This window comes from Vibrio parahaemolyticus (assembly GCF_900460535.1).
Taxonomy (GTDB): Bacteria; Pseudomonadota; Gammaproteobacteria; order Enterobacterales; family Vibrionaceae; genus Vibrio; species Vibrio parahaemolyticus.
Map to the genome: position 1 here is coordinate 403700 of NZ_UHIL01000001.1, position 230686 is coordinate 634385.

General features: G+C 44.3%; 231 protein-coding genes, 1 tRNA gene, 2 pseudogenes and 1 riboswitch (2 of these 235 cut by a window edge). Of the genes and pseudogenes, 146 read left to right on the plus strand and 88 right to left on the minus strand.

What is annotated here, in order from left to right; translation table 11 throughout:
• Positions 1–656, minus strand: the 5' portion of a protein-coding gene (locus tag DYB02_RS02105; RefSeq protein WP_029804665.1) for a GGDEF domain-containing protein. It extends 34 nt beyond the left edge of the window; only the first 656 of its 690 coding nucleotides appear in the window; it begins with the start codon at positions 654–656; its stop codon lies off the left edge, out of view.
• Positions 657–1065: 409 nt separating this feature from the next.
• Here DYB02_RS02105 and DYB02_RS02110 point away from each other — a divergent pair, with 409 nt between their 5' ends.
• The 7 genes from DYB02_RS02110 to DYB02_RS02140 all read left to right on the plus strand — a co-directional run bounded on the left by DYB02_RS02110 (position 1066) and on the right by DYB02_RS02140 (position 7583).
• On the plus strand, positions 1066–1395 hold the full coding sequence (locus DYB02_RS02110) for a hypothetical protein (RefSeq protein WP_020904359.1): 330 nt from the start codon (positions 1066–1068) through the stop codon (positions 1393–1395).
• Positions 1396–1731: 336 nt separating this feature from the next.
• Positions 1732–2718 (plus strand): helix-turn-helix transcriptional regulator, encoded by a 987-nt coding sequence (locus DYB02_RS02115; RefSeq protein WP_077345712.1) that lies wholly within the window; start codon positions 1732–1734, stop codon positions 2716–2718.
• The gene (locus DYB02_RS02120; protein WP_021822252.1) at positions 2699–3091 is read left to right on the plus strand and encodes a tellurite resistance TerB family protein; all 393 of its coding nucleotides are present in this window, start codon (positions 2699–2701) and stop codon (positions 3089–3091) included. Before DYB02_RS02115 ends, DYB02_RS02120 begins: the two co-directional genes overlap by 20 nt.
• A 2-nt stretch (positions 3092–3093) precedes the next feature.
• Complete coding sequence (locus DYB02_RS02125; RefSeq protein ID WP_021823304.1) at positions 3094–4158, plus strand: hypothetical protein; 1065 nt, start codon at positions 3094–3096, stop codon at positions 4156–4158.
• Positions 4159–4218: 60 nt separating this feature from the next.
• The gene (locus DYB02_RS02130; RefSeq protein ID WP_029804667.1) at positions 4219–5925 is read left to right on the plus strand and encodes a hypothetical protein; all 1707 of its coding nucleotides are present in this window, start codon (positions 4219–4221) and stop codon (positions 5923–5925) included.
• A complete protein-coding gene (locus tag DYB02_RS26070; protein WP_077345713.1) occupies positions 5922–6200 on the plus strand; it encodes a YkgJ family cysteine cluster protein in 279 nt (92 codons plus the stop codon). The genes DYB02_RS02130 and DYB02_RS26070 overlap by 4 nt, the downstream gene beginning before the upstream one ends.
• Before the next feature lie 232 nt (positions 6201–6432).
• Positions 6433–7583 (plus strand): IS3 family transposase gene (locus DYB02_RS02140; RefSeq protein WP_104411411.1). Its coding sequence is split into 2 segments (ribosomal slippage): positions 6433–6670 and positions 6670–7583, totalling 1152 coding nucleotides; the frame shifts between segments, so codons are not numbered across the junction.
• A gap of 657 nt (positions 7584–8240) precedes the next feature.
• Here the strand turns inward: DYB02_RS02140 and DYB02_RS25860 are convergent.
• Positions 8241–8735 (minus strand): integrase arm-type DNA-binding domain-containing protein, encoded by a 495-nt coding sequence (locus DYB02_RS25860; RefSeq protein ID WP_021451737.1) that lies wholly within the window; start codon positions 8733–8735, stop codon positions 8241–8243.
• Positions 8736–8902: 167 nt separating this feature from the next.
• Positions 8903–9019 (minus strand): annotated as a pseudogene (locus DYB02_RS02150) (endoribonuclease YicC domain-containing protein); the annotation flags it as partial.
• 490 nt (positions 9020–9509) lie between these two features.
• Here DYB02_RS02150 and DYB02_RS02155 point away from each other — a divergent pair.
• The 4 genes and pseudogenes from DYB02_RS02155 to DYB02_RS02170 all read left to right on the plus strand — a co-directional run.
• Positions 9510–11081, plus strand: a complete 1572-nt coding sequence (locus DYB02_RS02155; protein WP_021822591.1) for a DUF6056 family protein — start codon at positions 9510–9512, stop codon at positions 11079–11081.
• A 5-nt stretch (positions 11082–11086) separates the two neighbouring features.
• Positions 11087–11434 (plus strand): GtrA family protein, encoded by a 348-nt coding sequence (locus DYB02_RS02160; protein WP_020839953.1) that lies wholly within the window; start codon positions 11087–11089, stop codon positions 11432–11434.
• A complete protein-coding gene (locus tag DYB02_RS02165) occupies positions 11434–12411 on the plus strand; it encodes a glycosyltransferase family 2 protein (protein ID WP_020839954.1) in 978 nt (325 codons plus the stop codon). Before DYB02_RS02160 ends, DYB02_RS02165 begins: the two co-directional genes overlap by 1 nt.
• A gap of 79 nt (positions 12412–12490) precedes the next feature.
• A pseudogene (locus DYB02_RS02170) lies at positions 12491–12718 on the plus strand (helix-turn-helix domain-containing protein); the annotation flags it as partial.
• A 69-nt stretch (positions 12719–12787) separates the two neighbouring features.
• On the opposite strand, the gene DYB02_RS02175 reads toward DYB02_RS02170, so the two are convergent.
• Entirely contained in the window at positions 12788–13654 is an 867-nt protein-coding gene (locus DYB02_RS02175) for a YicC/YloC family endoribonuclease (protein ID WP_015296114.1), read from the minus strand.
• A 214-nt stretch (positions 13655–13868) separates the two neighbouring features.
• On the opposite strand from DYB02_RS02175, the gene rph reads away from it, so the two are divergent.
• Both rph and pyrE read left to right on the plus strand, forming a co-directional pair.
• On the plus strand, positions 13869–14585 hold the full coding sequence (rph, locus tag DYB02_RS02180) for a ribonuclease PH (protein WP_005459025.1): 717 nt from the start codon (positions 13869–13871) through the stop codon (positions 14583–14585).
• A 104-nt stretch (positions 14586–14689) separates the two neighbouring features.
• Complete coding sequence (gene pyrE / locus DYB02_RS02185) at positions 14690–15331, plus strand: orotate phosphoribosyltransferase (RefSeq protein WP_023583818.1); 642 nt, start codon at positions 14690–14692, stop codon at positions 15329–15331.
• Positions 15332–15391: 60 nt separating this feature from the next.
• Here pyrE and DYB02_RS02190 read toward each other — a convergent pair whose 3' ends face one another.
• From DYB02_RS02190 to coaBC, 3 genes are all read right to left on the minus strand, one after another.
• The gene (locus DYB02_RS02190) at positions 15392–16342 is read right to left on the minus strand and encodes a Kdo(2)-lipid IV(A) acyltransferase (protein WP_021453525.1); all 951 of its coding nucleotides are present in this window, start codon (positions 16340–16342) and stop codon (positions 15392–15394) included.
• Positions 16343–16347: 5 nt separating this feature from the next.
• Positions 16348–16938, minus strand: a complete 591-nt coding sequence (gene slmA / locus DYB02_RS02195) for a nucleoid occlusion factor SlmA (RefSeq protein WP_005478760.1) — start codon at positions 16936–16938, stop codon at positions 16348–16350.
• A gap of 160 nt (positions 16939–17098) precedes the next feature.
• Positions 17099–18298 (minus strand): bifunctional phosphopantothenoylcysteine decarboxylase/phosphopantothenate--cysteine ligase CoaBC, encoded by a 1200-nt coding sequence (coaBC, locus tag DYB02_RS02200; RefSeq protein WP_020839956.1) that lies wholly within the window; start codon positions 18296–18298, stop codon positions 17099–17101.
• Between the two features lie 184 nt (positions 18299–18482).
• Here coaBC and DYB02_RS02210 point away from each other — a divergent pair, with 184 nt between their 5' ends.
• From DYB02_RS02210 to DYB02_RS02245, 8 genes are all read left to right on the plus strand, one after another.
• On the plus strand, positions 18483–20156 hold the full coding sequence (locus tag DYB02_RS02210) for a methyl-accepting chemotaxis protein (RefSeq protein ID WP_029805343.1): 1674 nt from the start codon (positions 18483–18485) through the stop codon (positions 20154–20156).
• A 113-nt stretch (positions 20157–20269) separates the two neighbouring features.
• Positions 20270–20944, plus strand: a complete 675-nt coding sequence (gene radC, locus DYB02_RS02215; protein ID WP_005482037.1) for a RadC family protein — start codon at positions 20270–20272, stop codon at positions 20942–20944.
• 303 nt (positions 20945–21247) lie between these two features.
• Positions 21248–21484: a 50S ribosomal protein L28 gene (gene rpmB / locus DYB02_RS02220; RefSeq protein ID WP_005467944.1), complete on the plus strand. Its 237-nt coding sequence runs from the start codon at positions 21248–21250 to the stop codon at positions 21482–21484.
• Positions 21485–21497: 13 nt separating this feature from the next.
• Positions 21498–21668, plus strand: a complete 171-nt coding sequence (gene rpmG, locus DYB02_RS02225; RefSeq protein ID WP_004410866.1) for a 50S ribosomal protein L33 — start codon at positions 21498–21500, stop codon at positions 21666–21668.
• Between the two features lie 175 nt (positions 21669–21843).
• Positions 21844–22320, plus strand: a complete 477-nt coding sequence (locus DYB02_RS02230) for a hypothetical protein (RefSeq protein ID WP_029805341.1) — start codon at positions 21844–21846, stop codon at positions 22318–22320.
• Between the two features lie 102 nt (positions 22321–22422).
• Positions 22423–23232 (plus strand): bifunctional DNA-formamidopyrimidine glycosylase/DNA-(apurinic or apyrimidinic site) lyase, encoded by an 810-nt coding sequence (mutM, locus tag DYB02_RS02235; protein WP_025508115.1) that lies wholly within the window; start codon positions 22423–22425, stop codon positions 23230–23232.
• Positions 23233–23328: 96 nt separating this feature from the next.
• A complete protein-coding gene (gene coaD, locus DYB02_RS02240) occupies positions 23329–23811 on the plus strand; it encodes a pantetheine-phosphate adenylyltransferase (RefSeq protein WP_005462497.1) in 483 nt (160 codons plus the stop codon).
• The gene (locus tag DYB02_RS02245; RefSeq protein WP_015296121.1) at positions 23798–24733 is read left to right on the plus strand and encodes a glycosyl transferase family 90; all 936 of its coding nucleotides are present in this window, start codon (positions 23798–23800) and stop codon (positions 24731–24733) included. Before coaD ends, DYB02_RS02245 begins: the two co-directional genes overlap by 14 nt.
• Before the next feature lie 48 nt (positions 24734–24781).
• On the opposite strand, the gene DYB02_RS02250 is transcribed toward DYB02_RS02245, so the two are convergent.
• From DYB02_RS02250 to DYB02_RS02260, 3 genes are read right to left on the minus strand one after another with little or no spacing between them, the layout of a single operon-like run.
• Positions 24782–25570 carry a glycosyltransferase family 2 protein gene (locus tag DYB02_RS02250; RefSeq protein WP_029804597.1) on the minus strand — a complete coding sequence of 263 codons (789 nt, stop codon included), beginning with the start codon at positions 25568–25570 and terminating at the stop codon, positions 24782–24784.
• Positions 25567–26334 (minus strand): glycosyltransferase family 2 protein, encoded by a 768-nt coding sequence (locus DYB02_RS02255; RefSeq protein WP_005481414.1) that lies wholly within the window; start codon positions 26332–26334, stop codon positions 25567–25569. Before DYB02_RS02255 ends, DYB02_RS02250 begins: the two co-directional genes overlap by 4 nt.
• Before the next feature lie 35 nt (positions 26335–26369).
• Positions 26370–27425, minus strand: coding sequence for a glycosyltransferase family 9 protein (locus tag DYB02_RS02260; RefSeq protein WP_029804596.1), 1056 nt, complete (start codon positions 27423–27425; stop codon positions 26370–26372).
• 107 nt (positions 27426–27532) lie between these two features.
• Between DYB02_RS02260 and DYB02_RS02265 the strand changes: the two genes are divergently transcribed.
• The 10 genes from DYB02_RS02265 (at position 27533) to DYB02_RS02310 (ending at position 34968) form a co-directional block, all read left to right on the plus strand.
• Positions 27533–27940: a diacylglycerol kinase gene (locus tag DYB02_RS02265; RefSeq protein WP_005489604.1), complete on the plus strand. Its 408-nt coding sequence runs from the start codon at positions 27533–27535 to the stop codon at positions 27938–27940.
• A 10-nt stretch (positions 27941–27950) separates the two neighbouring features.
• Positions 27951–28661: a 3-deoxy-D-manno-octulosonic acid kinase gene (locus DYB02_RS02270; protein ID WP_029804595.1), complete on the plus strand. Its 711-nt coding sequence runs from the start codon at positions 27951–27953 to the stop codon at positions 28659–28661.
• 92 nt (positions 28662–28753) lie between these two features.
• Positions 28754–29818 (plus strand): dTDP-glucose 4,6-dehydratase, encoded by a 1065-nt coding sequence (gene rfbB / locus DYB02_RS02275; protein ID WP_021451723.1) that lies wholly within the window; start codon positions 28754–28756, stop codon positions 29816–29818.
• Positions 29818–30684, plus strand: a complete 867-nt coding sequence (gene rfbA / locus DYB02_RS02280) for a glucose-1-phosphate thymidylyltransferase RfbA (protein WP_020839965.1) — start codon at positions 29818–29820, stop codon at positions 30682–30684. Before rfbB ends, rfbA begins: the two co-directional genes overlap by 1 nt.
• A gap of 3 nt (positions 30685–30687) precedes the next feature.
• The gene (locus tag DYB02_RS02285; RefSeq protein ID WP_020839966.1) at positions 30688–31116 is read left to right on the plus strand and encodes a sugar 3,4-ketoisomerase; all 429 of its coding nucleotides are present in this window, start codon (positions 30688–30690) and stop codon (positions 31114–31116) included.
• Entirely contained in the window at positions 31085–31837 is a 753-nt protein-coding gene (locus DYB02_RS02290) for an N-acetyltransferase (protein ID WP_020904340.1), read from the plus strand. Before DYB02_RS02285 ends, DYB02_RS02290 begins: the two co-directional genes overlap by 32 nt.
• Positions 31830–32240, plus strand: a complete 411-nt coding sequence (locus DYB02_RS02295) for a MaoC family dehydratase (protein ID WP_020839968.1) — start codon at positions 31830–31832, stop codon at positions 32238–32240. The genes DYB02_RS02290 and DYB02_RS02295 overlap by 8 nt, the downstream gene beginning before the upstream one ends.
• 1 nt (position 32241) lies before the next feature.
• Positions 32242–33339 (plus strand): DegT/DnrJ/EryC1/StrS family aminotransferase, encoded by a 1098-nt coding sequence (locus DYB02_RS02300; RefSeq protein ID WP_029804594.1) that lies wholly within the window; start codon positions 32242–32244, stop codon positions 33337–33339.
• Between the two features lie 28 nt (positions 33340–33367).
• Positions 33368–34312 (plus strand): glycosyltransferase, encoded by a 945-nt coding sequence (locus DYB02_RS02305; RefSeq protein ID WP_020904339.1) that lies wholly within the window; start codon positions 33368–33370, stop codon positions 34310–34312.
• Between the two features lie 50 nt (positions 34313–34362).
• The gene (locus tag DYB02_RS02310; RefSeq protein ID WP_020839971.1) at positions 34363–34968 is read left to right on the plus strand and encodes a DapH/DapD/GlmU-related protein; all 606 of its coding nucleotides are present in this window, start codon (positions 34363–34365) and stop codon (positions 34966–34968) included.
• Here the strand turns inward: DYB02_RS02310 and DYB02_RS02315 are convergent.
• The 10 genes from DYB02_RS02315 to DYB02_RS02360 form a co-directional block, all read right to left on the minus strand.
• A complete protein-coding gene (locus DYB02_RS02315; protein ID WP_020839972.1) occupies positions 34965–36068 on the minus strand; it encodes a glycosyltransferase in 1104 nt (367 codons plus the stop codon). The genes DYB02_RS02310 and DYB02_RS02315 overlap by 4 nt on opposite strands.
• Before the next feature lie 52 nt (positions 36069–36120).
• Positions 36121–36837 carry a glycosyltransferase family 25 protein gene (locus DYB02_RS02320; RefSeq protein ID WP_020904338.1) on the minus strand — a complete coding sequence of 239 codons (717 nt, stop codon included), beginning with the start codon at positions 36835–36837 and terminating at the stop codon, positions 36121–36123.
• A gap of 14 nt (positions 36838–36851) precedes the next feature.
• Complete coding sequence (waaA, locus tag DYB02_RS02325) at positions 36852–38123, minus strand: lipid IV(A) 3-deoxy-D-manno-octulosonic acid transferase (protein WP_029804592.1); 1272 nt, start codon at positions 38121–38123, stop codon at positions 36852–36854.
• Positions 38117–39175, minus strand: a complete 1059-nt coding sequence (gene waaF, locus DYB02_RS02330; RefSeq protein WP_029804591.1) for a lipopolysaccharide heptosyltransferase II — start codon at positions 39173–39175, stop codon at positions 38117–38119. Before waaF ends, waaA begins: the two co-directional genes overlap by 7 nt.
• On the minus strand, positions 39172–40161 hold the full coding sequence (gene lpxM / locus DYB02_RS02335) for a lauroyl-Kdo(2)-lipid IV(A) myristoyltransferase (protein ID WP_005466232.1): 990 nt from the start codon (positions 40159–40161) through the stop codon (positions 39172–39174). The genes waaF and lpxM overlap by 4 nt, the downstream gene beginning before the upstream one ends.
• Before the next feature lie 134 nt (positions 40162–40295).
• Positions 40296–41237, minus strand: a complete 942-nt coding sequence (gene rfaD / locus DYB02_RS02340; RefSeq protein ID WP_015296139.1) for an ADP-glyceromanno-heptose 6-epimerase — start codon at positions 41235–41237, stop codon at positions 40296–40298.
• 142 nt (positions 41238–41379) lie between these two features.
• On the minus strand, positions 41380–43578 hold the full coding sequence (locus DYB02_RS02345) for a YjbH domain-containing protein (protein WP_029804590.1): 2199 nt from the start codon (positions 43576–43578) through the stop codon (positions 41380–41382).
• Positions 43579–43580: 2 nt separating this feature from the next.
• Entirely contained in the window at positions 43581–44342 is a 762-nt protein-coding gene (locus tag DYB02_RS02350) for a capsule biosynthesis GfcC family protein (protein WP_029804588.1), read from the minus strand.
• Positions 44339–45013, minus strand: a complete 675-nt coding sequence (locus DYB02_RS02355; protein WP_029804587.1) for a YjbF family lipoprotein — start codon at positions 45011–45013, stop codon at positions 44339–44341. The genes DYB02_RS02350 and DYB02_RS02355 overlap by 4 nt, the downstream gene beginning before the upstream one ends.
• Before the next feature lie 69 nt (positions 45014–45082).
• Positions 45083–45307: a hypothetical protein gene (locus DYB02_RS02360; RefSeq protein WP_005496860.1), complete on the minus strand. Its 225-nt coding sequence runs from the start codon at positions 45305–45307 to the stop codon at positions 45083–45085.
• 632 nt (positions 45308–45939) lie between these two features.
• On the opposite strand from DYB02_RS02360, the gene DYB02_RS02365 reads away from it, so the two are divergent.
• The 23 genes from DYB02_RS02365 (at position 45940) to DYB02_RS02475 (ending at position 72221) form a co-directional block, all read left to right on the plus strand.
• Positions 45940–46455 carry a porin family protein gene (locus tag DYB02_RS02365; protein WP_029803640.1) on the plus strand — a complete coding sequence of 172 codons (516 nt, stop codon included), beginning with the start codon at positions 45940–45942 and terminating at the stop codon, positions 46453–46455.
• A 66-nt stretch (positions 46456–46521) separates the two neighbouring features.
• Positions 46522–49194: an SLBB domain-containing protein gene (locus tag DYB02_RS02370; protein WP_029803641.1), complete on the plus strand. Its 2673-nt coding sequence runs from the start codon at positions 46522–46524 to the stop codon at positions 49192–49194.
• A gap of 264 nt (positions 49195–49458) precedes the next feature.
• Positions 49459–50451 carry a Wzz/FepE/Etk N-terminal domain-containing protein gene (locus DYB02_RS02375; RefSeq protein WP_029803642.1) on the plus strand — a complete coding sequence of 331 codons (993 nt, stop codon included), beginning with the start codon at positions 49459–49461 and terminating at the stop codon, positions 50449–50451.
• A gap of 110 nt (positions 50452–50561) precedes the next feature.
• Positions 50562–51578 (plus strand): UDP-N-acetylglucosamine 4,6-dehydratase (inverting), encoded by a 1017-nt coding sequence (gene pseB, locus DYB02_RS02380; RefSeq protein ID WP_029846550.1) that lies wholly within the window; start codon positions 50562–50564, stop codon positions 51576–51578.
• A 7-nt stretch (positions 51579–51585) separates the two neighbouring features.
• Complete coding sequence (gene pseF, locus DYB02_RS02385) at positions 51586–52275, plus strand: pseudaminic acid cytidylyltransferase (protein WP_029803644.1); 690 nt, start codon at positions 51586–51588, stop codon at positions 52273–52275.
• Positions 52268–53146: a dTDP-4-dehydrorhamnose reductase family protein gene (locus DYB02_RS02390; protein ID WP_029803646.1), complete on the plus strand. Its 879-nt coding sequence runs from the start codon at positions 52268–52270 to the stop codon at positions 53144–53146. The genes pseF and DYB02_RS02390 overlap by 8 nt, the downstream gene beginning before the upstream one ends.
• A complete protein-coding gene (locus tag DYB02_RS02395; protein WP_029803648.1) occupies positions 53130–54212 on the plus strand; it encodes an N-acetylneuraminate synthase family protein in 1083 nt (360 codons plus the stop codon). Before DYB02_RS02390 ends, DYB02_RS02395 begins: the two co-directional genes overlap by 17 nt.
• On the plus strand, positions 54194–54865 hold the full coding sequence (locus DYB02_RS02400) for a glycosyltransferase family 2 protein (protein ID WP_029803649.1): 672 nt from the start codon (positions 54194–54196) through the stop codon (positions 54863–54865). Before DYB02_RS02395 ends, DYB02_RS02400 begins: the two co-directional genes overlap by 19 nt.
• Before the next feature lie 339 nt (positions 54866–55204).
• Positions 55205–56197: a hypothetical protein gene (locus DYB02_RS02405; RefSeq protein WP_029803651.1), complete on the plus strand. Its 993-nt coding sequence runs from the start codon at positions 55205–55207 to the stop codon at positions 56195–56197.
• Entirely contained in the window at positions 56178–57245 is a 1068-nt protein-coding gene (locus DYB02_RS02410) for a glycosyltransferase (protein WP_029803652.1), read from the plus strand. The genes DYB02_RS02405 and DYB02_RS02410 overlap by 20 nt, the downstream gene beginning before the upstream one ends.
• The gene (locus tag DYB02_RS02415; protein ID WP_029803654.1) at positions 57239–58306 is read left to right on the plus strand and encodes an O-antigen ligase family protein; all 1068 of its coding nucleotides are present in this window, start codon (positions 57239–57241) and stop codon (positions 58304–58306) included. Before DYB02_RS02410 ends, DYB02_RS02415 begins: the two co-directional genes overlap by 7 nt.
• A 41-nt stretch (positions 58307–58347) precedes the next feature.
• The gene (locus DYB02_RS02420; protein ID WP_077345716.1) at positions 58348–58848 is read left to right on the plus strand and encodes an acyltransferase; all 501 of its coding nucleotides are present in this window, start codon (positions 58348–58350) and stop codon (positions 58846–58848) included.
• Positions 58849–58853: 5 nt separating this feature from the next.
• Positions 58854–60086, plus strand: a complete 1233-nt coding sequence (locus DYB02_RS02425) for a glycosyltransferase family protein (protein ID WP_029803658.1) — start codon at positions 58854–58856, stop codon at positions 60084–60086.
• The gene (locus tag DYB02_RS02430; protein WP_029803659.1) at positions 60087–61187 is read left to right on the plus strand and encodes a glycosyltransferase family 4 protein; all 1101 of its coding nucleotides are present in this window, start codon (positions 60087–60089) and stop codon (positions 61185–61187) included.
• A complete protein-coding gene (locus tag DYB02_RS02435; RefSeq protein WP_029803661.1) occupies positions 61159–62277 on the plus strand; it encodes a glycosyltransferase in 1119 nt (372 codons plus the stop codon). The genes DYB02_RS02430 and DYB02_RS02435 overlap by 29 nt, the downstream gene beginning before the upstream one ends.
• Positions 62278–62423: 146 nt before the next feature.
• Positions 62424–63860 (plus strand): mannose-1-phosphate guanylyltransferase/mannose-6-phosphate isomerase, encoded by a 1437-nt coding sequence (locus DYB02_RS02440; protein WP_029862006.1) that lies wholly within the window; start codon positions 62424–62426, stop codon positions 63858–63860.
• Positions 63861–63882: 22 nt separating this feature from the next.
• Positions 63883–65310 (plus strand): phosphomannomutase, encoded by a 1428-nt coding sequence (locus tag DYB02_RS02445; protein ID WP_029803665.1) that lies wholly within the window; start codon positions 63883–63885, stop codon positions 65308–65310.
• 83 nt (positions 65311–65393) lie between these two features.
• The gene (manA, locus tag DYB02_RS02450; RefSeq protein WP_025586892.1) at positions 65394–66584 is read left to right on the plus strand and encodes a mannose-6-phosphate isomerase, class I; all 1191 of its coding nucleotides are present in this window, start codon (positions 65394–65396) and stop codon (positions 66582–66584) included.
• A 6-nt stretch (positions 66585–66590) separates the two neighbouring features.
• Positions 66591–67352 (plus strand): glycosyltransferase family 2 protein, encoded by a 762-nt coding sequence (locus tag DYB02_RS02455; protein ID WP_005496904.1) that lies wholly within the window; start codon positions 66591–66593, stop codon positions 67350–67352.
• Between the two features lie 2 nt (positions 67353–67354).
• Complete coding sequence (locus tag DYB02_RS02460; RefSeq protein ID WP_005496906.1) at positions 67355–68257, plus strand: NAD-dependent epimerase/dehydratase family protein; 903 nt, start codon at positions 67355–67357, stop codon at positions 68255–68257.
• 14 nt (positions 68258–68271) lie between these two features.
• Positions 68272–68820 (plus strand): sugar transferase, encoded by a 549-nt coding sequence (locus DYB02_RS02465; RefSeq protein WP_005496908.1) that lies wholly within the window; start codon positions 68272–68274, stop codon positions 68818–68820.
• Between the two features lie 160 nt (positions 68821–68980).
• Positions 68981–70927 (plus strand): polysaccharide biosynthesis protein, encoded by a 1947-nt coding sequence (locus DYB02_RS02470; RefSeq protein WP_029803668.1) that lies wholly within the window; start codon positions 68981–68983, stop codon positions 70925–70927.
• Between the two features lie 127 nt (positions 70928–71054).
• Positions 71055–72221, plus strand: a complete 1167-nt coding sequence (locus tag DYB02_RS02475) for a nucleotide sugar dehydrogenase (protein ID WP_029803670.1) — start codon at positions 71055–71057, stop codon at positions 72219–72221.
• A gap of 74 nt (positions 72222–72295) precedes the next feature.
• On the opposite strand, the gene DYB02_RS02480 is transcribed toward DYB02_RS02475, so the two are convergent.
• Together DYB02_RS02480 and tpiA are read right to left on the minus strand one after the other, a co-directional pair.
• A complete protein-coding gene (locus DYB02_RS02480; protein WP_029803671.1) occupies positions 72296–73645 on the minus strand; it encodes an MBL fold metallo-hydrolase RNA specificity domain-containing protein in 1350 nt (449 codons plus the stop codon).
• A 387-nt stretch (positions 73646–74032) separates the two neighbouring features.
• Positions 74033–74803: a triose-phosphate isomerase gene (gene tpiA, locus DYB02_RS02485; RefSeq protein ID WP_029853148.1), complete on the minus strand. Its 771-nt coding sequence runs from the start codon at positions 74801–74803 to the stop codon at positions 74033–74035.
• 270 nt (positions 74804–75073) lie between these two features.
• Between tpiA and DYB02_RS02490 the strand changes: the two genes are divergently transcribed.
• Both DYB02_RS02490 and DYB02_RS02495 read left to right on the plus strand, forming a co-directional pair.
• Entirely contained in the window at positions 75074–75421 is a 348-nt protein-coding gene (locus tag DYB02_RS02490; RefSeq protein WP_005496920.1) for a 5-carboxymethyl-2-hydroxymuconate Delta-isomerase, read from the plus strand.
• A 98-nt stretch (positions 75422–75519) separates the two neighbouring features.
• Positions 75520–75942, plus strand: a complete 423-nt coding sequence (locus DYB02_RS02495; RefSeq protein ID WP_005458874.1) for a DUF805 domain-containing protein — start codon at positions 75520–75522, stop codon at positions 75940–75942.
• A 40-nt stretch (positions 75943–75982) separates the two neighbouring features.
• Here the strand turns inward: DYB02_RS02495 and DYB02_RS02500 are convergent, their stop codons facing one another.
• The 3 genes from DYB02_RS02500 to glpX all read right to left on the minus strand — a co-directional run bounded on the left by DYB02_RS02500 (position 75983) and on the right by glpX (position 78211).
• Complete coding sequence (locus DYB02_RS02500; RefSeq protein WP_015296168.1) at positions 75983–76339, minus strand: DUF3135 domain-containing protein; 357 nt, start codon at positions 76337–76339, stop codon at positions 75983–75985.
• 104 nt (positions 76340–76443) lie between these two features.
• Entirely contained in the window at positions 76444–77058 is a 615-nt protein-coding gene (locus tag DYB02_RS02505) for a helix-turn-helix transcriptional regulator (RefSeq protein ID WP_005484031.1), read from the minus strand.
• A gap of 145 nt (positions 77059–77203) precedes the next feature.
• Complete coding sequence (gene glpX / locus DYB02_RS02510; protein WP_021449542.1) at positions 77204–78211, minus strand: class II fructose-bisphosphatase; 1008 nt, start codon at positions 78209–78211, stop codon at positions 77204–77206.
• Between the two features lie 346 nt (positions 78212–78557).
• Here glpX and zapB point away from each other — a divergent pair, with 346 nt between their 5' ends.
• Positions 78558–78800 carry a cell division protein ZapB gene (zapB, locus tag DYB02_RS02520; RefSeq protein ID WP_005481417.1) on the plus strand — a complete coding sequence of 81 codons (243 nt, stop codon included), beginning with the start codon at positions 78558–78560 and terminating at the stop codon, positions 78798–78800.
• A 104-nt stretch (positions 78801–78904) separates the two neighbouring features.
• On the opposite strand, the gene rraA is transcribed toward zapB, so the two are convergent.
• The 7 genes from rraA to priA form a co-directional block, all read right to left on the minus strand.
• On the minus strand, positions 78905–79417 hold the full coding sequence (gene rraA / locus DYB02_RS02525) for a ribonuclease E activity regulator RraA (RefSeq protein WP_005457192.1): 513 nt from the start codon (positions 79415–79417) through the stop codon (positions 78905–78907).
• Between the two features lie 76 nt (positions 79418–79493).
• Positions 79494–80411: a 1,4-dihydroxy-2-naphthoate polyprenyltransferase gene (locus DYB02_RS02530; protein WP_017449001.1), complete on the minus strand. Its 918-nt coding sequence runs from the start codon at positions 80409–80411 to the stop codon at positions 79494–79496.
• A gap of 184 nt (positions 80412–80595) precedes the next feature.
• Positions 80596–81927 (minus strand): ATP-dependent protease ATPase subunit HslU, encoded by a 1332-nt coding sequence (gene hslU, locus DYB02_RS02535; RefSeq protein ID WP_005489452.1) that lies wholly within the window; start codon positions 81925–81927, stop codon positions 80596–80598.
• A gap of 23 nt (positions 81928–81950) precedes the next feature.
• Positions 81951–82502: an ATP-dependent protease subunit HslV gene (hslV, locus tag DYB02_RS02540; RefSeq protein WP_005489705.1), complete on the minus strand. Its 552-nt coding sequence runs from the start codon at positions 82500–82502 to the stop codon at positions 81951–81953.
• A 164-nt stretch (positions 82503–82666) separates the two neighbouring features.
• The gene (ftsN, locus tag DYB02_RS02545) at positions 82667–83212 is read right to left on the minus strand and encodes a cell division protein FtsN (protein ID WP_005481405.1); all 546 of its coding nucleotides are present in this window, start codon (positions 83210–83212) and stop codon (positions 82667–82669) included.
• Positions 83213–83388: 176 nt separating this feature from the next.
• A complete protein-coding gene (gene cytR, locus DYB02_RS02550; RefSeq protein WP_254894148.1) occupies positions 83389–84435 on the minus strand; it encodes a DNA-binding transcriptional regulator CytR in 1047 nt (348 codons plus the stop codon).
• Between the two features lie 293 nt (positions 84436–84728).
• A complete protein-coding gene (priA, locus tag DYB02_RS02555; protein ID WP_029803675.1) occupies positions 84729–86933 on the minus strand; it encodes a primosomal protein N' in 2205 nt (734 codons plus the stop codon).
• Positions 86934–87227: 294 nt separating this feature from the next.
• On the opposite strand from priA, the gene rpmE reads away from it, so the two are divergent.
• The 29 genes from rpmE to rplQ all read left to right on the plus strand — a co-directional run bounded on the left by rpmE (position 87228) and on the right by rplQ (position 101565).
• A complete protein-coding gene (rpmE, locus tag DYB02_RS02565) occupies positions 87228–87449 on the plus strand; it encodes a 50S ribosomal protein L31 (protein WP_005457203.1) in 222 nt (73 codons plus the stop codon).
• A gap of 457 nt (positions 87450–87906) precedes the next feature.
• On the plus strand, positions 87907–88218 hold the full coding sequence (rpsJ, locus tag DYB02_RS02570; RefSeq protein WP_004410492.1) for a 30S ribosomal protein S10: 312 nt from the start codon (positions 87907–87909) through the stop codon (positions 88216–88218).
• 14 nt (positions 88219–88232) lie between these two features.
• Positions 88233–88862 (plus strand): 50S ribosomal protein L3, encoded by a 630-nt coding sequence (gene rplC / locus DYB02_RS02575; protein ID WP_005456132.1) that lies wholly within the window; start codon positions 88233–88235, stop codon positions 88860–88862.
• 17 nt (positions 88863–88879) lie between these two features.
• Entirely contained in the window at positions 88880–89482 is a 603-nt protein-coding gene (rplD, locus tag DYB02_RS02580) for a 50S ribosomal protein L4 (RefSeq protein ID WP_005379556.1), read from the plus strand.
• Positions 89479–89781: a 50S ribosomal protein L23 gene (rplW, locus tag DYB02_RS02585; RefSeq protein WP_004398471.1), complete on the plus strand. Its 303-nt coding sequence runs from the start codon at positions 89479–89481 to the stop codon at positions 89779–89781. The genes rplD and rplW overlap by 4 nt, the downstream gene beginning before the upstream one ends.
• Positions 89782–89796: 15 nt before the next feature.
• The gene (gene rplB / locus DYB02_RS02590) at positions 89797–90621 is read left to right on the plus strand and encodes a 50S ribosomal protein L2 (protein WP_005489461.1); all 825 of its coding nucleotides are present in this window, start codon (positions 89797–89799) and stop codon (positions 90619–90621) included.
• 21 nt (positions 90622–90642) lie between these two features.
• Positions 90643–90921 carry a 30S ribosomal protein S19 gene (gene rpsS / locus DYB02_RS02595; protein WP_004394525.1) on the plus strand — a complete coding sequence of 93 codons (279 nt, stop codon included), beginning with the start codon at positions 90643–90645 and terminating at the stop codon, positions 90919–90921.
• A gap of 10 nt (positions 90922–90931) precedes the next feature.
• On the plus strand, positions 90932–91264 hold the full coding sequence (gene rplV, locus DYB02_RS02600) for a 50S ribosomal protein L22 (protein ID WP_005383164.1): 333 nt from the start codon (positions 90932–90934) through the stop codon (positions 91262–91264).
• Between the two features lie 18 nt (positions 91265–91282).
• On the plus strand, positions 91283–91981 hold the full coding sequence (gene rpsC / locus DYB02_RS02605) for a 30S ribosomal protein S3 (RefSeq protein ID WP_005383161.1): 699 nt from the start codon (positions 91283–91285) through the stop codon (positions 91979–91981).
• Between the two features lie 11 nt (positions 91982–91992).
• On the plus strand, positions 91993–92403 hold the full coding sequence (gene rplP, locus DYB02_RS02610) for a 50S ribosomal protein L16 (protein ID WP_005379577.1): 411 nt from the start codon (positions 91993–91995) through the stop codon (positions 92401–92403).
• Positions 92403–92594: a 50S ribosomal protein L29 gene (gene rpmC / locus DYB02_RS02615; protein ID WP_005379576.1), complete on the plus strand. Its 192-nt coding sequence runs from the start codon at positions 92403–92405 to the stop codon at positions 92592–92594. Before rplP ends, rpmC begins: the two co-directional genes overlap by 1 nt.
• Complete coding sequence (gene rpsQ / locus DYB02_RS02620; protein ID WP_005461671.1) at positions 92594–92848, plus strand: 30S ribosomal protein S17; 255 nt, start codon at positions 92594–92596, stop codon at positions 92846–92848. Before rpmC ends, rpsQ begins: the two co-directional genes overlap by 1 nt.
• Positions 92849–93010: 162 nt before the next feature.
• Positions 93011–93382: a 50S ribosomal protein L14 gene (gene rplN / locus DYB02_RS02625; protein WP_005489425.1), complete on the plus strand. Its 372-nt coding sequence runs from the start codon at positions 93011–93013 to the stop codon at positions 93380–93382.
• A gap of 13 nt (positions 93383–93395) precedes the next feature.
• Positions 93396–93713 carry a 50S ribosomal protein L24 gene (gene rplX / locus DYB02_RS02630; protein WP_005455662.1) on the plus strand — a complete coding sequence of 106 codons (318 nt, stop codon included), beginning with the start codon at positions 93396–93398 and terminating at the stop codon, positions 93711–93713.
• Between the two features lie 23 nt (positions 93714–93736).
• Positions 93737–94276: a 50S ribosomal protein L5 gene (gene rplE, locus DYB02_RS02635; protein ID WP_005455660.1), complete on the plus strand. Its 540-nt coding sequence runs from the start codon at positions 93737–93739 to the stop codon at positions 94274–94276.
• Positions 94277–94293: 17 nt separating this feature from the next.
• Positions 94294–94599 (plus strand): 30S ribosomal protein S14, encoded by a 306-nt coding sequence (rpsN, locus tag DYB02_RS02640; RefSeq protein ID WP_005455658.1) that lies wholly within the window; start codon positions 94294–94296, stop codon positions 94597–94599.
• 29 nt (positions 94600–94628) lie between these two features.
• Complete coding sequence (gene rpsH, locus DYB02_RS02645; RefSeq protein WP_005455656.1) at positions 94629–95021, plus strand: 30S ribosomal protein S8; 393 nt, start codon at positions 94629–94631, stop codon at positions 95019–95021.
• Positions 95022–95033: 12 nt separating this feature from the next.
• Positions 95034–95567, plus strand: coding sequence for a 50S ribosomal protein L6 (gene rplF / locus DYB02_RS02650; protein WP_005455654.1), 534 nt, complete (start codon positions 95034–95036; stop codon positions 95565–95567).
• A 9-nt stretch (positions 95568–95576) separates the two neighbouring features.
• Positions 95577–95930 (plus strand): 50S ribosomal protein L18, encoded by a 354-nt coding sequence (rplR, locus tag DYB02_RS02655; RefSeq protein WP_005435088.1) that lies wholly within the window; start codon positions 95577–95579, stop codon positions 95928–95930.
• 14 nt (positions 95931–95944) lie between these two features.
• Complete coding sequence (gene rpsE, locus DYB02_RS02660) at positions 95945–96448, plus strand: 30S ribosomal protein S5 (protein WP_005435090.1); 504 nt, start codon at positions 95945–95947, stop codon at positions 96446–96448.
• 7 nt (positions 96449–96455) lie between these two features.
• Positions 96456–96632, plus strand: coding sequence for a 50S ribosomal protein L30 (rpmD, locus tag DYB02_RS02665; protein WP_000201159.1), 177 nt, complete (start codon positions 96456–96458; stop codon positions 96630–96632).
• A 5-nt stretch (positions 96633–96637) separates the two neighbouring features.
• The gene (gene rplO / locus DYB02_RS02670; protein ID WP_005450562.1) at positions 96638–97072 is read left to right on the plus strand and encodes a 50S ribosomal protein L15; all 435 of its coding nucleotides are present in this window, start codon (positions 96638–96640) and stop codon (positions 97070–97072) included.
• Between the two features lie 20 nt (positions 97073–97092).
• Positions 97093–98427 (plus strand): preprotein translocase subunit SecY, encoded by a 1335-nt coding sequence (gene secY, locus DYB02_RS02675; protein ID WP_005481401.1) that lies wholly within the window; start codon positions 97093–97095, stop codon positions 98425–98427.
• 38 nt (positions 98428–98465) lie between these two features.
• Positions 98466–98579 carry a 50S ribosomal protein L36 gene (gene rpmJ, locus DYB02_RS02680; RefSeq protein ID WP_000868186.1) on the plus strand — a complete coding sequence of 38 codons (114 nt, stop codon included), beginning with the start codon at positions 98466–98468 and terminating at the stop codon, positions 98577–98579.
• Between the two features lie 149 nt (positions 98580–98728).
• Entirely contained in the window at positions 98729–99085 is a 357-nt protein-coding gene (gene rpsM / locus DYB02_RS02685; RefSeq protein WP_005450559.1) for a 30S ribosomal protein S13, read from the plus strand.
• A gap of 18 nt (positions 99086–99103) precedes the next feature.
• Entirely contained in the window at positions 99104–99493 is a 390-nt protein-coding gene (gene rpsK / locus DYB02_RS02690; RefSeq protein ID WP_001118870.1) for a 30S ribosomal protein S11, read from the plus strand.
• Between the two features lie 27 nt (positions 99494–99520).
• Positions 99521–100141 (plus strand): 30S ribosomal protein S4, encoded by a 621-nt coding sequence (rpsD, locus tag DYB02_RS02695; RefSeq protein WP_005383146.1) that lies wholly within the window; start codon positions 99521–99523, stop codon positions 100139–100141.
• Positions 100142–100165: 24 nt separating this feature from the next.
• Positions 100166–101158 carry a DNA-directed RNA polymerase subunit alpha gene (locus tag DYB02_RS02700; protein ID WP_005383143.1) on the plus strand — a complete coding sequence of 331 codons (993 nt, stop codon included), beginning with the start codon at positions 100166–100168 and terminating at the stop codon, positions 101156–101158.
• A gap of 26 nt (positions 101159–101184) precedes the next feature.
• Complete coding sequence (gene rplQ, locus DYB02_RS02705) at positions 101185–101565, plus strand: 50S ribosomal protein L17 (RefSeq protein WP_005383141.1); 381 nt, start codon at positions 101185–101187, stop codon at positions 101563–101565.
• A gap of 138 nt (positions 101566–101703) precedes the next feature.
• Here the strand turns inward: rplQ and DYB02_RS02710 are convergent, their stop codons facing one another.
• Positions 101704–102183, minus strand: a complete 480-nt coding sequence (locus tag DYB02_RS02710; RefSeq protein WP_029807270.1) for a DUF2780 domain-containing protein — start codon at positions 102181–102183, stop codon at positions 101704–101706.
• Positions 102184–102322: 139 nt separating this feature from the next.
• Positions 102323–102943, minus strand: a complete 621-nt coding sequence (gene bamJ / locus DYB02_RS02715) for a BamJ family beta-barrel-assembly machinery protein (RefSeq protein WP_005496936.1) — start codon at positions 102941–102943, stop codon at positions 102323–102325.
• Positions 102944–103175: 232 nt separating this feature from the next.
• On the opposite strand from bamJ, the gene DYB02_RS02720 reads away from it, so the two are divergent.
• Positions 103176–103775: a LysM-like peptidoglycan-binding domain-containing protein gene (locus tag DYB02_RS02720; protein ID WP_020904298.1), complete on the plus strand. Its 600-nt coding sequence runs from the start codon at positions 103176–103178 to the stop codon at positions 103773–103775.
• A 66-nt stretch (positions 103776–103841) separates the two neighbouring features.
• Here the strand turns inward: DYB02_RS02720 and DYB02_RS02725 are convergent, their stop codons facing one another.
• Positions 103842–104303, minus strand: a complete 462-nt coding sequence (locus DYB02_RS02725; RefSeq protein WP_017449007.1) for a GNAT family N-acetyltransferase — start codon at positions 104301–104303, stop codon at positions 103842–103844.
• 146 nt (positions 104304–104449) lie between these two features.
• Between DYB02_RS02725 and dbpA the strand changes: the two genes are divergently transcribed.
• The gene (gene dbpA / locus DYB02_RS02730; RefSeq protein ID WP_005454697.1) at positions 104450–105829 is read left to right on the plus strand and encodes an ATP-dependent RNA helicase DbpA; all 1380 of its coding nucleotides are present in this window, start codon (positions 104450–104452) and stop codon (positions 105827–105829) included.
• A gap of 58 nt (positions 105830–105887) precedes the next feature.
• On the opposite strand, the gene DYB02_RS02735 is transcribed toward dbpA, so the two are convergent.
• Both DYB02_RS02735 and cpdB read right to left on the minus strand, forming a co-directional pair.
• The gene (locus DYB02_RS02735; RefSeq protein ID WP_005496941.1) at positions 105888–106460 is read right to left on the minus strand and encodes a Crp/Fnr family transcriptional regulator; all 573 of its coding nucleotides are present in this window, start codon (positions 106458–106460) and stop codon (positions 105888–105890) included.
• A 108-nt stretch (positions 106461–106568) separates the two neighbouring features.
• Entirely contained in the window at positions 106569–108530 is a 1962-nt protein-coding gene (gene cpdB, locus DYB02_RS02740; RefSeq protein ID WP_029804470.1) for a 2',3'-cyclic-nucleotide 2'-phosphodiesterase, read from the minus strand.
• Positions 108531–108796: 266 nt separating this feature from the next.
• On the opposite strand from cpdB, the gene cobA reads away from it, so the two are divergent.
• From cobA to cysC, 5 genes are all read left to right on the plus strand, one after another.
• Positions 108797–109672: a uroporphyrinogen-III C-methyltransferase gene (gene cobA, locus DYB02_RS02745; RefSeq protein ID WP_021447805.1), complete on the plus strand. Its 876-nt coding sequence runs from the start codon at positions 108797–108799 to the stop codon at positions 109670–109672.
• A 59-nt stretch (positions 109673–109731) separates the two neighbouring features.
• A complete protein-coding gene (gene cysD / locus DYB02_RS02750; protein WP_005454659.1) occupies positions 109732–110640 on the plus strand; it encodes a sulfate adenylyltransferase subunit CysD in 909 nt (302 codons plus the stop codon).
• 18 nt (positions 110641–110658) lie between these two features.
• Positions 110659–112089 carry a sulfate adenylyltransferase subunit CysN gene (gene cysN, locus DYB02_RS02755; RefSeq protein WP_005454657.1) on the plus strand — a complete coding sequence of 477 codons (1431 nt, stop codon included), beginning with the start codon at positions 110659–110661 and terminating at the stop codon, positions 112087–112089.
• A gap of 231 nt (positions 112090–112320) precedes the next feature.
• Complete coding sequence (locus DYB02_RS02765; RefSeq protein ID WP_005454668.1) at positions 112321–114045, plus strand: SLC13 family permease; 1725 nt, start codon at positions 112321–112323, stop codon at positions 114043–114045.
• A 24-nt stretch (positions 114046–114069) separates the two neighbouring features.
• Positions 114070–114687, plus strand: coding sequence for an adenylyl-sulfate kinase (cysC, locus tag DYB02_RS02770; protein ID WP_005454655.1), 618 nt, complete (start codon positions 114070–114072; stop codon positions 114685–114687).
• A gap of 90 nt (positions 114688–114777) precedes the next feature.
• Here cysC and DYB02_RS02775 read toward each other — a convergent pair whose 3' ends face one another.
• The 7 genes from DYB02_RS02775 to DYB02_RS02805 form a co-directional block, all read right to left on the minus strand.
• Positions 114778–115683, minus strand: a complete 906-nt coding sequence (locus DYB02_RS02775; RefSeq protein ID WP_029804468.1) for a TIGR03899 family protein — start codon at positions 115681–115683, stop codon at positions 114778–114780.
• Positions 115684–116000: 317 nt separating this feature from the next.
• Positions 116001–116495: a DUF3299 domain-containing protein gene (locus tag DYB02_RS02780; RefSeq protein ID WP_005479671.1), complete on the minus strand. Its 495-nt coding sequence runs from the start codon at positions 116493–116495 to the stop codon at positions 116001–116003.
• A gap of 2 nt (positions 116496–116497) precedes the next feature.
• Positions 116498–117757: an ABC transporter permease gene (locus DYB02_RS02785; protein WP_005454685.1), complete on the minus strand. Its 1260-nt coding sequence runs from the start codon at positions 117755–117757 to the stop codon at positions 116498–116500.
• Positions 117754–118482, minus strand: a complete 729-nt coding sequence (locus DYB02_RS02790; RefSeq protein ID WP_029804467.1) for an ABC transporter ATP-binding protein — start codon at positions 118480–118482, stop codon at positions 117754–117756. Before DYB02_RS02790 ends, DYB02_RS02785 begins: the two co-directional genes overlap by 4 nt.
• 64 nt (positions 118483–118546) lie before the next feature.
• Entirely contained in the window at positions 118547–119176 is a 630-nt protein-coding gene (gene zrgA, locus DYB02_RS02795; RefSeq protein ID WP_029800779.1) for a zinc uptake protein ZrgA, read from the minus strand.
• Between the two features lie 129 nt (positions 119177–119305).
• Positions 119306–119605: a DUF2607 domain-containing protein gene (locus DYB02_RS02800; protein WP_077345750.1), complete on the minus strand. Its 300-nt coding sequence runs from the start codon at positions 119603–119605 to the stop codon at positions 119306–119308.
• A 159-nt stretch (positions 119606–119764) separates the two neighbouring features.
• The gene (locus DYB02_RS02805; RefSeq protein ID WP_017449016.1) at positions 119765–120316 is read right to left on the minus strand and encodes a YtfJ family protein; all 552 of its coding nucleotides are present in this window, start codon (positions 120314–120316) and stop codon (positions 119765–119767) included.
• A gap of 212 nt (positions 120317–120528) precedes the next feature.
• Between DYB02_RS02805 and DYB02_RS02810 the strand changes: the two genes are divergently transcribed.
• Positions 120529–120729: a DUF1107 domain-containing protein gene (locus tag DYB02_RS02810; RefSeq protein WP_005454667.1), complete on the plus strand. Its 201-nt coding sequence runs from the start codon at positions 120529–120531 to the stop codon at positions 120727–120729.
• Between the two features lie 83 nt (positions 120730–120812).
• Here DYB02_RS02810 and msrA read toward each other — a convergent pair whose 3' ends face one another.
• Positions 120813–121451, minus strand: a complete 639-nt coding sequence (gene msrA / locus DYB02_RS02815) for a peptide-methionine (S)-S-oxide reductase MsrA (protein ID WP_005454656.1) — start codon at positions 121449–121451, stop codon at positions 120813–120815.
• Between the two features lie 167 nt (positions 121452–121618).
• On the opposite strand from msrA, the gene tamA reads away from it, so the two are divergent.
• From tamA to DYB02_RS02835, 4 genes are all read left to right on the plus strand, one after another.
• Positions 121619–123331 (plus strand): autotransporter assembly complex protein TamA, encoded by a 1713-nt coding sequence (tamA, locus tag DYB02_RS02820; RefSeq protein ID WP_005489530.1) that lies wholly within the window; start codon positions 121619–121621, stop codon positions 123329–123331.
• On the plus strand, positions 123328–127089 hold the full coding sequence (tamB, locus tag DYB02_RS02825) for an autotransporter assembly complex protein TamB (RefSeq protein WP_029804465.1): 3762 nt from the start codon (positions 123328–123330) through the stop codon (positions 127087–127089). Before tamA ends, tamB begins: the two co-directional genes overlap by 4 nt.
• A 44-nt stretch (positions 127090–127133) precedes the next feature.
• Positions 127134–127481, plus strand: coding sequence for a gamma-glutamylcyclotransferase family protein (locus DYB02_RS02830; RefSeq protein WP_005454676.1), 348 nt, complete (start codon positions 127134–127136; stop codon positions 127479–127481).
• 96 nt (positions 127482–127577) lie between these two features.
• Positions 127578–127940: a DUF2799 domain-containing protein gene (locus tag DYB02_RS02835; RefSeq protein ID WP_005479645.1), complete on the plus strand. Its 363-nt coding sequence runs from the start codon at positions 127578–127580 to the stop codon at positions 127938–127940.
• Between the two features lie 74 nt (positions 127941–128014).
• Here the strand turns inward: DYB02_RS02835 and ppa are convergent, their stop codons facing one another.
• Complete coding sequence (gene ppa / locus DYB02_RS02840) at positions 128015–128545, minus strand: inorganic diphosphatase (protein WP_005454643.1); 531 nt, start codon at positions 128543–128545, stop codon at positions 128015–128017.
• 127 nt (positions 128546–128672) lie between these two features.
• The gene (gene fbp / locus DYB02_RS02845; RefSeq protein ID WP_005454699.1) at positions 128673–129689 is read right to left on the minus strand and encodes a class 1 fructose-bisphosphatase; all 1017 of its coding nucleotides are present in this window, start codon (positions 129687–129689) and stop codon (positions 128673–128675) included.
• Between the two features lie 312 nt (positions 129690–130001).
• Between fbp and mpl the strand changes: the two genes are divergently transcribed.
• The 5 genes from mpl to thiQ all read left to right on the plus strand — a co-directional run bounded on the left by mpl (position 130002) and on the right by thiQ (position 135575).
• Positions 130002–131360 (plus strand): UDP-N-acetylmuramate:L-alanyl-gamma-D-glutamyl-meso-diaminopimelate ligase, encoded by a 1359-nt coding sequence (gene mpl / locus DYB02_RS02855; RefSeq protein ID WP_025633123.1) that lies wholly within the window; start codon positions 130002–130004, stop codon positions 131358–131360.
• Between the two features lie 5 nt (positions 131361–131365).
• Positions 131366–132004 carry a flavin prenyltransferase UbiX gene (locus tag DYB02_RS02860; protein WP_005489583.1) on the plus strand — a complete coding sequence of 213 codons (639 nt, stop codon included), beginning with the start codon at positions 131366–131368 and terminating at the stop codon, positions 132002–132004.
• A gap of 37 nt (positions 132005–132041) precedes the next feature.
• Positions 132042–132178: riboswitch (TPP riboswitch) on the plus strand.
• Positions 132179–132250: 72 nt separating this feature from the next.
• A complete protein-coding gene (gene thiB / locus DYB02_RS02865) occupies positions 132251–133243 on the plus strand; it encodes a thiamine ABC transporter substrate binding subunit (RefSeq protein WP_017449020.1) in 993 nt (330 codons plus the stop codon).
• A 41-nt stretch (positions 133244–133284) separates the two neighbouring features.
• On the plus strand, positions 133285–134871 hold the full coding sequence (thiP, locus tag DYB02_RS02870) for a thiamine/thiamine pyrophosphate ABC transporter permease ThiP (protein ID WP_077345751.1): 1587 nt from the start codon (positions 133285–133287) through the stop codon (positions 134869–134871).
• A complete protein-coding gene (thiQ, locus tag DYB02_RS02875) occupies positions 134871–135575 on the plus strand; it encodes a thiamine ABC transporter ATP-binding protein (RefSeq protein ID WP_029806904.1) in 705 nt (234 codons plus the stop codon). Before thiP ends, thiQ begins: the two co-directional genes overlap by 1 nt.
• 67 nt (positions 135576–135642) lie before the next feature.
• Here thiQ and DYB02_RS02880 read toward each other — a convergent pair whose 3' ends face one another.
• From DYB02_RS02880 to argR, 4 genes are all read right to left on the minus strand, one after another.
• Complete coding sequence (locus DYB02_RS02880; RefSeq protein ID WP_005454686.1) at positions 135643–136080, minus strand: universal stress protein; 438 nt, start codon at positions 136078–136080, stop codon at positions 135643–135645.
• Positions 136081–136124: 44 nt separating this feature from the next.
• Positions 136125–138704 carry a TRAP transporter permease gene (locus DYB02_RS02885; RefSeq protein WP_021487174.1) on the minus strand — a complete coding sequence of 860 codons (2580 nt, stop codon included), beginning with the start codon at positions 138702–138704 and terminating at the stop codon, positions 136125–136127.
• A 297-nt stretch (positions 138705–139001) separates the two neighbouring features.
• The gene (locus DYB02_RS02895; RefSeq protein WP_021454067.1) at positions 139002–139970 is read right to left on the minus strand and encodes a TAXI family TRAP transporter solute-binding subunit; all 969 of its coding nucleotides are present in this window, start codon (positions 139968–139970) and stop codon (positions 139002–139004) included.
• Between the two features lie 405 nt (positions 139971–140375).
• Positions 140376–140846: a transcriptional regulator ArgR gene (argR, locus tag DYB02_RS02905; protein ID WP_005430583.1), complete on the minus strand. Its 471-nt coding sequence runs from the start codon at positions 140844–140846 to the stop codon at positions 140376–140378.
• A 358-nt stretch (positions 140847–141204) separates the two neighbouring features.
• Here argR and mdh point away from each other — a divergent pair, with 358 nt between their 5' ends.
• Both mdh and DYB02_RS02915 read left to right on the plus strand, forming a co-directional pair.
• Complete coding sequence (gene mdh, locus DYB02_RS02910; protein ID WP_005454639.1) at positions 141205–142140, plus strand: malate dehydrogenase; 936 nt, start codon at positions 141205–141207, stop codon at positions 142138–142140.
• 113 nt (positions 142141–142253) lie between these two features.
• Positions 142254–142445: a hypothetical protein gene (locus DYB02_RS02915; protein ID WP_005479653.1), complete on the plus strand. Its 192-nt coding sequence runs from the start codon at positions 142254–142256 to the stop codon at positions 142443–142445.
• A gap of 91 nt (positions 142446–142536) precedes the next feature.
• Here DYB02_RS02915 and ispB read toward each other — a convergent pair whose 3' ends face one another.
• A complete protein-coding gene (gene ispB / locus DYB02_RS02920) occupies positions 142537–143508 on the minus strand; it encodes an octaprenyl diphosphate synthase (RefSeq protein WP_005479642.1) in 972 nt (323 codons plus the stop codon).
• Between the two features lie 257 nt (positions 143509–143765).
• Between ispB and rplU the strand changes: the two genes are divergently transcribed.
• The 6 genes from rplU to folA all read left to right on the plus strand — a co-directional run bounded on the left by rplU (position 143766) and on the right by folA (position 147696).
• Positions 143766–144077, plus strand: coding sequence for a 50S ribosomal protein L21 (gene rplU / locus DYB02_RS02925; protein WP_005383096.1), 312 nt, complete (start codon positions 143766–143768; stop codon positions 144075–144077).
• Between the two features lie 20 nt (positions 144078–144097).
• Positions 144098–144355 carry a 50S ribosomal protein L27 gene (rpmA, locus tag DYB02_RS02930; RefSeq protein ID WP_005383095.1) on the plus strand — a complete coding sequence of 86 codons (258 nt, stop codon included), beginning with the start codon at positions 144098–144100 and terminating at the stop codon, positions 144353–144355.
• Between the two features lie 210 nt (positions 144356–144565).
• On the plus strand, positions 144566–145738 hold the full coding sequence (cgtA, locus tag DYB02_RS02935; RefSeq protein ID WP_005489537.1) for an Obg family GTPase CgtA: 1173 nt from the start codon (positions 144566–144568) through the stop codon (positions 145736–145738).
• Between the two features lie 192 nt (positions 145739–145930).
• The gene (locus DYB02_RS02940) at positions 145931–146731 is read left to right on the plus strand and encodes a threonine/serine exporter family protein (protein WP_005459610.1); all 801 of its coding nucleotides are present in this window, start codon (positions 145931–145933) and stop codon (positions 146729–146731) included.
• A complete protein-coding gene (locus tag DYB02_RS02945; RefSeq protein ID WP_005459611.1) occupies positions 146731–147204 on the plus strand; it encodes a threonine/serine exporter family protein in 474 nt (157 codons plus the stop codon). Before DYB02_RS02940 ends, DYB02_RS02945 begins: the two co-directional genes overlap by 1 nt.
• 9 nt (positions 147205–147213) lie before the next feature.
• The gene (folA, locus tag DYB02_RS02950; RefSeq protein ID WP_029805062.1) at positions 147214–147696 is read left to right on the plus strand and encodes a type 3 dihydrofolate reductase; all 483 of its coding nucleotides are present in this window, start codon (positions 147214–147216) and stop codon (positions 147694–147696) included.
• 80 nt (positions 147697–147776) lie between these two features.
• Here the strand turns inward: folA and apaH are convergent, their stop codons facing one another.
• The 6 genes from apaH to lptD all read right to left on the minus strand — a co-directional run bounded on the left by apaH (position 147777) and on the right by lptD (position 154530).
• Positions 147777–148583, minus strand: a complete 807-nt coding sequence (gene apaH, locus DYB02_RS02955; protein WP_029805065.1) for a bis(5'-nucleosyl)-tetraphosphatase (symmetrical) ApaH — start codon at positions 148581–148583, stop codon at positions 147777–147779.
• A 16-nt stretch (positions 148584–148599) separates the two neighbouring features.
• Positions 148600–148980, minus strand: a complete 381-nt coding sequence (gene apaG / locus DYB02_RS02960) for a Co2+/Mg2+ efflux facilitator ApaG/CorD (protein ID WP_005459620.1) — start codon at positions 148978–148980, stop codon at positions 148600–148602.
• 65 nt (positions 148981–149045) lie between these two features.
• Positions 149046–149855 carry a 16S rRNA (adenine(1518)-N(6)/adenine(1519)-N(6))-dimethyltransferase RsmA gene (gene rsmA, locus DYB02_RS02965; protein ID WP_029805067.1) on the minus strand — a complete coding sequence of 270 codons (810 nt, stop codon included), beginning with the start codon at positions 149853–149855 and terminating at the stop codon, positions 149046–149048.
• Entirely contained in the window at positions 149852–150850 is a 999-nt protein-coding gene (gene pdxA / locus DYB02_RS02970; protein WP_029805068.1) for a 4-hydroxythreonine-4-phosphate dehydrogenase PdxA, read from the minus strand. The genes rsmA and pdxA overlap by 4 nt, the downstream gene beginning before the upstream one ends.
• Positions 150840–152123: a peptidylprolyl isomerase SurA gene (gene surA, locus DYB02_RS02975; protein WP_029805069.1), complete on the minus strand. Its 1284-nt coding sequence runs from the start codon at positions 152121–152123 to the stop codon at positions 150840–150842. Before surA ends, pdxA begins: the two co-directional genes overlap by 11 nt.
• Before the next feature lie 61 nt (positions 152124–152184).
• Positions 152185–154530: an LPS assembly protein LptD gene (lptD, locus tag DYB02_RS02980; RefSeq protein WP_005459627.1), complete on the minus strand. Its 2346-nt coding sequence runs from the start codon at positions 154528–154530 to the stop codon at positions 152185–152187.
• A gap of 267 nt (positions 154531–154797) precedes the next feature.
• Between lptD and djlA the strand changes: the two genes are divergently transcribed.
• Positions 154798–155652 (plus strand): co-chaperone DjlA, encoded by an 855-nt coding sequence (gene djlA, locus DYB02_RS02985; protein WP_005459635.1) that lies wholly within the window; start codon positions 154798–154800, stop codon positions 155650–155652.
• Between the two features lie 110 nt (positions 155653–155762).
• Here djlA and DYB02_RS02990 read toward each other — a convergent pair whose 3' ends face one another.
• From DYB02_RS02990 to leuA, 5 genes are all read right to left on the minus strand, one after another.
• On the minus strand, positions 155763–156545 hold the full coding sequence (locus DYB02_RS02990; protein ID WP_029805070.1) for a DUF547 domain-containing protein: 783 nt from the start codon (positions 156543–156545) through the stop codon (positions 155763–155765).
• Positions 156546–156677: 132 nt separating this feature from the next.
• Positions 156678–157280 carry a 3-isopropylmalate dehydratase small subunit gene (gene leuD, locus DYB02_RS02995; RefSeq protein ID WP_005489439.1) on the minus strand — a complete coding sequence of 201 codons (603 nt, stop codon included), beginning with the start codon at positions 157278–157280 and terminating at the stop codon, positions 156678–156680.
• 11 nt (positions 157281–157291) lie between these two features.
• Positions 157292–158707: a 3-isopropylmalate dehydratase large subunit gene (leuC, locus tag DYB02_RS03000; RefSeq protein WP_005459505.1), complete on the minus strand. Its 1416-nt coding sequence runs from the start codon at positions 158705–158707 to the stop codon at positions 157292–157294.
• Between the two features lie 90 nt (positions 158708–158797).
• Positions 158798–159889 carry a 3-isopropylmalate dehydrogenase gene (leuB, locus tag DYB02_RS03005; protein WP_025441259.1) on the minus strand — a complete coding sequence of 364 codons (1092 nt, stop codon included), beginning with the start codon at positions 159887–159889 and terminating at the stop codon, positions 158798–158800.
• Between the two features lie 82 nt (positions 159890–159971).
• Positions 159972–161519, minus strand: a complete 1548-nt coding sequence (gene leuA / locus DYB02_RS03010) for a 2-isopropylmalate synthase (RefSeq protein WP_005459507.1) — start codon at positions 161517–161519, stop codon at positions 159972–159974.
• A 545-nt stretch (positions 161520–162064) separates the two neighbouring features.
• On the opposite strand from leuA, the gene DYB02_RS03020 reads away from it, so the two are divergent.
• From DYB02_RS03020 to DYB02_RS03055, 8 genes are all read left to right on the plus strand, one after another.
• Positions 162065–162862, plus strand: a complete 798-nt coding sequence (locus DYB02_RS03020; RefSeq protein WP_023584988.1) for an SH3 domain-containing protein — start codon at positions 162065–162067, stop codon at positions 162860–162862.
• Positions 162863–163029: 167 nt separating this feature from the next.
• Positions 163030–163578: a phosphatase PAP2 family protein gene (locus DYB02_RS03025; protein ID WP_005480556.1), complete on the plus strand. Its 549-nt coding sequence runs from the start codon at positions 163030–163032 to the stop codon at positions 163576–163578.
• 3 nt (positions 163579–163581) lie between these two features.
• A complete protein-coding gene (locus DYB02_RS03030) occupies positions 163582–164628 on the plus strand; it encodes an MJ1255/VC2487 family glycosyltransferase (protein WP_029804484.1) in 1047 nt (348 codons plus the stop codon).
• A 597-nt stretch (positions 164629–165225) separates the two neighbouring features.
• On the plus strand, positions 165226–166185 hold the full coding sequence (gene calR / locus DYB02_RS03035) for a LysR family transcriptional regulator CalR (RefSeq protein WP_005459522.1): 960 nt from the start codon (positions 165226–165228) through the stop codon (positions 166183–166185).
• A gap of 298 nt (positions 166186–166483) precedes the next feature.
• Positions 166484–168292: an AMP-dependent synthetase/ligase gene (locus tag DYB02_RS03040; protein ID WP_005480577.1), complete on the plus strand. Its 1809-nt coding sequence runs from the start codon at positions 166484–166486 to the stop codon at positions 168290–168292.
• A gap of 450 nt (positions 168293–168742) precedes the next feature.
• Positions 168743–170467: an acetolactate synthase 3 large subunit gene (locus DYB02_RS03045; RefSeq protein ID WP_005480580.1), complete on the plus strand. Its 1725-nt coding sequence runs from the start codon at positions 168743–168745 to the stop codon at positions 170465–170467.
• A 1-nt stretch (position 170468) separates the two neighbouring features.
• The gene (gene ilvN, locus DYB02_RS03050) at positions 170469–170963 is read left to right on the plus strand and encodes an acetolactate synthase small subunit (RefSeq protein ID WP_005459526.1); all 495 of its coding nucleotides are present in this window, start codon (positions 170469–170471) and stop codon (positions 170961–170963) included.
• Between the two features lie 111 nt (positions 170964–171074).
• The gene (locus DYB02_RS03055) at positions 171075–172955 is read left to right on the plus strand and encodes a sensor domain-containing diguanylate cyclase (protein WP_021453887.1); all 1881 of its coding nucleotides are present in this window, start codon (positions 171075–171077) and stop codon (positions 172953–172955) included.
• Positions 172956–173047: 92 nt separating this feature from the next.
• Here the strand turns inward: DYB02_RS03055 and DYB02_RS03060 are convergent, their stop codons facing one another.
• Positions 173048–173716 carry a GntR family transcriptional regulator gene (locus DYB02_RS03060; protein ID WP_077345753.1) on the minus strand — a complete coding sequence of 223 codons (669 nt, stop codon included), beginning with the start codon at positions 173714–173716 and terminating at the stop codon, positions 173048–173050.
• 157 nt (positions 173717–173873) lie between these two features.
• Positions 173874–175286 carry a pyruvate kinase PykF gene (gene pykF / locus DYB02_RS03065; RefSeq protein WP_005453794.1) on the minus strand — a complete coding sequence of 471 codons (1413 nt, stop codon included), beginning with the start codon at positions 175284–175286 and terminating at the stop codon, positions 173874–173876.
• 431 nt (positions 175287–175717) lie between these two features.
• Between pykF and DYB02_RS03075 the strand changes: the two genes are divergently transcribed.
• From DYB02_RS03075 to DYB02_RS03095, 5 genes are all read left to right on the plus strand, one after another.
• Positions 175718–176479: a DeoR/GlpR family DNA-binding transcription regulator gene (locus tag DYB02_RS03075; RefSeq protein ID WP_005453786.1), complete on the plus strand. Its 762-nt coding sequence runs from the start codon at positions 175718–175720 to the stop codon at positions 176477–176479.
• A gap of 114 nt (positions 176480–176593) precedes the next feature.
• Positions 176594–178426 (plus strand): glutamine--fructose-6-phosphate transaminase (isomerizing), encoded by a 1833-nt coding sequence (gene glmS / locus DYB02_RS03080; protein ID WP_005453795.1) that lies wholly within the window; start codon positions 176594–176596, stop codon positions 178424–178426.
• A 204-nt stretch (positions 178427–178630) separates the two neighbouring features.
• Positions 178631–179008 (plus strand): DUF3316 domain-containing protein, encoded by a 378-nt coding sequence (locus DYB02_RS03085; RefSeq protein ID WP_029805538.1) that lies wholly within the window; start codon positions 178631–178633, stop codon positions 179006–179008.
• Positions 179009–179110: 102 nt separating this feature from the next.
• Entirely contained in the window at positions 179111–179803 is a 693-nt protein-coding gene (locus tag DYB02_RS03090; protein ID WP_029805540.1) for a heavy metal response regulator transcription factor, read from the plus strand.
• Positions 179796–181169 (plus strand): heavy metal sensor histidine kinase, encoded by a 1374-nt coding sequence (locus DYB02_RS03095; protein ID WP_029805542.1) that lies wholly within the window; start codon positions 179796–179798, stop codon positions 181167–181169. The genes DYB02_RS03090 and DYB02_RS03095 overlap by 8 nt, the downstream gene beginning before the upstream one ends.
• Here the strand turns inward: DYB02_RS03095 and DYB02_RS03100 are convergent.
• The 6 genes from DYB02_RS03100 to DYB02_RS25620 all read right to left on the minus strand — a co-directional run bounded on the left by DYB02_RS03100 (position 181129) and on the right by DYB02_RS25620 (position 188473).
• Positions 181129–181788: an HAD family hydrolase gene (locus DYB02_RS03100; protein WP_021450154.1), complete on the minus strand. Its 660-nt coding sequence runs from the start codon at positions 181786–181788 to the stop codon at positions 181129–181131. The genes DYB02_RS03095 and DYB02_RS03100 overlap by 41 nt on opposite strands.
• 120 nt (positions 181789–181908) lie before the next feature.
• Positions 181909–182439, minus strand: a complete 531-nt coding sequence (locus DYB02_RS03105) for an MltR family transcriptional regulator (RefSeq protein WP_017449033.1) — start codon at positions 182437–182439, stop codon at positions 181909–181911.
• Positions 182440–182496: 57 nt separating this feature from the next.
• On the minus strand, positions 182497–183645 hold the full coding sequence (locus tag DYB02_RS03110; RefSeq protein WP_029805545.1) for a mannitol-1-phosphate 5-dehydrogenase: 1149 nt from the start codon (positions 183643–183645) through the stop codon (positions 182497–182499).
• Between the two features lie 112 nt (positions 183646–183757).
• Positions 183758–185710, minus strand: coding sequence for a PTS mannitol transporter subunit IICBA (locus tag DYB02_RS03115; protein ID WP_029805547.1), 1953 nt, complete (start codon positions 185708–185710; stop codon positions 183758–183760).
• A gap of 610 nt (positions 185711–186320) precedes the next feature.
• A complete protein-coding gene (locus DYB02_RS03125; protein ID WP_029862256.1) occupies positions 186321–188069 on the minus strand; it encodes a bifunctional lysophospholipid acyltransferase family protein/GNAT family N-acetyltransferase in 1749 nt (582 codons plus the stop codon).
• A 137-nt stretch (positions 188070–188206) separates the two neighbouring features.
• Entirely contained in the window at positions 188207–188473 is a 267-nt protein-coding gene (locus tag DYB02_RS25620; RefSeq protein WP_029805550.1) for a hypothetical protein, read from the minus strand.
• A gap of 163 nt (positions 188474–188636) precedes the next feature.
• Here DYB02_RS25620 and DYB02_RS03135 point away from each other — a divergent pair, with 163 nt between their 5' ends.
• Positions 188637–189356 carry an SIMPL domain-containing protein gene (locus DYB02_RS03135; protein ID WP_005453781.1) on the plus strand — a complete coding sequence of 240 codons (720 nt, stop codon included), beginning with the start codon at positions 188637–188639 and terminating at the stop codon, positions 189354–189356.
• 43 nt (positions 189357–189399) lie between these two features.
• On the opposite strand, the gene DYB02_RS03140 is transcribed toward DYB02_RS03135, so the two are convergent.
• On the minus strand, positions 189400–190266 hold the full coding sequence (locus DYB02_RS03140; protein WP_077345756.1) for a DUF4382 domain-containing protein: 867 nt from the start codon (positions 190264–190266) through the stop codon (positions 189400–189402).
• Between the two features lie 366 nt (positions 190267–190632).
• Here DYB02_RS03140 and DYB02_RS03145 point away from each other — a divergent pair, with 366 nt between their 5' ends.
• Positions 190633–190905 (plus strand): hypothetical protein, encoded by a 273-nt coding sequence (locus DYB02_RS03145; RefSeq protein WP_021487203.1) that lies wholly within the window; start codon positions 190633–190635, stop codon positions 190903–190905.
• A 121-nt stretch (positions 190906–191026) separates the two neighbouring features.
• On the opposite strand, the gene DYB02_RS03150 is transcribed toward DYB02_RS03145, so the two are convergent.
• The 6 genes from DYB02_RS03150 to rpsU all read right to left on the minus strand — a co-directional run bounded on the left by DYB02_RS03150 (position 191027) and on the right by rpsU (position 196889).
• Positions 191027–191830, minus strand: coding sequence for a MetQ/NlpA family ABC transporter substrate-binding protein (locus DYB02_RS03150; RefSeq protein ID WP_023624879.1), 804 nt, complete (start codon positions 191828–191830; stop codon positions 191027–191029).
• Positions 191831–192114: 284 nt separating this feature from the next.
• Positions 192115–192190, minus strand: a tRNA-Ile gene (locus DYB02_RS03155).
• A gap of 140 nt (positions 192191–192330) precedes the next feature.
• Positions 192331–194193 carry an RNA polymerase sigma factor RpoD gene (gene rpoD / locus DYB02_RS03160; RefSeq protein WP_005453778.1) on the minus strand — a complete coding sequence of 621 codons (1863 nt, stop codon included), beginning with the start codon at positions 194191–194193 and terminating at the stop codon, positions 192331–192333.
• A gap of 99 nt (positions 194194–194292) precedes the next feature.
• Positions 194293–196053 carry a DNA primase gene (gene dnaG, locus DYB02_RS03165; protein WP_020904246.1) on the minus strand — a complete coding sequence of 587 codons (1761 nt, stop codon included), beginning with the start codon at positions 196051–196053 and terminating at the stop codon, positions 194293–194295.
• 148 nt (positions 196054–196201) lie between these two features.
• Positions 196202–196645: a GatB/YqeY domain-containing protein gene (locus DYB02_RS03170; protein ID WP_005453780.1), complete on the minus strand. Its 444-nt coding sequence runs from the start codon at positions 196643–196645 to the stop codon at positions 196202–196204.
• A gap of 28 nt (positions 196646–196673) precedes the next feature.
• Complete coding sequence (gene rpsU, locus DYB02_RS03175; protein ID WP_001145625.1) at positions 196674–196889, minus strand: 30S ribosomal protein S21; 216 nt, start codon at positions 196887–196889, stop codon at positions 196674–196676.
• A gap of 185 nt (positions 196890–197074) precedes the next feature.
• Here rpsU and tsaD point away from each other — a divergent pair, with 185 nt between their 5' ends.
• Positions 197075–198136 (plus strand): tRNA (adenosine(37)-N6)-threonylcarbamoyltransferase complex transferase subunit TsaD, encoded by a 1062-nt coding sequence (tsaD, locus tag DYB02_RS03180; protein ID WP_005479187.1) that lies wholly within the window; start codon positions 197075–197077, stop codon positions 198134–198136.
• A gap of 157 nt (positions 198137–198293) precedes the next feature.
• A complete protein-coding gene (locus DYB02_RS03185; protein ID WP_029805316.1) occupies positions 198294–199109 on the plus strand; it encodes an alpha/beta fold hydrolase in 816 nt (271 codons plus the stop codon).
• A 21-nt stretch (positions 199110–199130) separates the two neighbouring features.
• Here DYB02_RS03185 and plsY read toward each other — a convergent pair whose 3' ends face one another.
• Complete coding sequence (plsY, locus tag DYB02_RS03190) at positions 199131–199742, minus strand: glycerol-3-phosphate 1-O-acyltransferase PlsY (protein ID WP_005479185.1); 612 nt, start codon at positions 199740–199742, stop codon at positions 199131–199133.
• 248 nt (positions 199743–199990) lie between these two features.
• Between plsY and folB the strand changes: the two genes are divergently transcribed.
• From folB to DYB02_RS03205, 3 genes are read left to right on the plus strand one after another with little or no spacing between them, the layout of a single operon-like run.
• Positions 199991–200350 carry a bifunctional dihydroneopterin aldolase/7,8-dihydroneopterin epimerase gene (folB, locus tag DYB02_RS03195; protein WP_005465889.1) on the plus strand — a complete coding sequence of 120 codons (360 nt, stop codon included), beginning with the start codon at positions 199991–199993 and terminating at the stop codon, positions 200348–200350.
• The gene (folK, locus tag DYB02_RS03200; RefSeq protein WP_005465890.1) at positions 200347–200829 is read left to right on the plus strand and encodes a 2-amino-4-hydroxy-6-hydroxymethyldihydropteridine diphosphokinase; all 483 of its coding nucleotides are present in this window, start codon (positions 200347–200349) and stop codon (positions 200827–200829) included. Before folB ends, folK begins: the two co-directional genes overlap by 4 nt.
• Before the next feature lie 15 nt (positions 200830–200844).
• Positions 200845–201648 (plus strand): undecaprenyl-diphosphate phosphatase, encoded by an 804-nt coding sequence (locus tag DYB02_RS03205; protein WP_005497040.1) that lies wholly within the window; start codon positions 200845–200847, stop codon positions 201646–201648.
• A 52-nt stretch (positions 201649–201700) separates the two neighbouring features.
• Here DYB02_RS03205 and DYB02_RS03210 read toward each other — a convergent pair whose 3' ends face one another.
• The gene (locus DYB02_RS03210; RefSeq protein WP_029806487.1) at positions 201701–202921 is read right to left on the minus strand and encodes a multifunctional CCA addition/repair protein; all 1221 of its coding nucleotides are present in this window, start codon (positions 202919–202921) and stop codon (positions 201701–201703) included.
• 138 nt (positions 202922–203059) lie between these two features.
• Here DYB02_RS03210 and DYB02_RS03215 point away from each other — a divergent pair, with 138 nt between their 5' ends.
• Both DYB02_RS03215 and DYB02_RS03220 read left to right on the plus strand, forming a co-directional pair.
• Positions 203060–204679, plus strand: a complete 1620-nt coding sequence (locus tag DYB02_RS03215; protein ID WP_029806486.1) for an ExeA family protein — start codon at positions 203060–203062, stop codon at positions 204677–204679.
• On the plus strand, positions 204679–205362 hold the full coding sequence (locus DYB02_RS03220) for a general secretion pathway protein GspB (RefSeq protein ID WP_029806485.1): 684 nt from the start codon (positions 204679–204681) through the stop codon (positions 205360–205362). The genes DYB02_RS03215 and DYB02_RS03220 overlap by 1 nt, the downstream gene beginning before the upstream one ends.
• Before the next feature lie 93 nt (positions 205363–205455).
• On the opposite strand, the gene DYB02_RS03225 is transcribed toward DYB02_RS03220, so the two are convergent.
• The 3 genes from DYB02_RS03225 to DYB02_RS03235 form a co-directional block, all read right to left on the minus strand.
• Positions 205456–206067 carry a TIGR04211 family SH3 domain-containing protein gene (locus DYB02_RS03225; RefSeq protein WP_005455434.1) on the minus strand — a complete coding sequence of 204 codons (612 nt, stop codon included), beginning with the start codon at positions 206065–206067 and terminating at the stop codon, positions 205456–205458.
• A gap of 177 nt (positions 206068–206244) precedes the next feature.
• Complete coding sequence (locus DYB02_RS03230) at positions 206245–207504, minus strand: inorganic phosphate transporter (protein WP_005479165.1); 1260 nt, start codon at positions 207502–207504, stop codon at positions 206245–206247.
• Between the two features lie 130 nt (positions 207505–207634).
• Positions 207635–208315 carry a TIGR00153 family protein gene (locus DYB02_RS03235; RefSeq protein WP_005479163.1) on the minus strand — a complete coding sequence of 227 codons (681 nt, stop codon included), beginning with the start codon at positions 208313–208315 and terminating at the stop codon, positions 207635–207637.
• A 212-nt stretch (positions 208316–208527) separates the two neighbouring features.
• Here DYB02_RS03235 and DYB02_RS03240 point away from each other — a divergent pair, with 212 nt between their 5' ends.
• On the plus strand, positions 208528–210063 hold the full coding sequence (locus tag DYB02_RS03240) for a CYTH and CHAD domain-containing protein (RefSeq protein ID WP_020840070.1): 1536 nt from the start codon (positions 208528–208530) through the stop codon (positions 210061–210063).
• Positions 210064–210125: 62 nt separating this feature from the next.
• Here DYB02_RS03240 and DYB02_RS03245 read toward each other — a convergent pair whose 3' ends face one another.
• The gene (locus DYB02_RS03245) at positions 210126–210944 is read right to left on the minus strand and encodes a potassium channel family protein (RefSeq protein ID WP_005455438.1); all 819 of its coding nucleotides are present in this window, start codon (positions 210942–210944) and stop codon (positions 210126–210128) included.
• A 48-nt stretch (positions 210945–210992) separates the two neighbouring features.
• On the opposite strand from DYB02_RS03245, the gene DYB02_RS03250 reads away from it, so the two are divergent.
• The 3 genes from DYB02_RS03250 to hldE all read left to right on the plus strand — a co-directional run bounded on the left by DYB02_RS03250 (position 210993) and on the right by hldE (position 216709).
• Positions 210993–212249 (plus strand): methyl-accepting chemotaxis protein, encoded by a 1257-nt coding sequence (locus tag DYB02_RS03250; RefSeq protein ID WP_005455439.1) that lies wholly within the window; start codon positions 210993–210995, stop codon positions 212247–212249.
• Between the two features lie 108 nt (positions 212250–212357).
• Positions 212358–215201: a bifunctional [glutamate--ammonia ligase]-adenylyl-L-tyrosine phosphorylase/[glutamate--ammonia-ligase] adenylyltransferase gene (glnE, locus tag DYB02_RS03255; RefSeq protein WP_029805585.1), complete on the plus strand. Its 2844-nt coding sequence runs from the start codon at positions 212358–212360 to the stop codon at positions 215199–215201.
• A 77-nt stretch (positions 215202–215278) separates the two neighbouring features.
• Positions 215279–216709, plus strand: coding sequence for a bifunctional D-glycero-beta-D-manno-heptose-7-phosphate kinase/D-glycero-beta-D-manno-heptose 1-phosphate adenylyltransferase HldE (hldE, locus tag DYB02_RS03260; protein WP_005497052.1), 1431 nt, complete (start codon positions 215279–215281; stop codon positions 216707–216709).
• Positions 216710–216921: 212 nt separating this feature from the next.
• Here the strand turns inward: hldE and vpoC are convergent, their stop codons facing one another.
• A complete protein-coding gene (gene vpoC / locus DYB02_RS03265; protein WP_005455451.1) occupies positions 216922–218250 on the minus strand; it encodes an efflux RND transporter outer membrane protein VpoC in 1329 nt (442 codons plus the stop codon).
• Positions 218251–218479: 229 nt separating this feature from the next.
• Here vpoC and nudF point away from each other — a divergent pair, with 229 nt between their 5' ends.
• The 6 genes from nudF (at position 218480) to parC (ending at position 225496) form a co-directional block, all read left to right on the plus strand.
• Entirely contained in the window at positions 218480–219130 is a 651-nt protein-coding gene (gene nudF, locus DYB02_RS03270; RefSeq protein WP_005497056.1) for an ADP-ribose diphosphatase, read from the plus strand.
• On the plus strand, positions 219130–219573 hold the full coding sequence (locus DYB02_RS03275) for a DUF1249 family protein (RefSeq protein ID WP_005482022.1): 444 nt from the start codon (positions 219130–219132) through the stop codon (positions 219571–219573). Before nudF ends, DYB02_RS03275 begins: the two co-directional genes overlap by 1 nt.
• A 61-nt stretch (positions 219574–219634) precedes the next feature.
• The gene (cpdA, locus tag DYB02_RS03280) at positions 219635–220441 is read left to right on the plus strand and encodes a 3',5'-cyclic-AMP phosphodiesterase (RefSeq protein ID WP_017449192.1); all 807 of its coding nucleotides are present in this window, start codon (positions 219635–219637) and stop codon (positions 220439–220441) included.
• Positions 220442–220489: 48 nt separating this feature from the next.
• Positions 220490–221074 carry an esterase YqiA gene (gene yqiA / locus DYB02_RS03285; RefSeq protein WP_024703389.1) on the plus strand — a complete coding sequence of 195 codons (585 nt, stop codon included), beginning with the start codon at positions 220490–220492 and terminating at the stop codon, positions 221072–221074.
• 252 nt (positions 221075–221326) lie between these two features.
• Complete coding sequence (gene parE, locus DYB02_RS03290; protein WP_005457157.1) at positions 221327–223207, plus strand: DNA topoisomerase IV subunit B; 1881 nt, start codon at positions 221327–221329, stop codon at positions 223205–223207.
• Positions 223208–223210: 3 nt separating this feature from the next.
• Positions 223211–225496, plus strand: coding sequence for a DNA topoisomerase IV subunit A (parC, locus tag DYB02_RS03295; protein ID WP_005482017.1), 2286 nt, complete (start codon positions 223211–223213; stop codon positions 225494–225496).
• A 42-nt stretch (positions 225497–225538) separates the two neighbouring features.
• On the opposite strand, the gene degS is transcribed toward parC, so the two are convergent.
• The 3 genes from degS to zapG all read right to left on the minus strand — a co-directional run bounded on the left by degS (position 225539) and on the right by zapG (position 228947).
• Positions 225539–226603, minus strand: a complete 1065-nt coding sequence (gene degS / locus DYB02_RS03300) for an outer membrane-stress sensor serine endopeptidase DegS (RefSeq protein ID WP_005490480.1) — start codon at positions 226601–226603, stop codon at positions 225539–225541.
• Between the two features lie 196 nt (positions 226604–226799).
• Positions 226800–228167 (minus strand): Do family serine endopeptidase, encoded by a 1368-nt coding sequence (locus DYB02_RS03305; RefSeq protein ID WP_005457169.1) that lies wholly within the window; start codon positions 228165–228167, stop codon positions 226800–226802.
• 336 nt (positions 228168–228503) lie between these two features.
• The gene (zapG, locus tag DYB02_RS03310; RefSeq protein ID WP_005457173.1) at positions 228504–228947 is read right to left on the minus strand and encodes a Z-ring associated protein ZapG; all 444 of its coding nucleotides are present in this window, start codon (positions 228945–228947) and stop codon (positions 228504–228506) included.
• A gap of 196 nt (positions 228948–229143) precedes the next feature.
• Here zapG and zapE point away from each other — a divergent pair, with 196 nt between their 5' ends.
• Both zapE and rplM read left to right on the plus strand, forming a co-directional pair.
• Positions 229144–230247, plus strand: a complete 1104-nt coding sequence (gene zapE / locus DYB02_RS03320; protein ID WP_017449190.1) for a cell division protein ZapE — start codon at positions 229144–229146, stop codon at positions 230245–230247.
• 252 nt (positions 230248–230499) lie between these two features.
• Positions 230500–230686 carry the 5' end (the start) of a 50S ribosomal protein L13 gene (rplM, locus tag DYB02_RS03330; protein ID WP_005396465.1) on the plus strand. Its footprint extends 242 nt past the window's final position, so only the first 187 of its 429 coding nucleotides appear in the window; the start codon lies at positions 230500–230502; the stop codon falls past the right edge of the window.

The following is a 230686-nucleotide window of genomic DNA, read 5'->3' on the forward strand; positions in this document are numbered from 1 at the left end:
TTGAGTGAGTCGTTTTTACTTTGTTTGTTTTTATACATATCTTTGTCTGCTCTCTCTATTAGTTGCTTTGCATCTAAATGTTCAGGCTCTCTTGCCTTATGGTACACGTAAGATCCAACTGAAACAGAAAGGTAGAAATGCTGTCCATCAATACGTATCGGCTCCTGAAGCTTAGTTCTTTTTTGTAAGCAGTTACACCAACTCGTGGTTTTTTGGTGGTCGTAGTTTGGGAGGATGGCAATGAATTCATCTCCTCCAAACCTAGCTATCGTCTGCTTTGGTAGTTGCATTTTTTTCAAGATATTACCTAGTCTTTCAATCATTCTATCTCCGACAACGTGACCAGCAGAGTCGTTAATTTTCTTCAACTGATCTAAATCGATAAATACCAGTGAGAAAGTTCCAATATCATTATCTTGAATTAGAGACTCTATGTGTGTAATGCCTTGATCACGAGAAGATAAGCCAGTCAAAAAATCAACACTTAAACGCTTCTCTAAGAGTAAAACTCTATTTGTAAGTTTTTGATTTTCAATCTCTAAGTCTGAAATTTTTTTTAGTATGTTTTTAAGTCCAACATTATTAGGGAGGGACATGTTTTGTTCATCAATAAGAGAAATGCTACGGGCATGAGTGTTGCCTTTACTTTTTGACATATCGTTACCTTCAATATCTTGATTGATCTTAGGTTACTTTGTTATGCGGCAAGTTATGTCGTAGTAGGTGGTTAAATGAATCTATTGCTGGAAACATTTTGGCTGCGACATTATGTGTCGCATTCAATCGTAGACAGTGGCATTAGTAGTGGAGTTTTATTGTGGATTTTATTAATTTGTATTTCACTTATATATGTAAGTTATCTAAGTGTAAGCAAAATTAATAATCTTTATTGGTAGCCTATTGGTTATCAAAAATAACTTTTATAGTGGATCATTAAGAGTATTCAGTTATGAGTGCAATGAGCTCAGAAGCATGGCTTTTAAAGGTTATCTGTTTTAGTCGTATTGATAGATTGTTTAACTACAAAATAAACAACGTTGAATTAACAGTTGGTAAGGAGTCATTATGGGATTTTTCGATTCATTGGTTAGTGCAGGAAAATCGGCAGTTAAGGCAGTGAATGACGCTGCTTTAACTCAAACCTTAGAACAATGGGAAAAGGTAAATCGAGCACCAAGTGAGCGCGTCAGAGATTACTATGATAGAAATAATCAGCAAGACAAAAATTCGCCTTTAAAAAGGGCTCTTGCTATTGCTGCATTACAAGACGGTAATCTATTTTCAAAAGATCAAGCAGCAAAAAAAGCCCTGCTTAATCTTAGAGAAAAAATAGCTTTTGAAAATGACCAGAAAGCACAAAGCTTGATTAGAGCTATAGATAATTTAGAGCGATAATATTATTACTTTTCGCTACCCTCTCATGAGCACAAGGTTATGGGAGGGATAACGACATCAACTTAGCCCCCTCCTTCGATGTTTCGATCTCATTCTCCTCTAACGTGCTGACTTTGTAGCTGACAGTCACTAACTTACCTCTGAGATCAGTATACCGAAGTAAAATTCGTTATTTTTTGAACTTTTTCTGGTTGATATTTGTGCGACACAACTTGTCGCTGGAATCAAATATAATTTGTGTGCATTAAGTCACATGATGGATTAGTTTCACATGTATAGTATCGATGTTCTCATTTATGGAACGAATGTCACGATAGATTTAAACAACGGAATAACTTGGCTTTGTCGAAAAGAAAAAGTACACAAGACTCATTAGTTCTTGTGCTTGAAATACTTAAACGAATCCCTAAGCACAGAAAGATAACGGCTCTAGAAATACGAGAGCAATTAGAAGTAATAGGCATTTCGAGAGATATAAGAACAATACAACGCAATCTAGAGATGTTGAGTGAACACTTTCCCATAGATAGGGATACTCGCTCTAAGCCTTATGGGTACAGTTTTGATAGAAATAGTCACGCACTAGGAGTGAGCTCACTTAATGCTCATGAATCTTTACTCTTGGCTTTAGCAGAGAAGCACCTAAAGTTACTGCTACCAAAAGATGTAATGCAGTCACTAATACCTCACTTTACGGAGGCTAGGTATAACCTCGAGTTTGACCCTAAAAACCATAAAGATCGTGTTTGGAAAGATAAAATCAAAGTAGTGCGAGAGTCTCAACCTCTTCTAGCGCCAAAAATTGATAACAAAGTTTTGGAAAATATAAGTAAGGCATTGTATGAAGATCGTTTATTGACCGTAACCTATCACAATGCCAATAAGCAAGTTAGAACATCTACAGTTATGCCGCTCGGCCTTGCACAACAAGGAGTTCGACTTTATCTAGTGTGCCGGTTTGACGGTTTCAACAATGAAAGAAGCTTAGCCGTTCATCGTATAAATGATGCGATAGTTTCGTCATTTAATTTCAAGAGACCGGAGAGCTTTTCGTTGGCTAAATACGATTCTGACGGAAGATTTGGTTTTGGCGAGGGAGAGTTGTGTCGAGTTCAGTTTGATATAGATAAACAGGCAGGATACCACCTTGTTGAGACACCGTTATCGGAAGACCAAGTCATAGAAGAGTTGGGAAGTACCTATAGAGTATCAGCCACAGTCATTGATTCATTCTTACTTGATAAGTGGCTTAAGAGCTTTGGAACAGACGTCTGTAACATCTATAAAAAGAAAGGAAATAGCAATGTTTATTCAGCACCTTAATGATGAACAACAAGCCGCATTATATTACTTCTCTAAGGAGTTAATTGCAGCTGATGGATACGTTGATGAACGAGAAACTCTACTTTTGGAGGGAATCACTGCTCAATGTAACAACAGTGTCAATTTAGGTAAAGCGTTTGATATTAAAAAGCTTTCTGCGATCTTTTCAGAAAAGGCGCAGAAAATGGCGTTTCTAATTGAATTAGTTGGTGTTGCTTACGCGGATCAGGTAATTGAAGAAAGTGAAGACAATTTCATAAAAAGTGTAGCGGAAAGCCTGAATGTGGACTTGTCAATCATAGAAGAGTTAAAGGATTGGGTTCAGCGCCAGATGGCTCTTGTGCTCGAAGCAGAAAAATTTTTGGAGAAATAAGCATGCCATTACCATTTATTTTAGCAGGTGCTGCTGTTGCAGCAGCAAGTTATGGAGCTAAAAAAGGCTACGATGGGTATCAAGATAAGTCTGAAGCAAACGATATTATTGAGTCTGCAAAGAGAAAGTACGATGAAGAGAGAACTGTTTTTGACGAACAGAATGAACAGACAAATAAAAGTTTAACCAGCCTCGGTGAGTTTCAACTACAAGTTGGTAACGATTTTAAAGAGTTCAGAACTATTGCAGAAAAGCTTTTAGTTAAATTGAACCAATCCAACTCTAAAGACCTAGAAATTGACTTCCCTCAGCATAAGCTTGATGAGATAGATGGTCTCGCGTTATCTACAACAGCTTACATGAGTAAGGTCGCTGGAGCTGGTGCTGCTGGTGCTGCCGCTGCATATGCTGTATACGGTGGCGTTATGGCTATGGCTGCCGCTTCAACAGGAACACCGATTGCCGCTCTATCTGGCGCTGCTGCATACAACGCAACTATGGCCGCTATTGGTGGAGGTTCCCTTGCTGCTGGTGGCTTCGGTATGGCTGGAGGTGCGATGGTTCTTGGTGGTGTTGTTGCAGCTCCTATTATGGCGATTGCTGGGTGGGCTTTTGCCTCTCATGCGGAAGAAGCATTGAGCGATGCAAGAAAAACTCGATCTGAAGTTAACGAAGCTGTAGGTAAGATGGTGCAGGGGCGCAAACAATTGGCCAAAACTAAGCTATATGTCGATAGGATTTACGCAGAAATAGATCGTCTGTATTCAATATTTAAAGAGTACTTTGATAGCCTAAAAGCTTTTGAACAATTGATCTCGAACAAAACGGATATTTCCAAATTTGAAGATGAAGTAATTCTTCTAATTAAAAATGGCTACCAAATTGCAGCAATCCTCACTGATATCATTACAACACCGCTGTTTAAACCTAAAAAAGATGCACAGGGTAATGTGGTGTTAAATGATGAAAACATCGTTGAAATCGAAACCGATAGCGATGGAATGCAAGTGATCAATGAGTCTGGAATAAAAGCTACGCTTGCAAAGTCGAGTAATACTCACAAGTAAGTACTGTTCTCGAAGAGATATAAAGGGAGGTTCTCTCCCTTTTCAATGGAGCTGTATGGTATGTCAGAAACAAATTCACAACACTTCGCACTAGTCGATGAACTAAATAAGACGGTTACTAAAAGTTTAGTAACGACGTTCGGTTTGGACTTTTTACTTTTTGAAGACAAAAAAGGTGGCGATGTTGCAACCGTTCACAATGTTCGCCAGCACCAAAAAGGTGATGCTGAAATCTATGTCTCAAAGAGTGTTCAAGCGGAGTATGCGAATAAAGGGGATTACAAACCAGTTAAACATCATGCTGACGGAAGTATCGTAACTGATAGAAAGAACAAACCCAAAAGAGAAGATCGCTACCACTCTCATCAGAATTATAAGGCGAAGGGAAAGGAAGACAAAAAGCTGCAACATGATGGTAATTTGCCAGACGAATATCGTAACCAGCTTATGTCTCAGGATGAAAAACGCCAACTAGACCACATCATTTCATCGCATGAAGTCCATAATGATGCGGGAAGAGTGCTTGCAGGACTAGACGGCGTAGAACTTGCCAATCAGAACTCAAACTTTCAATCGACACATTATTACATCAACAACCTCAAGTCAGATCATTCTATGGATGATTTCTTAGGAACCGTTGTACCAAGGGCAATTGAGAACAAGCGTAACAATATTGAAAGAGATAAACTGCGTTTGGCTTCTATGCCCTCGGAAACTAAACAGCAAAAGCATGAAAAACGTAAACTAGCAGATAAAATCACCAAGCAAAGTGAACAGGTTGCTGTTCTTGAGAGTCTTGATGAAGATAAAATGCGTGAGGCGGATAAGAGAGCAAGACTGCAGTACGATAAGCAGATCAATTTCACTTACTATACCAGCAGTAAGTTTTTTAAGAGTACTGCGATGGCGTCTAGTAAAGCTGGTTTCGCTATGGGGGTTCGACAGGCTTTGGGGCTTGTTTTTGCCGAAGTTTGGTTTGAAATAAAAGATGTAATCCCTCAGCTATTTAAAGATAAAGAAGAAAATTTCACACTTGATAAGTTCTTAAATAAGCTAAAGGTTACCGCACTAAAAATTTGGGATAGGGTCAAAACTCGATTCAAAGATATTCTGGAAGAGTTTAAAAACGGGGCTTTAGCGGGTGCCTTGTCTAGCTTAAGTTCGACCATAATGAACATCTTTTTCACCACCCAAAAGTTGATTGGAAAACTCCTCCGTGAAACTTGGTCAAGTTTAGTTTCGGCTGCTAAAGTCTTGTTCTTTAATCCGCAGAGACTTAGCCCTGGCGCTTTGGTGCGAGAAGTTACACGTATTTTATCTACTGGTGTTGCGGTTGCAATGGGAGTGATACTTAACCAGCAATTAGCCTCGCTGATGACATTTCCTCTCGGTATTGAACTAGCCTCGTTTGTTAGTGCGGTGGCTACGGGCATAATGACTATTGGTATCACATACTTTTTAGATCACAGTAAATTAATGCGAAAAGTATGGGATTACCTAGATCAGTTTAAGTCAGCAGAAAAGAGAACCTTGGAATACTTCCAGACGGTAAATGCTGAACTTGATCGATACTTGATTGAGCTTTCCAAAGTTGAGTTTAATCTTTCACCTGATGAACTGGCTGGACTTGTCGACAACTTAGAATTTGTTAGTTGTGAATACGAAAGAAGTATGATGTTGTCGAAAGAAGTAAGTCGAAGAGAGATAGAGTTACCTTTTGAAGACAACAACCTTGATAGTACTCGAGCTTGGTTGATGAGTTTATGAACCAAGTTACCTTAAATCCTTTCCCTTGCTATTCATGCGGTAAATGTTGTGCGAATGTTGACTTATCCGCAGAGACCAAGAGCTTGGACCGAGGTGACGGCATTTGCCGTCATCTCAATGTGGAAGATAAACAATGTCGTATCTATGACACGAGACCGGATATTTGTCGAGTGGAACTACAGTATAGAAGGCATTATGCTTCTACTTATACTTGGCAGGCGTTTATTGATATAAATTTATCAATATGTGAGAGCTTGCCTGATAAGTTGGCATAAACATAAGGTGTTCTACAAAACAGCATATCTATGGCAAGTTTCACTTACTTAAGCTTAAGCTGCTCATACTTCTCATCGATAAGTTTCTTGATTACATCGCTGATATTGGAGTCATCCTGCTCCACTAACCATGTTAGCCGTGTTTTAGTTCGGTCTGTCATAGAAACACTGAATAGCCACCGACTTGATAGACACCTTTTAGTTAGACAAAATGACTAACAGAGAGGTGCTTATGAGCAGCAAAAGATATCCAGAAGAATTTAAAATTGAAGCGGTAAAACAGGTCACGGAAAAAGGTCATAGTGTGGCTGATGTTGCCAACCGCTTAGGGACGACTACCCATAGTCTTTATGCTTGGGTGAAGCGCTACGGTCCCGACTCCTCCCAACACCAAGCTCAATCTGATGAAAGTGCCGAAATTCGTAGGCTTCGGAAAGAACTGCAAAGAGTTACCGAAGAGCGGGATATACTAAAAAAAGCCGCGGTGTACTTCGCAAGCCAGTCCGACTGAGGTACGCCTTTATCAAAGCCAACCAGTCAGTTTGGCCTGTTCGACGGATGTGTAAAATCCTTGGGGTTCATCCAAGTGGTTTTTATGCCTGGCTAAAATACCCTGACAGCAAACAAGAGAAACGGCGTAAGTATCTTCTCGGACTTATTAAACAGTTTTGGCTGGAATCAGGTGGGGTTTATGGCTATCGGAAGATATACAGTGACCTACGAGATGAAGGGGAATTCTGTGGAATCAACCAAGTACATCGCTTGATGAAACGAGAAGGCTTACAGTCACAACGCGGGTATCGTAAACCCAGAGCTAAAGCGGGTACTGAACATGTCATTTCGGCTAACAAATTAGCCAGAGAGTTCAATCCAACGGCTCCAAACCAATCGTGGGTGACCGATATTACTTATATAAAAACACATGAAGGTTGGTTGTATCTTGCCGTTGTTGTCGATCTTTTTTCTAGAAGAGTGATTGGTTGGTCGATGAAAAGTCGAATAACTAAAGAGTTGGTTTTGGATGCGCTTTTAATTGCTATATGGCGCCGTTCTCCAAGCCAAAAGGAGCTCGTACATTCAGATCAAGGCAGTCAGTATACGAGTCACGACTGGAACAAGTTCTTAAAGCAACATGGACTGGAAGCCAGTATGAGCCGTCGAGGTAATTGTCACGATAATGCTGTGGCAGAAAGTTTTTTCCAGTTACTGAAAAGAGAACGAGTTAAACGAAAAATCTACTCTACACGGGAAGATGCTCGCATGGATATCTTTGAATATATTGAGATGTTCTACAACGTAAAACGCAGGCACGGTTCCAATAATCAATTGTCGCTTGTAGAGTATGAGAAGCAATATGAGAGAAGACTAACTAGTGTCTACTGACTCGGTGGTTATTCAAATACCTTCTACCCACTTTAGCTTATGATTCAAACATCTCTCGGCCACATGGCCGGGAGTACTTTGTTTTGCAGGCAATGTAACTCAGGTACGGCCTAGGTCATGTACGGTGAAGTGAGGTATATCATCCATTAGATTGGGTGGCTGCTTCTTTTTACCAGCTTCATGTCCAAATAGCTTGGTAATGGTTCGGTTAAGCGTATCTGGGCCCATGTAGGGGCGTTTACTGGCTCGTCTACTGGGAAACACATATTCAGAGCCAAAGCCTCTTATCTTCAACTCCTCAAACCATTTCAATACTTGTGGTGCCAATGGAATGGTAAAGCCTACATTGGTTTTACTATTCCATTGGTAAGTGCCACAAGCCTTCTTCTAGATCAAATTATTCCCATTTCGCTTCACATAATTCGGATTTACGACCCCCTAAACAAACTAAGAGCGTGCAGGCTAGATAGTTGTCGCGGCTAAAGTTGGTGCTGTTTTCTCTAGCAACACGAAAAAATGCTGTTAACTCTGCCTCACTTAATGATCGGTCTTTGTTTTGCTCAATGCCGCCAGCGTCTCTCACAGTGAAAGCAGAAGCCGGATTACCCTGAAGAAGATCTAGCTTAATTCCATGGTTAAAAAGCTGCTTACAGTGACCTAGGCGTCATTGACGATGGTTGGGCGGCCAGAGTCATTAATCGCAGTGATCGCGGTGCGAATATCACGGGCTGTAATTTTATCGAGTGGGATGTCACCGATGTGGGGCGCGATGTCTTTGGTATAGACACGTTTGGGGATATTCGGGTGTTTAAGGCGCTTAACTAAGGTTGGGTACCAATCTTCGAATAGGTCGTTAACGGTTTTGATACTTTCTTGTTCTGCGCGTTTACGTTGTAAAAGGGGGGCAAAGCCTTCACGGACCAGCTTCATTTTAGTAGCAGCTTCTAGACGGGCGTTAGCCAAGGAGAGATCTCTGACCTTACCAAGTGTCATCTCACGGCGTTTCTTATTGGAGGAAAAACGTAACATCCAGCTTGCGGTACCCGATGCTGGAACCACAAGGTATAAGCCCTCTCCATCGGCATGACGTTGTGTTTTACCATCACCAGATTTAATGAGTGCTTCTACTTTCTTAACCGTCAACTTAGCCATAACCCACCTTTAGTAGTGTATGATCTCGGTGAATATCATTTACCCACCACGTTAACCACCAGTTGGTGGTGGTTAATAGCGTATTAAAGAATATTGTGGTGGAAAGTTATCTTGTCTAAGTTGCTGTATTTTCGTTGTTTAAACTCGTAAAAATACAGCATTGGAAATTATTCAATATTCTGGATCTGTTCGCGCCTTTGCTCGATCAGAACTTTCAGTTCTACGCCCGAAGCAGTGATGTCGGTGCTGATCGATTTAGAAGCGAGCGTGTTTGACTCACGGTCGGCTGTCTTGTTTATAAGGAAAGGCGATTCGCTGAACCTGAGGTGTACTGTACAATATGGTCGATTATGTGATCTTAGTAGCTACTTTAATTGTTTTGTTATTCAGGGCTACAAGTTGGCGGTGTGGCTAATGGAAATGGCTAGCGGCTTTGCCCTGAGCGTACTATTTTTGTCAGAAATTGTGCCTTGACTCAGAGAGAGTGAACGGAGTAAGGATTATCCAACCTTGGAGTCAGCCGTTGAATAAAAAGTGATGACGTAATCAGACAACGATTTGTCGCTTTCCCCTAAGCGCTTGGAGGCCGGTGCGAGTGACTTGCTCTACAGTTTGGATTATAGATTTTTTGGGATTGCGTTCTCCGGTCATGATGAATATTTTCAATTATATAATTATCAACTGCTTATTGTATTGTGGCCTTACCAGTTCTAGCAAACTAAAATGATATGACGTACTATTGCGCAACATATTTAAAAAGAACGCTGTCCGATCATGTACAACCTAGTTAGAAGTAGATATTTAGTCACTACAGTATTTCTTGTGGCTTTTATGTTTTGCCTCAATCTGGCTTTTCCTCTCATCTCAGATGACTTTTGCCACCTTCTTTCATCCGGAAATATCGAGGCGGTAATTCACTCTTATACATCATGGAATGCCAGAACGGGGGAGTTACTATCTGTTTTCTTAACAGGTTTAACAGGATCGTCTTTCGCAGTCGTCAATTCATTTGTATTCGCAATCATTATTGGCACTATATTTCCACTTCTGTTTGCTCGCCAGGGAAATACAAAAGATGACAGTTTGTTTATTATCACCTTCTTCACTCTACTGTCATTATCCACCGTATTTGGCGCTGTGTTTTTATGGCGTGCTGGGGCGATGAATTATGCTTGGTCACTGGCCTTGTGTTTACTTCATTTTGTTGTTTATCGATACCATTATGCCGGGGCTACTAGCTGGTACGAACGTGCTAACCCACTAGTGGTGGTGCTATTTTGTCTTCTAAGTTTTGCTGCCGGTATGAGCAGTTTTGATTTGGGGGCTCTAGGTTGTTTAATTCATGTGACAATCATGTTCTATCGAAAAACAACACATCAATCGAGTAAAATACGCTTCACCGTCCCAGCACTTTTTTATATAACAGGCTTTTTAGCCCTTTATATCGCACCTGGTACGGCTATCCGATCTCAAGGATTTGATGATTACGTTTCTTTAGGTCAACTGGTTACTTGGCTTTACACCTTAGAGCTGCCAACATTTGCTTCTCACTACCTGAATGCTCTTGGTAAGTCGATGAACCAAACGAATTACTTTGTTACACTGGCCTCTATTACTAGTACTTATTTTGTGTTTAAGTTGCAGTCTCAACACCGTTTTATGCCTATTACTTCAAAGCAATGGATATTTGGCTATATTGGCGTATTAGTGCTCTTATTGGGGATGCTATTTTCTAATAAAACCCGACCACCAGGAGATACTTTCGGTGGAGCAATTCTATTTGCTAACTTTCTGATTTCCGGTATTGCTTTAGTATTTCTTTTAAAAACAAAGATCAGTATTAAGCATCATTCTGCAGCAATCATGCTTATTTTCCTTCACTGTATTCTTATTATTGATGTTTCTTCTTATAGTGTTGGTGTAATTCCTACGCGTAGAGCATATTTTACTGCTTGTGTAATATGTGCGCTTATGTTGTCAATTTTTGCTCAAGTAATGTGGAAACCACAAATAAGAGCGTATGTAATCATTCCGTTATTCTTCTTAAGTATTAGCTTAATTACTTTTCAAACAATTGGCTTACGTATAACAGAATATGCGCTTGTTACTAAGCCAGTATCAGTCCTTTCAAGTCAGGATAAGATGCTTATTAGTCAAGAGTACAAGTTGATGAAATCAAAGAGATTTTATGATTGGGGTACATTGTCTCCTGATGACAATAATTTCGCCAATCGCTGTTTTGCTCAATATCAAGAAATCGAGAGTGTGACTCAATTACAGTCGACTCAATACGTTTCGTTTAAAGACTATATTCAATATCTAATCAAATTGCAGAAAACACCATAACTATAATGTTCACCCGTTACGCATTAGTCGGTTTTGTGAATACCGGCGTTCACTTTATTAGCTTTTTTTTTCTGATAGCTTTGGGTTATGTCCAAAGCATCAGCAATTTGGTTGCATTTAGCATTGCTGTATCTTGCTCTTACTTGCTCAACGCCAAATTCACATTTAAAGCTCAATATAAACCAGCTGAGTATGCTGTTTACGTACTGTTTATGGGCTTTTTAAGCTACTTAATCGGCTCTTTTGGCGATTACTTGATGTTGCCATCACTTATTTCATTGATTACCTTCTCTGCCTTGAGTTTAGTTATTGGCTATAGGTTTTCTAAGTTTCTTTTTAAAAAGGAAAAATGATGCTTATTTCTCTTGTTGTCCCTGTTTTTAATGAGCAAGAAACTATTGAAACGTTTTATCATGCAGCCAGAAATGACTGCTTTCTCAAAACAAAAAATGTTGAAATTATCTTTGTTAATGATGGCAGCGCAGACAAAACGGCTCAATTGATTGAAGAACTGGTAGCACAAGATACCAATGTCCGGTTAATCAACTTCTCTCGTAACTTCGGAAAGGAGCCAGCGCTATTCTGTGGCTTAGTACATAGTCGCGGAGACATTGTCATTCCGATGGATGTTGATCTTCAGGATCCCATTGAACTGATTGAAACCATGTATCACAAGTGGGAAGCCGGAGCGAAGATGGTTTTAGCCAAAAGAGGCGATAGAAGTCGGGATCACTGGCTGAAACGAGTCACAGCCAACTATTTTTACAAGGTGCATAATGCGCTTTCTCATTCAAAGATTGAGGAAAATGTTGGTGATTTTCGTCTAATGGATAGATGTATTGTAGATATCATCACCAGCCTGCAAGAAAAAAACCTATTTATGAAAGGGCTTCTTTCATGGCCTGGGTTTGATCCTGTGATAGTGGAATACAAAAGACCAGAGAGAAGTGCCGGAACAACAAAATTTAATACCTTCAAATTATTAAATCTAGCGATAGAAGGAATTACTAATTTTAGTACGTCACCATTAAAATTGGCAAGCTACGTTGGGTTTGGTATTTCATTTCTATCATTCCTATATGGAATTTCTATTATCATTCAAAAGCTTCTATTTAGTCTTGATGTCCCAGGTTATGCATCACTGATCACGGTAATGGTTTTTCTCGGAGGGGTTCAATTGATTACTATCGGTATTCTTGGTGAATACGTAGGGCGCATTTATACGGAAGTAAAAGCAAGACCTCAATATGTGATCGAGTCTATTCATGAGGCTACACAAGAGGAGATCTTACCGAACTCTTCTTCTGATGACTCTAAATCTGTTAGGTAATATATCAAGCTCAACTTCATCCAAAACAAATTGATGGGAAAAGACTAAGGCATCGCTCTAAAACCGTGATCAATTTTAGTTGACCACTACAACTCGACGTATTAAGTGCAGTAACTGTGGCATTAAAACAGAACAGTAATCTTGGTTGGAGCCTTATGCTCGTATCATTAATCGCTTGCGAAGCTATATCGAACAGTTGCTGCCTCTTTTGCCAATTAAGCATATCGCCCAAATGACAGGAGTTCATTGGCACATAATCAAAGAGACAGACAAGCGTCGAATTCAACAAGTTGTACCACAAGTTAAATGAGTCCCCAAAAGCCCCTATTTACAGGGGCTGTTAAGATTAAGTTAGCTCAAAGATACTCAAAAACCTTTATTCAATATTCTGGATCTGCTCGCGCATTTGTTCGATCAGAACTTTCAGTTCAACGCCCGACGCAGTGATGTCGGTGCTGATCGATTTAGAAGCGAGCGTGTTTGACTCACGGTTGAATTCTTGCATCATGAAATCCAGACGACGACCGACTGCGCCACCTTTTTTCAGGATGTTGGTCGTTTCTTTCACGTGAGAATCCAGACGATCTAGCTCTTCTGCAACGTCTGACTTTTGCGCTAGCAAGATAAGCTCTTGTTCTACACGAGAAGCATCCAGTTCAATTTTCGCATCTTCAAATTTTGAGAATAGACGTTCACGTTGCCATTCTAGGATTTCAGGCATGCGAGCACGAACTTTCACCACTTCTGCGGTAATCGCGTCTAGGCGTTGTTCGATCAGCGCTTTCATGTTGTCGCCTTCACGGCCACGCGCTTCAATAAATTCACTAATTGCTTCATCAAATGCAGCAAGCAGCTCTTTGTTGACCTCATCCATGTTTTGCTCAGGAGTTTCCATCACACCAGGCCATTGCATGACTTGAAATGGATTGATGCGGCTAAGCTCACCAGTCATGTGCATAACTTGTTCAGCAGCTTTAATCACTTGGGTTGCCAACGCTTCATTGATGCTAAGCTCGGCTTTTGCTGCAGGGTTCGCTTCGAAACGAAGGCTACATTCCACTTTTCCTCGCGCTAGACGTTTACGAAAACGCTCGCGTAGAACTGGTTCTAAAGCTCGGAATTGTTCTGGCATGCGGAAATAGGTTTCTAGGTAACGCTGGTTTACACTGCGGATTTCCCATACCGCTGAGCCCCAGTCGCCTTTTACTTCTTTGCGCGCATACGCAGTCATACTGTAAATCATCGAATTTTCCTGTCTTCATTTTTTGAAAATTACCTAGAGAGTGTATCACGGAGCGGCAAGAGGTGCGCGGGATGTCTTACATCTGTGTCTCGCAAATATGCTCCCAGGAAATGTTTAGAGGGAGTGAAGCTGTGACCTAGGAATCCGAAATCGATTCCGCTATAATCTTCGCCCAACCAAATCGTCTTCTCCTCATTATTTAAGGTAGATGCCCATGCGTCCAAACGATCGCAAGGCGGACCAAGTTCGCCCAATCAAAATTACTCGTAACTACACGGCTTACGCTGAAGGTTCAGTGTTAGTTGAGTTCGGTAACACCAAAGTGTTGTGTAATGCGACCGTCGAAGAATCAGTGCCACGTTGGTTAAAAGGCCAAGGTAAAGGCTGGGTGACCGCTGAATACGGCATGCTACCTCGTGCGACTCACTCGCGTACTCGCCGTGAAGCGGCAAACGGTAAGCAGGGTGGCCGTACAATGGAAATCCAACGCCTTATCGCGCGTAGCCTACGTGCAGTTGTCGATTTGCAAGCAATGGGTGAATTCATGATCACGGTTGACTGTGATGTAATTCAAGCTGACGGCGGCACACGTACCGCATCAATCAGTGGTGCAAGCGTTGCAATGGCGGATGCATTCCAACACCTTGTCGATAGCGGCAAGCTAAAAGCAAACCCAATGAAAGGCCACGTAGCGGCAGTATCAGTTGGTTTGCTTGGTGACGAAGTGCTGTGTGACCTTGAGTACGTTGAAGATTCAGCAGCAGACACCGACATGAACGTTGTAATGACAGAAGAAGGCAAGATGATTGAGATTCAGGGCACCGCAGAAGGTGAACCGTTCAGTCATGAACAGCTGATGGCATTACTCGAATCGGCGAAAGTCGGCATTACGGAAATCGTCGCGGCGCAGAAGGCGGCGTTAGCCAATTGATTTAGATAGCTCCCATTATGGGGGCTATTTTTTTATCTCGGGAATAGAGAATTGAATGATTGCCGAGAAGAGATAAAAGAAACCAAGGAAATAGAGAGAAAATAATGAAAGCATACCAGCGTGAATTTATTGAGTTTGCACTTGAGAAAGAAGTTCTTAAGTTTGGTGAGTTTACTTTGAAATCTGGCCGTAAAAGCCCGTACTTCTTTAACGCTGGTCTTTTCAATACAGGCCGTGATCTAGCGCGTCTTGGTCGTTTTTACGCGGCAGCACTTGCGGATTCTGGTATCGAATTCGATGTTCTATTCGGCCCTGCGTACAAAGGTATCCCAATCGCGACTACAACAGCAGTAGCACTTGCGGATCACCACGATATCGACACGCCTTACTGCTTCAACCGTAAAGAAGCAAAAAATCACGGCGAAGGCGGTAATCTAGTAGGTTCTGCTTTAGAAGGTCGTATCATGCTGGTGGATGACGTAATTACAGCGGGTACCGCGATTCGTGAATCGATGGAAATCATCAAGGCGAATGGTGCAGATCTGGCTGGCGTATTAGTGGCTATCGACCGCCAAGAGAAAGGCAAAGGCGAACTTTCTGCGATTCAGGAAGTTGAGCGCGACTTCGGTTGTGCGGTGATTTCTATCGTGAGTTTGGGTGACCTAATCACTTACCTTGAAGAAAAAGGTAACGCGATCGAGCATCTTGAAGCGGTGAAAGCATACCGCGCGGAATACGGCATCTAATTTCCCACTTTTTCAATTCAATAAAAAAGGTATCCAATCGGATACCTTTTCTTTTGCGATTTATTTGTAGCGAATGCCTTTGGGCTCGTTTTCATCTTGCATGGTTTTGTAGCGTTTGTGCAGCCACATCCATTGCTCAGGTGCTCGCAAAATCACTTCTTCCACGTACTTGTTCATGTAAGCCGCTGCAGCCACTTCATCTTTTTGTGGGTAATCGGCTTCAATGCACTTATCAGCGATGATTTCGTATTTGCCTTCGTCATTGCGGAAACCAGAACCTGGAATGATCGCGCATTTTGAGGTGTAGGCTAAAATGCTGGTGCCGGTTGTTGTACAAGCGTCATCAATGGCAAAAAACGGCACGAAGACCGATTTATTGCGGCCGTAATCGTGGTCAGGTAAGTAGAACAAACGCTCGCCGCTGCGCAGTACACGAATCATCTTTTTCACATCCTTGCGATCAATCAGTTTGTTGCCGTTGTGCGTGCGTCCCCAATATTGGATGAAGTTGTACGCTGGGTTGTTGTGAGGACGAAATGCGCCGTAACCCGCAACACCTAAAACAGCAAAAGCTCGCGCGGTAATTTCTAAGTTAAGAGCGTGCACACAACACAACAATACGCCTCTCCCTTCCGCGCCTTTTTCTTTTAGAGCGTGGATGTCTTTCTCGACAATGAGCGTTTTGAAGCGCCATGTAGGCCAAAACCATGTAATACCGGTTTCGATCAGTGCCATCCCGGTATTCTTGAAGTTTTCTTCCACGATATGTTGCACTTCTTCTGGCGTTTTCGTGGGGAATGCCAGCTCAAGGTTGCGCTTCGCGATATGCACGCGCTTTTTGCCATAGCGCATGCCTAGCTTGCCAAGTGAGCGCCCCAAAGACAGTAATAGGCGATAAGGAAGAATATTGACGATGATAGCCAGTAGACCAAACCCAAGCCAAACTCCCCAGTTACGAGGATGGAGAAGGGAAAGAGAAAACTCGGGCTGCGTGTATTTGTCTTTACTCATAATCTCTACTTAATTTGTGCACTGAGTAGTGCCCAATACTCGTCAAAGTTTGCAGTAGGTTGGTACTTGAAATCGCTGCGCACAAAACGGTTCAGGCTGCCTTCAACTTGCCCAAGAATTTGCGCAGCAAGAATACGCTCTTCTACAGGGAAAGATTTACCTTCACGAATTTTACGCTCACGCAGAATCTGACGTAGTTGGGTTTCGATACGTTCAAACAGCTGGTTGATGCGTTCACGTAGACGTTCGTTTTCAAACATTAAAGCATGACCAGACAGAATACGTGTCAAGCCAGGGTTACGTTCTGAAAATGCAAGAATCAGGTGCATTACCATACGAATACGCTCTAGTGTATCTTTCTCGTCATCTAAAATGCGGTTGATGCGAGTCATCAAGGCTTCTTCGATGAACTCAATCAAACCTTCAAACATGCGAGCTTTACTTGGGAAATGACGGTACAACGCGGCTTCGGAGACGCCGACTTGTTTTGCCAATTTTGCCGTAGTAATGCGTGAAGCGCCTTCTGCAGATTCAAGCATTTGTGCTAATGCTTGCAAGATCTCTTCACGACGATTGGATTTTTTACTGCCGGCCATTAGTTACTTCCTTTCAAAATACAAAGTTGAGCGGAGGGGATTATAAGATGCTAAGCCGCATCACACTAGACTGCTGAGGGCTGAATGGGAGATTTAACACCCTCAGTTGTCATGTTTAGACTAAATTTGTGCCAGTTCTTAATTAGAAAATAAGTGCGAATTACATCAATTCACGCATTTTCTCGAGGATTTTGAAGCTCAGGGCTTCTTTTGACTCTAGAGCTAATGCAAGCTCACCATCAGGCCAAAATAGGGTGATGGCGTTGTCATTACTATTGAAGCCTTGGCCTTCGACTGACACATCGTTAGCGCAGATCATATTGAGGTTTTTCTTCGCTAACTTTCCTCGGGCATAAGTTTCGACATCGTTGGTTTCTGCTGCAAAACCTACCGTAAATGGGCGCTTATCAGTCAGTGCTGCGACGGACGCTACAATATCAGGGTTTTTCACCATTTTGATGGTCATCTGATCGTTGTCTGCTGTCTTTTTCAACTTTTGAGACGCAATGGCCTCTGGTCGATAATCCGCTACTGCTGCGCAGCTGATGAACGCGTCGTGACTGATGGCTTGAGCCATCACGGCCTCATACATTTCTTGTGCGCTAGACACGTTAATGCGCTCCACTCCCATCGGTGTGCTCAGGTTGACAGGGCCGCTCACTAGCGTGACTTTTGCGCCTAACTGCGCGGCAGCGTTTGCTAGTGCATACCCCATTTTCCCGGAGCTGTGGTTCGTAATGTAACGCACTGGGTCGATGGCTTCTCGCGTTGGGCCTGCTGAGATCAGAATGGACTTGCCTTCCAAGACTTTAGGTTGGAAAAACTGCTCACACAGATGCACCAATTGCATTGGTTCAAGCATTCGACCCGGACCAACATCACCACAGGCTTGTTCACCTGCTGCTGGACCCCAAATGTGCATACCGCGGCGAGCTAAAGTCGCAATGTTCTCTTGCGTCGCGATGTTGCGATACATCTGCTGATTCATTGCTGGAGATACCGCAACAGGCGAATCCGTTGCCAACACTAACGTCGTCAATAAATCATTGCCCATGCCAGCTGACATACGAGCAATGAGGTCTGCCGTAGCAGGAGCAAGCAGCACTAAATCCGCCCATTTAGCTAACTCGATGTGACCCATTGACGCTTCAGCCGCCGGATCGAGCAAGCTATCGGATACTGGTCGTCCTGAGACGGCCTGCATGGTTAACGGAGTAATAAACTCTTTTGCAGCTTTCGTCATGACGACTTGAACTTGTGCCCCTCTCTCTATTAGGCGACGGGTTAGCTCCGCACATTTATACGCGGCAATACCGCCACTGATGCCGAGTAGAATTTTCTTTCCTGCTAGTGTTTGCATGTGAGATCTCCAATTTTTCTGGCAGCGAGTTTAGCATAACGGACTGTTTCAGCACCCAAGCAAATCAAATCCACATCAAACTCCGCGGCATTAGTTACGCAAGTGGAGAAAAAACTCCCGCCTATCTCACAGACAATTTGAGCTGATTTTGCAAGATTGAAAAGAAAAAAGAGGTGGTACAAACATGGTGTTGAAAAGTCGAAACAAATTGCTGCTGATAACCTTAATTCCTCTGTTGTTGATCACGACATTGATCTCTGTGGTGTATTACATCAACAGCAGTAAGAGTTTGGAGGCGGAGCTCGTCCGAGACAGACAGGAGCTGATTGATGCGCGTAAGAAAGAGCTAAAAGCCTACATGATGATGGGTGTAACGGCGATTAAGCCGCTGTATGACTCTGACGTTAATGGCAGTAATAAACAAGCGGCGAAAGAAATCTTAAAAGCGATGCGCTTTGAAAGTGATGGGTACTTTTTCGCGTATGATTCTCAGGGCATCAATACCTTACATGCCATCAAACCGTCGCTGGAAGGTAAAAATCTGTATGACCTTAAAGATGAAAATGGCGTTGCGGTGATTGCTGGATTAATTGATGCGTCGCAAAAAGGCGATGGCTTTTTGTATTTTTCTTGGCACAAACCAACCATCAACGCTCAGGCACCGAAATTGGGTTACGCCGAGTATCTACAAAAATGGGACTGGGTGCTTGGTACCGGGATCTACATTGATGACATCGACCAACAAGTTGCCATGCAGCGTCAATTGCGCACGCAAGAGTTAAATCAACACACTTTATCTGCGGTGACAATCTCGGTGATTGGCCTGATTATTACCAGCATCTTAACCAGTATTGCTGTCTCGAAAGGCATTAAACCACTTCAGCACGTCGCCGATTCTCTCAAAGATGTTGCTGCGGGTGGCGGTGACTTAACTGCGCGTCTAAAAGTGGAAAGTAAAGACGAAGTTGGCGAAGTCGCGGCTGCCTTTAATGAATTTATGGATAAACTTCACCCACTGATGCAGGACATTCATCGATCTGCTTCTGCCGTTCAAACAGTTTCTGAAGAACTGAATGATCAAACGCGCACAGCGAGCGGTCAAATGCAGAGTCACTGTTTGGAAACGGATAAAGTGGTGACAGCCGTAACAGAGATGAGCATGACGGCAAAAGAAGTCGCGAGCAATACAAATGCCACTGCGCAGGCCATTGACGATGCGAACGATCAGGTGACCGAAGCCCAGCGAGAGGTTGAACAAGCGATTCAAGGCATTACTGAGTTGGTTACAGAGATCAACAGCACATCGGATGCTATCTCTGAGTTGAGTCAGCAAACGGAGCAGATTACCAAAGTATTGGATGTGATTGGCGAGATTGCTGAGCAGACCAACTTATTGGCGCTCAATGCGGCAATTGAAGCCGCGCGAGCGGGCGAGCAAGGGCGTGGATTTGCAGTGGTGGCCGATGAAGTGCGTTCACTAGCGAGCCGTACGCAAAATAGCACTCATGAAATTGGCGATATGCTTAAACAGCTACAAAGTGGTGTATCTCGAGCCGTCACGACCATGTCCGCCAGTCAAGAACGCGGCGTGAAAACGGCTGAAGAGTCGGCACTGATTCAACAGTCTTTGTCTGGTGTCCACCATTCTATTGGTACAATTCGCGATATGGGAATTCAAACCGCATCAGCGGCAGAAGAACAAAGTGCGGTGGCGGAAGACATCAACCAGAACTTGGTGGCGATTCAACAGATCGTTAACAACATCAATGACACTTTGCAATACGCAGAAACGATCAGCACTCAGTTGTCACAATCCGGCACGGAAATTCACGATCTGGTCGGCAACTTTAAACTCTGATGAACCATTAAATTGCACATAAAATCAGTGTGGAACGAAGAAAGCGAAAGTCACCCTCGACTTTCGCTTTCTGTTTTGTGGAATAGGGATTCTTACCTTCAAAGAGAGTTCCGATGATACTCAAAGCTTTGCCAAATGAGTCGATGCCACGAGAGAAACTTCTGCAACGTGGGCCGCAGGCGTTAACTGATGCCGAATTACTGGCGATATTTCTCCGTACGGGCACGCAAGGCATGAACGTGATTGAGTTGGCCGATTTCCTTATTCAAGATTTTGGTTCGCTTAGGCAGCTGTTCTCTGCTTCAGAACAAGAGTTTTGTCAGCATAAAGGGTTAGGGCAGGCCAAATATGTGCAATTGCAAGCGGTGTTAGAAATGACTCAGCGATATTTGGCGGAAACCCTCAAGCGTGGCGACGCCTTAACCAGCCCTGAGCAAACTAAATTATATCTCTCCTCTATATTAAGAGACCGCCAAAGAGAGGCTTTTTACATTCTTTTCCTCGATAACCAACACCGAGTAATAAAAGATGAGATTTTATTCGAAGGAACCTTGGATGCCGCATCAGTTTACCCTAGAGAAGTAGTAAAAAGAGCCCTGCACCACAACGCGGCTGCTTTGATTTTGGCGCATAACCACCCGTCCGGTGTCGCTGAGCCAAGCCAGGCAGACCGCAGGATTACAAGGCGATTAATTGATGCGTTGGCGCTGGTGGATATTCGCATTTTGGACCATTTCGTTATTGGCGATGGGGAAAGTGTCTCTTTTGCTGAAAGAGGATGGATATAACTGTGCGTTTTTTAGGTTGTTAGTTGCTAAAAATCTGCTATCATCCTCGCCACTAAATTTTTAACTGAATTCAGCTTGGACTGCTAGAAAAAACCTGCTGTCTAAAAAAAGATCACGAAAACCTGTAAAAAGGATCTGTTCGGGTCTTGAGCAATGCATATCAAGTTAGTATAATGCGCGACCTTTGATAGCCTTGTATGGATTTTCCATAGCGGTTCTTAACCTCTAACTTCTTTTCGAGAGATAGAGAGGTTCGGCCACCAAGGTTGATATCGAGCTGAAACGATTTTGGAGAAGACATTCATGTCACGAGTATGCCAAGTAACTGGTAAGCGTCCAGTAACGGGTAACAACCGTTCACACGCACGAAATGCTACTAAGCGTCGTTTTCTGCCGAACCTACAAACTCATCGTTTCTGGGTAGAGAGCGAAAAACGTTTTGTTAAACTACGCCTTACTGCAAAAGGTATGCGCATCATCGACAAGAAAGGTATCGATACTGTTCTTGCTGATATCCGTGCACGTGGCGAAAACGTTTAAGAGGAAATAGGCAATGGCAAAGAAAGGCGTTCGTGAGAAAATCCGTCTAGTATCTTCAGCAGGTACAGGCCACTTCTACACAACTGATAAGAACAAGCGTAACATGCCAGGCAAATTTGAGATCAAGAAATTTGATCCAGTTGTACGCCAGCACGTTATGTACAAAGAAGCTAAAATCAAATAATTGATTTTGTCTCTTTGACGATTTGAAAAACCCAACTTTCGAGTTGGGTTTTTTATTATCTGAAATCCTCACTATTCCTTCAAATCTACCTTCACCATGTTTACATGCCGATGCTCTAGTCAATTCCTGTAACCTTTGCTAGTTTGTCACTAGAACTAAGATAGTAGGAACTGTTATGCGTATTAGTCCGACTCGCCGTCGCCGTTGGAACAATATTCTAATATTGGGCATTATCGCGTTTATCGTGATCTTAAATGCACCGATGTGGATCAAAACGTACTTGTTGTCAGAGAACGTTGATCCTTATCCGCATTTACTTCGAACTGATCATTCGGTTAGCGCTATTTATTCCAATAGTCTTGAATTGGAGTTTCGCGATGGGCGATGGCATGCGAATGCAGATGTTCCTCTCCCTCTATCTGAACTTATTGCTCGCTGGCAAGCGCTCGAAGGTACGGAGTTATCTGCGCAGCAATACGACACTCTTAAAGATAAGTTAGGCACACCAGAAACCATCGAAGTCTGGTATCAAGGCGTCGAAGAACCGCAGCGAATTACTCTTTATCGTCTTCATAATTTTTGGTTGTTCAAGAATTGGCAAAACAAGTGGATCGCGATTTCTGTTGAGAGCAATTACATCATGCCTAAGTGAGAGGTGGTCAATAACCTCGTAGGTAAGCAGTGTTTACGCTTGTACTTTTCGATTATGCTAACTGCCTTTCAGTAAGGCTTTGAGTGTTTTAAGGAGAATTAAATGCCTGAATTACCAGAAGTTGAAGTAAGCCGGATGGGTATTAGTCCACATATGGTTGGACAAACGATTAAGGCATTTGTTTTTCGCACACCCAAACTGCGCTGGGATATCCCGCAAGAGCTGAAATTGCTTGAAGGGCAAGTGATTCGAGCCATTCATCGTCGCGCAAAGTATTTGCTCATAGAAACGGATACAGGGACTGCCATTGTGCACCTTGGAATGTCAGGTTCGTTACGTGTGCTGGATGCTGATTTTCCTGCGGCTAAGCACGATCATGTCGATCTTAAACTTATAAATGGTAAAGTGCTGCGTTACAACGATCCTCGACGCTTTGGTGCTTGGCTATGGTGCGCTCCTGGTGAGTCCCATGCGGTACTTGATCATATGGGACCAGAGCCTCTAACTGATGCGTTTAATAGCGAGTACATTGCCGATAAAGCGCAAGGTAAGCGTGTCGCGGTAAAGCAGTTCATCATGGACAACAAAGTCGTGGTCGGTGTGGGGAATATTTACGCCAATGAATCTCTGTTTAAGTCTCGTATTCTCCCAACCCGACAAGCAGGTCAAGTGACCCCCCAAGAGTGGGTGCTGTTAGTGGAAAACATCAAAGCCACGCTAAAAATTGCCATTAACCAAGGTGGTACGACTTTAAAAGACTTCGCTCAAGCCGATGGCAAGCCGGGTTATTTTGCTCAAGAACTTTTAGTGTATGGAAAAGCGGGTGAGCCTTGCCCAGAATGTGGAGAGCCGCTTCAAGAGCTAAAAATTGGCCAACGTAATACCTTCTTTTGTAATGAGTGCCAGCAATAGAAATACGATCGCGTACGGTGTATTGCCATCAAGCAGTTGTAATCGCCGACCTTTCCTTCAATAATTCATACAATTTTGAACAGATCAGTACATCCTATGAAAGTCATTTACCCAGGTACATTTGATCCAGTGACCAATGGTCACTTAAATCTTATCGAGCGCACTCATGAAATGTTTGATGAAGTCGTTATTGGAGTAGCTGCAAGCCCTTCAAAGAACACTATGTTCACATTGGAAGAGCGCGTCGCTTTGATGGAAGAGGTAGTGGCACATTTACCTGGCGTGACAGTAAAAGGGTTTTCTGGATTGTTAGTGGATTTTGCTCGCCAAGAACAAGCCAAAGTGCTGATTCGTGGGTTAAGAACGACAGTCGACTTTGAGTATGAGTTTGGTTTGACCAACATGTATCGAAAACTACTACCTGGGATTGAGAGTGTATTTCTGACTCCAGAAGAAGAGTTTGCCTTTTTATCTTCGACCATCGTGCGTGAAGTTGCTATCCATGGCGGCAGTATTGAGCAGTTCGTTCCCGCGGCCGTTGCTAACGCTATTGAGAAGAAAGTAAATGAAAGACAGTAAGTTTCCTTATTATTTCTCAAACGCACTTTCGATGCTGGTTCCTCGTTTTGTATATCGAGCACAGGCAAAGCGTTTACTTTCGACTCTGACTGAAGCGGAGAAGCAGTACTGTCTTGAGCGAGTAAATTACTACAACAAGTGTGGGCAGCCATTTACGGTCGATAGCCGAGAACAGAGTTACGCTAAAATTGGCGAATTCAAAAAAACAAAAGGTTGGACTTATTTTTTCGATACGCGCCAAGTCATACGCTATTTCCCGTCTGAGTTTACATTCAACTACATCAATGGCGATGTGACGCATATTCCCAATGTTCCGAGCTTTATTAAAAGTCGCCCTATCCACGGCGACAATCAGAATTCTGTCGTTTTAAAGCTGAATCAAATTCGTCATTTCAAATTTATTGATGACGAAATGAGCTACCACGATAAGAAAGATATGGTGGCGTGGCGAGGTGTCGGTTTCCAACCGCACCGTTGCAAGGTGATACAAGCGTTCTATGACCATCCCCGTTGCAATATAGGTCAAACTCGACCGCAAGAAGGACAGCCTTGGGAAAAAGGCTTTATGAGTATTGAGGAGCAACTTCAATACAAGTTCTTGCTGTGTATTGAAGGCAATGATGTCGCAACCAACCTGAAGTGGGCAATGTCCTCTAACTCATTGGTTATTATGTCGAAACCTAAGTACGAAACGTGGTTTATGGAAGGTAAGCTAGAAGCTGGCATACACTATGTTGAAGTGCAGGATGATTATTCAGATTTGCCTGAAAAGATGGACTATTACTTAGCGAATGAGCAAGAAGCATTAGCGATCATTGAGAATGCGCACCAATGGGTTGAGCAGTTCAAAGATAAACGTAAAGAGCGTTTGATCTCATTGATGGTTGCCGATAAGTACTTCACCTTATCTCAACAACAATAAAAAAGGGGCGAAACGCCCCTTTTTTATTCTTATAAGCTTCCAAAGTTTTTAAGCTTCTAGAAATTGGTCAACACCATTTTCACAACGCTTAAGCTTGTTTTTAATGGTGTTCTCTAAGATTTCATCGTTTTGGGCCAATGACGCGCGAGAGTTTTCTACGTGGTACAAATGGTAGCCTACACCTGCGAATTTTAGGTAAAGACGTGACTTACCCGCATTCAACATGCGATGAACAAACTCGCTGTCTTCGCGTCCCCATCCAACAAAATCTTGGTTGAAGCCATTCACCTCGATGACATCTTGTCGCCAAAACGCCATGTTACAGCCGCGAGTTGCCTTATCGTTGTTGCGTTCGTATGAGAACCAGTTCGATAGCAGTGAGTTTGTGATGCAGTTCTTGCGGTTGCGGATCCCTTTGCTAAACACCGAAGGAACTAATCCGTTTTCCATAATGTCACGACTACACGTTTCGTCCGTCAGAACTCGACCGCCTTGAACAAACCAATTTGGTTTTGCCACGCGTTTGTGGGATTCGATAAAAGTTTGCGACAACACCATATCGCCATCGACCATGATTAGGTAGTCACCTGATGCTTTAGCGATTGCACGGTTACGGCTCATGGAAAGCTGGAAGCCATTATCTTCGTGCCAACTATGAATCAGTGGAACCGGAAAACCTTCACGCATTTGGTCAACCGTTGCTTTGGTGTCTTCTCGAGAACCATCATCTGCAACAATCACTTCGTCAGGCAAAACGGTTTGACGTTTCACGCTTTCTAACACCGCTTTTAATGCTTCTTTCCAGTTATAAGTGGTGATTATTAAAGTCGTTTTCATGATTTCTTTGCCTGTTCACGTAAGTAAAGATCAATGTATTTCACAAAGGTAGAGTGCATGCTAAGCCACGCCAGAATAAAGCCATGTTTACCATCAAGAAAGCCTCTCTTGAGGATGTACATTTTTAAAAAACTGGCAAGAGCATGAACAATTGCAGTGGTTAAGCCGGATTTCTTTTTACCTTCACGCTCATCCGTCCAGGCCTTGAGGTAACCAGTGGTTTTATTGATGTAATGATGAAGATGCTCGTAAGTGTAGTGATGCAATCGACCATCTAACTTTTCAGTCTGATAGCTTTTCTCATCGACTTTTTCATGCACGAGTGAATCGTTGTAGTGCGTATATTCAGTGCGATACAAGCGAACAATCCAATCTGGAGACCAGCCAGAATGGTAGATGAACTTTCCGAATGCTGAGCTAAGTCGATTTAGTTTATACAAAACGTTCGGCTTATCTGCTGAAACAGCCTGTAAAATGCTTGCTTTTAGCTCAGGAGTAACTTGTTCATCGGCATCTAACCACAATACGTAGTCGGCCGTAACATATTGCTGCGCAAGTTGGCGTTGTTTTCCAAACCCCGGCCAGTCTAAGTTGGTATAGAACTTATCGGTGTATTGTCGGGCAATTTCTTCAGTGCGGTCGGTACTGCCCGAATCGAGGATGACAATCTCATCAACCCAACCTTTTACGGTGTCTAGACAAGCTTTTAAATGCTTCTCTTCATTTTTGACGATTAAGGCAACGGCTAAAGTTGGCTTGGACAAATTGACTTCCTTCTTAACAAATCTATACAGGGAGTTTACTGGTATTGCGGGTACAAATCTTCTACGACTTGATTGAACATTGTAATCACTTGCTTGCTTGTGATGCGATTCATTGCTTTTTCATCTTTCGCACGAGTTCTCCAGCTTAGTTGTTGGCTGGTTTTGCCTGTTTCAGCCAAGATGACTTCCTCATAAACTGAGACGGCATACTGTAGATAGCGATATGGGCCCACTCGAACCGGATTATGGTGGGCGTATAAACCAATGATCGGTGTGTTCATGGCGCTTGCCATGTGAGCTGGCCCGGTATCAGGCGCGATGACCATGTCTACTTTGTCAATCAGAGCCAGCATTTGCAGGATTGAGCTTTGCCCAACTAAATTTAGACATGGCTCTTCCAGTCGAGATTGAATGGCATCTGCCAAATCCAGTTCGACTTGAGCTGGGCTGCCAGCCAGAATTACATTCCAGCCTTGCGCTCTCGCATGGTGGATGACGTCTATGTACCCTTCAGCATTCCAGTTTTTATATGCTTTACTGGCTCCTGGCACAATCAGTAGGTTGGGTTTGTCGCAAGAAATATGACTCTCTGCCCACTCTTGGTCTTGTGTGGAGTAGGAAAGTGCCCAGTCTAACTCCGTGTTAAGGATGCCAATTTGATGAGCAAAAGCCATCAAACCATCTGCCACGTGCAGAGATTGTGGTGATGGAACTTTGACATTGGTGAATAGTGTTTGAAAATCTTGGCTTCTGTCAGATGAAAAACCAAGTTTGTATTTTGCCTTAATGCCCAAAGTCGCGACGCTCGCTCGAATCGCATATTGCATATGTAACAGAGCATCAAATTCTCGGCCCTTTAACTGTTTCCACAAGGCTTTATAGCCATCTAAACCAGCTTTTTTATCGAATACAATGACTTCGACCCCCTCAATCGCCGCTAGCAACTGAGCTTCCAACTTGCCAGTAATCCAAGTTATTTGCGTGGTTGGCCACTGTTTCTGGATTGCTTGCACAGTAGCGATGGTATTACACACATCTCCAATAGCGGATAAACGCAAGATGCATAATGACGATGGGGCAGAAGTGAACATAATTATTGTCTGACTAGATGAATAGAGGCAGGTAAATTATGCAGACATCCCGAATAAATGTAAAATACACGGCTCCAATATAACGAAGTACCGATAAGTGTTCTGCAATGTCAAAGACAACACCGCATCAATCGCAAGAATCTGGAAAGCCAGGCAATACTGGGGTAAAGCGCATTATCAAAGCGACAGGTTATTCTATACAGGGATTAAAAGCCGCTTTTAAACATGAAGCTGCTGTTCGACAAGAGCTCGCTTTGCTAAGCATTGCTGTGATTTTGGCGTGCGTGGTTGATGTCGGGATGATAGAGCGCATCTTATTGATTGGTGTCGTGGTATTAGTTCTGATTGTCGAACTGATTAACTCCGCGATAGAAGCGGTGGTAGATCGCATTGGTGTTGAACGCCATGAATTAAGTGGCCGCGCTAAAGATATAGGATCGGCAGCCGTTATGGTTGCGTTGGCGTTCGCAGCTTTTAGTTGGCTATACATATTGGCCAGTCGCTACCTAGGCTAGAGGTTACAACATGATTCAGCAGTATCGAGATAGCAACCAAGTCATTTGGTTTGATGAGGAGCTTATTAAAGATCCTAGTCAGCCTATTTTTGATGCCGAGTATTGGCAATCCACCAACAAAGTAACTGGCAGTGCGTCAGGGCGTGGCACGACTTGGTTTGTTCAGCTTGATACGATGCAAGCCGCTCTGCGTCATTATCGACGTGGTGGCTTGTTTGGTAAGTTAGTTAAAGACAATTATTGGTTTTCAGGTTGGGAGCAAACGCGTTGTGCGCAAGAGTTCCAACTATTACTTACACTGATTAATGCAGGTGTTCATGTGCCAAGGCCAATTGCTGCGAGAGCTGTGAAATCTGGATTGACATATCAGGCCGATTTATTGAGTGAGCGCATTCCTAACGCAAGTGACCTGGTCAGTATCTTGCAGGAAAAACCGTTACCGGAAGGAATGTATCAAAAAATAGGGCAAGAAATTGCCAAAATGCACAACGCTGGCGTTAATCACACAGACCTGAATATCCACAACATCTTGATCGATGACAAAGATAAAGTGTGGATTATTGATTTTGATAAGTGCCGCAAACAAGAGCACGGCGACTGGAAAAAGCAAAACCTAGAAAGGCTTCTTCGCTCATTCAAAAAAGAACTGCTCAAACGCCAAATCATTTGGCAAGCGTCCGATTTTGATCATGTACAAAAAAGTTATACTGAAAATACGTAAAGTGAGCTTTTTGTCAGTTATTCGTGAGACAATCCAATAGCGCATTTCGGTACACCCACTAAAAGTACCCATTAAAGTAGGTAACATTTGCAATGAAAATACTAGTAACAGGCGGGGCAGGCTTCATTGGCTCAGCTGTCGTTCGACACATTATTCGTGACACCCAAGATAGCGTCGTGAATTTAGACAAGCTCACCTACGCAGGAAACTTGGAGTCGTTGGTGGATGTCGCGGACAGTGACCGTTATTACTTCGAGCAAGTGGATATCTGTGACCGAACTGAACTAGACCGCGTGTTTTCAGAGCATCAACCCGATATGGTGATGCATTTAGCGGCTGAGTCGCATGTCGATCGCTCTATTGATGGTCCCGCTGCTTTTATTGAGACCAACGTCATGGGCACTTACCATCTTCTTGAAGCGGCGCGTCAATATTGGTCAAACCTTGAGGAAGCGGACAAATCGGCGTTTCGTTTTCATCATATTTCTACGGATGAAGTGTATGGCGATTTAGAGGGTACGGATGATTTATTCACCGAAACCACCTCATACGCTCCAAGCAGCCCATACTCGGCGTCTAAAGCGTCGAGCGATCACCTGGTTCGCGCTTGGCAGCGTACTTATGGTCTCCCAACACTCGTAACCAATTGCTCAAACAACTATGGCCCATACCACTTCCCAGAGAAGTTGATCCCACTGATGATTCTGAATGCCCTCGATGGCAAGCCTTTACCTGTGTATGGTGATGGCATGCAAATCCGAGATTGGCTGTTTGTGGAAGACCATGCTCGCGCGCTTTACAAAGTCGTGACGGAAGGTGAAATCGGTGAGACCTACAACATCGGTGGCCATAACGAGAAAGCAAACATCGAAGTAGTGAAAACCATTTGTGCTTTGCTTGAAGAGCTGCGACCAGACAAGCCGGCAGGTGTTGAGTCTTATGAATCTTTGATCACTTATGTCAAAGATCGCCCAGGTCATGATGTGCGCTACGCAATTGATGCGACCAAGATTGCTCAAGAGCTTAACTGGACGCCAGAAGAAACCTTTGAAAGCGGCATTCGTAAAACCGTGGAATGGTACCTAAACAACCCGCAATGGTGGCAACGCGTGCTTGATGGTTCATACAGTTTAGAGCGATTAGGAGCGGGCGAATAATGAAAGGCATTATTTTAGCAGGTGGCTCGGGCACTCGCCTTTACCCTATTACACGCGGTGTCTCTAAGCAGTTACTGCCGGTTTATGACAAACCAATGATTTACTACCCGTTGTCGGTACTCATGCTTGCTGGCATTCGTGAAATCTTGATCATCACCACGCCAGAAGACCAGGAAGGATTTCAGCGCCTATTGGGGGATGGCTCAGAGTTTGGTATTGAGTTGCAATACGCGATTCAACCAAGTCCAGACGGCTTAGCTCAAGCTTTCATCATAGGTGAAGAGTTCATTGGCGATGACTCAGTATGTTTGGTTCTGGGTGACAACATCTTTTATGGGCAAGGCTTTTCGCCGAAGCTACAACAAGCTGCAGCATTAACAGAAGGTGCGACGGTCTTTGGTTATAAAGTGAAAGATCCTGAGCGTTTTGGTGTGGTGGAATTTGATTCTGATATGCATGCTGTTTCTATTGAAGAAAAACCGGTGGTGCCTAAGTCTAACTACGCGGTTACAGGTCTGTATTTTTATGATAATCAAGTCGTTAAGTTGGCAAAACAAGTACAGCCATCAGAACGAGGGGAATTAGAAATCTCTACTCTGAATCAGATGTACCTAGATCAAGGTCACCTTAATGTCGAGCTACTAGGGCGTGGTTTTGCTTGGCTAGATACAGGTACGCACGAAAGTCTGCATGAAGCATCTTCATTTGTTCAAACCATTGAGAATGTACAAGGTCTTAAAGTTGCTTGCCTTGAAGAGATTGCTTACCGTCAAGGATGGTTGTCTAAAGAACAATTACTTCAGGCTGGTGACGCATTGGCAAAGAACGAATATGGTCAGTATCTATTAGCATTATTGGAAGAATAAGTTTTGGCACTAATAAAATGGGTTGATTTTCCAGTTATTGGAGATGAACGAGGTAGTCTTGTTGCGTTAGAGGGAAGTATTAATATTCCGTTTGATATTAAGCGTGTTTATTACTTATTTGGTATGCAGCCTGACTTACCCCGTGGCTTTCATGCACACAAAGAGCTGGTACAACTGGCAGTCTGTTTAAAAGGACGTTGTGATATTTTAATGGATGACGGTAAAAATAAAGAGACCGTGACATTAGATTCACCGGAAAAGGGATTGATGATTGATGTGATGCAGTGGCATGAAATGAGAGACTTTTCTGAAGACTGTGTACTGCTGGTATTGGCAAGCGATGTATATAATGAAGCAGATTATATTCGTGATTATAGCAAATTCCTTGAAGAGATGAAAAATGAACATACATCCAACAGCGATTGTTTCTGAGAACGCAGAGTTAGGTAAAAACGTTACCATTGGTGCTTATTCAATTATTCATGAGAATGTTGTAATTGGTGACAATACGATCGTTGAATCGTACTGTGAGTTAGGTGTATCCAATCACCTTTCAGGCGGTGAAAAGTTGGTTATTGGTCCGGATTCATATATTCGCTCTCGGAGCACTTTCTATGAAGGGTCTACATTTGGTGCGAAGTTGACGACGGGGCACAATGTTACGGTTCGAGAAAAAACAATAGTAGGTGAAAACTTTCAGCTTGGTACTTTAAGTGATATTCAAGGACACTGTACTATAGGTGATTACGTTAGAACTCACAGTAATGTACATATAGGTCAACATAGTCATATTGGTAATTTTGTTTGGATCTTTCCATATGTTGTCATTACAAACGATCCGCACCCGCCTAGCAATGTGATGCAGGGTGCTACAATTGAAGATTTTGCAGTTCTGGCTACGATGTCAGTTATATTGCCGGGTTCAATAATTTCCGAAGGGGTGTTTGTTGGTGCTCATTCTTGCGTTGGTGGGCGAACTGAAAAGGATATGCTTTATTCCGGTTCTCCAGCAAAAAAAATCTGTCCAACATCAAAGATAAAACTTAAAGATGGCTCCAGAAAGCCAGCTTATCCATGGCGTAAGCATTTTCACAGAGGTTATCCAGAGGATGTTGTAGCAACTTGGAATAAGGAGCAAATCGAAAATGTATGACATTGAGGAGCTGGAAGTAGGTATGTCTGCGTCATATTCACAGACAATCACTGATGCTGATATCAAGCAATTTGCGGGGATCTCTGGAGATAGAAACCCAGTGCATCTAGATGAAGAATATGCAAGTCAATCAAGGTATGGAAAAAGAATTGCTCACGGAATGAATAGTGCTAGTTTTTTTTCCGCACTTTTTGGCACTAAATTACCGGGTAAGGGATGTGTATATGTTTCACAATCTCTTAAGTTCAGAATGCCAGTTTATATCAACGATACAGTAACAGCGACGGTAATTATTGAAAAAATAGATAAAGATAAACGAAGAGTTTATTTTAAGACATACTGTAAAGTGGGTCGTAAGAAAGTTATAACAGGCGACGCCGAGATTTATATCCCAGAGAAATAAAATGATTCCATTTTTAGATTTAAAAAGCATTAATCAGCAATATCAAGCTGAGCTGAAAGAAGCTTGTGCCCGAGTTATTGATTCTGGCTGGTATATTATGGGTAAGGAGCTGGGTCAATTTGAAACAGATTTTGCCGCTTACTGTGGAACTAAGTACTGCATCGGTGTAGCAAATGGCCTAGATGCCTTGACCCTGACTTTAAGAGCATGGAAGGAGCTAGGGAAGCTTGAGCTCGGCGATGAAGTAATTGTGCCCGCAAATACTTATATTGCTTCTGTTTTAGCGATTACTGAAAATGGTTTGGTCCCGGTTTTGGTTGAACCTGATGAACGCTCTTTTAACTTAAGTGCGGCAAATATTGAGGCGGCAATCACTTCGAAGACAAAAGCCATCTTGCCTGTTCACCTCTATGGTCAAATATCACCAATGCGTGAAATTATGGGGATTGCTGAGAAGAACCAACTATTGGTTCTGGAAGACTGCGCGCAATCTCATGGTGCGTTAATCGACAAGAAAAAATGTGGCGCCTGGGGGCATGCTGCTGGATTTAGCTTCTACCCTGGAAAAAACCTGGGTGCACTTGGTGATGCCGGCGCTATTACGACTGATGACAAAGAGCTATTTGAGACGCTGATGGCGTTAAGAAATTATGGTTCTCATAAAAAGTATGAGAACAAATACCAGGGTGTTAATTCGCGTTTGGACGAAATTCAAGCGGCAATGTTAAGAGTAAAACTAAAGCATCTGGATGAGGAAACTGATCGCCGCCGAATGATCGCAAACGTATATTTACAGAATATATCGAATTCCAAAATTATTTTACCAACAGTTGACTCGGCTGAAGAGCATGTGTGGCACCTATTTGTGGTGAGAACAGAGCATAGAGAAGATTTGGCTCGTTATCTACACCAAGAGGGGGTGCAAACGCTGGTACATTACCCAACCCCTCCTCATCAACAAGAGGCTTATCGCTGTTTATCGGAAAACACATTGCCCTTGACGGAGAGAATTCACCAAGAAGTGCTAAGCCTGCCAATGGGACCAACTCTTTCGGTTGAAGACGCAGAAAAAATTGTCCGGATTATTAATCAATATTAGGATTATTAATCAATATTAGGATAATTAAATGAAGAAAATTATTGATGATATGATTGTGGCAATATTTTGCTATAAGCAATCTGCGTATATTGAAGGTGCTATCAAATCTATATTTAATCAGACGGTTTGGCCTAAAAAGCTGTACATTTTTGATGATTGTTCCCCCGATGATACCGAGACGGTGATTGAAAAAACACTCATGGAAAAGCCAGAAGGGCTTAATATTGAGTTTATTAAAAATGAATGTAATGTTGGCCTCGTCTCTCAATTTAATAAATTGAAAGGGATGTTTAATGATACGCTGATCGTTGTTCAGGCCGGTGATGATATGTCTAAGCCACAACGACTTGAAAAACAATATCAAGCCTGGAAAGAGCAGAGAGATGTTAAGCTCATTTTGTCGCAGTTTGACAAGATTGATGAACATGGCAACTTTGTTTCTGGCAGAGATGAAGGTGAAGTTTTTGATGACTCTTATCAATCAATTATCGAGCGTCAAGTTTTACCAGCAGGCTGTACCGCAGCGATTGACTCATCATTGTTTAATGATTTTCCGGAAATTGATAAAGAAGTTATCAACGAAGATCGAGTATTTATCTTCAGAAGCCGATTAAAAGGAAAAAGCATTAAGTTAATGGAGTCATTAATTGACTATCGATATGATGTTGGAATTAGTGCCTTAAAACAAAGAACAAAAGAAGAATTCATCAATAAATGGAAAGTGATGTATGAAAGAGAGTTAATTGATTTACGGATGAATATAAAAGATGCTAAGGCTGTAGGAAATACAGAGGTAGTTAAAGCCCTAGATGAAAAACATCTGTTTGTGGAAATATTAAGAGCTCTCTTTAGTGGAGAATTTGATAGTAAAGCTCAAGCATGGAAGGCTTACTTTTCCCGAGGTGTTAAGTTAAGTCGATTGTTTAAATTCAATAGAAGAGTAAAGAAGTATTTCAGAAACTCTAGTTGTTGAGCAGGATTGCTAGTTACTTCTGTCATTGAGCTTTAGGTGGTAATGTTGGTATGAGATATCTAATTATTAAAAAAATAATAGCCAAATACAGAAAGTTTGCTTTGTGTATATACCGGAGAAAGTTCTTATTTTATGCGTTATTTAGGGAAGGTCAGACAGAAATTGGGAGGGATATTTCTATTAGTCAGCCTGTCAAGATTGTGGGTAAAGGAAGGGTTAGTATTGGTGATGGTGTTTGTTTGGGTTATGACACATCTCCACAATTGCGACTTTCAGAAGTATATATAGAAGCCCGAGGCGAAGAAAGTACTATTGAAATCGGTCGAAATGTGATGATTAACAATGGTAGTGCCGTTATTGCCGATAAATCCTCTATACATATAGGTGATGAAACATTAATTGGTCCCGGTTTTATGTGTTTGGGGAGTAATTTTCATCCACTTTCTCCTGATAAAAGAAAGACATCAGATTACACATGTAAGCCAATCATAATCGGTCGAAATGTTTTCATTGGTGCAAATGTGACTATTCTGCAAGGTGTTGAGATCGGAGATAACAGTGTTATTGGCGCTGGTTGTTTGATATCACAGAATGTTGAAAAGAACAAAATAGTGAGGGCAAATGCCCCCATAATAGAAACTCTTAATATTGATTAGCGGTGTTGTTTAATTAGTTTATAGTATTGGCGGCTCATAAAATTAAGAGAAAATTCTTCTCGTAGCGGGATGGTAAAATCCTTGGGAGAGTTATAAAGCTCAATGATTTTATCTCTCAGACTTGATGTGCTTACTTCACTGAGGCAGTGTTTAAAATTTTCTCCGAAGATCTCTCTGGGGCCGCTATTACAATCGGTTGAAATCACCGGCGTTCCTAAGGCGATGGATTCTAATAATACTGTCGGTAGCCCCTCATAATCTGATGATAGGATAAAACCACTCGAGTTTGCTATCCATGGATAAGGGTTGCTCACAAAGCCGGGCATATGGATTCGCTTGTCGGCACCTTCCATCTGCGCCATCAGATCGTGTATTTCATTAGTTCGGTGCGAATACTCACCGAGTAGAACCAAATCTACGTCTTTGATGTTTGCCTCCAAGTATGCGCGTACTAAACGATCTTGTCGTTTTGCACGGCTAAAGTTGCCCACATTGATGAAGTATTTTTTACTTGGCAATTGAGTGGGTTCCTGTGCGTAACGCTCAAGCGCCTGTTGGCATACCGCATTATAGATCACACTTGTGTTGGTTAGCTTAAAGTTTGTTTTTAAGTCTTCTTCAACCCCTTTTGATACACAGATAATATTTAAACCTTTGTACAGAGAGCGCAGCTTATTTCTTCTAAGTAAACGCTTTAAACCCGTTGAGTTGCTAAGCTTATCGTGGGATAGAGTACTGTGAATGACATGAAAAGTATTATTAAATTCACTGTGTCTCATGATCTTTGATACTGTATCTTGATGACACAGTATCAGTTCTGGTTCAGACGTGGTTATGTTGTTTTTAATATAATCAACAATCAGTTTTGATTTTGACTTTTCGCTAATTCGAAGGTTTAAAGAGTTTCTAATAGTTGTGTCTACATGGTGTATCTTAACACTATTTGAAATTGGTATAAGGCTTTCGTACGGTTTGATTGTAATGATATGTACATCACAGTCATCATATTGACTCAAGCCATCGCTTAATTGGCACACTACTTTTTCAACACCACCGCCTTTTAAGTGTGGCATGATAGATATGATGGTTTTTTTTCTCATAACCGTTCCATAACGAGTAAAATGTTAAAGTGGAAAAATGTATATATTGAAATTATTTGGCTCGTTGATTGTATTCTTTTTGTTTCCATTGTTTGAAAACCCTATACCATTCGATATATATTTTGTTTATCCAGCTTATATTTGATTTAACTTTTCTCTTACCTATAGTCGAAGCCGTATTGCTGCGTGATACTAAAGGAGGAAAGTAACTGTAAATGGTTTGATTTGTTCGCCACTCATTATCCATGAAGTCATCAACCGGTTCGAAAAAACCATCGATCTGTTTGAGGTATCTTTCTGCTGTTGTGGGCGTTATAGCGTAAGCAGAGGTTCCACAAGCACCTTTCAGGTTTGCTATTAGTTTGTATTTTCCATCTATCTTGGCTATATCTACGTGTTTTCGCTCAAAAATATTACCAAGCTTCACTAAACCATATTGCTCTGTAAGCTTTTCTATGTTTTCCAGCTGCTCATGCAGGTGACCAAGTAGTTCAATATTATCTTCAAGAATTAAAATTGGTTCTTGTATTTTTACACAATGTCGCCAAAGAGCAATATGGCTTGCCCAGCAACCTAACTCCGGAACGGTTAGCTGATAGCCTTTGTACTTGCGCGTTTTCTGCGCATCGTAAAGGGTGTATATAAAGTGGTTCGGATCTTTCTTTATGTTTTCGGCGTCAAAAAACTCAAAGTTAATAGATGATAGCACTTGGGTCATATGCTCTCGACGCTCAACAGATTCTTTGAGATTTATTACGTATGTTTTCATGGTTATGGACATGGTTATGAGTGCTCTTCTATCCCTTTTAGAGTCTTGTTCAAAGCTCCCGCGTTACCGGCAACAAACGCGGTTGTTTTTTTACTGATAGCAAAACGGAGGTTATCGTCACGGAGTAGCGAGGTGATGAACAAAGAAAGCTGCTGGCTGTTCTCGATGAGCATGATTGCATCTTGGTGGCGCATTGCTCTCACGATTTCTGTGAAGTTATAGTAACTTGAACCGATAACAACAGGTATGCCTAAAGCTGCTGGCTCTAAAACGTTGTGCCCACCGACCTTATTTCCAACTAGGCTACCACCCATAAAGCAGATGTCTGCTGCACCAATCAATACGAGCATTTCACCCATTGTATCGCCTAGGTAAATCTGAGTTGTGTTTTCTGCAGGTTGCTTTTCTGTGCGACGGACAGTTTCAAAGCCTTGTTTTTTACAAAGAGCGAAAACATCGTCAAATCGTTCCGGATGCCGAGGAACTAAAATGAGTAGAGCATTGGGATGAGATTCTAAAATCTGTTTATGTGCCTCTAATATCTGTTCATCCTCGCCTTTATGCGTACTCGCTGCAATCCATATTGGGCGGTCTTTTCCAAGTTGCGCTCGAAGTGCTTTGCTTTGTTGCTTCACGTGATCTGAAATTTGAATATCAAATTTAATTGAGCCCGTGACCGATAGCTTCTCTTTATTGACGCCTAAGCGTTCAAATCGCTCTGCATCAGAATCCGTTTGACAAAGTACTTGTGTCAAGCATGGATGAAGTTGGTTAAAAAGCCATTGGACTTTTGCGTAATTTTGACAGGATTTTTCTGATAGCCTAGCGTTAACTACGGTGATCGGAATATTGGCTTGTTTGACGACGTTGAGCGTATTTGGCCACAGTTCTGTCTCTATAATCAGCATTTTCTTTGGCTGTATTGCCTCTAGGAAGCTTTTTACAGCAAAGCCAAAGTCTATTGGCATATAGCGGTGTTCAACTAAATCACCCAACTTGGCTATTTGTTCCGCACCAGTGCTCGTGGTTGTTGTGACAACGATAGGTTGCTCTGGATATTGCTGTTTGAGTTCCTTGATTAGAGGTGTTGCCGCGATGCTTTCGCCTACAGAAACAGCATGAATCCAAATTGGACGCTGATGCGTTTTTAACTGTGGGGTTATTCCAAAGTGTTCTTTCCATCGCCCACCAAATTTGGGTTTATTGGGCTTGCTTTTATATAAGCCCAATAAAAGAAATGGTGAGGCAAGCGCTAACAGTGCCGTATAAATAATTCGAATTAACATGAACTAGTCGCAATGGCTTCGAGCTTCTGGATGCTATCTAGGACTTGTTTTGGCGATAGCTCAGTCAAGCATTTCAAATGTTGGTATTGGCACTCACGCTTGAAACATGGCCGGCAGCCGATATCGGTATGAACCATTTCAACTTTTTCAGCCAGTGGTGGAGTGTACTTTGGTGATGTTGAGCCATAAACAGCAACGACATTACAACCTACAGCGGCTGCTACATGCATTAAGCCTGAGTCATTTGCGACCACCGTTTTACATGCAGCAAGAAGATCGACCGCTTCAATTAAACTGGTTTGCCCTGCTAGAACATGAATGTGTTCATGGAACTGTGTTGGAATAAGTGCACGGATATTGTTACAAGTCTCTAGGTCTTTTTGAGAGCCAAACAGCCATACTTGATGGCCGGTTTTGCACATCTGTGCAGCAACTTCGGCATAGTGTGTTTCCGGCCACTTTTTCGCTGGGCCAAATTCTGCACCAGGACATAGACCAACAGCTGGTCGTTTTTGATCTAAATTGAATTTATTGATGGTTGTTTGCTGTTCTTCTTTATTGATCGACAGGCTAGGGCGAGGCAGTGTATCCAATCCGCCAAGAGAGGATGAATCAACCATTTCTGATTTAGAGTAAGCGAGAGCCACATAACGCTCAACCATGTATTGGAAGGATTTCATATTTGGACGCAGGTCATTCAGAAGGCCGTAGCGCATCTCTCCTTTCCATCCTGTACGCAGAGGTATGTTCGCAAACCAAGGAATCAGCGCTGATTTCGCTGATTTTGGCAGAATATAAGCGTGGTCGTATTGCTTTTCACGTAATGATTTACCAATCTCTCTACGGCCTAATAAATTAAACTCACCATGGCCTATCGGCATCTCGATTGCTTGGTGAATTTCTGGCATACGCTCAAGAATAGGCTTACACCAGCCGGGTGCAATAACATCAATTTGGCTTTCCGGGTGCAGTTGCTTTAGTGTGATGTAAAGAGATTGGGACATCACCATATCACCAACCCATGCTGGGCCAATAATTAGAATTTTTTTCATTTTTCAACTTGCCAGTCAGTGTTGTATCTCGGCTTAAAGAGATTGTAATAATTGTTGCCGTCTTCTTGTGAATGCAATAGCTGTAGCACCCACATATATTGTTCTGGTTTATCACCGACGAAGTATTCAATGGCTTCGTTACAGGTGCGGGCGTCTTGTTCTTCACCTTTGTCTAAATCAAATGCAGGCAAAATTTCGATATCGAATGTGCCATCTTCGGTGTTCATTGAAGCGAACAGAGGTAATACTTTGGAACGTGATAGTTTAGCAATTTTACCCAATCCAGGGAGCGTTGCTTTACGTGTGGCGAAAAAGTCGACAAATACGCTGTGTTCAGGGCCATGATCTTGATCGGGTAGGTAATACCCAATGTAGCCGTCTCGAATAGATTTTAGAAAAGGCTTAATTCCACCAGATCGCTCGTAAACTCGGCCGCCATACTGAACTCTTTGCTTGTGCATTAACCAGTCAGCCACATCATTCTTTTGTTTTTTTGCCATCGCAGAGACAGGCATCCCCATTGAAGCCAGCAAAATAGCAGGAACATCGATAGCCCACGAGTGAGGCACCATCAAAATCACATTTTCATTGTTATCAATGTGCTGGCGTAGTACGTCCAATCCTCGAATTTGGCAGCGACTCTGAAGCCATTGAGGAGAACGCAAACTCAGCAACCCAAAACGAAAAAAGAACATGGCTGCTGTGTAGAGCGTTTTTTCAATTAAGGCTTCGCGTTCCTGAAACGTCTTTCCAGGGAAGCATAATTCAAAGTTGACTCGAGCCCTGTGAGCTGGCCCTTTATGAGATTTAGATAACTTTTTAGCTATTGTTTTGGCTAGCCACTTTTGGGCGCTAAGAGGCATTAAGGCTAGCGGCAAAAAGAGTATTACACCTAACCAAGTTCCCCAATACTTAGGCGACAAAAAATGACGCTCAAATTCAGGGTTATATGCTTTGGAGTCGTAGTCGTCACGTTTTGCTGTCATGGCGTGTCTAGTTACCTATCCGTCTTGATTTACTCGTATGAGAGCAAGGTGATAAAAATAAGATAGTAGAGATGATACAGGCTATTGGAATGGAGTAAAGGTGGCAACAAGTGATGCTACCACCTAAATGATGCTTAACTGTTTTGGATAGTTAAGTATTCGGCAACGCCTTCTGCAACCGTCTTGAACTCAACATCGCAACCGGCAGCGCGTAGCTTGGTAAGGTCTGCTTGCGTGAACTCTTGATAGGCACCTTTTAGATGTTCTGGGAAAGGAATAGTTTCAATCTCGCCTTTTCCATGATGGGTAATGACCGCTTTTGCTACTTCTTCAAAAGATTCTGCACGACCAGTACCACAGTTGAAGATGCCAGAAACACCATTTTCAAGGAACCACAAGTTTACTTTACATACATCACCAACGTAAACGAAATCACGCTTAAAAGACTCGCTACCTGCAAACAGTTTTGGATTTTCACCTGCGTTTAGTTGGTTGTTCAGATGGAACGCAACAGATGCCATGCTGCCTTTGTGATCTTCACGTGGGCCATATACGTTGAAGTAACGGAAGCCGGTGATTTGAGAAAGGGTTTCACCATGTTCTTCAGCGTCTTGCCATAGACGACGAACGTAGTTATCAAACTGCTGTTTCGAGTAACCGTATACATTTAGTGCGCCTTCGTATTCGCGTTCTTCAACGAAAGTATCTGTATCGCCGTAAGTGGCTGCGGAAGAGGCGTATAGGAATGGAATTTCACGATCTAAACAGTAATGAAGCAGCTCTTTAGAGTACTCGTAATTGTTTAGCATCATGTATTTACCATCCCACTCTGTCGTTGCAGAGCAAGCGCCTTCGTGGAAAATTGCCTCAATCGGACCAAAATCATCGCCCGCCATAATTTGGGTCAGAAAGTCGTCACGATCCATGTAATCTGTGATGTCCAGATCAACTAAGTTCTTAAACTTTTTGCCATTTTTTAGGTTGTCGACAACCAAGATATCGTTAATACCAGCTTCGTTTAGTGCTTTAACAATGTTGCTGCCGATCATGCCAGCGCCACCAGTTACGATGATCATAGAACTTCCACCATAGATTAAAATTTTCTCAGGAATTCTAGCAAGAAACAGAAATTAGCGCTATTGGAAGGAAAAGAAAGGTATAGAGTGCAGGGAGGTAAGAACAAACAAAAGGGAGCCGAAGCTCCCTTTAATAGTGTTGTTATTCAGCGTTTGACGCGTTTGGTCTTTGGTACCAAGGGTTACGTTCATCAGTAAGTTCAATCAAGCTGTACTTGCGACCTAGCTTCTGACCGCCATCACGAGTCAGTGGCTGCCAGCTAAAGAATGCGCGGTTGTTGCTTGGTTTCACCGTCATAATGTCGAATGGAATCGAAATGTAGAAGCCTTTAGTAAAGCTACCTTCACCAAATTCGTCAGCAGACAAGTCACTGATTGATGCAAATGCACCAGCAATGACACCACTCTTGAACTGTTTAGACACATTCACTTGTGTACCGATATCTCCCGCTAGGAACTGACCAACATCAACTTGAATCATCAAATCTTGTAGAAAATCCCATTGAGGGTAGTAATAACCCGACACAAAACCAGTAAAGCCCTTATCTACAACTTGGAACGGACGCCCATATTCTGGAACGTATTGCCATTTCTCATCGTATACACCGAAGTAGCTTTGCGGGTCACGTTGAGAGATCAAGTTAACATCTGCACCGATTGCCCAGTTTGCGCCTTTCGGTCGGTACAAGAATTCGGTACCCACACCCGCGAACATACTTTCTAGATAACCAGCGTAGAACTGCTGGTCCATGGTATCTGAGTACTCTTGGAACCAAGTTAACTGTAGGTTGGACATGGTTACCGCGTGTTCATTTTGATAAGCGCGGAACATGGTACGTACACGAGGAATCGAAGTGCCGTCCGGTGGGGTGACGTAGTTAAACTTGTCGTAGTTGTTGTACCAATCCCAGTATAGTGATCCACCAATTTCTAGGTTATCTGTCAGCCAGTAAGAGGCGCTGCCACTTAAACCAACACTGAACAGATAGAACTCTTCTGGGTTGCCTAAGGTTTGAGCTAGTTTTGGTGAGAAGCCCCAATCAAAGCGCTCAAAACCGTCGTAAGCAAGTTTACCTTGTGGTTTATCGCTTGAGGTTGATGTTGCATCTTCGATATTTGGATTGATGTAGTTAACTTCTGCAAAGTCACGGTATTTCTCTTTGGAGATAACCGTTTGATCGCCGATCAAACCACGACTGCGTTCATTGATCGTAAAGGTATCAATGTTGTCTGGCATTTCGTTGTAAAGGACTGCCGCTGCTTTTTCATGAGCTTCATTGCGATCACGATACTTTTTCTGCTCGCCGACAACCGAAACGGTATTGTCTTCAACATAGAGTTGGGTATTTTGGTAGCCAGCAATCTTATCTAGCTCCTCAGTAACACGTTCCCAATCTACATCAGACAGTTGCTCTGGTTGCTTGTCTTCAACTTCTGGCGTTGGTGTGTCACGCCAGAAAGATGGCATATCATTGAAGTTTGTGTAAAGGCTTACGCCTGCAACTAACGTATCACCGCGCTCATAGCTCAAGCGTAAATCTGCCATATGTCCTAAACGATACAGAACACCAAAGTTCCAAGGTGTATGAGGCGTCATGTCTACACCACCACGTACCACAGGGAAATCTTCGCTGTAATTGTTGCTGTCGTATTCAAGCTTAAATCGCAGTGGTGCGTGCAAAGTTTGATACTCGACACCACCAAAGAGTGCAGCAGGACCTTTGAACCAACGTTCAAAATCCACACTACCGCCATTACCTTTAAAGTCTGAAGGGCGTTCACAGAAACTATCGGACAGCTTACAAGCTGGGTTGCTGAAGTTGTCGCGCGTACCTAAGTAGCCCCAGCCCATACCTAAAGTGAAATCAAAGGTACCAAGGTTTGGGTTAGAGTAACGTTTTGTCGCAGCAACAAACTCACCATCAAAAAGACCGGTACCAGCAAAGTCGCGAACACCAACAGACAACTCTGGTAAGTACTCTGACTCTTGCAAAAGTCGAACTTTAAAATCGATACCTTTGTCGGTGTATTTGGTATCACCGGAGAAGCTTGGGTCATCACTATAAAAAAGATCATTCACCATGGTATAGCGGATGGTCGTTTCTAACCAGGGCATGACTTGCAGTGTGACATTGTAAAAAAGGTACTCATCGCTGCCGGTAACAGCAAAATTAAACTCGCCTTCAGGTGCCATACGACCTGTGGGCATCTGCATTAAGCCGACACCACCAAAGTCCATTTGTGATGGTTGCAATGGCGGCACTTCGAAAGGAATATCTTGAGCCAACACCAACGCTGGACCCATTAAAGAAAGGGATAAACTGGTTCTGATCAGGTTCATGTTTAGTTCTTCGATGAGGTTGGTTTACGTTGTGCAAGCAAAGCGACAATGTCTTTATCCATTAGTGATGTTTCGAACTTATCAAATGGAATGTACACAATGGTAAGTGGCGGCAAGTAATATTGAGTGGTTAACCAACTGCCATGGTGAGGATGAACGACCTTGCCATCCGGGTAAATTAGAATTGGCGGATAGGCGAGCTCACCAATGTCACCTGAACGTAGATTATCGACCTGTTCATGCAGAGCGATACCCGCTTGGTTTTCTACTGCGTAGACTTTTTCCAAGTTACCCACATACAATACTTTTTCTTCACGTTTTGGTGCACTTAACGCAAGTTGACCTTGTAAAAGAGGGTTATCAAATTTATCCAGACGGATGCGATCAACATCAATGTCTGACAGCACGCGAGGTGCAAACTGGCTTTGTTGGATAAACTTGTAAAATGGGTGCGCAACTAAATTATGTTGAATCATTTGGTTCAGCACCGAATTCTTTAAGGCAGTACTTTCTTGCACTGCTGTTTCGGAATTATCAAATAGAGTCACAGCTAAAGGGTATTGCAGGGCGATTTGTTGTTCTTGTGCATGCTGAAGTACGCTCTCTAAACGTGCCGCTTGTTGGAACTGCAATGCTTTGCCCGTTCCGACAAGTTCAACATTAAGCGGTGAAGAGGGGTGATTTTGAGCTTGAACAGTAGTAGATGTCGCCAGAATCGTTGCCGTTAAACTTAGGCTTAATAAAGATAGCAGTCGCTTATTCATGATTTGCTGTACCCTTTCAAAATCGTCAATTCAACAGGCACCATATTGGGGCCTAAATGTTGACGTGTTTTTACAACTTCTCCTTTACCGTTTACCCAGTATTGGTTCTCTACACTTTTTTCTAAGCTGGTAAACGTTACAACCTCTGTATAAACATCAGTAGAGGTAGATGAAATAGGGGTTATGACGGTTTCTTTACCTTGACGAGAACGTTGGACTTTAGCTGGGAACCCATAGCGGTATTTGTCAGCCCAATCGTAAGAAAGAGAATATTGTGCAGAGGGCGCTGAGTAGGCAGGAACGTTGCCATAAATGCCTGCTAGATTGGTGGTTTGCAAGCCAATAGTTTTAACGATATGACCGTTTTCTGTTACCACCATTGCCTTGTCCGCACTTACCCACTTTAATTGGGTATTGCCAGTTAATGGGTTTTGCTCAGCAAAGGCCAACACTACGAAGACCTGTTTTTGGTCACCAATTTTTAAGTAAGCACTGGCATAAGGAACCGCTTCAACTTCTTCTGGCGTTAGCTCGACATCGATGTAGTTGCCATAAGCTTCTTGGACTGTCGCTGATACGTCATTAAATTTTTGTGTACAGCCAAAGATTGAACTCATTAAAGGTAGGGCAATAAATAAGCGCATCCATTTTTGCGATAGAAAGGTGTTCATCATTCCCTCATAACAAATAAAATCGCCCTGAGTACTCAGGGCGATGATTTTACTTAGGACTCAACTAGGTTATTGTGGATTAGAACCTGAACCTGAGCCTGAAGTAGAAGTAGAAGTAGAATCGCTGTCTGACGCTGCAACTGCTACTACAGTTACTGCTGCTGCTGCACCTACTGCTACTGCAGTTGTGCCAGTTGCAGATGCTGCTGCAGTACCAGTAGTACCTGCTTCAGTCGCTGCAAATGCAGTTGATGCGCTTAGAGCCATAAGAATAGCTAGAGCTGTGTTCTTCATTATTAATCCTTGTATTTCAGATTTTAAAACATCGATGTTTGGTCTGTTTATAACATACCACCTCTCATTCTAGTTAAAAAACAATCAGCATGTAAATAGTTTCCTATGCGAATTTACCTAGCCTTAAAGAAAGATCGTGGAAGAATAGAGGGTTGCTTAAGTGTGATTATCGTATTTAATAAAAATGCGTATTCTACTACTTAAGCTGAAGTCACCTCAGAGTTCACGCAAACGTTCACGATTTTTATTCAACGCGACTCTTTGTATGTCTTGTTTTAAGTCGCTGACAGCCAATGGGGTTCTCATCTGTGAGAATTTGCTAACCATAAACAGAACTCTTCTAAGTCCCTCCCTCTTGCCGTTTTGCGCTAATCCATGCATAATTTGCCAGCTTTTGTGTAGCGTTTATCAAGACTGTTTTTTTGAACGACTAGTCGCAAAAGTGAGGCTTAAAAAGAATAGTTATATCAATAAACCGAATGAATCGGGAATCAGCGAACAGTGGCTAACGCGTAATGCCGCCGGGCGGTAGCGTGGAAACGCACAAACGAAATTGACAAAAGTTAACAGGCATTCACTGCGCGCGTCATTCATAATGTGCAGCGGTCAGTCGACACCCAAGGAACACTTACGTGATTAATAAACGACCATGGCTAGAGGCGTTGAGTGCAATCAGCTTAGGCTTGTGCTCATTTTCTGCCTCAGCAGATTTTTATGCTGGTGCGTTAGTCAGTTACTCTAACGCCGAATTTCATCATTCCTCTTCTTCAGTAACCGAGGGAAACCCTTTCCTTCTTCAAGCGCAAGCTGGTTACTTTTTCAATGATTACCTCGCTTTTGAAGCGCGTTACGGAACCTCTGTACAACGAGACAGCGGACTGGCAGTAGACAGCCTCGCGAGTGGGTTTATCAAGTTGAACATGCCTGTCTCCGAACGTATCGCACTTTACGGACTTGCCGGTTATTCGAGCGTTCAGATCGACCAACAGAATGTAGGCTCAAATAAAGATCAAGGTTTTAGCTTTGGTTTAGGTATGCATTACGCTTTAGACAAGCAGAATGCGGTTGTCTTTGAGTTTGTTGACAGTACATCTGAAGATCAGGTTCGCTTGAACGCACTTACTCTTGGCTTTCAACACCGATTTTAATTAAAGACCTAGCGCCTAGTTTTGTGGCTAGGATTTTTAACTCCTGACTTTAAATAGCGAATTATCATGCTCAAAGGATATTTCTCGATAGGTGCTTGCATTCTGGCAAGCCTATTTGCGCCGCTTACCAATGCGCAGACTCCAACCCCAGAACAAATTCAGATGTTTCAGAACTTACCTGCTGACCAGCAACAAGCACTGGCGAGTAAGTATGGTATCTCTATTCCATCCGGCGCTTCGTCTCAGCCAAGCAGTTACCAAAATCCTCAAGTGGTTGAACAACGTCCAGTTGCTAGCAGCGCGACTGAAGCAAAAGTAAACGACGCCGAAAAAGACGAGCAAGGTCTAAAGCGTTTTGGTTTAGATTTGTTTGCAGGTTCACCTACGACGTTTGCACCAATCAGTGATGTGCCTGTTCCGGCTGACTATACGGTAGGAGCTGGTGATGAAATCGTTATCCAACTGTTTGGTAAAGAGAACACGACGCATCGCCTTCGTGTTAATCGCGCTGGTATCATTAATTTCCCTTCTCTTGGTCCTGTTCAAGTTGCCGGCATGACATTCTCTGATGTGCGTGATTCTTTAAATCAGCGTGTAAAAGAGCAAATGATCGGGGTTCGCAGTGATATTTCGTTGGGCGAAATGCGCACCATGCAAGTGTTTGTGATGGGTGATGCGTACAAGCCTGGCGCTTACACGGTGAGCGCCCTAACTACGATCTCTCAAGCTATTTATTACAGTGGTGGCTTTAGCGAGAGTGGCGCCCTTCGTAACGTGCAACTTAAGCGCAATGGTCAGGTAATTCGTAAACTGGATATGTACGACCTTTTACTAAAAGGTGATGCGCGTAACGACATCCGCTTGTTACCAGGAGACGTGGTCTTCATCGGCGCGTTGGGTAACACGATTTCGATTGATGGTGAAGTAAACCGTCCTGCAATCTATGAAATCAAACCAGGTGAAACCTATAAGCAAGCCATTCAAATGGCTGGCGGTTTTACGGCTAACGCTTATAGCGATCAAATCGAAGTGAAGCGTTATGCAGCTAAAGGTGCTCGCGATGCATTAACACTGAACTTTAGCCAGTCACATGACCAACAAACCAAAGTTAAAGATGGTGATGTGGTTAATGTGCTTAAGAAAAATGAAGAGCTGACACGTTACGTACAAATTGAAGGTGATGTTCGTCATCCGGGCTATATTGAATGGAAGAGCGGTCTACGTATTGCAGATTTATTCCAATCCGTTGATACCGCATTTAATTCTACTGCAGATGTAAGCTATGCCGTTGTTGTGCGTGAGATTAATCCTCAACGCGATATTGAGGTTTACCAAGTTAACCTTGCTAATGCGATTCTTTCTCCAACGAGTAAAGATAACTTGAAGCTGAATTCTCGCGATCGAGTCTTGGTGTTTAACCGCTTCAATAATGAAGATTTAGATACGTTAGCGGATCAAGAAACCGTTTCCAAAGCGAAAACCTTAGAGCAAGCTCAACTTCAAGCACAGCAAGAGCAATTGAAAGAGCAAGAAGTCATGAGCTCATCAGTGGCGGTGTCTTCTGCCACTCCAATAGAAAAAGATTCAAAGCAACCAAAGATCGTGTTCCGTGGTAAAGAAATCACTAAAGACGATTTTGAAGCATTAAAGCAAAATACGCGCCGTACGTTGCTTGCTCCTGTGCTGCTGCAACTTCAACAGCAATCTCGTTTAGGTTTGGCTCCGCAAATTGCCGAAGTTTTTGGTGAGGTAAAACACCCAGGCCGTTACCCAATTACCCCACGTATGACGATTTCTACCTTAATCGAGGCAGCTGGTGGCTTAACTTATAACGCATTTACCATCAACGCCGAGTTAGCACGTACGGTAATTAGTAGTAAAGATGAGCGTGCTTCTATTGATGTTGAGCGTATTGATTTGCGCCAAGCCATCAAAGGAAGTACCACTGATGATGCAGTTATTGTTGGTCGCGATCGCCTAAACATTCTTGAGAAGCCAAACGTCAAATTGCAAAGTACAGTAACATTGCAAGGTGAGGTTCGCTTCCCTGGTACTTACACCGTTCGTCAGGGTGAAACCTTAGGTGAGCTATTGAAGCGTGCTGGTGGATTAACCGAATTCGCACATCCGCAAGGAGCTATCTTTACTCGTGAGGCTTTGCGCCTGCAAGAGCAAAAGCTACTAAACCAATACGCGGCAGATATGCGCGCAGAAACCGCGAAGAAAACCTTCCGTGCAGACAGTAATATGGGCTCGGTGATCTCTGACCCAGATAAAACCCTAAAGTTTGTTGAAGAAGCAAGCCGCAGCAAAGCTCTTGGTCGTATGGTCGTACAGCTTAATCGTATCCTTAAAGACGAGCGTTCTGCGGACTTTATGTTAGAAGATGGTGACTTCCTATTTGTACCGACCTTCCGCAACACGGTTTCGATCATGGGGGAAGTTCAAGTTCCAATTACATATCTACTGGATAACAAACTAGATGTGGATGATTACTTGAACAAAGCCGGCGGCGCGAAAAAACAAGCAGATGAAGATCGTATCTTCGTTGTACGCGCAGACGGCTCGGTTTACAAACCTACGTCAGGATATTGGTTCGGTAATAACCATGAAGAGCTAAAAGCTGGCGATACGATTGTTGTACCAATTGATACTGACTACCGTGATGCACTAAGCACCTGGACGGCTGCAACACAGATCCTTTACCAAACTGGTGTAGCGATCAACGCGTTGAAGTAAGGAACGACAATGTCATTCCAATCAGCTTAAACAGGATTAGAAATTTAACTTTAGCAAGAGCTTATATAATGATTGGAGTTACATAAGCTCGGCTTTTTTAATATTAATAATCTAGTTCGGTATCCCGTCATTCCAGCGAGCCGAAGCGAGACTAGGAATCTTGTCACAGCGCGGTTGTGTTTTGAAAGTCGGAGAACAATCTGCCAAATTTCACCAATCTCTGAGTCCAATATAAAGAACCTTAGAGCTTAGGATTAAAGACCAATGGAACTTAAAAAAGAACAGAATACTGATTACTTGTCATATCCTCTTCAATCTAATCAAACTAATGATGAAATCGATCTTCTTGAGTTAATGAAAGCAATATGGAAAGGAAAGTGGATTATTTTTATATCAACTACCATATTTGCCATTGGTTCAGTAATCTACGCATTGAGCCTTCCAAATATTTACAAAGCTGATGCATTGCTTGCTCCTGCAGAGAGCTCTAAGGGGGGAAGTTTATCCCAAATGGCTGGACAGCTTGGTGGTTTAGCTGCTTTAGCTGGAGTTAATTTGGGAGGATCAGAGTTTTCTCAGACTGAATTAGCCGTTCAAGTAATGCAATCGCGTCAATTTGTTGAAGAATTTGTCGATAAGCACGATTTACTTGTACCTTTAATGGCAGTGAAAGCGTGGGATCTAACTAACAATAAATTGATTTTGAATGACGGTTTGTATAACTCTAAAACAGATAGTTGGTTAAGAGCTCCCGAGGGGCTCAGAGGTGCAAGACCTTCGGCGCAGGAGGCTTTTGAGTTATTCAATAAAGAAATCTTGAATGTGAGCAAAAATAAGGAAAGTGGCTTATATACTGTTTCTGTAAAGTACTATTCGCCTTATATGGCACAACAATGGGTCAATTGGCTTATTGAAGATATCAATAAAGTTATGAGGCAGAGAGCTATATCAGAGGCTTCACAAAACCTGAATTATCTAAATGCTCAGCTAGAGAAGACGGCAGTGGCAGATATGAAAAGTACTTTCTATAAGCTCATAGAGGAACAAACGAAAAGCCTGATGCTAGCTGAAGCACAGGAAGAATTTATATTTAAGGTAGTGGATCCTGCTGTTGTACCTGAGTTAAAAGATAGTCCCAAACGAGCTTTAATATGTATTCTGGGAACAGTTTTCGGCTTTGTCGTTGGTATAGGGATTATTTTAGTTATATATGGTTTTAGAAAAGAAAAAAATATTAACATCAATAGTAACAATTAAATTTAATTAGATTGATATAATATTTCGTATAAAAACAAACATTATGTATCTCATGTAATAATCATTCATGAGATTGATTTTATAAAGATAAAATAAAGTTGAAAATATCTATGTTGAATAATAAAAGTGTATTAATAACAGGTGGTACTGGTTCATTTGGTAAGCAATTTATCAAAACGATCTTAGGGCGTTACAAGGATGTTAAGAAAATCATCATATATTCTCGTGATGAATTGAAGCAGTTTGAAATAAAACAACAGTATCCTCAAAAAGAATACCCACAGCTTCGATTTTTTATCGGAGATGTCCGTGACCAGCAGCGAATGATTCAAGCTTGTGAAGGTGTTGATGTTATTATCCATGCTGCTGCAATTAAACAAGTTGATACTGCTGAATATAATCCGACTGAATGTATTCGCACAAATGTTAACGGTGCGGAGAACGTTATTCATGCTGCGTTGCAGTGCGGGGTAAAAGATGTCGTTGCCTTATCAACAGATAAGGCTTGTGCACCAATTAACTTGTATGGCGCTACCAAACTTGCATCGGATAAACTTTTCACGGCAGCAAACAACATTAAAGGTTCGAAAGATATTCGTTTTAGTGTTGTTCGCTACGGTAATGTAATGGGTTCTCGTGGCTCTGTTATCCCATTCTTTTTGAAGAAGCGCGAAGAGGGCGTTTTACCAATTACTCATGAAGAAATGACACGCTTTAACATCTCATTGCAAGATGGCGTGAATATGGTTATGTATGCACTAGAGAACCATTTGGGCGGAGAGATCTTTGTCCCAAAAATTCCTTCATATAAGATTTTGGATATTGCTGAAGCTGTTGCGCCTAATTGCGAAACCAAAGTTGTTGGTATTCGCCCAGGTGAAAAATTACATGAAGAAATGATCACCGATACAGATTCTTTAAATACGATTGATCTTGGAAAATATTATGCAATTCTACCTTCAGTATCGTTTACCTACTCAGAAGAAGAGTATATGAAACACCATAAGGCAGATAAAGTACCTTTCGGCTTCAAATATAACTCAGGGACAAACACTCAATGGGAAAGTGTTGATAAGCTGAGAGAGTTAATTAAAGAACATGTTGACTCATCTTTTGATGTGAATTAAATAAGATATGGATATATTATTTATAATACCGGCCCGTGGCGGAAGTAAAAGAATTCCGAAGAAGAATATAAGACAGTTTTTAGGTAAAGAAATTATTTCTTACCCTATCAAATCTGCCTTATCTTCGGCTTATTGTTCTAAGTTGATAGTATCTACAGATTCTAAAGAGATAAGTGAAGTAGCGATACGTTATGGTGCTGAAGTTCCTTTTTTAAGGAGTGAGAAAAATTCTAACGACTTTGCAACAACTTACGATGTGATTGAAGAAGTTTGTTCTAGCTTGATAGATATAGAACGGTATGAATACATATGCTGTATATACCCAACGTCTGTCTTTGTAACAACTAAAATGATTGATGAAGCTATAAGATTAGCTAAAGCTGAAGGTAAATCTGGAGCTGTATCAGTTTTAGAATATAGCCATCCTATACAAAGAGCCTTGTGTGTTGATGAATCAGGTAATCTGCGTTCGACCAATCCGGAGTTCTATAATAGTCGTAGTCAAGATTTAGAAAAGCACTATCATGATGCAGGACAATTTTATTTATTTAATTTGAACTCTGCAAGAATGGAAAAAAAATTAATTCTTAAAGAATCAATTCCAATCATTTTAACCTCAGCACAAGCTCAAGATATTGACACTGAAGAAGATTGGAATTTGGCAGAGATAAAGTATAGGCTGACTTATAATGTCTAATATCAAAAATATAGCTGTCCTAGGAGGCGCAGGACTTTTAGGTAAACCGTTAGTCTCTTATTTAAGAGGTAATGGATTCAATGTAACGAGTTACTCTAAAAGTAGTCCAGAATCTGATTATAATATTGATGTGGTTAACCATAGTGAATTAATTACAAAACTAGATGAATTAAGACCAGATTTAATTATTAACTTAGTTGCCTTAACTAACGTTGATTCTTGTGAAGAAAATGTAGCTCTAGCATATGAGATTCACGTTAAAGTTAATCAAGTACTATCAGATTATTGTAGTCAAAGAAATAAAAAAATAATTCACTTGTCAACAGATCACTTCTATGACGGCTATTGCTCAAAAGAATCGGATACCTATCCACAGAATGTCTATGGGTTAACGAAGTTAATGGGAGAGAAAGAGTTTAAAGACAATGATTCGGTTATACTTAGAACAAACTTTTTCGGAAAAAGCATAACCCAAGGTCGTAAGAGCATTACAGATGTAATGTATGAATCGACTCTAAGTGGAAAGGATATAACGTTATTCAATGATGTATACTTTTCTCCTCTTTCGATAGATTCTTTATGTAAAGTAATTGCTCATGTTATTTTGCATTGGAAATCAGGAATATATAACCTTGGTTCAAAAAACGGAATGAGCAAAGAAAATTTTGTACTGCAATTTTTAGAACAATGTGGAATTCATAATATTTCTTACGAAAGTGTATCCATTAAAGATAGTAATATTAAGGTTATTCGACCTAAAGACATGAGAATGGATGTAGAGCTATTTGAATCAACTTATGGTTATGATTTGCCAAATTTAATTAATGAAATTAAGACCGTAGCAGGAGATTACAATGAAGAGAAAGTTTAATAGAACAATTAAAATCGGTAATGACATAATCAGTAGAGAAGGGAAACCATATTTTATTGCAGATATCGGGGCAAACCATAATGGCTCGTTAGAAAAGGCGAAAGAACTGATCTATCTTGCTGCTGAATCAGGCGCTCACGCAGCTAAGTTTCAACATTTTAAAGCTGAAACTATAGTTAGTCGTAATGGGTTCGAACAACTGGGTTCTCAACAAAGCCACCAGTCAACTTGGAAAAAATCTGTTTTTGAAGTTTACAAAGATGCGTCAATCAACTTAGGGTGGACTGAAACATTGGTGGAAACATGTAAAGATGCTGGAGTTGAATTCTTCACTAGCCCTTACTCTTTAGATTTAGTTGATTATGTAGATCAATATGTACCAGCTTACAAAGTCGGTTCAGGTGATATTACATGGCCGCAAATCATACAAAAGATGGGAGAGAAGAATAAACCGTTATTGTTAGCGTGTGGTGCATCAACTTTGGATGAAGTGGATGCTGCAGTAAGTACGGCGTTACAATCAAGTAGTGACATTGTATTAATGCAATGCAATACAAATTATACGGCGTCATTAGATAATTTTAAACATATTAATCTCAATGTAATTAAGACGTTACGAGCAATGTACCCTGACGCAATTTTAGGTCTTAGTGATCATACTCCTGGTCATGCTACTGTGTTGGGGGCGATTGCACTTGGTGCAAATGTTATTGAAAAACACTTTACAGACAATAACTTGAATGAAGGTCCAGATCATAAATTTGCAATGAACCCTCAAAGTTGGAGAGAAATGGTTGACCGCTCAGAAGAGCTCTATCTTGCACTGGGTGATGGAGTTAAGAGAGTTGAGGATAATGAAGTAGAAACTGTTGTAGTACAACGCCGATCAATTAGGGTAAAAGAATCTTTACCGACAGGACACATCATCCAAGAGAGTGATCTTGAATGCTTAAGACCATGCCCTAAAGACGGAATAGAGCCGTATCACTTCGATGAGGTTTTAGGTAAAAAACTAGTAAGTTCTATCGATAAAGGCGAGTATTTAAAGTGGAATCAGCTCAAGTAGCAATTGTTATTCCTGCATATAATGAAGCTAAGACTATAAAAAAGGTAATCAGTGAGCTTAATGATGAGCTTGCTGGTTATAACTTTCGTGTGATTGTCGTAAATGATTGCTCTATTGATGAAACTAGATCTGAAGCTCTTACAGCAGGGGCTCTAGTGTTAGATCTAGATGTCAACCATGGCTATGCTGGAGCAATAGAAAAAGGACTAAATTATGTTTCAAGTTTAGCTGAATTCAAATATGCACTAACTATGGATGCTGATGGTCAACACCATCCTCGCTCAGTTAGGGCCTTTATTGAGCTTCTTGAGTCAGATAGTACCGCGATGATTATTGGTAAGCGAGAAAAAGCTGCTCGTTTTGGAGAATGGTTATTTAGTCGAGTACACAGCTTCTTACTTGGTGTCAAGGATCCTCTTTGTGGTCTCAAATTATATTCACTCAACGATTACCGAAAGATTGGTTATTTCGATAGTTATGATTCCATAGGTACAGAACTTATGGTGAATCTAATTAAGAATGGAGTGAAATACAATCAAGTTGAAATAGAGATCAGAGATAGAGAAGATGCAGCTAGATTCGGCAATGGAATGAAAGTCGAGTTTAGGTTGATTAAAAGTTTAATAAGATCGATTAAACATATAATATTATAATTATATTGAAAAAATAGTTTAACACCAAACATATTTCTAATTATTTATTGGGTAGAGGTTGTTTGGTGTTTATGTTTAATGTTCTACAAATATGTTAATATAAACTAGATATCATGGTAAAGTTAATAACGAGAGAAAATTATATTGGGATCAATTATTAGATTAATAACTGCTGGGGTTAGGTTTCTTTTCTTACTTTTTTTATCATATTCTGGAAATGAAAGCATTATTGCTTTTTTAGCGTTGTCATATGCTATACATGGATTTTTAGTTTTTATATTACCTTGTGATTATTATGTCAGTGTTATTCATTATTATAGGAATTTCAGTAGAGAGTCATTGAGTAAAATTGCTGAGCATTGGGTTTTTCTATCTATATCTACAATGTTAAGCTTAATTACTTCCATTATTGTTATATTAACTCTTAATTTAGATATTATATATTTGAGCTTAGCATTTATCATTGCTTTTGATTGCATTAATAGTGAATTGAATAGGATCTTGATTGCGAAAGGTGAAAATCTTGTATCTGCAATCTTTTTGTTTTTTCGATGGGCTGCTTGGCCAATAATAATTACAATTCAAATTTTCTATGAGATAGCAATTAGTAATTTAATGGTCAGTACTTATTGGCTTATTAGTGTAACTTTAACCATGATTTTTTGTACTTGGTTTTGTTTGAAAGATATCTCAGGGCTATTACTTTCTTTTGTATTTAGAGTTCAAATTAAATCTATTTATATAGCTTTTAAAAAAGGGCTTAGTAACCTTGGTAGTACTATTTCACTAAGAGCTATCTTCACTATAGACAGATTTGCTGTTTCGTATATATATAATGAAAAAACACTGGTATTGTACCAACTTTCTTTATCTCTTGTATCAATCTCGACCATACTCGTGGATTCAATTACTGTTCCGAAATATTATGGTGAGTTTTTTAATAAAAACATTTATAGAAAAGACTTAATCGCTAAATTTATCAAAAGTGTAGCGTTTATGGTGACTGTTAACCTTTTCTTTCACGTTGGACTTCTGTTGGTTATTGATTGTTTTAATATAAACATGACAATACCTCGCACATACGAACTTGTCCCTTTTTATCTTTTTAATCTTGTTTTTTTATCTATTTACCCATTCAGCTATTTAAATATAAGAGATGGTAAACTTATATTTAACACAAAAATGTCCGTATTATCTCTTTTGGTTTTTCTCATTTGTGTACTTATAGTATTGATATTGAAATTAGACTATTATTGGTTCTCATGGATTATATTTTTATCGTTTTCTTCCAATCTTGCTTTGAGAGTTATTTATGAAAAAAGAGAGAATTAACTGGTTTTACAATGGAACCTTAACAAAAGAAGAGCAAGATGGACACTCTGTAGTGAATGTTAATCTAATTAAGAAATTGTTGTTGAAGGATTGTGATATTGATTTTTTTTATATTTCAAAAAAAACTGATGCGGAAACAGAGGTATTTGTAACAAGTCTTGGTGTCAAAAATGTAACTAATATCAAGCCAAAAGGCATAGGGGGACGTTTAGCTAACTTGATTTTCCCCAAAAAATGTAAGTCTAAGGTAAAAGTTGTGTATGGTTCTAATGCCGTTATGGATCATGTATGTATTGATTATGAAAACACTATTCTCATTGCCGGAGATGTAGAATCACGCAAGTGGATTCAAAACAAAAAACCAACAACATTTCATAATTATTTAATAAACAAAATTAGAGAATCTAGATATAGGAAGTTTTCATCAGTTGTTATTTATAACGATGTAGACGCTCAGTTTTTAAACTTTAAGTCTAATCTGATAATAAATCCGGTGTGCTACAATGGATATGTAAAACAAAATACAGAGGTAGATATTAAATATTATGATATTATATTTACAGGCAACTTTTCTTATCAACCTAATTTAGATGCGGCAAAATATTTAATCAATGAATTCTCTAGAGGACCTTATAAATTGGCGCTGGTTGGCTTTAATGCGGACCTTTTGGGGGAGGTGAAATCTGATTATATTATTATTAAAGATTCAGTACCATCAGTTGAAGATGAATTGGATAAAGCCAAGATTTTTATTTCACCTTTAAGGTATGGTACTGGTGTTAAAAATAAGGTGTTATCTGCTATTAATGTAGGGATACCAATTATTGCTACTAATGTATCTATTGAAGGAATTCCAGATATTCATAATTTTTCTTCTGTTATGTGCTCTTATGATCGAAAAGAACTAATTAATCTGGTTGAAAAAACGCTGTCTGATTATGATTCTTATAAAGAAGAAGCGAATAAGACTAAAGATTACTATGACGCTTTAATGTCTTGGGAAAGTTTTGCGGAAATTTTAAATTGTAAATTGAGAGATAAATGCTAAAGTTAGCCTTACTTCTGTCATCAATAAAGCTACCTCTTGGAATTCCATTTTTTTTAAATGCGATCACACTACCTTTAGGTTTTCTTTATTTGAGTAAATTGAGACACATAGATAAATCATATATATTTATTCTAACTCTTCTACTTAGTGGTATTGTTGGTAATTTTATTTTTGGTTTTGATATACAGTCATTAGCAAGAACATTTCAAATACTACTAATGGTTTTGTTTTCAATTTATTTATCTAAGAACCTATATAAAATAGATTATAAGTTAGCACTTTATTTCGCAATAGTACTCTCTTTTATTTTTATTTTAGAGTTAGCATTCAATATTAGATACTATCGTGAAATAATGGGATTAGCTATACCTAGGCTAGCCGGTGCTCATGGAGACCCTAACTATAACTCAGTATTTATTGGGGCCATTCTTTGTTTTTACGTTATTAAGGTAAGAAAGATAACTCCTTTAACCGTATTTCTAATTTTATTAGCAATTCCTGGTTTCTCTCGTGGAGCTATATTAGGATTAATTGGATTATTTTTTACTATATATTTTTATGGATCTTTTGCAAGGAAGTTATCATTACTTTTGCTTTTATTGTTATTTTCTCAACCTTTGTTGATTGAGACTCTATTCACCTTATTACCGCAAGAGGATTTAATTGCACTTAACTTTCTATCCTCTGGTAGGTTATCGCATTGGCATGCATATTATAGTATTGCTTTAGACAATTTTTTTGGTGTTGGATATTTTATTGGTCAGCAGATCGAGGTTAATTATTTAGATTATGATTTATTCAAATATGCTAAACCACAACAAGCGCATAGTATGTATTTTAGTTCCATTGCTGACTTTGGGATAGTAGGGTATTTTTCTCTTTTTCTGTTTTTTATCCTGCTATACAATAGAGCAAAGCTTTGTCGATATAAATTGGGTGTTTTGAATAATTTACTTTTAGCCTTTTCTTCTCTTAATTTTTTAGGAGAGGTATCATTCTGGATTTTAGTTTCATTAATACTTATGCAAGAAGGATTCCAAGAGCAAGCGAAAGAGCATTGAAATTAAAATTGAGCATTTCTATTTTGGAGGTCATTTATACAATGAAGCATAATTGTTTTTTTCTCTTTGTACTATTTAGGAAGCTCTTTGAGTTCATAAAAGATTTTAGAAGAAAATGTGATAAAGGTTACTATCGATATATTTACAGGATACCAACGTCTTTCATCGCCGGCTATTCAGTTAACATTCACGGTGAAGGTGAGTTAATTGTTGGTGAAAATTCTTATATTGGCACGAACTCTGCGATTAATTTAGCAAAGGAATGCAGTGTTAGTATTGGAGATAATGTATCCATTAGCCATAATGTAAGAATTTATACAACAACAAAAGAATCAATTAAGGATCCTTGTGGTAATTCGAAAGTTAGGAATCGTGATGTAAATATTGGCAACAACGTTTGGGTTGGCGCTAACGTGGTCGTTTTACCTGGGGTAACTATTTGTGACAATGTTACTATTGGTGCGAACTCTGTTGTGTATAAAAGTATCGAAACTCCCGGCGTATATACATCATCCACAATGAACTTTATCAAAGGTTACTAAATATAATGATTTTCGATCGACTGAAGTTTGTAGAAAAAAATTTCTCTAGTATCCCTTTTACTAGTAAAGAGTACTTTATAACAACCCATGAATCAATTTATGATAAAATTGACTTTAGATTGATGATCAAGTCGATTATTAAGTTAGTTGGTTCTGTATCAGGTTCGCTGTGGTTAAAAAATAATAAACAAGGGGATTATTTTGTCTATCATGGTGGGCTTAAAACGAAGTTAGAAATGGAGAAGCTTTTTAGTGAAGGGTTAAGCATTCATACTGTATCTGATAAGCACACTGATAACTCCGACTCTGCAAAAAGATTTTCCAGCTTAATATATGTACTCGATAAAAAATTCATTAAAATTTTTAATAGTTTGATTTTTGATTCTTCTATTTCGTTTAGACTTAAAGTTTTAATGCTGTCTGACTTATTTTGGAATTATGGATATTATAGTTATTTTAAGAAGGCTATTCTCAATAAAAAAAATGTGTTGTCCTTTTTTTCTACGTCCCAGTTAGCTTTTTCTTTACACGAAGCTTGCAAAGATATTAATAAACCTTTTATTTTTTACTCTTGGGGAAGTAACCAAGGTTTCGAAGAGTTTAAATATTCATCTGCAGATATAACTTTAGTGAAGAATAGTTATGACTTTAATTTGTTTTCTAGAATAGGAAGTTATGGAAAACTTATAAAGTTTGGTGATTTATCTTTATCTGATGTTAAAAATACTAGGGATTTATTCATAAAAAATGCCGCAAGAATTTTAATTGTTGATACATGTTTAAGTAGTAAAGTTAACGCAGAAAAGAAGTTCATTATTTATAAGCGAATCTTTGATTCACTTTCATCTGTTTCTTCTACCTTCACGGTTAGACCTCATCCTGCAACTAGAGTTTGCGAACTTTCAGAACTTCTTTCTAAATTCAGTGGTGATTTCCTGATGGAAAATGAAAAAAGTATATTTGAACAAGCACAGGACGCTGATTTAGTTATAAATATTAACTCTACCGTTGGAATACAATTGATTTCTTTAGGCATTCCTGTCTATGAGATTTACGATGAGGGGTATGCCTACGGGTATCTTAATGAAGAATATCCGGGTCTTGTTTTTTCAAATAAAAATAATGTTTATCCAGGCGACAAGGTTTTTTTTAGTGAGAAATTGGAAAGCTTTATGTTAAGTCAGGGGATTATGCCTGCTGATTTGTCTTTATTGAAGAATTGTTTACGGCGTTGTTAAATGAAAACTAGAAATAGAAAAATTTTAATATTTGAGGACTCATCTCAATGCTACTTTGGAGGTGGGCAAAAAGTAACACTCCAAACAATAAATGTGTTGAAAAATATATATGAAGAGATAATCGTTTACGATTATTCTGAAAATTCTGTCTTTGTGAAAAAAGTTCAAGAACTTGGAATTGAGGTTGTTTTTTTGAAAAAAATACAATCTCCATTTTTCCTTTTTAATTATATTTACAATATCATTGCTTTTTTATTTAAGGTTAAGGGAGGTGGAGCTGATTTTTATATATCAACTAAAATGGGAATTATCTATACCCCATTGATGTGTTTATTAGGAAGTGTGTTTTACCATGTACACAATGTAGAAGTAAAAGGGTCAATTAAAGCAAACTTAATGAGAATGCTGATATTTGTTGATAAAATTATTTGTGTCTCACACTCTGTTAAAGAAAGTTTGCCAAGTTTTATACAAAAAAAGGAGTCAACCCTAGTAGTATATAACTATTTTGATGGTCAATTTAATCGCGATGTCTCTATTGGTAAATATAAAAAAATAGTTTTTCTTGGTAGTTTGAATGGTATTAAAGGCGTGGATATCGCAATTAAAGCCTTTCGGAATTCTCGTCTAATTCCTAATGACTTTCAGTTTATTATTTGCGGAGATGGAGACAAGAAAAATGATTTGATGGCCTTGTCTAAAGGTGATGATAGAATAGTGTTTAAGGGGTTTGTTGATGATATCGAGAATGTACTGACTAAACATAGTGCATTGATTTTGCCGACTGTAATATCTGAGGCGTGCCCAATGTCAATAATCGAAGCTACATTTAACACGATCCCAGTAATAACAGGAAATATCGGTGGTCAAAAAGAACTTTTAGATATATCTAATTATGGGTTTTGTTTTGAGAAAGGCGATGTCGAGTCATGTATGAAGGCAATGGAAAAATTGCTCGACTCAAACATTATGTCCACTATGAATGTGAATCAAAATACAGAACAATTTCGCAAGATTTTTTCTAGAGAAAATTATATTAAATCGATAGGCAACGTTTTCAATAGGGGCAAGTGTGAAGAAGAAGTTACTGGTAGTAAATAAACAGTATCACCCTTTTGTTGGTGGTGTAGAAACTGTTGCCAAACAATATGCAGAGTGGGGTGTTGATTCTGGTTTTGATGTGACTGTACTATGTTTGACAACACAAAAAAATAAGAGAGTTGAAACGGAGGTTATAAATGGAGTTAAGGTTGTTCGAGTTTATAGTTTTTTGAAGATTTATTCTCTTCCTCTCTCTTTGAGTTTCTTTTACCATTTGTATAAAATGACGAAAAGCGCAGATATAGTACATGCTCATTACCCTTTTCCTCTGTTTGATATAATTTTTCCATTTTTGTCTCGAAAACCTAAGTATATTGTAACTTGGCACAGTGATATCATTAGGCAAAAACTCTTCCGAATCATCTTGTCTCCCTTTACTAAATATATGGTCAGTAAAGTTAAAATTACAACCACATCTCCAAAAATTAGACAGTTTTCTGGTTTATTGAGTAAAAAGGATTGCAGTGTTTTACCTCTATCAATTGAACCTCCAAAAGAAATGTCCTATAAGGGTGTTCGCATTGCAAAAGTTGATGCGTTAGGTCGATTAATTCCTCAAGATTTTGCGCTTTTTTTGGGGCGTTTTTCTTATTATAAGGGCGTTAAATTTTTACTTGATACCTGCCGAGATAATTTGCCCAAAAACGTTAATGTTTTAATGGTTGGTAGTGGAGAAATGTTATCTTATGCAAAAGATTTTATTCAACACAATGACATGAATAATGTGTTTCTGGTCGAAGGTCATGTTTCTGAAGAGGAAAAACACGCTTATTTCGAGTTGTGTAAGTTCTTTATTTTTCCATCAATTTTTCGATCAGAAGCCTTCGGTATTACACAATTAGAGGCAATGTCACACTCCAAACCTGTAATCAACACTCTTTTGAATAGCGGTGTTCCTTGGGTTTCTCAACATGGGATTACGGGTTTAAGTGTACCTGTTAATAATAAAGAGAAACTATCAGATGCTATTGCTTTGTTGTATAGTGATGCTTCTTATACAATGAAGTTAGGTAATTCAGCAAAAGAAAGGTCTAGACTTTTTGAAACAAGTGAAATAAAACAAAGATACATCGAGTTTCTCAATTTTTGAATTGTTTTTAAAAATTATTACGTGAATTTGAATTATATTTAAGGTTAATGCTTCAAGTTTTTGGAGTACGTACTTTAATATAACATTTTGGTTTTATCAGAACTACTTCTATAAAGTGGAATTATAATTTAATTAATGAGTTGAGTATGATTGTCCCAGTAATAATGGCCGGTGGATCCGGCAGTCGTTTGTGGCCTTTATCTCGAGCTAAATATCCTAAACAATTTTTAGCAATTACAGGCGAACAAACAATGCTTCAACAAACATTGAAGCGGGTGGAAGGATTAGAACATAGTGCGCCATTTGTTATCTGTAATGAAGAACATCGATTCCTAGTGGCCGAGCAACTTCATCGCATTGATAGTTGTCACAGTGGGATACTATTAGAACCAGTAGGGCGTAATACTGCCCCTGCGATCGCTTTAGCAGCAAAATTTGCCCTATCTGAAAAACAAGCTGAAGATGTTTTAATGCTGGTTCTTGCTGCTGACCACGTGATTAAAGATACGCAATCGTTCCATCAATCGGTACAAGTAGCAATTCCGTATGCCTTGCAAGGGAATATGGTGACTTTCGGTATCAAAGCGAATGCACCAGAAACAGGTTATGGTTACATTAAAACCGGTGCTACAGTTACCGTTGAGGATGAAAGTCGAGGTTTTAGTGTCGATAGTTTTGTCGAAAAGCCTAACCTTGAGACTGCACAGGGGTATTTAGACGATGGTAGGTACTTGTGGAACAGTGGTATGTTCTTATTCAAAGCTTCTACCTATCTTGAAGAGTTGGGGAAGTTCCGACCAGATATCCTGAAGGCATGTGAAAGTGCATACGAAAGTCATTTTGAAGACTTAGACTTTATTCGTATGTCACCTGAACTGTTCTCACAAATTCCAGACGAATCAATAGATTTTGCGGTAATGGAAAACACAGAAAAAGCTGTTGTCGTTCCAATGGACGCAAATTGGAGTGATGTTGGTTCTTGGTCTGCACTCTGGGACGTTAATAATAAAGATGAGCAGGGTAATGCTACTCGTGGCGATGTCTTAACTGAACAGACTCAAAATAGTTATATTTACTCGCAAGATAAACTCGTTGCTACCGTTGGCATTGAAAATCTTATCGTTGTAGAGACAAAAGATGCGGTCCTAATAGCAGATAAAGATAAGGTTCAAGATGTAAAGTCGATTGTAAATCAGTTGAAGCAGAAAAATCGAGCTGAGTGCCAACAGCATCAACAAGTATACCGTCCATGGGGGGGCCATGAGACGGTATCTGAAGGCGAGCGTTACCATGTAAAGCAAGTGCTAGTGAAACCTGGAGAGAAAACTGCTCTTCAGATGCATCATCACCGAGCGGAACATTGGGTTGTCGTGTCAGGTACGGCTAAAGTGACAAAAGGTGATGAAATTTTCCTTCTTACTGAGAATCAGTCCACGTATATTCCTGTAGGTACCGCGCACGCGATAGAAAATCCAGGTCGAGTTCCCTTAGAGCTCATCGAAGTTCGCTCAGGATCTTACTTAGAAGAAGACGATATTGTTCGTTTTGATGAGCAAGCATCTAAGTTTGGTGGTGACTACTAAGTACTTATTAAGAAAGGATATTATGGCAACAAAATTAATCAGTAGTGAAGTGCTTGGTGCTTCAGGCGTTCAGTTTGGTACTAGTGGCGCGCGAGGACTCGTTACTCAGTTTACATCGGATGTTTGTGCTGCATTTACTCACGCATTTGTGGCATCAATGCGTAGCAATTTCACTTTCAATCAAATGGCAGTGGCAATTGACAACCGCCCTAGCAGCCCAGCAATGGCAAAAGCAGTAATTCAAGCGCTTACCGATGCAGGTGTTGACGCCGTTTACTATGGTGTTGTACCCACCCCTGCTCTAGCTTTTACCGCAATGCAAGATAATATGCCTTGTATCATGGTGACTGGGTCTCATATCCCATTTGACCGCAATGGAATTAAGTTCTATCGTCCAGATGGAGAGATTACTAAAGCAGATGAACAAGCAATCTTAACCGAGAAGGTAGACTTTAGTGCTATCAATGACCTGCCTGAGTTAACGATTAATTTCCGTGCGGCAGAGCTTTACCGAGCACGTTATACCGATTTGTTTGATGCAGATTTACTGGCAGGGAAGCGTGTTGGTATATATGAGCATTCAAGTGCCGGGAGAGATATTTACCAAGGACTTTTTGAATCGCTTGGGGCTGAAGTTATATCATTGGAGCGTACTGACGAATTTGTTCCAATTGACACTGAAGCCGTTGCTGAATCTGATAAGGAAAAAGCACGCAGTTGGTCGAAGAAATATAATTTGGATTTTATATTTTCGACTGATGGAGACGGTGATCGTCCTTTAGTTGCTGATGAGAGCGGCGAATGGTTGAGAGGTGATATCCTAGGCTTACTTTGTTCGCAAGCGCTTCAAGTCGATGCATTAGCAGTTCCTGTTAGTTGCAATACTATTATTGCTGAATCCCCTGAATTTAAAGCCGTATCTAAAACACGAATTGGCTCGCCTTATGTTATCGCTGAATTTTCCGAATTAGCCAAAACTTATAAAAGAATTGCAGGGTTTGAAGCTAACGGAGGATATTTGCTCGGGAGTAACGTTTTGGTGAATGGGAAATCTCTAAAAGCACTGCCAACCCGAGATGCTGTTTTACCTGCGCTTATGCTGCTCTTTTTAGCGAAAACATCATCAATCAAAAGCTTGGTAAGCAATCTCCCACAGCGCTTTACGCATAGTGACCGTATTCAAAACTTTGCAACTGAAAAAAGTTTATCGATATTGGAAAGTGGTCGTCAAAACACTAAACAGCTATTAGATTCTCTAGGGTTGTCAGAGGTTAATGCTGTTAGTATTGATAATACTGACGGATTAAGATTAGAGCTATCTAACTCTACAATCATCCATTTACGTCCGTCTGGTAATGCTCCTGAACTTCGTTGTTATGCGGAAGCTGAACGAATGGAAGATGCTATTGCTTTGGTGGATAAAGTGTTAGGAAATATCAGATTAGTTTAGTTTTTGAGCACTTAATATTTATAGGTAACCAATAATGGAGCTATGCGCTAAAGCATAGCTCTATCTTTTTGAGCGTCAGTTTTATGATTTACACTTTAAATAACCCAGTAAAGAACTTTCCTTGGGGAAGTCGTACTGCGATTCGAGACTACTTTGGTATCGATAATTCAAATTTAGAGCACCAAGCTGAAATATGGATGGGAGCTCATCCCTCCGCTAGCTCCAGTGTTTCTCAAGCTGGTGTTGATATCTCTTTATGCGATGTTATTGCCAGTAACCCAGACTATTGGCTAGGGAAGGAAACCAAGGAGAATTTCTCATCGCTTCCTTTTCTTATGAAAGTCCTAGCAGCAGAAGAGCCGCTATCGATACAAGTTCACCCATCGAAAAAAGCTGCCGAATTAGGCTTTGCTAAAGAGAATGAGCAAGGGATACCTCTAGATGCAGCAAATCGCAATTATAAGGATGCTAATCACAAGCCTGAGCTTGTTTATGCTCTCACTCCTTATTTAGCTATGAATGGTTTTCGAGAGTTTAGAGAGATTGTTACAAACTTTGATGCTATTGGCCTTCCAGTGCTAGAAGATCTTTTTCAGCCTTTTAAACAAGATCCTAACCCACGAACTCTTGCTGAGTTTTTTGCTGCTATTCTTGCGCTAGAGGGGGAACTTAAAGCGCAGGCAATTAGCCAGCTTCTTAACTCGTTAAAAATGATAGATAAAGACCATTTTGCATACCAAGCTTCATTGCTTATCTCTCGCTTTTCTCATCTTTACCCTGAAGACGTTGGCTTGTTTGCTCCGTTGTTTTTAAATGTTATTGAGTTACAACCAGGCGAGGCCATGTTCTTGTATGCTGAAACCCCTCATGCCTATATCCATGGATTAGGTGTGGAAGTCATGGCTAACTCTGATAATGTTTTGAGAGCAGGTTTAACGCCTAAACATATTGATGTTGAAGAGTTAGTAAAAAATACACAGTTTAAGCCTATTGCTTTTGAAAACTTGATTTTGAAACCAACTGATAATCAAATGGATCGAGAGATTTACCCTGTACCTGTTAAAGATTTTAAATTTGATGTATTGAATCCTCAGAACTCAATTTCTTTAACAACATCCTCACCAGAGATACTGTTGTGCTTATCGAATCAAGTGACGCTTATTACAGGTATGGAGAGTAGGGTGTTGTGCAAAGGGGAATCTGTAGTTCTTCCTGCATCGTTAGGTGAATATTGCATTTCAGGAAAAGGTTCTATCGCAAGAGCTTATTGTTAGGTGGCTATGAAAGTTTCGATAATTACCGTTTGCTATAATTCTTCAGCAACAATAGAAGATACGATTAAATCCGTTAAATCTCAGACATATAAAGACATCGAGTATATCATTATCGATGGTGGTTCCACAGACAACACTAACCAAATTATCAATAACTATTCAGAATGTGTTGATATACATATCAGTGAAAGTGATGAGGGGCTGTATGATGCGATGAATAAGGGTATAGGAATGGCGACAGGCGATGTTGTTGGGATCCTTAACTCCGATGATTTTTTTTGTACTGAACATAGTGTTGCGGATCTAATATCTGGATTTGTTTCTGACGATATCGATGGTGTTTATTCTGATCTAGTTTACGTACAAGAAAAAGATACTTCTAAAGTAACTCGTCTCTACAGTTCAAAGGTATATAAGCAGTCACTTATAAAGTTCGGTTTGATGCTGCCGCACCCAACTTTCTATGTTAAGCGTAGTGTCTATGAGAAATGTGGATTATATAAAACGGATTATAGAGTCGCTGCAGATTTTGAGCTAATTGCGCGTTGCGTATCTAAAGGTACTAAACTCAACCGAGTACCCAAAATAACTGTAAAGATGCGTGAAGGAGGGATTAGCTCAAGCGGCTTGTTGTGGAGAGTCCATCAAAATGCCGAAATAGTACGAGCGTGTCGAGATAATGGTATTTATACAAACATAGCGATGGTTGCGTTGAAACTACCCTACAAAATATTCACGTTATTAACTAGAAAATTTGTGAGTGTTTAGTTATGACTATATTGGTTACGGGAGCAACAGGTTTTGTTGGTCAAAACCTTACTCAATTAAATCAAAACTTTCGTTGTGTTATTCGTGCGGGTGAACATCATTCCTTTGCTGATAGTTATACGGTTTCGACGATAGATGCATCGACGGATTGGAGTAACTGTTTTGAGGGTGTTGATGCCATTATTCATTTAGCTGGGCTAGCACACAATAAATCATATACGGATGCTGAATATCGAGCTGTAAATACCGATGGTACACTAAGGTTAGCTTTAAAAGCTGCTGAGGCTGGTGTTAAGCGCTTTGTTTTTGTCAGCTCAATTGGTGTGAATGGGACTAACTCTTACGATAGTGCTTTTTTACCTAGTGACGTAGCTGACCCTCACAACTCTTATGCACAATCAAAGCATGAGGCGGAATTAGGGCTTTGGGATATATCTAAACAAACAGGGTTAGAAGTCGTGGTCGTTCGACCAACGTTGGTCTATGGTCCTAATGCTCCTGGTAATTTTGGTATGCTTACGAAGCTAGTCAATAGTATCCCCTTTCTGCCATTTGGCTTAGCTAATAATCGTAGAGACTTCATATCAGTCGGTAATCTGGTTGATCTCTTAATTGTGTGTGCCAAACACAAAAATGCACCCGGAAATATATTTTTAGCAAGTGAGAGCAATACAATCTCGACAAGAGATTTTGTTAACGCTATTGCAGCTGGGCAAGATAGAAAAGTGTTTCAAATCCCAATCCCAGTTAGTTTTATGCGTCTTGCGGGTCTCGTGATTGGAAAGTCAGCAATGATTGAACAATTGTTCGGAAATTTAGAGGTCGATTCCTCTAATCTGAAAGATATATTAAATTGGACACCTCCATATTCTATGAAGGATTCCATGGCCATGTTACGTAAATAGGAACTAGATAAGTAATGATTCGTTTTATTGATTTTTTTGCAGCTTTTTTTGGGTTGCTTTTTTTATGGCCGGTACTTCTTATCGTTATCATTATTGGTTTCTTTGACACAGGCTCCCCGATTTTTGTGCAAGAGCGCGTTGGGCGCAATAAAAAACCATTTAAGTTGGTTAAGTTTCGTACTATGTCGGTAGATACTCAATCGGTAGCGAGCCATTTAGCGAGCAACGCATCTATTACTAAGCTTGGTTTTTTTCTGCGCAAGACAAAGATTGATGAATTACCGCAGCTCATTAATGTTTTGAAAGGTGAAATGAGTCTTGTGGGACCTCGTCCAAACTTGTTTAACCAGCACGAACTGATCATTGAGCGCGACGCGCTTGGTGTTTATGATGTGCTACCGGGAGTCACCGGACTGGCTCAAGTTCAAAATATCGACATGTCCACACCAAGTTTATTAGCAAAAACTGATAAAAAAATGATCGATACATTAACACTAAAAGATTATTTCAAGTATATCATGATGACCGCAACAGGGAGTGGTTCTGGTGATGCGGTAAAGTAGGAAGCAGAAAAGTGCTATGATGGAGCGGTGGCAGCCGTTCTTTTGCGTTTTATTGTATCTATCTCTTACTATTCGCGTTCGCCTCTATTCCGGTGAGAGTTCTGTTTTCGTGTTAAACTAATGCATGCTATCTCCGATAAAACCACACACAAGAATTATTATGCAACGTCTACAATTTATATGGCAACTTTCTCGAACTAACAAAAGAATTGTTAGTGTATTGATCGATATCATATTGATCTTTATGGCTTTTCATTTGGCAATCCTAGTTCGTTCTGGAGAAACCAACTATTTCACTTATCCTGAAGTTTGGGGAATTCAAATTGGGGTAACAGTAGTTACGATCGCTGTTTTTGCTCGATTGGGACTTTACAGAGCAGTTCTCCGCTACTTAACCTTTCAAGCGTTATTTGTTGTAACTGCTGGAGCTGTTATTTCTGCTACGCTTGTTGCTGCTCTTAGTTTCTATATGAGCGACCCTTTTCCAAGAACAGTTCCTATCATCTATGGTGCATTTCTTGCTCTTTTCTGTGGGGGACCCCGTGTCATAGTTCGTTCTTTGATTGCTCAAAGCTATTCAACGCACAGTAAAGAGGTTCTCATTTATGGTGCAGGATCTGGGGGGCGACAATTGGCGATGGCATTAAGAAGTAGTGGAGACTATCGCGTAAGAGCATTTATTGATGGTGACTCAACTCTTTGCAATACGATGATCTTAGGGTTGCCTGTTATTGCTATTGAAGACGCAATGCCCCTCATAAATAAATATGATGTTTCTCAAGTCTTACTCGCAGTGCCAAGTGCTAAACGTTCACGTCGTAAGGTTATTCTGGACGAATTAGCTAAGTTACCTGTTGAAGTACTCACGGTCCCTGATATGACAGATATTGTGTCAGGTAAAGCTAAAATTGATGAGCTTAAGGACGTCGCGATTGAGGATTTACTTGGGCGAGATCCAGTAGCGCCTCAACAAGTGTTGCTAGAAGCGAATATCAAAGACAAAGTGGTTATGGTGACAGGTGCTGGTGGTTCTATTGGCTCTGAGCTGTGTCGTCAAATTGTAGAGCAGTCTCCGAAATCTATCGTTTTATTTGAGCTATCTGAATTTGGCTTGTATCAAATTGACAGAGAGTTGAATCAACTTAAGTTAGAGAAAGGACTAACTTGTGACATTATTCCTTTGCTCGGCTCGGTACAGAGACAGCATCGCTTAGAAACCACGATGTCTTCTTTCAAGGTCCAAACGGTATATCACGCCGCTGCATATAAACACGTTCCGTTGGTTGAGTTCAATGTAATAGAAGGTGTTCGCAACAATATTTATGGGACTTATTATACCGCATGCGCAGCGATTAAAGCTGGCGTTGAATCATTTGTATTGATCTCTACTGATAAAGCTGTCCGTCCTACTAACGTAATGGGCACAACCAAACGAATGGCTGAACTAGGACTACAAGCCCTTGCTGACCAAGAAAATGCAAAATCAAATGGGACTCGATTCTGTATGGTGCGATTTGGCAATGTTCTCGGCTCCTCTGGTTCAGTTATTCCCGTATTTAAAAAGCAAATTGCATCTGGTGGGCCGGTAACGGTCACTCATCCTGAGATCACTCGCTTCTTCATGACAATTCCTGAAGCTGCGCAGTTAGTCATTCAGGCTGGTGCAATGGGTAAAGGGGGCGATGTATTTGTTTTAGACATGGGTGAGTCAGTAAAAATTACAGACTTAGCATGTAATCTCATTCAACTGTCTGGTCTTGAAGTAAAATCTGAGACTAATCCTCATGGTGATATTGAGATTCAATTCTCCGGCCTTCGTCCGGGTGAAAAGCTTTATGAAGAACTGCTCATCGGTGATAATGTCAAACAGACAGCGCATGAGCGAATAATGACTGCTCATGAGGTTCATTTACCTCTAGAAGAATACGAGTTGTTATTGAGCGAGCTCGACTTTGCCTGCCATAGTATGGATCACGAGAATATCCGTACATTATTGTTAAATGCCCCTACTGGTTTTAATCCTACAGATGGTATTGGCGATTTAGTCTGGAGCCATAATCAATTGGAATTAAATCTGGTTGATACAGAGCTCGTTGTAAACGAATAGACACTTAGTGTCCGTTTGTTTTTATCGGCTGATGCCGCTTAGTCCTTGATAACAAAGATCTTTAGATTGCTTAAGAGTTGTGCTGCTTAATTCGAATAAGTATAACTCTTAGAACTAGGGTAAAATTATGAAAATCGCTGTTGCCGGCACTGGCTACGTAGGGCTTTCCAACGCTATGTTGTTAGCTCAAAATCATGAAGTGGTTGCACTAGATATCATTCCTGAAAAGGTTGAGTTGCTAAATAAAAAACAGTCCCCAATTGTTGATGTTGAGATTGAAGATTTCCTTAAGAATAAGGAACTAATCTTTACTGCAACAACGGATAAGCAGCAAGCTTATCAAGAGGCAGACTATGTTGTGATTGCTACTCCCACGGACTATGATGCCGTTACGCATTACTTTAATACTTCTTCAGTTGAAGTTGTGATTAAAGATGTTATGTCTATCAACCCTGATGCAGTAATGGTGATTAAGTCTACTGTTCCTGTTGGCTATACTGCTCGAATTAAGGAAGAATTGGGGTGTGAGAATGTCATTTTCTCACCTGAGTTCTTGCGAGAGGGCAAAGCGCTTTATGATAATCTTCACCCATCACGTATCATCGTTGGTGAACGCAGCGAACGTGCCGAAGTCTTTGCTCGCTTGCTGGTCGAAGGGGCTGTAAAAGAAGACATCCAAGTCTTATTTACAGACTCGACAGAAGCTGAGGCTGTGAAACTTTTCTCCAACACCTACCTTGCTATGCGTGTAGCATACTTTAATGAGCTAGATTCTTACGCAGAAGCTCATGGCTTGGATGCTCGTCAGATCATTGAAGGTGTTGGTTTAGATCCTCGTATCGGTAATCATTACAACAACCCATCATTTGGTTACGGTGGTTACTGCTTACCAAAAGATACTAAGCAGCTTTTAGCCAATTACCAAGATGTACCAAACAACATCATTGGCGCAATTGTGGATGCGAATCGTACCCGTAAAGACTTTGTGGCGGAATCAATCCTCAAGCGTGAGCCAAAAGTTGTCGGTATCTACCGCCTTATCATGAAAGCGGGATCGGATAACTTCCGCGCCTCTTCTATTCAAGGCATCATGAAGCGTATCAAGGCGAAAGGTGTTGAGGTCGTAGTTTACGAACCCCTGCTCAAAGAAGAAGATTTCTTTAACTCTCGAGTGATTAAAGACCTGAATGAGTTCAAACAAAGTGCGGATGTGATTGTTTCTAACCGCATGGTGGAAGAGTTAGCCGACGTAGCGGATAAAGTTTACACGCGCGACTTGTTTGGTAGCGATTAATCAATATTTGGTAAGGTCCTAGTTTGCTAGGACCTTCGTTCTTTGCTCTTGCTAAAGTGTTTACTTTGCTCTAATTAATAAACCACCTCAATTCCCTCTGCTTCCAACTTCACTCCTAGCTCTTTTTTTGCTTCTTTCTCTCCATGTATCAAATGCACGGCTTTTGGTTGTGCTGGAATACCAGTAACAAACTTCAATAAGTCGCTTTGGTCTGCATGTGCTGAATAACCAGAGATGGTATGGATCTGTGCGTTGGCTTCGATTGGTTGGTTATCGATATCCACCGTGTGGCTGCCTGATTGGATTTCTCGACCTAAGGTTCCTTGAGCTTGATAACCCGCAAACAACACATCATTTCTTTCGTCTGGTAAGAGTGCTTTTAAGTAATTGACGATTCTTCCTCCTTCGCACATACCGGATGCCGCGACGACAATTGCAGGCTCATCGGTGGAGGTTAGTCGATTCACTAATGCTTGATGTTCTCGATGGTTTTCTACAGTAATGCATTGTTCAAAGGCGAGGGGATGACGATGATTGTTGAGCTTTTGCTTCGCTTCTTTTCCCCACAGTTTTTTGAAACGGCGGTAGGTCTTCGTGACTCTTTTCGCAAGCGGTGAGTCTAGGATAATTGGTAAAGAAGACGACAAGTCGCGTTGGTGAATCAGTTGTTCAATATCGAATAACAGTTCCTGCGTACGACCTACGCTGAAAGCTGGGATCAGAATTACACCACCGTCTTGCAGTGCGTGATCGATAATGGCGTTCAAGCGCTCAGTCCGAGTGGCAATGTCTTCATGCTCTTTGTTGCCGTATGTGGACTCGATGAACAGATGGTCGGCACGCTTTTGTGGCTTCGGATCGGGTAAGAGTGGGGTATTGGACGGACCTAGATCGCCGGAAAACACGATGATTTCATGATTGGGGAGTTTGAATTCCACGTAAGCGGAACCAAGAATGTGCCCTGCAGGTTGAAAGCGCAGATAACATTGTTTGCCAAGTGGCAGCCATTGTTGGTAGTCATGGGGTTTTAGCTGTTTTTTAATGACATTGAGGACTTGTTGACGCTGATGGTAGCTCAAACCCAGTTGCAGCTTTAATCCATCTTCTAGCATGAGCGGTACCAGTTCAGCTGTTGCTTTGGTGCAGTAAATGGGACCTTTAAATCCAGCAGCCAGTAACCAAGGTAGGCGTCCAATATGGTCGATATGAGCATGAGTTAGGACTAATGCTTTGATGTGTTTAACCGGAAATTCAATATCCAATGATGCCCTGCGCTTGCCAAAATGGATGTCTTTGCCTTGGAAGAGTCCGCAATCGATCAAGATGCTGCCGTGTGGCAGTTTCAGTTCATGACAAGAGCCAGTGACGGTATGTTTCCCACCATGATGAATGACACTGGCGATGTCTGATATTGGTGTTGTCATGTCGATTGCTCCTCCTTGAACAAGTATCAGTAACTATAAATCCAGTGTGCAGGGTAAGTGAATAGAGTTCGTTGGTTGGATGGAATTGAGTGAGAATAACTGGAAGTGCGATTAGGTTCTTTGTTTTGATGTAAGGCGTTTTTCGTTACTTAACTTTGGGTTTGACACATGCGGTTAGTAGATTCCTGATGTCGCTTAGGCTCCTCGGAATGACGGGATTCTCATAGGTTATGTCTGTTGTTTTGCTGGTTTGATTTGGGGGCGTGCGGAGAATAGATTCCTGATGTCGCTTCGGCTCCTCGGAACGACAAAACTCATTAGATCGTAGGCAAACAAAAAGGGATGCGTGATGCATCCCTTTGTTATTTCTGCTTAATAAAAGCGAAATTAAGCTTTAGCTGCTGCCGCTGCTTTAGCGATAGCTACGAAGCTCTTAGCGTCTAGAGAAGCGCCGCCAACTAGAGCACCGTCGATGTCTGGTTGTGAGAAGTAAGCTTCAGCGTTTTCTGGTTTAACAGAACCGCCGTATTGGATGATTACTTGTGCTGCAACTGCTTCGTCTTTCGCTGCGATTAGTGCGCGGATAGAAGCGTGGATGCGTTGTGCATCTTCAGCTGTTGCTGCTTTACCAGTACCGATAGCCCAGATTGGTTCGTAAGCGATGATTGCGCCGTTTAGAGCTTCAACACCGTAAGTGTCGATAACTGCGTTGATTTGACGTGCACATACTGCTTCAGTTTCGCCAGCTTCGTTTTGAGCTTCAGATTCACCGATACAGAAAACAGGAGTTAGACCGTTTTCTTTTAGGAAGTTGAATTTCTTAGCGATGAACTCGTCAGATTCGTTGTGGTATTCACGACGCTCTGAGTGACCGATGATGATGTGAGTAGCACCGAAATCTTTCAGCATTTCTGGAGACATGTCGCCAGTGAAAGCACCGCTGTTGTTTAGGTCAGTGTTTTGAGCACCTAGGATGATCTTGTTACCGCCTTCAGCGATTAGACGCTCAGCTAGGTCGATGTAAAGAGCTGGTGGAGCTACTGCTACGTCAACACCTTCAACGCCTTCAAGCTCAGCGTTAAGACCAGTTAGCAGCTCAGTTACCATTGCTTTGCTGCCGTTTAGTTTCCAGTTACCCATCACTACAGGACGACGCATAGGAATATCTCCCTTATCTTTAATGTAAATAGTCTATTAATGTAAAAAATCTACGTAGGAATATAACAGAATAATATGAACAGATCATGATTGGTATCATGTCTTATGTGGCTTTCTCTCTCCGTCGGGAGTCGAAGTTGTTCTGTTATTTTTATCAAAAGCAATCGATTGGTGATCGCGTAGACAGAATGATAGTTCATTCCTCGGAAATTGCTGGCTAGATTGGTATTACTACGCACTGAATTTTTTATGTTGTAGAAAGGAATCAAAATGCCAAACTTAGTTTTAGAGTATTCGAACTCAGTGGAAGAGCGAGTCAATGTACAAGGTTTGCTGGAAGACTTACATAAAGCTGCGTTAGAGAGTGGCCTTTTTGAGTTGGCCTCTGTGAAATCAAGAACGTTAAGATGTCATAACTGGCTAATTGGTGAAGCGGGTGACAGTCTCGATTTTATCCATATCAATTTTGATTTGTTGTCTGGCCGAACGCCTGAACAAAAGCGAGAATTATCGCGAGCTTTAATGGTTGTGCTTCAAGAACAGGCAAGTCATGTGCACAGTTTAACGGTTAACATTCGAGATATGGATGTGGACAGCTTTCAAAAGGTGGTGAACTGAATATAAGGCTTGGCCGACGTTGTTCACGACTTGTTGTTTCTTCCCAAATTAACCCGACTCGGCTACTCTGTATTCTTTCTATTTTTGGATAAAAATTGATGTCGACTAAAGAGTTACTGTTTTCGTTTCACGGACGTATCGATCGCAAAACCTATTGGATTTGGAATGTGATTTACTATATTTCGATTATAGGTTTTGGTGCGGGTATCAGTAAGTTGTTTCCTGCGTTTTCTTACCTGTTACTGCCAATATTCTTGTTGGTACTGCTCATTCCTGATTTGGCTATTACGACAAAGAGATGGCATGACCGCGACAAGTCGATCTACTGGTTAGGCTTGAATATTCCTTTGGTGATTGGTCGCATCGCAACGCCGATGACAAGCCCAATGGCGCAAGAACCTTCAACGCCACAGCTATTCATTGCTTCGATTTCATTAATTTGTGGGCTTTGGATTTTGATTGAGTGTGGTTTTCTGAAAGGCACATCAGGCCCGAATAAATACGGTCCTGAGCCACAGTGATTTATGAGTGTGGGAGTCTGCCTAAGGTGTGACTCTCACATCAGTAGAAATCGTTTCTGTTGAAGGCGACTACGTTGTCTGTTTTAACCGACGTCGCTTTTCCTTGTAATGCTTCTCTGAACTTTGTGACTTGTTTTTGTAGTTCATTCATTAGCACGACGTTGGTGTGATGAGGGTTTTTACAGTTGCGAATCACACGATCAATATGGCTTTGCTGAGCCCATAAGCGTGGTTGCATCGTTTCTGAGGCGCTTTCTATCATTTCTTTTGCCATCTCGTGGCGAAATTGTTCAAAGCCTTCTGGATCGCTTTCGGCCATCTGAACCAGTTCATCAAATGAGGGTAATACTTGCGTTGTGTGAGTATGTAGAGTTCTCATCCCTTTCTCCAAATCCATATGGATACTCGTGTTCAATACTACAAGCGTACACCACAGGAATCAGAGTAAAGGATGAATCATTGGCCTGTCTCATTTATAAGAGAGAGCGAAAGGGCCGAAATCTAAGCGCGGATTCGGTAAACGCAGCGACGTTGACCGCTAATGATATGCTCGGTACGCTCGACGGTCGTGTCGTCTCCGAGTAAGGACTGGAACACACTCAGTTCAGATTTGCATAAACTAGGGCAACGCGTGGCGGCTTTACAAATCGGGCAGTGATTCTCGATCAAGATAAACCCGTGCTCATCTTGTTCAAGCTCTGCCATGTAGCCTTCTTTTTCGCGCAGAAAAACCAAAGTTTCCAGCTTGCTTTCTAAAGACTCACATTGGTCGAGGTGCTGGCGATAGTTTTGTAAAGTCAGTTTTTCGCGCTCGGAGGTAACTTTGTCGAGGCCATCTTTACCGAAGATGTGTTCCACGGCTTCGATAAATTGGATGGTGAGTTCGCCATGACGATCGGCGAATTGCTCATGTCCCTTCTGGGTTAAAGACCAATGGCGAGTAGGGCGTCCGACTTTGACTTTTACATCGTGAATCGACAGGATGCCTTCATCTTCTAAACCTTGCAGGTGCTGGCGAGCACCCATGGTTGTCATCCCAAGCTCAGAAGAGAGTTGTTTTGCAGTGACAGACCCGTCACGCTTAACGATTTGCAATATCCTATCTACGGTCTTCATATTCCCACCATTTGTATTTCCGTACACATTATGCGCGATAGGCTTAGTAAAGAAAAGTGTTGACTTAACTTGAGTGGGGATTTGGTGAGCCAAAAACAAAAAGGGTCGGCACTTTGCCAACCCTCTGCGATGCTGAACCTAAAAATTACAGAATGATATCGCGAACTTCTGGATCTTTGCGCTCTAAGTAATGGGTCGACTTGATGCGGCGAATGGTACGGCAACGACCTCGCACGAGTAGCGTCTCTGTCGTCGCAATATTACCTTGGCGAGAAATCCCCTCTAGCAAGTCACCTTTTGTAATGCCTGTTGCTGAGAAGACGACGTTGTCGCTGCGCGCCATGTCTTCCATTTTTAGGACGACGTTGGCTTTTACGCCCATTTCTTCACAACGTTGTAGTTCAGCCGCACCGTAAATACGGTTTTCTTCTGTGTCGCCTTTCACTTCGTGGCGAGGTAGAAGGCGGCCATGCATGTCACCATCAAGTGCGCGAATCACCGCTGCGGATACCACCCCCTCTGGTGCACCGCCAATGCAGTACATGAGGTCCACTTCACTATCTGGCATACACGTTAGGATGGAAGCTGCAACGTCGCCATCTGGCACCGCGAAGACACGCACACCCATCGCCTGCATTTCAGCTATCACATCATCGTGGCGAGGTTTTGCTAGAGTGATGACAACCAGAGTGTCCAGCGTTTTATTTAGCGCACCAGCAACGTTTTCTAGGTTTTCTTTCAACGGCTTTTCTAGATCGATCACGCCTTTCGCACCTGGGCCAACAACCAATTTTTCCATGTACATGTCAGGTGCTTTTAAAAAGCTGCCTTTTTCACCCGCGGCAAGCACTGCCAATGCGTTTGATTGACCCATTGCAGTCATGCGTGTGCCTTCAATAGGGTCAACAGCGATATCCACTTCATCGCCACCTAGACCAACTTTCTCACCGATGTATAGCATTGGTGCATCATCGATTTCACCTTCACCAATGACAATTTCACCACTGATGTCTGTTTTGTTCAGTAGAGTGCGCATAACTTCAACAGCAGCGCCATCGGCTGCGTTTTTGTCACCACGGCCAAGCCATTTGTAACCAGCGAGTGCAGCACCTTCAGTTACACGAGAAAATGCCATTGCTAAATCGCGTTTCATGATGTCTCCAAGTAAGCAATAGGGAAGAGGAATTTGCGCGGCGATTCTATCACAACGGCAGTTAAACGTTTGCCTTTTTGCTGAGCTTTTACTTTAACTAAGTTGAATTTGATCAATACTTGGGTGATTTTTGCCGCGGAGAGGCGTAAATACCTTGCACAAAAATGCTTCGCCGATAAGAAAAGTCAGCGTTTAGTGAGATTGCGCCGATTTTTTAACCGAATGATGCGAAATATCGAATATAGTGAGTGTTTCTCATCGCGACGCTGAGTAGAATGACCTTATATAGGTAAGCTGCACGCCAATCTCGTGCATCGTCCCAACGGAATAACATAGGTAGGCCAAGATGTCTTTTGAAGTACTAGAACAACTAGAATCTAAAATTCAAACTGCAGTTGACACAATCACTCTTCTTCAGATGGAAGTTGAAGAGCTGAAAGAAGACAAAGTAAAACTAGAAGCAGAAGCAAACGAGCTTCGTTCTCAACGTGAAGATCTAGAGCAAAAAGCTCAGCAAGCTCAGCAAGAGCACGCACAGTGGCAAGAGCGCATTCGTGCACTACTTGGCAAAATGGACGAAGTGGAATAGTTTCACTTCTTCATCCAGAATTAAAAACACCCGCTTTGGCGGGTGTTTGTGTATTTGGGTATGAGTAGCGCTTTAGTCAACGAAAGGTGACTAGCTACTGGAAGCTACTCTTCGACCGTATCATCTAACTCAAGGTCAATATTAAGTGGCTCTGGAGATAGGATGATGCCAGTGTTGTCGGCGTAGATGTAATCTTCTGGAAGGAAGCTAACGCCGCCGAAGTTTACGGGTACATCTAGCTCACCAATGCCCTGGTTTGCCGCGCCAACAGGAATCGATGCCAAAGCTTGAATGCCGAGGTTCATGTCTTCTAGTTCATCGACTTCACGGACACAACCGTAAACGACAATGCCTTCCCACTCGTTTTCTTCTGCAATCGCAGCAATTTCTGCATCGATGAGCGCTTTACGTAAGGAACCGCCACCGTCAATCAACAACACGCGCCCAAGACCATCTTGCTCTAAGGTTTCGCGGATCAGTGAGTTGTCTTCAAAACACTTAATGGTGGTGATTTGCCCGGCAAATGACGCGCGTCCGCCAAAATTACTGAACATTGGTTCAACCACATCGACCTGATCAAGGTAGATATCGCAGAGTGCTGAGGTATTGTATTCCATAGCGTACCTTTCTAAACAGAAACTGGTTGTCTTTGAGTATATCTAGGCATTAAGTCAATGCAATGACAATCCTTTTTTAACTTACCAGAGTTTGAGCTACCACAATTGTTGCAAACAAAACGTTAGTGACTAATGAGCATTTTACGATAACTGGCAGCATTGGAGCGATTTGTGCAGGTTTTTCTGTATCCCAAACGGCTTTACCGTGATGAATGACGACATAAACACTCAATAAGAAGGGTAGGCTCATCCACAGAGGTTTGTCTTGAATTAACAAGTAAGCCGCAAATGCTAAAATAGCACCACCAAGCAAGATAAAGTGGTACTGCTTGGCTTTGTGTTGGCCCAAACGGACGGCGACCGTGCGCTTTCCACATTCGCGATCGTTCTCGATATCACGCATGTTGTTGATGTTCAGTACCGCTACCGCGAGTAAACCACAGCCCAGAGCTGGTAAGAATAGAGTGGTGTCTACATGTCCAGTATGCAGGAAGTATGTACCAGATACGCCTAGCAGACCAAAGAACAGGAATACGGAGATATCGCCTAAGCCGACATAACCGTAGGGCTTACTGCCCATGGTGTAAGCAATCGCCGCGATAATGGCAAGAATACCCAAACCGATGAAGGTGATGATGCTTTCTGGCGAGCTCAGCGCGTAAAACACCAAAACCAAGCCCGAGATGGCGGTAAGCACGATATTAAAAATGATCGCCTGTTTCATCTGTTTGGCACTAACGGCACCGGTCTGCATCGCACGCTGTGGACCTAAACGGTTTTCATTGTCGGTGCCTTTTACTGCATCGCCATAGTCGTTGGCTAAGTTCGATAGAATCTGCAATAAGGTTGCCGTAGCAAAGGCCATGATTGCGATGGTCAAAGAGAAATGACCGGCTGAGTATGCAAGTACGCTACCAGTTAAAATAGACACCAGAGCGAGAGGCAATGTTTTAGGGCGAGCGGCTTCAAGCCAGATCTGCAAAGATTGTTTCATGGAAATTTCGTGCTAGTAACCAATGTGCCCAGTATAAGCACAAAGCAGCAGATACGCTATTGACCTAAAACAAGGCAGGCATGACTGTTGGTACGTATCTGAGAATAATCTTTACGCAAATGCCCGAAAAACAAAAAGGCTACCTCTTTCGAGATAGCCTTTAAAATCAAGGTGAAATCTGAGTTTACAGAATAAAGCGACTTAGGTCTTCGTTTTCGATCGTATCGCCTAAACGTTCTTTAACGTAAGCTGCATCAATCACAAACTTAGCACCAGATTGCTCTGCTGCATCGTAAGAGATTTCGTCCATCAGACGTTCCATCACGGTATGTAGACGACGAGCACCAATGTTTTCTGTGGTTTCGTTTACCGTCCATGCCGCTTCTGCGATTTGCGTGATACCGTCTTCGGTAAATTCGATATCGACGTTTTCTGTCTTCATCAGCGCAATGTATTGTTCAGTCAGCGACGCTTTAGGCTCAGTCAAAATACGTTTGAAGTCGTGGCTGCTCAGTGCTTCCAATTCCACACGGATTGGCAGACGGCCTTGCAGTTCTGGAATGAGATCAGATGGCTTGGCAACTTGGAATGCTCCGGATGCAACAAACAGAATGTGGTCTGTTTTTACCATGCCGTGTTTTGTCGAAACGGTACTGCCTTCAATCAGAGGAAGTAAGTCACGTTGCACACCTTCACGAGACACGTCCGGGCCAGAGCTTTCGCCGCGCTTACAAATCTTGTCGATTTCATCAATGAAAACAATACCGTTGTTTTCTACGTTGAAAATCGCGGCTTCTTTTAGCTCTTCTTGGTTTACAAGTTTTGCAGCTTCTTCTTCTGCCAGCGCTTTCATCGCGTCTTTGATTTTCAGCTTACGCTTTTTCTTGGTGTCGCCGGCAAGGTTTTGGAACATACCTTGTAGCTGGTTGGTCATTTCTTCCATACCAGGAGGTGCCATGATCTCCACACCCATTTGAGGCGCTGCTACATCGATTTCAATCTCTTTATCGTCTAGCTGACCTTCACGCAGTTTTTTACGGAAGATTTGGCGAGTGTTTGAGGTGTCTTCTTTCTGCTCGACTTGACCCCAGCTATCGCGTGCTGGTGGCAGTAGTGCATCTAGAATGCGCTCTTCAGCTTGCTCTTCCGCGCGGAATTTTACTTTTTCCATCGCTTGTTGGTGGGTCATCTTCACAGCGACATCAGTCAGGTCACGAATGATGGTTTCGACTTCTTTACCAACATAGCCCACTTCGGTGAACTTTGTTGCTTCGACTTTGATGAATGGCGCATTGGCTAGTTTAGCAAGACGACGAGCGATCTCTGTCTTACCAACACCAGTTGGACCAATCATCAGAATGTTCTTCGGTGTGACTTCGACGCGCAAGCTTTCTTCTAGCTGCATGCGGCGCCAGCGGTTACGAAGGGCAATCGCAACCGAACGTTTTGCTTTGTCTTGACCAATGATGTGACGGTTCAGTTCATGAACGATTTCGCGAGGGGTCATTTCAGACATATTCTTTCCTTACTTCGTTACGATTACGCGGCTGGGGTTTCAGGCTCTGCAGTTGAGTCTAGCTCTTCTACGGTGTGGTGATGGTTGGTGAATACACAGATATCACCAGCGATGTTCAGTGCCTTTTCCGCGATTTCACGTGCATCTAAGTCAGTATTTTCTAAAAGTGCAGTTGCGGCTGCTTGTGCGTATGCACCACCAGAACCAATTGCAATCAAATCATTTTCTGGCTGAACGACATCGCCGTTACCAGTGATGATGAGTGATGCTGTTTCGTCTGCAACAGCAAGTAACGCTTCTAATTTGCGAAGAGCTCGGTCGCTGCGCCAGTCTTTTGCCAGTTCTACGGCTGCTTTCGTCAGATGGCCCTGGTGCATTTGCAGTTTGCTTTCAAAGCGTTCAAATAGGGTGAAGGCGTCCGCTGTACCGCCAGCAAAGCCAGCAAGCACTTTATTGTTGTATAGGCGGCGAACTTTGCGCGCGTTACCTTTCATGACGGTATTGCCTAGAGATACTTGGCCATCACCCGCGATGACGACTTTGTTATTTCGACGTACAGATACAATGGTAGTCACAGTCGACCTCTTAATTATTTCTCTTTGGATTTAATTCAGTATATGGGGGAGAGGAACTTGGGATTCAAGGGGAGGGCGTTTTTCACATTTGCTAACGCTGATGATGCCAATAACACGCGAGGAATAAAAAAGACCAACAGCGAATGCGGTTGGTCTTTGTGAGATTAGAAGTTTTCTTTCCAAATTGCGCACGGTTCGATTTTCGCGCGTTGCAACTTGTGGCGATCTTTCTCTGCATCGCGTTTGAACTTGTACGGGCCAAGTACAACACGATACCAAGAGCTGCCTTCTTTCTTACGAATTTTGCTCGAAAGACCTTGGAAAGCAATAGCCAGCTTTCGCTCTTCGGCCTGCGCTTGGGTTTTGTAAGCGCCACACTGCATTACGTATGGGATTTTAGATACTTCGATTTCTTTAGCGACGACTTCCACTTCTCGCTTGGGTAAAGATTCGACGTATTCCCACTTCTCTTCAGGTGGTGGTGGCAAATCCTTTTTCGGCTTTGGCTTACTGACGGTCGTGGTAGGTTGTTGCACCACGGGTGGTTTCGGTTCTGGGTCGTTACTTAATAAATACAGACCATAGCCAAAACCGCCCACAAGCAAGATTGCAAGTAGACCACTACGCCAAGGTTTTCTTTTGGGAGGTTGTTTTTTTGTCGACTTTTTTGGAGCGCCTCGCCCCCGTCTCACATAATCTCTGTTTGCCACGGTTACTTCTGGTCATCAAGGATTCTTCCAAATATGTTAATCCAGAACGGGTCGAGAAAACACCCTATTGATGTAATCTTGATAGCTACGTATCAGATAGAGAAGACAAAAAGCGGCACCAATGGGCACCGCTTATCGTTAGTTTACATGATAGGTCGCGTTGGACTACCGAGCGCTTAGGCGCGTTGCGGTGGCGCTGCGCTACCACGGACAACAAGCTTAGTTTCTAGTAAGCGTGAACCTGAATGAACGTCATGGCCTTTAAGGAGTTCGAGCATCATAAGCATCGCTTGGCGGCCAATTTCATAACGAGGTTGAGAAATGGTTGTTAACGGTGGATCGCAGTATTGAGCAAAGTTGATATCATCGAAACCAACCACTGACAAATCTTGCGGAACGCGCAGACCGAGTCGTTTGGCTTCTTGGATTGCGCCGATTGCCATGGTGTCGCAGTGGCAGAAAATCGCAGTTGGTGGCTCTGGAAGTTCTAGCAACTTACGTACAGCTTTCGCGCCGCCGTCAAAAGAAAACTCAGTGATAACACTGTATTGTGGGTCTTTACTAATCCCCGCGCGACGCAAGGCTTGTTGATAACCTTGCTGGCGGAACTGGCACAATACCGCTGTGTCTGGCCCTGAAATTTGTGCTATGCGTTTATGGCCAAGTTGAGTTAGGTAATTGACCGCTTCAAAAGCAGACGTTAGGTTGTCAATGTGCACGGTTGGTAATTCTAGCTCTGGCGCAAACTCACAAGCCATGACCATTGGTGGCAGGTTTTTCTGTTCTGGCTTGCTGACATCAAATGGCAGGTCGGTACCAAGCAGTAACATGCCATCGGCTTGTTTGGTGAACACTAGATTCACAAACGAGCTTTCACGCTTTTTCTGCTGGCCGCTGTCACCGAGCAGTACGAGGTAGCCATGTTCCATAGCTGCGTCTTCGATACCACGAATGATTTCAGAAAAGTAAGGATCACAGATGTCAGGAACGATGGTAACAATCGTTTTTGATTCGTTTCTACGTAGATTACGCGCTAATGAATTTGGAGAATAGCCCGCTTCAAGGACGGCATCTTCGACTCTTTTTCTTGTTGAAGAAGAGACTTTTTCTGGATTCATTAATGCTCGAGATACCGTAGCTGTCGACACTCCCGCAAGCTGGGCAACATCCTTCATTGTCGCCATAGTGTTTAACCTCTCAAATTTTTGCCAAGATGACGTTATTCCCTGTCAGAAGTCGTAGGTTTTTATCACTGGTAATCAGTGCCTATCTAATCACGTTGTTAGTGGTTATTTTTAGGGAGTAGGCGATAAAGCATCGCTTGGCTACTGCTTCAAATTTTGGGAATAGTCATTGTTTTAATCTAAGCCTATGGGGTAAACCCACTTTAGACTTTGCTAATTTGGATAGTCTATTCATTTCTATCGGGAAAGTTACGGTCTGTTTAACAAAAATTGCAATCTTGATGTGAGTCTCATCACATTAAAAGGTAATTCATTACATAGTTAAACGTTTGCTAGCTGAGATCTTGTGGTTCTATGTCTAAATTCCAGCGAACTTTTTTGGCATTAGGCAACAACTCAATAGCAGGTTTGGCACTGGTTAATAACTTTTGCATTAATGAACGGTGCTGGGTTTGGAGTAACAGCTGCCAACGGTATTTGCCTGCGCGTTTGGCGAGAGGCGATGGTGTTGGACCAAGCACCATGCAGGTGTCGTCAAACAAAGGGTGTGATTCTAAGGTAAAGCGAACTTGGCGCAGAAAGTCTTCTACGATCTCGCTCTTATTCGCTTCGGCTTTAAATAGAGTCAGGAAACTGTACGGTGGCAACTGCGCCAGTTTACGTTCCTCTAATGCCGTCATAGCGAAGTGTCGGTAGTCTTTTTCCAATAAGGCTTGCAACAAACTGTGCTCAGGATGGTGAGTCTGTAAAACCACTTCCCCCGGCTTACTTGCACGTCCGGCTCGCCCTGCGACTTGAATGAATAACTGCGCTAATCTTTCGGAGGCGCGGAAGTCGCTACTATATAGAGAGCCATCAACATCTAGCAAGGCAACGAGCGTTACATTGGGGAAATGGTGTCCCTTAGCTAACATTTGAGTGCCAATTAAAATTTGATATTCACCCTTGCGGATGGAGTCCAGCGCATCTTCTAAACTGCCTTTGCGGCGCGTGCTATCTCTGTCGATACGGATGGCTTTGTATTCGGGGAACAGTTGTGCCAATTGTTGTTCTAACTGTTCGGTACCGACACCAACGGTAACCAGTTGAGTTGAACCACAGCCCTGACACTGATGAATCACTGGTTGCTGCGAGCCACAATGGTGGCAGCGAATCTCATTGCTGTATTGGTGGAAGGTGTAATAAGCATCACAACGTTTGCATTCGGCAATCCAACCACATTCATGGCACATGAGAGCAGGGGAGAAACCACGACGGTTAAGAAACAGCATCACCTGATTGCCTGCTTTAAGGTGTTTGCGCATTTCCGCAATCAATGGGGCAGATAAACCACTTTCTAAATACTGACCTTTGACGTCGAGCACTTTATTAGAAGTAGGAACCGCAGAGCCTGCGCGTTGGGTCAGGGTTAAATGGTGATACTTGCCTGACAAGGCATTGTGCAATGTCTCCAGTGCAGGTGTAGCTGAGCCCAGAACAATCGGAACTTGTTCTTTATGGGCGCGCATTACAGCAACATCGCGTGCATGATAACGCAAGCTATCTTGCTGTTTGTAAGAGGTGTCATGTTCCTCGTCCACAATGATAATCCCGAGATCAGCAAAAGGCGCGAGTAGGGCAGATCGTGTGCCGATAATGATTCCGGCCGCTTTGTCGCGTGCAGAAAGCCACGCATTCAGACGTTCCGTCTCGTTTAATCCGGAGTGGATAACGTCAACTGGCACATTAAAACGGCGTTTAAAGCGGTTGATGGTTTGTGGTGTTAAGCCAATCTCTGGTACTAAAACCAAGGCTTGTTTACCTTTCTCTAAGACCGGCTTGATCAGGTTGAGGTACACTTCTGTCTTACCTGAGCCCGTGACGCCTTCTAATAAATAGCAGGCAAAACCTGTTTGGCTATTTACGCTCGCAATAGCTAGCGCTTGTTCGTGGTTGAGCTTTGGCTTCTCGACGTCGCATTCAACGTGCTGTCCCCACTGGGTGATTGCAGGCTTCTTCTCGATACGTTCAATCCAGCCTTTATCTTCTAAAGACTTTAGTACAGTTGAGGTTATCTCTTGGTCGACAAATTCCTGGTGAGGCAAAGCGCCGTTAACCAACATTTGCAAGACCTTCTGTTGTTTGATCGCTCGACGATCAAGCCCTTGCATCAGCTTGTCTTTACCGGATTCGGTAATTTGCCACTCTTGTAGCGTCGCAAAATCTGCAGGCTTTCCTTTACGCAGAGCTGCTGGCATCGCATTGTGTAGCGTATCTCCAAGTGGGTATTGGTAGAACTGGCTGCACCAAATCAGCAACGAATAAAGCTTTTCAGGCCATACCGGCTGAGAATCAAGAACTGCTTTGATTGGCTTGAGTTGATCTTTGGGGAAATCCGAGTGATTAACCATCGCGGTGACGATGCCAACTAACGTTTGACGTCCAAAAGGTACGGATACGCGCCCGCCAATGATAGGAAACAGGTGTCCTGGGATGGCATAGTCAAATTGTTTGTCGAGAGGTACGGGCAGTGCCACTCTAGCAATGGATGGACGCATAGATTCATAGCTATATAAAAGAAGAAAGGACTGTAGAGTTTATTAAAATCGTCCCAGGAATACGAGTCAACCTACGGAGTGTGTTCGGAAATATACTAATATCACCGGATTGGTGAAAAAAGTGGCGAAAAAATTGCCATACGTATTGATCCTATCTAGGGGATTCATTACTATATCGCGCCTTGAGATATGGCTTCAGCAACTGGTTGGTGCGGTATCCCATTTTATTATTAATTGCGTGTGGTGTGCGGCTTAGATTCGTATAGCGACACGGCCTACTATTGAGGTTATCCCATGAAAGCTGGTATCCACCCAGAATACAAAGCAGTAAACGCTACTTGTTCTTGCGGCAACTCTTTCGAGTTCAACTCTACTCTAGGTAAAGAGTCTATCCACCTAGACGTATGTGACAAGTGTCACCCATTCTACACTGGTAAGCAACGTATCGTTGATACAGGCGGCCGTGTTGATCGCTTCAACAAGCGTTTCGGTGCACTATCAAGCGGTAAGAAATAATAGCAACTGCTATTACGATTACAGTTTAGAAAAGGACGCTTCGGCGTCCTTTTTGTTTATGGCCCATTGTGCAGGTGACCATAAAACAGCAAGTTAAAAATAGTTTCGATTATTTTTCATTCAGCCCTTGCAACCTAAAGTGTGATCTGTATAATGCGTCGCACTGGTTAAGCCAGTTGTGAACCAATGAGCAGTGAGGAGCTAACTTCCTTCTAGGACTGTTAGGTAATGTAGACTCAGCTTATGTTCGCGGTTAATACAATTAGCTATCTTTTCTTCGGAAAAACTATCCCCAAAGGTGACTTTGGCACGTAGGGATTGTTAATCGAAAATTAACTGACAATGCGTCCTAATCTTGGATGCTACGGTTTCACATAAATCAATCGGCATTCTCTCGTCTTGACGAGTTTGAGTGGCGATATTGTTTGTGTAATTTTTAAAATTGGAGCTCTGTCTCATGCAGAACCAACGTATCCGTATCCGCCTAAAAGCTTTCGATTACAAACTAATCGATGCTTCTACAGCGGAAATCGTTGAAACAGCTAAGCGCACTGGCGCACAGGTTCGTGGTCCAATCCCACTACCAACTCGTAAAGAGCGTTTCACAGTTCTTATCTCTCCACACGTTAACAAGAAAGCACGTGACCAGTACGAAATCCGTACTCACAAGCGTCTAATCGACATCGTTGAGCCAACAGACAAAACTGTTGATGCTCTAATGCGTCTAGACCTTGCTGCGGGCGTTGACGTTCAAATTAGCCTAGGTTAAGGGAGATTAGAAGTATGATTGGTCTAATCGGTCGTAAAGTGGGCATGACCCGCGTATTTACTGAAGAAGGCGTTTCTATCCCAGTAACTGTTGTTGAAGTTGAAGCTAACCGTGTTTCTCAAGTGAAAACTCTTGAAACTGATGGCTACGCTGCAATTCAGGTTACAGCTGGTTCTAAGAAAGCTAACCGCGTAAACAAAGCTGAAGCAGGTCACTTTGCTAAAGCTGGCGTTGAAGCTGGTCGCGGTCTTTGGGAATTCCGTTTAGAAAACGGCGAAGAGTTCGAAGTTGGTGCTGAACTAACTGTTGAACTATTCAACGAAACTAAGAAAGTAGACGTTACTGGTACATCTAAGGGTAAAGGTTTCCAAGGCGCTGTTAAGCGTTGGAACTTCCGTACTCAAGATATGACTCACGGTAACTCATTGTCTCACCGTGCTCCTGGTTCTATCGGTCAATGTCAGACTCCAGGTCGCGTATTTAAAGGCAAGAAAATGGCAGGTCACATGGGTGCTGAGCGTGTAACGACTCAAAACCTAGAGATCGTACGTGTTGACGCTGAGCGCAACCTGCTTCTTATTAAAGGTGCAGTCCCAGGCGCAACTGGCGGCAACGTGATCGTTAAACCAGCTGTTAAAGCATAACGTCTCAGGAGTAAGTAATGGAACTAATGGTTAAAGGTGCTGATGCACTAACTGTTTCCGAAACTACTTTCGGACGTGAGTTTAACGAAGCTCTTGTACACCAAGTAGTTGTTGCGTACGCAGCAGGTGCTCGTCAAGGTACACGTGCTCAAAAAACACGTTCAGAAGTATCTGGCGGTGGCGCTAAGCCATGGCGTCAAAAAGGTACTGGTCGCGCTCGCGCTGGTACAATTCGTAGCCCAATCTGGCGTACAGGTGGTGTTACTTTTGCTGCGAAACCACAAGATCACAGCCAAAAAGTAAACAAAAAAATGTACCGCGGTGCTATGAAGAGCATTCTTTCTGAGCTTGTTCGTCAAGAGCGTCTAATCGTTGTTGATAACTTCTCAGTTGAAGCACCAAAGACTAAAGAGCTAGTTGCTAAGCTGAAAGAGCTTGAGCTAACTGACGCTCTAATCGTGACTAGCGAAGTAGATGAGAATCTATTCCTAGCTGCTCGTAACCTATACAAAGTTGACGCACGTGATGTTGCTGGTATCGATCCAGTATCTCTAATCGCGTTTGACAAAGTTGTAATGACTGCAGAAGCAGTTAAGCAAGTAGAGGAAATGCTAGCATGATCACTGAAGAGCGTATCCTAAAAGTTCTACGTGCACCGCACATCTCTGAAAAAGCAACTATGGCAGCTGAGAAAGCGAACACTATCGTTTTCAAAGTAGCTAAAGATGCAACTAAAAAAGAGATCAAAGCAGCTGTAGAAAAGCTATTTGAAGTTGAAGTTAAGTCTGTAAATACTCTTATCACTAAGGGTAAGACCAAACGTCAAGGTCTACGCCAAGGTCGCCGCAGCGACGTTAAGAAAGCGTACGTTACTTTGAAAGAAGGTCAAGATCTTGACTTTGTTGGCGGCGCGGAATAACAGGAGTAGTTAAAAATGGCTATTGTTAAATGTAAGCCGACTTCCCCTGGTCGTCGTCACGTTGTTAAAGTTGTTAACGCTGACCTACACAAGGGCAAGCCATACGCACCTCTTCTAGAGAAAAACTCTAAGAATGGCGGTCGTAACAACAACGGTCGTATCACAGTACGTCACATCGGCGGTGGTCACAAGCATCACTACCGTGTAATTGACTTCAAACGTACTAAAGACGGTATCCCAGCGACAGTTGAGCGTCTAGAATACGATCCAAACCGTAGCGCAAACATTGCTCTAGTTCTTTACAAAGACGGTGAGCGTCGCTACATCCTAGCACCTAAAGGTGTTGTAGCTGGTGATGTTATTCAGTCTGGTGTTGATGCACCAATCAAAGCTGGTAACACTCTACCAATGCGTAACATCCCAGTAGGTTCAACTGTACACAATGTTGAACTTAAACCTGGTAAAGGTGGTCAGCTAGCTCGTTCGGCTGGTGCTTACGCTCAAATCGTTGCTCGCGACGGTGCGTACGTAACTATCCGTCTACGTTCTGGCGAAATGCGCAAAGTTCTTTCTGAAGGCCGTGCAACAATCGGTGAAGTTGGTAACTCTGAGCACATGCTACGTGAACTTGGTAAAGCTGGTGCTTCACGCTGGCGCGGCGTACGTCCAACCGTACGTGGTGTAGTGATGAACCCGGTTGATCACCCACACGGTGGTGGTGAAGGTCGTACTTCTGGTGGCCGTCATCCAGTATCTCCTTGGGGTATGCCAACTAAAGGCTTCAAGACTCGTAAGAACAAACGCACTGACAAGTACATCGTACGTCGTCGTAACAAGTAATCTATATAAAGAGGAATCGCCATGCCACGTTCTCTCAAGAAAGGTCCTTTTATTGACCTACACTTGCTGAAGAAGGTAGAGAAAGCGGTGGAAAGCGGAGACAAAAAGCCTATTAAGACTTGGTCCCGTCGTTCAATGATCATCCCTACGATGATCGGTTTGACCATCGCTGTCCATAATGGTCGTCAGCACGTACCAGTATTTGTAACTGATGAAATGATCGGTCACAAACTGGGTGAATTCGCACCAACACGTACTTACCGCGGTCACGCTGCGGATAAGAAAGCTAAGAAGCGCTAAGGAGTAGATAATGGAAGCAATTGCTAAACATAACTTTGCTCGCATTTCGCCTCAGAAAGCTCGCTTAGTTGCGGATCTAATCCGTGGTAAATCTGTTGACCAAGCTCTAGAAATCCTAACGTTCAGCAACAAAAAAGCTGCTGCACTAGTTAAGAAAGTTCTAGAGTCTGCTATCGCTAACGCGGAGCACAACGAAGGTGCAGATATTGACGATCTGAATGTCGCAAAAATCTTTGTAGATGAAGGCCCAACCATGAAGCGTATTATGCCTCGTGCTAAAGGTCGTGCGGATCGTATCTTGAAGCGTTCAAGCCACATCACTGTTGTTGTAGCAGATCGCTAGAGACTAGGAGAGTAAGCAATGGGTCAAAAAGTACATCCAAATGGTATTCGTCTAGGCATCGTTAAGCCTTGGAATGCTACATGGTTTGCTAACACCAAAGATTTCGCTGACAACCTAGACGGCGACTTCAAGGTACGTCAGTTCCTTACAAGTGAACTGAAAAAAGCGTCTCTATCACGTATCGTTATCGAGCGTCCTGCTAAGAGCATCCGTGTGACTATTCACACTGCTCGTCCAGGCGTTGTTATCGGTAAGAAAGGTGAAGACGTTGAGAAGCTACGCGCAGCTGTAGCTAAAATTGCAGGTGTACCAGCGCAAATTAACATCGCTGAAGTACGTAAGCCTGAACTAGATGCGCAACTTGTTGGTGACAGCATCGCGTCTCAGCTAGAGCGTCGTGTTATGTTCCGTCGTGCTATGAAGCGCGCAGTACAAAACGCTATGCGTCTAGGCGCTAAAGGTATCAAAGTGGAAGTAAGCGGTCGTCTAGGCGGCGCTGAAATCGCACGTTCAGAGTGGTACCGTGAAGGCCGTGTGCCTCTACACACTCTACGTGCTGACATTGATTACGCAACTTCTTCGGCTCACACTCAATACGGTGTGATCGGCATTAAAACTTGGATCTTCAAAGGTGAAATCCTAGGTGGAATGCCAGCAGCTAACGCTGTAGAGCCTAAAGGCGACAAGCCTAAGAAGCAGCGTAAAGGCCGTAAGTAAGGAGTCGACAGATGCTACAACCTAAACGTACTAAGTTCCGTAAGGTTCAGACTGGTCGTAACCGTGGTCTAGCTAAAGGTACTGATGTAAGCTTCGGCGAATTCGGTCTTAAAGCTGTTGGCCGTGGTCGTCTAACTGCTCGTCAAATCGAAGCGGCACGTCGTGCAATGACACGTCACGTTAAGCGTCAAGGTAAAATCTGGATCCGTGTGTTCCCAGACAAACCAATCACAGAAAAACCACTAGAAGTTCGTCAAGGTAAGGGTAAAGGTAACGTTGAGTACTGGGTAGCCCAAATCCAACCTGGTAAGGTTATGTACGAAATGGGTGGTGTACCTGAAGAATTGGCACGTGAAGCGTTCCGTCTAGCGGCACGTAAACTGCCTTTCAAAACTACATTTGTAACTAAGCAGGTGATGTGATGAAAGCACAAGATCTACGCGAGAAAAGCGTTGAAGAGCTTAACGCTGAGCTAATGAATTTGCTACGTGAACAGTTCAACTTGCGCATGCAAGCTGCAACTGGTCAACTACAGCAAACTCATACTCTGAAAGCTGTACGCCGTGATATCGCACGTGTGAAAACTGTTTTGACTGAGAAGGCAGGCGCATAATGAGCGAAGTAAAACGTACTCAACAAGGTCGTGTTGTTAGCGACAAGATGGACAAGTCTATCACTGTTGCAATCGAACGTTTCGTAAAACACCCAATTTACGGTAAGTTCGTTAAACGTACGACTAAAGTACACGCACATGACGAAAACAACGAGTGTGGCATTGGCGACACTGTTGAAATCGCAGAGTGTCGTCCACTGTCTAAGACTAAGTCTTGGACTTTGGTGAAAGTTGTAGAAAAGGCGAAGATGTAATCTTCACTCTTCTATGATAAGAAACGGCTCCAAAAATATTTTTGGAGCCGTTTATTTTTTGACTACCCAATCACAGAAAAGGGTGGTACAATTCGCGTCCCTTATAAAGAGGCAGCCCGACCCGTGATGGGTCTAGTTATTAATATTTAGCGGAGCACTAACATGATCCAAATGCAAAGTATGCTGGACGCAGCTGATAACTCAGGCGCACGCAGCGTAATGTGTATTAAGGTTCTGGGTGGCTCACACCGCCGTTATGCACATATCGGTGACGTCATCAAAGTTACTGTTAAGGAAGCAATTCCTCGCGGTAAAGTTAAAAAAGGTGACGTTATGAAGGCGGTTGTAGTGCGCACCCGTAAAGGCGTACGTCGTCCTGACGGTTCTGTCATTCGCTTCGACCGAAATGCTTGCGTACTGTTGAATAACACTACTGAGCAACCAATCGGTACACGTATCTTTGGTCCTGTGACACGCGAACTTCGTGGCGATAAGTTCATGAAGATCGTTTCACTGGCTCCAGAAGTTCTGTAAGGAGCACGTAGAAATGGCAGCTAAAATCCGTCGTAATGACGAAGTAATCGTTCTTGCTGGTAAAGACAAAGGCAAGAAAGGTAAAGTAACTAAGGTCCTAGCAACTGGTAAAGTTATCGTTGAAGGTATCAACCTTGTTAAGAAACACCAGAAACCTGTTCCTGCACTAGGTATCCAAGGCGGTATCGTAGAGCAAGAAGCAGCAATCGATGTTTCTAACGTGGCTATCTTTAATGCAGCTACTGGTAAAGCTGACCGTATCGGTTTCCGTTTTGAAGACGGCAAAAAAGTTCGTTTCTTCAAGTCTAACGGCGAAACCGTTTCTAACTAATAGAAGTAATTTGGAGTTCTACTATGGCGAAACTGCATGATTACTACAAGTCGTCTGTAGTCGCTGAACTGACCAAACAGTTCAGTTACACAAGCGTCATGCAAGTCCCTAGAATCGAGAAAATCACCCTAAACATGGGTGTTGGTGAAGCAATCAACGATAAGAAACTGCTAGAAAACGCAGCATCTGATATGGCAACGATCTCTGGTCAAAAGCCACTTATCACTAAAGCGCGTAAATCTGTTGCAGGTTTCAAAATCCGTGAAGGCTACCCTATCGGTTGTAAAGTAACCTTGCGTGGCGAACGTATGTGGGATTTTCTTGAGCGTTTGATTAACATCGCTCTTCCACGTGTACGTGACTTCCGTGGTGTTAGCGCTAAGTCTTTTGACGGTCGCGGTAACTACAGCATGGGCGTTCGCGAGCAAATCATCTTCCCGGAAATCGACTTTGATAAAGTTGATCGTGTACGCGGTCTAGACATCACTATTACGACGTCTGCTGGTACTGATGAGGAAGGCCGTGCTCTGCTGGCTGCCTTTAACTTCCCATTCCGTAAGTAAGGTGAAGGGTTACTGTTATGGCTAAACAATCAATGAAAGCACGTGAAGCTAAACGTGCAAAGCTAGTAGCTAAGTTCGCTGAAAAGCGTGCAGCGCTAAAAGCTATCATCAGCGATGTAAACGCATCTGAAGAAGATCGTTGGAACGCAGTTCTTACACTGCAATCTCTTCCACGTGATTCAAGTGCATCACGTCAGCGCAACCGTTGTAACCAAACTGGTCGTCCACACGGTTACCTACGTAAGTTCGGTCTAAGCCGTATTAAGGTTCGTGAAGCTTGCATGAAAGGCGAGATTCCGGGTCTTCGTAAGGCTAGCTGGTAATTGCCACTTAATCATTTGGAGTAAATCATATGAGCATGCAAGATCCGATTTCGGATATGCTGACCCGCGTTCGTAACGGTCAGGCAGCAAACAAAGTTGCTGTTAAAATGCCTTCTTCAAAGCTTAAAGTTGCAATTGCTGCACTACTAAAAGCTGAAGGTTACATCGTTGACTTCGCTGTTGAAGGCGAAGCAAAACCTGAGCTAGAAGTAACTCTTAAGTACTTCCAAGCTAAACCAGTAATCGAGCAACTTAAACGTGTTTCTCGTCCAGGTCTACGTGTTTACAAGAAGAAAGATGAACTTCCTTCTGTAATGGGTGGTCTTGGTATTGCTATCGTTTCTACTTCCAAGGGTCTTATGTCAGACCGCGCTGCACGTAAAGCAGGTCTTGGTGGTGAAATCATCTGCTACGTAGCTTAATAGGAGTAGAATATGTCTCGTGTTGCTAAAGCACCTGTCGCTATTCCAGCTGGCGTAGAGGTGAAACTAAACGGCCAAGAAATCACTGTAAAAGGTGCTAAAGGCGAACTAACTCGCGTACTAAACGACGCTGTAGTTATCGCTCAGGAAGAAAACAACCTAACTTTCGGTCCTAAAGAAGGTGTTGCTAACGCTTGGGCACAAGCAGGTACTGCTCGTGCACTAGTTAACAACATGGTTGTTGGTGTTACTGAAGGCTTTACTAAGAAGCTAACTCTTAAAGGTGTTGGTTACCGTGCTGCTATCAAAGGCAACGCTGTAGGTCTAACACTAGGCTTCTCACACCCAGTTGAGCACGAGTTGCCAGCGGGTATCAAAGCTGAATGTCCAAGCCAAACTGAAATCGTGATTACTGGTTGTGACAAACAACTAGTTGGTCAAGTTGCGGCTGACATTCGTTCTTACCGTCAACCTGAGCCTTACAAAGGTAAAGGTGTTCGTTACGCAGATGAAAATGTGCGTACTAAAGAAGCTAAGAAGAAGTAAGGTAACACTATGGATAAGAAAGCATCTCGCATCCGTCGTGCTACACGCGCACGTCGTAAGATTGCAGAACTGGGTGCGACTCGCCTAGTTGTACACCGTACTCCTCGTCACGTGTACGCACAGGTTATCGCGGCTAACGGCTCTGAGGTTATCGCAGCAGCTTCTACTGTAGAAAAAGCGATCCGTGAGCAAGTGAAATACACTGGTAACGTTGATGCAGCTAAAGCAGTAGGTAAAGCTGTTGCAGAACGCGCTCTTGAAAAAGGCGTAACTGCAGTTGCATTTGATCGTTCTGGTTTCCAATACCACGGTCGAGTAGCGGCGCTAGCAGAATCTGCTCGCGAAGCTGGTCTGAAATTCTAAGGTAGGGTTGGAAGATGGCTAAAGAACAACAAGTTCAAGCGAATGATTTGCAAGAAAAGCTAATCGCAGTTAACCGTGTTTCTAAAACGGTTAAAGGCGGTCGAATCATGAGCTTCACTGCACTAACAGTAGTTGGTGACGGTAATGGTCGTGTAGGTTTCGGTTACGGCAAAGCTCGTGAAGTACCTGCAGCGATCCAAAAAGCAATGGAAAAAGCGCGTCGTAACATGACTACGATCGCTCTAAACGAAGGCACTCTTCACCACCCAGTGAAAGGTCGCCACTCGGGCTCTAAAGTTTACATGCAGCCTGCAGCAGAAGGTACTGGTGTTATCGCAGGTGGTGCGATGCGTGCAGTACTAGAAGTTGCTGGTGTACACAACGTACTATCTAAAGCATACGGTTCAACGAACCCTATCAACATCGTTCGTGCAACGATCGATGCACTAGGTAGCATGAAGTCGCCAGAAATGGTTGCTGCTAAACGTGGTCTAACTGTTGAAGCTATTTCGGAGTAAGAACACCATGGCAACTATTAAAGTAACTCAAACTAAAAGCTCAATTGGCCGCCTACCAAAGCACAAAGCTACTTTGCGTGGTCTAGGTCTTCGTAAAATCAACCACACAGTAGAACTTGAAGATACTCCGTGCGTACGCGGTATGATCAACAAGGTTTACTACATGGTTAAAGTTGAGGAGTAATCAGAATGCGTTTGAATACTCTTGCACCGGCTGCTGGCTCTAAACATGCTCCTAAGCGTGTAGGCCGTGGTATCGGTTCTGGCCTAGGTAAAACTGGTGGCCGTGGTCACAAAGGTCAAAAATCACGTTCTGGCGGTAAAGTTCGTCCAGGTTTCGAAGGCGGTCAGATGCCTCTGAAACAACGTCTACCAAAATTCGGTTTCACTTCTCGTAAGAGCCTAGTGTCTGCTGAAGTTCGTCTAGCTGAGCTAGCGAAAGTTTCTGGTGACGTGGTTGATCTAAACAGCCTTAAAGCTGCTAACATCATCACTAAGAACATCGAATTCGTTAAAGTTGTTCTTTCTGGTGAAATTAACAAAGCAGTGACTGTTAAAGGTCTACGTGTGACTAAAGGCGCTAAAGCTGCAATCGAAGCTGCAGGCGGTAAAATCGAGGAATAATCTCGAGGAACGAGGTACAGATGGCTAAGAAACCAGGACAAGATTTTCGTAGTGCTCAGAGCGGCTTAAGTGAACTAAAGTCGCGCTTGTTATTCGTAATTGGTGCACTTTTAGTATTCCGAGCCGGCTCTTTTGTGCCGATTCCTGGTATTGACGCTGCTGTACTTGCCGATTTGTTCGAACAGCAAAAAGGTACCATCGTTGAAATGTTTAACATGTTCTCCGGTGGTGCTCTTGAGCGTGCATCTATATTAGCATTGGGCATCATGCCGTATATTTCGGCATCTATTGTTGTCCAATTGCTAACTGTAGTTCATCCAGCGTTAGCTGAACTCAAAAAAGAGGGTGAAGCAGGCCGTCGTAAGATCAGCCAATACACACGCTACGGCACGCTTGTACTTGCAACCTTCCAGGCTATAGGTATCGCAACAGGCTTACCAAACATGGTCGACAATCTGGTTGTTATCAACCAAACCATGTTTACGCTAATTGCTACCGTAAGTTTAGTAACCGGCACCATGTTCCTAATGTGGTTAGGTGAACAAATTACAGAGCGTGGAATTGGTAACGGTATTTCGTTACTAATTTTTGCAGGTATTGTTGCTGGATTGCCTTCTGCAATCGGTCAAACAATCGAGCAAGCGCGTCAAGGTGAATTGCATGTACTTCTTCTGTTGCTAATCGCGGTATTAGCTTTTGCAGTAATTTACTTCGTTGTTTTCATGGAACGTGGTCAGCGTCGAATCGTCGTTAACTACGCGAAGCGTCAACAAGGTCGTAAAGTATTTGCTGCACAAAGTTCTCACTTACCACTTAAAATTAATATGGCAGGTGTTATTCCAGCGATTTTCGCATCAAGCATTATCCTGTTCCCAGGAACACTGGCTCAGTGGTTTGGTCAGAATGGTGAGAGCAGCGCGTTCGGTTGGTTAACTGACGTGTCTTTGGCTCTTAGCCCAGGTCAGCCATTGTATGTAATGCTATATGCAGCAGCAATTATCTTCTTCTGTTTCTTCTACACGGCGTTGGTTTTCAACCCGCGTGAAACAGCAGATAACTTGAAGAAGTCTGGTGCATTCGTACCCGGTATCCGCCCAGGTGAGCAGACAGCGAAGTACATCGATAAAGTAATGACACGTCTTACCCTTGCTGGTGCACTGTACATTACCTTTATCTGTCTGATTCCCGAGTTCATGATGGTCGCGTGGAACGTACGTTTCTACTTCGGCGGTACATCACTACTAATCGTAGTTGTTGTAATTATGGACTTTATGGCACAGGTACAGACTCATCTGATGTCTCAACAGTATGATTCTGTGTTGAAGAAAGCGAATCTGAAAGGCTACGGCCGTTAATCCGGCGGTAGACTCAGTTTCATTTACGGAGTTTAGCAATGAAAGTTCGTGCTTCCGTTAAAAAAATCTGCCGTAACTGTAAAGTAATCAAGCGTAACGGTGTCGTTCGCGTGATTTGCAGTGAGCCAAAGCACAAACAGCGCCAAGGCTAATTAGCAGAAATTTTTACTTGAAAATGAAGGTTGGGTCGAGTATATTCCTCGGCCTACCTTTTGCGTGCAAAAGAAGTAGTATTCCGCAGCGTATCCATAACGGGCTTTGCTGCGGCTAATTCTTTTATAGAAACACTTAGGAGTGAATAATGGCCCGTATAGCAGGCATTAACATTCCTGATCAGAAACACGCTGTAATCGCTCTAACGGCGATCTACGGCATCGGTAAAACTCGCTCTCAAGCTATCCTAGCTGAAGTGGGTATTGCTGAAGATGTTAAGATCAGTGAACTAACTGAAGAGCAGATCGATCAACTGCGTGATGGTGTAGCTAAGTACACTGTAGAAGGTGATCTACGTCGTGAAGTATCTATGAACATCAAGCGTCTTATGGACCTTGGCTGTTACCGTGGTCTTCGTCATCGTCGCAGTCTACCGCTACGTGGACAGCGTACTAAAACCAACGCTCGCACCCGTAAGGGTCCGCGTAAGCCGATCAAGAAATAATCGGGAAGGTAGAGTACAATGGCTAAACAACCAACTCGCGCTCGTAAGCGCGTACGCAAGCAAGTTGCAGATGGCGTTGCGCACATCCATGCTTCTTTCAATAACACAATCGTAACCATTACTGACCGTCAAGGTAACGCTCTTGCATGGGCTACTGCAGGTGGTTCTGGTTTCCGTGGTTCTCGTAAGTCTACTCCGTTCGCTGCACAGGTTGCTGCTGAGCGTTGTGCTGAAATGGCTAAAGAATACGGTCTAAAGAACTTGGAAGTTATGGTTAAGGGTCCTGGTCCAGGTCGTGAATCTACTGTTCGCGCACTGAACGCAGCTGGTTTCCGCATCACAAACATCGTTGATGCTACACCAATCCCTCATAACGGTTGTCGTCCACCTAAGAAACGTCGCGTATAACGTTTCTAGGACTATTGGAGAAGAATCATGGCAAGATATTTGGGTCCTAAGCTGAAGCTTAGCCGTCGTGAAGGCACTGACTTATTCCTTAAGTCTGGTGTTCGCGCGATCGATACCAAGTGTAAAATTGATAACGCACCAGGTGTACACGGCGCTCGTCGCGGTCGTCTATCTGAGTATGGCGTTCAGCTTCGTGAGAAGCAAAAAGTTCGTCGTATGTACGGCGTTCTAGAAAAACAATTCCGTAACTACTACAAAGAAGCTGCACGTCTTAAAGGCAACACAGGTGAGAACCTGCTTCAGCTTCTTGAAGGTCGTCTTGATAACGTAGTTTACCGCATGGGCTTTGGCGCAACTCGCGCAGAAGCACGTCAGCTAGTTAGCCACAAAGCTATCCTAGTTAACGGTAAAGTTGTAAACGTTCCTTCTTTCAAAGTAGCGGCTAATGACGTTGTTTCTATTCGCGAGAAAGCTAAACAGCAAGCTCGTATCAAAGCAGCTCTAGAAGTTGCTGAACAACGTGAAAAACCAACTTGGATTGAAGTAGATGGTGGCAAGATGGAAGGTACATTCAAGCGTATGCCTGAGCGTTCTGATCTATCAGCTGACATCAACGAACAATTGATCGTCGAGCTTTACTCTAAGTAAGGTTTAAACTAAAGAGAGGACACAATGCAGGGTTCTGTAACAGAATTTCTTAAGCCACGTCTAGTTGACATCGAACAAATCAGCTCGACTCACGCAAAAGTAACTCTTGAGCCATTAGAGCGTGGCTTTGGTCATACTCTGGGTAATGCACTTCGCCGTATTCTTCTATCTTCTATGCCTGGTTGTGCAGTGACAGAAGTAGAAATTGAAGGCGTACTTCATGAGTACAGCACTAAAGAAGGCGTACAAGAAGATATTCTTGAAATCCTTCTAAACCTTAAAGGTTTGGCAGTGCGTGTAGCTGAAGGCAAAGATGAAGTGTTCATTACTTTGAACAAATCAGGCTCGGGCCCTGTGGTTGCAGGTGACATCACCCATGACGGTGATGTAGAGATCGCTAACCCTGAACACGTTATTTGTCACCTAACGGATGACAACGCTGAAATCGCAATGCGTATTAAAGTTGAACGTGGTCGTGGTTATGTTCCAGCTTCTGCGCGTATCCATAATGAAGAAGACGAGCGTCCTATCGGTCGCCTACTAGTAGATGCTACTTACAGCCCAGTAGACAAAATTGCCTACGCTGTAGAAGCAGCTCGTGTAGAACAGCGTACTGATCTAGACAAGCTTGTTATCGATATGGAAACAAACGGTACTCTAGAACCTGAGGAAGCAATCCGTCGTGCAGCTACTATCCTAGCTGAACAATTGGATGCATTCGTAGATCTTCGTGATGTACGTGTTCCTGAGGAGAAGGAAGAGAAGCCAGAATTCGATCCGATCCTACTGCGTCCTGTAGACGATCTTGAACTAACAGTTCGCTCTGCTAACTGTCTGAAAGCAGAAGCGATTCACTACATCGGTGATCTAGTACAACGTACTGAGGTTGAGCTACTTAAAACGCCTAACCTTGGTAAAAAATCTCTTACTGAGATTAAAGACGTACTTGCGTCACGTGGTCTGTCTCTGGGCATGCGCCTAGAAAACTGGCCACCTGCATCAATCGCTGAAGATTAATCGATACTAGTTAGAAGGATTAGGTCATGCGCCATCGTAAGAGTGGTCGTCAACTCAACCGCAACAGCTCACATCGTAAAGCGATGTTTAGCAACATGGCTAGCTCTCTAGTACGTCATGAAGTTATCAAGACTACTTTGCCAAAAGCAAAAGAGCTACGTCGCGTAGTTGAGCCTTTGATTACACTAGCTAAGACTGACAGTGTTGCTAACCGTCGTCTAGCATTTGCACGTACTCGTGACAACGAAGTAGTTGCAAAACTATTTAACGAACTAGGTCCACGTTTTGCTGCTCGTCAGGGCGGTTACACTCGTATCCTAAAAGCTGGCTTCCGTGCTGGTGATAAAGCTCCAATGGCTTACATTGAGCTTGTAGATCGCCCAGCTGCTGAAGAAGCTGCTGAGTAATCAGTTCGTAAGAACGAGAAAGCCGAGCGTTAGCTCGGCTTTTTTGTATCTGTAATTTGCTCATAAATGGGAGCCTACTGTTTGTATGTTCCCATTCTTTTTACTTCTATTTCGGTGGGGATTTCGCTTAAAGCGAAATTACTTACCGCTCGTCCATAGACCGCTTAAAGACTTCAATAATCCCTCACTTGCTCCTTGCTCATTTAGGTAACCTAAAATCACTGGTGCAAATTGGCTGATCATCGATGGGTCTAGTCCTAGTGCATTAAATGCGCTTTGTACGGCACTCAAGCTTTCGATGTTACCTAACAGGCTTTGTGCACCTTTCAAGTTGGATAATCCAGGGACCAATGACTGCAATTCCGTGCTGTTTTGTTGAGACAGTTGGCTTTGAGCAAGTGCAATTAGGGCACTGCTGCCACCTGCAGCTTGTTCTGTCGAAACTGGTAGCTGACTCGTTAGTAGCTCAGTAAGAGGTGAAGATTCTGCATTTAGGCCTTGGCTTACCATATCCATAAGACCATTTTTGCTGCTCTTATCTACGACAGTGTCCAAAAACGCATGTGCGCTGCCAATATTCACTGATAGGAGAGCTAAAGTTAGGAGAGTTTTACGCATAGTACCTCCGACGGTTGAGCGATTTAACTTATTTGTTGTATTTATTTTTTGAAGGTCATCTGACTGATAACTTCTATTATTTTATAAAAAAAGCGGCGCTAATGCGCCGCTTTATGTAGGTCATTGAGAAAAGTCTCAATTATAGAATGTCTAGTAGCTCAACTTCGAATACTAGTGCTGCGAATGGAGGGATTGCAGCGCCTGCGCCACGTTCACCGTACGCAAGGTCTTGTGGGATGTATAGTTTCCACTTAGAACCTACAGGCATTAGTTGTAGAGCTTCAACCCAACCTTTAATTACGCCAGTTACTGGGAACTCAGCTGGTTGGCCGCGAGATACAGAGCTGTCGAATACTGTGCCGTCTGTTAGTTCACCGTGGTAGTGAACACGTACAGATTTATCAGCTGTTGGGATTTCGCCAGTACCTTCATTGATGATTTCGTACTGTAGGCCAGATTCAAGAACATTAACTTCTGGACGTAGAGCGTTGTCTTTTAGGAACGCTTCACCATCAGCTGCTGCTGCTTTAGCTGCTTCTTGACGAGCTGCTTCTGCGCGAGTGTGTAGCTCTTGAAGTGCATTGTTGATTTCGTCAATTTCGATTGATGGCATTTCGCCAGTCAATGCTGTTGCGATACCCGCAGCGATAGCGTCAACGCTAAGGCCTTCAAGACCAGAGCCAGCTAGTTGCTGACCCATTTGCAGACCAATGCCGTAGCTTGCTTTTTGTTCTGCAGTTTCAAATTTAATTTCAGACATGAATGTCGCTCTTATTAGGAGTGATAAAGGCAACAGGATATCAGTTTCGAGCTTAGGTTTAAATAATTGCTGCCGATTGCGTTATCTGACCATCCAGCGTGTGACTTATCTCTTACTCCAAGTGAAATTTCTGCTAATTTAAACCAAATTCCATTTTACTTTAGTTAAAACCATATACTCTCCGCGCTGGTATTTTTATACTGGTAGTAGAAGTATTAAGGGACACATCAACATGAATCGTCGCAGAAAGAAAAAGCAGCAAGTCGACTACGTCGAGTTGGTCAAACAAAAGTTCGCTGCTATCAACTGGAAGCAGCCGTTCAACAAAAGTAAGTGGTTGGAACGTGTAGAACCAATCAAGGCATTTTGGCAGCGCTTACCTAAATTCCATCAACGAGCTTTGATGGTGTTAATGCCATTATTACTTCTACTTCTGATTGTACCGTTACCGAAAAAGACGGAAGCGTTAGTCGAACAGCAGGGTGAAGTGGATAGCCAGCGTGTTGCGATCCAGTTAAATGCGCAAAGCCTGAGTCAGCAACGTACGTCGCAAAACTCGGGGCCTAAGTCAGAAGACTGGAAAGAGTACCATGTGAAGAATGGTGATACGTTAGCTCAAGTTTTTCGCAACAATCAGCTTTCTATGGCTGACCTTAGCGCCTTAGTAAAAATAGAAGGAAGCGATAAACCACTGAGCCATATCAAGCAGGGGCAACTCATCCGTTTTAAACTCTCAGAAAACGGCCAGTTAGATATGTTGCAACTGGAAAAGAGCGATCATTCGGTTATGTTCTTCCGTCTATCGGATGGCAGCTTCGGCAGAAACAAATAGTTTCCGTTGTAGATTTAAAAAAGACGCGATCATCTCGCGTCTTTTTTATTGCAGTTTTGTAGAGGTTTATTGAGTCGAATGCTTCCTGCGCATGTCTACGTGTGGAATTCCATCTTCTAAGTAACTGTCAGACATAACTTCAAATCCATGGTGAGCATAAAAATCGATAAGATGTTCTTGTGCACCAATGTCTATGGTTTTTTCGGGCCATAACGTAGAACATGCTTGGATGGCTTGTGTGATTAGCCGATGGCCTAAGCCACCACCTCGGGCTGTTTGTTTGGTTACGACTCGGCCAATACTGACGTTATCGTAAGTGGTTCCAGCTGGCAGAAGCCGAGCGCAGGCAACTAATTCATCATTGTGGTAGCCGAGTAGGTGATGAACGCCGTCAATAATATCCTTACCATCTAGCTCCGGGTACGGGCAAGTTTGCTCGACGACGAACACGTCGACGCGTAAGCGCAGCATCTCATACAGTTGTAAGGTAGTTAGTTGAGCAAAAGGCAAAGTGATCCAAGTGGTCATGTCCGTCGTCCATAATGATAGTAGAGTGCCTGAATGTACTCGCTTTTGTTTCAATACTCATTAACAATGGTTAATTTTCACTGGTCTTCCCAGAAAATCTGGCGATAATGTGCCCTCTTTTTCATCCCACCTGAGGATATTTCCCTGTGAGCAAACAAACTTTTGACCAAGTAGGCCTGAACCCAGCGCTACTAGAAACGCTGGATTCATTGAACTACACCCATATGACGCCAATTCAAGCGTTAAGCTTACCGGCGATTTTGAATCAGCGTGACGTAATTGGTCAGGGTAAAACGGGCTCGGGTAAAACAGCGGCGTTTGGTCTTGGCGTGCTATCAAATCTAAACGTAAAACGATTTCGCGTGCAGGCTTTGGTGCTGTGTCCGACTCGCGAACTGGCGGATCAAGTTGCTAAAGAAATTCGAACGCTAGGGCGTGGTATCCATAACATTAAAGTACTTACGTTGTGCGGCGGTATGCCGATGGGACCGCAAATTGGTTCGTTAGAGCATGGTGCACATATCCTTGTTGGTACTCCGGGGCGTATTCTGGATCACCTTGAGAAAGGCCGTATTAACTTGGAAGAGTTGAATACATTGGTGCTGGATGAAGCCGATCGTATGCTAGAAATGGGCTTCCAAGATGCTTTAGATGCAATTATTAATGCGGCGCCTAAACAGCGTCAGACATTGCTGTTTAGCGCCACATTCCCAGAGAAGATCGAGAAAATCGCTCAGCGTATTATGAAATCGCCAGAGATGATCAAGGTTGAATCGACTCACGATACTTCCAGCATTGCTCAATACTTCTACAAAGTAGAAGGAACTGAAGCGCGTGATGAGGCGCTAGCGAATCTTCTTTTGACTTACCAACCAGAGTCGGCGGTGGTGTTCTGTAATACGAAGAAAGAGGTTCAAAATGTTGCGGATGAATTACACCATCGTGGCTTTAGCGTGATCGATATTCACGGTGATCTTGAACAGCGTGAACGTGATCAAGCACTGGTGCAATTTGCGAACAAGAGCGTTTCTATTCTTGTGGCAACGGACGTGGCGGCACGAGGTTTGGATGTGGACAATCTTGATGCTGTGTTCAACTTTGAGCTGTCTCGTGACCCAGAAGTGCACGTGCACCGTATTGGCCGTACTGGCCGAGCAGGCAGTAAAGGTTTGGCGTTCAGCTTCTTTGGTGAAAAAGACGGTCTACGTGTTGCTCGTATCGAAGAGTACTTAGAGATGGATGTGGTACCCGCGACCTTGCCAGCGAAATCAAATCAGCAGCCATACCAAGCGAAGATGGTGACCATCAACATTGATGGCGGCAAGAAGCAAAAAGTTCGTCCTGGCGATATTCTTGGTTGTTTGACTGGCAAAAATGGCATCCCAGGTGCGCAAGTGGGCAAGATTCATTTGTTCCCTGTGCGTTCTTACGTTGCTGTGGAAAAGTCTGCCGCGAAGAAAGCATTGCAAATTATCAGTACGGGTAAGATGAAAGGGCGTCAGTTTCGAGCGCGTCTTCTTAAATAAGTCATTAGATTGAACAAAGGCTCTTCGTTGGAAGAGCCTTTTTTGTTTGGTACGTCTCTTATTCGCTGTCTTTTGCTAAACGCGCTTTAATACGGCTCAAGCTGATAGCTGTAATGCCGAGGTAAGCCGCAATTTGGCTATCGGTAATACGTTGTTCTAAATCTGGGTAGTGGTGGCAAAATAACTGATAACGTTCCTCAGGTGAATACAACAGCATGAAACGTTCTTTATTCTCTTTGTTCATCAATTGCGTTTCGAGCAATTTTAGGTAAATTGAGTGCTTTTCGGCGCGCCATTGATGTAATGCCTCGATAGGCAAACAGAATAAATGACATGCGGTCAGTGTTTCCAATAAGTACGGTGAAGGTTGATCTTTTATCACGCTTTCAAAGCCGATCACCCAGTCCTTTTCCCAATAAAACTCTTTGCTGAATTCTTTGCCTTTCTCTGTGAGATAGCTTGCGTGACATAACCCCTTCAGAATGAAGTAGATGTGTGAACTAAATTCACCTTGATGGCTAAGAATGTGTCTAGTGGGTAATTCTAACTCTTGTCCATAGACCATGAGTTGTGAGGCTTCGTCTTCTGAAAAGCCATGTTGAGTGAGATCGAAAAATACGTCGTTTTGCATGAAGGTTATCTGCAGTGAAAGGGTTAGCGCATTTGAACTATCTTAACTGCTTTGCGCAGTAACAAAAAGCGGCTCACAGAGGAGCCGCTAGTTTGAACATGGAGTCGCTTATTTGTTTAAATCGATCTGATAAATCGCAAAGCCCACTTCGTCAGTTGCGACGCGTTTCATCGGGTATTGGCCTTTGTCTTGGATAAACTTCGAAGCTTTTTCGCTCGGTGAGGTTTCAAAGCGAATATCCAGTTTTTTGTCTGACTTAATTGGTGCGAACGACCAGTTATTGTCAGCGCTTGGCGTGACTTCGCCTTTTTCCTCACTGACGCGAGAAATGTACGCAGCAACCACAGAATGGTTTTCGTCTGGAGAGTCAAATGCAATGAAGTTCGGACCAGTGCCAGGGAAGGTATTGCTGTACGCGCGGTAATTGTTAGTCGCGATGATGAAATCTTGTTTCGGATCAACTGGTTTGCCATTGAAAGTCAGATTCACGATACGCTGGGAGTCCGGGTTAATGACGTTACAATTCGCGTCGTACTTCGGTGGTTGAGTGATGTCGATTTGGTATTCCACACCATCAATCACGTCAAAGTTGTACGTACGGAAGTTATCCCAATCAATTAACGATTGTGGCTGAGTCGTATTGACATCAATGCGCTTGAATTGGCCTGCGCTGCACTCTAGCCATTCATGTACTTCTTTGCCTTTCACCTTCATTGCGACGAGCGTATTTGGGTATAGGTACAAGTCGGCGGCGTTGCGGAAAGTCAGTTGGCCAGATTCTACCTCAGTGAAGCCGTTCGGATCATCTTTACGTCCGCCTACTTTAAACGGCGCTGCCGCGCTCAAAACTGGAATGTCAGCAAGGTCTGGATCGCCTTGAATGAAACGTTCAACGTAGTCTTTTTGTGCAAGGTTAACGATTTGGATTGTTGGGTCGTCTTGCACCAAAGCCAAGAAGCTGTACATCACGTCATTCGCTTTACCAATTGGTTGGTTAACGAATTCTCGGGTGCCTTTGTGATCGTCTTCGAGTGCTTTAATGATGCCTTGGTCTGCTTCTGCAAGCGATTTCTTAGTCGCTTTGTCGAAAATTGGTCGAGCTTCAGATTGTCCTTCCACTACTTGCCATTGGCCGTCTTTTTGCTCGATGACCAGATCCATGACTCCCACGTGGCTACCCCAACGGCCAGGCATGACGGCAGTGACACCGTTGATGGTGCCTTTGTTGTTGTCTACGCCTTGTAGATTCTCAAATCCTTTGCCTGGGAAGACTGCGTGAGAGTGACCAAACGCAATGGCATCAATGCCTTTCACTTGCGTTAAATAGTACACCGAGTTCTCCGCACCTAGTTTATATGGATCGGTTGAAACCCCTGAATGCGGAATCGCGACAATAATGTCCGCACCTTCCTTCTTCATCTGCGGAATCAGCTTTTCTGCAGTTTCTTTGATGTCTTTGGCAACCACGTTGCCTTCAAGATTTTTCTTATCCCAAACCATGATTTGCGGTGGAACAAACCCGATGTAACCCACTTTTACTTGATGAACTTCGCCATCGGTATCTTTAAAACTGTGTGTTTTGATCAGGTAAGGTTGGAAGTAATGCTCGCCAGTTTTCTTATCAAACACATTGGCGTTGATGTAGGGGAAGTTCGCGCCGGCCAGCGTATTTTGTAGGAAGTCCAAACCATAGTTGAATTCATGGTTACCAATATTCCCCACATCATAGTGCAATTGGTTCATGGCTTTGTACACAGGATGAACTTCTCCAGCCTGTATGCCTTTTTCTGCCATGTAGTCACCCATCGGGCTACCTTGAATTAAGTCGCCGTTGTCGACCAACACGCTGTTTTCCACTTCGGATTTTGCCAGCTTAACTAATGTGGCTGCGCGGCTCAAACCAATTTGTTGTGATGGTTGGTCTTTGTAGTAATCGTAATCCATCACGTTGGTGTGGATGTCAGTGGTTTCAATAATGCGAAGCTTGATCGTGTCTGCCATTGCTGGCCCTGCAAGCGTCAACATGCCACTCAAAACTGCGACGGAAATAGGATTAACTGCCATTTTCATGAGGTGCTCCAATTTAATGGGATAGGAAGTCGAGTGTAACGAATTTTAATGCAACTTAATGATTAAGGTGCAGAAAACTGTGAATCAACGACATTTTACTAAACCATTTTCATATTAAACGCCGACTTTTTCACGATTTTGAATGAGACCAAACAAAAACTTCTTAGCAGATTTTTGAATAAAAAATGAAATTTTAGAATTTCAGGTAATAAAAACACCCCGCCATAATGCCTGCATCACAATATCAATGGACGATGAGCAAGCACATGGCAACGAACGATTCAGTCACTCCTTTACCTGTACAAAAGCCGAGGTTGGTTTCTGACAACCAAGTGTCTGGCGTCACTCGTTTTGTAAAGCAGTCACTCAAACCAGGCGAAGTGGCATTGGTTGGTGCTGGCCCTGGCGACCCTGAACTTCTCACTATTAAAGCACTGAACTGTTTACAACAGGCGGATGTGGTCTTGTACGACTATTTGGTGTCTGAAGAGATCATGGCGCTGATCCCAAGCGATACGATTTTAGTTTGTGTTGGCAAGCGTGCAGGGCACCACAGTGTACCGCAAGAAAAGACAAATCAACTTTTGGTTGATTTTGCTAAGCAAGGCTACCGAGTAGTACGAGTAAAAGGCGGTGATCCTTTCGTATTTGGTCGCGGTGGAGAAGAGCTAGAAGTTTTGGCTGATGCTGGCATTCGTTTTCAAGTGGTGCCTGGTATTACTGCCGCAGCAGGAGCAACAGCATATGCTGGCATTCCGTTGACGCACCGTGATTATGCTCAATCGGCCATTTTTGTTACTGGTCACTTAAAAGAAGAAAGTGATGAGATGGATTGGTCAACACTGGCTCGTGGTAATCAGACTTTAGTGATCTACATGGGACTCATGAAATCACACTATATTCAGAATCAGCTCATTCAGCACGGAAGAGCGGCTTCAACTCCGATTGCTATTATCGAGCGCGGTACGCAAATTCAGCAAAAAGTTTTTACGGGAGAACTTTCCCAACTATCTGATTTATCGAAGGAAGCTCAGGCGCCATCTTTGATTGTCGTAGGAGAGGTAGTGCGATTGTCTCAAAAGTTAGATTGGTTTTTGTCTAGTACTGATTTCAACAAAAGTGCTATTGCCAACTCCATATAATTTCAGTCCAAAGATTAGAGACGTAACGCGCCTTCAAGCTTAAAAAGGAAATACAAAACATGGACCAACAACGTTTAACTCACCTTAAACAACTCGAAGCGGAGAGTATTCATATCATCCGCGAAGTTGCTGCTGAGTTTGATAACCCAGTCATGATGTATTCGATTGGTAAAGATTCATCAGTGATGCTGCATTTGGCGCGTAAGGCGTTTTACCCAGGTAAGATCCCATTTCCGCTGCTGCATGTGGATACCGATTGGAAATTTCGCGAAATGATCGAATTCCGTGATCGTACTGCGGAAAAATACGGTTTTGAGCTTTTGGTTCATAAGAACCCAGAAGGCATCGCAATGGGATGTAGCCCGTTTGTTCATGGCTCGTCAAAGCATACGGACATCATGAAAACGCAAGGTCTTAAGCAAGCGCTAAACAAATATGGCTTCGATGCTGCTTTTGGTGGCGCTCGTCGTGATGAAGAAAAATCACGCGCAAAAGAGCGAGTGTATTCGTTCCGTGACAAGAACCATACCTGGGATCCGAAAAACCAACGTCCAGAACTTTGGAAAACCTACAACGGTCAAGTGAATAAAGGCGAGAGCATTCGAGTGTTCCCACTTTCTAACTGGACCGAGCTTGATATCTGGCAATACATCTATCTAGAGAACATCGAAATTGTCCCGCTTTATCTTGCTGATAAGCGTCCGGTTGTCGAACGCGATGGCATGCTGATCATGGTGGATGATGACCGTATGGAGCTTCAACCGGGTGAAGTAATTGAAGAGAAAAGCGTGCGTTTCCGTACGTTGGGCTGTTATCCGCTGACAGGTGCGATTGAATCTGAAGCGAATACGCTGACGGGCATCATTGAAGAGATGTTGGTGGCGACCTCAAGTGAGCGTCAAGGCCGCGCGATCGACCACGATCAGTCAGGATCGATGGAACTCAAGAAACGTCAAGGTTACTTCTAAAAGATCTAAGGAAAGAGAATGAACAGTGCAGTTGAAGCTCAATTAGCCGAGCTTGGTATCGAAGGCTATTTAAAACAACATCAGTACAAGTCTCTGCTTAGATTTCTGACTTGTGGTTCTGTGGATGATGGAAAAAGCACCCTGATTGGTCGCTTACTCCATGACTCAAAACAAATTTATGAAGACCAACTAGCAGCGGTTCACTCAGATAGCCAACGCGTTGGTACGACGGGTGAAAAGCCCGATTTGGCGTTGCTTGTCGATGGTCTGCAGGCTGAGCGTGAACAAGGCATCACAATCGATGTTGCTTACCGTTACTTCTCGACGCAAAAGCGTAAGTTCATTATTGCTGATACCCCAGGACATGAGCAGTACACGCGCAACATGGCGACAGGCGCATCGACGTGTGATTTAGCGGTGATTTTAGTGGATGCCCGTAAAGGCATTTTGGATCAAACGCGTCGTCACTCTTTCATTTCAAACCTATTGGGCTTGAAACATTTTGTTGTCGCAATCAACAAGATGGATTTGGTGGATTACTCACAAGCGCGCTTCGAAGAAATTCGTGATGAGTACCTGAAGTTTTCTGAAAATCTAACTGGCGATATTGATATTCAAATTATCCCGATTTCAGCGCTGGAAGGCGACAACGTAGTGGATAAAGGACAGAACCTGAACTGGTTTGAAGGTCCATCGTTGCTTGAGTTGCTAGAAACGGTGGATGTGGACTACGAAAAAGGTGCGGGTGAATTCCGTTTCCCTGTTCAGTACGTGAATCGTCCTAACCTTGATTTCCGTGGCTTTGCGGGCACGGTGTCGTCTGGCTCTGTGAAAGTCGGTGATGCCATCAAAGCATTGCCGTCCGGTAAAACGTCGACTGTCGCTCGCATTGTGACCTTCGATGGCGACATTGAAGAAGCGCAAGCTGGTCTAGCCGTTACGCTGACTCTGAATGATGAAATTGACATCAGCCGTGGTGATTTGATCGTGCTTGAGAACGCGCAAGTGCAAACCACCAACCATTTGCTTGCCGATGTGGTGTGGATGACTGAGCAGCCGTTGCAACCTGGTCGTGATTACGACATCAAGATTGCAGGTAAGAAGACCGTTGGTCACGTAGAGTCGATTCGTCACCAGTACGACATCAATAACTTGTCGACACATGGTGCTGCGGAACTGCCTCTAAATGGCATTGGTTTGTGTGAGTGGTCGCTCAATGAATCAGTAGCTTTGGACAATTACCAAGACTGCGCAGATACCGGTGGTTTCATCATCATCGATCGCCTAACTAATGTGACCGTTGGTGCTGGTATGGTGAAAGAAAGCTTAACAGAGCTTGAACGCGGTTTAGCTGATGTATCTGCCTTTGAACTTGAGTTGAACGCCCTTGTTCGCAAACACTTCCCGCATTGGGAAGCTAAAGACCTAAGCCAGTTACTCAAGAAGTAATGGCAGTAAACCTAGGGACGTTATTAGTGTCTAGGTTCACAGCCTAACCGAGTGCGAAATGCGGTTAGGCTGCCTCTAACACCGGAATGTTCAGTGAAGCCCAAGAAAACTGAGCATTCTGGCACTCTTTTTCGCTTTGCTTTGCTCTGGTTACTTGTTTTATCGCTCTACACACTGTCGTTGTGTTGCGGTTTGTTTCGCTCGTTTCGGGCTGTTTGGTAAGGAAAGGCTATGTGGGAACAAGGATTTGTATTAGCGATTTTGCTTGGCATTATCACTTGTTTGCTTGTGACTAAGATTAAGCCGAGCTACGTTTTTGCTGGTGCAGCCTTTATTGCTTTCATGGCGGGAATGATGGATTCCACGACCATTGCTGCGAACTTTACCAACTCATCATTGTTAACTTTGGTCCTGCTGATTCTCGCTTCTTGTGCATTAGAAAAAACGTTACTGATCAGTTGGGTGAGCCGTAGTATTTCAGAAGGTCATTTAGGCAGTGTGATCGCCAAGCTTGGGTTATCGACCGCCTTACTGTCTTCCTTTACCAACAATACGGCCGTTGTTGTGTCTTTGATTGGTGCGATTAAACGCAATCAACAGCACGCGCCTTCTAAGCTACTGATTCCACTTTCTTACGCGGCGATATTTGGCGGCACATTAACGCTTATTGGTACTTCGACCAACCTTATTATTAATAGCTTTGTGGAAGATGCAGGGCTACCGAGTCTGAGCTTTTTTACTCCGACGATGATTGGCTTGGCTGTCTTAGCGGGTGGTCTTTTAATTCTTATTCCGCTGAGCTATTTGCTGCCAAGTTACGATGACCAAAACCAAGAAGACTTACCGTATTTCCTTGAATCTCGTGTTGAACCTGGTTCACCTTTGGTTGGCCGTACCATCAGTGAAAACAATCTGCGTGCACTGCGTAAGTTGTTTCTTGCAGAGGTGGTTCGTGATGGCGTGACGGTATCGTCAGTTGGCCCCGACTTCGTGCTGAAAGCGAAAGATCGTCTGTTGTTTTGTGGCGATGTCGAAAGTGTGGCGACCTTGCAAGAAATTCCGGGGCTGACGCTATTTGGGCAACAGCATTTGAATGGTCAAAACTTTATTGAAGTGGTGGTCAGCTCATCTGCAACCTTCTGCCATAAGACCTTGAAAGAAAGCCGCTTCCGCGATCGTTTTGATGCGGTTGTTGTCGCCATTCGTCGTGGGCATGAGCGTTTGGAAGGTGGATTGGGCAGTATTACCTTAGCTCCGGGCGATACTTTAGTGTTGGTGCCGGGCAAGCGTTTCGAGTCTGAGCGTCGAGCGCACCGTAAAGAATTTGTGTTAGTGCACGACTTAGATTCCAGCGCACGTTTGGACTCCAATAAATCGACGATTGTGTTGATTGGTTTTGCTGCGGTTATCGCCTGTGCACTACTTGAACTTGTGCCAATCATTAAAGGGCTCGCGGTATACATCATTGCACTTATTGCGTTTGGCATAGTGCAAATCTCTGAGCTTCGCCGCCGTTTTCCCATTGATATTGTGGTGATTGTGGGCTCTGCGCTCTCTATTGCGCAGCTGATGATTTCATCGGGCTTGTCCGTCAGGATGGGCGAAATGTTTATCGAAGCCTTTAACGGCTGGGGCGTATTTGGTGCGCTGGTGGCCACATACATCATGACCTTGGTGCTGACTGAATTGGTGACCAACAATGCCGCTGCCGCGTTAGCATTTCCGATTGGCTATAGCATGGCTGTCGGGTACGGAGTGGATCCGATGCCATTTATTATGGCGGTATTGTTTGGCGCAAGCGCGAGCTTTATTTCTCCCTACGGGTATCAAACCAACTTGTTGGTTTACAGTGTAGGTAATTACAAATTGACCGACTATGTGCGAATTGGTGTGCCGATTTCGATTGTGTATTCCGTATTGGTACTGACATTAATTCCGGTCTTCTTTCCGTTTTAATTCCGATAAATACAAGGATTCGTTATGACCGCTGAAACACCGGTAAAAGATGAAAACATTGTCTGGCATCAGCACACGGTTGATAAACAGTTTCGTGCTGAGCTGAAAAAACAGAAACCAGCAGTGCTTTGGTTTACTGGTTTATCTGGTGCAGGTAAGTCAACCGTCGCGGGCGCGCTGGAGAATCGTTTAGCTGAGTTGGGTTACCACACTTATTTGTTGGACGGTGATAATGTTCGTCATGGCCTGTGTAGTGATCTAGGCTTTTCTGAACAAGATCGTCGTGAAAATATTCGTCGTATTGGCGAGTTGGCGAAACTGATGGCAGATGCGGGTTTGATTGTGTTGTCTGCGTTCATTTCTCCTCACCGTGCTGAGCGTCAACTCGTTCGCGATTTACTGCCCGAAGGTGAGTTCATTGAAGTGTTTGTGAATGCATCTCTCGAAGTGTGCGAAGGACGAGATCCAAAAGGTTTATACAAAAAAGCGCGAGCAGGTGAGATCCCAAATTTCACGGGTATTGATTCAGAATATCAAGCGCCAATCAATCCAGAAATTGATTTGCCAGCAGGCGAGAAGAGCGTCGAAGAGTTGGTTGAGTTGTGTTTGAATGAGCTTAAACAGCGTCGTGTGATCAGCTAACTCAGCTTTTGGATCATGGGTGGAAAAAAGCCTCGTGTAATGCTTGAGGAGCTTTTAGATCATAGGTGACCTAAAGCTCCTAGAGCGAAACTAAACGGTATAGTTCACGCTGCTGCTTGCTTCGGTGCTTACGCTAAACTTTTGATTTAACAAGGCGAGCATTTGATCGTAGTACTGGGAATTTGGCTTGTTGCCAAGCAGTTTGCACAGTTCGTTACCCGTCGGCGTGAAACGGTAGTACAGCAGACGGATGCCCTTCATATTCACTTGCAGAGACAAATTCTTGCCTTGATATGCCAGTATCAATGGCGTTTCAATGCCGATCTCTCCTGATTCCAGTTCTGTGCTATGCAGTAACCCCAATTCAATCAATACTAATAGACTTGAGTACGGCAATTGAAAGCTGCCCATATTCAGATTGCTGGTGGTATCTCGTTTACCAAAGTTGAATATTCCGCCATGTGCCTTATAGCCTATCAATAACTTTTTACTGTTATCGCCGCCAAAACTGCACGCCAAAGAGGCTGCTCTTTGTAGTGTTTGCGCTTCTTTTGGGGACATATCCTTAAGGACTTTCAGCGCTTTCATCGACGTGGAACCTGGGTTGGTCACTTCACGCTTCATTACTTGCGCCCACAACTTCTGCATTGAACTGTTGTGGATGTCTTGGGCCATATCAAAAAATCGATACAACCAATCTTGATCGGGTTCACCTGCGGTTTCATCGCGGCAAGCGCTGTGCGCGAGTTTTAGGATTTGCTCAAGGTTTTTTTGTCTTTGCTCTTGGCGTCGTTGGTCTCGCAGTTGTGCTCTTTCTAATGCGGATTTGGCAGGAGGGTCAGTTTGCAACAGAGCGTCGAGGCCATGAGATTGAGCGATGTTTTTAATTCTGCTCGCACTGTCTTTGATGTAACCCGTTTTCTTGTCGTGGTGACCGTTTTTCTGCGTATTAGGCTGGTGTTCAATCACTACAGGTTGTTTAGTTGGTTCTGCCATGTATTTTCCTACCAAGAGCTTGCGTTTGACGCTTGCCTCAATTTACACCTTAATCCGCGAGGCGACCAGAGAGAGCGTCTCAGATTTTGAAGGAATAGGTCTATCCAAAATGATAATGAGTTGTTAAAATTGTTATCGTTATTTTGGAGGGGCGATGAAGTTCTCGGAAGCAAGTAAACTGAAAAAGCACCTGTCGATAGCGTTTCTTTTGATTCTTTATGTGGGCGTGTTAGCGTACTTATCGCGCTACATTGTTTAACATTTAAAGATGACAAAGGCGCCGATGCGACGCCTTTGGTGTACCTCGAAATCGACGACTACATATCGTCGTAGGCTTCGATTTTTGAACCTTCAATCACATACGCTGTTTCTGCCAGTTCATGGTTAATGGTTTCGGTTTTTAACGTTCCCACCACGTAAATGACATCCCAAAGTTCCTGTACTGGTGCGCCTTTCGGAAATTTCACGTAAATGATTTGGTTTGGTGGTGGTGGTGGTACGTGGATACACGCCCCAAAATACGGCACCAACAAAAATTCCGTCACCGTGTTGGCATCTCCCTCAAGAGGAATCACGAAGCCAGGGATTTTGACCTGACTGCCATTGAGTTCTGGTCTGACGTTACCGATTTTTGATTGCTGCGCCGCGCCACCACTGTGATCAGATGCGGGCATCCCCACGCTGTCGAACAGCTTACGTTCCGCTTCAGGAACCAGATCGATCCAGTCGAGCGTTAATGGCTCATCACTCGCCATGACCGGCGTCGTAAATGCAATCGCGAGTAAGCAACTGGCTAAAACTTTTTTCCACATCGTTAGATCCTTATGGTCATTCCGTCACTGAGTGACTGTCTGTAGGCGCGGAATGCTGGAATAAAACCAATCACAATACCGGCGCATTGTACAAAGCTAAGCAGCATCCATTCGTACGCAGAAAGCGTGCTTAACGTGAGATTTATACCGTAGTGTTGTTGAATTAGGGGCTGAAGTAGGGCGAGTATCGCATACAGCCCCAAAACGCCGGTGACGATACCTGCTGCTGTGAGTAAACTCGCTTCACTAATGAGCAGAGAAAAAACGTGGCGTGGGCGCGCTCCCATAGCGCGTAAAATGGCCATTTCTCGACGTCGTTCTTGTAAGCTGGTCAGTAGGCTGCTTAACATGCCGAGTAAACCCGCGATAACCACAAAACCAGAAACTGCCATCAAGGCCTGTTCTGCGACAGACATCATGCCCCACAATTCGTGTAGCGCGACACCGGGCATAATGGCACTGAGAGGTTCTTTCGGGTAGTTGTTGATCTGCCTTTGCAACGCAAAAGTTTGAATGCGCGATTTCAAGCCCACAAGCATGGCAGTGATCTGTTTTGGTTGAAAGTCCCTTTCTTGTAATACCTTGGCATCCGGTGTTGGGCCCAAGCGTGCACCACTTTCCCAACCGACATGAATGGCTTCGATCGCCTCTAACGAGACGTGAACAGTCTTATCTACTGGTGTGCCAGTTGGAGCTAAAATACCAACAACTTTGAATGGCAGTTTATCGTGACGGCTGAAGCCAACATCGCTGATACCATGTGCAATGATGATTTCACTGCCTATCTGGTAACCCAATTGTTTGGCGACGTCCGATCCGAGTACGGTTTCAAATAACCCATTGAACTCTTTCCCTTTCGAGAAAGTAAGTGGTTGCTTACTTCCGTACTTATAATGCTCAAAGTAACTATGATTGGTTCCCATCACTCGAAAGCCTTTGTGAGAGTCTCCAAGCGAAATGGGAATTGCCCAATCAACCGCGCGATGCTGGCTGAATTCTTGATAGCTTTTCCAATCGATATTATTGGTGGCATTACCGATACGAAAGACGGAATACAACAGTAAGTTCACTTGGCCTGAGCGTCCGCCGACAATTAGGTCAGTTCCGGAAATGGTGTTCGCAAAGCTGTCTTTTGCTTGAGTGCGGATACGTTCTACGCCAAGCAGCAAGATTACCGATATTGCTACCGTCATGATCGTCAACACCGCTGTCGCTTTGCGGTTCATCAAGCTTTTCCAAGCGAGTTTGATTACAGCACTCACGATAGCACCTCCATGTTACGGCTTTGGTTTATTTCTGGCAGGTTAATGGTGCGATCGAACAAGCTTTCCAGAGTTGGATCATGGCTGACAAAGATTAATGTCGCGTTGGCTTGATTAGCCTGTTCCATCAGCAGTTCGATGAACGCCATGCGATTATCATGATCGAGTGCAGATGTCGGCTCGTCAGCAATGACTAACGCAGGATGCCCTATCAGCGCACGAGCTGCCGCCACTCGCTGTTGTTGTCCAATACTCAGCTCTGACACTGGGCGAGAGTGTAAATTTGTCGGTAAATGAAGCCGCTCCAACAAGGTTGTCGCTTGTGATAAAAGCTCGGCTTTGGAGGCGTTTGGTGTCACGCGATCTCGTCTCACTTTACTGAACTGGCAAGGAAGTAATACGTTGTCGATGACATTCAAATACGGCAGCAAGTTGAATTGCTGGAAGATATAACCAATGTGGTCGGCGCGGAATCTATCTCTGCGGCTTGAACTCAGCGTCGCTAAGTTCGTATTGAGTACTGATAACGAGCCTGCACTTAACGTATTGATTCCGGTGAGCAAAGCTAAAAGTGTGGATTTTCCACAGCCACTTGGCCCTTTGATAAAGACATGCTCACCTGTTGCTATCTGCAAATCAGGAATATTGATCACCGCGGTCTCTGAACCGGGCCAGAAAAACTGAGCTTGTTTGAGCTCAACCACGTTTGATGCTGAATCAGTCATAGTAAATCACCAAAGCGAATTAAAAAAACACAGCGTGTAAGTGGGTACTTACACGCTATTTGGGTTATTTGATTGCGATTTGAGTGTTGCTTTTGGTTAAGCTAGTGGCTGATTGAGTCGTATCTGTGAATAAGTTTACATTTACCGATTCAGTACTTGGGAATTGGTTAAACCAATCAGTTTGAATATGGCTGAGTTCGCCGACTTGGGCACAATGAAAGCGATATTGCACGGTAAATTCACCGTGGTCGCTGTGCTCTGAATGGTCGTGACCTTCATGACCGTCGTGCTCATGTTTGTCGTGATCGTGATGGGCGTGTTCATCATGGTCATGGCCTTCATGATCATGGTGCTCATGTTCTTCATGTTGCCCCTCAAGCGAGTGTTCAACATGAACTTCTTCAATTTCGCATTGTGCTTGTGGGTTAATCGCAAACAGTGCGTTGCTATCTTCTAGCGTTGCGATTGCATGTTGCAGTGTTTTCTCTTGCTCTGCATTTTCTGGTGCGTGTTCAAAGCCGACCACATCAGCCCCAGGAGCTGTGATTTCGAGCAGCAAGTCACTGCCGTCTTGGGCAATATTAAATTCAACATGACCATGAACGTGTGCACTGTGTTGGCGGTATTCTTCTGCTGTTGCGACTGTCGATAGAGACAAACCGATAACGATCGCTAAAACCTGTTTAGATGGCATTTTACTTTCCTAATTTTGCTGATAAATCCGAGATCTGGTTGATTTCAGATTTAGTACTCATTTGACGTTCTGTTATTGAAACGCGTCTATACACGTTGGAAATAACGTAATTGGGTTGTGTTTGAGTGTTTACGCAAAATAAGGTGGTGCACGCGCAGCGCTGAATACTTCTTCTACATGATGCGAGCGCTCTGGGACATCATCATAATGGGCCCGTGTGTATGACGGCACAGGGATTGCCAGTTGTGCTTTAGCGAGACCATGTTGCGCGCCAGCAAAGAGTTGGCAGTGATGATGGGTATGATGCTCTGGTGTGAGGTCGACTTGATGAAAGATCGAAGCAAAATTCCAGATGATCAGCAAAGCAACACTGAAAAGTACAATAGTGCGATGCCAAGATCTGAAAATGGTTTGCCAAGAAAAGTACATCTGAACGCCTGAAATCCTAACGGGTGTTATAATATAACACTCATTATTGGCAAAAGTTCACTCTTTTGTCTGGTGAGGAAAATTTAACACAGCATATTAGTGGGACATCGTGTGATTGAGGCTCCTGATTGGTGCCGAGTCAGGAGCCGTCATCTCGAACTAAATGCTTTGCTTGATAAGGCCAATCACCTGTGTAATCTCGTCTTGCGTCAATGCGCCTTCTTTTACAAACAGTACTTTGCCTTGTTTGTCTTGTACGATGATCGCAGAGCTTTCTTCTTTTAGCCCCCAAGTGTTCGCCACCAAACCATTTTCATCCAATACCATTGATGACCAAGGAAACTCTTTTTTACTGTCTTGTGCTGAAGATTTCACAAATGAGCCAGTGCCCCAAATCGCATCATCTTGGTTGATGATGGTGGTGGTCTGGTAGCTATCTTCTGGGAATTTAGCGGCGGTAATTGCAGTCATCAGCGGTGCGTTCATTTCTTTTGAACTGCTGCGACCAGCAATCGCTTGAATTACGCGGACTTTACCTAACATATGCTGTGTTGCCCAAGGCTGGTAAGCCACACCTTCACCTTGTAAAACAATTTCACCGTATGCGCCGACTTGTGCAGGTGGAACGGTTTCACCAACCGACAAGTTATGTGCGAAAGCCAAACTTGGAGAAAGAGCAAGCAGTATAGGTAGGAGAGTCTTAGTTTTCATATTGTTATATTCCATTTGGGTTTGGGAGTTAAGCCAGTATATATCCAGTCCCGGCAAATTTGTAGAATTGTTGATAACATTTATTTAACGTATGCGGTGGTGTAATGTTGCGTTGTAGTTAGAATTTGCTACACTGAAGTCCGTCGCAAAATGCGCATTAAGGTTGCAGAGAATAAGCAATCGGGGTTTTCTCAAAGGAATTGAGGTGAATTATGCTACGTGAGTTTGCTGTATATCGACCACTACAAGTGGCCCGTTTCGTAAAGACGTTGTTTAAAGGGCAATTCTTCATTGTTGGGGTGGGAAGTTTCTGCTTTGATAATGGCAAAGTGCTGCTTCCTGATGTGAAAGATCAAAAGCGACTGGCTGTCTTTAAAGAAGTAAACCAAGCAATTTCATCATTATCCGCCTAAATCATTTATGGCGTGTTAACCCAAAAAGCGAAAGATTAAAAAGAGCGACCTTGGTCGCTCTTTCTCGTTTCAGTGCAGTTTGATTAGCCTTGCAAGCTTGGTGGGAAGCAAACACCTGTGCCGCCTATGCCACAGTAGCCATCCGGATTCTTTGCAAGATACTGTTGATGGTAGGTTTCTGCAAAATAGTAAGGCCCTGCTGGGACGATCTCAGTAGTAATCGTTGAGCGAAGCTCAGCTTCTAATGCTTGTTGATACTGAAGCTTTGATTTTTCAGCAATTTCTTGCTGCTCTTGAGAGTACGTGTAAATCGCAGATCGATATTGTGTGCCGAGATCGTTACCTTGGCGCATGCCTTGAGTCGGGTCGTGTTTTTCCCAAAATACCGCAAGGAGTTGTGCTAGTGAGATAACACGCTCATCAAACACGACTCTCACAACCTCAGTATGACCGGTTTTACCCGTACACACTTCTTCGTAGGTTGGATTTGGTGTAAACCCACCCGCATAGCCCACAGATGTCGAAACCACGCCATCCAATTGCCAAAAGAGACGCTCGGCGCCCCAAAAGCACCCCATGCCTAACAAAATCTGTTGCTGATGATGGGCTAATGGTGCTGTTAGACTCGATTGATTTACAAAATGACAATCTTCAATCTGCATTGGTTGTTCTCTACCAGGCAGGGCATCTTCTATACTGATTAATGTCTGTTTGTTGAGCATGGTATTTGTCCTTTAATACGTGTCTTAAATTTGCGAACTTTTTCATTTCGTCTGTATCTGATGTTGTTATGACATAGACCGCGGTAAACCTATTAATATTACAGACTTAGCCTTTAATTGGCGTTATCATTATTTACGTTTATTTAACCTCATTCAGCTAAAAAAGCATGATAAAAAAAGCTCTCCCCATCATTGTTGGCTTGTTGGTTGTTTCTCAGAGCGCGTATGCCGATGTTTCTTTAAAGCTTAAAGGCATCGATGGCGCACTGGAAGATAACGTGAAAGCGTACCTGTCTTCGATTCCAGAGAAGGATTACTCCACTTCGCTGCGCTTTCAGGCGCGATTGGATCAAAGTATCACCGAAGCGCTGAATGCGCTTGGCTATTATCATGCAAAAATTTCATACTCTATTTCCGAAGGGAATGACGAGCTGATCGTTAACATCCACAAAGGTTTACCAGTTAAGATCAAAGTAATGGATGTCGTGATCAGCGGTGAAGCGAAAGAGGATGAAGAATTCGCGAATCTCATCGCCAAATCGCCTTTAAAAGTTGGGCGGATTTTAAATCAGGGTGAGTATGACAGCCTTAAATCAGGGATTCGTAACCTGGCTTTGCAACGTGGTTACTTCAATGGTGACTTTAAGCTCAACAAGCTGGAAGTGATCCCTGAATTGAATGAAGCCAATGTGCGTTTGCACTACGACAGCGGTATTCGCTATCACTTTGGTCCGGTAGAAATTACGGGAAGCCAGATCTGGGAAAACCGTGTTGAGTCGATGCGACCTTTTGAAATTGGTGAACCTTACCTTGTCTCTGATGTGGGTGAATACAACCAAAACCTCTCTAACACGGATTGGTTCTCCTCCGTGTTTGTTGAGCCTGACTTAAGTAAGCTTGAAGATGGGCGCGAGCTGCCGATTAAAGTCTCGTTAGCGCCTGCTGCGAAAAACCAAATTGAAACCGGTATTGGTTACTCCACCGATACGGGTGTGCGCGGCACTTTAAAATGGAAAAAACCATGGGTAAGTGCACGCGGTCATAGCTTTAATACGGCGCTTTCTCTCTCCAAACCAGAACAAACCATCACCGCCGGCTACAAAATTCCATTAGACGACGTCTTACGTGAATACTATCAATTGCAATTTGGTCTGAAGCATTTGGACAACCGTGATACTGAGAGTTTGGAATCAAACCTTGCGGTAGAAAGACACTGGTTAACCGACGGTGGTTGGCACAAAACCGTGTACGTTCGTCACTTGTACGAAAACTTCTCGCAAGGTTTGCAAGATGATGGCGTGCAGTTTGTGCTTCCTGGCGCAACCTTTTCGCGTACTCGTGTCCGTGGTGGCAGTATGCCAATGTGGGGCGATAAGCAAAGCGTAACGGTTGAATACGGCGATCCGGCGCTACTGTCTGAAACGCGAGTATTGCGTTTGCTTGGGCGATCTTCGTGGATTCGAGGCATCGGCGAAAACCATCGTGGTTTGTTCCGTCTCGAAGGGGGGGCTAATATCACGGAGGAATTTGAAAAGCTTTCGCCATCGTTGCGTTTCTTTGCTGGTGGTGACAACAACATCCGTGGTTATGGCTATGAATCCATCTCACCTGTCGATGAAAGTGGCGCATTAACGGGTGCGAAATACATCTTAAGCAGCACCTTAGAGTATCAATATCGTGTTTACGGCAACTGGTGGGCCGCAACGTTCTACGATATTGGTGATGCGTTTAATGACACACCTGAATGGAAATCTGGTGCCGGGGTTGGTATTCGATGGGCTTCACCTGTGGGACCGGTAAGCTTCGACTTTGCGTGGGGGCTGGATGAAAAGCCAAACAACGAATTCCGCATCCACTTCTCTTTGGGGCCTGAGCTATGATCAAAAAGATGTTTAAGTGGACCAAGTGGTTATCACTAAGTTTGATTGGTCTGCTGTTGTTAATCACTATTTTTGTCGCAACGGTACTGTTTACCCATCCAGGGTTGAAGCTGGCGATTTGGGGCGCAGAGAAAGCCTTACCTCAACTCAAAGTCGAGAGCATTCAAGGTTCGCTATTCCCTCGTTTTGCACTGCAAAATGTCAGTTTTGTTGATGAGTCTTTACATATTGATGCGAAAGTTGAGCGCCTTGCGTTGGCGATTAACTTCCGCTGTTTCTTTGACCCAAAAGTGTGTGTTGATGAACTGGCGCTGCAAGGTGTTAACTTCCAAATGCCAGAATTGCCACCTGCCAGTGAAGAGCCTGAAGAAGAAACACCACCGCTACGTTCTATCAGCACGCCAGTGCCAATTTTTGTCAATAAAGTCAGCTTTAATGACATCAACGTCAATGTGTTAGGCAATCAGATTGATTGGCAAACGTTCTCGACCGCTTTGTCGATGCAGGGCGATCGTTTGGTGATCGCACCAACTGCGTTAAAAGACATCAATGTTGCGCTCGCACCAAGTGAAGCTGAAGCGGCTGTCGAGGAGCCGAAAGAAGCTGACGCTACGCCGCAAGATATTGTGTTACCAGAAGTATGGATTCCGCTGACGGTAGAAGCGCGCCGTCTGGATATTCACAATTTTAAACTGGCAGGTGAAACGCCAGTGATCGTCAATCATCTTGGTTTGGTTGCAAGAGCGGGTGGTGAGCGTGTTGATGTCAAAACGTTAGAGATCGACATGCCAGAAGTGGAAGGCAAGTTAAGCACACAAGTGACTCTTTCTGCTGATTACCCAATCAAAGCGCAATTGGACGCGTTAGTGAAGCAAGCGGATGCGAAGGGACAAAAACTGTCGCTTTCGGCTTCTGGCTCGGTTGGGGATTTATCGTTAAATGCTACGCTTTCTGAGCTTGTACAAGCGGAGATCAAAGGTGACATCCAACCGCTTAAAACGCAGTTGCCGTTTGATGTTTCGATCAAAAATGTTCAAGCGCAATGGCCGCTATTTGGGCAAAGTGATTATCAGGTTTCTGTACCAAGTTTGGCGGCAAAAGGTTCACTTGATGGTTACGAAGTCGCATTAGAAACCAAAGCGTCAGGCAAAGACATTCCTGCCGTTGATGTTGCGCTGAACGGCAAAGGTACGCTGGAGCAAATCGATCTCGAAAGCCTTGTAGTGAAAACTTTGGGGGGCGAACTTTCTGGGAAAGTTATGGCGAATTGGGCGGCGCCAATCAACTGGCAAGCCGACCTGAACCTAAAGAACATTCAACCAGGATTGCAGTGGAAAGAAGCAGAAGGGGATATCAGCGGTAGCCTCTCGACGTCGGGATCGTTAACGGAACAAGGTGGTTGGCAAGTCAGTTTGCCTAAGTTAGACATCGACGGCATTTTACGAGGTTATCCATTGAATGTCGAAGGGCAACTTGAAGCGTCTGATAAGAATGGCAAAGGTGAAGACATCCAACTAACCACTCAAGGTTTAGCGCTTTCTCATGGCCCGAACCAACTGAGTGCGAAGGGCAAGATCGACAAACAAATCTTGATGGATGTTGAGGTTAACTTCCCTGACTTTGCGAAAAGTGTTCCGGATCTTGCGGGTAAGATGCAAGGTAAAGTAGCGCTACGTGGTAGTTTGAAAGAGCCTGACATCAATCTTGATCTCGCTTTAAATCAGATCAACTGGCAGCAACAGGCGAATGTAGAAACGATCACCTTAAAGGGCGATGTGACGCCTCTGCCAGCACCAAAAGCGAACTTAAGTCTTATTGCGAATAACATTACCTACGACGACATTAAAGTTGATAGCGCGGATCTTGAAGTCTCTGGAGATGAAAAACTGCATCAACTGACGCTTGATGTGGTGTCAGATCTGGTTTCGACCAGTTTGGAAATCGAAGGGACGTTTAAGCAGAAGCCAGAAATGATTTGGGATGGGGCGCTGCGCCGCTTGACGCTGAGCTCGCAACAAGGTCCTTGGTCACTGCAAAAATCGACTGCGGTGAAGGTCAATATCGACAAACAGATCGCGAATGTTCAAGCCCATTGTTGGTTGCAAGCGAAGTCGAGTGTGTGTCTAACCGAAGATATTAGTGTCGGTAAGAGTGGCCAAGCGAAGTTAGCGATCAATGATTTTAATTTCGACCAAATTAAACAATTCCTGCCGCCAGAAACCAAGCTGCAAGGTTCAGTTAATGCACAGGCTTTTGCTAAATGGGCTCCAGAGAAAAAGCCTGAAGTTACCTTGAGTGTCAACATGCCAAAAGGTCAAGTTGAACAAGCACTAGAGCAGCCAATTAAAGTGGGCTGGGACAGCTTCAGCTTTAAAGCGGCATTAGCGAAAGACAAGCTTGATGCTGAGTGGTTATTTGATGTGAAAGATAACGGTGACTTGTCTGGTAAGGTTTCTTTACTGAATGTCTCATCTGAGAAGCCAACTATTGACGGTAAGGTTGCGCTTTCTACGTTCCACTTGGACTTCTTGGCTCCGTTGATCGGGGAATACAGCTTGTTCAAGGCGAATATGAATACTGATTTGGCCTTGTCTGGTGATGTAATGCATCCAAAAGTGAATGGTCAGTTCCTTATCGATCAAATGAAACTGCAAGGCGAAGTGACGCCAATCGACATCAACTCCGGACAAGTCGTGATCAACTTTAAAGGTCACCAAGCGGATTTGGATGCTGGGATCATTACGCCTGACGGTAAGCTAGAAATCACCGGTGATGCTGACTGGCGTGACCTGCAAGACTGGCGAACTCGCGCCCGCGTGTTTGCAAAAGAGCTGAAAGTTGATATGCCGCCGATGGTCAAAATCAAAGTTGAGCCGGACATGACCATCGATGTCACACCGCAGTTGGCGAAGGTGGAAGGTAACATCAATCTGCCATGGGGGCGTATCGTCATTGAGGAACTGCCACCAAGTGCGGTTGGTGTTTCGAGTGATACCGTGATTTTGAACAAGGACTTACAGCCAGTTGATGAAGTGGCGGCTATGCCATTCAACGTCGAAACGGACATCAACATCAAGATTGGTGATGACTTCCAACTTGCGGCGTTTGGCTTGAAGGGCGGCTTGAAAGGTAGCCTTAACGTGACACAAAAAGACAAAGGACCATTCATCGTTGGTGAGGTAAACATCGTTGACGGTTCTTACCGTTCATTTGGTCAAGATTTGGTGATCGAAGAAGGTAAGATCTTAATGAACGGTCCAGCGGATCAACCGTACGTATCGATCAAAGCGATTCGTAACCCTGACAATACTCAAGACGATGTGATCGCAGGTGTGCGTGTGACTGGCCCTGCTTCCGATCCGAGTGTGGAAATTTTCTCGGAGCCTGCGATGCCACAAGCCAACGCGTTGTCTTACCTGCTTCGTGGTCAAGATATTGATGGTGAGTCGGGTGGTAACGCGATGACGACTACATTGATTGGTCTGAGTTTGGCGAAAAGCGGTCGTGTTGTTGGAGAAATCGGTGAAGCCTTTGGCGTACAAGATTTACAGCTTGATACGGCAGGCTCGGGTGATGACTCTCAAGTGACGGTGAGTGGTTACATTTTGCCAGGTCTACAGGTTAAGTATGGTGTTGGCATCTTCAACTCGCTGGGTGAGTTCACGGTGCGTTACCGATTGATGCAAGACTTATATTTAGAGGCGGTATCTGGTGTAGATAGCGCAGTTGACCTACTCTATCAATTTGAATTTGATTAGGGCACACGTCCTAACCACACAGAACTCATAGCTAAGGAGTGGTTATGCAGCATTTGATTTTTGTCTACGGGACGTTACGTAAGGGAGAGTACAACCATCATTATTTGAGCTCGGCTCAATTTCTTGGTTTACATGAAACGGACGCCCAATTTTCGCTCTACGATGTAGGTTCGTACCCAGCGCTGTCAGAAGGGCAGCGCTCAATCCAAGGCGAAGTTTATCTGATTGATGATGATACTTTGGTGGCGCTCGATAAGCTTGAAGACGTACCGGTCGAATATCGCAGAGAGAGCATTGCAACGCCATTTGGCCAAGCGTGGATTTACTTGTATCAAGACACGGAGCAGCTTACGGAAGAGATAGCGTCTGGTGATTGGTGTCAAAGGGTGTGAACTATACTTAAGTAACCATCGTAAGAACGTTGTCGAGATTTAAAAACGTTTCTAAACACGTTAGAAAACGACAAGTCAGAAAAGTAAGGAGTGATGATGAGAGTGTTAATAATTGGCGCGATGATGATGCTTCTGTCTGCTTGTGCGCAAACCACCTTACCAGCTTCAACCAGTGTGACTGATTGGCAAGCGTTCGGGAAACAGTCTGCCTTAGATGGATTACGAGAGTTGTCACAAGAGCGGATAGCTAAGTTGGATGGTACTAACCACGCAACGCCAGAACTGATCATGGCCTACCAAAACGGTTATCAAGAAGGTAAGCAAGAGTATTGTGAGCAAAGTGCCTATATGCTGGGTGTGGTTGGACGACCGTATTTCGGAATCTGCGATGACGTTGACCCGTTCTTCCAACACGATTATGACGCTGGTCGTATGTCCTCCGCAGGAGCTCCTATCTAAGGCAAGCGTTTAGGTTAGAAAGCCAAAGAGCTGCACTTTGCAGCTCTTTTTGTATTCGGGGTTGGCGTTTACGCTTATTTGTTTTGCGCACGCTCGTAAGATTGTAGAATCTCTGCTTTTGCCGCTTCTACATCTGCCCAGCCATCGACTTTCACCCATTTTCCTGATTCCAACTCTTTGTAGCGCTCAAAGAAATGCGTGATTTGCGCTTTTAGCAACTCAGGAATGTCGCCCACATCTTGAATGTGTTCATACTCTTTAGAGATTTTAGAGTGCGGTACGGCAACGACTTTGGCATCTTCGCCCGATTCATCCGTCATCTTCAAAACGCCAACAGGTCGGCAGCGAATAACAGAACCTGGCATGAGTGGGTATGGCGTTGGGACAAGGACATCTACTGGATCACCATCAAGCGAAAGAGTGTTGTTCACGTAACCGTAGTTACATGGGTAAAACATTGGCGCAGACATGAAACGGTCGACAAATACAGCACCAGAGTCTTTATCTACTTCGTATTTGATAGGGTCTGCATTGGCAGGGATTTCGATAACGACGTAAATATCTTCAGGTAGCGATTTACCTGCTGGTACATGGTTTAGGCTCATTTGAATATTCCTTTTCATTGAGGATGAGTAGCCAGAAGATCGCCCTCATCTATGATTAATTCGCATTTCACTTTAGCGACAAAAACGCGGCAGGTAAACACCTGCCGCGTTGGACAAAGGTCTGAGATTATTCTTCGTCGCGGTGCAGTTCAAGGAACTCTTCAACTTTGCGAACCATGTTCTTCGAACCCACAAAGAAAGGTACACGCTGGTGTAGCTCAGTCGGTTTGATGTCCATGATGCGATTCACGCCATCTGATGCAATGCCGCCCGCTTGTTCGATGAGAAATGCCATTGGGTTGCATTCGTAAAGCAGGCGAAGTTTGCCTTGTGGGTGACTTTGCGTACTTGGGTAAAGGTAGATGCCACCTTTAAGCAGGTTGCGATGGAAATCCGCCACCAAAGAACCAATGTAGCGAGAGGTGTATGGACGACCGTCTTCAGGCACATTCTCTTGGCAGTATTTGATATACTTTTTCACACCTTGTGGGAAACGAATGTAGTTACCTTCGTTGATGGAGTAGATCTTACCATCTTCAGGAATCATCATGTTTTCATGAGATAGGCAGAAGCTGCCGATGGAAGGGTCGTAAGTAAAGCCGTTTACGCCGTTACCTGTGGTGTACACCAACATCGTTGATGAACCGTAAATTACGTAACCTGCTGCAACTTGCTTATGACCTGGCTGAAGGAAATCTTCTTCTGTCGCGGGTGTGCCAATAGGCGAAACACGGCGATAAATAGAGAAGATAGTACCGACAGATACGTTTACGTCGATATTCGAAGAACCATCAAGTGGGTCCATCAATACAACATACTTTGCGTTTTGGTTGAGTTCTTTGTTGAACGCAACCGCTTCATCTTCTTCTTCACTGGCAACGCCACAAACTTGGTCACGAGCTTCAAGCGCCGCTTTAAATTTGTCGTTCGCGTACACGTCTAGCTTTTGCTGTGCTTCGCCTTGGACATTTTCCGTGCCGACAGCGCCAGTGATATCACCAAGACCTGCTGCGTTGATTTCACGGTTAACGATTTTTGCAGCTAAACGAATGGATGCTAAAAGAGATGAGAGATCACCGCTAGCGTGGGGGAAATCCGCTTGTTTTTCAACAATGAATTCGCCTAGGGTGCGCATTCCTGACATGGTTAATCCTTACATTTACATTTCATTGGGGGTGTTGCGCAACGGGCATCTCTTTATGGATGTTAAACGTTTGCGCCAGATGTAATTTTAAGTCGTGGATCTTTTTAATGGTAATGAAGTAACTGTCTGAGATCTCAATTTATTTGTCTGCTCAAATCAGGGATTCATTCGCAGGTCAGAGCGCTGTACAGTCTCTGTTCAACCTTGTCATATTTGTGAAAGGGACTGCAAGAAGAAGGCTAAAGTCACTCGCTTTTCTGGTCGTTATCGCGATAATGAAGGCATCAAAGAACGCATTACAAGGTTTAGTTTATGCACATTCATATCTTGGGTATCTGTGGCACGTTTATGGGCGGCGCAGCAATTTTAGCGCGTCAATTAGGGCATAAAGTGACGGGTTCTGATGCCAATGTTTACCCACCGATGAGCACATTGCTAGAGTCTCAAGGTATTGAAATTATTGAAGGCTTCGACCCGTCTCAACTCGATCCTCAACCTGACCTTGTGGTGATTGGTAACGCGATGAGCCGTGGCAATCCGTGTGTTGAGCATGTACTTAATAGCAACATGCGTTACACCTCAGGACCACAATGGCTGAACGAATTTTTACTGCATGACCGTTGGGTGCTGGCTGTCTCCGGCACACACGGCAAAACGACCACTTCGAGCATGCTGGCGTGGATACTCGAAGACTGTGGTTATCAACCTGGTTTCCTCGTTGGTGGCGTGTTGGGTAACTTCGGTGTGTCGGCTCGTTTGGGCGAAAGCATGTTTTTTGTTGTTGAAGCGGACGAATATGACAGTGCTTTTTTCGATAAGCGTTCTAAGTTTGTGCATTACCATCCTCGCACTTTAATCATGAACAACCTTGAGTTCGATCATGCTGACATCTTCGATGATCTAGAAGCGATCAAGCGCCAATTCCATCATTTAGTACGAACGGTACCGGGCAATGGTTTGATCTTAGCACCGAAGCAGGATCAAGCTTTGGCGGATGTATTAGAGCGTGGCTGTTGGACGGAAAAACAGTTCTCTGGTGAGGATGGTGACTGGCAAGCGCACAAATTAGTGCTTGATGGCTCAAAATTTGAAGTTGCTTTGCAAGGCGAGAAGGTCGGTACCGTCGAATGGGATTTGGTGGGTGACCACAATGTGGATAATGCACTGATGGCGATCGCTGCCGCACGACACGTTGGTGTAACGCCAGAACTTGCTTGTCAGGCGTTGGGTCGTTTTATCAACACTAAGCGTCGTTTAGAGCTCAAAGGTGAAGAACAAGGCATCACGGTTTACGATGATTTCGCGCATCACCCTACGGCAATTGAACTGACACTGGGCGGTTTGCGTAACAAAGTGGGTGAAAAACGTATCCTTGCTGTATTGGAACCTCGCTCTGCCACCATGAAGCGTGGTGTTCATAAGAATACTCTCGCGGCTTCGCTACACAGCGCAGATGAAGTGTTCTTATTCCAGCCAGACAACATCGAATGGTCGGTGCAAGACATTGCTGATCAATGCAAGCAGCCAGCGTTTGTCGATGCCGATATAGATAACTTTGTGGCTAAAATTGTCGAACGTGCTCAGCCTGGAGACCAAATTCTGGTAATGAGTAACGGTGGCTTTGGTGGTATTCACGGAAAACTTCTTGAGCAGTTAAAACTAAAAGCCTGATTGATATGCACAACAAAATACAACCCTCTCAGAAAAAAGCCATCACGTTGGCATTAACGGGTGCCTCTGGTGCTCCTTATGGCCTTCGTCTTTTAGAATGTTTGGTCGCGGCGGATTATCATGTCTACGTTCTGATTTCTTCGGCGGCTCGCGTTGTGATGGCAACAGAGCACAACCTTAAGCTGCCAAGTGGGCCAGACGCCGCAAAGCAAGCGCTGGTGGAACATCTCAACTGTGATCCAAATAACATCACTGTTTGTGGTAAAGATGACTGGTTCTCACCGGTAGCGTCTGGCTCAGCGGCACCAAAGCAAATGGTGGTTTGCCCATGTTCAGCAGGAAGTGTTGCGGCGATCGCGCATGGCATGTCGGACAACTTGATCGAACGGGCGGCTGATGTGGTAATGAAAGAACGCGGGCAACTGTTGCTCGTGGTTCGTGAAACGCCATTTTCAACGCTGCATCTTGAGAACATGCACAAGCTATCGCAAATGGGCGTCACCATCATGCCAGCGGCCCCGGGCTTCTACCATCAGCCAAAGAGCATTGAAGACTTAGTGGATTTTATGGTGGCGAGAATTCTCGACCACTTAGGTATTGAGCAAGGTTTAGTGCCTCGTTGGGGCTATGACCAGCGCTCGTGAGCTGATTGTGTAACCACTCAAATACCTTTACAATCCATCCAACTCATCGGGGAGCAAACCCATTTTGCATTGAGTCAATCAATGCATTTGGGCGCTGAGACCTAAGTGCTTTACTAGGGACCCGTATTACCTGAACCAGATAATGCTGGCGTAGGAATTGAGTCTGGATATTGGAAATCCTTAATAGCCGCCTCAAACCCTGTGCCGCTCAACTTATTTCTCTGAAATACTCATGGAGAGCGAGCAGTGAAAACCACTCTAAATCTGATTGCCCTAGCTGCAATCACTTCTACTTCAGCGTTTGCCGCTGAAAACACATTAACCATCTATACCTACGACTCTTTTGCCGCAGATTGGGGGCCGGGTCCTAAAATCGAGCAAGCTTTTGAAGCAAAATGTGGCTGTGACGTTAACTTCGTAGCGTTGGACGATGGTGTGTCGATCCTGAATCGTCTTCGTCTTGAAGGCGGTAATAGTAAAGCCGACATCGTGTTAGGTTTGGATAACAACCTGATGGCAGAAGCGAAGAAAACCGGTCTGCTTACCGAGCACAATGTGGATACGGCCAACACAGTGTTACCAAACGGTTGGAGCGATACGACGTTTGTACCGTACGATTACGGCTACTTCGCGTTTGTGTACAACAAAGAGAAACTGGCTAATCCGCCGAAAAGCATGAAAGAGCTGGTGGAAACGCGCGACGATTTGAAAGTGATTTATCAAGATCCGCGTACGTCAACGCCGGGCCAAGGTTTGATGCTGTGGATGAAATCCATTTATGGCGACGATGTGACGCAAGCGTGGCAGAAGCTAGCAAGCAAAACCGTAACGGTCACGAAAGGTTGGTCAGAAGCGTATTCCATGTTCCTTAACGGCGAGTCGGACTTGGTGCTTTCTTATACCACGTCACCTGCGTACCACTTAATTGCGGAAAACGATTCAAAGTTTGCGACGGCGAATTTTGCTGAAGGCCACTACATGCAAGTTGAAGTAGCCGCCAAAGTGAAAGGGTCAAAAAATTCAGAACTTGCTGATCAGTTTATGAATTTCATTTTAAGTGATGAGTTCCAATCAGCGATGCCAACGGGCAACTGGATGTACCCAGTTACTGACGTTGAGTTACCTAAAGGTTTTGAAACCTTGAGTGTTCCAAGCAAGTCGTTGAGCTTTAGTGCTGATGAAGTGGCAAAAATGCGTAAGTCTTGGATTCGCGAATGGCAAAGCGCACTGACGTTTTAGCTGACGTTTCCTCCCTCATCTAAATGAGATAGGTTTTACCTTTGAATTCTGTTCCAAAAATAGGTTTAGGGGTCGCGATGATCATCGCGACCTTTGTTATTTCTGCCCTAGGTGCTTTGATTGTTCAAGCCCCTTCACTTTATGTGTCTGTGGTATGGGACGACCCGTATTATCAACATGTCACCAAGTTCAGCTTTTACCAAGCTTTTCTTTCCACACTGCTCAGTGTTGGTTTTGCCATTCCAGTTGCGCACGCACTTTCGCGTCGCCAATTTTGGGGTAAATCATTACTGCTTAAGCTATTTGCATCGACACTGGTTTTGCCGGTTTTGGTTGGTGTTTTTGGGCTATTAGCGATTTATGGCAACAGCGGTTTGTTAGCGCAGTGGCTGCAAGGTTTCGACACCAAAATCCCATTTTCTATTTATGGTTTGAATGGCATCTTACTTGCCCATGTGTTCTTTAATTTACCTTACGCGGCACGCTTGCTGCTGCAAGCCTTGGAGTCTATCCCTGCTGAGCAACACAAGCTGTGTGCGCATCTTGGTATGAGCCATTGGGATAAGTTTCGCTGGGTGGAGTGGCCGCGTTTAAGGCAGCAACTTCCTCACGTTTGTGGCTTGGTATTTATGTTGTGCTTCACCAGTTTTGCCACTGTGATGGCGCTGGGTGGCGGGCCAAAATCCACCACTATTGAGCTAGCCATCTATCAAGCGATTAAGTTTGATTTTGATTTGCAAGCTGGTGCGTTATTAGCGTTGTGGCAGATGCTGTTGTGTGGACTACTTGCGATTGGAGTACAGAAGTTAACAAAGCCTGTTGCTATCAGTGCTGGCAGCACATCGGTACAGCAATTTTTAACGAAGGATCATGGGTGGTCAAAAGCATGGGATAGCTTTTGGATCATAGGTGCCTTTTTACTGGTGATACCGCCGTTACTGATGGTGTTACTGAGTGGTATCAACCAACAAGTTTGGACGGTGTTAACCGATGAACGTTTTTGGTCTGCGTTATCTAACTCGCTCAAAGTTGCAGGGTTAGCCAGTGCGCTTGCGGTCGCTGCGGGAGTGTCTATATTGTTGACCAGTCGCCGTTGGCGTTTGCAGTATAAAAACACGCGAGCTGATCAAATAGAGTTAATCGGTACCATTATTCTAGTGACGCCGGGGCTGGTGATTAGCACTGGCCTATTCTTACTACTGCGATCATTTACCGATGTTTTTAGCTTGGCGTTTTTTGTCGTGATTTTGGTGAATGGTTTGATGGCTTTGCCTTACGTGATCAAAACGCTAGCGCAACCGATGCTGCACATTGAGCAACAGTATCAGTATGTCTGTGCCAGCTTAGGCATGCGTGGCTGGCAACGATTTAAAGTGGTGGAGTGGCAGGCGCTGCGCAAGCCGTTTGCACATGCGTTTGCGATCAGCTTTATGTTTGCAATAGGGGATTTAAGCGCGATAGCGCTGTTTGGTGGACAAGAATTTCGTACCTTACCTCTGTATTTGTTCCAGTTGCTCGGCAGTTATCAGATGGACGCCGCTGCGGTGGTGTCCGTGACGTTATTGTTGTTGAGTGTGGGCTGTTTTGCCTTGATAGAGAAAGTATTGAAAGCGAAGGAGAAAGCATAATGCTAGTGTTGGATGATGTGCAGTACACCTACCAACGTGAACTGTTTCGTTTTGAGTTGAGCATTGAACGTGGTCAGATTGTATCGTTGATGGGGCCGAGTGGGGCAGGGAAATCAACCTTGCTGGCTCTGGTTGCAGGATTCATCCATCTTGACCAAGGTGACATTTGGGTTGATGGTGAGTCGATTGTGCGCAAAGAGCCTTATCAGCGTCCTTTCTCCATGCTGTTCCAAGAGCATAACTTGTTTTCTCACTTGTCAGTGCGTGACAACATTGGCTTAGGTTTACACCCAGGGCTAAAGCTCACGGTAGACCAAAAACGTCAGGTTGAACAAGCTGCGCAGCAAGTTGGCGTTGCAGAGTACCTCGACCGTTTGCCTGAGCACCTTTCTGGAGGGCAGCGTCAACGTGTTGCCTTAGCGCGTTGTTTTGTTCAGCCTCATCCGATGTGGCTGTTGGATGAGCCTTTCTCGGCACTTGATCCAGTGTTGCGTGAAGAGATGCTGAGCTTGGTAAAAAAACTGGCTGCGGAGCGCGGAATTACCGTGTTGATGGTTACGCATCATCTTAGTGATGCCAAAGCGATTGCAAGTCACTTTGCCTTTGTTGCTAACGGAAAAGTAGAAGCGGTGGGTGAGATTGATGCCCTGACTGCCGAGCATCCCAGCAAGACCCTACAGGCCTTCGTTCGCGCCGCCGGATAATGATGAGAGATACAAAAAAGGTTGATGCGAGCATCAACCTTTTTTCTTTTCTTGAGTGGCCGTAAGCTTAACCTTGCGGCTTCACTACCATCACGTTGATTGGAGAATACTCCACAACTTTACTTGCAACCGAACCAAGCATCACTTTGTTAATTTTCGAACGCTTGTGACTTGGCATGATAATAAGGTCTGCGCCCAAACGCTCGGCGTAATCAAGAATTGTTGCGTAAGCTTTGCCTTCGGCAACGTGCACTTTGTAAATCACTTCATCATCAATGTGCTCGCTGGCAAATGCTTTTAGCTGCTGCTTCACATCTTGCTTCATTTTCGCCGCTGCGTCTTTTGGGAAGTAAGTGGCGACCATCGACATGTGAATACCTGGCAAAACAGTGAGCAGGTGGATTTCTGCGTTTGCTTGTTTTGCTTGCCACACCGCCAGTTCAACCGCTCGGTCTGAGAAGCCTTGGTCATTTAGATCAACCGGAACAAGAATTTGTTTATACATTCAATGTCTCTCACTAAGGCCCCAGATCCGCGGGGCCAAATCGGTTATGCGCTCAGTTGTTCCTTGCGAGCACGACGTTTTTGGTTCATGGCAAGTACCAGCAGAAGAATCAAGCAAGGTACAAATACCCATTCTTTCATTGGACGATCCGCGTCTTGAACGACCCATTTGATTTCCCAATCAAAGTCGATACCAGATGACTCCGCAGGGCTACCAAATTCAACCATGTCGACGACCATTTTGCCGTCGTTCTCAGTCAGCATCAGACCCATTGAAGAGATACGCTCTTCAGCCGTCGTTGCTCTGTCTTCGAATGGCAGACGTACCGTTTTCTCGACGTATTCGCCTTCGAGGTTTTGTCCGGCAACACGTAACTCAATGGATTCTCCTACATTTAGGTTTTCCGTGATTTGAGCTATCTCAACCCCAGGAGAAAGAACTTTCGCTGGGTATAACATGTCCCACCAAAAACCAGGTCGGAAGAATGAGAAAGTTAATACTAATAATAGGACGGTTTCCCACCACTTGTTACGAGTCAGCCACCATCCCTGCGTAGCGGCAGAGAAGATCAGCATCGCAATGATGGAAGAGATTACCGTGAGTGCTAAATGCCACCAAGAATCGATACCCATCAACAATAATTGGGTATTGAAAACAAACATGAATGGCAGAATGGCGGTTCTAATATCGTAGGTAAAGCCTTGGATACCGGTGCGAATTGGATCGGACTTCGCGATTGCTGCAGCGGCAAAGGCAGCCAGACCGACCGGTGGTGTATCATCGGCGAGAATACCGAAATAGAACACGAACAAGTGCACCGCAATCAGTGGAATGATAAGACCGTGCGCTGCGCCGAGCGTTACGATGACTGGCGCCATTAGCGTTGATACTACAATGTAGTTTGCTGTGGTAGGCAGACCCATACCGAGAATCAGACTGATAACCGCAGTAAACAGCAGCATTAGGATGACACTACCGCCAGAGATAAACTCAACAAAGTCCGTCATCACCAAGCCGATACCAGTTAGCGTCACAACGCCAACAACCGTACCTGCCGCCGCAGTTGCGACACCGATACCGATCATGTTGCGAGCACCAGCCACCAAGCTTTCAGCGAGATCGACAAAACCCTCTTTGGTTTGTTGTACTAGGTCGCCTTCTTTCGCAAGTAACGCCATCAGAGGGCGTTGTGTTAGCAAAATGAAGACCATAAAGACGGTCGCCCAAAATGCTGATAAGCCAGGTGAGAAGCGCTCTACTGTTAAACACCAAACCAGTACCACGATAGGTAGCAGGTAGTGTAAGCCAGACTTCACTGTAGGACCCGGATCTGGCACTTCAGTCAGCTCCGCATCAATCTCAATTGCGCCATCTTTCATGTGGTTCGCAGAAATTTTTACGAGGCCGACGTAGGCGATGAGTAGCGCGATCGTTACTATCGTAGTCGCTGCGTCGCCAAAGACATCTTTCGTCCAACCTACACCGTAGTACACTAAAGCGCTGATTACACACAGACCTAAAATGGTAGCCGTGAATGAAAGTAGGCTTTGCAGTAACGTTGGATTATGACGACGAGGTAAGCCAGTCATGCCCGCTTTACATGCTTCAAGGTGAACGATGTAAATCAACGCGATGTAGGAAATCAGCGCTGGAAGTAATGCCGCTTTGATAACCTCTACGTAAGAAATCCCAACGTATTCCACCATCAAAAATGCTGCCGCGCCCATGATTGGCGGGGTTAGCTGACCATTGGTTGACGCTGCTACTTCAACGGCACCCGCTTTTGTGCCCGGGAAGCCGACTCGTTTCATCAATGGAATGGTAAAAGTACCCGTGGTTACGACGTTTGCGATCGATGATCCTGAAACCAGACCCGATAGACCAGATGCGACAACTGCGGCTTTAGCTGGGCCGCCTTTCATATGACCAAGTAGAGAAAATGCGACTTTAATGAAGTAAGCACCCGCACCCGCACGCTCTAGCATCGCGCCAAACAGTACAAACAAGAATACGAAAGAAGTGGATACACCTAACGCAACACCAAATACCCCTTCGGTGGTTAGCCACAGATGCGACATCGCTTTACCTAAGCTTGCGCCTTTGTGGGCTATGACATCTGGCATGTATGGGCCTGCAAACGTGTAAGTCAGGAACACGGCGGCCACAACCATTAGCGGAGGCCCTAATGCACGACGAGTCGCTTCAAGTAGCAATATCATGCCAACGACCGCAACCACAATATCGGCAGTGGTGGGCGCGCCGGAACGTCCTGCGAGTTCGGTGTAGAAAAGGTAGATATAGGCAGCCGAAAAGCTACCCGCTAACGCGAGAATCCAATCCACAAGAGGAATGTGATCACGCGGAGAGTTCTTCATTGCCGGATAAGCAGTGAAGGCCAAAAATATCGCGAAAGTGAGGTGAATCGCTCGCGCTTCAGTGTCATTCAGTACGCCAAAATTGAAAATAAATGGTAGCGGGGAGGCGTACCATAATTGAAATAGTGACCAACACAGAGGGACTAACCAAAGGATTCGTCCTTGCACTCCCGAAGGGTTACGTGCGCCCGTGTCTGCTTGAGCCACCATTTCTTGCACATCTTGAGACGGAGTCTTATTCGTCGCCATGTACTTTTTCCTTATTATTGATGGTCCTGTCCGTTCTTCTATCGAGAACCACACTTCGCCTTTATCAGTGTAGTGAATGGAGCGAAGTTTGCTTTCGAGTATTCCGCTGCCGAATCACAAAGCAAGAGTACCTAGTGCTTTGTTGGCGGCGTTAAAGTGTCTTCTTGGGTATTGAGTGCGCAGTTCTAAGAAAAACTGGCAAATGAACAAAGCATGCTGGTTCAATGTGCTACAACCAGCATACTCAATCAGGCAGAAAACCATCTTTTTCTGCCTGAGATTGAAATAAGTGAGTGCTTACTTAATTAGACCCACTTCTTTGTAGTATTTTTCTGCACCAGGGTGAAGAGGGATAGAAATACCTGCTTTCACCATGTCTTCTTTTTTCAGGTTAGCAAAAGCTGGATGCAGACGTTTGAAGGTGTCGAAGTTCTCGAACACGGCTTTAGCAACGTTGTATGCAACTTCATCAGAAACATCAGATGTTGTTACCATTGTTGCCGCAACACCAAAGCTCTTCACGTCTTTATCTGTACCACGGTACATACCAGCCGGCACTGTGCTGAATGCGTAGTACGGGTTATCTGCGACGATCTTGTCGATCTTAGGACCAGTTGCAGGCACTAGCTTCGCATCACATGATGTTGTTGCTTCTTTGATTGAACCGTTTGGATGGCCAACCATGTAGATGAACGCATCAATTTTGTTGTCACAAAGGGCTTGAGAACGCTCTGAGCCTTTTAGCTCTGAAGCAAGTTTGAAGCTGTCATTTGTCCAGCCCATTGCATCCATTACTACACCCATTGTCGCGCGGTCACCAGAACCTGGGTTACCGATGTTGACACGCTTACCAGCTAGGTCTTGAACGTTTTCGATGCCAGAGTCAGCACGTGCGATGATGTTGAAAGGTTCAGTATGAAGAGAGAACATTGCACGCAGTTTTTTGTACGGGCCTTGTTCCGCAAACTTGCTCGTACCGTTGTAGCCGTGGTACTGCCAATCCGATTGCACGATACCAAAATCTAATTCGCCTGCACGGATAGTGTTAACGTTGTAAATTGAGCCACCAGTTGATTCTACTGAACAACGGATGTTGTGGTCTTTACGACCTTTATTTACCAACTTACAGATAGCACCACCAGTAGGGTAGTAAACACCAGTTACAGAGCCAGTACCGATAGTAATAAACTCTTGAGCGTTAACTGCGCCTGCGCCCATTACAGCTGCAGCGATAGCGCCTACTTTGAGAAGTTTGTTAAATGCCATGAATTTCCCTTCCTTATATTCATTATTTACCCGGAAATAACCATAAATCACTTCTGGAGTTTCCTATTTGGAAACGGCATCTTTTCCAATCCAATTGTTTGAAAAAGCGAACAAATCATAACAAAAAATTGGCAGAAAATTATCCGAATGTTAAATGTTATAGCGAATAAGTCTAAAGCTTGCGACAGGGTATGGTGATTGATCTTTGATTTAATTCTTTTTATAACAGTTAGTTAGGTATGAATAAGGCAAGATGGTGAAAAAGATCAATTGCGTGATATTAATCACAAAAGTGGTGAGTGAAAAGTAGTCACATGAAGCAATTTGTTTACATAAATAATGGGCTACAAAATAGTACTTCTTTCATAGCCCACAAAGAGTTACTTAAACCAATGTTCGTCGGTCTCAGCCTGTGTACTCGAATAGCTCACATACAGACTTGAACAATTGTTCAGTTGATACTGGCATTGTAGGGGTAATAAAAATGGTATCGTCACCCGCTACTACGCCAAGAATACCCTCGGATTTACCTAACGAGTCGAGTAGGCGAGCAATAAGCTGTGCTGCGCCAGGACCTGTGTGAATGACAACCAATGCCGCATTGTGATCGATGTCTAAAACCAGTTCACGTAGAGAGCTGCTTACTGTTGGTACGCCCAGCTCAGCCGGTAGGCAGTACACCATTTCCATTTTTGCGTTACGAGTACGAACAGCACCAAACTTGGTCAGCATACGTGAAACTTTAGATTGGTTAATGCTTTCAAAGCCTTGCTGCTTGAGTGCGTCAACAATTTCACCCTGTGAGCCAAAGCTCTCTTCTTTTAGCAGGGCTTTAAAGGCGCGGACTAGGTTATCTTGTTTCTCTGAATTGCGCATAGTCATTATGATTCTCTTAGTACGTGTCAGCAATTTTGCATATTCTCGCATATATATTCATGCAGTGCCAAAAAGTCCCGGCATTCTGTTAGTTGCATCACTGTAAACCATAAACAGAACAGGATTCTTTAATATTATTCAACCAGTCTCGTTTTGTCCTGTTGAATTTCTTGTCATTTCAACAGAATAAAAGAATAATCCAACCTTCATTTGTAGCACGACAACAGCGAGTTGCGCGAGGTCGCAAAGCTGGCGTTAATTGATTGTAATCAAGTTGTGATTCCGATAGCTTATTTCAGTTGGTTACAAACTACCCTACGAATACGTTTATAAGAGAAATACTCTCAAGGAGAACTACATGAAAGTAGCCGTTATTGGTGCCGCTGGTGGCATCGGTCAAGCCCTTGCCCTTCTGCTTAAGAACCGTCTTCCTGCTGGTTCTGATTTAGCCCTATACGATATTGCTCCAGTTACGCCTGGCGTAGCAGCAGATCTTAGCCACATCCCAACACCAGTATCGATCAAAGGTTACGCTGGTGAAGATCCAACTCCTGCGCTAGAAGGTGCAGATGTAGTTCTTATCTCTGCGGGTGTTGCTCGTAAGCCGGGCATGGATCGTGCGGATCTGTTCAATGTAAACGCTGGTATTGTGAAATCACTTGCTGAAAAGATTGCGGTTGTTTGTCCTAAAGCATGTGTAGGTATCATCACTAACCCAGTGAACACAACAGTGCCAATCGCTGCAGAAGTTCTGAAGAAAGCGGGTGTTTACGACAAGCGTCGCCTATTCGGTATTACCACACTAGACGTGATCCGTTCAGAAACGTTTGTTGCTGAGCTAAAAGGCAAAGATCCTAGCGATATCCGTGTACCAGTTATCGGTGGTCACTCTGGCGTGACAATTCTTCCTCTTCTTTCTCAAGTAGAAGGTGTGGAGTTTACAGCTGAAGAAGTAGAAGCTCTGACTAAGCGTATTCAAAACGCGGGCACAGAAGTTGTTGAAGCAAAAGCGGGTGGCGGTAGTGCGACACTTTCTATGGGCCAAGCGGCTTGTCGTTTCGGTCTAGCACTTGTACGAGCTCTTCAAGGTGAAGAAGGCGTTGTTGAGTGTGCTTATGTTGAAGGTGACAGCGAGCACGCACCTTACTTTGCACAACCTGTGAAGCTGGGCAAAGAAGGCGTAGAAGAAGTACTAAGCTACGGCGAATTGAGCGACTTCGAAAAAGCGGCACTAGATGGAATGCTAGAAACGTTAAATGGCGACATCAACATTGGTGTTGAATTCGCTAAATAATCTCTATAACGCGAATTAAGAAGAAAGCCGATCTTAGGATCGGCTTTTTTGATCTTTTTGCTCTGAATTACGTATCACAAGCGAACCAAAACAACATTGTTAAGGAGAAGATGATGGAAGCAAGTCGAATCCGTAAAGGCATGGTTGTTGAGTGCCAAGAAGGCGTCGGTACGATTTTGGTTGTCGACCGTGAAGCAGAGACCGTTTTGTTATCCAAGCAAGGCTCAGATCAACAGATAGCAGTGAGTTTTGATGAGATAGAAGACGATCCACAGCTGCATGGTGGAAGCGAACGATACTATTAGTCAGAGTCGTTGAAATTGTCTAGAGCTGAGACGAAAAAGGAAGAGCGAAATGCTCTTCCTTTTGTTTTTCTTGCTAAAGGGTCTGGTGGTACTAGCGAGTGCGTTTTACCGCAACATGAGCCAGCGTGATAAGCGCTTCTTTGTATTCTGATTCTGGTAGTACTTCCAGTTCAGCGATCGCCTTATCTGCTTCTTCTAACGCTTTCTGCGTAGTGTATTCTAACGAACCGGCCTCTTTCATAACGGCTAGGATTTCATCTAAGCGTTCCATGCCATTGGCTTTTTCAATCGCTTCGCGAATCATCAGCGCATTTTCTGGCGTCGTATTACGCATTGCATGCAACAGAGGCAGAGTCGGTTTTCCTTCAGCCAAATCATCACCAACGTTTTTGCCCATGTCTTCGCCATCGGATGTGTAGTCCATCACATCATCAATAAGCTGGAATGCAGTGCCTAGGTATTTACCATAATTCTGCAGAGCCAATTCAACGTGTTCTGGAGCATCATTTAAGATTGCGCCAATTTGCGTTGCAGACTCGAACAAGCGTGCAGTCTTTGAGTAGATGACTTGCATGTAGCTTTCTTCGGTCGTGTCAGGATCGTTACAGTTCATCAACTGTTGAACTTCACCTTCGGCGATCACATTTACTGCATTACTCATTAGTTGAAGGATCTTCATGGATCCTAGCTCAGTCATCATCTGAAATGAGCGAGTGTAAATAAAGTCCCCAACAAGTACGCTCGCGGCATTACCAAACGCAGCATTCGCTGTCGCTTTTCCACGGCGCATGTCTGATTCGTCCACGACATCATCGTGCAGCAAAGTCGCTGTATGGATGAACTCGATAAACGCCGCTGCCATCGTATGGCCAGTGCCTTGGTACCCCAATGCACGTGCTGACAATATTGCCAGTAACGGTCGTAGACGTTTGCCTCCACCACTCACGATATAGAAACCGAGCTGGTTGATTAAAGAGACATCAGAATTTAGTTGTGCTTGAATTGTTTCATTCACTTTTGCCATGTCATCGGCAGTAAGCGCTTGGATAGTTTTAAAATCCATCGTATATCCGGCTGAAGTTAGACCCTGCAAGGCTTATTCGATTTATATAATTGTCGAATAATACACTAAAAAACGTTGATTAATACATTACTAAAGGGCATGATTGCCGCACTTTTCTTTGGCGATTAGCTTTTCGCCAATTTTTTCAAAATATGGCTTGTCATAGGGGCATCTCTTCTGTAGAATCTGCGCCCTATTGATGATTAGTTTAGCGCACACCCTCATGAAAAGGCTGTGCGGAAAAAGCGGAGTAAAATATGTACGCTGTTTTCCAATCTGGTGGTAAACAACACCGTGTAAGCGAAGGTCAAACTCTTCGTTTAGAGAAATTAGACGTTGAAACTGGTGCAACTGTAGAATTTGATAAAGTTCTTCTTGTTGCTAACGGCGAAGACATCAAAGTTGGTGCTCCTCTTGTAGAGGGCGGCAAAATTGTTGCTGAAGTTGTACAACACGGTCGTGGCGATAAAGTTAAAATCGTTAAGTTCCGTCGTCGTAAGCACTCTCGTAAGCAACAGGGTCACCGTCAGTGGTTCACTGAAGTGAAGATCACTGGTATCAACGCTTAATCTATTAGGAGAGTTTAACAATGGCACACAAAAAAGCTGGTGGTTCTACTCGTAACGGCCGCGATTCAGAAAGCAAACGTCTAGGTGTTAAGCGTTTCGGTGGTGAATCTGTACTTGCAGGTAACATCATCGTTCGTCAACGTGGTACTAAGTTCCACGCTGGTAACAACGTAGGTATCGGTAAAGACCACACTCTATTCGCTCTTACTGAAGGCAAAGTGAAGTTCGAAGTGAAAGGTCCTAAGAACCGTAAGTTTGTAAGCATCGAAGCTGAGTAATTAGGTTTTTACCAAGTTACTTAATAGCTTTAAGCTGAATTCAAAAGCCCTGCCGAATCGGCGGGGTTTTTTATTTATGGCAGTCGACATATCGAAGTTTCTCGTTAGAATCCGAGGCGATTTGAATCTGGGAGCTTAGATCTGTCATCTGCTAAAATTGTCGGATGACACAGTAGATTTAATCCACGCACGAAGTAGTCGGAGTAAAAGATGAAGTTCGTAGATGAAGCGGTAGTAAAAGTTCAGGCTGGTGATGGCGGTAGCGGCGTTGTCAGTTTCTGGCGTGAAAAATTCATCACTAAAGGTGGCCCTGACGGCGGTGATGGTGGTGACGGCGGTGATGTTTACATCCAAGCTGATGAAAACCTAAATACCCTAATTGATTACCGTTTCCAACGCTTCTACGAAGCGGAGCGTGGTGAAAACGGTCGCGGTGGTAACTGTACTGGTAAACGTGGTAAAGACATCGTTCTTCGCGTACCAGTGGGTACTCGCGCAGTAGATATCCACACTAACGAAATTGTGGCAGAAGTTGCTGAGCACGGTAAGAAAGTGATGGTCGCGAAAGGCGGCTGGCACGGTCTTGGTAACACGCGTTTCAAATCTTCAGTAAACCGAGCGCCTCGTCAAAGAACGCTAGGTACAAAAGGTGAAATTCGTGAAATCCGTCTTGAGCTACTGCTGTTGGCGGACGTTGGTATGCTTGGCTTGCCAAACGCAGGTAAATCGACGTTTATTCGCGCGGTATCAGCGGCAAAACCAAAAGTAGCAGACTACCCGTTTACCACGTTAATCCCAAGCTTGGGTGTGGTGAGTGTTGTTCCTGAAAAGAGCTTTGTGGTTGCTGACATCCCGGGGCTTATCGAAGGGGCTGCTGATGGTGCGGGTTTAGGTATTCGTTTCTTGAAACACCTAGAACGTTGCCGAGTGTTGCTGCACATGATTGATATCATGCCGATTGATCAGTCTGATCCTGTACAAAATGCACTAACCATCATTGATGAGCTAGAGCAATACAGTGAAAAACTGGCAAGCAAACCTCGCTGGTTGGTGTTCAACAAAGTTGATCTGATGCCTGAAGAAGAAGCGAATGAAAAGATCCAAGAGATCTTGGATGCGCTAGGTTGGGAAGACGAGTACTTCAAGATCTCTGCGATCAACCGTTCTGGCACAAAAGAGCTTTGCTACAAACTTGCTGACTTTATGGAAAACCTACCTCGCGAAGAGGAAGAAGTGGCTGAAGAAGATAAAGTTAACTTCATGTGGGATGATTACCATAAAGATGCAATGGCAGGAAAAGACGTTGTTACTGAAGATGACGATGACTGGGATGATTGGGATGACGAAGAAGATGACGGTCACGTTGTCTACGTTCGTGACTAATTGTTCTCTCCAAGCGATGTCTTGCTAGAAAATTTAATAAAGCCGCAAAATCTATTGCGGCTTTTTTTGTATCTAAATCATATTTAGATGATGTGATTTGCGGCACAATAGTGGCTTCGCGTGATAATTCGGGACTGTTTGACCTCCTTCACGTGAGAGTAAGCAACACCCTAAAAGGACTTAGACCTATCTATGAATCTAGAAACCATACCGTCTGGAGAGTTGACGGTATCTAACCAACGCTCCATTTCTCGACTTGTCGCTCAAGCCGGACAAATGCTGTTGGCCCATGGCGCAGAAAGTACGCTTGTGTGCGATATCATGCGTCGTATTGGCTTAGCTTGTGGCGTGCATGAAGTGGCTGTAGCCCTCTCAGCCAATGCCTTGGTTGTCACGACCGTAATGGATGGACATTGCATCACCACTACTCGAAGCTGTGCCGATCGTGGCATCAACATGCGCGTTATTACGCAAATTCAACGTATCTGTATCATGATGGAGCGCGGGTTACTCGATGCTGCCATGGCGCAGAAAAAACTGAATACCATCAGCCCAGAACGGTACAACCGCTGGCTAGTGGTGCTTATGATTGGCTTATCATGCGCGGCATTCAGCCATTTAGCGGGTGGCGATTGGGGCGTATTTATTATGACCTTCTTGGCCTCGGCTGGTGGCATGATCGTGCGCCAAGAGATTGGCCATCGTCACTTCAATCCATTACTTAACTTTGCTGCTACCGCATTTGTAACCACGTTGATTTCTGCTCAAGCTGAAATTTATCAAATTGGTAATTTACCAACCGTAGCGATGGCATCGTCGGTATTGATGTTGGTGCCTGGTTTTCCACTGATTAATTCGGTAGCAGACATGCTAAAAGGTCACATTAACATGGGTATTGCTCGGTTTGTAATGGCCAGTTTGCTGACGTTAGCAACGTGTTTGGGCATTGTGGCGGCAATGAGTGTAACTGGTATTTGGGGGTGGGCAATTTAATGAATATTTTTGATTTAACGCTCGGTTTGCTCAATGACATGTTTTTTGCAGCCATCCCTGCAGTCGGCTTTGCGTTGGTGTTTAATGTGCCACAGCGAGCTTTGATCTATTGCGCGGTAGGTGGTGCGATTGGTCACGGAAGCCGTTACTTGATGATGCAGTTTGGAGTACCGATTGAGTGGGCGACCTTCTTCGCTGCCACCTTGGTTGGCATGATAGGGGTTCATTGGTCTCACCGCTTTTTGGCTCATCCAAAAGTGTTTACTGTCGCTGCATTGATACCTATGGTGCCGGGCGTTTTTGCTTACAAAGCGATGATTGCGATGGTGGAGATCAACCATTTGGGTTACTCGCCAGAGTTAATTGCGACCTGCATGGAGAACTTTCTTAAAGCCATGTTTATTATTGCTGGTTTAGCAGTTGGCCTCGCAGTTCCTGGGCTGTTATTCTACCGCCGCAGACCGATAGTATAAGGACCCGACATGATCATTAGTATGATTGCCGCGATGGCAGACAAGCGCGTTATTGGCAAAGATAATCAAATGCCTTGGCATCTTCCTGCGGATTTTGCTTGGTTTAAACGTTGTACGATGGGGAAGCCCGTCGTTATGGGAAGAAAGACTTACGATTCAATTGGTCGCCCTTTGCCAGGACGTTTGAATATTGTCATTAGCCGAGATGAATCATTGAGTATTGAAGGCGTTACAACGGTGACTTCAGTTGAAAAAGCGTTAGAGGCTGCAGGTAATGTTGAAGAAGTAATGATCATTGGTGGCGGTGCTATCTATGCTTCTTGTTTAGCGATGGCAAATAAACTGTACGTCACACATATTGATGCTGTAGTTGAAGGTGACACCCAGTTCCCAGACTGGGGTAATGAGTTCAAAGAGACATATTCTGAAACCTACCAAGCGGATGAGAAAAACGCTTACAACATGCGTTTTACGATTTTAGAAAAGCAATAGTTAGAAAAGTCTCTCGAAGCAGAATAGAAAAAAGCACCGTAACCACGGTGCTTTTTGTTTTTGGAGTAACGATCTAGTGATTAATCGAGAGCGTCTTGGGTAAAGATTTGTTTGTCTTCCCAACGGATCATCGTCAGCGAACCACCCCAGACACAGCCAGTATCGAGTCCAATGACTTTTTCATCGATATAGCCCTGCAATGCTGCCCAGTGGCCGAATAACACTGTTTTTTCTAACGGTATGCGGTGCGGCAGTTCAAACCAAGGTACCAATTGGTCACCTGTGACTTCTTGCGGAGGCAGTTTGCAGTCCATATCTAAACGACCATCAGAAAAGCAGAAACGCATTCTTGTAAAGGCATTGATGATATAGCGATAGCGATCCAGACCTTCCAGTGAGTCATCCCAAAGATCTGGTAAGTTGCTGTACATGTTTTTTAGCAACCACGGCAACTCTTCGCCTTGGATAATATGTTCTACTTCGCGAGCGCATTGTCTGGCTGTTTCTAAATCCCATTGCGGTGAGATACCCGCATGACACATCACAAACTCGTCGTGCTCTGCCAGAAGAGGTTGTTTAGCTAGCCAAGAGAGCAGTTCTTCGCGGTCTTTAGCGAGGAAAATAGGGGTCGTTTTATCTTTGTCTTTTCGCTTTTTCAGGCCGTAAGATACTGCCAGTAAATGTAAGTCATGATTGCCGAGTACGACTTTTGCGCTGTCACCGAGTGACTTTACGAAGCGCAGTGTTTCGAGTGATTTCGGGCCGCGAGCCACCAAATCTCCTGCGAGCCAAAGTTGGTCATGTTGAGTGGAAAAGTTGACGCGCTTGAGTAGCTGCTGTAGTTCGTCAAAACAGCCTTGGATGTCACCAACGATATAGGTAGCCACTGAATCTCCAATCTTATTAATTTAAAACGTTCGGAATCGCTAAACGAAATGGCTCAATTTCAGTGATGAATTCCTGGCCTTTTTCATCCAGCATTTTGTAGTGTCCTTGCATGACACCAACAGGCGTTTCTAACGCGGTACCACTGCTGTAAGTGTATTCATCGTTGCTTGGAATAAACGGCTGCTGCCCAACAACACCTTCTCCCTCTACCGTCATTTGCTTACCGTTGGAATCGGTAATCAACCATCGGCGACTTATGAGCTGCACTGTCTGCTGGCTGAGGTTTTTAATGGTAATGACGTAGGCGAAAACAAAGCGTTGTAGCTCTGGATTGGATTGCTCTTCGATGTATTTGGTGTGAACTTGAATCTTGATGCAGGGTTGAATGACGTCCATGTGCACTCCTTGATAAACTTAATAATAAGCCAAACCGGCAAGGGTTTGGCTTATTGTTTGAGTTATTAGTGCTGCGGGTTGTCCGCTAGCCAGTTCGCCATCGCGACGAATTGTTGTAGCGTTAGGTTTTCTGGACGCATGCTTGGGTTTACACCTAGCTCTTCCAGAACTTCTGAGCTCAACAGAGATTTGTAGCAGTTACGCACGGTTTTACGGCGTTGGTTAAAGCCTTCACGACAAACTCGATCGAGTAAACGTAGATCTTTCGCTGGGCATGGTAGCTCTTCATAAGGTACTAGGCGAACAACAGCGGAGTCTACTTTCGGTGGCGGAACAAATGCGGTTGGTGGTACTTCTAGTACAGGTACAACTTTACAGTAGTACTGCGCCATTACCGTTAGACGACCGTAAGCTTTACTACCCGGGCCTGCTGCCAAGCGATTCACCACTTCTTTTTGAAGCATAAAGTGCATGTCTTGAATGTCTTTATGGAATTCAAATAGGTGGAACATCAAAGGTGTAGAGATGTTGTACGGCAAGTTACCGAAGATACGCAGCTTGTTGTTTGGCTTCACTAACTGAGTGAAGTCAAAGCGCATTGCGTCGCCTTCATGAATCGTTAGTTTGTCTGCCAAATCAGGGTGGTTACGTAAACGCTCGGCTAAGTCACGGTCCAGTTCGATGACGGTGAACTTATCTACTTCACGGCCAACGGGTTCTGTGATTGCACCAAGACCCGGGCCGATCTCAACCAGATTCTGACCTGGCTTTGGGTTAATTGCTGATACGATGCCATCAATAATGTATGGATCGTTCAGGAAGTTTTGACCAAAACGTTTACGCGCTTTGTGTCCTAAATGGACATCATTTCTCATTGTTTCTTCTCTACCAATTCTATCGCATGCGTGAGCGCTGTTCGGAAGCTCCCTGTATCCGCTTGACCTGTCCCTGCCAGTTCTAATGCAGTACCGTGATCTACCGAGGTTCTAATAAAAGGTAGACCAAGAGTAATGTTTACTGAACGCCCAAAGCCTTTGTATTTTAATACTGGCAATACTTGGTCGTGGTACATGCCTAAAACAGCATCTGCATCGTTTAAATATTTTTCATTAAAAATGGTATCTGCCGGCAGTGGGCCGATCAGCTTGATACCTTTTTCTTTTTGAATCTTTTCCAGTGTCGGAGTGATGGTTTCGATCTCTTCACGACCTAAACAGCCATCTTCACCTGCATGAGGATTAAGCCCGCAAACATAGATGTTTGGCTCTGCGATGGCAAATTTTTCTACGAGGTCTTTATGAAGAATATCGATGATCTTCTCTAGTCGCTCTTCGGTGACCGCTTTTGACACATACGCCAATGGAATATGTGTGGTAACCAATGCGACACGCAGTCCTTCTGTTGCCAACATCATCACCACTAACGGTGTATTTGATTTCTCGGCAAAGAATTCAGTATGACCACTGAATGCAACACCTGCGCGATTGATCACCCCCTTGTGAACAGGGCCGGTGACAATAGCATCAAATTCATCATTCATACAGCCCAAAGCGGCTCTTTCTAGTGTTTTTAATACGTAGTGGCCGTTGGCTTCATTAAGTTGACCAGCAATCGCGTTTTCCGAAATTTCAACGTGGTCAACGATAAGTGTGCCCGCTTTTTGCGCCTTAGGTGCTTCTTCAGGATTGTAATCAAAGAGTTGGACATCAATGCCAAGCATTTTGGCGCGTTCCAGCAACATGTTTTTATCTGCGCAGATGACAATCTGGTGTGCCCAATCTTCTTTTGATAGAGCCAGCACTAAGTCAGGGCCGATGCCCGCAGGTTCCCCTGCGGTTACGACAATTCTGCGAATTGAATTAGTTGTCATTGTTGTCATCCACGATTTCAACAAACGCACTTGCACGTAGCTCTTGCATCCATGCGCCTGCTTCTTCATTAAACTTACGATTGAACAGAATGCGGTAAGCTTTATTCTTCATTGCTGAATCTGTGCGGTCGACTTGGCGTCGGTCTAACACTTCAACAATGTGCCAGCCATGAACCGTTTTGAATGGTTCACTGATTGAGCCAACTGGTAGTGTTTCAACTTGGTGTTTAAATTCAGGAACATAAAGATCTGGTGTTTGGTAATCAAGTTCACCGTCTTGAGCCGCAGAGCCTGGGTCTTGGCTGTATTGTGAGGCCAATTGAGCAAAGGTCGCTTCGCCAGCTTTGATGCGACGAACGAATTCATTTAACTGCTTTTTAGCGCCTTCATCACTAAGAATCACGGTTGGTTTGATCAGAATATGGCGAGCGTTAACTTCTGTCACCGCAACGGTTTCTAGACCCTTCACATCTTCAATTTTTAGGATGTGGAAACCAACGCCACTACGGAATGGACCAATGATGCTGCCTTTGTTCTGCATCTTGATTTGATCAGCAAAGATGGTTGGCATTTCTTCTTTACGCATCCAACCCCAATCACCACCTTGGAGAGCTTTCGGACCTTTAGAGTAGGTGTAAGCCATTTCGGTGAAGTCTGCGCCGTCGTTCAGTTTTTTAACCAGGGCTTTCGCTTGTGCTTCTACTTCTGATTTATCTTGACCGTCGGTGAAACGCAGTTGGATATGACCGATTTTGTATTGCACGGTTGCGTTGGTTTCTTTCGCTAGCTGGTCTGCAAGGCTATCAACTTCTGCTGGAAGGATATTGATTCGGCGACGAACTAGCGCATTACGAGCTTCTGACGCTGCAATTTCTTTACGGATTTGCTCGCGGAACTCTGGGTAGCTTAGGCCTTCTGCTTGCACGGATGCTGCCAGTTCTTCCACGCTTTGGTTATTGTTGCGTGCGATTTCTGCGATGGCTTGGTTTAGACGGTTATCGTCGATGCGTACACCAATACGGTCAGCTTCTTGGCCTTGCAGCGTATCGATGATCAGTTTTTCTACCACTTGCTCTTTGAGCACGCTTGCCGAAGGCAGACTTTTTCCGCTTTGACGAGCATTGGCTTGTAGGGTTTTCATCGCAGTATTGATGTCGCTTTGTAGAATGACACCGTCGTTAACGATGACAGCAACCTTATCAAGCTCTACCGGTGCTGCTACTGCTCCACAAGAGAGTAGGGTCGTGAATAAGATTGATTTCCAAATTTTCATTTAAAATTCCGTCAGTATTTTTTGAAGAAGCGTCTTATTTAGAGTAAGACGCTTAATTCGATTAATTGTTCAAATAGAATGGGCGACCGTATTTAATCGCGTTGTCGGAACCATCCAGTTCTTTGACTGCTGTACCGGTGCTTTGATTTGTCGCAAAGCCTTGAATACCGAAGTTAACACTAAAGTTGTTTTCGTATTCAGGAGAGGAGCCCGTACTGCCGATGGCTTGATTTTCCCAACCGAGTAATTGGTTAGAGTATGTCAAACCGATGTACCAACAATCAGATTGGTAACGCAGGCTTGCTAGCCATTCCATATCGGTATTTTCATTTAGGTCATAGTAGTACTGACCGCTTGCAGACCAGTTACGGTTGAACTCGTATGCCGCTACGATACCTGCTTGTGAAATACCTTTACGAGTAATAGTGTCGAGGTTTTCGAGAATGATCGTATCTTCGATGTATTCGCGAGTGACATAGCGGTAGTTACCTTGAATAAAGCCGCCGTTAAACTGATATTCCAACGTACTGTTGGCAAGCTGCATTGAGCTTAAGTCGATGTCGTACTGAACGCCACCGTGATAGAACAGGTAGTCGTTGTAGTTGAAATCAGCTTCAACTGCCCATGAAGAGTAGTTGGTTGTCTCGTCTGGAATGTTCGGGCTATTGCTGATTTTCGTCTTCTTATCGAAGTAGTAGATCTGACCAAACGACACGTTCAAACGTTCTTTGTAGTCATCATCAAAGAAGCGCGTACTTGCACCGTAGCTCAACTGGTTAGCCGATGCGATCTTATCAATACCACTGTACTTACGACTGCGGAATAGACCGTAGTAGTCAGTTTGCAGCAGCGTTGTATCGTAGTTGTAGATGTTGGTTTGATCTTCTTCTGGTACGTAAAGGTACTGAAGCTGTGGTTCTAGCGTTTGTGTGTAGCCTTTGATCCAACTGGTGTCACGCTCTAAGTAAATCTGAGCATGGGTACGAAACTCAGGAATAACACGAGAAACTTGTTCATCAAGCTGGTTTTTCAAGTCCACGTCGGTCAAGCCAGTAAGGTCTTGAGAGTAGTAAGTGGAAAGTACGCGCGCTTCCGTTGTCCAAGTGGCCCAAGAGTTTGACAGCGGCATGGTTAGTCCCGGCTCTATGTGAACGCGAGTCGCATTTGGTCGAGCGGTATCACTAGTGTCAAAACGGCTGACTTGGCTTTTTACGTCGAAGTTAAGGTGATCACCCCACAACGGCGTGTAGTAGTTCAAATCTAATTGAGGAAGCAAACGATATGGACGGTTTTCTTCTTTCAAGAGGATTTGGAAATCTCGAACGGTTAAAGACGCATCCCAGAAATCTGAACGGTACTGCACATGTCCTTCTTGGACTAACTGGCCGTCTTCACGGTTACCGATGTCAGAGTCCAAATCTAGGAAGTAATCAATGTCACTGACTTGTGAGTAATCAACTTTAACAATCCACTGTTTATTGATAATACCATCGTGCTTAACTTGGTAACCCCAGCGAGAATCATCTTGATATTTTTTATCGCTGTTGAGGTATTCGCCTTTCAGTTTACCTTCACCCCAACCATCGGTTAGGTAACGGAAATCGGTGTCGAGTTTGGTGCCACGTTGCTGCATGTAGAGTGCAGTGAGTGTCATGTCGTATTGAGGTGCGATGTTCCAGTAAAATGGCACTTCCACTTCCATACCGTCACTAGAACCGTAAGAAAGAGAAGGGAATAGGAAACCGGTTTTACGCGTATTACCAATAGGCATAGTCATGTATGGCACGTAAAACACGGGCACATCCATGATCTCAAAACGAGGGTGGTGCAGCGTGGCGGTCTCTTCGTCTTGGTCTACGTCAATACCAGACGCAACCAAACGCCATGAATTATCGCCTTCCGGACATGATGTGATTGAGCCATCTTCTAGTTCATAGACAGACTGACCTGTACGCGCAATGTAAGCAGCAGTACCACGACCTTGTTGGCAAAGAAATTGGTATTCGGTGTTTTCAAGCGAGAATGTATCTTGGTTGATGTCGTTGGTAACACGATCTGAACGGGCTTTAACTTGTCCGTCATTGAAGGTCACGTTGCCTTCTGCCACCACCACGTTGTCTTGTTGGTGCAGGGTTACGCTATCTGCGGTGATTTTCTTCGGACCTTGCGTTACTTGGACGTTTCCAGAGTATTGTGCTTTGTCACCATTAATGGCTTGCAGGTTGTCCGCTTCTACCACTACTGGGGTATTAAGAGCGTCCTCCTCGCCACTTGTTTCGACCAAACATTGATCTGTGGCGGGCATTTCCTGCACACTATCATTTATATTCGCTTCAGCTTGAGTGGTGGGTACAAACAAGGCGGTGCTGATAGAGGCCGCTATAAATGTGCGGGAGAAATGTTGCATTGAATTGAACTTTCCTGTGTCACTACTACTCGATGGCTATAGGGCTTGTTGTACCCTAGCGTCATAGCCAAATGAATCAACTATAGTCGCAATTGTCCCAGCGTATTGATTTGCTATGGCATAATGACGACAAAAATAGCTGCAAAGATAAGCAGGCGAAATGGCCTAGCCGAAATAAAACTAATTCCATTATCATAAAGGAAATCGTTCCATCCGGCACTATAAGACCGTCGTCGTCGATAAAAATTCATTGATAGAGAACACATAATGCATATTTTTGGCAAAATTCTGGGTGCCTTTTTTGGCTTGTTACTGGGTGGTCCATTCGGTTTGCTGTTTGGTTTATTTATTGGTCACCAATTCGATAAAGCCCGACGTTTAAGTCAAGCTGGGTTCTCTACAGGCGGCTTTGGAAAAGGACCGAGTCAGGCACAGCGTCAGGAAGAATTCTTTAAAGCGGCGTTTGCAGTAATGGGGCATGTGGCAAAAGCCAAAGGTCAGGTCACTAAAGAAGAGATCCAACTTGCGACTGCCATGATGGATCGTATGAATTTGCATGGCGAACAACGCCGTGCGGCGCAAGATGCGTTCCGCGAAGGGAAAGAGAGTGATTTCCCATTAGAAGATGTGCTGGTGCGTGTAAAAATCTCGACCGCTGGCCGTTTTGATTTGCTGCAATTCTTCCTTGAACTGCAAATTTCCGCGGCCTTTGCTGATGGAGCTATCCATCCAAGCGAACGTAATGTGCTGCACAAAATTGCTCGTGGTTTAGGTTTCTCCTCTGAACAACTAGAGCGTCGCCTGCAGATGCAAGAAGCGGCGTTCCGTTTCCAACATCAAGGTGGTTTCCATGGTCAGCAACAAGGCCAATACCAGTCGTCAGGTTGGCAGCAAGCCTCACAGGCGGATCAATTGGCCGATGCGTACAAAATTTTGGATGTGTCACCAGAGGCGGACGGTAAAACCGTTAAACGAGCTTACCGTAAGTTAATGAATGAGCATCACCCTGATAAATTGATGGCCAAAGGTTTACCGCCAGAAATGATGAACGTCGCAAAAGAAAAATCGCAAGAAATTCAAAACGCATACGATTTAATTAAAAAGGTAAAAGGCTTTAAGTAAGCCAAAATCTAACAAGCAAACTAGAAAGTAAAAAGGGCACTTGGTGCCCTTTTTTAGCTTTTGGGTTATCGGTGGCTAAAAGCATCTCAAGCTGAACAAGGATGGATAAATCAGTCGGCTTGGTTCAAGCTCCAATCGTAGTCGTACTTCACCCGACCTGAAAAATGGTTGTATTGTGGCGCGTACTTTCTGATGTGGTTAAACACCTCTTTCTCACCACCAAAATCAACGGCAAACCACTCATAAATTGAAGATATTTTTGCCGTATCACCTTCAATAGAGACGCCTTTTTTGCTGTTGATAAAGGTCTTTGCGGCACTCTCTAACAAGGTTTGAGTATTCTCAGCGGTAAAAGCTTGAGTTTGAAGATTCGGGCAGCCTAGGCTTGCACAATTGACAGCGTAGTGCGTTCTTGGGTCTTGCCAGATTGGTCGTAAAATTCGGTGCTCAATATCATTCAAGGTTAGACTTTTTCCGTTAATGATGATGACATCTTGATCCCATGGGCCAAAGCTAAACAGCCCGCCTAACTTGGTGATCGACGTTATCGGGTAGTTATCCAAAATTAGGTGAACCGTCAGCGCGTTGTACAGATTTACCCAATACGCGTATTGCTCGGCTTGGCGGTATTGCAATGGATTTAAACTAGCGAGACGTTGAATGTACTGCTTTAACTTTGTTTTATCGGCGAACGAGACTTGGTTGTAACGAAATAGAGTGTTGTCGCCTCGGGTAACTAGATAGCTGTCGAGTAACTGTTGCCACTCCAGATGAGAGATTGAGGTTTGGTTGACCTCGTTGGACTGCTGCCAATAAGGCCATAAGTCGGCTTTTGGTGCGGCGAGAGCGGAAAAGGAGAGTAGGGCACACAGTAGCAATAAGAAACGCTTCATAGAGAGACCTTTAGTGAGACTTGATTGTTAGTGTAGACCCGTCTAGTTGTTGTTTTCTTTCTTTAATCTATGCATAAAAACAAAACAGGCTGACAATGGTCAGCCTGTTATTTGTGTATTCAAAGAAGCGTTTTAACGCAGGAAGCTTGGGATATTGGCTTCATACTCAGCGATTTTGTCTTCGTGCTGAAGCGTCAAACCGATGTTATCTAAGCCATTAAGCAGGCAGTGACGACGGAACTCGTCGATTTCAAAGTCATACTCCTTGCCGTTTGCGCGCACCTTTAGGGCTTCCAGATCCACTTCAATTTGCGCACCTTCATTGGCTTCAACGAATTGGAACAGTTCATCCACTTCTTGCTCAGTCAGACGAACCGGAACCATTTGGTTGTTGATGGAGTTACCGTAGAAAATGTCCGCAAAACTAGGTGCGATCATCGCTTTAATGCCGTAATCAGCCAAAGCCCAAGGTGCGTGTTCACGAGATGAGCCACAGCCGAAGTTTTCACGCGCAAGTAGGATAGAAGCGCCTTGGTAACGTGGCGCGTTCATTACAAACTCAGGGTTTGGCTGCTCGCCTGCATCATCAAGGAAGCGCCAGTCATGGAAAAGATGCTTACCGAAACCTAGGCGAGAAACTTTTTGTAAAAACTGCTTTGGAATGATGGCATCCGTGTCAACGTTGGCGGCATCTAGAGGCACAACCAAACCAGTATGTTGTTTAAAACCTGACATGATTGTTCTCCTTAATCCTGTTTATCAAAAGTTAATTCACGAATGTCAACAAAGTGACCAGCGATAGCTGCCGCGGCTGCCATTGCAGGGCTAACCAAGTGAGTGCGACCATCACGGCCCTGACGGCCTTCAAAGTTACGGTTTGATGTTGATGCACAACGCTCGTGAGGTCCCAAACGATCATTGTTCATTGCTAAACACATTGAACAACCTGGTAGACGCCATTCAAAGCCCGCTTCTTTAAAGATGACATCCAAGCCTTCGGCTTCTGCTTGTGCTTTCACCTGTTCTGAGCCCGGGACAATCAAAGCTTGAACGTGCGATGCGACCTTACGGCCTTTCGCCACGACGGCGGCAGCGCGCATGTCTTCGATGCGAGAGTTCGTACAAGAGCCAACAAACACTTTATCTACTTGGTAGTCAGACAATGATTTACCTGCTTCTAGGCCCATGTAAGCCAATGCTTTTTCAGCAGACGCTTTTTCGATTGGATCAGTGAAGCTTTCTGGTGCTGGAATCGGTTGGTCAACGGCAATGACCTGACCTGGGTTTGTGCCCCAAGTTACTTGTGGTTTGATGTCAGCAGCATTGAGCGTTACTACGGCATCAAATTCGGCATCTGCGTCAGTTTTTAACGTCTTCCAGTACTCTACTGCAGCATCAAAATCTGCGCCTTGCGGTGAGAACTTACGACCTTTGATATATTCAAACGTGGTTTCATCTGGTGCAATTAGGCCTGCTTTTGCGCCCAATTCAATGGCCATGTTACATACCGTCATGCGGCCTTCCATAGAAAGGTCAGTAATCGCTTCACCGCAGAATTCAACCACATAACCAGTACCGCCCGCAGCCGTTGTTTTGCCGATGATCGCTAGAACGATATCTTTCGCGGTAATACCCGGTGCGACTTTACCTTTCACTTCGATTTTCATTGTTTTGGCACGTGCTTGTTTTAGCGTTTGAGTCGCTAATACGTGTTCAACTTCTGATGTACCGATACCGAAAGCCAGTGAGCCAAATGCCCCGTGTGTTGCGGTATGAGAGTCACCACAAACGATGGTCATACCCGGTAGAGTAATGCCTAGCTCTGGGCCCATAACATGGACGATGCCCTGATATTTGTGGTTTAGGTCGTAAAGGGTAACACCGAACTCTTCGCAGTTTTTCGATAGCGTTTCCATTTGGATACGCGCCATCTCGCCAGAGGCGTTGATGTCTTTGGTTGTGGTCGAAACGTTGTGATCCATCGTGGCGAACGTTTTGCTAACCTGACGAACTTTACGACCTTTTTCACGCAAGCCATCAAAGGCTTGTGGAGAGGTCACTTCGTGTACCAAGTGACGATCAATATAAAGAATAGGGGTTTCCCCTTCTGCCGCGACTGCAACGTGTGCGTCGTAGACTTTTTCGTATAGTGTTTTGCCCATTGCTTCCTTTCCTCGTCGTCCTTGTCACCGCAACGGGATGATCCGATGCGGTGATGGCAAACGACAGTTATATTTATAATGTCAGTCTGTTTATGAGTTCAAAATGTACTCAGCGATCTTGTCACCCATTTCTGATGTCGTCAGTGCAGGCTTGTCGCTTGCTAGGTCTGCGGTAAGCTCGCCTGCCGAAAGTGCTTTAGATACTGCGGATTCGATATCTTGCGCCGCAGCTTCTTCGCCAAGGCTGTAACGCAGCATCAGTGCTGCAGAAAGGATCTGCGCAACTGGGTTAGCAATGTTTTTGCCTGCGATATCTGGTGCGCTGCCACCGGCAGGCTCGTATAGGCCGAACTTGCTTTCGTTAAGACTTGCTGAAGGCAACATGCCCATAGAGCCCGTGATCATTGCACACTCATCAGAGATGATGTCGCCAAAGATGTTTGAACATAACATGACGTCAAACTGGGCTGGGTCTTTGATTAACTGCATGGTCGCGTTGTCGATGTACATGTGAGACAACGCGACATCTGGGTAGTCTTTGGCAATCTCTTCCACAACTTCACGCCATAAGATAGAACTCTGCAGAACGTTTGCTTTGTCAATTGAGCACACTTTCTTACGACGTAGACGAGCAGATTCAAACGCGATTTTTGCAATACGTTCGATTTCGTAGCGGTGGTACACCTCGGTATCAAACGCTTTTTCGTTAGCGCCTTCACCCTCACGGCCTTTCGGCTGGCCGAAGTAGATGCCACCAGTTAATTCGCGTACGACGACAATATCAAAGCCGCGACCTGAGATGTCTGCACGTAGCGGTGAGAAAGCTTCTAGACCAGCGTGGATTTGCGCTGGACGAAGGTTACAGAATAGCTGGAAGTGCTTACGTAGTGGCAGCAATGCACCGCGCTCTGGCTGGTCGTTTGGTGGCAAATGTTCCCACTTAGGGCCTCCAACCGAACCAAATAGAACCGCGTCAGACTCTTCACACGCTGTTACCGTACTTTCTGGAAGTGGGCAACCATGATTATCGATAGCAATACCACCAACATCATGTTCTTCGCGCTCAAATGAGATGCCATGTTTTTGCTCGATAGCATCCAAAACTTTATGCGCTTGAGCCATCACTTCTGGGCCGATGCCGTCACCAGGAAGTACGGCGATTTTGTATGATTTGTCTGTCATGTTATTCCTTTAATCTTCTAATTTTTGAGCTTAATTATTTGAAATCGTGTTATTTGTCCCTGAGCTATAAAGCTTAGTATGACTATACCGTAGCAATCTTTTTCTGCTTCATCTCGGCAATGGTGTCTGCGCGATGGATGCTGTTGATAACATGCAATAGTGCTTGACCAGAAGCTTCTACGATATCGGTTGAAACGCCCGTACCGTGGTATTTTCTACCTTTGTAGTTGGCAATGATGTCTGCTTGACCTAGACCATCCTCACCTTCACCTTTTGCGGTTAGATCGAATTTATCTAGTACGATCTCGTAACCTGTCACGCGGTAGATACATTGGTATAGCGCATCAACAGGCCCATTACCGACCGCCGCTTCACACATTTCCGCATCACCACATTGCATCTTGATGCTGGTGGTTGCCATCACGCTGCCCGATTGCACGCTTAGGTAATTCAACTTGTAGAAGTCATCTTCTTCACGCAAGTTGGAGAAGTGCATTAGCGCTTCCAAATCGTAATCAAACACTTGGCCTTTACGGTCGGCCAGTTTCAAGAAGTCGGCGTACAGTGCGTCTAGGTTGTACTCATCTTCTTTATAACCCATGGAATCCATGTGGCTCTTCACCGCCGCTCGGCCGCTACGACTGGTTAGGTTAAGTGCTTGGTTCTTAAGACCAATCGACTCAGGCGTCATGATCTCGTAAGTGTTCTTGTTCTTTAACATGCCGTCTTGGTGGATACCTGAAGAATGGCTGAATGCATTGGCACCCACGACCGCTTTGTTGCTTTGGATCGGCATGTTGCACAGTTGACTCACCAACTTGCTAGTACGATGGATTTCTTCGTGCTTGATCCCCGTACTTACGCCCAGAAGCTCTTGACGCGTCTTGATGATCATCGCGATCTCTTCTAGTGAGCAGTTACCCGCACGCTCGCCGATACCATTGATGGTGCCTTCAATTTGGCGAGCACCGGCTTGTACTGCTGCAATTGAGTTTGCGACCGACATGCCCAAGTCATCATGACAGTGCACAGAAATGATGGCCTTGTCGATGTTCGGCACGCGGTTGAAAAGCGTTTGGATGATGCCACCGAACTCGCTTGGCACTGTGTAGCCAACGGTATCGGGAATGTTGATGGTGCTTGCGCCAGCATCAATTGCGGCTTCAACCATGCGACATAGATTGTCGATTGGTGTTCGGCCTGCGTCTTCACAAGAAAATTCGACATCATCGGTGTAGTTACGCGCGTGTTTAACGGCGTTGACCGCCATTTCAAGTACGTCATCGTAACTGCGGCGTAGCTTGTCTTGAACGTGAATCGTGGAAGTGGCTAGAAAAGTGTGGATACGGAATTGGTCAGCAACTTTTAGCGCTTCAGCTGCGGCATCGATGTCTTTCGCAACGGCACGCGAAAGGGCACAAACTCGGCTATTTTTGATGTGTTTTGCAATAGTTTGTACGGACTCGAAATCGCCAGGGGAAGAGATAGGAAAACCTGCTTCGATAACATCAACGCCCAGCCTTTCAAGCGCATAGGCAATCTGCAGTTTTTCTTTAACCGTCAAGCTTGCTGACAACGCTTGCTCGCCATCACGCAAGGTGGTGTCGAATATAATGACCTGATCGTTCATGTTTGCTTCCTTCCTGATTTCTGCACTTTCGTGCAAGTTAATCGTTTACTTCCAGTATTTAGATATAAAAAAAACCCGCATTTTCATGCGGGTTTCTAAGAAATTGGTGTGGTTATTTTTCTTCCACAGCCTACCCGCGCGAACTGGTCACGATCAGGAGGAGGCTAAGCAGGATAGAAAAATGAGCTGACATAGTTGTTAAGCTTTCCACAAATTTAAGTTAACAAATTAGTACCGCACTCCTTGGAGCGCGTCAACCCTAAAGTCGATTTTTTATTCATATCGGATGAGTGGTTTAATAATAGTCAGCTGATACATCGACACATTCAATCAATTCAAAGTGCAATCAGTCAAAAGTGAAGGAAACGTGCTAGAACCTGAGCGTGGCGACAAAGATCACAGCCTAAAGCTTTGTGTTATCAAAATTCAGGTATAGGGATTGCGACTTATCACACAAAGGTCTTAATTGCTTGGCGAAAATACGCGTTGACCATTTATAGTAGTGCAGTTGCATTAGGTGAAGAGAAACAGAAGGTAAAGGATTCATGGTCACAGCAAAACAACTTGGACGTTCGGCACTCGCATTAACATTGATCAGCTTATCTGGTTGTCAGCTGTTTCAATCAAATACGAATGCTGAGGTGGCTTCTCCGGTGATCGTGAACGATCATGCGCAAAGTATTATGGTGATCAGCGATCAAATGGACATGTACTTAAGCAGTGAAGGGCGGGAATCTTTCTTAAATCAGATGCTGGTGGCGCTTGAGTCGGACAGTCGAGATAAATTCAAAGGCAAAGATCCTGACACCTATTCGTGGTGGAAGATCCGCGTGCAACCTAATGAGTGGCAACAAGCTGAGATAGTCAGGCCAGTAGAAGAGGGAGTGGATACCTCTAACAAGCTGGAGTTTATGGATGTCTCCTATCGTTCAAAAACGGGGTTAAATTTGCGCTCCAAACCGAGTGTAGAGAGTACAAAGCTGGGGCAACTTGAAAAAGGCGAAGTGTTCAATGCGTTGGCGAGAGTAGAAGGAGAACCTTGGATTCTGGTTGAACAAAAAGGCGTTATTAAGGGCTACGTGCATCAAGATTACGTACGCAGCAACGTAGTAAATCGCGATATTTTGTCGACTCAACCGAATCCGTTGCTCGATGCTCAGCAAGCGACTCATTCTGTATCGAGTGCCCGACACGAGCTGCTGGGCAGCTACACTTGTCGAGCGCTGAGCTATGAGTTAACCAAAGACGGTGATGTTACCACGGGGTCATTACGCGCATGCCGCAAAAAACGCAAAGTTTGGTATATCGATACGCCGTCAGCCTCACCAGCTAACCCTTCGTAATTCTTATTGCTTTTATTGATGTGTTTAACGGTATGGTTGGGCACATCAATGTGCGCTATTCCGTCCATTCTACTTTTGTCACTAATTGTCCAACTTCCCGTCATGTAGCTGTCACCTAAACCTCCTACTTTGCACACAAAGGCGTTGTCAAAGTAAGGGAAGGTCACATGCGAACCATTGAGACAATCACACAGCCAATAGCAACCATCGCTAAGTTTGATTTAGCATTCTCTAGCGTATGTCTTCAGCACCGTTTTAACCAACAAGTTGCCAACATCAGTAAAGGCGTTTCGCACAGTGGAGATGGGCATCTCTACGTCGTCTTAGGGCTGTTAGCTTGGTATTTAGATAAAGAACACGGATCTTGGTTTATGTTAGCCGGATTGCTGGCATTTGCCGTCGAGCTACCCATTTACTGGACGCTAAAAAACAGCTTTAAACGCCGCCGTCCTGAAGAACTGAGCGCTTTGTTACCTGCTTTTATCACCCCTTCTGATCGCTATAGTTTACCGTCTGGACATACTGCTGCTGCGTTTGTTATGGCAACACTTATCAACCATTACTACCCAGAACTCGGTTATGCCGCATTCTTTTGGGCGAGCTTAATTGGTACGGCGCGTATTTTGCTCGGTGTCCATTTCTTTACTGACGTCATCATCGGGGCGCTGTTGGGAAGTGCGTGTGGTGCTCTAGCTATTGCGATCGTAGGAGGCTAATGGATGAAAATTCTATACGGTGTTCAAGGTACGGGAAATGGCCACATCGCACGTGCACGTGCAATGAGCAAGGCATTTGAATCGCACGATGTGCAGGTCGACTTTCTTTTTTCTGGACGAGCACCGGAGAAATACTTTTCAATGGAAGCGTTTGGCGATTATCAGACTCGTCGCGGTTTTACGTTTGTGACGGAAAAAGGCTCGGTCAATTACGCCAAAACGGCCTTGAACAACAATTTGATTCATTTTTTCAAAGAAGTGAACCAACTCAATCTGGCGCCTTATGATTTAATCATCAATGACTTTGAACCCGTCACTGCTTGGGCAGCTCGTCAACAAAATAAGCCGTGTATCGGTATCAGTCACCAAAATGCGTTTCGCTATCCAGTGCCTCTGAAGGGGGCGAGCTGGCTGGATAAATCAGTACTTGAGTATTTTGCTCCATCTCAACATCAGCTTGGATTGCACTGGTATCACTTTGACCAGCCGTTGCTACCGCCCATCGTCCACACTTTGGATAACCAAGCGGATAACGATGATTTCGTGTTGGTGTATTTACCGTTTGAGTCGATTGAGGACATCTGCGACCTGTTGTTCCACTTTAATCAGCAGACGTTTATTTGTTATCACCCCGACGTGATAGAAGTAGAGAAAGTGGAGAACATAGAATTGCGTCCGCTGTGCCATACCAACTTTCAGCACCATCTACATCGTTGCTGTGGGGTCATCGCCAATGGTGGTTTCGAACTGCCTTCAGAAGCACTTTCTCTTGGCAAAAAACTGCTAATGAAACCACTGGCAGGACAATTTGAACAGCAGAGCAACGTAGCCACGCTTGAAGATCTTGGGTTAGCCACTGCAATGGACAGTTTAGACATTTCTACCGTACGTCAGTGGCTCAAAGAGCAGCAAGCTGAGAGTGTTAAATACCCCGACGTTGCACAAGCCATCGTGAATTGGATTTTACAAGGGGCGTGGGATTCGCAAGAAGAGCTCTCCAAACAGTTGTGGGAGCAGGTGGATTTTCCGAGTTATGTATCCAATATCTAAGTTTGTTTGCTCGGATTGTTTGTGGCAAACACATAATAACTATTAACTACCTATTATTACGTTCCTTCCAACATTCCTACATGGTACTTGATGCAGCTTTTCGATTTCGAAGGGCTGCATTTTTATTCCCTCTCGTTCATTTCTATTCATTGTTTAATTGCAGATTATTTGACTGATACGCGCAAATTTACGGCAAAGACATAGGCTGTGTTTTTTGGTCTGTTAGTTATTAATAGGTGGGGTAAATATGTTTCGATGTTTGTTCTTAGTCTTATCAATTTGCTAAATACATACTCAAAGAGTGTGGTTTTAGTTGTTTTATAGTTTTTTATATTTTTCTCAATTGATTGATTTTAAAAGATTAAATACCTAAGTGGCTAAAATTTAGTGATTAAATATCAATCTAGTTGCTAAACCCCAATCGATTAGTTGATAGTACGCTTCGAGCCGGAAGTATCCGGACGATAAATATAATAAAAATTAGGTTTCTATTCGTAAAAATGATTCGAATCCAGCCGCCGTCTTTTGTGCGAGATGGGATTCTATTCGTTATGAATTCATTGAAACAATTTGACGATTACAAAAGAGGCGCACTCAATGTTAGAGAAGAAAGATGCGATGAGCGCAATTGCTAGCTACCGTATGGAAAGCACTTTGCGTGGTGTAGATTTGAACCTACTGACTGTATTTGATGCTGTGATGCAAGAGCAAAATATCACTCGTGCAGCACACAACTTAGGCATGTCTCAACCGGCAGTAAGTAATGCCGTGGCACGTCTAAAAGTGATGTTTAACGATGAACTGTTCATGCGTCAGGGCCGTGGTATTCAACCAACTCAACGTGCGCGTCAACTGTTTGGCCCTATCCGCCAAGCATTGCAACTGATCCGTAACGAATTGCCAAGCTCGGTATTCCAACCAGAGTCGTCAACTCGTCTATTCAAGCTGGCGATTTGCAGCCCATGTGACATGCGCTTTGCGCCAAAAATCATGGCGAAGATTAATCAACAAGCGCCAAACGTTCAGCTACATCTAGACGCGGAATTTGACCGTCTTCTTTCTGAGCGCATGCGTTACCAAGAAATCGACTTCGTGATCGATTACGCTCGTTTTGATGAGCAAGGTTTCTCAAGCACAGAAATCTTCAAAGATGAATTGGTGGTTATCGCTTCGAAAACGCACCCACGTATTCAAGGTGGCGTAAGCGCCGAGCAGCTAATTAACGAAAAGCACGCGAAACTGTCTAAAGTTCACGGTCAACGTAGCTTCTCTGAGCAGGCGTACCGCGAGCTTGACTGCCAAGCTGCGTACGAAGGTTCAAGCCTAAGCAACTTGCTTTACGTTGTTAGCCAATCTGAGTTAGTGACTATCGCACCACGCTGGATGGCGGAAAATGCGGTGAACAGTGACCAACTGCAGATTCTAGACTTCCCATTTGCGAACAAAGAAATCAGCGGCTTCCTTAGCTGGCATGAATCAAGTGAAAAAGACAAAGGCCACATTTGGCTACGTGACCAGCTAATGGTGACGTGTGGTGAAGTGGTTGCATCAAAATAAGTTTATTATTTGGTCTGATGAACTGGTCAGACTGGATTTGTAATCATCAATTTTTACAATTGTTTGGCCCCGAGAGACGCTTGTCTTTCGGGGCTTTTTATTTAGGTTAATTAATAAGCGAAACAGCAAGTTATTTTGCCTAAACCTCCATCAACTTCAATTGGGCCTTGAGTTCATTAGTGATAGTTATCTCTTATTAGTGATAAGTTTGATACTGGTCAGTTGCGTTTTAGCATTGCGTGAGTACACTTGTTCGCTCAAATAGCTTACGCCTGTAAGCCAAAAGGTAAGTAAAAGAATGGCCAAGTTAGATTTTCATATCGTTAAACGTATTCGTGAACAAATTGCGAACGGTGGTACCCGCGTTGCACTGAAACATAAAGTAGCAGGAGCATGGCAAGGTATTACTTGGGAGCAGTTTGGTCAGCAAGTTGATACTTTATCGCTTGCACTTTTGGCTCAGGGTTTAGGAGTCCAAGATAAGATCGGCATTTTCTCAAACAACATGCCGCAATGGACGATTGCTGATTTCGCCGCATTGCAACTGCGTGGCGTGACGGTGCCTATCTACCCAACCAATACTGCCGCTCAGTCGGCATACATCATCGACAACGCAGACGTAAAAGTTCTGTTTGTTGGCGAACAGCCTCAGTTTGATGCTGCTGTGAGCATTTTTGAACAATGTGAGCAGTTAGAGCTGATTGTTGCGATGTCGGACGATATTGAGCTTGGCGATCATGACTTTGCTATCTCTTGGAAAGACTTTGTCGCAAAAGGCGATACAAGCCATCAAGCTGAACTTGATGAGCGTTTGGAACAAGCGAAAGTCGATGATTTGCTTACGCTGATCTACACCTCAGGTACAACGGGTCAACCTAAGGGCGTGATGTTGGATTATGGCAACATCGCAGCGCAGCTAGAAGGTCACGACCAACGCTTGAGCTTATCTCAAGATGATGTTTCTTTGTGTTTCCTTCCGCTTTCACACGTATTTGAACGCGCTTGGACATTCTACGTATTATACAAAGGTGCGACGAACTGTTACTTGCAAGACACTATGCAGGTGCGCGATGCATTAAGTGAAGTGCGTCCAACCGTGATGTGTGCAGTTCCTCGTTTCTACGAAAAGATTTTCTCAGCGATTCACGAGAAAGTGTCTCGAGCACCGATTCATCGCAAGATCATGTTTACTTGGGCGGTGAACATGGGCGCGAAAATGGCACTTTGCCATCAAGAAAAACGCAAACCTTCGATGATGCTGCGCAAAGCACACGCATTAGCTGACAAGCTGGTGCTCAGTAAACTGCGTGCACTGCTCGGTGGTCGTATCAACTTCATGCCATGTGGTGGCGCGAAGTTGGATGAAACTATTGGTCGCTTCTTCCATGCGATTGGCATCAACGTGAAGTTGGGCTACGGCATGACAGAAACCACCGCGACGATTTCGTGCTGGGATGACAAGTGCTTTGATCCGGATTCTATCGGTATGTCGATGCCTGGCGCGCAAGTGAAGATTGGCGAAAACAACGAGATTCTAGTTCGTGGCCCGATGGTGATGCGCGGTTACTACAAAATGCCAGAAGAGACCGAAAAGACGTTTGATGAGCACGGTTTCTTAAAGACCGGTGATGCTGGCCATATTGATGAAAATGGCAACCTGTTCATCACCGATCGCATTAAAGAACTGATGAAAACCTCTGGTGGTAAATACATTGCACCGCAAATGATTGAAGGTGCGATTGGTAAAGACCACTTCATTGAGCAGATTGCGGTGATTGCCGATACACGCAAGTTTGTTTCTGCGCTGATTGTGCCGTGTTTTGACTCTCTTGAAGAATATGCGAAAGAACTGAACATTGCATACCATGACCGAGTTGAGCTTATCAAACACCACCAAGTGGTCGAAATGCTTGAGAAGCGAGTGAATGAACTGCAAAAAGAACTGGCGAAATTTGAGCAAGTTAAGAAGTTCAAACTGCTACCAAGAGCTTTCTCGATGGACGATGGAGAGTTAACGCCAACGCAAAAACTGCGTCGTAAAGTGATTAACGATAAATACCAAGACGAAATCGAAGAAATGTACAACGAAAAGTCAGATAAAAAGTAACAAGCACTGACTTAGATTTCAGATTGATGAAAAGATCCCCAGCCATACCTTTTGGTATCGTTGGGGATTTTTGTATGTGCAGCAGTTCGGCTTGATGATGCAGATAACGGGTGAATTTCTGATGTTTGGGTAAATCTCTGTGAAATTATGTTCTTTTTTTTGTCGTTATGTTTTTTGATCGTGCTGCTTATTTGCGCTTAGTTGGCTTCTATTCCTGTTATCGTTCTGCTTTCTAGTGTCTTGTTTAAAAACTAGACATATCTCTCATTAGACCCGTTGCTAATAAACCGTTACATTTGTTGATGAACCTTGCGGGATGTTATGACGAACGCAAGACATAGCCGAAAACGTGGAAGTATTTCGATTAGGCTACGAATAAGACCTAGACTATGTAAAACCAGACCAAACCGTTGACCTTGCGGTGTGGAATTCTGGGTAAGGAGAGCAATTATGACAGCAATGTTGTCAGGTGCAGAGATGGTGGTGCAATCTCTGATAGAGGAAAACGTAGAGCAGATCTTCGGTTATCCGGGTGGTTCCGTTTTGGATATCTATGATGCACTGCACGCAAAAACCGACCAAATTAAACACGTACTAGTAAGACACGAACAGGCTGCGACGCACATGGCTGATGGCTATGCTCGCGCAACAGGTAAGCCGGGTGTGGTACTGGTATGTTCAGGGCCTGGCGCAACCAATACCATTACCGGTATTGCAACGGCGTACATGGACTCCATCCCGATGATCGTGATTTCAGGGAACGTGCCAAACAGCCTGATTGGTAACGACGCTTTCCAAGAATGTGACATCGTGGGCGTCTCTCGTCCGGTAGTAAAACACAGCTTTTTGGTGAAAAAGGCGGAAGATATCCCTGAAACGATCAAAAAAGCCTTCTACATTTCAACAACGGGTCGTCCTGGACCAGTTGTGATTGATTTGCCAAAAGATGTAATGAATCCGCAAATCAAACTGCCTTACCAATATCCAGAAAGCATTTCGATGCGTTCATACAAGCCAACCACTTCGGGTCATAAAGGCCAAATCAAGAAAGCGCTGAAGTCTTTGATTGAAGCGAAAAAACCGGTGCTTTATGTCGGTGGTGGCGCAGTCATTTCTGGTGCTCACGAACATATTTTAGAACTGGCAGACAAACTTAACCTGCCAGTTGTCAGTACCTTAATGGGCCTAGGTGCATTTCCGGGGACTCACAAAAACTCGCTTGGTATGTTGGGGATGCACGGTACCTACGAAGCCAATATGGCGATGCACGAAGCGGATCTAATCTTCGGTATTGGGGTACGTTTTGATGACCGCACCACCAATAACCTTGAGAAGTACTGTCCAAATGCGAAAGTGATGCACATTGATATTGATCCGTCGTCGATCTCCAAAAACGTCAAAGTGGATCTTCCAATCGTAGGCTCTGCTGAAAAAGTACTGACTACTATGCTTGGTCTACTGGCAGAGCAAGATTGTGGCAACGATGAAGCGGCGATCACTAAATGGTGGGATGATATTCAAGTGTGGCGCGATCGTCAGTGCTTGTCTTACGAAACGTCGTCGGATCGTATCAAGCCACAGCAAGTCATTGAAACACTGCACAAGCTAACCAATGGTGACGCGTATGTGGCGTCTGATGTAGGCCAGCACCAAATGTTTGCGGCGTTGTACTACCCATTCAACAAACCTCGCCGTTGGATCAATTCGGGTGGCTTGGGCACAATGGGCTTCGGTCTTCCTGCTGGTATGGGCGTTAAGTTCGCGATGCCTGAAGAAGAAGTGGTGGTGGTGACGGGTGATGGCAGTATCCAGATGAACATTCAGGAGTTATCGACGGCCATGCAGTACGATATTCCTGTGAAGATCATCAACCTTAATAACCGATTCCTCGGTATGGTAAAACAGTGGCAAGACATAATTTATCAAGGTCGCCACTCTAACTCTTACATGAGTTCTGTTCCGGATTTTGCTGCGATTGCAGAAGCTTATGGTCACGTCGGCATTCGTATCGAAACGCCAGATCAGCTCGAAGAAGGGCTACAAAAAGCGTTGGATATGAAAGATCGTTTGGTGTTTGTTGATATCAACGTAGACGAAACCGAGCACGTATACCCGATGCAAATTAAAGGCGAAGGTATGGACAAGATGTGGCTAAGCAAAACGGAGAGAACTTAATATGAGACACATTATTTCATTGCTATTGGAAAACCAACCGGGTGCGTTGTCTCGTGTTGTCGGCTTGTTCTCTCAACGTGGTTACAACATTGAATCATTGACCGTATCGCCGACGGATGACGAAACGTTATCGCGTTTGAACATCACAACCACATCGGATGAAATGCAGCTGGAGCAAATCCAGAAACAGCTACACAAGTTGATTGATGTACTGAAAGTGCAAGAAGTTACTGAGTTTGAACACATTGAACGTGAACTGATGATGGTGAAAGTGAAAGCCAGTGGTTTTGCTCGAGCGGAAGTGAAACGTACGGCAGATATTTTCCGAGGACAGATTGTGGATGTCACCGCTTCTCAGTACACAGTGCAGCTTGCTGGCACCAGTGAAAAGCTCGACGCGTTCATCCAAGCCATCTCCGAAGTCACCGAAGTGGTCGAAGTAGCACGTAGCGGGGTAGTGGGTATTGCCCGTGGAGAACGAGCGTTAAAGCCTTAACAAGCCTCATATCTGACCGAAAAGCCACTGTATTACAGTGGCTTTTTGTTTAGATGCTGCCAAATAATGATATAATTGTCGTTTTAGTAGGCATCATAGGCTGTAGGACGCGTGAAAGTAAAAAAGCTGGTCGGCACATTATTGGCGACAGCACTATTCTTTAGTGCCCTCACCGCCACCTACTACTACCAGAAATACCAAGCCCTCTTAGCGAATAATGTTGAAAACACCGCCAAAGAAGCCTTACACCAACTGGCTTACACTGGGCGCGAATACAACAATATTCAAGATCAGATAGAAACCATCAGCGACCTACTTGGTCACAGTCAAAGCCTTTACGATTACTTACGTGAACCCAGTAAAGCCAATCTGACCATCTTAGAGAACATGTGGAGCTCGGTTGCTCGCAACCAAAAACTGTACAAGCAGATCCGTTTTCTCGATACCTCTGGCACCGAAAAAGTTCGCATTAAGTACGATTTCAAAACCGGCATCGCTGGCCCATCATTGATCCTTCGAGATAAATCTGCGCGAGAGTATTTTAAATACGCGCAGAGTTTGGATAACGAGCAAATCTCAGCTTGGGGGATTGAACTTGAAAGGGACAAAGGTGAATTGGTTTATCCGCTAAGTCCGTCACTACGCATTTTGATGCCAATTTCAGTGAATGACGTTCGACAGGGTTACTTAGTGTTGAATGTCGATATCGAGTATCTGTCATCCCTTCTCAACTATTCACCAGTGCGAGATTTCCACATCGAGTTGGTTAAGCACAACGGCTTTTATATCGCGAGTCCTGACGAGTCGCGCTTGTATGGCGATATTATTCCTGAGCGTTCTCAGTTTAATTTCTCGAACATGTATCCAGATATATGGCCGCGAGTGGTATCTGAGCAAGCGGGGTACTCTTATAACGGTGAACATTTGATTGCGTTTAGCTCGATTAAGTTTGTCTCCAACGAACCTTTGCATCTCATCATCGACCTCTCGAATGAGCAGTTGTCAAAAAGAGCGACGCGCGACATCAATGACCTTATTCAAGAATCCTTGTTTGTATTAAGTCTTGTACTGGTTTTCACTTTGCCAATTACCGCGTTGGCGCTGCATTACCGTCGTCATAGTGTGGAATCGAAGTTAGCCCGTGCCGCACTCGATGGTATGACCGCCGTCATGATTTCTGACGCATCGCTTCGCATCATCATGGTCAACCAAGAGTTTGAAAACATGATGGGTTATTCTACCGAACAAGTGAAAGGCTCGAATGCCCACAGCCTGATTTTGCTTCCTGAAGACCTCGAAGAGACGCTAAACATTTGGAATAAGTTAGGGCGCGAGAATGTTTGGGAAGGCGAAGTACGCTGCCGTACCCAATTGAATCATGTGTTTACGGCGATCATGCGTATCCAAGCGAACTTAACAAAGTCCGGTAAAATCAGCTATTACATCACTTCGCTGGTGGATATTTCTGAACGTAAAGCGTTGGAAGAGCAGCTGCGCAACTTAAGTGAGAAAGACGGTTTGACTGGACTGTGGAACCGCAGAAAGTTTGAAGAACAATTAACCCACTACGCGAATATTGTAGAACGTTATCCTGATACACCGACGACGTGTTTGGCTTTGTTTGATATTGACCACTTTAAGCGCATTAACGATGAACGCGGTCACGATGAAGGGGATAAAGTCATTTGTAGCGTCGCAGAAACGTTACTACGTGAAGTGCGCACTACGGATTTTGTTTCTCGTGTCGGTGGTGAGGAGTTTGCGGTGATCATGCCTCATACCACAGTTAAAGAGGCCGAAGTGGTGCTCAATCGTTTGCGAGTCGCGGTTCAGCTGCGAAGCAATATGACCGTTACCGTCAGTGCGGGTTATAGTGACCTTACTGCCGATCGAACTCGAAGCTATAAGTGCGCAGATATCGCGCTGTATGAATCCAAAAGCGCTGGTAGAAACTGCGTTTCTTTGTGTCATAGCATTGATGATATTGCTTAGTTCACATGAGCGAGAGAACCGTTTATACCAAAAAGAAAAAATCGGGATATACCCGATTTTTCGTTAATAAGCGAGTTGATTTGGCGTGACGTTTATAGCGGATTGTCGATGGCGGTTTCGACACATTGCAACGACTTCAACAAATAACGATCCAGAAACTGCACCGCATCGTCACTATTTTTAGACAGCGATAACTTCATGATCATCTCTTGTTCATCGATATTGCAGTGACCTTGATTGTTCGTTCCTAGCACTTGCATAGCAAAGTAATGGTAACGCTTGATCTGGTTTAAAATATCTCGGAAGAAGGTAAACAAATTGTGCGAGTTCGCCCCCTCAAGCAACGCCTCAAGAAAGTGATAGTGGCGTTCTTCCCATTCTCTCCAGCAAAAGCCTTGGTCGAGATTCACTCGAGATAGTTTGTGGTATGAAGTTAGGACGTCCAGTTCCCAGTTCTCATCACCTGTCATGATCGCCTTTTTCAATAGAAATGAAGCCGTCATCCGTAGGCTTTCATACAAGTCATTCAACTCATGCTTACACACTGGTGCAACCCAGCAGCCTTTTTGCGGCGAGAGTTTGACGTATTTGCTCCACGATAGCTGAACCAATGCTTCGCGAATAGGGGAGGCACCTACGTTGTATTTCTCTTTTAGCTCTGCAACCACAAGTTTTTGACCAGGTTTTAGCTCACCAGTCAGGATATCCTGACAGATCATTTTTGATACTTTGTCGGTAAGAGTGGGACTGGACACATACACCTCATAGAATTTTTTATCGTGACGACAAAATTAAACAGTACGCAGTTCTGCGTGAGGTGAATGATACAGGTAGCGTATTATTAGAGCAAGAAAGCCATATAAAAAAAGAGGGCATAAGCCCTCTTTCTCAATAAACTGAAATGTTAAAAATTCAGTCTTATAGTACGTGTACAGAAGCTGTGTTCGTAGTACCTGAAGCGACTAGAGCACCAGAAACCATTACTACGATATCGCCTTTGTTACCTAGACCAGATTCTAGAGCAAGTTCTTTACCTGCTACGTAGAATGCGTCAGTGCTTTCGATAGCGTCAACAACAACTGGAGTAACACCCTTAGTTAGAACTAGTTGTGCTGCAGTTTTCTTGTTAGTTGTTAGCGCTAGGATGTTTGCAGTTGGGAAGTACTTACGTACTGAACGTGCAGACTTACCGCCTTCAGTTGCAACAACGATCAGTGGAGCAGCCAGTTTTTCAGCTGTGTCTACTGCGCCTTTACATACTGCTTCAGTGATGCGTAGACGTGGGCTGTCTAGACGAGAACCTAGTTCAGCTTTAAGTACAGAGTCAGTACGTTTAGCGATTTGAGCCATGATAGTTACCGCTTCAACAGGGTATTTACCTTTTGCTGTTTCGCCAGAAAGCATTACTGCGTCTGTGCCGTCCATTACTGCGTTTGCAACGTCGCCTGCTTCCGCACGAGTAGGACGTGGGTTGTTGATCATAGAATCAAGCATTTGAGTTGCAGTGATAACCATCTTACGTGCACGGTTACACTTCTCGATCATCATTTTCTGAGCGAAGATTACTTCTTCAGCTGGGATTTCAACACCTAGGTCGCCACGAGCAACCATGATGCCGTCAGAAAGTTCTAGGATCTCATCGAAGTTATCAACACCTTCTTGGTTTTCGATCTTAGAGATGATGTGGATGTTCTCGCCGCCGTTTGCAGCTAGAACTTCACGGATTTCTTGAACGTCAGAAGCTTTACGGATGAAAGATGCAGCTACGAAATCAACGCCTTGCTCACAACCGAATTTAAGGTCGTTCTTATCTTTTTCAGATAGAGCTGGTAGGTTTACAGAAACGCCAGGAAGGTTAACACCTTTGTTTTCGCCTAGAGCACCGTTGTTAAGAACTTTACATTTAACTTCAGTGTCAGTTGTTGCGATAACTTCCATCTCGATTAGACCGTCGTCTACTAGGATAGTGTTACCAACGTTTAGGTCAGCTGCGAAGCCAGCGTAAGTTACTGCAACTTTGTCTTTGTTACCTACAACTGAAGTGTCAGTTGTGAAAGTGAATTCTTGACCTGCTACTAGATCAACGTCGTTACCGCCTTCTAGTTTGATAGTGCGGATTTCTGGACCTTTAGTATCTAGAAGGATTGCTAGTTGTTTGCCAGTAGCTTCCATTACTTTGCGGAAGTTCGCGATACGAGTGCCGTGTTCTTCGTAGTCACCGTGAGAGAAGTTAAGACGCATTACGTTCATGCCTGCGTTTACTAGTTCAGTTAGCTTCTCTACAGATTCAGTTTTAGGGCCAATCGTACAAACGATTTTGGTCTTTTTCATGGAAGATACTCTCCGGTAAGTATAGTTACAATTTGAAAGTCGGTTATTTACTCTGAAGTTAGGCGCTTTTGATGACATTTAGTGCCTGCCACCCACCGATTTTCCGCCGTATTATTGAACTTCAGATTCTGAAAGTCTTTCACCAAGTTTAGTCATTTTATGACTAAAAGATCGGCGATTTTGGTTACCTTTTTGTGACTAATCCCACTTTATATGCAGAAAGTTGCAAAAAAATAGCCGTCAGTTCTGTAATTTTTTTTCTTTTCGGTGGCGAATTCTACCACCGAATGAATCCAATATCACTGTTTAAGAATTGTCTTAGGACAAGGTTTTATCGAGAAATATTAATTTTTTGGATCAAAATAAATGGACTTGAAAGTTTCGGTTTGACTATAATAAGTTTCACATCGAAACTTAAATTCAAAACGTAAATGTCGAAACGAAACACTCAACTGAGAAGACACGCGATTTCCAACATGGTAAATGAGCTCGGAGAAGTCAGTGTTGATGAACTGGCTCAAAAGTTCGAAACCTCAGAAGTCACGATTAGAAAGGACTTAGCTTCTCTAGAAAAAAATGGACAACTTTTACGCCGATACGGTGGTGCGATTGCCATCCCTACGGAAGTTATTCATGAAGAACTAAGCTCTAATGTTTCGACTCGAAAGTTAAGTTTGGCGAAAGCTGCGGCATCATTGATTCGCGACCATAATCGAATCGTGATAGACAGCGGTAGCACGACCGCTGCGCTGATTCAGCAACTGAACGACAAACGTGGCTTGGTGGTCATGACCAACTCGTTGCACGTCGCCAATGCCCTTAACGAACTAGAGAGTGAACCTACTCTGCTAATGACAGGCGGAACTTGGGATACGCACTCTGAATCCTTTCAAGGCAAAGTAGCCGAATCTGTATTACGAGCTTACGACTTTGACCAGCTGTTTATTGGTGCGGATGGCATCGATTTGGAGCGCGGAACCACAACATTTAATGAGTTGGTTGGCTTAAGTAAGGTGATGGCAGAAGTCTCTCGTGAAGTCATCGTTATGATCGAGTCCGAAAAAATCGGTCGTAAGATCCCTAACTTAGAGCTCGCTTGGCATCAAATTGATGTGCTGGTCACCGATGCGGATATCCAACCAGAGCACAAAGTACAGATTGAACAACATGGCGTGAAAGTCATTTGCGCCTAATCTAATAATGTAACCAGTTTCATATTTCGCTTCCCTCTGAATACAGGCCTTTGCTTGCTGCCTCTATCTGAAACATGGCTAGGGAAGAACAAAACTACAAACGGAGATAAACACATGTGTGGAATCGTAGGTGCAGTAGCACAACGAGATGTTGCAGAAATTTTAGTTGAAGGCTTACGCCGCTTGGAATACCGCGGTTACGACTCTGCGGGCGTGGCAATTGTTGACGCTGAAGCAAACCTAACGCGCATTCGTCGCCTAGGTAAAGTACAAGAGTTGGCGGACGCGGTTGATGAAGCGAAAGTGGTTGGCGGTACTGGTATTGCTCACACTCGCTGGGCGACACACGGTGAACCTTCTGAAATCAACGCTCACCCGCACATGTCTGGCGACATCACGGTGGTTCACAACGGTATTATTGAAAACCACGAAGAGCTGCGTGAACTGCTTCAATCTCGTGGTTACGTATTCGAATCGCAAACGGATACAGAAGTTATCGCACACATGGTTGAGTGGGAACTGCGTACAGCTGAATCTCTACTAGAAGCGGTACAAAAAACCGCGAAACAACTTGAAGGCGCGTACGGCACAGTGGCGATGGATCGTAAAGACCCATCTCGCATCGTCGTAGCACGTTCTGGCAGCCCAATCGTGATCGGTTTTGGTGTCGGTGAGAACTTCCTTGCTTCTGACCAACTTGCACTTCTTAACGTAACACGTCGCTTCATGTACCTAGAAGAAGGTGACGTAGCAGAAATTACTCGCCGTGACGTAACGGTTTTCGATGTGACTGGCGAACGTGTTGAGCGTGAAATTACCGAATCAAATGCAGAGCATGATGCAGGTGATAAAGGGCAATACCGTCACTTCATGCAAAAAGAAATCTACGAGCAACCTAAAGCGTTGATCAACACAATGGAAGGCCGCATCACGGCAGACTCTGTTGTAACTGATGCGATCGGTGTGCATGCGGCAGACATTCTAAGCAAAGTAGAACACGTACAAATCGTCGCGTGTGGTACGTCTTACAACGCAGGTATGACAGCGCGTTACTGGTTTGAAGACATTGCTGGCGTGAGCTGTGACGTCGAAATCGCGTCTGAGTTCCGTTACCGTAAGTTTGTGACTCGTCCAAACAGCCTTCTTATTACGTTGTCTCAGTCTGGTGAAACAGCAGATACGTTAGCAGCACTTCGTCTTGCGAAAGAAAAAGGTTACATGGCGGCGATGACCATCTGTAACGTAGCGGGTTCTTCTTTGGTTCGTGAGTCAGATTTTGCATTCATGACTCGCGCTGGCGTCGAAATCGGCGTGGCTTCAACCAAAGCGTTCACGACTCAGCTTTCTGCACTACTTATGTTGGTAACAGCCCTGGGTAAAGAGCAAGGTCGCATCAGCAAAGAGAAAGAAAAAGAGATTGTCGAAGCGCTACACGCACTTCCTAAGCAAATCAACGCGGCACTTTCTTTCGAGAAAGAAATTGAAGCACTAGCAACGGATTTTGCAGACAAGCACCACACTTTGTTCCTAGGCCGTGGCGAGTTCTATCCAATCGCGATGGAAGCGTCTCTAAAACTGAAAGAGATCTCTTACATCCACGCAGAAGCGTACGCGGCGGGTGAACTGAAACACGGTCCTCTTGCGCTGATTGATGCTGACATGCCTGTTGTGGTGGTTGCACCAAGCAACGACCTACTTGAGAAGCTAAAATCAAACGTTGAAGAAGTGCGTGCACGTGGCGGCCTTCTATACGTATTCGCAGATGCAGACGCAGGCTTCGAAGGCGATGAAACAATGAAGATCATCACGATGCCTCACGTTAGTGAAATCACGGCGGCGATCTACTACACCATCCCAATGCAGTTGCTGTCTTACTACGTAGCACTGATCAAAGGTACGGACGTAGACCAACCACGTAACTTAGCGAAAGCGGTGACGGTTGAGTAATTACGCTTAACAGAAAAAATCCTAAGCGGCACATGCGAGAGCATGTGCCGCTTTTTTTGTCTTGTGCTAAGCGTGATGGAGCGCTCAAGCGCCTTCGCCAGTAAGTTGCTTTCATGACAAAAATGTCATGTTGTTGAAAGGGTGGTGTCAGAGGCGGTGTTCAATAATGACCTCATTGAAAACAAGCACTCAAAGGTTAACAACATGAACGCAATCAAAACTGCTCTTTTTGTAACGGTAATGGCAATGACTAGCGCATCTGCATTCGCTCAACCACTTTTCACTGGTGGCAACTACGTGAGCCGCGAAGATATGAAAACCATCTCAGTTACCCCGACGGCAACGTCAGATGAGGCTTATCAACAGGCACTGTCTGAACTCAATTCACTTAAAACCATGTCGGCTCGTGAACTGAATAAAGAGCTCAATATCCTGACGTTTAATGTGAAGTCTCGTAGTACGCATTTAAAAGATGGTGGCTTCGTGACCGTGCAAGAACGCATGAATGAAGATGGTCAGTTGGAATATTTGGGCAAAGTGAATGTCAAAGTGCATTATGCCGAACGCGATAACAATCGATAATGGTTTGCCAATGGGGAAGAGTATGGTGTGGTTCACATCATGCTCTTTTTCGATCTTTATACTAGGTTCTCACCCTCCCGCTAACACACTAGGTAAGTAAAGTTGAAAATATTGATCGTCGAAGATGAGCACAAAGCCGGAGAATATCTGCAAAAAGGTTTGATTGAATCTGGGTATGTGGTGGATTTAGTGCATGATGGGGTCGATGGGCTGTATCACGCTACCAGTGAAGAATATGACTTAATCCTCCTCGACATTATGTTGCCTAAACTCGATGGTTGGCAGGTGCTTAATACATTGCGCAGTAGTGGGATTCACACCCCAGTGATCATGCTGACAGCGAAGGAGCAAGTGGAAGATCGCGTGCGCGGTTTTGAGCTGGGTGCCAATGACTATGTGGTAAAACCTTACGCGTTTGCGGAGCTACTGGCGCGTGTTCAAAACGTATTTCGTCATCATATTACCGCGCAAGTGGTCGCATCGCCGCAAACATTACGTGTGGCAGATTTAGAACTTGATATGATCAAACGCGTTGCCACGCGCGCGGGGCAGTCGATGTCGCTTACCGCCAAAGAATATGCCCTGCTTGAGTTGTTGATGCGCAAAACTGGCCAAGTGCTTTCACGTACCACCATTGCGTCGTTAGTGTGGGATATGAATTTTGACAGCGATACCAATGTGATTGATGTGGCGGTCAAACGTCTGCGTAGCAAAGTGGACAAACCGTTCGATAAACCACTGATTCACACTGTCAGAGGGATGGGCTACAAACTCGAAGAGAGTCGTGATGCCTAAGTTTTCGCTGCCTTTTTCCATGAAAAACAAGCTCGTGCTGATGTTTGTTAGCATGACGTTTGTGACCTATTTTTCTTTGGCTTTCATCCTACAGTACGCCATTGAGCGCCACTTTTATTCGCAAGATTTCAGCTATATTTCCAGTAAGTTCAATGCCATTGAGAACGAGTTAAAACGCTCGCCAGAGGATGTGTTCAAGCAAGCGAATAACAGTACGCTCTATATGTGGGTGTTTGAAGGCAAGCAGAACGTGTATCAGAATTCGAGCCTGACGATTCCTCAGAACCGAGCCTACAGCATTAGCTCACCTCAGGTCTTAAATCACGAGCGCGCCATCGAATGGAGTGAGGACTCGCTGAATATTCGCGCGTTTGCGTTTCAAGCTGGGGAGTATCAGGTGGTGCTCGGCATGAGTATCAATCACCATATTTTGTTTTTGGATAAGCTCGACTGGATTTTGTTTTGGGCGCTCGGTTTGGCGTTTGTGATTTCTTCCGCGTTGAGCGGTTGGATGGTAAAACGTGGGTTGAAGCCGATTGTGGGATTGAATCAGCACATTCAACAGATATCACCAGAGCAAATGGGCATTCGTCTCGACCCCGATTCGTTGCCAATAGAACTGCGCGAGTTAGCCAACAAACACAACGCGATGCTCGATAGGTTGCAAACTGGTTTTCGCCGCTTGAGCGAGTTTTCTTCTGATATAGCACATGAGTTAAAAACGCCACTCACCAACATTACTACGCAAAATCAGGTCATTTTAGGTGCGTGTCGAACGTCTGAAGAGTATCAGGATGCGATTGCCTCAACGTTGGAAGAACTCAACCGCATCACGAAAACCATCAACGATTTGCTCTACATTGCCAAGGCTGAAAACAAGCTCATTCATCGCCATGACGAAGTGTTTGCGGTGCAGGAGGAAATTGACCGTTTGGTCGCGTATTTTGAAATATTGGCCGAAGATGCTGAGGTGCGAATCGTGAGCTCAGGCGACGGTCAGCTCTATATGGACAAAAACATGTTTGAGCGTGCGGTGGGCAACTTGCTCTCCAACGCGATTCGTCATGCGTATGCTGATTCAACCATTGTGATTGACGTTCAAGCGGTTGATGAACAGGTGACGATATCGGTCCGCAACCAAGGTGACACCATTGCCGAGCAAAACTTACCGTACCTTTTCGACCGTTTTTATCGCGCAGATAAATCTCGCCAACATGTAGGTAGCGTAGGTGCAGGGCTAGGTTTGTCGATTACCCAATCTATCGTGCAGGCGTATGAAGGTGATATCCAAGTTCAATCAGAAAACCAGCGCACCGAATTCCACATCAGGTTGCCTTCGGCTCGTACGAGTCCAAAAGAGGAATAACCTGAGCTAGGTTGTCGAGTACAGTGATATCAGACATTAACTCTGTCTGCGGTGGCAATAAGTCTGGAATCATCACTGCATGGCAGCCAGCAGCAAGTGCGGCTTTAATGCCATTATTGGAATCTTCCAACACTAAGCATTGCTGTGATTTTAGCCCGAGTTTTCGATACGCCATTTGGTAGCATTCTGGATGGGGTTTGCCATGTTGCACATCTTCTGCAGTGATAATCAAATCAAACTGGTCGAGATAATTGAAAGGGGTAAAGTTATATAGCACGTCAGGTCGATGAGAAGAGGTGACCAGTGCTGTGGTTAGGCCCCGCAGTTTGATCGCAGAAAATAGTCCATCAAATCCCGTTTTTAGTCCGATGCCTTGTTCTCTTAGTTGATGAAAATGCGCATCCCGTACCGCTCTGTAGCGCGTCATATCGATAGCGTTTTGAAAGTGTTCTGCGAGAATTCTTTCGCACTCTGGGTCTTGAACGCCAATGAACTGTTGGTAGGTATCGTCGGTGATTTGTAAGCCTTGCTCGGCTCCTGCGAATTGCCAGCTTTGTCTGTAGATGGATTCGGTATCGAAAATTAAGCCGTCCATATCAAAGAGAATTGCTTTGAGCATCACACGCTCCTGTGGCAGAGAAGGGCCAGTCTTTTGCTATTGGTGGTAGCAAGCGGTTATAACAAAGCTACCTAGATCAGCATGAGTGTTAGGGAGCTTAGGTATAACAAGGGACAGATATTAGAACGGGCTGTCCTTGCCCAGTTCATTGCAAATTTCGACAATCGCGAGTGACAGGCCGGACTTAATGATTTGTTGTTGGCGCTGAAGCTGGAGTTGGTAAAACTCAAGATCGATGTCGTCATCGGGTTCGCTGACTTCCAATTGCACCATGCCCATTTTCTTCACCAGATGCAGTTTTTTGATCGGTTCTAGGATATTCGGGTCAGTGAACTCGTAGTCCGATGCATCGCTGTTCAGTTGGTTTTTCAGTTTAATGATGTCTTCGATATCGTGGTAGATGTCGTCGGGCAATACACCTAGACCAAACAATAACTTCAAACGAACCGATAAGTCGCCAAGCGGTCCTGAATCTTGCAGTAATGGGCCGACGACCGATTGCACAGCAAAGTTATCTTTACGAAAGATTCTTTGGATGAGTCCGTCGATGGATTCGTTAAATACGTCGACGGTCGCAATAAAGAAGCCACGTACCGATGGTGCGCTGTTGAGTCGTTCAATGATCTCGGTTTCGTTGATGTTATCTGCCATATACTGATCAGTTGTTTCATTATTATATTAAGGGGAGCAGAGCTCCCCCTGAGTCAATCAAAGCTGGTTGTAAAGCGACTCGATTTGAGCCACTTCAACATTGTCTTCAGCCAGACCGGTGTATTTTGCTAGCGTTTTTGTCACGCCAACCTCTTTTAATGAGGTCTGTAGCTCAACCGCTTGCGGATCGGTGTCGTTGGTGTATTTCAACGCCGCCGCGATCCCTTTCAAAAGTGTTTGATTTTCAGTGCCATACTCAATTGTACCGAGTAATGGCTTCACTAATCTATCATTTGCACCCAATTTACGAATTGGTTGTCGTCCAACGCGATCCACTTCATCCACTAAATATGGGTTGGCGAAGCGACCTAAAATCTTTTCGATGTAGGCATTGTGCATGTCGCGGTCGAAGCCGTAACGACGAATCAACACTTCGCCACTTTCCTGCATTGCTTGTTTTACTTCGGCATGAATATTTGGGTCTTCAATCGCTTCACGAATGGTGCGATGGCCTTTCAAACAGCCTAAATAAGCGGTAATGCAGTGACCTGTGTTTAGGGTGAACAGCTTACGTTCGACAAAGGCCATTAGGTTGTTAGTCTTTTCCATGCCAGCAATGTTTGGGATGTCGCCCTTGAACTGTTGCTCATCGACAATCCATTCGCTGAAGCTTTCAACAGTCACTTCCAATGGGTCATCGTTGGCGGCTTCTGCTGGTGGAACGATGCGATCGACAGCGGAATCAACAAAGCCAACCAACTCGTCTGCTTTTGCATGCAATGATTTATCTAAGTGTTTGTACACTTCACCTTTTAAGTGCGTTGTGCCACGCACCATATTTTCACAGGCGATGATGTTAAGTGGCGCGTCATTGCCAGCTTCAAAACGTTTGGCGATCCCTTTCGCGATGGTTTTCGCGATGATGTCTAATACGTTTGGACCCACTGCTGTGGTGACTAAATCGGTTTTGACGATGCGATCAATCACGTCTTCACTGGCTGAGTTTACCGCTGTGACGTGGGTAACGGTGTCGATTTGACACTCGGTGCCCACGACTTTCACTTTGTATTCTTGTTTATGGCTGAGCTGGTCTACCAACGGCACATCAACGTCAGCGAAAGTGACCTCGACTTCTGCGTCTGCTAAGAGTTTTCCGATGAAACCACGACCGATGTTACCTGCACCAAAATGAACTGCGTTTTTCATAATTCTTACCTACCAATATCTGAAAATGTTGACTTACGAAACTAGGGTGAGGCCAACCGCATAGGGGGTGACAGCTGACCTCGTTTGCCTCAGGAGCAAATTAAAGGAGTAATTAAGCCGCTTGTTGACCGCCAAGGATGTTTAGAATTTCTTCTACATCGTTGGTGCTGGTTAGCTTCTCAATTGCTTCCGGCTCATCGAGCGCGTTCGTAATGGTGGTGATCACCTGGATGTGCTCATCGTTCTTAGCGGCAATGCCGATAACCAGTTTCGCGACATCGTCGTCATCTTCAGTAAATTGGATACCCGATGGGTATTGGCAGATTACAATGCCAGTTTTCTTCACGCGGTCTTTCGCTTCTACGGTGCCATGAGGAACCGCGATAGACTCGCCAAGGTAAGTTGGAACCAACGCTTCACGTTCAAACATCGCGTCTACGTATTCTGGTTCTGCGTAGCCAAGTTCAACCAATTTGTTGCCTGCAAAGCGGATGGCTTCTTCTTTGTTGGCTGCTTTCAAACCTAGATGAATGTTTTCACGCTGGATTTGGAAAACCGATGGCTGTTGTGGCTCAAAGCTGTCGTCGTTGGCAGCAAGCACCGATACTTTGACCATGTGATCGTCATTCGCAGCCGACTGTTTTTGTGCTGCCAGTAACTTGGTGACTAGCTGGTTGTACATTTCGCTGTCTAGGAAGTTAGTCAATGAAATGTGGTGTGCGTTTGGAGCATGCTTACGTGCACGATCCGTCAAGTCTTTGTGTGTAATCACGATATCTGCACTCTCTGGTAAGCTGTTGATAGCAAGGTTGGTTACGTGGACGTTCAGACCTGCGTCCTGAACTTTCTTACGTAGCATGCTCGCACCCATGGCGCTTGAGCCCATGCCCGCATCACAAGCGACAATGATGCTTTGTACTGTCGCTAGGTCTACGTCACCTTTGCTTTCGTTGTTTACCACTGCGCCGTTTTTCGATGCAGATTTCATGTCTTTCATTTGCGATGTGGCTTTTTCTAGTGCCGCTTCATCGCCATCTTCTTCTGTCGAGGTTTGCGTTTTCATCAGTAGCGACGCAACCGCGAATGACACGCCTGTTGCTGCCGCGATAGAGGCAAGAACGCCAACAATTGAGCCTTTTTGAGTCATCAACAAGATTGCAAAGATTGAACCTGGTGATGCTGGAGAAACGATGCCCGCGTTAAACATGGTTAGAACGAACACGCCAGTCATACCACCTGCAATAGCCGCAAGGATCAGACGTGGGTTCATTAGAATATACGGGAAGTAAATCTCGTGAATGCCACCGAAGAAATGGATGATGGATGCACCGCCAGCCGTTTGGCGAGCCGTACCTTTGCCAAACACCATGTAAGCCAGCAGGATACCCAAGCCCGGACCAGGGTTCGCTTCGATCAAGAAGAAGATCGATTGACCAGTCTCTGACGCTTGCTGAATACCCAGTGGAGAGAAGATGCCGTGGTTGATCGCGTTATTTAGGAACAGGATCTTCGCTGGCTCAACAAAAATAGAAGTCAGTGGCAGAAGGTGCGCTGAAACAAGGAAGTTTACGCCAGCTGCCAATGCGCCTGAAAGCACTTTGACAAATGGGCCGATAAGGAAGAAAGCCAGAATGGCGCACAGCATACCGATGATGCCCGCAGAGAAGTTGTTGACCAACATCTCGAAGCCGCTTTTTACTTTACCGTCGATGTAGTTATCGAATTTTTTGATTGCCCAGCCACCCATTGGGCCAACCATCATTGCGCCCATAAACATTGGGATGTCGGTACCGACGATCACGCCCATGGTTGTGATTGCACCAACGACCGCGCCGCGATCGCCGCCCACTAACTTACCACCGGTGTAACCGATAAGTAGTGGCAGCAAGTAAGTGATCATAGGCCCAACCATGGAAGCTAACGTCTCATTTGGTAGCCATCCGGTTGGGATAAATAGAGCAGTGATAAAGCCCCACGCGATAAACGCGCCGATGTTAGGCATTACCATGTTTGACAGAAAACGACCAAAATTTTGTATCTTGATCTTGGCATCTGGTGATATCATAACAATTCCCCGTTCGATGTTCTGATGAATATGTTGTCGTAAACGGTTCGCCAAAACCGCTTGTTTGATTGCTTAGTACCCAATCAATTTACCACACATTTTCCAATTGGAACTGACGACGGGTTTTTCGTGATCAACCCCCGCATTTCTTCGGATGAAAAGCATTTTTTAAGTGATGATGATCAATTAATTGATATGTAACTTAATAACAAAAAATGACTTTCAAATCTGTCAATAAAAATATTAGTGATCAATTCGATCTTCTGACAAATATAAAATCAAAATTCATTGTGATTTAGATCACCTTTAATTTCTTTTTTAATTCAAATTAAATGCCTGAAGCGATCAAGGTCACATTTTGTTTGGCGTTCGGTTTGATTGGAAATGTGATCTATAACCATTTTGAGGTTTTGTGAAAGTTTATAACGTGAACGTTTGCGCGATGTTGGCGTTTTGTGGATTAAAGCTGGAGATGAGTGGCCTTTTTGCGATGAGTTTAACTAAACACTTTGTTTTTAATGTTTTATGAGCAAATAACGTATCACGCTGCACACGTTTTGTTTAGAGCGATTTTGAGCAGCGCGATACCTCCTACGTTTGTAGACGACGGTTAATTGTTCATAGCTAAATACTCGCGCGCGTTTTCACTGCCCATATAACGTGCAAGCGTTTTCTCAGGTACATCGCGTAAATCCACCATAATCAATCCATCCAGTGCGTTGTTAAACGCAGGATCGACGTTAAAACACACCAACTTACCATTCAAACTCAAATATTGGCGCAGTAATACCGGGACGCCTTTGCCTTCATCAATTCGAGCGATCACGCGAGATAGTAATTGTAAATCTCCCAATGCGGTTAGCATGCTGGTATTCCAGTTTAAGTTGGTTTCTGGCAGTGGGTTTGACGGAGTGACGTATTCGGCGCAGTCGTTGTCGTAGTGGTGTAAGGTCATCGATTGTGCCAGCAACTGACGCGCGGTATGGCTGTAATCATTGCTGATGCTCACTGGGCCAAATAAGTGCGTGTATTCAGGATGTTGATGAACAAAAGTCGCTATGCCTTTCCAGAGTAAGAGTAGGGCACTCATGCTTTTTTGATATTGCTCGGCAATCACAGAACGACCCATTTCAATCGACTTGCCCATTTGATCGAGAAAGCGTTGGTCATAGTTGAACAAGGTGCGCGAATACAATCCTTCTACGCCATATTTCGCCAATAATTGATCAACTAATCCAAGACGGTAAGCACCTACCATGCATTGGTTCTCACGATCCCACACAAACAGGTGCAGGTAATCATGATCGAAATGATCGATGTCTATCGCTTGTCCGGTCCCTTCGCCAACTTGACGGAAATTGTGCTCTCGCAAGCGGCCAATTTCATGCAGGAGAGATGGGATCTGCTGTGCGTTGGCGCAGTACACGTCGAACTCGCCATTTTGAAGCAATTGGGTTTCTGTCGGTAAGCTGTGCAGCTCTTCAAGTAACTGGCCTATGGGTAACCCTGCCGCAATAGGTAAGAGATCATTGTCTGAGACCGTTTGCTGAGTGGCACTTACATCGCGGTTAAGCAGGTAGGTGTTGAGCCTCAGATAATTGACGATCTGATCATCGTTGAGGTTATTGAGTTCTTTAAATTTGATTGCTTGCCCAAAGGACAACTCAATAGTTTTTGCGCTCTTGTTGAGCAGCTCTCTTCCTAACATCAAGGTACGTAAAAGAGGGTGGATTTTACCTGCCATGTAGAAGCGTTTAGAGTTCTGCCCACGAATGAAGACGGGAACAGTGGCGGCTTTGTTCTTACGAATTAACGCGCTGACACTGCGGCTCCATTCTTTGTCTTCTAAACGCTGTTGTTTGGCATCCACCAACTGTGACACTTCACCCGCAGGGAAAACCAATAACAAGCCGCCATTCGCAAGGTGTTTGTTGGCTGCTCTAAGTGCCTTCATGTTTGACTTGACCGCATCTTTGCCCTCGAATACGTCGACACCAATAAAAAGTTGGTCGAGCTCTGGCACGGTTTTTAGGTACTGATTCGCTAAAATTTGGATATCGTCTCGTACCATCAACAGTAGTTCGGCGAGAATCACGCCTTCAACACAGCCGAGAGGGTGATTCGCCACAATGACGGTTGCGCCTTGCTTTGGCACTGAGCCGAGCGAACCATGGGCAATGCGATAGTCGATACCCAAAATATCCAGTGTGAATCGCAAGAAAGTTTTGGTATCCGCATTCGCTGGGCGTTGGGCGTAGAATTTATCGAGCTGACTTAAACCCGTAGCCCATTCTGCAACGTTTTCACCAATGCCAAACGGCGTTTTACGAGGGAGACGAAAAGGGGTCGAACTATCCATATTTACCTCAGCGTACAAGTGGCTGATCGGATAGTAGAAATTACAGATGACAGTTCAGAGGCAAATCCATGAGCCTTTGGTGACAAACTGGTGAAGCTTTGTTGACCAAAGGCGAAGGGGATAGGACAGCTTTAGCGTTACGTTTTGTCGCCAGCAAACATCAGGATACTCAGAGAGTTGAGCGTTTCACCGAGACTTTCTAGTGAGCTCAAGACCTGTTTGGTCGGCTCATTATCTAGCAGAATTTGACCATCAAAGCTTTTCCCTTCGTATTGCTGTTCATTACACGCATCCGCTTGGGGTTCTTGTGTTGAGTTGTCATCTATAGCTAAGTCGTCAGCACTCAAACAGGCCGTTGAGACAAATAATCCGCCTAGAACCACCAACCATTTTGTTTTCAACATAATCTTAAAATTCACAATAAAACACTGTTCAATTTTAATTAATTTTATTCACCATTTCGAACGATATGACAAAAATTTAGCTTTAGGTCGCCATTTTCTGGCCATAGTTGAGCTATGTTATCGATACTACGAATTGTTAGTTTTGGCGAAATTAGGAGGATGAATGGAGAAGATTTCCAATAAAGCGTCAATATGGCTCGGGCTGTGTCTGATAATAGGTTTAGGAGTATTGGGCTTTTTTATTCAGCAAACAGCAGTCAAATACAAAGCCTATGAGCGAGTGGTAACGGTGAAGGGATTGTCTGAGCGAGAATACCCGGCAGATACCGTCATTTGGCCAATCCAATTTACGGTAGCCAGCAATGATATGGGCGCGATGTTTGATGACATAGACCAACAAACGCGTTTGATTCTCGATTTTTTAACCGCAAAAGGCTTAACTGACAAAAACATTTCGCTGTCTTCGCCTTCAGTGATAGACCGTAAAGCGCAGCAATATGGTGGTGAGCAAGACATTGAGTATCGTTATTTAGCATCCCGAACGGTCACGGTTTACAGCCAAAATATCAATGTGGTTCGTGCGGCGATTAATGAGATTGGTGAACTTGGGAAACAAGGCGTGATTCTTAATCAAGATCCTTATGCAAACCGAATCGAATACAGTTTCACGAAACTTAATGACATCAAACCAGACATGATCGAAGAGGCGACCAAAAACGCCCGCGAGGTGGCACAAAAGTTTGCGAAAGACTCACAAAGCTCATTAGGAAAGATCAAGCGAGCGACGCAAGGTCAGTTCTCCATTTATGACCGCGATAGCAATACGCCTTACATTAAAAAAGTCCGAGTGGTATCGACGGTTCAATATTACCTTTCTGACTAAGTAAAAAGCCGCTCAGTACGAGCGGCTTTTTTAATATGGTGACTTAAAGAATGGGATTAATGTCCTGAGTTGTCAGCTCTGTCTCGACAACATCAACTGGCGCGTTGAGTGGAGCTGTCGCGCCCATATCGCCCATGGTTGAGCGATCCATAGAACCCGCATACAGGTAAACAGAGTGAACGGCAGGCACATCATGAATCGCGTTCCATGCCGCACTGTCTGCTTCGCAAGCTTGGTATTGCACGTTACTTACTGTGCCAGCGATATGGCCTGAATCTGATGCGTTCACCAAACTTACGGCATTCGAGTTCATGTTCATATGATCTTGGCCGACTGGATCCGCCAGACCTTTACGCAAATCAAACTCTACAACGTAGCTATTGTGCCCAGTATGAACTTTTACATACTGACCTTTTTGGGAAAACTTCAAGCGACCCTGATCGCTGGTATCGGGCTTAAAGCCAAAGCAGCTACCACGACTTGGAACAACAAGACCTTTTACTGAGCCATCAGTTTTTTCGACATACGATAGAGACGTATCATTCAACTGTCGGCCATCTTTCGCGTAAACGCACATGGCGTAATCACCCGGAGCAATTTGTTGTTCGCTAATGATGGTTTTGGCATTTTTTCCTTGGTATTCCATCAAATCAACTTGATGTAGAGCGCCGTTCTCGCTTGCGTCTAGCAGAATGTGATTGCCAGTTTGCTCGCCCGTTTCTGGGTCAAAGGGAATTAAAACCACGTCTTTAAATGCTAAGACCACTTTGTTGGCGTCATCCACAGGTGCATCTGAGACACCAAGAGAAAACGTAGCGGATTCTGTATTTGATGAAGAGTCGTCGCCACCGCAGCCAGTCAGTAGCAGACCGCCTGAGATAGCAAGTAGAGGATAAGTGTATTTTTTCATATTGACCTCTTGTGTTTACACTGCCGATAAACATCGAAGATTAGTCTCAGAGTCGAGACGAAATGTCATTGCTTAGTAATGACGGGGTCAATGTAAAAAAGGGAAATTCATAATGTGATATGGATTCCTAAAAAGCTATTTTTAAATCTATTGCTCAAGTGTAGCTGCGAAGCAGTAACTCCATTAACTTCGGCTCTACTTAGCTAAACAACGTGGTTGCTTAGTAACCACTTTCCCCATTTATACAAGCGCTTTTTTATAAAACTAAGTTCTTATTCGTAGTGAAATGAAGTTGATAATAATCAAAATAGATAGGTGATGAGGGGCGTAACGTAAGGTCGAATATTGCTAGAAGGAATTAGTATGATGGCATACAAATTTTTTATTCGAGAGCTACTAGGATTAGCGATCGTGGTTTCAGTTGTTTTTGGTGTACTTGGCGTGATGCTCGATCTTTTCGCGCTTACGGCGCTGTGGGAACATCAAGATGCAATTGCTCAGATCTTTTTTCATGAGTCGTTTTATTTCATTGCATTCTTAATCCCGCCATTTTTCCTATGGAAGATCATTAATCGTTCTGATTTGGTTACCGCCGCACAAAACTATATCGCGCTAAAGTTAGAAGCAGAAAGTCGATAATCTAACTCAAAGTACGATTGATACCATTTGATATGACAGAGGCTCATGCTTTGTTTCATGAGCCTCTGTCATTTTGTCTCTCTGAGCAAGCAAGATAGCTTGCTCAAGGATTAATTCTTACTTAAAAGGCTGGTTCAATCGTTCCTTTGAAAGTGCTATTAAGGAAGTCGCGAATTTCTTGGGATTGGTAAATAGAGACGAACTTCTTGTAAGCCTCGTTGTTTCTGTCGGCTTCACGAGTCGCAATAACCATAACAGCGAGAGGTGCGTCTTTGGACTCTAGGAAAATACTTTGCTTCTTAGGGTCTAAGCCTGAAGACATCACGTAATTCATCGTAATAGCTGCGGCATCAACGTCATCCAGCGTTCTTGGCAGCTGCGCCGCATCCACCTCAACGAACTCCAGTTCTTTTTGATTGCTCTTAATATCGGTTAACGCGGCTTTATGGCCAACACCTGGTTTAAGCTCAATCAAGCCCGCATCAGCGAGTAGTAACAGCCCTCGGCCTCCATTAGTTGGGTCGTTTGGAATGGCAATTCTGGCACGGTTTGGTAACTCTTCTAACGAACGGTATTTATTGGAATAAATACCCATGCGCATCAAGATAGATTGGCCAATTGAAACGAGCTGAGAGTTATGACTGCTGTTGAAGTTATCCAAAAAAGGTTGGTGTTGGTAGCTGTTAATATCGATGCTACCGTCACTCAGCGCGGCGTTAGGTGTCACGTAATCAGAGAACTCGATGACTTCAACATTTAGCCCTTGCTTTGCCGCTTCTTTCGCTACTGCTTCAACTACTTGTGCATGTGGCCCAACCGTAGCTCCGACTTTGATTACTGAATTATCTTTTTCTCCGCAGGCACTTAAGCTGAGCGCAGCAGCGAGAACCCAAGACAACTTTTTGATGTGACCTAAATTTGTCATCGTAACTCCATTTTATATTTAGACGTCCATACGGCTATCCTATCAGGAATATATAAACGGTCAACGACTAAAACATTGAGGGATCATTTGGAGGTCACAAGGGCTGTAGAGCACAAATGTTATTGAGCAGATGGTTGAGAAAGTTGATGGGGTTTAAGCAAGGGAATTTACAAGGGGGATAAGAAGATGAGCTCAGGTGCCAACGGTGTACCCATAGCAACACTTAAAACCATCAGATACAAAAAAGGCGTAGTAGGTACTAACCTGCTACGCCTTTCGAAATTTGGTGGCCCCTCCCAGACTTGAACTGGGGACCAATCGATTATGAGTCGACTGCTCTAACCACTGAGCTAAGGGGCCTTAATAGGTCAACGATTATAGGGGAAGCGTTGCAAGGTGTCTAGATAGCAACTAGGGCAATTGCGCTTAGTTTTTATCCACTTAGAACCAGTGATAATAAAAAAGGTGACCTAAGGTCACCTTTTTTGTCCAACGCTTTATTATTCGTCGAGGAAGCTGCGCAGAGTTTCTGAGCGGCTAGGGTGACGAAGTTTACGTAGAGCTTTTGCTTCGATCTGACGGATACGTTCACGAGTAACGTCGAACTGTTTACCAACTTCTTCTAGAGTGTGGTCAGTGTTCATGTCGATACCAAAGCGCATACGAAGTACTTTCGCTTCACGTGGCGTTAGGCCTGCAAGTACATCTTTTGTAGCCATTTTCAGGCTTGTTGCTGTTGCAGAGTCTAGCGGTAGTTCTAGTGTTGTATCTTCGATGAAATCACCTAGATGCGAATCTTCGTCGTCACCGATTGGTGTCTCCATTGAGATTGGCTCTTTAGCGATCTTCAGTACTTTACGGATCTTGTCTTCTGGCATTTGCATACGCTCTGCCAGTTCTTCCGGTAGAGGCTCACGACCCATCTCTTGTAGCATTTGACGAGAGATACGGTTTAGCTTGTTGATCGTTTCGATCATATGTACCGGGATACGAATCGTACGTGCTTGGTCCGCGATTGAACGAGTGATTGCCTGACGGATCCACCACGTTGCGTAAGTCGAGAACTTGTAACCACGACGGTATTCAAACTTATCTACCGCTTTCATCAGACCGATGTTACCTTCTTGGATTAGATCCAAGAACTGTAGGCCACGGTTGGTGTATTTCTTCGCGATAGAAATTACAAGACGTAAGTTCGCTTCAACCATCTCTTTCTTCGCACGGCGTGCTTTCGCTTCACCGATAGACATGCGACGGCTGATGTCTTTAATGTTTTGTACGTTTAGAGATGTCTCTTCTTCAATCATTTTTAACTTAGCGATTGAACGACGGATCTCTTCTTCGTTACGTTTGATTTTCTCAGCGTATGGCTTGTCAGATGCTAGGATCTCGTCTAGCCATGCATCACTTGATTCGTTACCAGTGAATAGGGCAATAAACGATTTCTTCGGCATTTTGCCGTATTCAACCACAGACTTCATGATCAAACGTTCTTGAGTACGAACGCGATCCATTGCTGTACGAAGTTCGTTCACTAGGTGGTCGAACTGTTTTGGTGTTAGACGGAATTCTTTGAATACGTCTAGCATCATTTCGTTAGCAACGGTTGCTTTCGGGCTGTCGTAGCCGTACTCATTGATCGCTAGCTGAAGATTTTGGTATGTGCTGCGTAGCTGGTTGAATTTCTCAAGCGCTAGCTCTGGGTCAATACCTACATCTTCTTCCGAATCATCTGAATCGTCATCGCTTTCTTCATCATCTTCTAGGTCTTCTTCGTCTTCCTCTTCTAATTGAGTTTCAGACAGTTCAGAACCGATGTGAGTCGCGGTTGGCGCTGCTGTATCGTCAGCGTCAGGATCTACAAAGCCAGAGATTAAATCAGTCAGACGAAGTTCTTCTGCCTGAACCTTATCAAATTGCTCTAGGATGTAAGGAATAGTGCCAGGGTATTCAGCAACAGACGATTGAACTTGGTTAATACCTTCTTCAATGCGTTTTGCGATGTCGATTTCGCCTTCGCGAGTCAGCAGCTCTACAGTACCCATTTCACGCATGTACATGCGAACTGGGTCTGTTGTACGACCAATTTCACTTTCTACGCTAGAAAGTGCTGCTGCTGCAGCTTCAGCTGCATCTTCATCGGTAATGTTTGTGTCATCGTTCAGTGCTAGATCATCAGCATCAGGAGCAGTTTCTACTACCTTGATACCCATGTCGTTAATCATCTGAATGATGTCTTCTACCTGTTCTGAATCTACGATTTCAGCAGGTAGGTGGTCATTTACTTCGGCGTAGGTCAGATAGCCTTGCTCCTTGCCTTTAATAACAAGTAACTTTAGCTGTGACTGCGGATTTTGATCCATAGACGGTATCCAACTTCGTAATCTGGTGAAGGAATCAGTATGCGAAATGCAAACCACTTACTATAACAAATTAAATTGTTGCTGACTAATTAAACAGGGTTACGCTTTTAAATCTAGCATAAGTGCTAGCAGCTCCCTTTTCTCTTCGGCTGATAAACCGACACTTCTTGCTTTGGCCTGCAGGTTTTCAATTTGCTTTTCTACGCACTGGGCAATAATTTTATCCAGTGAGTCTAAAAATATTTCTTCTTGGTTGTCTTCGTCGAGCGGAATATCCCAGCTCGCAAGACGAGACAGAAGTGCCTCATTCTGGCTGTTGCGCCAGTGCTCTAATAATTGGCCTGTGTTGATATGGGGATGCGCCTGGCATTTATCAAGTACATCTGCAAATAAACTTAGGCCTGGTATGGATAAGTCTCTCACTGAGGAAAGGTCCGGTACCATTTGAGCATAGCTCGGATTTTGAATAAGTAGAGCAATAACCTCACGCATAGGAGTTCGTTTGATCTCTTTGTGCGGTTGAGGTCGAGTTTCACTTATCTTTTTACGAGGCTGACGTAGGCGGTTATCAAACCCCGTGCGCTCATCCAATAGTTTTTCGAGCAACTCCTGAAAGTATGGGTCAGGAATCTTGTCAATCAAGGCGCTAGCGTATGCTCTCAACGCAGACTTACCTTCGTTGTTACCCAAATTAATTTGGTGTAACTCAATCAAATTGTCAAAAAGGTAGCTCGATAGTGGTGTCGCTTGTTCTATTTGTTGCTCGAACGCTGCTTTGCCGTATTTACGAACGTAGCTATCTGGGTCTTCCCCATCAGGTAAGAATAAGAACTTCAATGTGTTCCCGGTTTTGAGGAATTGAAGTGCGTTTTCTAACGCTCGCCATGCCGCTTCTTTACCAGCTCGGTCGCCATCGTAACAACACACCACGGTATTGGTTTGGCGGAACAACATTTGAATATGATCGCCCGTTGTCGAGGTGCCTAGCGACGCGACGGAATAATCTACGCCGTATTGAGCCAGAGCGACAACGTCCATATAGCCTTCAACCACCAAAATTTGCGCTGGTTCACGATGCGCTTGTAACACTTCGTACAGGCCATAAAGCTCTTTGCCTTTATGGAATATTGGCGTTTCCGGTGAGTTGAGATATTTTGGTGTACCTTCACCAAGTACTCGACCACCAAAGCCAATTACTCGACCACGACGATCACGAATTGGAAACATAATACGACCACGAAAGCGGTCATAACGGTTGCCTTTGTCGTTTTCAATCAGCATGCCGCCAGTGACAAGCATGTCTTGATTGTCTTTATTCTGGCCGAAGTTTTTACGGACTAAATCCCATTCGTCAGCCACGTAACCAATGCCAAATTTCTGAACGATTTCACCAGATAGACCACGGTCTTTTAGGTATTCAATCGCGACCTTGCTCGAAGGTTGTTTGAGTTGGTTACGGTAAAACTGGGCAATGCTACCCATTAAATCGTATAGGCTGCGTTTTTCACTGCTACTTGCTTGCGGTCCAGAATTGAACTGCCCACCGCCACCACTACGTTGTTCACGAGGAACGTCCAAACCTAGATAAGAGGCAAGTTCTTCAATCGCTTCAACGAACTCTAGGCGTTCAAACTCCATCATAAAGTCGATGGCGTTGCCATGTGCACCACAGCCAAAACAGTGATAGAACTGCTTCTCTTGGCTCACACTGAATGACGGTGTTTTCTCGTTGTGGAATGGGCAACAAGCGCCGTAGTTTTTGCCTTTTTTCTTAAGTTTCACGCGTGCGTCGATAATATCGACAATATCAAGCCGAGCTAGAAGGTCATCAATAAAACTGCGAGGGATGTGTCCAGCCATAAAACCTAACAAAAAAGAAAAATCATGATTGGTGTGAATGGGTTATAGAGAAAAGCATGTGCGAGACTTTGTTTTATTCCATTCTGCCAGATACAAACAAGCCGTGCGTTCCAAAGGATAGCACGGCTTGCTGCAATTGGGTGGGGTGTTAAGCCAATTTAGCGCGAACTAAACCGCTTACTTTACCCATATCTGCACGCCCTTGAATTTGTGGTTTCAGAACGCCCATTACTTTGCCCATGTCTTGCATGCCAGCTGCACCAGATTCTGCAATTGCTTTCTCGATAAGAGCAGCAACTTCTTCTTCTGTCAGTGGTTGAGGCATAAATTCCTCAAGAACTGTAATTTCTGCTTGTTCCACATCAGCAAGATCTTGACGACCAGCTGCTTCGTACTGCGTAACAGAGTCGCGACGCTGCTTAACCATTTTAGTCAACACAGCAAGAATGTCGTCATCGTTCAGAGTGATCTGCTCGTCAACTTCACGTTGCTTGATTGCTGCTAAGGCTAAACGAATAGTACCAAGGCGCAATTTGTCCTTGGCTTTCATCGCTAATTTTTGCTCTTCTTTGAGTTGATCAATGAGAGCCATAACTAAATTCCTTTTGGGAGCTCAGTTATTAGTACAGGCGAACGCGACGAGCGTTTTCGCGAGCTAGCTTCTTAGCGTGACGCTTTTGAGCTGCTGCTTTAGCGCGTTTGCGAACTGTAGTTGGTTTTTCGTAGTGCTCACGACGACGCACTTCAGAAAGGATACCTGCTTTTTCGCAAGAGCGCTTGAAACGACGTAGAGCAACGTCGAACGGTTCGTTTTCACGTACTTTAACTACTGGCATATGCCTTTCACCTCAGGGGTTATTCGTTAACGCTGGCATTCAACAGACCAAATCATAATTGTTTGGTCACTTACCAGCTTGATCAAAAATGGTGCGGAATTTTAATCCGATCACAACAGCTTTGTAAAGCCTTTTGTCGTTTATTGTCTGTACAAAATTTGTTTGAAGCACCAAGGCGAGGTAATATGACGCCCAAATTTCCTCTATACAGAAAGCATACTGAGAAAACCATGCGCATTATTGGTATCGAAACCTCTTGTGATGAGACAGGAATCGCGATTTACGACGATGAAAAAGGCCTGTTGGCACACAAGCTTTACAGCCAAGTAAAACTTCACGCGGATTACGGCGGCGTGGTGCCAGAGTTGGCTTCACGTGACCATGTAAAGAAAACCATTCCTCTTATTAAAGAGGCACTAAAAGAAGCAAACTTAACATCCCAAGACATCGACGGCGTGGCTTACACGGCCGGTCCTGGTTTGGTTGGTGCTTTGCTAGTGGGTGCAACCATCGGTCGCAGTATTGCTTACGCATGGGGTGTGCCTGCTGTTCCTGTTCATCACATGGAAGGTCATTTACTTGCGCCAATGCTAGAAGACAACCCACCACCATTCCCATTTGTGGCGGTATTGGTTTCTGGTGGTCACTCGATGATGGTGGAAGTAAAAGGCATTGGTGAATACAAGATTCTAGGCGAATCCATTGATGATGCAGCCGGTGAAGCATTTGATAAGACGGCTAAGCTGATGGGGCTAGATTACCCAGGCGGTCCTCTGTTATCTAAGCTAGCAGAGAAAGGTACACCGGGTCGCTTTAAGTTCCCACGACCAATGACCAATGTGCCGGGTTTGGATATGAGTTTCTCTGGTTTGAAAACCTTCACGGCAAACACGATTGCAGCGAATGGCGATGACGAGCAGACTCGTGCTGATATTGCGTACGCTTTTGAAGAAGCCGTTTGTGCCACGTTGGCAATTAAATGTAAGCGTGCATTAGAGCAAACCGGTATGAAGCGCATCGTTATTGCTGGTGGTGTAAGTGCGAACCGCCGCTTGCGTGCAGAGCTTGAGAAGCTTGCGAAGAAAATCGGTGGTGAAGTGTATTACCCACGTACCGAGTTCTGTACTGACAACGGTGCAATGATTGCGTATGCGGGTATGCAACGTTTGAAGAACGGTGAAGTCGCAGATATGTCGGTGGAAGCGCGTCCGCGTTGGCCAATTGACCAGCTAACGCCAATCGCGTAATCAAACCTTGTATATTGACTGGCCTCTATTTATAGAGGCCTTTGTTTTTGTGGTTTATTTTCCCAAGAAAAAGGCGCTAGATTTCCAGACTGATGTGAGCAGTTTTCTTTGCGTTCAGTGATAGGATGGCGCGGAAGAATAATAAATGGATATAACAATGAAGAAGTTTGAAATTGAAGGTCAGCAACTTGCTTACCTAGACAAAGGCAAAGGGCCTGTGCTGCTGTTTGGACATAGCTATTTGTGGGATTGCCAAATGTGGGCGCCTCAAATTGAAGCTTTGAGCCAGTCCTATCGTTGTATTGTGCCTGACTTATGGGCGCATGGTGAATCGGACGCCGCTCCTGCTTCGACCACGTCTTTAGTTGATTATGCCCAACACATGCTGGCGCTAATGGATCATTTGGAAATCGACGAATTTTCCATTGTTGGCTTATCTGTTGGCGGCATGTGGGGCGCGGAACTGACCGCTCAAGCCCCGCAACGAGTGAAGTCATTGGTGTTGATGGATACCTTTATTGGTTGGGAACCAGAAGTGACGCATAAAAAATACTTTGCGATGCTAGATACCATCAGCCAAGTTCAAGGTGTTCCTGAGCCTATTATCGAAGCAGTTGCACCACTATTCTTTGCGAATAACGCGGATCAAGTTCACCCAGAATTGGTCACTTCATTTAAACAAAGCCTTGAATCGCTAACAGGTGAGCGAGCTGTAGAAGTTGCTCGTATCGGTCGCATGGTGTTTGGGCGACGTGATGTGATTGAAGATGCAGAAAAATTCGCACTGCCAACATTGATCGCAGTTGGTCGAGAAGATAAGCCGCGTCCGGTATTTGAATCTTACCTAATGCATGACTGCATTACGGGTAGTGAGTTGGTGGAGATTCCTGAAGCGGGTCATATCAGTTCGCTTGAACAGCCCGAGTTTGTGAATCAGATGTTGTTGAGCTTCCTAAACAAAGTTCACGCTTAAAATGCATTTAAAAACTCGGCGTTATGCCGAGTTTTTTTCTGTCAGTTTCTTTTCACCAATTTTAGGCTCTTCACCCGAAAGTAAACGACGAATGTTTTGATGATGTTTAAACACGATTAGACAACACAACATGGCAACGGGCAGGGTGTATTGCGGTTTGAACATCCAAGTATAAAACGGTGTGACTAACACAGTGACGAGTGCGGCAAGGGAAGAGTAGCGAAACAGGACTGCAACCGAGAGCCAAGTCAGCATAACTAGGCCTGTGAGGTCTAAGCCAATTGGAGCAATGGCACCAAGCGCGGTAGCGACGCCTTTACCCCCTTTAAAGTGGAAGAAAATTGGGTACATGTGACCAAGGCATGCCGCGATAGCAATAACGCCAAGAATGATAGGATCGATACCAAGAAAGTACCCCCCCCAAACTGGAATCGTCCCTTTGAGCATATCGCATAACAACACCGATACGGCCGCGCCTTTTCCACCAATGCGCAATACATTGGTCGCGCCTGGATTGTTTGAGCCAACGTTACGAGGGTCTGGCAGTTTTAACAGGCGACAAATCAACACCGCACTGGAAACAGAACCCAGTAAGTAGGCGGCCATTGTCATTATTAGTGCCAGTGCGTCCATAGAAGTCCTTGATGGATTGGAAATTAATGCTCAGTTCCCGCGTAGTTGGTATCATAGCCTGATTCAGCGGTGAGCTGAAATACTCTCTGCGATAGAGCTTGCATTATGTGAGTTCTTGTATATAAAGATGCAGCGCAGTTTATACCTAAGTAACATTTCGATGACCTAGCCAAAGGTTACTTAGGTATAGAATATTACGATCAAATTACCCCTGACGGGTATCCGACCTCTGTAAAGAAGGACATAAGATGGCTCTGGATAAAGTATTTATTGAACAGTTAGAAGTAATCACCACGATTGGCGTGTATGACTGGGAACAACAAATTAAACAAAAGTTGGTTCTGGATATTGAAATGGCGCACGACAACAAGCCTGCGGGTAAAAGTGATGATGTTCAAGATGCCTTAGATTACTCACAGGTGAGTGAAGCAGTATTAAATCATATTGAAAATGGTCGCTTCTTGTTAGTAGAGCGCGTGGCGGAAGAAGTTGCAGAACTTATCATGCAACGTTTCAGCGTTCCTTGGGTGAAGATTCGTTTAGCGAAACCGGGCGCCGTTCCTCAGGCACGATCTGTTGGGGTTGTGATTGAACGAGGCCAAGCATGATCACCACTTATATCGGTGTGGGGACAAACATAGACAGAGAGCAACACGCTAAGGTTGCCTATCTCGAGTTGCAGAAGCTCGGCGAAGATCTCCTAGTCTCACCGATATACGAATGTGAACCTATCGGCTTTAGTAGCCAAAACTTCTACAACTTTGTGATTGCGATGCGCACAAAGTTGTCACTCGAAGAGTTGAGTCACCACTTACGTGAGATTGAATATAAGTGGGGTCGTGAGGAAAATGCGCAAAAGTATCAGGATCGAACACTGGATCTCGATATAGTGCTCTTCGGTGAGTGCATCTCGGCACAAAAACCGGAGCTACCTCGCAGTGATATCTACAAATATCCTTTTGTCACAAAGCCCTTGTATGATCTCGAACCTCATTTAGTGATCCCCGGCGATGGACGTACTGTAGCCGACATTTGGCATGCTATGCAGCCAGTTGATTCACTCAAACCAGTTTCTTTTTCACTTTAAATTTGAGTTGTTTACATGAGTTATTTTGAAGCCTTTATTTTGGCTCTGATTCAGGGTCTGACAGAGTTTTTGCCCATTTCCAGCTCTGCGCACTTGATCCTACCCTCTGCCATTTTCGGCTGGGCCGACCAAGGTCTAGCGTTTGATGTGGCAGTACACGTCGGCACATTGATGGCGGTTGTAATTTATTTCCGCCACGAAGTGATCACTTTATTCCAAGCATTGTTTGCTTCGATCTTCAAAGGTGATCGCAGTAAAGAAGCAAAACTGGCATGGATGATCGTGATCGCGACGATTCCGGCGTGTGTGTTCGGTTTGCTGATGAAAGACGTTATCGAAGTCTACCTGCGCAGTGCCTATGTGATTGCGACAACCACCATCGTATTCGGTTTGTTGCTTTGGTGGGTGGATAAGAATGCCAAGCTTGTTGCCGATGAGTACCAAACTGGCTGGAAGAAAGCGGTGTTTATTGGTATTGCTCAAGCACTTGCGATGATCCCTGGCACTTCACGTTCTGGCGCAACGATCACTGCCGCACTATATTTGGGCTTCACTCGTGAAGCGGCAGCGCGTTTTTCATTTTTGATGTCGATTCCTATCATCACATTAGCTGGTAGCTACTTGGGCATGAAGCTGGTTACCAGCGGTGAGCCTGTGCACGTTGGCTTTTTGCTGACTGGTATTCTGACTTCATTTATTAGCGCTTACATCTGTATTCACTTCTTCTTGAAAATGATTTCACGCATGGGCATGACGCCATTCGTGATTTACCGTCTGATTCTAGGTGTGGGCCTATTTGCATTCTTGCTTAGTGCTTAATCCTTGAAAACAAAAACGCCCGCTCAATTGAGCGGGCGTTTTTATTTTGGCGTTACTTATTTAAAGCGACTTTGACCGCTTCAATACGTCGTTTTTCTTGTTCATCACGAATAGCTGGACCTTTGAAGCCATCCTGAATGATGGCTTGCACATCTACTGATGCCGCTGCTTGATAGGCCAGCATAAAAATATCCGCTTGTGGATACGGTAGATCTTCTAAACCTTTGCGGCCTGCGTGATCCGCTTGGCAGCAAATTAGAATGTCTTTTAGGCGCTCCGACTTGCGCCATACATCAAACTTGTTCAGGATTTTGATGATGGTTTGCGGCTTTAACTCAGCGGCGTGATGAATGTTGGAGTGTTGCTCGCAGACCATGAGCGCTAAATCTTTAAATTCATTCGGTACACGTACACGTTCGCACAGTTTTTTAATTAGCTTTAAACCGGTATGACAATGCATTTTATGGCTTGGCCATTCGCTCTCTGGTGTCACGCCTTTCCCTAAGTCATGCACCTGTGCGGCAAATCTAACAGGGAGTGATGTGCTCAGCTTTGCGGCTTGCTCTGCTACCATCAACGTATGGATACCCGTATCGATCTCTGGATGCCATTTTTCAGGTTGAGGCACCCCAAACAACGCATCGATTTCTGGTAGCACGACGGCTAACGCGCCGCAATCTCGCAATACTGATAAAAACACATCGGGACGAGGCGTTGAAAGCGATTTATGCCACTCTTGCCACACGCGTTCTGGGGTTAGCGTATTGAGTTCACCAGAGTCTGCGATGTCGCGCATGAGTTGCATGGTTTCTTTTGCTACCGTAAATCCCAGCGAGGCAAGTTTTGCAGCAAAACGTGCGACCCGAAGTACTCTAAGGGGATCTTCCACAAAAGCATCCGATACATGACGCAATATGCGATTATTCAAATCGGCTTGGCCGCCATAAGGATCGTACAGCTGGCCGCTATCATCCATCGCCATGGCGTTAATGGTTAAATCACGGCGAATCAAATCCTCTTCTAGCGTTACGCTTGGATCGAAGAAACAGTCAAAGCCCGTGTAACCTGAGCCTGATTTTCTTTCGGTTCGTGCAAGTGCGTGTTCTTCTTTATTTTTAGGATGAAGAAAAACAGGAAAGTCTTTTCCGACGGCAGTGTATCCTTGAGCAAGCATCATTTCTGGTGTGGCACCGACTACCACCCAATCGTTGTCATAACTGTCAATGCCGAGTAATTGATCTCGAACTGCGCCACCTACTAAATAAACTTGCACGAATTACCTCTGAATTTATGGATATGACGTTGGACATTGTAGCAAGCAATGGTACTTTTCTTTACTCCCAAGAACAGATGCAACTATGTTTACATCATATTTGATTCTTTTGGGATGGGTTTTTAGCTGGAGATCCTAATGTATAAGGACTTTTTTGGGTTTGTTGAACAGCCGTTTTCGATTGTTCCAAACTCACGTTATTTGTATTTAAGCCAACGTCATAAAGAAGCGATCACGCACCTCAATGCGGGATTGGGCGACGGCGGTGGTTTTGCCATGCTGACCGGTGAGGTAGGAACAGGCAAAACGACAGTGGCCAAAGCCATGCTCGCGAATTTAGATGAAAGCACCAAAGCGGGGCTGATTCTCAATCCGACTTTTTCGAGCCGAGATCTGCTAGAAGCGATTTGCGATGAATTTAAGATCTCTTATCCGCAGGATGCGACGTTAAAACAGCTAAACCAAGTCATACATCATTATTTGCTGCGTAACCACAAGGTGGGTTGGCAGACGTTGCTCGTCATTGATGAGGCTCAGCATCTTGCTGCCGATGTACTTGAGCAACTGCGCTTGTTAACGAACTTAGAAACCGATACCAGAAAGCTGCTTAAAGTGCTGTTGGTAGGGCAGCCAGAGTTACAACGCTTGTTACAGACTACGCAGTTGCGTCAGCTCGCACAGCGTATCACTGGCCGTTATCATCTGTTACCTCTTGATGAGAAAGAGACTGCGGATTACATCGCGTTTCGTTTGCACACGGCTGGTGGCGATCAGCAACTGTTTCATCGCAGTTCCAGTAAGTTGATTGCGAAGTATAGCCATGGCATTCCGCGTCTCATCAACCTGATTTGTGATAAAGCATTGAATATGAGTTATCACCAGGGCAGTGTCGTTGTCGATAAACAGACGGTGCAACAAGCCTGCGAAGAAGTCATGCAGTTTCAGGCAGACATTTACCAGCAAGATAAACCTCGTCAATCATTTACATGGCCAGCGTGGGGATCGGCTGCTATTGGTGTAATGGCAGCGGTTGGTGTCGGCTGGGCTGCAATAAATTACATGCCAATGAAGCCAAAGGCTCCGATGTCGGAAGTACCCGTTGCTGCGTCTTCGTCTACTCCTGCTCCTCTTATGGCAAGTGAGCAGCTAACTGATGTACAGCGCGATATGCTGTTGGCGCAGAAACAATCCAATCTTGCCGTGAATGATCTTTACCGCCTTTGGGGATATCGAGCATCAGTGCGCGATAATCTTTGCTTGTCTGAGCCTCAATCCACCATGCGTTGTGAAAGAAAAATGGCAACGTGGCCCTTGCTGATGCAGCAAAATCGACCGGTTATTTTAGAGCTGAATTATCAAGGCGATGTTGGTTACGTGATTTTGTATGCGGTTGGCAACGACCAAGTAGAAGTACTTAATGGCAAACAGCGTCTACGTTTGCCTGTTTCGTGGCTGAAACCAATGTGGCAGGGCAACATCATTGAATTGTGGCAATCGCCGCTTAAAGAGACGTTGCGTTTAGATATGGAAGGGCCGGCGATCGAAGTGCTTGACCAATTGCTTGCCAAAGCGGTCAGTGAATCACCATTGGAAACGTCCATTTTTGACGGTGCGTTAAAAGAACGAGTGGAACTGTTCCAACGTTGGCAGGGCATCGGTGTGGATGGCATTGCGGGTCATCGCACGTTAGAGCGCTTACAACAAAGTGTGCAACCTAATGCGCCAACACTAGCAAGCATTAACAAGGAGGAGGCGTAATGTCAGTCATCAAACATGTTGGACTCTTTCTTGTGCCTATTAGCGTGACAGCGATTGCGGTTGCGTGGCATTTAGATTTGCTTACGCCAGAGGCTCAAGCGGTTACGCCAGAGGTAGTGGTGGCGGAAGTCGTACAACCATTTGAAGTTTTAGATTATCCAGAATCAACGGATCTTGCTCAACTGCCACGAGAATGGCCGAGTGCCGAATTATCTCGCGACATTGGGACATTCTTGCAACCCTCCGAGTATGCCAACGAGGGTGAGGCTCCAGATCTGACAACGGCTACTCCCGTCACGAGCACTGCATCTACGCATCGTCGTGACGACTTAGGTTTGTCATTGGATGATCTAGACTTGTCTTCCTTGTCTCCAGATCTCGCCAAAAAAGTGGAAAATGCGCTGTCTCAAAACGATGCGCCGACTTCTGCACCGTCACAGGTGAATGACTTGGAGCGCAATGCGCAGCAGTGGCAAGGACGTCTTCCAGCCCTTAATTTGCAAACGCACATGTATGCCAGTGATGCCAATCGTCGTTGGGTGAAAATCAATAACGTGGAGTATCACCAAGGGGATGTGGTGGATGGACAAGTCACGCTGAAAGAGATTCAGCCGCAGGCTGTCATTGTCGAATTCCAAGGTGAGCAAATCCGAATCCCTGCGCTTTACGAATGGAATGGTTAGTACTCTCGCGTGAAACCATTAGATAAGCAAAAGGCCACATGAATGTGGCCTTTTTCGTATCCGCTATGTGCAAACCGGTAGTTTGCGGGGCAGTTATGCCCAACCTGCAGGTGATTTCTTTCTGCGTGGAATGATATGAGGAAGAATCAAACCAAATAAAAGACCAAGGCCGGCTACACCGCCACCGTAAGTGAAGTACTTAAGCAGCATGTCATCTTTTTGTGTATCCAGCTTGGCGCGAAGTTCACGGTTTTCTGTTTCAACAGAAGTGAGCTGGTCGCTGATCTCAGAGTATTTTTTCTCTAGATCTGTAATTTGTTGGTTACGAGTTTCTAGTGATGTTACTAGACCCGCTTTCTCGGTATCAGAAGTTTGACGAGCATTTGCTAGCTGTTCTTTCACTTCTGACAGCTCTTTCTCAATACGAGGAAGGCGAATTGCCATGCTTTCTTGATTTGTCACAAACTTGCTTTGTACCCAACCAGTGCGGCCGCGGTCATCACGAACTTGCGTGTAGCCTGTATCTTTGTTGGCTTGTAAAAGCTGAACTTTAGAGCCAGCGTTAATGCTGCCAATGATACGGTAAGTGTTGTTTGGACCTGAGTGCATGAAAGTGAATAGGTCATCAGAAATATAACGGTTTGCTGCTAGTGCCGCTGGTGCTGCTAGCAAAGTAAACAAAACCGTGATGATTAGTTTTTTCACAGTAAATCCCTTAACGATTTTCTTGGATACAGCGTTGGCACCGAATGATTGGAGCCGGAAATAGACGAATAGTATGCAGTTTCAAAGTTCGGTGCAACAAAGAAGGGAGGCAAAGCCTCCCTTTCTGTGCGTTTGAGTCAATAATGACAAAGCGCTTACATTCTATTGACGGATGTATTAAGAGAACATCGCTTGAATGCCGTAGAAGAATACGACAGCCAATAGTGCACCTGCTGGTAGCGTAACAATCCATGAAGCCACGATGTTACGTACTACACCTAGGTTTAGCGCCGCGATACCACGTGCAAAACCTACACCTAGAACCGCACCAACCAGTGTTTGAGTGGTAGAGATTGGCAGACCAGTACCTGATGCCAATACAACCGTACATGCAGTTGCAAGCTGAGCAGCAAAACCACGGCTTGGTGTTAGTTCAGTGATGCCTGTACCAACGGTTGCCATTACTTTGTGGCCCATTGTTGCAAGACCGACAACAATACCGATACCGCCCAATGGAAGAATCCACCATGCGATAGTGCTTTTCGCTGTAACCTCACCCATATGTTCAACAGTCGATACTACTGCAGAAAGAGGGCCAATTGCGTTTGCTACGTCGTTTGAGCCGTGAGCAAATGCCATCGCACAAGCTGTGATTACCATTAGAACGCTGAAGATACCTTCTACGCCAGCAAAGCTGCGGTCTTCTTCACGGTTAGCGAATTTTTTCTGAATGTAGAAGTAGCCGCCAGCCATAACAAGTGCAGATACCGCTACTGCCCACATCCACGCTTCGCCGTTAGTCAGGTGAAGACCAACGTGCTTCAGACCTTTTTTGATGGTTACAAGTGCAATCACCATTGTCGTGATGAACATGTAAACAGGAACAAAACGTTTTGCGTTGAATAGTGGGTTCTCAGTATCAAAAATCAGACGCTGTGCGCTGACGAAAATGACGTAAGCAAAGAAGCCTGAGATAACCGGAGTAATGATCCAGCTACCGACAATCCCTTGAACGCTGCTCCAGTCAACCGCTTCAGTACCTACAGACACACACGCAAAACCGATGATTGCACCGATGATAGAGTGAGTCGTTGATACAGGCCAGCCCATGTAAGAAGCAAGCAGTAGCCATGTACCAGCAGCAAGAAGTGCTGACATCATACCGAAGACAAGAATGTCTGGTTGGCTAGCAAAGAGAGATGTTTCGATAACACCTTTACGGATAGTGTCGGTTACTTCACCGCCTGCAAGGTATGCACCCGCAAATTCGAAGATCATCGCAATGATGATAGCTTGTTTTACGGTTAGCGCTTTTGAACCTACTGATGTACCCATCGCATTAGCAACGTCGTTCGCGCCAATACCAATCGCCATCATGAAACCAAAAATCGCTGCAACAATAATCAGGACAGTGCCGTAGTTCGCAAGGATATCCATCGTAATACCTAGTTGTTTTATAACAAGCGGAGCAAAATTTTACGCGCGCCAAACCATAAGACGGTGAAAATAGTCATCGTCCATCTGACACGTGTTCATTATGCTCTTCGTTATGTCGTTAACTTATGTTTTAAGATCGAGATAGCATCACTTCCAAACGAGCACCTACGCGCTGCGCTTGGTCGGCAATACCACCTACCCATTCAAGAATCTTGTACAAGAACATGACATCGATAGGGTTCATTTCAGATTCAATCGCCATCAGTTGTTGGCGCAGTTCAATCTGCATGGCATCGGTATCATCTTCAATAACGTCCAACTGATGAATCATTTCAGCGACGAGCGTCACTTCGCGGCCTTTGAAGCCGGTTTCTAGCAGTTCATCAAGTTCATTGATTACTTTTTGCGCTTGGTTAGCAGCATCAAGACAACGTTGAACGTAAGCGAGGAAGTTTGGTTGGAGAGCCTCAGGAATGACAAGTTGTCGACCATATACACGGCCAGCAATGTCTTTTGCCAGGTTAGCAAGTTTGTCCTGTTGAGTCAGAAGCTCAAGCATGTCAGTACGATCGACTGGCATAAACAAACCGCGAGGCAGTTTTAGACGGATTTCACGTTTTAGCACGTCCGCTTCTTTCTCTAGATGAGAAATTTGTGCACGGATCTCAGATGCTTTTTCCCAGTCACCCTTTGAAGAAACTTCAAAGAACTTCACCAGGTGTGAACAACATTCGTTGACACACACAACGTGGCGTTGCAAAGGCTTAATTGGGGACTTTGCAAATAACCCCATAATTGTATTTACTGGCATGGTCATTCAACCTAATAACTATAACCTTAAAAAAACATACACCATTTCTTAGTTCTTGGCGAAATGTTGAACGATGGCTATAAAGGCGCGCATGTTAACGCATTAAATGGCTCATTAAAACTGTTTTAGATCATCATTCGGGTGATATTTCTTTCTTGCCGTGCGAGAAATTAGGCAATATCCTGTTTCTATCTGCTTTGAAAGGTATAGCTATGGAAACCGAGATAGAACTGAAGTTTTTTGTTTCTCCTGAATTTTCAGAAACTTTACGAGCAAAAATTTCTGAAACAAAAGTACTTCAGCATAGTTGTCGTGACTTGGGTAACACCTATTTTGATACAGCCGACAATTGGCTAAGACAGCACGACATTGGTTTAAGAATTCGCCGTTTTGATGACGTTTTCGTCCAAACCGTAAAAACCGCAGGACGCGTTGTCGCAGGCTTACATCAAAGACCAGAATACAATGCTGAGCACACAAATAATGAACCGGATCTTTCGCTTCATCCTTCCGATATCTGGCCGTCAGGCAAAGATGTCGCGACTCTACAATCCGAGTTAGTTCCGCTTTTTTCGACCAACTTCACGCGTGAGCAGTGGCTGATTGGTATGCCAGATGGCAGCCAAGTAGAGGTCGCGTTTGACCAAGGCATGGTTGTCGCGCAAGGGGAAGACGGAGAAGAGAGACAAGAACCGATTTGTGAAGTCGAACTTGAACTCAAATCTGGCCAGACCGATGCACTATTTACTTTGGCGCGCAGTTTCTGCGAACAAGGTGGGATGCGTCTGGGTAACTTGAGCAAAGCCGCAAAAGGCTACCGTTTAGCGACTGGTTACACTGGCGACGAAGTGAAGCCGCTTTCTTTAGTGGACAGTAACAAAACAGACACCGTTGAATACTGCTTAATCAATTCACTTGAACATGCTTTATCGCATTGGCATTACCACGAACAAATTTACTCAGAGCGCGACAGTGTGGAAGCGCTGCGTGAAATCAGTAACGCCATTCGTTTTATTCGCCAAACATTGACCATTTTTGGTGGCGTAGTGCCTCGTCGTGCGAGCGCTATCTTACGCCAAGAATTGAAGTGGTTAGAAGAAGAGCTCGTTTGGCTTGATGAACATGCTCACCTTGAAGAGTTGCTTGATGATAAAGGTAACGTATTGCGCAAACTTGACGCGCGTAAGTTCCTTGTCTCTGAGTTGACTCAACAGTTGGAAGAGTTGCCAAGTCGTGAAGAGATGCTGACATTGTTGAGTTCGGCGCGTTACACAGGATTACTGCTGGATCTTAGCCGCTGGATCTTAGCGCGTGGCTGGCAGCCATTCTTGGATGAGAAAGCGCGCGAGAAGATGGCAAGCAACATCATGCCGTTTTCTGTGACGCAATTGGATCGCACTTGGGCAGAGCTGATGGAAGCTTTCCCTGCAGAGCGTGATTTGTCTGCGCAAGAGTATGTGGATCAGCGTTACCGTCTGCTGCGTAACCTTTACACTGGAATTGGTTTTGCGAGCTTGTACAACTTCGACGAGCGTAATAGCTTCCGCCTTCCTTGGGCTGACTTAGTGCATGGCATTGATGATCTGTTGATGCTGAACCATCTATTGCCTTTGGTCGATATGCTGGAAAATGAAGAGAAAGAACAGCTAGAGCGTTGGCTGCACCGCCAAGAGCGTTCGATTCTTCATGCAATGGATCAAACAAGAGCAATCAGCGTAGAGACTCAGCCGTACTGGCGTGAAAAATAAGATAAGCGAGCGCAAAGTAGCGTTATCTTCATTAATTTAAAGAGAAATAGGACCGATAGGTCCTATTTTTTTGTCTGAATTTTGCGTTGCTGCATTTCCTCTTCGATAAGAGTTAGTCGCTCAAGGATTTGTTCTTGCTGTTCTAATAGCTGTTCTAACATCCGCTCTTTGTTCTTAGAACGGTGATCTTGCTGTTTAGTCGGAGCGGTTAAAATCGACGTAATCACACCAGAGATCATACCGAAGATCCCCACTCCACAAACGATGATGATGACGGCTAAAAACTTTCCTCCAGAGGTCACTGGATAATGATCGCCATAACCCACAGTGGAGATGGTCACAAAGACCCACCACAAAGCATCAGCTCCAGTACGGATGTTCGCAGCTGGGTTTTTGGCTTCGATAAACAGCATGGCGGTGGAGCCGAGCGTTATGAGGATCACCATCAACAGCAATATGGACGCGACAGTGGTTTCCCGGCGGTTTTCTTTGAGCTGATGCAGAATGAACTTTGAAGAGCGCAGCACCAACACCACGCGCAAAATATGAAAGATGCGAGCAAAGCGTAATGGCTCGATCATTGGGATGCTGGCCACAAAATCTATCCAATGCAGCTTAATAAATGAACGTCGATCTGTGGAGCGGATCAAATCAATGGTGAGCTGCAATAGAAAAATACTACAGATTATAAAATCCAGACCGATAAGAACTTGACGGGTTTCGTTATCGATTGGAAAAAACAACAGGCCAGAGATCACAAATAACGCCATAAAGGACAAGATTAGTGACAACAGGCCCATCGGTCGAGTGCTGTCTTTGATATCATTATTTTTCATACGAAGCTCGAAATAAATCGCGTGATAGAACCCAAGCGCAAACATAACTATAAGAGATGTAAAAACTATATAAGACTCAGTGGAGAACTGACAATGGAAAAGCTGGCATTCAAGCCATGGGAAAGGGTCATATCCGACATTCGACTTGTACCGAAAATGGTCATGTTGATGGTATTCAGTACCGTTCTGATCGTGGCAAAACAACTTTGGGACGCAAACACATTTTACGATTCACTTTTAGCAGCCACTCAAAATGCGCAAGTTGCTCAACAACATTATGAAGCGTATTTGACTCAAGTAGTGTGGCAGACCGCGCTACTTATCGTCGTTTTTGTGGCTTTACTATTGGCCGCCGCACGCGTAATGCTGCGCCAAACTCAGTATCTCAATGAAGCCATCAAATTAATGGCGAGCAAAAACTTGTCGGTACCGTTTGGTATGGACTGTAAAGATGAATACGGAGATGTGGCACGAGAGCTAGAGAAAACGCGTCGCCAACTGCATGACGTGATTCAAATGCAAATCAACGCCTCAGACGAGCTAGCGACACTGACGGAAGTGATGACATTGAGTATGTCAGAAACTAAAGAGTCGGCGCAAGAAGAGTTCAACGAGATTGACCAACTGGCGACGGCCATGAGCGAGATGTCATCGACCGTACAAACGGTGGCTGATCATGCTCAAACAGCTTCTTCTTTGACGGAACAGGCTTCCACGCAAGCCGTAACGGGTCAACAGTTCTTGCAAAGCACAGTGGCGAAAATGAGCGAGCTATCTTCAGATATTGCTTCTTCTGCACAAGCCGTAAACCAAGTCGAAGAGCGTGTGGAGTCGATTGGTAGCGTAGTGGGTACGATTCAAGGTATCTCTGAACAAACCAACTTGCTTGCTTTGAATGCGGCGATTGAAGCGGCGCGTGCTGGTGAAGCTGGGCGTGGCTTTGCTGTGGTGGCGGACGAAGTTCGTAACCTTGCGCAGCGCACGCAACAAGCGACGGTGGAAATTCAAGAAATGATCACTCAGCTACAGGCCAGCGCGACTTCTGCGGTTGATTTAATGGAGAAAAGTGTTGTCGAAGCGGCTGAAGGCGTGGAACTGGTTTCTAACGCGGGTAGTGAGCTTGATGGCATCGTTGCTCAAGTAACACAAATCAACGACATGAACTTCCAAATAGCCACCGCTTCAGGACAACAAAGCAGTGTAGCGGAAGAAATGAGCCAGAACTTGACGAACGTTCGTGAGCTGGTTGAAGCATCGGTCGTGGTGGTCACAGAGTTACTGGAAACCTCTGAAATGATGCAAAGTAACGCCGAAGAGCTAGATAAGAAGATTAAGTCATTTAGCGTATAAAGCGAATTGGATTTGATAAAACGCCCACAAACCTTTTGTGGGCGTTTTTATTTGCTTTAAGTCTGGTATAAAGAATGAATCACCGTGCTTTTCACACAAGGAAGAAACATGCAGCTGCCTTCGTCACTGGTCTCTGTCGCCGAATCTGCCGTTCAAAATGCCCAAGAAGCGGGTTACCTTCAATCATGGCCAAATGAGGTCGTAGAGCAGTTTCATTACGTCTCGGCGTTGAGCCAGTTTATTACGGAAACCATTCACCGTGACGAGGCTCTCGCGCAGCAGTTACCAACGATGTTAAGTGAGCTTAGCCGACACCAAGCTTATCGCACCCGTCTGGCCGCTTTATTGGCAGAATGCCCAGATGAAATGTCTGGTCATCGCGTTCTGCGTCAGTTCCGAAATCGAGAAATGGTTTACATCGCGTGGAAAGACTTCTTACATGCTTGGACACTTGAAGAGTCATTACGGCATTTGTCTCAATTGGCAGAGGCGATGATCTTTGAGACATACCAATGGCAATACAAAATTTGCTGCGCAGAGTGGGGAACGCCAACAAATGCAGAGGGTGAAGCTCAACCGATGTTGATCATTGGGATGGGCAAGCTAGGTGGCGGCGAACTGAATTTCTCTTCCGATATCGACCTGATTTTTACTTACCCTGAAAACGGCGAAACCCAAGGTGCCCGCCGCAGTATCGCCAATGCGCAGTTCTTTACTCGTCTTGGTCAGCGGATCATCAAAGCACTCGATCAACAGACGTTTGATGGTTTTTGTTATCGCGTCGACATGCGGTTGCGTCCATTTGGAGAAAGCGGCCCGTTGGTCATGAGCTATGCTGCGTTGGAAGATTACTACCAAGAGCAAGGACGAGACTGGGAACGTTACGCGATGATCAAAGCGCGCGTGATGGGATGCGAAATGTATCCGCAATATCAAGAGCTACGCAAAATGTTGCGTCCGTTTGTGTTCCGTCGTTACATCGACTTTAGTGCGATTCAGTCGTTGCGCCGTATGAAATCAATGATCAGCAGTGAAGTGCGACGTCGCGGTTTAACCAACAACATCAAGCTGGGCGCTGGTGGTATTCGAGAAATTGAGTTTATCGCGCAAGTTTTCCAACTGATTCGTGGCGGGCGAGAGCCATCTTTGCGCAATCGTGGCTTGCTCGAAACCCTAAGTGGTATTGAAGAGCTTGCACTGTTAACCCCGCAAGAAGTCAGCAATCTGGAAGCGGCATATAAATATTTACGCCAGCTAGAAAATCTACTGCAAGCAATGGCAGACAAGCAGACTCAAACGCTGCCCGATTGCGACATTGAGCGTTTAAAACTGGCAACTGCGATGCAGCTAGAGTCGTGGGATCTGCTCATCGAACAAACTCAGCAGCACATGAATAAAGTGCATCAAGTATTTGAAACCTTGATTGGTGACGACGAAGAAGATGAGGGCAGCACGATTGCTCGTCATTTCCATGAATTATGGGATATGGCCAATAAACAAGATGTGCTAGAGCTGATTTTAGAGCAGGATATTCAAGTTGAAGAGCCCGCCATATTCTCTAAAGCTATCATCAACTTTAAAGCCGACTTGGCCAAGAAAACGCTCGGCCCCCGTGGGCGAGAAGTCTTAAATCGCTTGATGCCAAAAGTGTTTGACGCGGTGTTTGCCCACCCTGATGCACAGTTTGGTTTACCGCGAGTGCTGCACTTACTGCACAATATTTGCACGCGCACGACGTACTTAGAATTGTTGGATGAACACCCTGCCGCATTGGTGCAGTTAGTGCGCTTGTGTACCGCAAGTCCGATGATTTCCGAACAGTTGTCTCGTTATCCAATCCTTCTGGATGAGTTGATAGATCCTCAACAGCTGTACAACCCAATTCCACTCGATAGCTATCGCACGGAATTGCGCGATTTCCTTGCCCGTATTCCCGAAGATGATATGGAGCAGCAAATGGAAGCGCTGCGTCAGTTTAAGCAAATTTGTATTCTGCGTATTGCCGCAGCGGATATCGCTGGCGTGCTGCCAGTCATGAAAGTAAGTGATCACTTAACTTATCTAGCAGAAGCCATTGTTGAAGCGGTGGTCAGCCAAGCGTGGCTTCAAGTGTCTGAAAAATACGGCGAGCCAACACACGTGAAAGATCGTGAGGGCAAAGGCTTTGCCGTGATCGGTTATGGTAAAGTCGGTGGATGGGAGTTGGGCTACAACTCAGACTTAGATATCGTCTTTATGCACGACTGCCCAGTTAATGTATACACCGATGGTAAGAAGGAAATTGACGGCCGCCAGTTCTACCTTCGTTTAGCACAGCGCATCATCCATATTTTCTCAACCCGCACCGCATCAGGTATTTTATACGAAGTGGACACTCGCTTACGTCCTTCTGGGGCGTCCGGCCTGTTGGTGAGTCCAACCGATGCGTTTGATGATTATCAACATCAAGATGCGTGGACTTGGGAGCATCAAGCTTTAGTGCGCGCTCGCATGATTTATGGTGATGAACCATTGGCGATTGCTTTCCATAACACTCGTCATGATGTGTTGTGTAAACCGCGTGATGAGCAAACGTTGAAAAAAGAAGTCGTCGAGATGCGTGAAAAAATGCGCGATCATTTAGGCGGTAAGAAATCTGGTCGCTTCATGATCAAGCAAGACGTCGGTGGTATTACCGATATCGAATTTCTGGCTCAATATTTGGTGCTTCACTATAGTCACGAGAAACCTAAGCTTACGCGTTGGTGTGACAATGTCCGAATATATGAAACGCTAATTGCTCAAGGTGTCATGGAGGAAAACCAAGCGATGCAACTGATACGCGCGTACACGACGATGCGTAACGAAATACATCACAGAAACCTACTTAATTTGGATGCAGATGTGGTTGAAGATAAGTTTGTTGCAGAAAGAGAATGGGTGAAGCAAGCATGGAACCAGTGGTTCGCCTAAGTAGAAGTAGTGCTCAAGGTTCAGCCTAGAAAAAGGCTGTGCTAAACTCACCACGATTTAATTTTTGGAGACCAATAATGAAACCAATTCTACCTGATTACAACAGCGCTGGTGTGCTCATCATCGGTGATGTCATGCTAGACCGTTACTGGTATGGCCCAACTGGACGTATCTCGCCAGAAGCACCAGTACCTGTTGTAAAAGTAGAAAACAATGAAGAGCGTCCGGGTGGTGCTGCGAACGTTGCGATGAACATCGCGTCACTAGGTGGTCATGCTCACATTGTTGGTCTAACTGGTGAAGATGAGCCAGCAAAAGTGCTAACGGAAACACTCAGCGCATTGAACGTGAAGTGTGATTTTGTTGCGCTGCCTGATTATCCAACCATTACTAAATTACGCGTTATGAGCCGTGGCCAGCAACTTATCCGTCTTGACTTCGAAGATAAGTTTGAGAATACCGACGCGACCCCGGTTCTGTCTCGTATGGATGCAGCGCTACCAAACGTGAAAGCGGTGATCATGTCTGACTACGCAAAAGGCTCTCTAGAGCACGTTCAAGCGTACATTCAGAAAGCGCGAGCAGCGAATATTCCTGTTTTCATTGATCCTAAAGGTGCGGACTTTGAACGTTACCGCGGTGCAACTCTACTGACACCAAACATGAAAGAGTTTGAAGATGTGGTCGGTAAAGTGAAATCGGATCAAGAGCTGGTAGAGAAAGCTCTGGCACTTGTTGAAGAGTTTGATTTTGAAGCGCTATTGGTAACACGTAGTGAGCACGGTATGACGTTGATTCGTCGTGGCCAAGAGCCATTCCATCTACCAACGCAAGCGAAAGAAGTTTACGACGTAACAGGTGCTGGTGACACGGTGATTTCTGTACTTGCAGCATCGGTTGCGGCAGGTAAATCCTTTGAAGAAGCGTGTGCACTTGCTAATGCAGCTGCTGGCGTTGTCGTGGGTAAACTGGGTACGTCGACGCTGTCTGAAATTGAATTGGCAGAAGCGGTTCATGGCAGTCAAGATACCGACTTTGGTGTCATCTCAGAAAAAGCACTGATCGAAGCGGTGAAAAAAGCACGTGCTCGTGGCGAGAAAGTCGTCATGACCAATGGCTGTTTTGATATTCTTCACGCTGGTCATGTGTCTTACCTTAACCATGCTGCTGAGCTAGGTGATCGCCTAATTGTCGCAGTAAATACCGATGAGTCTGTAAAGCGTTTAAAAGGCCCTGGTCGTCCAGTAAACCCAACCGATCGCCGTATGGCAGTATTGGCAGGTTTAGGTGCAGTTGACTGGGTTGTACCGTTTAGTGAAGATACGCCACAGCGTCTGATCTCTGAAGTGCTGCCAAGCATGTTAGTTAAAGGCGGTGACTACAAACCAGAAGAGATTGCCGGTGGTAAAGAAGTGATTGCAGCAGGTGGTGAAGTTCGTGTTTTGAACTTTGAAGATGGTTGCTCAACCAGCGAAATCATCAATGCAATTAAAGGCGGCAAAGGCTAAGCCTTACTGCTTTGAACAACACTATCTGGAAGGTCGCTGCAAAGCGGCCTTTTTGTTTTTTTATGCTTGCTGTTCTACGTTCTGGTATAGCAATGCATTTGCGAGATAATCGCTAGGCGTACAATGTTAGGTAATTTGCATCGAATGATAGACAACAAAAAACGCCAGTTGAAGAATCAACTGGCGTTTTAACTTCATTGTATAACTGAACGTTATTTCGCTGGTTTCAAACCTGCATCCACATCCAAGATGTCTTGTTCGCTTAGTGTACCAACCGCTTGGCGAAGCTGAAGAACACTCAGGATGTAGTTGTAACGAGCGTCTGAAAGGTTTTTGTTCGCATCGTATAGGCGACGAGTTGCGTCTAGAACATCAACGATAGTACGAGTACCTACATCAAAACCAGCTTCTGTCGCTTCTAGCGCAGATCTCGCTGAAACTACCGATTGCTCATACGCTTTTAACGCACCAATAGAAGCGTTGATGTTGTTGTTTTGTGCACGAACATCTTTCACTACGCTACGGTACTGAGCTTCAAGATCTTCGCTTGCTGCAACGTACGCAAACTCAGCTTGTTTGGTTTGTGATGTCACGTTGCCACCAGTGTAAAGTGGCACTGCTAGGTTAACGCCAATATTGAAGTTATCCGTCGTGTTATCACGAGCACTGTTTGAAGTATCACCGTAGTTGTAACCACCGTCTAGAGACAGTGTTGGTAGGTGACCAGAGCTAGCTAGCGAGATGTTGTCGCGCGCGATGTCTTGTGAAATACGAGCTGACAATAGGCTAAGGTTCTTCGTTTTCGCTTCATCGATCAACGTTTCAGCAGGGCTGTTCGTACGTGTTGCAGAGAAACGGTTAGTATCAAGAACGTTTAAGTTTTTGTGTTCTTGACCTGTGATTTCACGTAGCGATTCGTAGCTGTTGATCAGGTCATTTTCTGCCAACACTTCATCCGCTAGTACTGCATCGTACTGAGCTTGTGCGTCGTGAACGTCAGTGATTGCCGACAAACCAACTTCGAAGCGTTGTTTTGTTTGCTCTAGTTGGCGACCAACAGCTGCTTTCTCTGCACGAACGAAGACTAGATTGTCTTGAGCGCGCAATACTTCGAAGTACGCTTGAGAGACACGAAGGATCAAACCTTGTTGTGCTGCTGCGTAAGTAGCATCTGCTTGGCGAGCGCTTTTTTCAGCAGTATCTAATGTGATCCAAGATGCGCGGTTGTAAAGTTCTTGCGAGAAGTTAACGCCAGCAGTTAGGGCATTTGAGTCGTTTGACACGTCACTAATAAGATTTGAATCGTATTCTGTATCGCCACGAGTCAGGTTGTAACCCGCTGTTAGGTTGATTTGTGGTAATAGAGCACTACGGCTAGAGGTGATTGCTTCAAAAGCTCGGTCACGCTGTGCTGCTACACTGAGCAATTGTGGATCATTTTGCTTTGCTAAGTCGTAGATTTCAGCTAAAGAATCTGCCCATGCAGAAGAACTTATGCCACCTAGCGCTGCACTGATAAATAGTGGAAGCAATTTTTTCATTTTCTATTCCCGCGGTCAATAGATTGGTTAATTCTCAGTAGTTTAACTCAATTTGAACGATATTTACTCTAAAGTTTGCACTTTTTTACACGTAATTATCCATCTGTGCAATAAATTTTTGACTCAGACTTAAAATAAATTATAACTATTGTACAAAAAGTTGAGCCAAGTCCTTTGAGCAAGTGATTAACAATGAGTAAACTACAAGATTCACTCAGAGAGGTGTTGAATGCAACAGTGTGACAAACGACAAGATGAGTTTACTTCACGAGACGTAGAAATCATCTCGAAAGAATCTGTGTTTGAAGGCTTCTTTAAAATGGTGAAGTACCGTTTTAAGCATAAGCTATTCGCTGGTGGTTGGAGCGACGTGGTCGAACGAGAAATGTTCGAGCGTGGCCATGCCGCAGCAATGCTGCCCTACGATCCTAAAACGGATCAAGTGGTTATCATTGAGCAGATCCGCATTGGTGCATTGGAACATGAACACCCTTGGCAGCTAGAAATTGTCGCCGGTATGATCGATCGCGATGAATCCGCAGAAGAGGTGATTCGCCGTGAAGCCGAAGAAGAAGCAGGCATTACCGTAGGGCGAGTGGCATCAGTCACGTCTTATTATCCTTCTTCCGGTGGATGCTCTGAAAAACTGGATGTGTTTGTTGGTGAAGTTGATGCTTCTAAAGCGCACGGCATTCATGGTTTAGACTATGAAGATGAAGACATTCGAGTTCATGTGCTAAGTCGTGAGCAAGCGTACCAATGGGTGAAAGACGGAATATTTGAGAATGGTGCTTCTATTATTGCGTTGCAATGGTTGCAATTAAACCATCAAGAGTTGAGGTCACAATGGGGATATCCCCAAATAGTGGAGAGTAAGTAATGGCGCAGGTGGCTGAAAAACAGCGATATCATGTTGATTTAGCGGGTCTGATGAGAACCTATGAGACCAATTACGCTAAGTTAAATGCCTTACTGCCTGTCTCTGCTGAGGTTGGGGATGTACGTTGCTATCAAGCGGCGAACATGGTTTACCAACTGACCGTGAATGAAATCACAAAATACACCACAGTTGTTGAGATATGTCAGAGTGATGAAACGCCAGTGTTTCCTTTGCCGACGATGTCTGTCAGGCTTTATCACGATGCGAGAGTGGCTGAAGTATGCTCAAGCGGAGAGTTCTCACGCATTAAAGCTAAATATGATTATCCCAATGACCAGTTGATGCAGAGAGATGAAAAGCATCAACTTAATACGTTCCTTGGTGAATGGCTGACGTTTTGTTTACGAAGTGGCATTAGTAGAACGCCGCTTGCCTTCAATTGATCGTCACGTCATTCAAGGAAAATAACAAGAAACTATAGAGTGAACGAATCAGGTTTTCATTTTGCAATCATCGAATGACAGCATCAAACTTTTACAAATCACGGATACTCATCTGTTCGCTGCAGATGAGGGAAGTTTGCTGAGCGTAAAAACAGCCGACAGCTTTTCTGCTGTGGTTAACGAAGTTTTGCGCCGCAAAGTGGGGTTTGATTACATTTTAGCGACTGGCGATATTTCACAGGATCATAGCGCCGAGTCTTATCAACGATTTGCTGATGGCATTGCGCCGCTGCAAAAGGATTGTTATTGGCTGCCGGGAAATCACGATTACAAACCCAATATGGGCAGTGTGTTACCTTCACCACAAATTCAAGCGGCAGAACATGTGTTGCTGGGTGAAAAGTGGCAATTGATTTTGCTTGATTCTCAAGTAGTAGGCGTGCCTCATGGGCGTTTAAGCGATCAGCAGTTGACTCTTTTGGAAGAGAAATTAACGGAATTTCCTGAGCGTCATACACTGGTTTTATTGCATCACCATCCTTTGCTGGTGGGGAGCGCTTGGCTTGATCAGCATACGTTGAAAGACGCAGAAGCGTTTTGGCAAGTTGTGGATCGATTCGACAATGTAAAAGGCATTTTGTGTGGGCATGTTCATCAAGACATGAACGTAATACACAAAGGTATTCGAGTGATGGCAACACCATCAACGTGTGTCCAGTTTAAGCCGAATTCCGATGATTTCGCGCTTGATACCACATCCCCTGGTTGGCGTGAGCTAGAACTGCACACCAACGGCGACATCACAACCCATGTCGACCGTTTACCAGAAGGCCAATTCCAGCCAGATTTCTCTTCCAACGGATATTAATGATGCCCGAGCTCTAAGTTCGGGCTCGCTTTTTCATGCGAGACTTCTATGAGTAAACCTTCACTTCTATTGTACATCCACGGTTTCAACAGCTCACCGCTCTCAATGAAAGCCAATTTAATGAGAGAATATTGCGCGCAGCATCGCCCGGACATCAAAGTCATCGTCCCACAATTGCCTTGCTTTCCTGAACAAGCGGCTCAATTGTTGTTGGATATTGTTGAGCAATACAAAGACGACTACAACATTGGCTTAGTGGGTAGCTCGCTTGGTGGTTACATGTCGACGTGGTTAAACGCTAAGTACGGTTTTAAAGCGGTTGTCGTGAACCCTGCAGTTAAACCTTATGAGTTGCTTGTTGATTATTTGGGGGAGCAAACCAACCCATACACGCATGAAACCTATACACTTGAAGCTTGTCATATTGACGAGTTAAAAGCTCTTGATGTACAAAGCATCGCGTCGCCACACTCTTTCTGGTTGTTGCAGCAAACCGAAGACGAGGTTTTAGACTATCGCCAAGCGGTAGATAAGTTTGCAAAAGCTAAGCAAACGGTAGAACAAGGCGGTGATCACAGTTTTGTAGGCTTTGAGCGTTATCCTGCTAAGATTATCGAATTCCTTGAACTGTAATACTAATGAGACGATTGGAATAGGCTCATAGTTTTTATTGATATATCCAACTGTTTCTTGACATAGGCGGTATGCTTTCCGACTATGTTTTGCCTAAAGATCTTAAGGGTCATCGACCCTGGCTACGTTGTTATGCATCAGATTTATAAACACTTAACGATGCTGACAGGGTAGCTTTTTCGTTTCCTAAGTATGTGCTTACCGATAGGTAAGACTTGGGTAACAAGTAAACTTTGAGAACAATTCCGTATTATGACTGAACAATATAATGCTGGTGCCATTGAAGTACTGAATGGCCTTGAGCCAGTACGTCGCCGACCAGGGATGTATACGGATACAGCGCGCCCAAACCACTTGGGCCAAGAAGTTATCGATAACAGTGTCGATGAAGCGCTAGCCGGACATGCCTCAAAAGTACAAGTCATCCTACATGCTGACCAATCACTAGAAGTGATCGATGATGGTCGAGGCATGCCTGTTGATATCCACCCTGAAGAGAAAGTATCTGGTGTTGAGCTGATCTTATGTAAGCTCCATGCGGGTGGTAAATTCTCCAACAAAAACTACCAGTTTTCAGGTGGTTTGCACGGTGTAGGTATCTCAGTAGTAAACGCGCTGTCTAAGCGAGTTGAAGTGACGGTACGTCGTGATGGTCAAGTGTACGAAATTGCTTTTGAGCACGGTGACAAAGTATCAGACCTTACTGTAACGGGCACATGTGGTCGCCGCAATCGCGGTACTAGCGTGCACTTTTGGCCGGATGCGAAGTATTTCGATTCAGCTAACTTCTCTGTAACTCGTTTGGTGAACAACCTACGAGCGAAAGCGGTACTTTGCCCAGGTCTAGAAATTACGTTTACCGATAAAGTAAACAACAAAGACTACCAGTGGTACTACGAAGATGGTTTGAAAGACTATCTAGCCGAAGGCGTAAAAGGTTACCCAGTACTACCAGAAGAACCGTTTACAGGTGAGTTCTCTGCAGACACAGAAGCAGCAAACTGGGCAGTAATCTGGCAGCCAGAAGGCGGCGAGATGATCACCGAAAGTTACGTGAACCTTATCCCAACAGCTCAGGGTGGTACACACGTAAATGGTCTTCGTCAAGGTTTGTTGGATGCGATGCGTGAGTTCTGTGAATTCCGCAACTTGCTACCACGTGGTGTGAAGCTAACGGGCGATGATGTTTTCGACCGTTGTTCGTACGTGTTGTCGGTTAAGATCCAAGATCCACAGTTTGCTGGTCAGACTAAAGAGCGTCTCTCTTCGCGTCAAACCGCTGCGTTTGTCTCTGGTGTGGTAAAAGATGCATTCAGTCTGTGGCTAAACGAAAAGCCTCAACTTGCAGAGCAACTAGCGGAAGTGTGTATTGCTAACGCGCACCGTCGTATGCGCGCAAGCAAGAAAGTCGTACGTAAGAAAGTCGCATCGGGTCCTGCCTTGCCAGGTAAGCTAACAGACTGTTCCGTACAAGACTTAAATCGCACCGAAATCTTCTTCGTGGAGGGTGACTCGGCGGGTGGCAGCGCGAAGCAAGCCCGAGATCGTGAATTCCAAGCGGTAATGCCACTGCGTGGTAAGATCCTAAACACATGGGAAGTCTCTGCCGATCAAGTTCTGGCGTCTCAAGAAGTGCATGACATCTCGGTTGCGTTGGGTATCGACCCAGACAGCGACAACCTTGATAGCCTACGCTACGGTAAAATTTGTATCCTTGCCGATGCGGACTCGGACGGTCTTCACATCGCAACGCTATTGTGTGCTTTGTTTACTCGTCACTTCCGCGCGCTCGTTGAAGCGGGTCATATCTATGTGGCAATGCCGCCTCTGTATCGAATCGACTGTGGTAAAGAAGTCTTCTACGCCCTTGATGACGATGAAAAAGATGGCATTCTAGAACGTTTGTCGAAAAAGAAAGCCAAAATCAACGTACAACGATTCAAAGGTCTGGGTGAGATGAACCCAATTCAGCTACGCGAGACCACAATGGATCCGAACACGCGTCGTTTGGTTCAACTTACGATCGACGACTCTGAAGCCACTATGGAAATGATGGACATGCTGCTAGGTAAAAAACGCGCAGATGACCGTCGTTCTTGGCTACAAAACAACGGCGATTTGGCAGAGGTTTAACGGATGTCTACAGAAATTACCTACGATGGCGTTGAACAGTTGCCAATGCGCAAGTTCACTGAAGACGCTTATCTGAACTACTCGATGTACGTAATCATGGACCGTGCATTGCCATACATTGGCGATGGTTTAAAACCGGTTCAACGACGCATCATTTACGCGATGTCGGAGCTTGGTCTTTCGGCATCAGCAAAATACAAAAAGTCTGCACGTACCGTTGGTGACGTGTTAGGTAAATACCACCCGCACGGTGACTCTGCATGTTACGAAGCGATGGTATTAATGGCGCAACCATTCTCTTACCGTTACCCACTGGTTGATGGTCAGGGAAACTGGGGTGCTCCGGATGACCCGAAATCTTTCGCGGCAATGCGTTATACCGAAGCGAAACTGTCGAAGTTTGCAGAAGTATTGCTGGGTGAGTTAGGTCAGGGCACTGTGGAATGGCAACCAAACTTTGATGGCACGATGAAAGAGCCTCAAATGTTGCCAGCACGTCTACCTCATATCTTGTTGAATGGCGTAACAGGTATCGCGGTTGGTATGGCGACAGATATCCCACCTCACAACGTTCGTGAAGTGGCTGACGCAACTATCCATCTGATCGACAATCCGAAAGCAGAATTGCCTGAAGTTATGCAGTTTGTGAAAGGTCCAGATTATCCGACAGAAGCGGAGATTATTTCGCCTCAAGCGGAAATTGAAAAGATCTATCGCAACGGCCGTGGCAGCATCAAGATGCGTGCGGTATGGCATAAAGAAGGGTCAGACATCGTCATCACGTCGATTCCGCATCAAGTGTCTGGCTCGAAGCTGCTTGAGCAGATCGCAAACCAAATGCGTGCGAAGAAGCTACCAATGGTAGAAGATCTTCGTGACGAATCGGATCATGAGAACCCAACTCGTATCGTAATCGTGCCACGTTCGAATCGCGTCGATTGCGATTTGCTGATGAACCACTTGTTTGCATCTACTGATCTAGAGCGTAGCTACCGTGTTAACTTGAACATGATTGGCTTGGATAACCGTCCTCAAGTGAAAGGTCTCGTACAGATCCTATCTGAGTGGATTGAGTTCCGCCGCAGTACCGTGCGTCGTCGTTTGCAATACCGTTTAGACAAGGTGATGGCTCGTCTACACATCTTAGAAGGTTTGTTAGTTGCTTACCTCAACCTAGATGAAGTGATTGAGATCATTCGTACCGAAGACGATCCAAAAGCGGTGTTGATGGAACGCTTTGGTATTACCGATATTCAAGCCGATGCGATTCTGGATACCAAACTTCGTCATCTAGCGAAGCTAGAAGAGATGAAGATCCGTGGTGAACAAGACGAACTCGAGAAAGAGCGTGAGAAGCTAGAGCAGCTGCTTGGTTCTGAGCGTCGTCTGAACACACTGCTTAAGAAAGAAATTAAAGCCGACGCAGAGAAATACGGCGATGACCGTCGTTCTCCTTTAGTTGAACGTGCTGAAGCAAAAGCACTGACTGAGCGTGACCTAGTACCAAGTGAGCCAATTACCGTTGTTCTGTCTGAGAAAGGTTGGGTTCGTCATGCGAAAGGACACGATGTTGATGCGGAAAGCTTGAACTACAAATCAGGCGATAAATACTTGGCGCATGCGCGCGGTAAGAGCAGTCAGCCGGCGGTCTTCCTTGGCAGTGATGGTCGAAGTTACTCGCTTGAGTCGCACTCGTTGCCATCAGCACGTAGTCAAGGTGAGCCGATTACTGGTCGCTTGAATATCACGGCGGGTAGCAGTATTCGTCAGGTGATCATGAGCGAAGAAGATCAGCTATGGCTGGTGGGCTCCGATGCTGGTTACGGCTTTGTGTGTAAAGGCGCTGATTTGCTATCGAAGAACCGTAGCGGTAAAGCGTTGGTTACGTTGCCTGCAAATTCTGAAGTGATGACGCCAAAAGAAGTCGGCGATCTGGATTCGGATGAGATTCTCGCGATTACCAACCAAGGGCGTATGTTGTTGTTCCCAATTAAAGACTTGCCGCAATTAGCGAAAGGTAAAGGTAACAAAATCATCAATATCCCAGCAGCTAAAGCGAAAGAGCGTGAAGAAGTGTTGTCCCACTTAATCGCGTTGCCGCAAGGTGCTTCTTTAACCTTGTACGCTGGTAAGCGCAAGCTAGGTTTGAAACCTGCTGATCTTGAGAACTTCCGTGGTGAGCGTGGTCGCCGAGGTAGTCTGCTGCCAAGAGGCTTACAGAGAGTGACGCGAATTGACGTTGAGCTTGGTGAGTCGAGCAGTACTGAAGAATCGAGCGAAAGCGAATAAAACGAATAGAAACAAAAATCCCAGCCATTGGCTGGGATTTTTTTATGCTTCTTGTTTGTCTTCGGCGATGGTGACTTTTAGAGTCATTTCCTTGCCTTTACGAATGATACCAACGTCGACAGAAGTGCCTGGGCGTAAATCCGTGACGATATCCATCACGCTTTGACGGCCCTGAACTTTATTGCCATCGATACTGATAATGATGTCTTGTTTTTCAAAGCCTGCGGCACTTGCTGGACCATTTGGGTCGATACCTAAAACAACGATACCGCCAATGTGCTCGTTTCCTAGTAAACGGGCCGTCACTGCATTGATGTCTTGCCCATCAATACCGATGTAGCCGCGAATCACACGACCATCAGCGATGATTTTCTGCATAATTTTGCTGGCGAGTGGGGCAGGGATTGCGAATGAGATACCGTAGGTTTCAAGATCGGTTGCCTGCTGGAAAGACGCGGTGTTGATGCCCACCAATTCACCTTGAGTATTCACCAATGCGCCGCCCGAGTTACCTTCATTGATTGCAGCATCAGTTTGGATGAAGGCTTGACGACCATCGCTAATAGAAGAACGACCTGTCGCGGAAATAATGCCGAAGGTCGTGGTTTGCCCTAAGTTGTATGGGTTACCAATCGCTAAAACGACATCACCAACCTGAGGTTTGTATTCAGAATTCAATGGGATGACAGGTAGGTTAGAACCTTCAACTCGTAAAACGGCAATGTCCGTGCGTTTGTCGGTGCCAACAAGTTGAGCGGCAGCAGCTCGACCATCTTGCAATGCAACAACGACTTGGTCTGCTTGAGCTACCACGTGATAGTTGGTAATGATATAACCTTTTTCGCTGACGATAACCCCAGAACCCAGCCCTTGTGTCGAGAGTTTACTGCGATCGTTTTCAACGTATTTTCGGCTGTATATATTCACAACCGCTGGCGCCGCTCTTCTTACGGCTTGGTTAAACGACAATTCAAGAGATGCGATATTTTTCGGTTGTTGGTCGAGCGCGACAGGAATAACGTTATTGCGCAATGATGGAACTGCGAGCAGTACAACGGCAGCGGTTGCTAAGCCTAAAAAGACAGAACGTAATAAAAAGCTAAGCATATCCTCTCCATGCATGAGCGCCAAAATGGCATAGAAAGGTGAAGAATAGCATTACATTGAAAAATAACAAAAGGGCAGTGCGTGATCGCACTGCCCTTTTAATAATCAGATTGATAGTAAGATTAACTCTTCGAGCTTCATCACCAAGAGTGATGGATCAATCGTCTGGTTTTGCCCTGATTTTAGAGGCTAGAGACTATCGAATCACCAAGTAGATAGTGCGTTCCCCGCGTTGGATATTTAGTGCAAGCACACCTTTGTGTTTATCAACAATAGAGCGAAGCTCCGCAAGGTTTTTCACTCGTTGACGATTGACGCCAATAATGATGTCACCTTGTTTTAGCTGGTATTGCGCGGCAGGTGAATTCTCTGCAACACTGGAGACTTTTACCCCTTGGATTGCATCACTTGGTGTAGTGTTACTTAACTCTGCTCCTTTTAGGCCTTCATGCAACGTTTCCGCTTTGGCTTTCATGTTGGTGGACTCGCCAAGAGTCACGTCAAACGATTTGCTCTTACCATCACGAATAACGCCTAGCGTGATCTTCTTACCTGCTCCTAATGTGGCGACTTTGGCGCGCAACTCAGAGAAAGTGTCGATTGACTTACCGTTAACTGATACAACCACATCACCGGCTTTTAGACCCGCTTTGTCCGCTGCGCTATCAGGCACGACTTGGCTGATGAATGCCCCTTTACTTGACTCGTAACCCAGTGCTTCTGCCAGCTCAGAGGTCACTTCACCACCTTGAACGCCCAACATGCCACGTTTTACTTCACCAAATTCTAAAATCTGCTCAGTGAGGTTTCTCATCATGTTCGATGGGATGGCAAAACCAATCCCGACGTTGCCGCCATTTGGTCCCAAAATGGCGGTGTTAATACCGATCAGCTCACCGTTAAGGTTCACCAATGCACCGCCAGAGTTACCGCTATTGATTGCGGCATCGGTTTGGATGAAGTTTTCGAAGTTCTCCACGTTTAAACCACTACGACCCAGTGCAGAAACGATACCCGAGGTGACGGTTTGGCCGAGACCAAATGGGTTGCCGATAGCAACAGTAAAGTCGCCGACGCGTAACTTGTCAGAGTCGGCAATCTTAATCTGAGTTAGATTTTTCGCTTTTTCTAATTTCAGCAATGCGACGTCTGCCATCTCATCACCACCAACGAGTTCTGCATCGTACTCGCGGCCGTCATAGAGGCGCACTCGAATTTCATCCGCGCCTTTTATCACATGATAGTTAGTGACGATGTGCCCTTTTTGGGCATCAATAATGACGCCAGAGCCCAATCCGCGGAATGGACGCTCTCGAGTTTGCTCCATCGGGAAGTCAGGGCCGAAGAAGAACTGAAATTGTTCCGGAATACGACTGGTTTGAACTTGTTTACCCTCAACCGCAATGCTCACGACTGCTGGGGTCACTTTTTCTAGCATCGGGGCTAGGCTTGGTAATTGCTGGCCATCAACACTTAGAGGCAGTGCTGCCGTGGCCGTTATCGGCGTGATAATAGAACTCAAACTTAAAGATAGAACGGTTAGCGCAAGCAATGGCTTTTTCATCCAGTAACTCCTCTTGAAACATGTCTGCCAAAAAGAAATATCCGCACTTTACACCAATAAGAATAAGCGTTTGGTCATCCATGACAGGGTACGTTTAGCCCAACCGATAGCGCATGCCATTAGTCAAAGGCCGCAACAGACTGAAACGAATTGCCTGCATAGGTTTATGAACATCAACTTATCTTGATTGATATTTTTAATATAAGGTCTAGTTTGGATATTCAAAGGGTGACGGCAGTTCACATGCAAGTTAGAGAGGGATTGCTGCAGAAAAGTTCAAAAAGGGTCGATACAAATTACGATTTATATCGACCCAAAAGAAAGGAAAAGAGCTGGTTAAGAGGCTTTAGCCGTCACCACGTCGGGAGCGTTGATGATCTCTTTTTCTTGATCTTTCAAAAGACCGGTCGCGCCGTTGGCGTAGTCTTTTGGTTGTTCGTTGACCTCTGGTTGGTCTTCTTTGATTTGCTCTGAAGACATCGCCGTTTTCTTATCAAACGGGTTATCTTGTTCTGGTAAGTTAGGCAGAAGTTCTGAAGAGGTCTTCGCCATATGTTGGTAGAGTTTAGTGTAATCCTTACCCAGGGTATCCAACATTTCTGCGGTTTGTGCAAAATGATCTACGAGCTCTTGACGTTGTTGCTCTAGTTCAAACTTAGCCGCTTCAAGTTCTTTTTGCACAGACTTTTGTTTCTTGTATTCAGGGGTGGTTAGTCTACTAATGACTACGCCTACGATTGTACCGACCAGCAAACCCACAATGGCATAAATCCAAGGCATAACTGCTCCTTATAGTTGTTTTAACAAGTCTTTTACTACTTAGTTACACGCGGTGCTTGTCCATGTTACTATGGCTTTCACAGCCAATAAAGAAAAATAGCAGTATGTCTTCGGGGACTGATAACTACTTCTCTCTATTCTCAAAGTTGACCCCGAGGTGACCATTTTCTCTGTACCTCTAACACGACTTAATCTGATGACACCACTAAAACGATATCAAAAAGATATAGCAGAACATGGATTCCAGCGCGATGAAGCCCAGCATCAAGCCGTTGTCGCTTTAGACAAACTCTACCATGATATTGTTGAGTTTCAGTCTGCGCCGATCCCTCAACTTTCTAAATGGCAAAAGCTCATGGGTAAAAAGGTCGAGATGCCTCAACCCCCAAAAGGTTTGTACTTTTGGGGCGGGGTAGGCCGAGGTAAAACCTATTTAATGGACGCCTTTTTTGATGCCTTACCTACTGACAGAAAAATGCGCGTGCACTTTCACCGCTTTATGTATCGGGTACATGACGAGTTAAAGCGTTTGGGGGAGGTAGAAAATCCTCTCTCCAAAGTTGCCGACTTATTTAAACAAGAAGCAGATATTGTTTGTTTTGACGAGTTCTTTGTGTCTGACATAACTGATGCCATGATTCTTGCCACATTGTTGCAAGAAATGTTTAAGCGTCAGATGGTGCTGGTGGCGACGTCAAACATCGAACCACAAAATTTGTATCGTAATGGCTTACAGCGAGCTCGTTTCCTTCCTGCTATTGATATGATTTTAGCGCGTTGCCATGTACTAAATGTGGATAGTGGTGTCGATTATCGTCTGAGGACGTTGGAACAAGCCGAAATCTACCATTATCCATTGGATGAGCAGGCTTCTATTAATTTAAATACCTATTATCAGCAGCTTACGGCTGAGCGTAAAAGCGTTGCCCACAAAATCGACATTAATCATCGACAGATTAACGTGATTGAAGCCAGTGATGGGGTGTTACATGCTTCTTTTGAGCAGTTGTGCCAAACCGCTCGAAGTCAAAACGATTACATTGAACTTTCACGTATTTATCACACGGTTTTACTGGCCGATGTTCGTCAGATGAATCGTAAAATTGATGATGCTGCGAGGCGTTTTATTGCTTTAGTCGACGAGTTTTATGAGCGTAACGTAAAACTGATTATTTCAGCGGAAGTCGAGATGGATGCCTTATATACCGAAGGACAACTGGAATTTGAGTTCAAGCGTTGTGTATCGCGTTTAACCGAGATGCAGAGTCATGAGTATCTTGCTCGCGAGCATTTGGCGTAAATTTGGTTGCCTCTTTAAAAAGTGAAGAAAAAATTAGTGATTTGGCGCAAAAAAAGGTGATTTTTTCTTCGCTCTTCTCTATAATCCTGCGACCCACCGTTACTGCAGACCGGATTATCGAAGTTATTTCGAAATAGATGGTCGAGAGTACCAACGACTCGAAGGGGTGATGACTGGGCTCTTAGACAGTGTGGGAGCACCAAACGGGTGTTCCTTTAAAGTTTAAATTTTAATTAACGGGTTATTATTAGCATGAAAACTTTCGTTGCTAAACCAGAAACTGTAAAACGCGACTGGTACGTTGTAGACGCTGAAGGTAAAACTCTTGGCCGTCTAGCAAGTGAAATTGCATCTCGCCTACGTGGCAAACATAAAGCTGAATACACTCCTCACGTTGACGCTGGTGACTACATCATCGTTATCAACGCTGAGAAAGTTG

What these genes read in the sequence shown, in the direction of transcription:
- DYB02_RS02250 (WP_029804597.1), bottom strand. Translation starts at nt 25,570, where the DNA reads ATGAAAACGACTTTAATAATCACCACTTATAACTGGAAAGAAGCATTA.
- DYB02_RS03245 (WP_005455438.1), bottom strand. Translation starts at nt 210,944, where the DNA reads ATGTTTGCGCTTGGGTTCTATCACGCGATTTATTTCGAGCTTCGTATG.
- DYB02_RS02310 (WP_020839971.1), top strand. Translation starts at nt 34,363, where the DNA reads ATGAGATATCTAATTATTAAAAAAATAATAGCCAAATACAGAAAGTTT.
- DYB02_RS03250 (WP_005455439.1), top strand. Translation starts at nt 210,993, where the DNA reads ATGGAAAAGCTGGCATTCAAGCCATGGGAAAGGGTCATATCCGACATT.
- DYB02_RS02735 (WP_005496941.1), bottom strand. Translation starts at nt 106,460, where the DNA reads ATGCAAAACGACGTATTTTTCGATCTCACTCAACATGGCTTTTCAGAA.
- DYB02_RS02765 (WP_005454668.1), top strand. Translation starts at nt 112,321, where the DNA reads ATGTGGGAACAAGGATTTGTATTAGCGATTTTGCTTGGCATTATCACT.
- DYB02_RS02315 (WP_020839972.1), bottom strand. Translation starts at nt 36,068, where the DNA reads ATGAGAAAAAAAACCATCATATCTATCATGCCACACTTAAAAGGCGGT.
- waaA (WP_029804592.1), bottom strand. Translation starts at nt 38,123, where the DNA reads ATGTTAATTCGAATTATTTATACGGCACTGTTAGCGCTTGCCTCACCA.
- DYB02_RS02725 (WP_017449007.1), bottom strand. Translation starts at nt 104,303, where the DNA reads ATGACCACTTGGATCACTTTGCCTTTTGCTCAACTAACTACCTTACAA.
- degS (WP_005490480.1), bottom strand. Translation starts at nt 226,603, where the DNA reads ATGCTTAGCTTTTTATTACGTTCTGTCTTTTTAGGCTTAGCAACCGCT.
- DYB02_RS02940 (WP_005459610.1), top strand. Translation starts at nt 145,931, where the DNA reads ATGAATCTAGAAACCATACCGTCTGGAGAGTTGACGGTATCTAACCAA.
- DYB02_RS03100 (WP_021450154.1), bottom strand. Translation starts at nt 181,788, where the DNA reads ATGCTCAAAGCAATTCTCTTTGATATGGACGGCTTAATTTTCGATACC.
- glmS (WP_005453795.1), top strand. Translation starts at nt 176,594, where the DNA reads ATGTGTGGAATCGTAGGTGCAGTAGCACAACGAGATGTTGCAGAAATT.
- DYB02_RS03275 (WP_005482022.1), top strand. Translation starts at nt 219,130, where the DNA reads ATGGCGCAGGTGGCTGAAAAACAGCGATATCATGTTGATTTAGCGGGT.
- DYB02_RS02305 (WP_020904339.1), top strand. Translation starts at nt 33,368, where the DNA reads ATGAAGAAAATTATTGATGATATGATTGTGGCAATATTTTGCTATAAG.
- rpsH (WP_005455656.1), top strand. Translation starts at nt 94,629, where the DNA reads ATGAGCATGCAAGATCCGATTTCGGATATGCTGACCCGCGTTCGTAAC.
- zapE (WP_017449190.1), top strand. Translation starts at nt 229,144, where the DNA reads ATGACACCACTAAAACGATATCAAAAAGATATAGCAGAACATGGATTC.
- DYB02_RS02475 (WP_029803670.1), top strand. Translation starts at nt 71,055, where the DNA reads ATGAAAATCGCTGTTGCCGGCACTGGCTACGTAGGGCTTTCCAACGCT.
- rplF (WP_005455654.1), top strand. Translation starts at nt 95,034, where the DNA reads ATGTCTCGTGTTGCTAAAGCACCTGTCGCTATTCCAGCTGGCGTAGAG.
- DYB02_RS02465 (WP_005496908.1), top strand. Translation starts at nt 68,272, where the DNA reads ATGATTCGTTTTATTGATTTTTTTGCAGCTTTTTTTGGGTTGCTTTTT.
- DYB02_RS02835 (WP_005479645.1), top strand. Translation starts at nt 127,578, where the DNA reads ATGAGAGTGTTAATAATTGGCGCGATGATGATGCTTCTGTCTGCTTGT.
- DYB02_RS02490 (WP_005496920.1), top strand. Translation starts at nt 75,074, where the DNA reads ATGCCAAACTTAGTTTTAGAGTATTCGAACTCAGTGGAAGAGCGAGTC.
- DYB02_RS02360 (WP_005496860.1), bottom strand. Translation starts at nt 45,307, where the DNA reads ATGAAGAACACAGCTCTAGCTATTCTTATGGCTCTAAGCGCATCAACT.
- DYB02_RS02210 (WP_029805343.1), top strand. Translation starts at nt 18,483, where the DNA reads ATGGTGTTGAAAAGTCGAAACAAATTGCTGCTGATAACCTTAATTCCT.
- DYB02_RS02445 (WP_029803665.1), top strand. Translation starts at nt 63,883, where the DNA reads ATGGCAACAAAATTAATCAGTAGTGAAGTGCTTGGTGCTTCAGGCGTT.
- leuB (WP_025441259.1), bottom strand. Translation starts at nt 159,889, where the DNA reads ATGACAGACAAATCATACAAAATCGCCGTACTTCCTGGTGACGGCATC.
- DYB02_RS03095 (WP_029805542.1), top strand. Translation starts at nt 179,796, where the DNA reads ATGCCTAAGTTTTCGCTGCCTTTTTCCATGAAAAACAAGCTCGTGCTG.
- lpxM (WP_005466232.1), bottom strand. Translation starts at nt 40,161, where the DNA reads ATGACAGCAAAACGTGACGACTACGACTCCAAAGCATATAACCCTGAA.
- ispB (WP_005479642.1), bottom strand. Translation starts at nt 143,508, where the DNA reads ATGGATTTTAAAACTATCCAAGCGCTTACTGCCGATGACATGGCAAAA.
- DYB02_RS03040 (WP_005480577.1), top strand. Translation starts at nt 166,484, where the DNA reads ATGGCCAAGTTAGATTTTCATATCGTTAAACGTATTCGTGAACAAATT.
- pseF (WP_029803644.1), top strand. Translation starts at nt 51,586, where the DNA reads ATGGATATATTATTTATAATACCGGCCCGTGGCGGAAGTAAAAGAATT.
- DYB02_RS03030 (WP_029804484.1), top strand. Translation starts at nt 163,582, where the DNA reads ATGAAAATTCTATACGGTGTTCAAGGTACGGGAAATGGCCACATCGCA.
- DYB02_RS02775 (WP_029804468.1), bottom strand. Translation starts at nt 115,683, where the DNA reads ATGGCAGAACCAACTAAACAACCTGTAGTGATTGAACACCAGCCTAAT.
- DYB02_RS03215 (WP_029806486.1), top strand. Translation starts at nt 203,060, where the DNA reads ATGTATAAGGACTTTTTTGGGTTTGTTGAACAGCCGTTTTCGATTGTT.
- nudF (WP_005497056.1), top strand. Translation starts at nt 218,480, where the DNA reads ATGCAACAGTGTGACAAACGACAAGATGAGTTTACTTCACGAGACGTA.
- DYB02_RS02320 (WP_020904338.1), bottom strand. Translation starts at nt 36,837, where the DNA reads ATGAAAACATACGTAATAAATCTCAAAGAATCTGTTGAGCGTCGAGAG.
- DYB02_RS02355 (WP_029804587.1), bottom strand. Translation starts at nt 45,013, where the DNA reads ATGAACACCTTTCTATCGCAAAAATGGATGCGCTTATTTATTGCCCTA.
- cpdB (WP_029804470.1), bottom strand. Translation starts at nt 108,530, where the DNA reads ATGAAAATGGCAGTTAATCCTATTTCCGTCGCAGTTTTGAGTGGCATG.
- DYB02_RS03025 (WP_005480556.1), top strand. Translation starts at nt 163,030, where the DNA reads ATGCGAACCATTGAGACAATCACACAGCCAATAGCAACCATCGCTAAG.
- DYB02_RS02190 (WP_021453525.1), bottom strand. Translation starts at nt 16,342, where the DNA reads ATGAGTAAAGACAAATACACGCAGCCCGAGTTTTCTCTTTCCCTTCTC.
- DYB02_RS03205 (WP_005497040.1), top strand. Translation starts at nt 200,845, where the DNA reads ATGAGTTATTTTGAAGCCTTTATTTTGGCTCTGATTCAGGGTCTGACA.
- DYB02_RS02430 (WP_029803659.1), top strand. Translation starts at nt 60,087, where the DNA reads ATGAAAACTAGAAATAGAAAAATTTTAATATTTGAGGACTCATCTCAA.
- rfbA (WP_020839965.1), top strand. Translation starts at nt 29,818, where the DNA reads ATGAAAGGCATTATTTTAGCAGGTGGCTCGGGCACTCGCCTTTACCCT.
- DYB02_RS02915 (WP_005479653.1), top strand. Translation starts at nt 142,254, where the DNA reads ATGGAAGCAAGTCGAATCCGTAAAGGCATGGTTGTTGAGTGCCAAGAA.
- DYB02_RS02830 (WP_005454676.1), top strand. Translation starts at nt 127,134, where the DNA reads ATGCAGCATTTGATTTTTGTCTACGGGACGTTACGTAAGGGAGAGTAC.
- DYB02_RS02880 (WP_005454686.1), bottom strand. Translation starts at nt 136,080, where the DNA reads ATGTATAAACAAATTCTTGTTCCGGTTGATCTAAATGACCAAGGCTTC.
- DYB02_RS02425 (WP_029803658.1), top strand. Translation starts at nt 58,854, where the DNA reads ATGATTTTCGATCGACTGAAGTTTGTAGAAAAAAATTTCTCTAGTATC.
- DYB02_RS03170 (WP_005453780.1), bottom strand. Translation starts at nt 196,645, where the DNA reads ATGGCTCTCATTGATCAACTCAAAGAAGAGCAAAAATTAGCGATGAAA.
- glpX (WP_021449542.1), bottom strand. Translation starts at nt 78,211, where the DNA reads ATGAAACGCGATTTAGCAATGGCATTTTCTCGTGTAACTGAAGGTGCT.
- rpmC (WP_005379576.1), top strand. Translation starts at nt 92,403, where the DNA reads ATGAAAGCACAAGATCTACGCGAGAAAAGCGTTGAAGAGCTTAACGCT.
- ilvN (WP_005459526.1), top strand. Translation starts at nt 170,469, where the DNA reads ATGAGACACATTATTTCATTGCTATTGGAAAACCAACCGGGTGCGTTG.
- DYB02_RS02885 (WP_021487174.1), bottom strand. Translation starts at nt 138,704, where the DNA reads ATGGCGACGAATAAGACTCCGTCTCAAGATGTGCAAGAAATGGTGGCT.
- cobA (WP_021447805.1), top strand. Translation starts at nt 108,797, where the DNA reads ATGGCAACGAACGATTCAGTCACTCCTTTACCTGTACAAAAGCCGAGG.
- DYB02_RS25860 (WP_021451737.1), bottom strand. Translation starts at nt 8,735, where the DNA reads ATGGCTAAGTTGACGGTTAAGAAAGTAGAAGCACTCATTAAATCTGGT.
- djlA (WP_005459635.1), top strand. Translation starts at nt 154,798, where the DNA reads ATGCATATTTTTGGCAAAATTCTGGGTGCCTTTTTTGGCTTGTTACTG.
- rplO (WP_005450562.1), top strand. Translation starts at nt 96,638, where the DNA reads ATGCGTTTGAATACTCTTGCACCGGCTGCTGGCTCTAAACATGCTCCT.
- rpsM (WP_005450559.1), top strand. Translation starts at nt 98,729, where the DNA reads ATGGCCCGTATAGCAGGCATTAACATTCCTGATCAGAAACACGCTGTA.
- folA (WP_029805062.1), top strand. Translation starts at nt 147,214, where the DNA reads ATGATCATTAGTATGATTGCCGCGATGGCAGACAAGCGCGTTATTGGC.
- DYB02_RS02230 (WP_029805341.1), top strand. Translation starts at nt 21,844, where the DNA reads ATGCGTATTAGTCCGACTCGCCGTCGCCGTTGGAACAATATTCTAATA.
- DYB02_RS02270 (WP_029804595.1), top strand. Translation starts at nt 27,951, where the DNA reads ATGATTCAGCAGTATCGAGATAGCAACCAAGTCATTTGGTTTGATGAG.
- mpl (WP_025633123.1), top strand. Translation starts at nt 130,002, where the DNA reads ATGCACATTCATATCTTGGGTATCTGTGGCACGTTTATGGGCGGCGCA.
- coaBC (WP_020839956.1), bottom strand. Translation starts at nt 18,298, where the DNA reads ATGCAAACACTAGCAGGAAAGAAAATTCTACTCGGCATCAGTGGCGGT.
- leuC (WP_005459505.1), bottom strand. Translation starts at nt 158,707, where the DNA reads ATGGGCAAAACACTATACGAAAAAGTCTACGACGCACACGTTGCAGTC.
- bamJ (WP_005496936.1), bottom strand. Translation starts at nt 102,943, where the DNA reads ATGTCTGAAATTAAATTTGAAACTGCAGAACAAAAAGCAAGCTACGGC.
- rpsU (WP_001145625.1), bottom strand. Translation starts at nt 196,889, where the DNA reads ATGCCAGTAGTTAAAGTACGTGAAAACGAACCGTTCGACGTTGCTCTA.
- dnaG (WP_020904246.1), bottom strand. Translation starts at nt 196,053, where the DNA reads ATGGCTGGACACATCCCTCGCAGTTTTATTGATGACCTTCTAGCTCGG.
- ppa (WP_005454643.1), bottom strand. Translation starts at nt 128,545, where the DNA reads ATGAGCCTAAACCATGTACCAGCAGGTAAATCGCTACCTGAAGATATT.
- rplP (WP_005379577.1), top strand. Translation starts at nt 91,993, where the DNA reads ATGCTACAACCTAAACGTACTAAGTTCCGTAAGGTTCAGACTGGTCGT.
- DYB02_RS03135 (WP_005453781.1), top strand. Translation starts at nt 188,637, where the DNA reads ATGGAGAAGATTTCCAATAAAGCGTCAATATGGCTCGGGCTGTGTCTG.
- cysC (WP_005454655.1), top strand. Translation starts at nt 114,070, where the DNA reads ATGACCGCTGAAACACCGGTAAAAGATGAAAACATTGTCTGGCATCAG.
- DYB02_RS02345 (WP_029804590.1), bottom strand. Translation starts at nt 43,578, where the DNA reads ATGAACCTGATCAGAACCAGTTTATCCCTTTCTTTAATGGGTCCAGCG.
- rplW (WP_004398471.1), top strand. Translation starts at nt 89,479, where the DNA reads ATGATCACTGAAGAGCGTATCCTAAAAGTTCTACGTGCACCGCACATC.
- rpmB (WP_005467944.1), top strand. Translation starts at nt 21,248, where the DNA reads ATGTCACGAGTATGCCAAGTAACTGGTAAGCGTCCAGTAACGGGTAAC.
- DYB02_RS02455 (WP_005496904.1), top strand. Translation starts at nt 66,591, where the DNA reads ATGAAAGTTTCGATAATTACCGTTTGCTATAATTCTTCAGCAACAATA.
- DYB02_RS03235 (WP_005479163.1), bottom strand. Translation starts at nt 208,315, where the DNA reads ATGCCAGTAAATACAATTATGGGGTTATTTGCAAAGTCCCCAATTAAG.
- DYB02_RS02155 (WP_021822591.1), top strand. Translation starts at nt 9,510, where the DNA reads ATGTACAACCTAGTTAGAAGTAGATATTTAGTCACTACAGTATTTCTT.
- rpsS (WP_004394525.1), top strand. Translation starts at nt 90,643, where the DNA reads ATGCCACGTTCTCTCAAGAAAGGTCCTTTTATTGACCTACACTTGCTG.
- DYB02_RS03085 (WP_029805538.1), top strand. Translation starts at nt 178,631, where the DNA reads ATGAACGCAATCAAAACTGCTCTTTTTGTAACGGTAATGGCAATGACT.
- thiQ (WP_029806904.1), top strand. Translation starts at nt 134,871, where the DNA reads ATGCTAGTGTTGGATGATGTGCAGTACACCTACCAACGTGAACTGTTT.
- DYB02_RS02990 (WP_029805070.1), bottom strand. Translation starts at nt 156,545, where the DNA reads ATGAAGCGTTTCTTATTGCTACTGTGTGCCCTACTCTCCTTTTCCGCT.
- DYB02_RS02720 (WP_020904298.1), top strand. Translation starts at nt 103,176, where the DNA reads ATGAATCGTCGCAGAAAGAAAAAGCAGCAAGTCGACTACGTCGAGTTG.
- pseB (WP_029846550.1), top strand. Translation starts at nt 50,562, where the DNA reads ATGTTGAATAATAAAAGTGTATTAATAACAGGTGGTACTGGTTCATTT.
- rplC (WP_005456132.1), top strand. Translation starts at nt 88,233, where the DNA reads ATGATTGGTCTAATCGGTCGTAAAGTGGGCATGACCCGCGTATTTACT.
- DYB02_RS03140 (WP_077345756.1), bottom strand. Translation starts at nt 190,266, where the DNA reads ATGAAAAAATACACTTATCCTCTACTTGCTATCTCAGGCGGTCTGCTA.
- DYB02_RS02160 (WP_020839953.1), top strand. Translation starts at nt 11,087, where the DNA reads ATGTTCACCCGTTACGCATTAGTCGGTTTTGTGAATACCGGCGTTCAC.
- DYB02_RS02895 (WP_021454067.1), bottom strand. Translation starts at nt 139,970, where the DNA reads ATGGCATTTAACAAACTTCTCAAAGTAGGCGCTATCGCTGCAGCTGTA.
- DYB02_RS02260 (WP_029804596.1), bottom strand. Translation starts at nt 27,425, where the DNA reads ATGTTCACTTCTGCCCCATCGTCATTATGCATCTTGCGTTTATCCGCT.
- DYB02_RS02700 (WP_005383143.1), top strand. Translation starts at nt 100,166, where the DNA reads ATGCAGGGTTCTGTAACAGAATTTCTTAAGCCACGTCTAGTTGACATC.
- msrA (WP_005454656.1), bottom strand. Translation starts at nt 121,451, where the DNA reads ATGCTCAACAAACAGACATTAATCAGTATAGAAGATGCCCTGCCTGGT.
- apaG (WP_005459620.1), bottom strand. Translation starts at nt 148,980, where the DNA reads ATGGACGTCATTCAACCCTGCATCAAGATTCAAGTTCACACCAAATAC.
- DYB02_RS26070 (WP_077345713.1), top strand. Translation starts at nt 5,922, where the DNA reads ATGAACCAAGTTACCTTAAATCCTTTCCCTTGCTATTCATGCGGTAAA.
- rplD (WP_005379556.1), top strand. Translation starts at nt 88,880, where the DNA reads ATGGAACTAATGGTTAAAGGTGCTGATGCACTAACTGTTTCCGAAACT.
- rpmG (WP_004410866.1), top strand. Translation starts at nt 21,498, where the DNA reads ATGGCAAAGAAAGGCGTTCGTGAGAAAATCCGTCTAGTATCTTCAGCA.
- lptD (WP_005459627.1), bottom strand. Translation starts at nt 154,530, where the DNA reads ATGCAACATTTCTCCCGCACATTTATAGCGGCCTCTATCAGCACCGCC.
- rplV (WP_005383164.1), top strand. Translation starts at nt 90,932, where the DNA reads ATGGAAGCAATTGCTAAACATAACTTTGCTCGCATTTCGCCTCAGAAA.
- secY (WP_005481401.1), top strand. Translation starts at nt 97,093, where the DNA reads ATGGCTAAGAAACCAGGACAAGATTTTCGTAGTGCTCAGAGCGGCTTA.
- DYB02_RS02810 (WP_005454667.1), top strand. Translation starts at nt 120,529, where the DNA reads ATGCTACGTGAGTTTGCTGTATATCGACCACTACAAGTGGCCCGTTTC.
- rfaD (WP_015296139.1), bottom strand. Translation starts at nt 41,237, where the DNA reads ATGATCATCGTAACTGGTGGCGCTGGCATGATCGGCAGCAACATTGTT.
- mutM (WP_025508115.1), top strand. Translation starts at nt 22,423, where the DNA reads ATGCCTGAATTACCAGAAGTTGAAGTAAGCCGGATGGGTATTAGTCCA.
- rplX (WP_005455662.1), top strand. Translation starts at nt 93,396, where the DNA reads ATGGCAGCTAAAATCCGTCGTAATGACGAAGTAATCGTTCTTGCTGGT.
- pdxA (WP_029805068.1), bottom strand. Translation starts at nt 150,850, where the DNA reads ATGACAACTAATTCAATTCGCAGAATTGTCGTAACCGCAGGGGAACCT.
- DYB02_RS03020 (WP_023584988.1), top strand. Translation starts at nt 162,065, where the DNA reads ATGGTCACAGCAAAACAACTTGGACGTTCGGCACTCGCATTAACATTG.
- zapB (WP_005481417.1), top strand. Translation starts at nt 78,558, where the DNA reads ATGTCTTTTGAAGTACTAGAACAACTAGAATCTAAAATTCAAACTGCA.
- rpsQ (WP_005461671.1), top strand. Translation starts at nt 92,594, where the DNA reads ATGAGCGAAGTAAAACGTACTCAACAAGGTCGTGTTGTTAGCGACAAG.
- parC (WP_005482017.1), top strand. Translation starts at nt 223,211, where the DNA reads ATGTCTACAGAAATTACCTACGATGGCGTTGAACAGTTGCCAATGCGC.
- DYB02_RS02860 (WP_005489583.1), top strand. Translation starts at nt 131,366, where the DNA reads ATGCACAACAAAATACAACCCTCTCAGAAAAAAGCCATCACGTTGGCA.
- mdh (WP_005454639.1), top strand. Translation starts at nt 141,205, where the DNA reads ATGAAAGTAGCCGTTATTGGTGCCGCTGGTGGCATCGGTCAAGCCCTT.
- DYB02_RS02295 (WP_020839968.1), top strand. Translation starts at nt 31,830, where the DNA reads ATGTATGACATTGAGGAGCTGGAAGTAGGTATGTCTGCGTCATATTCA.
- rpsN (WP_005455658.1), top strand. Translation starts at nt 94,294, where the DNA reads ATGGCTAAACAATCAATGAAAGCACGTGAAGCTAAACGTGCAAAGCTA.
- rplR (WP_005435088.1), top strand. Translation starts at nt 95,577, where the DNA reads ATGGATAAGAAAGCATCTCGCATCCGTCGTGCTACACGCGCACGTCGT.
- rpmE (WP_005457203.1), top strand. Translation starts at nt 87,228, where the DNA reads ATGAAAGCTGGTATCCACCCAGAATACAAAGCAGTAAACGCTACTTGT.
- DYB02_RS02530 (WP_017449001.1), bottom strand. Translation starts at nt 80,411, where the DNA reads ATGAAACAATCTTTGCAGATCTGGCTTGAAGCCGCTCGCCCTAAAACA.
- cysD (WP_005454659.1), top strand. Translation starts at nt 109,732, where the DNA reads ATGGACCAACAACGTTTAACTCACCTTAAACAACTCGAAGCGGAGAGT.
- DYB02_RS02175 (WP_015296114.1), bottom strand. Translation starts at nt 13,654, where the DNA reads ATGATTTACAGTATGACTGCGTATGCGCGCAAAGAAGTAAAAGGCGAC.
- DYB02_RS02395 (WP_029803648.1), top strand. Translation starts at nt 53,130, where the DNA reads ATGAAGAGAAAGTTTAATAGAACAATTAAAATCGGTAATGACATAATC.
- rpmJ (WP_000868186.1), top strand. Translation starts at nt 98,466, where the DNA reads ATGAAAGTTCGTGCTTCCGTTAAAAAAATCTGCCGTAACTGTAAAGTA.
- DYB02_RS02290 (WP_020904340.1), top strand. Translation starts at nt 31,085, where the DNA reads ATGAACATACATCCAACAGCGATTGTTTCTGAGAACGCAGAGTTAGGT.
- fbp (WP_005454699.1), bottom strand. Translation starts at nt 129,689, where the DNA reads ATGTCAGGAATGCGCACCCTAGGCGAATTCATTGTTGAAAAACAAGCG.
- argR (WP_005430583.1), bottom strand. Translation starts at nt 140,846, where the DNA reads ATGCGCAATTCAGAGAAACAAGATAACCTAGTCCGCGCCTTTAAAGCC.
- DYB02_RS02265 (WP_005489604.1), top strand. Translation starts at nt 27,533, where the DNA reads ATGTCAAAGACAACACCGCATCAATCGCAAGAATCTGGAAAGCCAGGC.
- DYB02_RS02110 (WP_020904359.1), top strand. Translation starts at nt 1,066, where the DNA reads ATGGGATTTTTCGATTCATTGGTTAGTGCAGGAAAATCGGCAGTTAAG.
- rplE (WP_005455660.1), top strand. Translation starts at nt 93,737, where the DNA reads ATGGCGAAACTGCATGATTACTACAAGTCGTCTGTAGTCGCTGAACTG.
- radC (WP_005482037.1), top strand. Translation starts at nt 20,270, where the DNA reads ATGATACTCAAAGCTTTGCCAAATGAGTCGATGCCACGAGAGAAACTT.
- DYB02_RS02415 (WP_029803654.1), top strand. Translation starts at nt 57,239, where the DNA reads ATGCTAAAGTTAGCCTTACTTCTGTCATCAATAAAGCTACCTCTTGGA.
- DYB02_RS03075 (WP_005453786.1), top strand. Translation starts at nt 175,718, where the DNA reads ATGTCGAAACGAAACACTCAACTGAGAAGACACGCGATTTCCAACATG.
- DYB02_RS02710 (WP_029807270.1), bottom strand. Translation starts at nt 102,183, where the DNA reads ATGCGTAAAACTCTCCTAACTTTAGCTCTCCTATCAGTGAATATTGGC.
- rpsE (WP_005435090.1), top strand. Translation starts at nt 95,945, where the DNA reads ATGGCTAAAGAACAACAAGTTCAAGCGAATGATTTGCAAGAAAAGCTA.
- DYB02_RS02120 (WP_021822252.1), top strand. Translation starts at nt 2,699, where the DNA reads ATGTTTATTCAGCACCTTAATGATGAACAACAAGCCGCATTATATTAC.
- surA (WP_029805069.1), bottom strand. Translation starts at nt 152,123, where the DNA reads ATGAAAATTTGGAAATCAATCTTATTCACGACCCTACTCTCTTGTGGA.
- rsmA (WP_029805067.1), bottom strand. Translation starts at nt 149,855, where the DNA reads ATGAGAAATGATGTCCATTTAGGACACAAAGCGCGTAAACGTTTTGGT.
- DYB02_RS02300 (WP_029804594.1), top strand. Translation starts at nt 32,242, where the DNA reads ATGATTCCATTTTTAGATTTAAAAAGCATTAATCAGCAATATCAAGCT.
- rplN (WP_005489425.1), top strand. Translation starts at nt 93,011, where the DNA reads ATGATCCAAATGCAAAGTATGCTGGACGCAGCTGATAACTCAGGCGCA.
- DYB02_RS03220 (WP_029806485.1), top strand. Translation starts at nt 204,679, where the DNA reads ATGTCAGTCATCAAACATGTTGGACTCTTTCTTGTGCCTATTAGCGTG.
- DYB02_RS02945 (WP_005459611.1), top strand. Translation starts at nt 146,731, where the DNA reads ATGAATATTTTTGATTTAACGCTCGGTTTGCTCAATGACATGTTTTTT.
- DYB02_RS02420 (WP_077345716.1), top strand. Translation starts at nt 58,348, where the DNA reads ATGAAGCATAATTGTTTTTTTCTCTTTGTACTATTTAGGAAGCTCTTT.
- DYB02_RS02790 (WP_029804467.1), bottom strand. Translation starts at nt 118,482, where the DNA reads ATGACTGATTCAGCATCAAACGTGGTTGAGCTCAAACAAGCTCAGTTT.
- rpoD (WP_005453778.1), bottom strand. Translation starts at nt 194,193, where the DNA reads ATGGATCAAAATCCGCAGTCACAGCTAAAGTTACTTGTTATTAAAGGC.
- DYB02_RS02125 (WP_021823304.1), top strand. Translation starts at nt 3,094, where the DNA reads ATGCCATTACCATTTATTTTAGCAGGTGCTGCTGTTGCAGCAGCAAGT.
- coaD (WP_005462497.1), top strand. Translation starts at nt 23,329, where the DNA reads ATGAAAGTCATTTACCCAGGTACATTTGATCCAGTGACCAATGGTCAC.
- rpsJ (WP_004410492.1), top strand. Translation starts at nt 87,907, where the DNA reads ATGCAGAACCAACGTATCCGTATCCGCCTAAAAGCTTTCGATTACAAA.
- calR (WP_005459522.1), top strand. Translation starts at nt 165,226, where the DNA reads ATGTTAGAGAAGAAAGATGCGATGAGCGCAATTGCTAGCTACCGTATG.
- DYB02_RS02780 (WP_005479671.1), bottom strand. Translation starts at nt 116,495, where the DNA reads ATGTGGAAAAAAGTTTTAGCCAGTTGCTTACTCGCGATTGCATTTACG.
- rph (WP_005459025.1), top strand. Translation starts at nt 13,869, where the DNA reads ATGCGTCCAAACGATCGCAAGGCGGACCAAGTTCGCCCAATCAAAATT.
- rpsD (WP_005383146.1), top strand. Translation starts at nt 99,521, where the DNA reads ATGGCAAGATATTTGGGTCCTAAGCTGAAGCTTAGCCGTCGTGAAGGC.
- pykF (WP_005453794.1), bottom strand. Translation starts at nt 175,286, where the DNA reads ATGAAAAAGACCAAAATCGTTTGTACGATTGGCCCTAAAACTGAATCT.
- DYB02_RS03115 (WP_029805547.1), bottom strand. Translation starts at nt 185,710, where the DNA reads ATGATATCACCAGATGCCAAGATCAAGATACAAAATTTTGGTCGTTTT.
- DYB02_RS02245 (WP_015296121.1), top strand. Translation starts at nt 23,798, where the DNA reads ATGAAAGACAGTAAGTTTCCTTATTATTTCTCAAACGCACTTTCGATG.
- DYB02_RS03185 (WP_029805316.1), top strand. Translation starts at nt 198,294, where the DNA reads ATGAAGAAGTTTGAAATTGAAGGTCAGCAACTTGCTTACCTAGACAAA.
- DYB02_RS03045 (WP_005480580.1), top strand. Translation starts at nt 168,743, where the DNA reads ATGACAGCAATGTTGTCAGGTGCAGAGATGGTGGTGCAATCTCTGATA.
- folB (WP_005465889.1), top strand. Translation starts at nt 199,991, where the DNA reads ATGGCTCTGGATAAAGTATTTATTGAACAGTTAGAAGTAATCACCACG.
- rplQ (WP_005383141.1), top strand. Translation starts at nt 101,185, where the DNA reads ATGCGCCATCGTAAGAGTGGTCGTCAACTCAACCGCAACAGCTCACAT.
- rpmA (WP_005383095.1), top strand. Translation starts at nt 144,098, where the DNA reads ATGGCACACAAAAAAGCTGGTGGTTCTACTCGTAACGGCCGCGATTCA.
- folK (WP_005465890.1), top strand. Translation starts at nt 200,347, where the DNA reads ATGATCACCACTTATATCGGTGTGGGGACAAACATAGACAGAGAGCAA.
- pyrE (WP_023583818.1), top strand. Translation starts at nt 14,690, where the DNA reads ATGAAAGCATACCAGCGTGAATTTATTGAGTTTGCACTTGAGAAAGAA.
- rraA (WP_005457192.1), bottom strand. Translation starts at nt 79,417, where the DNA reads ATGGAATACAATACCTCAGCACTCTGCGATATCTACCTTGATCAGGTC.
- tamB (WP_029804465.1), top strand. Translation starts at nt 123,328, where the DNA reads ATGATCAAAAAGATGTTTAAGTGGACCAAGTGGTTATCACTAAGTTTG.
- cysN (WP_005454657.1), top strand. Translation starts at nt 110,659, where the DNA reads ATGAACAGTGCAGTTGAAGCTCAATTAGCCGAGCTTGGTATCGAAGGC.
- DYB02_RS02375 (WP_029803642.1), top strand. Translation starts at nt 49,459, where the DNA reads ATGGAACTTAAAAAAGAACAGAATACTGATTACTTGTCATATCCTCTT.
- rpmD (WP_000201159.1), top strand. Translation starts at nt 96,456, where the DNA reads ATGGCAACTATTAAAGTAACTCAAACTAAAAGCTCAATTGGCCGCCTA.
- DYB02_RS02410 (WP_029803652.1), top strand. Translation starts at nt 56,178, where the DNA reads ATGAAAAAAGAGAGAATTAACTGGTTTTACAATGGAACCTTAACAAAA.
- plsY (WP_005479185.1), bottom strand. Translation starts at nt 199,742, where the DNA reads ATGGACGCACTGGCACTAATAATGACAATGGCCGCCTACTTACTGGGT.
- DYB02_RS03305 (WP_005457169.1), bottom strand. Translation starts at nt 228,167, where the DNA reads ATGAAAAAGCCATTGCTTGCGCTAACCGTTCTATCTTTAAGTTTGAGT.
- DYB02_RS02370 (WP_029803641.1), top strand. Translation starts at nt 46,522, where the DNA reads ATGCTCAAAGGATATTTCTCGATAGGTGCTTGCATTCTGGCAAGCCTA.
- DYB02_RS02130 (WP_029804667.1), top strand. Translation starts at nt 4,219, where the DNA reads ATGTCAGAAACAAATTCACAACACTTCGCACTAGTCGATGAACTAAAT.
- yqiA (WP_024703389.1), top strand. Translation starts at nt 220,490, where the DNA reads ATGAGTAAACCTTCACTTCTATTGTACATCCACGGTTTCAACAGCTCA.
- slmA (WP_005478760.1), bottom strand. Translation starts at nt 16,938, where the DNA reads ATGGCCGGCAGTAAAAAATCCAATCGTCGTGAAGAGATCTTGCAAGCA.
- rplB (WP_005489461.1), top strand. Translation starts at nt 89,797, where the DNA reads ATGGCTATTGTTAAATGTAAGCCGACTTCCCCTGGTCGTCGTCACGTT.
- cgtA (WP_005489537.1), top strand. Translation starts at nt 144,566, where the DNA reads ATGAAGTTCGTAGATGAAGCGGTAGTAAAAGTTCAGGCTGGTGATGGC.
- rpsC (WP_005383161.1), top strand. Translation starts at nt 91,283, where the DNA reads ATGGGTCAAAAAGTACATCCAAATGGTATTCGTCTAGGCATCGTTAAG.
- zrgA (WP_029800779.1), bottom strand. Translation starts at nt 119,176, where the DNA reads ATGCCATCTAAACAGGTTTTAGCGATCGTTATCGGTTTGTCTCTATCG.
- vpoC (WP_005455451.1), bottom strand. Translation starts at nt 218,250, where the DNA reads ATGAAAAAATTGCTTCCACTATTTATCAGTGCAGCGCTAGGTGGCATA.
- DYB02_RS02495 (WP_005458874.1), top strand. Translation starts at nt 75,520, where the DNA reads ATGTCGACTAAAGAGTTACTGTTTTCGTTTCACGGACGTATCGATCGC.
- hldE (WP_005497052.1), top strand. Translation starts at nt 215,279, where the DNA reads ATGAAACCAATTCTACCTGATTACAACAGCGCTGGTGTGCTCATCATC.
- DYB02_RS25620 (WP_029805550.1), bottom strand. Translation starts at nt 188,473, where the DNA reads ATGTTGAAAACAAAATGGTTGGTGGTTCTAGGCGGATTATTTGTCTCA.
- DYB02_RS03125 (WP_029862256.1), bottom strand. Translation starts at nt 188,069, where the DNA reads ATGGATAGTTCGACCCCTTTTCGTCTCCCTCGTAAAACGCCGTTTGGC.
- DYB02_RS02390 (WP_029803646.1), top strand. Translation starts at nt 52,268, where the DNA reads ATGTCTAATATCAAAAATATAGCTGTCCTAGGAGGCGCAGGACTTTTA.
- rplU (WP_005383096.1), top strand. Translation starts at nt 143,766, where the DNA reads ATGTACGCTGTTTTCCAATCTGGTGGTAAACAACACCGTGTAAGCGAA.
- DYB02_RS02165 (WP_020839954.1), top strand. Translation starts at nt 11,434, where the DNA reads ATGCTTATTTCTCTTGTTGTCCCTGTTTTTAATGAGCAAGAAACTATT.
- manA (WP_025586892.1), top strand. Translation starts at nt 65,394, where the DNA reads ATGATTTACACTTTAAATAACCCAGTAAAGAACTTTCCTTGGGGAAGT.
- waaF (WP_029804591.1), bottom strand. Translation starts at nt 39,175, where the DNA reads ATGAAAAAAATTCTAATTATTGGCCCAGCATGGGTTGGTGATATGGTG.
- hslU (WP_005489452.1), bottom strand. Translation starts at nt 81,927, where the DNA reads ATGTCTGAAATGACCCCTCGCGAAATCGTTCATGAACTGAACCGTCAC.
- DYB02_RS02460 (WP_005496906.1), top strand. Translation starts at nt 67,355, where the DNA reads ATGACTATATTGGTTACGGGAGCAACAGGTTTTGTTGGTCAAAACCTT.
- DYB02_RS02440 (WP_029862006.1), top strand. Translation starts at nt 62,424, where the DNA reads ATGATTGTCCCAGTAATAATGGCCGGTGGATCCGGCAGTCGTTTGTGG.
- parE (WP_005457157.1), top strand. Translation starts at nt 221,327, where the DNA reads ATGACTGAACAATATAATGCTGGTGCCATTGAAGTACTGAATGGCCTT.
- DYB02_RS02805 (WP_017449016.1), bottom strand. Translation starts at nt 120,316, where the DNA reads ATGAAAACTAAGACTCTCCTACCTATACTGCTTGCTCTTTCTCCAAGT.
- rpsK (WP_001118870.1), top strand. Translation starts at nt 99,104, where the DNA reads ATGGCTAAACAACCAACTCGCGCTCGTAAGCGCGTACGCAAGCAAGTT.
- DYB02_RS03230 (WP_005479165.1), bottom strand. Translation starts at nt 207,504, where the DNA reads ATGGATATCCTTGCGAACTACGGCACTGTCCTGATTATTGTTGCAGCG.
- zapG (WP_005457173.1), bottom strand. Translation starts at nt 228,947, where the DNA reads ATGCCTTGGATTTATGCCATTGTGGGTTTGCTGGTCGGTACAATCGTA.
- glnE (WP_029805585.1), top strand. Translation starts at nt 212,358, where the DNA reads ATGCAGCTGCCTTCGTCACTGGTCTCTGTCGCCGAATCTGCCGTTCAA.
- tpiA (WP_029853148.1), bottom strand. Translation starts at nt 74,803, where the DNA reads ATGCGTCGTCCTGTAGTGATGGGTAACTGGAAACTAAACGGCAGCAAA.
- DYB02_RS02350 (WP_029804588.1), bottom strand. Translation starts at nt 44,342, where the DNA reads ATGAATAAGCGACTGCTATCTTTATTAAGCCTAAGTTTAACGGCAACG.
- DYB02_RS02505 (WP_005484031.1), bottom strand. Translation starts at nt 77,058, where the DNA reads ATGAAGACCGTAGATAGGATATTGCAAATCGTTAAGCGTGACGGGTCT.
- DYB02_RS03145 (WP_021487203.1), top strand. Translation starts at nt 190,633, where the DNA reads ATGGCATACAAATTTTTTATTCGAGAGCTACTAGGATTAGCGATCGTG.
- DYB02_RS02480 (WP_029803671.1), bottom strand. Translation starts at nt 73,645, where the DNA reads ATGACAACACCAATATCAGACATCGCCAGTGTCATTCATCATGGTGGG.
- DYB02_RS03110 (WP_029805545.1), bottom strand. Translation starts at nt 183,645, where the DNA reads ATGAAAAACGCAGTTCATTTTGGTGCAGGTAACATCGGTCGTGGTTTC.
- rfbB (WP_021451723.1), top strand. Translation starts at nt 28,754, where the DNA reads ATGAAAATACTAGTAACAGGCGGGGCAGGCTTCATTGGCTCAGCTGTC.
- DYB02_RS03105 (WP_017449033.1), bottom strand. Translation starts at nt 182,439, where the DNA reads ATGGCAGATAACATCAACGAAACCGAGATCATTGAACGACTCAACAGC.
- DYB02_RS02470 (WP_029803668.1), top strand. Translation starts at nt 68,981, where the DNA reads ATGCAACGTCTACAATTTATATGGCAACTTTCTCGAACTAACAAAAGA.
- DYB02_RS02800 (WP_077345750.1), bottom strand. Translation starts at nt 119,605, where the DNA reads ATGTACTTTTCTTGGCAAACCATTTTCAGATCTTGGCATCGCACTATT.
- priA (WP_029803675.1), bottom strand. Translation starts at nt 86,933, where the DNA reads ATGCGTCCATCCATTGCTAGAGTGGCACTGCCCGTACCTCTCGACAAA.
- DYB02_RS02500 (WP_015296168.1), bottom strand. Translation starts at nt 76,339, where the DNA reads ATGGATTTGGAGAAAGGGATGAGAACTCTACATACTCACACAACGCAA.
- DYB02_RS03150 (WP_023624879.1), bottom strand. Translation starts at nt 191,830, where the DNA reads ATGACAAATTTAGGTCACATCAAAAAGTTGTCTTGGGTTCTCGCTGCT.
- DYB02_RS03240 (WP_020840070.1), top strand. Translation starts at nt 208,528, where the DNA reads ATGGAAACCGAGATAGAACTGAAGTTTTTTGTTTCTCCTGAATTTTCA.
- tsaD (WP_005479187.1), top strand. Translation starts at nt 197,075, where the DNA reads ATGACGCCCAAATTTCCTCTATACAGAAAGCATACTGAGAAAACCATG.
- leuD (WP_005489439.1), bottom strand. Translation starts at nt 157,280, where the DNA reads ATGTCAGGTTTTAAACAACATACTGGTTTGGTTGTGCCTCTAGATGCC.
- tamA (WP_005489530.1), top strand. Translation starts at nt 121,619, where the DNA reads ATGATAAAAAAAGCTCTCCCCATCATTGTTGGCTTGTTGGTTGTTTCT.
- leuA (WP_005459507.1), bottom strand. Translation starts at nt 161,519, where the DNA reads ATGAACGATCAGGTCATTATATTCGACACCACCTTGCGTGATGGCGAG.